General features: G+C 65.9%; 236 protein-coding genes and 5 tRNA genes (2 of these 241 cut by a window edge). 145 read left to right on the forward strand and 96 right to left on the reverse strand.

The window, feature by feature from the left end; genetic code table 11:
• The 5 genes in view from ACZYRS_RS10055 to ACZYRS_RS10075 are tightly spaced (at most 25 nt apart) and all read left to right on the forward strand, a layout consistent with a single transcriptional unit that may run on beyond the window.
• Positions 1–658, forward strand: the 3' portion of a protein-coding gene (locus ACZYRS_RS10055; protein ID WP_198786901.1) for a hemolysin family protein. It extends 653 nt beyond the left edge of the window; only the last 658 of its 1,311 coding nucleotides appear in the window; the start codon falls outside the window, past its left edge; it ends in the stop codon at positions 656–658.
• A 16-nt stretch (positions 659–674) separates the two neighbouring features.
• On the forward strand, positions 675–1,652 hold the full coding sequence (locus tag ACZYRS_RS10060; RefSeq protein ID WP_463419120.1) for a protein kinase family protein: 978 nt from the start codon (positions 675–677) through the stop codon (positions 1,650–1,652).
• A gap of 25 nt (positions 1,653–1,677) precedes the next feature.
• Positions 1,678–2,646 carry a VWA domain-containing protein gene (locus ACZYRS_RS10065; RefSeq protein WP_463419121.1) on the forward strand — a complete coding sequence of 323 codons (969 nt, stop codon included), beginning with the start codon at positions 1,678–1,680 and terminating at the stop codon, positions 2,644–2,646.
• A 15-nt stretch (positions 2,647–2,661) separates the two neighbouring features.
• A complete protein-coding gene (locus tag ACZYRS_RS10070) occupies positions 2,662–4,008 on the forward strand; it encodes an adenylosuccinate synthetase (protein ID WP_463419122.1) in 1,347 nt (448 codons plus the stop codon).
• Positions 4,005–4,430, forward strand: a complete 426-nt coding sequence (locus ACZYRS_RS10075; protein WP_463419123.1) for a hypothetical protein — start codon at positions 4,005–4,007, stop codon at positions 4,428–4,430. Before ACZYRS_RS10070 ends, ACZYRS_RS10075 begins: the two co-directional genes overlap by 4 nt.
• Positions 4,431–4,458: 28 nt before the next feature.
• On the opposite strand, the gene ACZYRS_RS10080 is transcribed toward ACZYRS_RS10075, so the two are convergent.
• On the reverse strand, positions 4,459–5,385 hold the full coding sequence (locus ACZYRS_RS10080) for a protein NO VEIN domain-containing protein (RefSeq protein WP_463419124.1): 927 nt from the start codon (positions 5,383–5,385) through the stop codon (positions 4,459–4,461).
• Between the two features lie 144 nt (positions 5,386–5,529).
• Here ACZYRS_RS10080 and ACZYRS_RS10085 point away from each other — a divergent pair, with 144 nt between their 5' ends.
• Positions 5,530–5,967: an ester cyclase gene (locus ACZYRS_RS10085; protein ID WP_463419125.1), complete on the forward strand. Its 438-nt coding sequence runs from the start codon at positions 5,530–5,532 to the stop codon at positions 5,965–5,967.
• 66 nt (positions 5,968–6,033) lie between these two features.
• On the forward strand, positions 6,034–6,528 hold the full coding sequence (locus ACZYRS_RS10090; protein WP_463419126.1) for an arsenate reductase/protein-tyrosine-phosphatase family protein: 495 nt from the start codon (positions 6,034–6,036) through the stop codon (positions 6,526–6,528).
• A 13-nt stretch (positions 6,529–6,541) separates the two neighbouring features.
• On the opposite strand, the gene ACZYRS_RS10095 is transcribed toward ACZYRS_RS10090, so the two are convergent.
• Entirely contained in the window at positions 6,542–6,955 is a 414-nt protein-coding gene (locus tag ACZYRS_RS10095) for a GFA family protein (RefSeq protein WP_463419127.1), read from the reverse strand.
• A gap of 200 nt (positions 6,956–7,155) precedes the next feature.
• Between ACZYRS_RS10095 and ACZYRS_RS10100 the strand changes: the two genes are divergently transcribed.
• Positions 7,156–7,341: a hypothetical protein gene (locus tag ACZYRS_RS10100; RefSeq protein WP_463419128.1), complete on the forward strand. Its 186-nt coding sequence runs from the start codon at positions 7,156–7,158 to the stop codon at positions 7,339–7,341.
• A gap of 43 nt (positions 7,342–7,384) precedes the next feature.
• Here ACZYRS_RS10100 and ACZYRS_RS10105 read toward each other — a convergent pair whose 3' ends face one another.
• Positions 7,385–7,768, reverse strand: coding sequence for a DUF4259 domain-containing protein (locus ACZYRS_RS10105; RefSeq protein ID WP_463419129.1), 384 nt, complete (start codon positions 7,766–7,768; stop codon positions 7,385–7,387).
• 86 nt (positions 7,769–7,854) lie between these two features.
• Between ACZYRS_RS10105 and ACZYRS_RS10110 the strand changes: the two genes are divergently transcribed.
• Both ACZYRS_RS10110 and ACZYRS_RS10115 read left to right on the forward strand, forming a co-directional pair.
• Complete coding sequence (locus ACZYRS_RS10110) at positions 7,855–8,385, forward strand: hypothetical protein (protein WP_463419130.1); 531 nt, start codon at positions 7,855–7,857, stop codon at positions 8,383–8,385.
• A gap of 23 nt (positions 8,386–8,408) precedes the next feature.
• Complete coding sequence (locus ACZYRS_RS10115) at positions 8,409–9,446, forward strand: PQQ-binding-like beta-propeller repeat protein (protein WP_463419131.1); 1,038 nt, start codon at positions 8,409–8,411, stop codon at positions 9,444–9,446.
• Between the two features lie 69 nt (positions 9,447–9,515).
• On the opposite strand, the gene ACZYRS_RS10120 is transcribed toward ACZYRS_RS10115, so the two are convergent.
• The 3 genes from ACZYRS_RS10120 to ACZYRS_RS10130 all read right to left on the reverse strand — a co-directional run bounded on the left by ACZYRS_RS10120 (position 9,516) and on the right by ACZYRS_RS10130 (position 10,961).
• Positions 9,516–10,037 (reverse strand): hypothetical protein, encoded by a 522-nt coding sequence (locus ACZYRS_RS10120; RefSeq protein WP_463419132.1) that lies wholly within the window; start codon positions 10,035–10,037, stop codon positions 9,516–9,518.
• Between the two features lie 315 nt (positions 10,038–10,352).
• Positions 10,353–10,667 (reverse strand): hypothetical protein, encoded by a 315-nt coding sequence (locus ACZYRS_RS10125; protein ID WP_463419133.1) that lies wholly within the window; start codon positions 10,665–10,667, stop codon positions 10,353–10,355.
• A 24-nt stretch (positions 10,668–10,691) separates the two neighbouring features.
• The gene (locus ACZYRS_RS10130) at positions 10,692–10,961 is read right to left on the reverse strand and encodes a helix-turn-helix transcriptional regulator (RefSeq protein ID WP_463419134.1); all 270 of its coding nucleotides are present in this window, start codon (positions 10,959–10,961) and stop codon (positions 10,692–10,694) included.
• 29 nt (positions 10,962–10,990) lie between these two features.
• Between ACZYRS_RS10130 and ACZYRS_RS10135 the strand changes: the two genes are divergently transcribed.
• Both ACZYRS_RS10135 and ACZYRS_RS10140 read left to right on the forward strand, forming a co-directional pair.
• Entirely contained in the window at positions 10,991–11,293 is a 303-nt protein-coding gene (locus tag ACZYRS_RS10135; protein ID WP_463419135.1) for a GIY-YIG nuclease family protein, read from the forward strand.
• Positions 11,294–11,324: 31 nt separating this feature from the next.
• Entirely contained in the window at positions 11,325–13,004 is a 1,680-nt protein-coding gene (locus ACZYRS_RS10140; RefSeq protein ID WP_463419136.1) for a phospholipase D family protein, read from the forward strand.
• 10 nt (positions 13,005–13,014) lie between these two features.
• Here ACZYRS_RS10140 and ACZYRS_RS10145 read toward each other — a convergent pair whose 3' ends face one another.
• A complete protein-coding gene (locus tag ACZYRS_RS10145; RefSeq protein ID WP_463419137.1) occupies positions 13,015–13,401 on the reverse strand; it encodes a hypothetical protein in 387 nt (128 codons plus the stop codon).
• A 95-nt stretch (positions 13,402–13,496) separates the two neighbouring features.
• Here ACZYRS_RS10145 and ACZYRS_RS10150 point away from each other — a divergent pair, with 95 nt between their 5' ends.
• Positions 13,497–13,643: a hypothetical protein gene (locus tag ACZYRS_RS10150; protein WP_198786920.1), complete on the forward strand. Its 147-nt coding sequence runs from the start codon at positions 13,497–13,499 to the stop codon at positions 13,641–13,643.
• Positions 13,644–13,647: 4 nt separating this feature from the next.
• Positions 13,648–14,004: a hypothetical protein gene (locus tag ACZYRS_RS10155; protein ID WP_463419138.1), complete on the forward strand. Its 357-nt coding sequence runs from the start codon at positions 13,648–13,650 to the stop codon at positions 14,002–14,004.
• Positions 14,005–14,056: 52 nt separating this feature from the next.
• Here the strand turns inward: ACZYRS_RS10155 and ACZYRS_RS10160 are convergent, their stop codons facing one another.
• On the reverse strand, positions 14,057–14,911 hold the full coding sequence (locus ACZYRS_RS10160; RefSeq protein ID WP_463419139.1) for a class I SAM-dependent methyltransferase: 855 nt from the start codon (positions 14,909–14,911) through the stop codon (positions 14,057–14,059).
• 78 nt (positions 14,912–14,989) lie between these two features.
• Here ACZYRS_RS10160 and ACZYRS_RS10165 point away from each other — a divergent pair, with 78 nt between their 5' ends.
• The 3 genes from ACZYRS_RS10165 to ACZYRS_RS10175 all read left to right on the forward strand — a co-directional run bounded on the left by ACZYRS_RS10165 (position 14,990) and on the right by ACZYRS_RS10175 (position 16,675).
• Positions 14,990–15,427, forward strand: a complete 438-nt coding sequence (locus ACZYRS_RS10165) for a helix-turn-helix domain-containing protein (protein ID WP_463419140.1) — start codon at positions 14,990–14,992, stop codon at positions 15,425–15,427.
• 92 nt (positions 15,428–15,519) lie between these two features.
• A complete protein-coding gene (locus ACZYRS_RS10170; protein WP_233101850.1) occupies positions 15,520–16,353 on the forward strand; it encodes an alpha/beta hydrolase in 834 nt (277 codons plus the stop codon).
• Position 16,354: 1 nt separating this feature from the next.
• Positions 16,355–16,675, forward strand: coding sequence for a hypothetical protein (locus tag ACZYRS_RS10175; RefSeq protein ID WP_463419141.1), 321 nt, complete (start codon positions 16,355–16,357; stop codon positions 16,673–16,675).
• A gap of 8 nt (positions 16,676–16,683) precedes the next feature.
• Here the strand turns inward: ACZYRS_RS10175 and ACZYRS_RS10180 are convergent, their stop codons facing one another.
• The 4 genes from ACZYRS_RS10180 to ACZYRS_RS10195 are packed head-to-tail and all read right to left on the reverse strand — an operon-like array spanning position 16,684 to position 20,057.
• Positions 16,684–17,262: a hypothetical protein gene (locus ACZYRS_RS10180; protein WP_463419142.1), complete on the reverse strand. Its 579-nt coding sequence runs from the start codon at positions 17,260–17,262 to the stop codon at positions 16,684–16,686.
• Positions 17,263–17,285: 23 nt separating this feature from the next.
• Positions 17,286–18,077, reverse strand: a complete 792-nt coding sequence (locus ACZYRS_RS10185; protein ID WP_463419143.1) for a DUF899 domain-containing protein — start codon at positions 18,075–18,077, stop codon at positions 17,286–17,288.
• Positions 18,078–18,114: 37 nt separating this feature from the next.
• On the reverse strand, positions 18,115–18,786 hold the full coding sequence (locus ACZYRS_RS10190; protein ID WP_463419144.1) for a Vgb family protein: 672 nt from the start codon (positions 18,784–18,786) through the stop codon (positions 18,115–18,117).
• 50 nt (positions 18,787–18,836) lie between these two features.
• Entirely contained in the window at positions 18,837–20,057 is a 1,221-nt protein-coding gene (locus ACZYRS_RS10195; RefSeq protein ID WP_463419145.1) for a helix-turn-helix domain-containing protein, read from the reverse strand.
• Positions 20,058–20,163: 106 nt separating this feature from the next.
• Here ACZYRS_RS10195 and ACZYRS_RS10200 point away from each other — a divergent pair, with 106 nt between their 5' ends.
• Both ACZYRS_RS10200 and ACZYRS_RS10205 read left to right on the forward strand, forming a co-directional pair.
• Complete coding sequence (locus ACZYRS_RS10200) at positions 20,164–20,514, forward strand: hypothetical protein (RefSeq protein WP_198786929.1); 351 nt, start codon at positions 20,164–20,166, stop codon at positions 20,512–20,514.
• Positions 20,515–20,594: 80 nt separating this feature from the next.
• Positions 20,595–20,993, forward strand: coding sequence for a nuclear transport factor 2 family protein (locus tag ACZYRS_RS10205; RefSeq protein ID WP_463419146.1), 399 nt, complete (start codon positions 20,595–20,597; stop codon positions 20,991–20,993).
• Positions 20,994–20,999: 6 nt separating this feature from the next.
• Here the strand turns inward: ACZYRS_RS10205 and ACZYRS_RS10210 are convergent, their stop codons facing one another.
• From ACZYRS_RS10210 to ACZYRS_RS10220, 3 genes are all read right to left on the reverse strand, one after another.
• On the reverse strand, positions 21,000–21,467 hold the full coding sequence (locus tag ACZYRS_RS10210) for an N-acetyltransferase family protein (protein ID WP_463419147.1): 468 nt from the start codon (positions 21,465–21,467) through the stop codon (positions 21,000–21,002).
• Between the two features lie 56 nt (positions 21,468–21,523).
• Positions 21,524–22,936: an NAD(P)/FAD-dependent oxidoreductase gene (locus tag ACZYRS_RS10215; RefSeq protein WP_463422474.1), complete on the reverse strand. Its 1,413-nt coding sequence runs from the start codon at positions 22,934–22,936 to the stop codon at positions 21,524–21,526.
• 134 nt (positions 22,937–23,070) lie between these two features.
• Entirely contained in the window at positions 23,071–23,484 is a 414-nt protein-coding gene (locus tag ACZYRS_RS10220; protein WP_463419148.1) for a nuclear transport factor 2 family protein, read from the reverse strand.
• Positions 23,485–23,628: 144 nt separating this feature from the next.
• On the opposite strand from ACZYRS_RS10220, the gene pdxR reads away from it, so the two are divergent.
• The 4 genes from pdxR to ACZYRS_RS10240 all read left to right on the forward strand — a co-directional run bounded on the left by pdxR (position 23,629) and on the right by ACZYRS_RS10240 (position 28,866).
• Positions 23,629–25,167, forward strand: coding sequence for a MocR-like pyridoxine biosynthesis transcription factor PdxR (gene pdxR, locus ACZYRS_RS10225; protein ID WP_463419149.1), 1,539 nt, complete (start codon positions 23,629–23,631; stop codon positions 25,165–25,167).
• 997 nt (positions 25,168–26,164) lie between these two features.
• Positions 26,165–27,172 (forward strand): taurine ABC transporter substrate-binding protein, encoded by a 1,008-nt coding sequence (gene tauA, locus ACZYRS_RS10230; RefSeq protein ID WP_198789689.1) that lies wholly within the window; start codon positions 26,165–26,167, stop codon positions 27,170–27,172.
• A 19-nt stretch (positions 27,173–27,191) separates the two neighbouring features.
• The gene (locus ACZYRS_RS10235) at positions 27,192–27,980 is read left to right on the forward strand and encodes a taurine ABC transporter ATP-binding protein (protein WP_463419150.1); all 789 of its coding nucleotides are present in this window, start codon (positions 27,192–27,194) and stop codon (positions 27,978–27,980) included.
• Complete coding sequence (locus ACZYRS_RS10240; RefSeq protein ID WP_198789688.1) at positions 27,973–28,866, forward strand: ABC transporter permease subunit; 894 nt, start codon at positions 27,973–27,975, stop codon at positions 28,864–28,866. Before ACZYRS_RS10235 ends, ACZYRS_RS10240 begins: the two co-directional genes overlap by 8 nt.
• On the opposite strand, the gene ACZYRS_RS10245 is transcribed toward ACZYRS_RS10240, so the two are convergent.
• From ACZYRS_RS10245 to ACZYRS_RS10260, 4 genes are all read right to left on the reverse strand, one after another.
• Positions 28,784–29,848, reverse strand: coding sequence for a LysR family transcriptional regulator (locus ACZYRS_RS10245; protein ID WP_463419151.1), 1,065 nt, complete (start codon positions 29,846–29,848; stop codon positions 28,784–28,786). The genes ACZYRS_RS10240 and ACZYRS_RS10245 overlap by 83 nt on opposite strands.
• A gap of 57 nt (positions 29,849–29,905) precedes the next feature.
• Positions 29,906–30,229 (reverse strand): helix-turn-helix domain-containing protein, encoded by a 324-nt coding sequence (locus ACZYRS_RS10250; RefSeq protein ID WP_463419152.1) that lies wholly within the window; start codon positions 30,227–30,229, stop codon positions 29,906–29,908.
• Positions 30,213–30,590 carry a type II toxin-antitoxin system RelE/ParE family toxin gene (locus ACZYRS_RS10255; protein ID WP_463419153.1) on the reverse strand — a complete coding sequence of 126 codons (378 nt, stop codon included), beginning with the start codon at positions 30,588–30,590 and terminating at the stop codon, positions 30,213–30,215. Before ACZYRS_RS10255 ends, ACZYRS_RS10250 begins: the two co-directional genes overlap by 17 nt.
• 105 nt (positions 30,591–30,695) lie before the next feature.
• Positions 30,696–32,231: a cryptochrome/photolyase family protein gene (locus ACZYRS_RS10260; RefSeq protein WP_463419154.1), complete on the reverse strand. Its 1,536-nt coding sequence runs from the start codon at positions 32,229–32,231 to the stop codon at positions 30,696–30,698.
• Positions 32,232–32,582: 351 nt separating this feature from the next.
• On the opposite strand from ACZYRS_RS10260, the gene ACZYRS_RS10265 reads away from it, so the two are divergent.
• Positions 32,583–32,882 (forward strand): hypothetical protein, encoded by a 300-nt coding sequence (locus ACZYRS_RS10265; RefSeq protein WP_463419155.1) that lies wholly within the window; start codon positions 32,583–32,585, stop codon positions 32,880–32,882.
• Between the two features lie 82 nt (positions 32,883–32,964).
• Here the strand turns inward: ACZYRS_RS10265 and ACZYRS_RS10270 are convergent, their stop codons facing one another.
• Both ACZYRS_RS10270 and ACZYRS_RS10275 read right to left on the reverse strand, forming a co-directional pair.
• Positions 32,965–33,303: a DUF2645 family protein gene (locus ACZYRS_RS10270; protein WP_463419156.1), complete on the reverse strand. Its 339-nt coding sequence runs from the start codon at positions 33,301–33,303 to the stop codon at positions 32,965–32,967.
• A 2-nt stretch (positions 33,304–33,305) separates the two neighbouring features.
• Complete coding sequence (locus ACZYRS_RS10275) at positions 33,306–34,010, reverse strand: hypothetical protein (RefSeq protein ID WP_463419157.1); 705 nt, start codon at positions 34,008–34,010, stop codon at positions 33,306–33,308.
• 312 nt (positions 34,011–34,322) lie between these two features.
• Between ACZYRS_RS10275 and ACZYRS_RS10280 the strand changes: the two genes are divergently transcribed.
• Positions 34,323–34,919, forward strand: a complete 597-nt coding sequence (locus tag ACZYRS_RS10280) for an ORF6N domain-containing protein (RefSeq protein ID WP_463419158.1) — start codon at positions 34,323–34,325, stop codon at positions 34,917–34,919.
• 54 nt (positions 34,920–34,973) lie between these two features.
• On the opposite strand, the gene ACZYRS_RS10285 is transcribed toward ACZYRS_RS10280, so the two are convergent.
• Both ACZYRS_RS10285 and ACZYRS_RS10290 read right to left on the reverse strand, forming a co-directional pair.
• Positions 34,974–35,330, reverse strand: coding sequence for a hypothetical protein (locus tag ACZYRS_RS10285; RefSeq protein WP_463419159.1), 357 nt, complete (start codon positions 35,328–35,330; stop codon positions 34,974–34,976).
• Between the two features lie 101 nt (positions 35,331–35,431).
• Positions 35,432–35,752, reverse strand: a complete 321-nt coding sequence (locus ACZYRS_RS10290) for a hypothetical protein (RefSeq protein WP_463419160.1) — start codon at positions 35,750–35,752, stop codon at positions 35,432–35,434.
• 25 nt (positions 35,753–35,777) lie between these two features.
• On the opposite strand from ACZYRS_RS10290, the gene ACZYRS_RS10295 reads away from it, so the two are divergent.
• Positions 35,778–36,029, forward strand: coding sequence for a hypothetical protein (locus ACZYRS_RS10295; RefSeq protein WP_463419161.1), 252 nt, complete (start codon positions 35,778–35,780; stop codon positions 36,027–36,029).
• Between the two features lie 248 nt (positions 36,030–36,277).
• On the opposite strand, the gene ACZYRS_RS10300 is transcribed toward ACZYRS_RS10295, so the two are convergent.
• Together ACZYRS_RS10300 and ACZYRS_RS10305 are read right to left on the reverse strand one after the other, a co-directional pair.
• Positions 36,278–36,481, reverse strand: coding sequence for a hypothetical protein (locus tag ACZYRS_RS10300; protein WP_463419162.1), 204 nt, complete (start codon positions 36,479–36,481; stop codon positions 36,278–36,280).
• 10 nt (positions 36,482–36,491) lie between these two features.
• Positions 36,492–40,922 carry an RHS repeat-associated core domain-containing protein gene (locus ACZYRS_RS10305; RefSeq protein ID WP_463419163.1) on the reverse strand — a complete coding sequence of 1,477 codons (4,431 nt, stop codon included), beginning with the start codon at positions 40,920–40,922 and terminating at the stop codon, positions 36,492–36,494.
• A 564-nt stretch (positions 40,923–41,486) separates the two neighbouring features.
• Between ACZYRS_RS10305 and ACZYRS_RS10310 the strand changes: the two genes are divergently transcribed.
• From ACZYRS_RS10310 to ACZYRS_RS10325, 4 genes are all read left to right on the forward strand, one after another.
• Positions 41,487–42,530: an SAM-dependent methyltransferase gene (locus tag ACZYRS_RS10310; RefSeq protein WP_463419164.1), complete on the forward strand. Its 1,044-nt coding sequence runs from the start codon at positions 41,487–41,489 to the stop codon at positions 42,528–42,530.
• Complete coding sequence (locus ACZYRS_RS10315; protein ID WP_463419165.1) at positions 42,527–43,333, forward strand: DUF1295 domain-containing protein; 807 nt, start codon at positions 42,527–42,529, stop codon at positions 43,331–43,333. The genes ACZYRS_RS10310 and ACZYRS_RS10315 overlap by 4 nt, the downstream gene beginning before the upstream one ends.
• Positions 43,330–43,974, forward strand: coding sequence for a DUF6134 family protein (locus ACZYRS_RS10320; RefSeq protein ID WP_198789676.1), 645 nt, complete (start codon positions 43,330–43,332; stop codon positions 43,972–43,974). The genes ACZYRS_RS10315 and ACZYRS_RS10320 overlap by 4 nt, the downstream gene beginning before the upstream one ends.
• Before the next feature lie 96 nt (positions 43,975–44,070).
• Complete coding sequence (locus tag ACZYRS_RS10325; RefSeq protein ID WP_198789675.1) at positions 44,071–44,520, forward strand: cupin domain-containing protein; 450 nt, start codon at positions 44,071–44,073, stop codon at positions 44,518–44,520.
• Between the two features lie 15 nt (positions 44,521–44,535).
• Here ACZYRS_RS10325 and ACZYRS_RS10330 read toward each other — a convergent pair whose 3' ends face one another.
• Positions 44,536–45,858: an MFS transporter gene (locus ACZYRS_RS10330; RefSeq protein WP_198789674.1), complete on the reverse strand. Its 1,323-nt coding sequence runs from the start codon at positions 45,856–45,858 to the stop codon at positions 44,536–44,538.
• 68 nt (positions 45,859–45,926) lie between these two features.
• The gene (locus ACZYRS_RS10335; protein WP_463419166.1) at positions 45,927–47,552 is read right to left on the reverse strand and encodes a GMC family oxidoreductase; all 1,626 of its coding nucleotides are present in this window, start codon (positions 47,550–47,552) and stop codon (positions 45,927–45,929) included.
• A 97-nt stretch (positions 47,553–47,649) separates the two neighbouring features.
• Between ACZYRS_RS10335 and ACZYRS_RS10340 the strand changes: the two genes are divergently transcribed.
• Entirely contained in the window at positions 47,650–48,465 is an 816-nt protein-coding gene (locus ACZYRS_RS10340) for an IclR family transcriptional regulator (protein ID WP_463419167.1), read from the forward strand.
• A gap of 177 nt (positions 48,466–48,642) precedes the next feature.
• Here ACZYRS_RS10340 and ACZYRS_RS10345 read toward each other — a convergent pair whose 3' ends face one another.
• Together ACZYRS_RS10345 and ACZYRS_RS10350 are read right to left on the reverse strand one after the other, a co-directional pair.
• Entirely contained in the window at positions 48,643–49,677 is a 1,035-nt protein-coding gene (locus ACZYRS_RS10345; protein WP_463419168.1) for a DNA methyltransferase, read from the reverse strand.
• Positions 49,670–50,812, reverse strand: a complete 1,143-nt coding sequence (locus ACZYRS_RS10350) for a hypothetical protein (protein WP_463419169.1) — start codon at positions 50,810–50,812, stop codon at positions 49,670–49,672. Before ACZYRS_RS10350 ends, ACZYRS_RS10345 begins: the two co-directional genes overlap by 8 nt.
• 98 nt (positions 50,813–50,910) lie before the next feature.
• Here ACZYRS_RS10350 and ACZYRS_RS10355 point away from each other — a divergent pair, with 98 nt between their 5' ends.
• From ACZYRS_RS10355 to ACZYRS_RS10365, 3 genes are all read left to right on the forward strand, one after another.
• Complete coding sequence (locus ACZYRS_RS10355; RefSeq protein ID WP_463419170.1) at positions 50,911–51,354, forward strand: DUF4124 domain-containing protein; 444 nt, start codon at positions 50,911–50,913, stop codon at positions 51,352–51,354.
• A 35-nt stretch (positions 51,355–51,389) separates the two neighbouring features.
• Complete coding sequence (locus ACZYRS_RS10360) at positions 51,390–51,863, forward strand: ribonuclease HI family protein (RefSeq protein WP_463419171.1); 474 nt, start codon at positions 51,390–51,392, stop codon at positions 51,861–51,863.
• 94 nt (positions 51,864–51,957) lie between these two features.
• Positions 51,958–52,206 carry a DUF3297 family protein gene (locus ACZYRS_RS10365; protein WP_093437225.1) on the forward strand — a complete coding sequence of 83 codons (249 nt, stop codon included), beginning with the start codon at positions 51,958–51,960 and terminating at the stop codon, positions 52,204–52,206.
• A 25-nt stretch (positions 52,207–52,231) separates the two neighbouring features.
• On the opposite strand, the gene ACZYRS_RS10370 is transcribed toward ACZYRS_RS10365, so the two are convergent.
• From ACZYRS_RS10370 to ACZYRS_RS10410, 9 genes are all read right to left on the reverse strand, one after another.
• Positions 52,232–53,158, reverse strand: coding sequence for a DUF2272 domain-containing protein (locus ACZYRS_RS10370; RefSeq protein WP_463419172.1), 927 nt, complete (start codon positions 53,156–53,158; stop codon positions 52,232–52,234).
• Positions 53,159–53,258: 100 nt separating this feature from the next.
• The gene (locus ACZYRS_RS10375; protein ID WP_463419173.1) at positions 53,259–54,056 is read right to left on the reverse strand and encodes a sulfite exporter TauE/SafE family protein; all 798 of its coding nucleotides are present in this window, start codon (positions 54,054–54,056) and stop codon (positions 53,259–53,261) included.
• Positions 54,053–55,579: an AMP-binding protein gene (locus tag ACZYRS_RS10380; protein WP_463419174.1), complete on the reverse strand. Its 1,527-nt coding sequence runs from the start codon at positions 55,577–55,579 to the stop codon at positions 54,053–54,055. Before ACZYRS_RS10380 ends, ACZYRS_RS10375 begins: the two co-directional genes overlap by 4 nt.
• A complete protein-coding gene (gene sauS, locus ACZYRS_RS10385; protein ID WP_463419175.1) occupies positions 55,576–57,015 on the reverse strand; it encodes an acylating sulfoacetaldehyde dehydrogenase in 1,440 nt (479 codons plus the stop codon). The genes ACZYRS_RS10380 and sauS overlap by 4 nt, the downstream gene beginning before the upstream one ends.
• Positions 57,016–57,148: 133 nt before the next feature.
• Positions 57,149–58,147, reverse strand: coding sequence for a tripartite tricarboxylate transporter substrate binding protein (locus tag ACZYRS_RS10390; protein ID WP_198789664.1), 999 nt, complete (start codon positions 58,145–58,147; stop codon positions 57,149–57,151).
• Complete coding sequence (locus tag ACZYRS_RS10395) at positions 58,144–58,938, reverse strand: IclR family transcriptional regulator (RefSeq protein ID WP_463419176.1); 795 nt, start codon at positions 58,936–58,938, stop codon at positions 58,144–58,146. The genes ACZYRS_RS10390 and ACZYRS_RS10395 overlap by 4 nt, the downstream gene beginning before the upstream one ends.
• Positions 58,939–59,074: 136 nt before the next feature.
• Positions 59,075–60,793, reverse strand: coding sequence for a cobaltochelatase CobT-related protein (locus ACZYRS_RS10400; protein ID WP_463419177.1), 1,719 nt, complete (start codon positions 60,791–60,793; stop codon positions 59,075–59,077).
• Positions 60,794–60,912: 119 nt separating this feature from the next.
• Positions 60,913–61,890, reverse strand: a complete 978-nt coding sequence (locus ACZYRS_RS10405; RefSeq protein ID WP_463419178.1) for an AAA family ATPase — start codon at positions 61,888–61,890, stop codon at positions 60,913–60,915.
• Positions 61,891–61,913: 23 nt separating this feature from the next.
• Positions 61,914–62,744: an IclR family transcriptional regulator gene (locus tag ACZYRS_RS10410; protein ID WP_463419179.1), complete on the reverse strand. Its 831-nt coding sequence runs from the start codon at positions 62,742–62,744 to the stop codon at positions 61,914–61,916.
• Positions 62,745–62,925: 181 nt separating this feature from the next.
• Between ACZYRS_RS10410 and xsc the strand changes: the two genes are divergently transcribed.
• Complete coding sequence (xsc, locus tag ACZYRS_RS10415) at positions 62,926–64,749, forward strand: sulfoacetaldehyde acetyltransferase (protein ID WP_463419180.1); 1,824 nt, start codon at positions 62,926–62,928, stop codon at positions 64,747–64,749.
• A complete protein-coding gene (locus tag ACZYRS_RS10420; protein ID WP_463422475.1) occupies positions 64,746–65,945 on the forward strand; it encodes an acetate/propionate family kinase in 1,200 nt (399 codons plus the stop codon). The genes xsc and ACZYRS_RS10420 overlap by 4 nt, the downstream gene beginning before the upstream one ends.
• 3 nt (positions 65,946–65,948) lie before the next feature.
• Here ACZYRS_RS10420 and ACZYRS_RS10425 read toward each other — a convergent pair whose 3' ends face one another.
• Genes ACZYRS_RS10425 through ACZYRS_RS10445 form a run of 5 tightly spaced genes read right to left on the reverse strand, consistent with a single transcriptional unit; the run spans position 65,949 to position 70,445 of the window.
• Entirely contained in the window at positions 65,949–66,941 is a 993-nt protein-coding gene (locus ACZYRS_RS10425; RefSeq protein ID WP_463419181.1) for a Bug family tripartite tricarboxylate transporter substrate binding protein, read from the reverse strand.
• A 59-nt stretch (positions 66,942–67,000) separates the two neighbouring features.
• Positions 67,001–68,002 (reverse strand): Ldh family oxidoreductase, encoded by a 1,002-nt coding sequence (locus ACZYRS_RS10430; protein WP_463419182.1) that lies wholly within the window; start codon positions 68,000–68,002, stop codon positions 67,001–67,003.
• Complete coding sequence (locus ACZYRS_RS10435) at positions 67,999–68,928, reverse strand: hydroxyacid dehydrogenase (RefSeq protein ID WP_463419183.1); 930 nt, start codon at positions 68,926–68,928, stop codon at positions 67,999–68,001. The genes ACZYRS_RS10430 and ACZYRS_RS10435 overlap by 4 nt, the downstream gene beginning before the upstream one ends.
• 7 nt (positions 68,929–68,935) lie before the next feature.
• Positions 68,936–70,111 (reverse strand): UxaA family hydrolase, encoded by a 1,176-nt coding sequence (locus ACZYRS_RS10440; protein WP_093437190.1) that lies wholly within the window; start codon positions 70,109–70,111, stop codon positions 68,936–68,938.
• Between the two features lie 52 nt (positions 70,112–70,163).
• A complete protein-coding gene (locus ACZYRS_RS10445; RefSeq protein WP_093238744.1) occupies positions 70,164–70,445 on the reverse strand; it encodes a UxaA family hydrolase in 282 nt (93 codons plus the stop codon).
• 126 nt (positions 70,446–70,571) lie between these two features.
• Here ACZYRS_RS10445 and ACZYRS_RS10450 point away from each other — a divergent pair, with 126 nt between their 5' ends.
• The gene (locus ACZYRS_RS10450) at positions 70,572–71,342 is read left to right on the forward strand and encodes a GntR family transcriptional regulator (protein ID WP_463419184.1); all 771 of its coding nucleotides are present in this window, start codon (positions 70,572–70,574) and stop codon (positions 71,340–71,342) included.
• A 15-nt stretch (positions 71,343–71,357) separates the two neighbouring features.
• Here the strand turns inward: ACZYRS_RS10450 and ACZYRS_RS10455 are convergent, their stop codons facing one another.
• On the reverse strand, positions 71,358–72,290 hold the full coding sequence (locus tag ACZYRS_RS10455) for a LysR family transcriptional regulator (RefSeq protein WP_463419185.1): 933 nt from the start codon (positions 72,288–72,290) through the stop codon (positions 71,358–71,360).
• An 82-nt stretch (positions 72,291–72,372) separates the two neighbouring features.
• On the opposite strand from ACZYRS_RS10455, the gene ACZYRS_RS10460 reads away from it, so the two are divergent.
• From ACZYRS_RS10460 to ACZYRS_RS10485, 6 genes are all read left to right on the forward strand, one after another.
• Positions 72,373–75,312, forward strand: coding sequence for a molybdopterin oxidoreductase family protein (locus ACZYRS_RS10460; RefSeq protein ID WP_463419186.1), 2,940 nt, complete (start codon positions 72,373–72,375; stop codon positions 75,310–75,312).
• Positions 75,309–76,049, forward strand: a complete 741-nt coding sequence (locus ACZYRS_RS10465) for a 4Fe-4S dicluster domain-containing protein (RefSeq protein WP_463419187.1) — start codon at positions 75,309–75,311, stop codon at positions 76,047–76,049. The genes ACZYRS_RS10460 and ACZYRS_RS10465 overlap by 4 nt, the downstream gene beginning before the upstream one ends.
• 10 nt (positions 76,050–76,059) lie before the next feature.
• Positions 76,060–76,992 carry a dimethyl sulfoxide reductase anchor subunit family protein gene (locus ACZYRS_RS10470; protein ID WP_463419188.1) on the forward strand — a complete coding sequence of 311 codons (933 nt, stop codon included), beginning with the start codon at positions 76,060–76,062 and terminating at the stop codon, positions 76,990–76,992.
• A gap of 72 nt (positions 76,993–77,064) precedes the next feature.
• Positions 77,065–77,970 (forward strand): LysR family transcriptional regulator, encoded by a 906-nt coding sequence (locus ACZYRS_RS10475; protein WP_463419189.1) that lies wholly within the window; start codon positions 77,065–77,067, stop codon positions 77,968–77,970.
• Between the two features lie 67 nt (positions 77,971–78,037).
• A complete protein-coding gene (locus ACZYRS_RS10480; RefSeq protein ID WP_463419190.1) occupies positions 78,038–78,685 on the forward strand; it encodes a 4-carboxy-4-hydroxy-2-oxoadipate aldolase/oxaloacetate decarboxylase in 648 nt (215 codons plus the stop codon).
• A gap of 57 nt (positions 78,686–78,742) precedes the next feature.
• Positions 78,743–79,726: a Bug family tripartite tricarboxylate transporter substrate binding protein gene (locus ACZYRS_RS10485; RefSeq protein WP_463419191.1), complete on the forward strand. Its 984-nt coding sequence runs from the start codon at positions 78,743–78,745 to the stop codon at positions 79,724–79,726.
• Positions 79,727–79,758: 32 nt separating this feature from the next.
• Here ACZYRS_RS10485 and ACZYRS_RS10490 read toward each other — a convergent pair whose 3' ends face one another.
• Positions 79,759–80,688 (reverse strand): SMP-30/gluconolactonase/LRE family protein, encoded by a 930-nt coding sequence (locus ACZYRS_RS10490; RefSeq protein WP_463419192.1) that lies wholly within the window; start codon positions 80,686–80,688, stop codon positions 79,759–79,761.
• Between the two features lie 45 nt (positions 80,689–80,733).
• Positions 80,734–81,657: a LysR family transcriptional regulator gene (locus ACZYRS_RS10495; protein WP_463419193.1), complete on the reverse strand. Its 924-nt coding sequence runs from the start codon at positions 81,655–81,657 to the stop codon at positions 80,734–80,736.
• A 134-nt stretch (positions 81,658–81,791) separates the two neighbouring features.
• On the opposite strand from ACZYRS_RS10495, the gene ACZYRS_RS10500 reads away from it, so the two are divergent.
• From ACZYRS_RS10500 to ACZYRS_RS10545, 10 genes are all read left to right on the forward strand, one after another.
• The gene (locus tag ACZYRS_RS10500; protein WP_463419194.1) at positions 81,792–82,238 is read left to right on the forward strand and encodes a nuclear transport factor 2 family protein; all 447 of its coding nucleotides are present in this window, start codon (positions 81,792–81,794) and stop codon (positions 82,236–82,238) included.
• Positions 82,235–83,416, forward strand: a complete 1,182-nt coding sequence (locus ACZYRS_RS10505; RefSeq protein WP_463419195.1) for an iron-containing alcohol dehydrogenase family protein — start codon at positions 82,235–82,237, stop codon at positions 83,414–83,416. The genes ACZYRS_RS10500 and ACZYRS_RS10505 overlap by 4 nt, the downstream gene beginning before the upstream one ends.
• Before the next feature lie 48 nt (positions 83,417–83,464).
• A complete protein-coding gene (locus ACZYRS_RS10510; protein ID WP_463419196.1) occupies positions 83,465–84,388 on the forward strand; it encodes a TauD/TfdA dioxygenase family protein in 924 nt (307 codons plus the stop codon).
• Positions 84,385–85,623, forward strand: coding sequence for an alpha-hydroxy acid oxidase (locus ACZYRS_RS10515; protein ID WP_463419197.1), 1,239 nt, complete (start codon positions 84,385–84,387; stop codon positions 85,621–85,623). Before ACZYRS_RS10510 ends, ACZYRS_RS10515 begins: the two co-directional genes overlap by 4 nt.
• A gap of 21 nt (positions 85,624–85,644) precedes the next feature.
• The gene (locus ACZYRS_RS10520; protein WP_463419198.1) at positions 85,645–86,661 is read left to right on the forward strand and encodes a Bug family tripartite tricarboxylate transporter substrate binding protein; all 1,017 of its coding nucleotides are present in this window, start codon (positions 85,645–85,647) and stop codon (positions 86,659–86,661) included.
• A 3-nt stretch (positions 86,662–86,664) separates the two neighbouring features.
• On the forward strand, positions 86,665–87,453 hold the full coding sequence (locus ACZYRS_RS10525; RefSeq protein ID WP_463419199.1) for a fumarylacetoacetate hydrolase family protein: 789 nt from the start codon (positions 86,665–86,667) through the stop codon (positions 87,451–87,453).
• A gap of 346 nt (positions 87,454–87,799) precedes the next feature.
• Positions 87,800–90,694 (forward strand): type VI secretion system Vgr family protein, encoded by a 2,895-nt coding sequence (locus tag ACZYRS_RS10530; RefSeq protein WP_463419200.1) that lies wholly within the window; start codon positions 87,800–87,802, stop codon positions 90,692–90,694.
• 8 nt (positions 90,695–90,702) lie between these two features.
• On the forward strand, positions 90,703–91,557 hold the full coding sequence (locus ACZYRS_RS10535) for a hypothetical protein (protein WP_463419201.1): 855 nt from the start codon (positions 90,703–90,705) through the stop codon (positions 91,555–91,557).
• Between the two features lie 10 nt (positions 91,558–91,567).
• On the forward strand, positions 91,568–94,360 hold the full coding sequence (locus ACZYRS_RS10540) for a T6SS effector BTH_I2691 family protein (protein WP_463419202.1): 2,793 nt from the start codon (positions 91,568–91,570) through the stop codon (positions 94,358–94,360).
• 3 nt (positions 94,361–94,363) lie between these two features.
• Positions 94,364–95,359, forward strand: coding sequence for a DUF6708 domain-containing protein (locus ACZYRS_RS10545; RefSeq protein WP_463419203.1), 996 nt, complete (start codon positions 94,364–94,366; stop codon positions 95,357–95,359).
• A gap of 68 nt (positions 95,360–95,427) precedes the next feature.
• Here the strand turns inward: ACZYRS_RS10545 and ACZYRS_RS10550 are convergent, their stop codons facing one another.
• A complete protein-coding gene (locus ACZYRS_RS10550; RefSeq protein ID WP_463419204.1) occupies positions 95,428–97,299 on the reverse strand; it encodes an Ig-like domain-containing protein in 1,872 nt (623 codons plus the stop codon).
• An 84-nt stretch (positions 97,300–97,383) separates the two neighbouring features.
• Here ACZYRS_RS10550 and ACZYRS_RS10555 point away from each other — a divergent pair, with 84 nt between their 5' ends.
• Positions 97,384–98,088, forward strand: a complete 705-nt coding sequence (locus ACZYRS_RS10555) for an SIR2 family NAD-dependent protein deacylase (protein WP_463419205.1) — start codon at positions 97,384–97,386, stop codon at positions 98,086–98,088.
• On the opposite strand, the gene ACZYRS_RS10560 is transcribed toward ACZYRS_RS10555, so the two are convergent.
• The gene (locus ACZYRS_RS10560; protein ID WP_463419206.1) at positions 98,085–98,666 is read right to left on the reverse strand and encodes an HD domain-containing protein; all 582 of its coding nucleotides are present in this window, start codon (positions 98,664–98,666) and stop codon (positions 98,085–98,087) included. The genes ACZYRS_RS10555 and ACZYRS_RS10560 overlap by 4 nt on opposite strands.
• A gap of 114 nt (positions 98,667–98,780) precedes the next feature.
• On the opposite strand from ACZYRS_RS10560, the gene ACZYRS_RS10565 reads away from it, so the two are divergent.
• On the forward strand, positions 98,781–98,972 hold the full coding sequence (locus tag ACZYRS_RS10565) for a hypothetical protein (protein ID WP_463419207.1): 192 nt from the start codon (positions 98,781–98,783) through the stop codon (positions 98,970–98,972).
• A gap of 15 nt (positions 98,973–98,987) precedes the next feature.
• Here ACZYRS_RS10565 and ACZYRS_RS10570 read toward each other — a convergent pair whose 3' ends face one another.
• On the reverse strand, positions 98,988–99,947 hold the full coding sequence (locus tag ACZYRS_RS10570) for a phosphate acetyltransferase (RefSeq protein WP_463419208.1): 960 nt from the start codon (positions 99,945–99,947) through the stop codon (positions 98,988–98,990).
• A 251-nt stretch (positions 99,948–100,198) separates the two neighbouring features.
• A complete protein-coding gene (locus ACZYRS_RS10575; protein WP_463419209.1) occupies positions 100,199–100,780 on the reverse strand; it encodes a helix-turn-helix domain-containing protein in 582 nt (193 codons plus the stop codon).
• A 2-nt stretch (positions 100,781–100,782) separates the two neighbouring features.
• Between ACZYRS_RS10575 and ACZYRS_RS10580 the strand changes: the two genes are divergently transcribed.
• From ACZYRS_RS10580 to ACZYRS_RS10600, 5 genes are all read left to right on the forward strand, one after another.
• Positions 100,783–100,974 carry a hypothetical protein gene (locus ACZYRS_RS10580; protein WP_463419210.1) on the forward strand — a complete coding sequence of 64 codons (192 nt, stop codon included), beginning with the start codon at positions 100,783–100,785 and terminating at the stop codon, positions 100,972–100,974.
• An 85-nt stretch (positions 100,975–101,059) separates the two neighbouring features.
• Positions 101,060–101,317, forward strand: coding sequence for a hypothetical protein (locus ACZYRS_RS10585; protein ID WP_463419211.1), 258 nt, complete (start codon positions 101,060–101,062; stop codon positions 101,315–101,317).
• Positions 101,318–101,439: 122 nt separating this feature from the next.
• On the forward strand, positions 101,440–102,939 hold the full coding sequence (locus ACZYRS_RS10590) for an ATP-binding protein (RefSeq protein ID WP_463419212.1): 1,500 nt from the start codon (positions 101,440–101,442) through the stop codon (positions 102,937–102,939).
• Positions 102,936–103,919, forward strand: a complete 984-nt coding sequence (locus tag ACZYRS_RS10595) for a PD-(D/E)XK motif protein (protein WP_463419213.1) — start codon at positions 102,936–102,938, stop codon at positions 103,917–103,919. The genes ACZYRS_RS10590 and ACZYRS_RS10595 overlap by 4 nt, the downstream gene beginning before the upstream one ends.
• Positions 103,920–103,933: 14 nt before the next feature.
• Positions 103,934–106,798 (forward strand): Z1 domain-containing protein, encoded by a 2,865-nt coding sequence (locus ACZYRS_RS10600; protein ID WP_463419214.1) that lies wholly within the window; start codon positions 103,934–103,936, stop codon positions 106,796–106,798.
• Positions 106,799–106,851: 53 nt separating this feature from the next.
• On the opposite strand, the gene ACZYRS_RS10605 is transcribed toward ACZYRS_RS10600, so the two are convergent.
• From ACZYRS_RS10605 to ACZYRS_RS10645, 9 genes are all read right to left on the reverse strand, one after another.
• Positions 106,852–107,313, reverse strand: coding sequence for a very short patch repair endonuclease (locus ACZYRS_RS10605; RefSeq protein WP_463419215.1), 462 nt, complete (start codon positions 107,311–107,313; stop codon positions 106,852–106,854).
• Entirely contained in the window at positions 107,310–108,647 is a 1,338-nt protein-coding gene (locus ACZYRS_RS10610; protein WP_463419216.1) for an MvaI/BcnI family restriction endonuclease, read from the reverse strand. The genes ACZYRS_RS10605 and ACZYRS_RS10610 overlap by 4 nt, the downstream gene beginning before the upstream one ends.
• 98 nt (positions 108,648–108,745) lie before the next feature.
• Entirely contained in the window at positions 108,746–110,155 is a 1,410-nt protein-coding gene (gene dcm, locus ACZYRS_RS10615) for a DNA (cytosine-5-)-methyltransferase (protein WP_463419217.1), read from the reverse strand.
• A gap of 194 nt (positions 110,156–110,349) precedes the next feature.
• Positions 110,350–110,425: transfer RNA gene (locus ACZYRS_RS10620), tRNA-Thr, on the reverse strand.
• Positions 110,426–110,450: 25 nt separating this feature from the next.
• Positions 110,451–111,467 (reverse strand): class 1 fructose-bisphosphatase, encoded by a 1,017-nt coding sequence (locus tag ACZYRS_RS10625; RefSeq protein WP_198789278.1) that lies wholly within the window; start codon positions 111,465–111,467, stop codon positions 110,451–110,453.
• 39 nt (positions 111,468–111,506) lie between these two features.
• On the reverse strand, positions 111,507–114,233 hold the full coding sequence (gene pepN / locus ACZYRS_RS10630; protein WP_463419218.1) for an aminopeptidase N: 2,727 nt from the start codon (positions 114,231–114,233) through the stop codon (positions 111,507–111,509).
• Complete coding sequence (locus ACZYRS_RS10635; protein ID WP_198789280.1) at positions 114,220–114,906, reverse strand: HAD family hydrolase; 687 nt, start codon at positions 114,904–114,906, stop codon at positions 114,220–114,222. The genes pepN and ACZYRS_RS10635 overlap by 14 nt, the downstream gene beginning before the upstream one ends.
• Positions 114,907–114,919: 13 nt before the next feature.
• Positions 114,920–116,024, reverse strand: a protein-coding gene (prfB, locus tag ACZYRS_RS10640; RefSeq protein WP_198789281.1) for a peptide chain release factor 2 whose coding sequence is annotated in 2 segments (ribosomal slippage) — positions 114,920–115,942 and positions 115,944–116,024 — 1,104 coding nt in all. Because the reading frame shifts where the segments join, the coding sequence is not laid out codon by codon here.
• Positions 116,025–116,297: 273 nt separating this feature from the next.
• Positions 116,298–117,119 (reverse strand): MetQ/NlpA family ABC transporter substrate-binding protein, encoded by an 822-nt coding sequence (locus ACZYRS_RS10645; protein WP_463419219.1) that lies wholly within the window; start codon positions 117,117–117,119, stop codon positions 116,298–116,300.
• Between the two features lie 235 nt (positions 117,120–117,354).
• On the opposite strand from ACZYRS_RS10645, the gene ACZYRS_RS10650 reads away from it, so the two are divergent.
• Genes ACZYRS_RS10650 through ACZYRS_RS10665 form a run of 4 tightly spaced genes read left to right on the forward strand, consistent with a single transcriptional unit; the run spans position 117,355 to position 120,130 of the window.
• Positions 117,355–118,227: a methionine ABC transporter ATP-binding protein gene (locus ACZYRS_RS10650; RefSeq protein WP_463419220.1), complete on the forward strand. Its 873-nt coding sequence runs from the start codon at positions 117,355–117,357 to the stop codon at positions 118,225–118,227.
• Positions 118,220–118,882 carry a methionine ABC transporter permease gene (locus ACZYRS_RS10655; protein ID WP_198789284.1) on the forward strand — a complete coding sequence of 221 codons (663 nt, stop codon included), beginning with the start codon at positions 118,220–118,222 and terminating at the stop codon, positions 118,880–118,882. The genes ACZYRS_RS10650 and ACZYRS_RS10655 overlap by 8 nt, the downstream gene beginning before the upstream one ends.
• 47 nt (positions 118,883–118,929) lie before the next feature.
• Positions 118,930–119,751, forward strand: coding sequence for a MetQ/NlpA family ABC transporter substrate-binding protein (locus ACZYRS_RS10660; RefSeq protein ID WP_463419221.1), 822 nt, complete (start codon positions 118,930–118,932; stop codon positions 119,749–119,751).
• Between the two features lie 25 nt (positions 119,752–119,776).
• Positions 119,777–120,130: a hypothetical protein gene (locus ACZYRS_RS10665; protein ID WP_463419222.1), complete on the forward strand. Its 354-nt coding sequence runs from the start codon at positions 119,777–119,779 to the stop codon at positions 120,128–120,130.
• 282 nt (positions 120,131–120,412) lie between these two features.
• On the opposite strand, the gene ACZYRS_RS10670 is transcribed toward ACZYRS_RS10665, so the two are convergent.
• Together ACZYRS_RS10670 and ACZYRS_RS10675 are read right to left on the reverse strand one after the other, a co-directional pair.
• Positions 120,413–121,771, reverse strand: coding sequence for an LLM class flavin-dependent oxidoreductase (locus ACZYRS_RS10670; protein ID WP_463419223.1), 1,359 nt, complete (start codon positions 121,769–121,771; stop codon positions 120,413–120,415).
• On the reverse strand, positions 121,768–122,601 hold the full coding sequence (locus tag ACZYRS_RS10675) for a MetQ/NlpA family ABC transporter substrate-binding protein (RefSeq protein WP_463419224.1): 834 nt from the start codon (positions 122,599–122,601) through the stop codon (positions 121,768–121,770). Before ACZYRS_RS10675 ends, ACZYRS_RS10670 begins: the two co-directional genes overlap by 4 nt.
• A gap of 152 nt (positions 122,602–122,753) precedes the next feature.
• Between ACZYRS_RS10675 and ACZYRS_RS10680 the strand changes: the two genes are divergently transcribed.
• On the forward strand, positions 122,754–123,461 hold the full coding sequence (locus tag ACZYRS_RS10680; RefSeq protein WP_463419225.1) for an aspartate/glutamate racemase family protein: 708 nt from the start codon (positions 122,754–122,756) through the stop codon (positions 123,459–123,461).
• Here ACZYRS_RS10680 and ACZYRS_RS10685 read toward each other — a convergent pair.
• Positions 123,458–124,384, reverse strand: a complete 927-nt coding sequence (locus ACZYRS_RS10685) for an alpha/beta fold hydrolase (RefSeq protein ID WP_463419226.1) — start codon at positions 124,382–124,384, stop codon at positions 123,458–123,460. The genes ACZYRS_RS10680 and ACZYRS_RS10685 overlap by 4 nt on opposite strands.
• Before the next feature lie 135 nt (positions 124,385–124,519).
• Between ACZYRS_RS10685 and ACZYRS_RS10690 the strand changes: the two genes are divergently transcribed.
• The 4 genes from ACZYRS_RS10690 to ACZYRS_RS10705 all read left to right on the forward strand — a co-directional run bounded on the left by ACZYRS_RS10690 (position 124,520) and on the right by ACZYRS_RS10705 (position 127,161).
• The gene (locus tag ACZYRS_RS10690) at positions 124,520–125,581 is read left to right on the forward strand and encodes an aldo/keto reductase (RefSeq protein ID WP_463419227.1); all 1,062 of its coding nucleotides are present in this window, start codon (positions 124,520–124,522) and stop codon (positions 125,579–125,581) included.
• Between the two features lie 8 nt (positions 125,582–125,589).
• Complete coding sequence (locus ACZYRS_RS10695; protein ID WP_463422476.1) at positions 125,590–126,081, forward strand: aminoacyl-tRNA deacylase; 492 nt, start codon at positions 125,590–125,592, stop codon at positions 126,079–126,081.
• A 69-nt stretch (positions 126,082–126,150) separates the two neighbouring features.
• Positions 126,151–126,798: a glycerol-3-phosphate 1-O-acyltransferase PlsY gene (gene plsY / locus ACZYRS_RS10700; RefSeq protein ID WP_463419228.1), complete on the forward strand. Its 648-nt coding sequence runs from the start codon at positions 126,151–126,153 to the stop codon at positions 126,796–126,798.
• Positions 126,799–126,807: 9 nt separating this feature from the next.
• On the forward strand, positions 126,808–127,161 hold the full coding sequence (locus tag ACZYRS_RS10705; protein ID WP_463419229.1) for a RidA family protein: 354 nt from the start codon (positions 126,808–126,810) through the stop codon (positions 127,159–127,161).
• Between the two features lie 3 nt (positions 127,162–127,164).
• Here the strand turns inward: ACZYRS_RS10705 and ACZYRS_RS10710 are convergent, their stop codons facing one another.
• Positions 127,165–127,815, reverse strand: a complete 651-nt coding sequence (locus tag ACZYRS_RS10710; RefSeq protein ID WP_463419230.1) for a retropepsin-like aspartic protease family protein — start codon at positions 127,813–127,815, stop codon at positions 127,165–127,167.
• 7 nt (positions 127,816–127,822) lie between these two features.
• Complete coding sequence (locus ACZYRS_RS10715; protein WP_013542743.1) at positions 127,823–128,308, reverse strand: YajQ family cyclic di-GMP-binding protein; 486 nt, start codon at positions 128,306–128,308, stop codon at positions 127,823–127,825.
• A 43-nt stretch (positions 128,309–128,351) separates the two neighbouring features.
• Here ACZYRS_RS10715 and murB point away from each other — a divergent pair, with 43 nt between their 5' ends.
• The gene (murB, locus tag ACZYRS_RS10720) at positions 128,352–129,404 is read left to right on the forward strand and encodes a UDP-N-acetylmuramate dehydrogenase (protein WP_463419231.1); all 1,053 of its coding nucleotides are present in this window, start codon (positions 128,352–128,354) and stop codon (positions 129,402–129,404) included.
• Positions 129,405–129,408: 4 nt separating this feature from the next.
• Positions 129,409–130,242, forward strand: coding sequence for a glycine-rich domain-containing protein (locus tag ACZYRS_RS10725; RefSeq protein WP_463419232.1), 834 nt, complete (start codon positions 129,409–129,411; stop codon positions 130,240–130,242).
• Positions 130,243–130,309: 67 nt separating this feature from the next.
• On the opposite strand, the gene argG is transcribed toward ACZYRS_RS10725, so the two are convergent.
• The 4 genes from argG to ACZYRS_RS10745 form a co-directional block, all read right to left on the reverse strand.
• On the reverse strand, positions 130,310–131,656 hold the full coding sequence (gene argG, locus ACZYRS_RS10730; RefSeq protein WP_463419233.1) for an argininosuccinate synthase: 1,347 nt from the start codon (positions 131,654–131,656) through the stop codon (positions 130,310–130,312).
• Positions 131,657–131,679: 23 nt separating this feature from the next.
• Positions 131,680–132,006 (reverse strand): pyrimidine/purine nucleoside phosphorylase, encoded by a 327-nt coding sequence (ppnP, locus tag ACZYRS_RS10735; RefSeq protein WP_176656130.1) that lies wholly within the window; start codon positions 132,004–132,006, stop codon positions 131,680–131,682.
• A 113-nt stretch (positions 132,007–132,119) separates the two neighbouring features.
• Complete coding sequence (locus ACZYRS_RS10740) at positions 132,120–132,788, reverse strand: hypothetical protein (RefSeq protein ID WP_198789299.1); 669 nt, start codon at positions 132,786–132,788, stop codon at positions 132,120–132,122.
• Positions 132,789–132,846: 58 nt separating this feature from the next.
• The gene (locus ACZYRS_RS10745) at positions 132,847–133,200 is read right to left on the reverse strand and encodes an ArsC family reductase (RefSeq protein WP_463419234.1); all 354 of its coding nucleotides are present in this window, start codon (positions 133,198–133,200) and stop codon (positions 132,847–132,849) included.
• A 36-nt stretch (positions 133,201–133,236) separates the two neighbouring features.
• On the opposite strand from ACZYRS_RS10745, the gene folC reads away from it, so the two are divergent.
• From folC to ACZYRS_RS10790, 9 genes are all read left to right on the forward strand, one after another.
• Entirely contained in the window at positions 133,237–134,544 is a 1,308-nt protein-coding gene (gene folC, locus ACZYRS_RS10750; protein ID WP_463419235.1) for a bifunctional tetrahydrofolate synthase/dihydrofolate synthase, read from the forward strand.
• A 61-nt stretch (positions 134,545–134,605) separates the two neighbouring features.
• Entirely contained in the window at positions 134,606–135,493 is an 888-nt protein-coding gene (locus tag ACZYRS_RS10755; RefSeq protein ID WP_463419236.1) for an SPOR domain-containing protein, read from the forward strand.
• Positions 135,494–135,511: 18 nt separating this feature from the next.
• Positions 135,512–135,997: a CvpA family protein gene (locus tag ACZYRS_RS10760; RefSeq protein WP_463419237.1), complete on the forward strand. Its 486-nt coding sequence runs from the start codon at positions 135,512–135,514 to the stop codon at positions 135,995–135,997.
• Between the two features lie 12 nt (positions 135,998–136,009).
• Positions 136,010–137,515: an amidophosphoribosyltransferase gene (gene purF / locus ACZYRS_RS10765; RefSeq protein WP_463419238.1), complete on the forward strand. Its 1,506-nt coding sequence runs from the start codon at positions 136,010–136,012 to the stop codon at positions 137,513–137,515.
• An 8-nt stretch (positions 137,516–137,523) separates the two neighbouring features.
• Entirely contained in the window at positions 137,524–138,744 is a 1,221-nt protein-coding gene (locus ACZYRS_RS10770) for an O-succinylhomoserine sulfhydrylase (protein WP_463419239.1), read from the forward strand.
• 10 nt (positions 138,745–138,754) lie between these two features.
• Positions 138,755–140,143: a glutamate--tRNA ligase gene (gene gltX, locus ACZYRS_RS10775; RefSeq protein WP_463419240.1), complete on the forward strand. Its 1,389-nt coding sequence runs from the start codon at positions 138,755–138,757 to the stop codon at positions 140,141–140,143.
• 72 nt (positions 140,144–140,215) lie between these two features.
• Positions 140,216–140,291, forward strand: a tRNA-Ala gene (locus tag ACZYRS_RS10780).
• A 56-nt stretch (positions 140,292–140,347) separates the two neighbouring features.
• Positions 140,348–140,423, forward strand: a tRNA-Glu gene (locus ACZYRS_RS10785).
• A 69-nt stretch (positions 140,424–140,492) separates the two neighbouring features.
• Positions 140,493–140,569 (forward strand) — tRNA-Asp (locus ACZYRS_RS10790).
• Between the two features lie 90 nt (positions 140,570–140,659).
• On the opposite strand, the gene ACZYRS_RS10795 is transcribed toward ACZYRS_RS10790, so the two are convergent.
• From ACZYRS_RS10795 to ACZYRS_RS10825, 7 genes are all read right to left on the reverse strand, one after another.
• The gene (locus ACZYRS_RS10795) at positions 140,660–141,754 is read right to left on the reverse strand and encodes a hypothetical protein (RefSeq protein ID WP_463419241.1); all 1,095 of its coding nucleotides are present in this window, start codon (positions 141,752–141,754) and stop codon (positions 140,660–140,662) included.
• Positions 141,751–141,978 carry a hypothetical protein gene (locus ACZYRS_RS10800; RefSeq protein WP_463419242.1) on the reverse strand — a complete coding sequence of 76 codons (228 nt, stop codon included), beginning with the start codon at positions 141,976–141,978 and terminating at the stop codon, positions 141,751–141,753. The genes ACZYRS_RS10795 and ACZYRS_RS10800 overlap by 4 nt, the downstream gene beginning before the upstream one ends.
• The gene (locus tag ACZYRS_RS10805) at positions 141,975–142,160 is read right to left on the reverse strand and encodes a hypothetical protein (RefSeq protein WP_463419243.1); all 186 of its coding nucleotides are present in this window, start codon (positions 142,158–142,160) and stop codon (positions 141,975–141,977) included. The genes ACZYRS_RS10800 and ACZYRS_RS10805 overlap by 4 nt, the downstream gene beginning before the upstream one ends.
• Positions 142,157–142,915 (reverse strand): DNA cytosine methyltransferase, encoded by a 759-nt coding sequence (locus tag ACZYRS_RS10810; RefSeq protein WP_463419244.1) that lies wholly within the window; start codon positions 142,913–142,915, stop codon positions 142,157–142,159. The genes ACZYRS_RS10805 and ACZYRS_RS10810 overlap by 4 nt, the downstream gene beginning before the upstream one ends.
• The gene (locus ACZYRS_RS10815) at positions 142,912–143,361 is read right to left on the reverse strand and encodes a hypothetical protein (RefSeq protein ID WP_463419245.1); all 450 of its coding nucleotides are present in this window, start codon (positions 143,359–143,361) and stop codon (positions 142,912–142,914) included. Before ACZYRS_RS10815 ends, ACZYRS_RS10810 begins: the two co-directional genes overlap by 4 nt.
• Before the next feature lie 169 nt (positions 143,362–143,530).
• Positions 143,531–144,346 carry a hypothetical protein gene (locus ACZYRS_RS10820; RefSeq protein WP_463419246.1) on the reverse strand — a complete coding sequence of 272 codons (816 nt, stop codon included), beginning with the start codon at positions 144,344–144,346 and terminating at the stop codon, positions 143,531–143,533.
• Positions 144,343–145,566 carry a hypothetical protein gene (locus tag ACZYRS_RS10825; RefSeq protein WP_463419247.1) on the reverse strand — a complete coding sequence of 408 codons (1,224 nt, stop codon included), beginning with the start codon at positions 145,564–145,566 and terminating at the stop codon, positions 144,343–144,345. Before ACZYRS_RS10825 ends, ACZYRS_RS10820 begins: the two co-directional genes overlap by 4 nt.
• Positions 145,567–145,598: 32 nt before the next feature.
• Here ACZYRS_RS10825 and ACZYRS_RS10830 point away from each other — a divergent pair, with 32 nt between their 5' ends.
• Positions 145,599–145,841, forward strand: a complete 243-nt coding sequence (locus ACZYRS_RS10830) for a hypothetical protein (protein ID WP_463419248.1) — start codon at positions 145,599–145,601, stop codon at positions 145,839–145,841.
• 2 nt (positions 145,842–145,843) lie between these two features.
• Here ACZYRS_RS10830 and ACZYRS_RS10835 read toward each other — a convergent pair whose 3' ends face one another.
• From ACZYRS_RS10835 to ACZYRS_RS10885, 11 genes are all read right to left on the reverse strand, one after another.
• Positions 145,844–146,338: a nuclease domain-containing protein gene (locus tag ACZYRS_RS10835; protein ID WP_463419249.1), complete on the reverse strand. Its 495-nt coding sequence runs from the start codon at positions 146,336–146,338 to the stop codon at positions 145,844–145,846.
• On the reverse strand, positions 146,335–147,006 hold the full coding sequence (locus tag ACZYRS_RS10840) for a hypothetical protein (RefSeq protein ID WP_463419250.1): 672 nt from the start codon (positions 147,004–147,006) through the stop codon (positions 146,335–146,337). Before ACZYRS_RS10840 ends, ACZYRS_RS10835 begins: the two co-directional genes overlap by 4 nt.
• Positions 147,007–147,011: 5 nt before the next feature.
• Entirely contained in the window at positions 147,012–147,251 is a 240-nt protein-coding gene (locus ACZYRS_RS10845; RefSeq protein ID WP_463419251.1) for a hypothetical protein, read from the reverse strand.
• A 2-nt stretch (positions 147,252–147,253) separates the two neighbouring features.
• On the reverse strand, positions 147,254–147,451 hold the full coding sequence (locus ACZYRS_RS10850; RefSeq protein ID WP_463419252.1) for a hypothetical protein: 198 nt from the start codon (positions 147,449–147,451) through the stop codon (positions 147,254–147,256).
• On the reverse strand, positions 147,448–147,657 hold the full coding sequence (locus ACZYRS_RS10855) for a hypothetical protein (protein ID WP_463419253.1): 210 nt from the start codon (positions 147,655–147,657) through the stop codon (positions 147,448–147,450). Before ACZYRS_RS10855 ends, ACZYRS_RS10850 begins: the two co-directional genes overlap by 4 nt.
• Entirely contained in the window at positions 147,654–148,025 is a 372-nt protein-coding gene (locus tag ACZYRS_RS10860) for a hypothetical protein (RefSeq protein WP_463419254.1), read from the reverse strand. The genes ACZYRS_RS10855 and ACZYRS_RS10860 overlap by 4 nt, the downstream gene beginning before the upstream one ends.
• A complete protein-coding gene (locus ACZYRS_RS10865) occupies positions 148,022–148,240 on the reverse strand; it encodes a hypothetical protein (protein WP_463419255.1) in 219 nt (72 codons plus the stop codon). The genes ACZYRS_RS10860 and ACZYRS_RS10865 overlap by 4 nt, the downstream gene beginning before the upstream one ends.
• A 220-nt stretch (positions 148,241–148,460) precedes the next feature.
• Entirely contained in the window at positions 148,461–148,793 is a 333-nt protein-coding gene (locus ACZYRS_RS10870) for a hypothetical protein (RefSeq protein ID WP_463419256.1), read from the reverse strand.
• The gene (locus tag ACZYRS_RS10875; protein ID WP_463419257.1) at positions 148,786–148,977 is read right to left on the reverse strand and encodes a hypothetical protein; all 192 of its coding nucleotides are present in this window, start codon (positions 148,975–148,977) and stop codon (positions 148,786–148,788) included. The genes ACZYRS_RS10870 and ACZYRS_RS10875 overlap by 8 nt, the downstream gene beginning before the upstream one ends.
• Positions 148,978–149,032: 55 nt before the next feature.
• A complete protein-coding gene (locus ACZYRS_RS10880; protein WP_463419258.1) occupies positions 149,033–149,440 on the reverse strand; it encodes a hypothetical protein in 408 nt (135 codons plus the stop codon).
• Positions 149,441–149,489: 49 nt separating this feature from the next.
• Positions 149,490–150,272: a LexA family transcriptional regulator gene (locus ACZYRS_RS10885; protein WP_463419259.1), complete on the reverse strand. Its 783-nt coding sequence runs from the start codon at positions 150,270–150,272 to the stop codon at positions 149,490–149,492.
• On the opposite strand from ACZYRS_RS10885, the gene ACZYRS_RS10890 reads away from it, so the two are divergent.
• Genes ACZYRS_RS10890 through ACZYRS_RS10900 form a run of 3 tightly spaced genes read left to right on the forward strand, consistent with a single transcriptional unit; the run spans position 150,271 to position 150,830 of the window.
• A complete protein-coding gene (locus tag ACZYRS_RS10890; protein ID WP_463419260.1) occupies positions 150,271–150,465 on the forward strand; it encodes a Cro/CI family transcriptional regulator in 195 nt (64 codons plus the stop codon). The genes ACZYRS_RS10885 and ACZYRS_RS10890 overlap by 2 nt on opposite strands.
• Before the next feature lie 3 nt (positions 150,466–150,468).
• Positions 150,469–150,669 (forward strand): hypothetical protein, encoded by a 201-nt coding sequence (locus ACZYRS_RS10895; RefSeq protein WP_463419261.1) that lies wholly within the window; start codon positions 150,469–150,471, stop codon positions 150,667–150,669.
• Entirely contained in the window at positions 150,666–150,830 is a 165-nt protein-coding gene (locus ACZYRS_RS10900; RefSeq protein WP_463419262.1) for a hypothetical protein, read from the forward strand. Before ACZYRS_RS10895 ends, ACZYRS_RS10900 begins: the two co-directional genes overlap by 4 nt.
• A 13-nt stretch (positions 150,831–150,843) precedes the next feature.
• Here ACZYRS_RS10900 and ACZYRS_RS10905 read toward each other — a convergent pair whose 3' ends face one another.
• The gene (locus ACZYRS_RS10905) at positions 150,844–151,074 is read right to left on the reverse strand and encodes a hypothetical protein (protein WP_463419263.1); all 231 of its coding nucleotides are present in this window, start codon (positions 151,072–151,074) and stop codon (positions 150,844–150,846) included.
• Positions 151,075–151,140: 66 nt separating this feature from the next.
• Between ACZYRS_RS10905 and ACZYRS_RS10910 the strand changes: the two genes are divergently transcribed.
• The 43 genes from ACZYRS_RS10910 (at position 151,141) to ACZYRS_RS11120 (ending at position 181,538) form a co-directional block, all read left to right on the forward strand.
• Positions 151,141–151,623: a phage regulatory CII family protein gene (locus ACZYRS_RS10910; RefSeq protein WP_463419264.1), complete on the forward strand. Its 483-nt coding sequence runs from the start codon at positions 151,141–151,143 to the stop codon at positions 151,621–151,623.
• Positions 151,623–152,342, forward strand: a complete 720-nt coding sequence (locus tag ACZYRS_RS10915) for a DNA-methyltransferase (RefSeq protein WP_463419265.1) — start codon at positions 151,623–151,625, stop codon at positions 152,340–152,342. The genes ACZYRS_RS10910 and ACZYRS_RS10915 overlap by 1 nt, the downstream gene beginning before the upstream one ends.
• Complete coding sequence (locus ACZYRS_RS10920) at positions 152,327–152,695, forward strand: hypothetical protein (RefSeq protein WP_463419266.1); 369 nt, start codon at positions 152,327–152,329, stop codon at positions 152,693–152,695. The genes ACZYRS_RS10915 and ACZYRS_RS10920 overlap by 16 nt, the downstream gene beginning before the upstream one ends.
• Positions 152,696–152,730: 35 nt before the next feature.
• Positions 152,731–153,579, forward strand: coding sequence for a hypothetical protein (locus ACZYRS_RS10925; RefSeq protein WP_463419267.1), 849 nt, complete (start codon positions 152,731–152,733; stop codon positions 153,577–153,579).
• Between the two features lie 28 nt (positions 153,580–153,607).
• Positions 153,608–154,444 carry a hypothetical protein gene (locus ACZYRS_RS10930; RefSeq protein ID WP_463419268.1) on the forward strand — a complete coding sequence of 279 codons (837 nt, stop codon included), beginning with the start codon at positions 153,608–153,610 and terminating at the stop codon, positions 154,442–154,444.
• On the forward strand, positions 154,431–155,795 hold the full coding sequence (locus tag ACZYRS_RS10935; RefSeq protein WP_463419269.1) for a replicative DNA helicase: 1,365 nt from the start codon (positions 154,431–154,433) through the stop codon (positions 155,793–155,795). The genes ACZYRS_RS10930 and ACZYRS_RS10935 overlap by 14 nt, the downstream gene beginning before the upstream one ends.
• Entirely contained in the window at positions 155,792–156,403 is a 612-nt protein-coding gene (locus ACZYRS_RS10940; RefSeq protein WP_463419270.1) for a hypothetical protein, read from the forward strand. Before ACZYRS_RS10935 ends, ACZYRS_RS10940 begins: the two co-directional genes overlap by 4 nt.
• A 3-nt stretch (positions 156,404–156,406) precedes the next feature.
• Positions 156,407–156,724, forward strand: a complete 318-nt coding sequence (locus tag ACZYRS_RS10945; protein ID WP_463419271.1) for a hypothetical protein — start codon at positions 156,407–156,409, stop codon at positions 156,722–156,724.
• A gap of 13 nt (positions 156,725–156,737) precedes the next feature.
• A complete protein-coding gene (locus ACZYRS_RS10950; RefSeq protein WP_463419272.1) occupies positions 156,738–157,076 on the forward strand; it encodes a DUF1064 domain-containing protein in 339 nt (112 codons plus the stop codon).
• A 444-nt stretch (positions 157,077–157,520) separates the two neighbouring features.
• The gene (locus ACZYRS_RS10955; RefSeq protein ID WP_463419273.1) at positions 157,521–157,769 is read left to right on the forward strand and encodes a hypothetical protein; all 249 of its coding nucleotides are present in this window, start codon (positions 157,521–157,523) and stop codon (positions 157,767–157,769) included.
• Positions 157,766–158,236, forward strand: a complete 471-nt coding sequence (locus ACZYRS_RS10960; RefSeq protein ID WP_463419274.1) for a hypothetical protein — start codon at positions 157,766–157,768, stop codon at positions 158,234–158,236. Before ACZYRS_RS10955 ends, ACZYRS_RS10960 begins: the two co-directional genes overlap by 4 nt.
• 5 nt (positions 158,237–158,241) lie before the next feature.
• The gene (locus tag ACZYRS_RS10965) at positions 158,242–158,445 is read left to right on the forward strand and encodes a hypothetical protein (protein ID WP_463419275.1); all 204 of its coding nucleotides are present in this window, start codon (positions 158,242–158,244) and stop codon (positions 158,443–158,445) included.
• Positions 158,435–159,136 carry a hypothetical protein gene (locus ACZYRS_RS10970; protein ID WP_463419276.1) on the forward strand — a complete coding sequence of 234 codons (702 nt, stop codon included), beginning with the start codon at positions 158,435–158,437 and terminating at the stop codon, positions 159,134–159,136. The genes ACZYRS_RS10965 and ACZYRS_RS10970 overlap by 11 nt, the downstream gene beginning before the upstream one ends.
• Positions 159,137–159,430: 294 nt before the next feature.
• Positions 159,431–159,507: transfer RNA gene (locus ACZYRS_RS10975), tRNA-Met, on the forward strand.
• A 73-nt stretch (positions 159,508–159,580) separates the two neighbouring features.
• Positions 159,581–159,937, forward strand: a complete 357-nt coding sequence (locus tag ACZYRS_RS10980) for a hypothetical protein (RefSeq protein WP_463419277.1) — start codon at positions 159,581–159,583, stop codon at positions 159,935–159,937.
• Positions 159,938–159,952: 15 nt separating this feature from the next.
• A complete protein-coding gene (locus ACZYRS_RS10985; protein ID WP_463419278.1) occupies positions 159,953–160,324 on the forward strand; it encodes a hypothetical protein in 372 nt (123 codons plus the stop codon).
• 5 nt (positions 160,325–160,329) lie between these two features.
• Positions 160,330–160,491: a hypothetical protein gene (locus ACZYRS_RS10990; RefSeq protein ID WP_463419279.1), complete on the forward strand. Its 162-nt coding sequence runs from the start codon at positions 160,330–160,332 to the stop codon at positions 160,489–160,491.
• A gap of 214 nt (positions 160,492–160,705) precedes the next feature.
• A complete protein-coding gene (locus tag ACZYRS_RS10995; protein ID WP_463419280.1) occupies positions 160,706–161,026 on the forward strand; it encodes an HNH endonuclease in 321 nt (106 codons plus the stop codon).
• 409 nt (positions 161,027–161,435) lie between these two features.
• A complete protein-coding gene (locus ACZYRS_RS11000) occupies positions 161,436–161,591 on the forward strand; it encodes a hypothetical protein (protein ID WP_463419281.1) in 156 nt (51 codons plus the stop codon).
• A gap of 2 nt (positions 161,592–161,593) precedes the next feature.
• Entirely contained in the window at positions 161,594–163,306 is a 1,713-nt protein-coding gene (locus ACZYRS_RS11005) for a terminase large subunit (RefSeq protein ID WP_463419282.1), read from the forward strand.
• Complete coding sequence (locus tag ACZYRS_RS11010) at positions 163,303–164,583, forward strand: phage portal protein (protein WP_463419283.1); 1,281 nt, start codon at positions 163,303–163,305, stop codon at positions 164,581–164,583. The genes ACZYRS_RS11005 and ACZYRS_RS11010 overlap by 4 nt, the downstream gene beginning before the upstream one ends.
• 54 nt (positions 164,584–164,637) lie before the next feature.
• Positions 164,638–165,456, forward strand: coding sequence for a head maturation protease, ClpP-related (locus tag ACZYRS_RS11015; protein WP_463419284.1), 819 nt, complete (start codon positions 164,638–164,640; stop codon positions 165,454–165,456).
• 20 nt (positions 165,457–165,476) lie between these two features.
• Positions 165,477–166,667: a phage major capsid protein gene (locus tag ACZYRS_RS11020; protein ID WP_463419285.1), complete on the forward strand. Its 1,191-nt coding sequence runs from the start codon at positions 165,477–165,479 to the stop codon at positions 166,665–166,667.
• A gap of 64 nt (positions 166,668–166,731) precedes the next feature.
• The gene (locus ACZYRS_RS11025) at positions 166,732–167,160 is read left to right on the forward strand and encodes a HeH/LEM domain-containing protein (protein WP_463419286.1); all 429 of its coding nucleotides are present in this window, start codon (positions 166,732–166,734) and stop codon (positions 167,158–167,160) included.
• 24 nt (positions 167,161–167,184) lie between these two features.
• Entirely contained in the window at positions 167,185–167,796 is a 612-nt protein-coding gene (locus ACZYRS_RS11030) for a hypothetical protein (RefSeq protein WP_463419287.1), read from the forward strand.
• Positions 167,797–167,815: 19 nt separating this feature from the next.
• Positions 167,816–168,292: a head-tail connector protein gene (locus ACZYRS_RS11035; RefSeq protein ID WP_463419288.1), complete on the forward strand. Its 477-nt coding sequence runs from the start codon at positions 167,816–167,818 to the stop codon at positions 168,290–168,292.
• On the forward strand, positions 168,292–168,621 hold the full coding sequence (locus ACZYRS_RS11040) for a phage head closure protein (RefSeq protein WP_463419289.1): 330 nt from the start codon (positions 168,292–168,294) through the stop codon (positions 168,619–168,621). Before ACZYRS_RS11035 ends, ACZYRS_RS11040 begins: the two co-directional genes overlap by 1 nt.
• Positions 168,614–169,093 carry an HK97-gp10 family putative phage morphogenesis protein gene (locus tag ACZYRS_RS11045; RefSeq protein ID WP_463419290.1) on the forward strand — a complete coding sequence of 160 codons (480 nt, stop codon included), beginning with the start codon at positions 168,614–168,616 and terminating at the stop codon, positions 169,091–169,093. The genes ACZYRS_RS11040 and ACZYRS_RS11045 overlap by 8 nt, the downstream gene beginning before the upstream one ends.
• Positions 169,090–169,446 (forward strand): tail completion protein gp17, encoded by a 357-nt coding sequence (gene gp17 / locus ACZYRS_RS11050; protein WP_463419291.1) that lies wholly within the window; start codon positions 169,090–169,092, stop codon positions 169,444–169,446. The genes ACZYRS_RS11045 and gp17 overlap by 4 nt, the downstream gene beginning before the upstream one ends.
• Before the next feature lie 109 nt (positions 169,447–169,555).
• Positions 169,556–170,203, forward strand: a complete 648-nt coding sequence (locus tag ACZYRS_RS11055; RefSeq protein ID WP_463419292.1) for a phage tail protein — start codon at positions 169,556–169,558, stop codon at positions 170,201–170,203.
• 2 nt (positions 170,204–170,205) lie between these two features.
• Complete coding sequence (locus ACZYRS_RS11060) at positions 170,206–170,517, forward strand: phage tail assembly chaperone (protein WP_463418687.1); 312 nt, start codon at positions 170,206–170,208, stop codon at positions 170,515–170,517.
• A gap of 89 nt (positions 170,518–170,606) precedes the next feature.
• Positions 170,607–170,831 (forward strand): DUF1799 domain-containing protein, encoded by a 225-nt coding sequence (locus tag ACZYRS_RS11065; protein ID WP_463419293.1) that lies wholly within the window; start codon positions 170,607–170,609, stop codon positions 170,829–170,831.
• A 35-nt stretch (positions 170,832–170,866) separates the two neighbouring features.
• On the forward strand, positions 170,867–173,722 hold the full coding sequence (locus ACZYRS_RS11070) for a phage tail tape measure protein (RefSeq protein WP_463419294.1): 2,856 nt from the start codon (positions 170,867–170,869) through the stop codon (positions 173,720–173,722).
• Positions 173,719–174,312 (forward strand): hypothetical protein, encoded by a 594-nt coding sequence (locus ACZYRS_RS11075; protein WP_463419295.1) that lies wholly within the window; start codon positions 173,719–173,721, stop codon positions 174,310–174,312. The genes ACZYRS_RS11070 and ACZYRS_RS11075 overlap by 4 nt, the downstream gene beginning before the upstream one ends.
• A 20-nt stretch (positions 174,313–174,332) precedes the next feature.
• Positions 174,333–174,896 carry a hypothetical protein gene (locus ACZYRS_RS11080; protein ID WP_463419296.1) on the forward strand — a complete coding sequence of 188 codons (564 nt, stop codon included), beginning with the start codon at positions 174,333–174,335 and terminating at the stop codon, positions 174,894–174,896.
• The gene (locus tag ACZYRS_RS11085) at positions 174,893–175,312 is read left to right on the forward strand and encodes a DUF6950 family protein (protein ID WP_463419297.1); all 420 of its coding nucleotides are present in this window, start codon (positions 174,893–174,895) and stop codon (positions 175,310–175,312) included. Before ACZYRS_RS11080 ends, ACZYRS_RS11085 begins: the two co-directional genes overlap by 4 nt.
• Positions 175,312–178,383, forward strand: a complete 3,072-nt coding sequence (locus ACZYRS_RS11090; RefSeq protein WP_463419298.1) for a phage tail protein — start codon at positions 175,312–175,314, stop codon at positions 178,381–178,383. Before ACZYRS_RS11085 ends, ACZYRS_RS11090 begins: the two co-directional genes overlap by 1 nt.
• 67 nt (positions 178,384–178,450) lie before the next feature.
• The gene (locus ACZYRS_RS11095; RefSeq protein ID WP_463419299.1) at positions 178,451–178,996 is read left to right on the forward strand and encodes a gp53-like domain-containing protein; all 546 of its coding nucleotides are present in this window, start codon (positions 178,451–178,453) and stop codon (positions 178,994–178,996) included.
• A 2-nt stretch (positions 178,997–178,998) separates the two neighbouring features.
• On the forward strand, positions 178,999–179,778 hold the full coding sequence (locus ACZYRS_RS11100) for a hypothetical protein (RefSeq protein ID WP_463419300.1): 780 nt from the start codon (positions 178,999–179,001) through the stop codon (positions 179,776–179,778).
• Entirely contained in the window at positions 179,775–180,170 is a 396-nt protein-coding gene (locus ACZYRS_RS11105; protein ID WP_463419301.1) for a hypothetical protein, read from the forward strand. The genes ACZYRS_RS11100 and ACZYRS_RS11105 overlap by 4 nt, the downstream gene beginning before the upstream one ends.
• Positions 180,167–180,487, forward strand: a complete 321-nt coding sequence (locus tag ACZYRS_RS11110; protein ID WP_463419302.1) for a hypothetical protein — start codon at positions 180,167–180,169, stop codon at positions 180,485–180,487. The genes ACZYRS_RS11105 and ACZYRS_RS11110 overlap by 4 nt, the downstream gene beginning before the upstream one ends.
• The gene (locus ACZYRS_RS11115; RefSeq protein WP_463419303.1) at positions 180,484–181,014 is read left to right on the forward strand and encodes a hypothetical protein; all 531 of its coding nucleotides are present in this window, start codon (positions 180,484–180,486) and stop codon (positions 181,012–181,014) included. Before ACZYRS_RS11110 ends, ACZYRS_RS11115 begins: the two co-directional genes overlap by 4 nt.
• Positions 181,011–181,538, forward strand: coding sequence for a DUF2514 family protein (locus ACZYRS_RS11120; RefSeq protein WP_463419304.1), 528 nt, complete (start codon positions 181,011–181,013; stop codon positions 181,536–181,538). The genes ACZYRS_RS11115 and ACZYRS_RS11120 overlap by 4 nt, the downstream gene beginning before the upstream one ends.
• 79 nt (positions 181,539–181,617) lie before the next feature.
• Here ACZYRS_RS11120 and ACZYRS_RS11125 read toward each other — a convergent pair whose 3' ends face one another.
• The 4 genes from ACZYRS_RS11125 to ACZYRS_RS11140 are packed head-to-tail and all read right to left on the reverse strand — an operon-like array spanning position 181,618 to position 182,952.
• A complete protein-coding gene (locus tag ACZYRS_RS11125; protein WP_463419305.1) occupies positions 181,618–181,893 on the reverse strand; it encodes a hypothetical protein in 276 nt (91 codons plus the stop codon).
• A gap of 60 nt (positions 181,894–181,953) precedes the next feature.
• Positions 181,954–182,244 (reverse strand): hypothetical protein, encoded by a 291-nt coding sequence (locus ACZYRS_RS11130; RefSeq protein WP_463419306.1) that lies wholly within the window; start codon positions 182,242–182,244, stop codon positions 181,954–181,956.
• A 43-nt stretch (positions 182,245–182,287) separates the two neighbouring features.
• On the reverse strand, positions 182,288–182,578 hold the full coding sequence (locus ACZYRS_RS11135) for a hypothetical protein (protein ID WP_463419307.1): 291 nt from the start codon (positions 182,576–182,578) through the stop codon (positions 182,288–182,290).
• On the reverse strand, positions 182,575–182,952 hold the full coding sequence (locus ACZYRS_RS11140; protein ID WP_463419308.1) for a hypothetical protein: 378 nt from the start codon (positions 182,950–182,952) through the stop codon (positions 182,575–182,577). The genes ACZYRS_RS11135 and ACZYRS_RS11140 overlap by 4 nt, the downstream gene beginning before the upstream one ends.
• 478 nt (positions 182,953–183,430) lie before the next feature.
• Between ACZYRS_RS11140 and ACZYRS_RS11145 the strand changes: the two genes are divergently transcribed.
• Genes ACZYRS_RS11145 through ACZYRS_RS11185 form a run of 9 tightly spaced genes read left to right on the forward strand, consistent with a single transcriptional unit; the run spans position 183,431 to position 193,503 of the window.
• Positions 183,431–184,510, forward strand: coding sequence for a tartrate dehydrogenase (locus tag ACZYRS_RS11145; RefSeq protein ID WP_463419309.1), 1,080 nt, complete (start codon positions 183,431–183,433; stop codon positions 184,508–184,510).
• A gap of 32 nt (positions 184,511–184,542) precedes the next feature.
• Entirely contained in the window at positions 184,543–185,493 is a 951-nt protein-coding gene (locus ACZYRS_RS11150) for an ABC transporter permease (RefSeq protein WP_463419310.1), read from the forward strand.
• Positions 185,490–186,374, forward strand: a complete 885-nt coding sequence (locus ACZYRS_RS11155) for an ABC transporter permease (RefSeq protein WP_463419311.1) — start codon at positions 185,490–185,492, stop codon at positions 186,372–186,374. Before ACZYRS_RS11150 ends, ACZYRS_RS11155 begins: the two co-directional genes overlap by 4 nt.
• Before the next feature lie 3 nt (positions 186,375–186,377).
• Positions 186,378–187,367 (forward strand): ABC transporter ATP-binding protein, encoded by a 990-nt coding sequence (locus ACZYRS_RS11160; RefSeq protein WP_198789309.1) that lies wholly within the window; start codon positions 186,378–186,380, stop codon positions 187,365–187,367.
• Positions 187,364–188,176: an ATP-binding cassette domain-containing protein gene (locus tag ACZYRS_RS11165; protein ID WP_463419312.1), complete on the forward strand. Its 813-nt coding sequence runs from the start codon at positions 187,364–187,366 to the stop codon at positions 188,174–188,176. Before ACZYRS_RS11160 ends, ACZYRS_RS11165 begins: the two co-directional genes overlap by 4 nt.
• A gap of 41 nt (positions 188,177–188,217) precedes the next feature.
• Positions 188,218–189,711, forward strand: coding sequence for an ABC transporter substrate-binding protein (locus tag ACZYRS_RS11170; RefSeq protein ID WP_463419313.1), 1,494 nt, complete (start codon positions 188,218–188,220; stop codon positions 189,709–189,711).
• A gap of 4 nt (positions 189,712–189,715) precedes the next feature.
• Positions 189,716–191,116 carry an amidase gene (locus tag ACZYRS_RS11175; protein WP_463419314.1) on the forward strand — a complete coding sequence of 467 codons (1,401 nt, stop codon included), beginning with the start codon at positions 189,716–189,718 and terminating at the stop codon, positions 191,114–191,116.
• Between the two features lie 22 nt (positions 191,117–191,138).
• Positions 191,139–192,590, forward strand: coding sequence for an aldehyde dehydrogenase family protein (locus ACZYRS_RS11180; protein ID WP_463419315.1), 1,452 nt, complete (start codon positions 191,139–191,141; stop codon positions 192,588–192,590).
• A 4-nt stretch (positions 192,591–192,594) separates the two neighbouring features.
• The gene (locus ACZYRS_RS11185; RefSeq protein ID WP_463419316.1) at positions 192,595–193,503 is read left to right on the forward strand and encodes an NAD(P)-dependent oxidoreductase; all 909 of its coding nucleotides are present in this window, start codon (positions 192,595–192,597) and stop codon (positions 193,501–193,503) included.
• Between the two features lie 28 nt (positions 193,504–193,531).
• Here the strand turns inward: ACZYRS_RS11185 and ACZYRS_RS11190 are convergent, their stop codons facing one another.
• Positions 193,532–194,419 (reverse strand): LysR family transcriptional regulator, encoded by an 888-nt coding sequence (locus ACZYRS_RS11190; protein ID WP_463419317.1) that lies wholly within the window; start codon positions 194,417–194,419, stop codon positions 193,532–193,534.
• An 8-nt stretch (positions 194,420–194,427) separates the two neighbouring features.
• The gene (locus tag ACZYRS_RS11195) at positions 194,428–195,222 is read right to left on the reverse strand and encodes a 2-keto-4-pentenoate hydratase (RefSeq protein ID WP_463419318.1); all 795 of its coding nucleotides are present in this window, start codon (positions 195,220–195,222) and stop codon (positions 194,428–194,430) included.
• A 48-nt stretch (positions 195,223–195,270) separates the two neighbouring features.
• Between ACZYRS_RS11195 and ACZYRS_RS11200 the strand changes: the two genes are divergently transcribed.
• Together ACZYRS_RS11200 and ACZYRS_RS11205 are read left to right on the forward strand one after the other, a co-directional pair.
• Positions 195,271–195,759, forward strand: coding sequence for a hypothetical protein (locus tag ACZYRS_RS11200; RefSeq protein WP_463419319.1), 489 nt, complete (start codon positions 195,271–195,273; stop codon positions 195,757–195,759).
• Between the two features lie 85 nt (positions 195,760–195,844).
• Entirely contained in the window at positions 195,845–197,671 is a 1,827-nt protein-coding gene (locus ACZYRS_RS11205) for a bifunctional metallophosphatase/5'-nucleotidase (RefSeq protein ID WP_463419320.1), read from the forward strand.
• Here ACZYRS_RS11205 and ACZYRS_RS11210 read toward each other — a convergent pair.
• Positions 197,655–198,329 (reverse strand): DUF418 domain-containing protein, encoded by a 675-nt coding sequence (locus ACZYRS_RS11210; protein WP_463419321.1) that lies wholly within the window; start codon positions 198,327–198,329, stop codon positions 197,655–197,657. The genes ACZYRS_RS11205 and ACZYRS_RS11210 overlap by 17 nt on opposite strands.
• 242 nt (positions 198,330–198,571) lie before the next feature.
• Between ACZYRS_RS11210 and ACZYRS_RS11215 the strand changes: the two genes are divergently transcribed.
• Positions 198,572–199,159 (forward strand): BPSL1445 family SYLF domain-containing lipoprotein, encoded by a 588-nt coding sequence (locus ACZYRS_RS11215; protein WP_443083380.1) that lies wholly within the window; start codon positions 198,572–198,574, stop codon positions 199,157–199,159.
• A gap of 34 nt (positions 199,160–199,193) precedes the next feature.
• Here the strand turns inward: ACZYRS_RS11215 and ACZYRS_RS11220 are convergent, their stop codons facing one another.
• Positions 199,194–200,039, reverse strand: coding sequence for a plasmid replication/partition related protein (locus ACZYRS_RS11220; protein ID WP_463419322.1), 846 nt, complete (start codon positions 200,037–200,039; stop codon positions 199,194–199,196).
• On the reverse strand, positions 200,036–200,836 hold the full coding sequence (locus ACZYRS_RS11225; RefSeq protein WP_463419323.1) for a 4'-phosphopantetheinyl transferase family protein: 801 nt from the start codon (positions 200,834–200,836) through the stop codon (positions 200,036–200,038). The genes ACZYRS_RS11220 and ACZYRS_RS11225 overlap by 4 nt, the downstream gene beginning before the upstream one ends.
• Positions 200,837–201,154: 318 nt before the next feature.
• Between ACZYRS_RS11225 and ACZYRS_RS11230 the strand changes: the two genes are divergently transcribed.
• From ACZYRS_RS11230 to ACZYRS_RS11255, 6 genes are all read left to right on the forward strand, one after another.
• Entirely contained in the window at positions 201,155–201,694 is a 540-nt protein-coding gene (locus tag ACZYRS_RS11230) for a sigma-70 family RNA polymerase sigma factor (RefSeq protein WP_463422477.1), read from the forward strand.
• A gap of 119 nt (positions 201,695–201,813) precedes the next feature.
• A complete protein-coding gene (locus ACZYRS_RS11235; RefSeq protein ID WP_198789322.1) occupies positions 201,814–202,062 on the forward strand; it encodes a DUF4880 domain-containing protein in 249 nt (82 codons plus the stop codon).
• Positions 202,063–202,260: 198 nt separating this feature from the next.
• On the forward strand, positions 202,261–202,512 hold the full coding sequence (locus ACZYRS_RS11240; RefSeq protein WP_198789323.1) for an MbtH family protein: 252 nt from the start codon (positions 202,261–202,263) through the stop codon (positions 202,510–202,512).
• Positions 202,512–203,264: a thioesterase II family protein gene (locus ACZYRS_RS11245; protein ID WP_463419324.1), complete on the forward strand. Its 753-nt coding sequence runs from the start codon at positions 202,512–202,514 to the stop codon at positions 203,262–203,264. The genes ACZYRS_RS11240 and ACZYRS_RS11245 overlap by 1 nt, the downstream gene beginning before the upstream one ends.
• A 2-nt stretch (positions 203,265–203,266) precedes the next feature.
• Complete coding sequence (locus ACZYRS_RS11250; protein WP_463419325.1) at positions 203,267–215,059, forward strand: amino acid adenylation domain-containing protein; 11,793 nt, start codon at positions 203,267–203,269, stop codon at positions 215,057–215,059.
• A 40-nt stretch (positions 215,060–215,099) separates the two neighbouring features.
• Positions 215,100–218,070 carry the start of an amino acid adenylation domain-containing protein gene (locus ACZYRS_RS11255; protein WP_463419326.1) on the forward strand. It continues 4,958 nt past the right edge of the window, so only the first 2,971 of its 7,929 coding nucleotides appear in the window; the start codon lies at positions 215,100–215,102; its stop codon lies off the right edge, out of view.

Raw genomic sequence — 218,070 nt, forward strand, 5'->3', positions numbered from 1 at the left:
CGCCGACATCGAATGGCTCGACGCCTCCAACACCGTATCGCAGGCGCTGCAGAAGGTGGCGGATGCCGCCGCGCTCAACCTCGTGCACTCGTGGTACCCCGTCTGCCGCAACTCGCTGGACGACGTGGTCGGCGTGATCAGCGTGGCGCACCTGCTGCGCCTGGGTTCCGCCCACAAGGGCGTGCTCGGCCAGGAGGCCACGCCCGCGGTGTTCGTGCCCGAGACGCTCACCGGCATGGAGCTGCTCGAGCAGTTCCGCGCCCGCGCCGGCCGGCTGGTGTTCGTGGTCGACGAGTACGGCGTGGTGCAGGGCCTCATGACCCCGCGCGACCTGCTCGAAGCCATCACCGGCGAGCTGCAGCCCGGCATGCAGACCGACGCCTGGGCGCGGGAGCGCCCCGATGGCGTGTGGGAGCTGGACGGCCTCATGCCCGTGTCGGAGTTGCGTGCGCGCCTCGGTATCCGCGAACTGCCCGAAGAAGAGCGCGGCCGCTACAACACGGTGGCGGGCCTTTTGATGTCGGTGTCGGGCCGCCTGCCTGGGGTGAGCGAACGCATCGAATGCGCGGGATGGATCTTCGAGATCGTGGCGCTCGAAGGCCGCCGCATCGACCGCGTGCTGGCCTCGCCCGACCCCGCGGCGCCGCGCGACGAATAGGCAGGCACGAGGCGCCATGCTGTCATTGCTCGCACTGAGCTGCCCGCAATGCTCCGCGCCGTTGCCGCGCGCCGCGCGGTGGCGCACCGTCAACTGCAGCTACTGCGGCGCGACCATCACGCGCGGCGAGGAAACGGTGGAGCGCGAGAGCTTCCGCGCGGCCTTGCGGCGTGCCAATGCGGGCACGGCGAGCGGGCGCATCGTGCAATGGCGCGGCGCGCGCTACCGTGTGCTGGCGCCGCTGGGCTTGGGCGAGCACAGCGAAGTGCTGCTGGCCGAACGGCTTGGCGCGGTGCCCGAGCGCGTCACCTTGAAGCTCGCGCGCGAGGTATCGGACAACGATGTGCTGCTGCGCGAAGGTGCGGTGCTGCAGGCACTGCAAAACCTGTCGGTTCCTGGCGCCGCCTACTTCACGCGCCGGCTGCCGCAACCGTTGGGCACGGGCATCGCCGAGGGCCTGGGCGACGGCAAGCGCCAGGCGCTGGTGCTGCGCCATCCGACCGGTTTCTGGGGCAGCCTGCAGGACGTGCAGCAGGCCAACCCGCAAGGCATCGACGCGCGCCACGCCGTGTGGATCTGGCGCCGCATGCTCGAGGTGCTGGCCTTCGTGCACGGCGCCGGCTGGACGCACCGCGACCTTTCGCCCGCGCATGCACTCGTGCATCCGCGCGACCACGGCGTGCTGATCGTCGGCTGGTCAGAGGCGCGGCAGGCCTCGGGTTCCGCGCATGCGGCCGCGGCGGCGCGCGATCTCGCGCAAGCTGCGTGGACCGTGCGCGCCGTGCTGCACGGCGGCGCGGCCGGCGACCCCGGCTTCGGTACACGCACACCCGCGCCATTGGCCGCACTGCTGCGCCAGTGCAGCGAAGACACCGCCTCCTGCGAACGCCTCGGCGCGCAGGGCATCGAGCAGGCGCTGTCGGCCGCATCGCGCGAAGCCTTCGGGGCGCCGCAGTTCGTTCACTTCGATCCCGCGCCGCGTGTCGGCGGCTGACTGACATTCCATTCAAGGAGCACCCATGGGTTACGGAAACTACTCGCACGCCGCGCACACCGCGCTGATCGCCGACCGCGCCGCCAAGCCCGGCGCCGAGGTGTTCACGCAGACCGCGACGCATGCGCTGATGAACCCGCACGGCCTGAAGGTGCGCGAGTCGCGCGACAACGCCGACCACCCCAACTCGCTGGGCATCGTGTTCGCGCTCGACGTCACCGGCTCCATGGGCGACATCCCGCAGACCCTCGCGCGCCGCGAGCTGCCCACCTTCATGAAGCTCCTGACGGACTGCGGCGTGGCCGACCCCCAGCTCTTGTTCATGGCCATCGGCGACGCCACCTCCGACCGTGCGCCGCTGCAGGTCGGCCAGTTCGAATCGACCGCCAACCTCATGGACCAATGGCTCACCTGGAGCTACCTGGAAGGCGGCGGTGGCGGCAGCGGCGAAGAGAGCTACGAGCTGGCCTTCTACGTGATGGCGCAGCACACCGACATGGACTGCTGGGTCAAGCGAAAGAAGCGCGGCTACCTGTTCGTGACTGGCGACGAGCTGCCGTACCCGGCGGTGTCGCGCCACCAGATCGAAGGCCTCATCGGCGAGAAGCTCGACGAGGACATTCCCATCGAGGAAGTCATCGCCGCCGCGGCCGAGACCACCCACCTGTTCTTTTTGATTCCCGACGCGCAGCGCCGCCGCCGCTGCGAGCCGCGCTGGCGCGAGCTGCTGGGCGATCACGTCATCTGCATGGATTCGCCCGACGACGCCTGCGCCGTGGCGGCCGGCATCGTCGCGCTCACCGAGAAGGCCGTGCCCAACCTGGACGGCCTGGCCAAAGTGATGGGCGCGACCGGCATGGCCAAGGAGCGCGTGGGCGGCGTGCTGCATGCGCTCGATGCGTATGCCGCGCTGCTCGACCCGACCGCGCCGCGCCGCGCGCCGCCTGCCGCGAGCGGGCCGCGCTCGTCGTGGTGGAAGCGGCTGTTCGGCTGAACGGCTGAACACCGTGTGACCACCGCCGCGCCCACGCGCTACGTTTCGCTGCTGGGCCTGGGCTTCGGCGACTGCGGCAAGGGCCTCTTCACCGACCACCTGTGCGGCGCGTGGCAGGCACACACGGTGGTGCGCTTCAACGGCGGCGCGCAGGCCGGCCACAACGTGGTGCTGGCCGATGGGCGGCATCACACCTTCTCGCAATTCGGCGCCGGCAGTTTTCATGCGGGCGTGGCGACGGTGCTCGCGAGCCCGGTGGTGGTGCATCCGACGGCGCTGCGTGTCGAGGAAGAAGCGCTGCGCCGCGTGGGCGTAGCCGATGCCTTCGCGCGCCTGCTGATCGATGCGCGCTGCCGCGTGACCACGCCGTTCCACCAGGCCGCGGGCCGGCTGCGCGAATGGGCGAGGGGCGCGGCGGCGCATGGCACGTGCGGCGTGGGTGTCGGCGAGACGGTGCGGCAGGCACTGGCTGCGCCCGGCGACGCGCTGCGCTACGGCGACCTCATGCACCGCGCGCGCTCTCTCGACAAGCTGGAGACTTCGCGCATGGCGCTGCGCCGCGAGTTCGCGGACATGGCGCCATCGCACCCCGAGGCCGCGCAGGAGCTGGCATTGCTGGGCGATGCCTCGGTCGCCCAACGCTGGCTCGATGCCGCTGCGCCCTGTGTCCGCCTGTCGCCGCCTGCCAGCGCCGATGCCATCGGTGCACGGCTCGCGCAGCCCGGCACCGTGCTGTTCGAAGGCGCGCAAGGCGTTCTGCTGGACGAATGGCGCGGCTTTCATCCGCACACCACGTGGAGCACCATCTCGACGGCCGCCGTTGAAGCCGTGCTGCATGACGCGGACATCGATGCGCCCGTGCAGCACCTGGGCGTGCTGCGCAGCTATCTCACGCGCCACGGACCGGGCCCGTTGCCCACGCACGACCGCGCGCTCGACGCGCGATTCGCCGAGCCGCACAACGCCGACGAAGGCTGGCAGGGCGCGTTCCGCCGCGGCCATCCCGATGCGGTGCTGCTGCGCTATGCGCTTGCCGCAGCCGGGCCACTGGACGGGTTGGTGGTGAGCCACCTCGATGCTGTCGAAGGCGCGGGCTTGCGTTGGTGCATGGGCTACCGCAGCGCCGACGGCGCGAGCGTCGCATCGCTGCCGTTCGTCGACGAGTTGGACCTCGAACGCCAACACGCATTGACCTTGTTGCTGCAGGGCGCACAGCCCCTCTACGATGGGCACCCCATCGCCACCGCGCAAGCATGGGTGCAGCGCGTGGAAGCCCTCAGCGGGCTGCCCGTGCAATTCGGCGCCTTCGGTCCGACACGCGATACCGTGCGTGCGCGCGAACGCATTGGAGATCCCGCATGACGCCCAACATCCCCTTGATCGTCGGCGCTGCGCTCAGCGCCATCGCCGCGCTGCTGCACCTCTGCGTCATCGTCGGCGGTCCCGCGTGGTACCGCTTCTTCGGAGCGGGCGAGCGCATGGCAAAGGGCGCGGCGGCCGGGCATTGGTATCCACCGATCCTCACCCTGATGATCGCCTGCGTGCTGGCGATCTGGGCCGCCTATGCGCTCTCCGGTGCGGGTGTGCTGCAGCCGCTGCCGTTGCTGGCCTTCGTGCTGCCCGCGATCACCGCGGTCTACCTGCTGCGGGGGCTCGTCGCGGCGGCGCTGTTCGTGTTCGACCGGCGGCGCCTGAGCGCCTTCTGGGTGTGGAGCTCGGCCATCTGCCTCGTGTTCGGCCTCGTGCACCTGCTGGGGCTGGTGCAGGTCTGGGAGACGCTGTGAACGACAGCGGCACCCACACCTCAAGCGACTACGCCGACGCTTCGAACCCGGGCGCCTGGCTCATTTCCGAAGGCTTGTAGATCTTGTGCTGCGCGATCGGGGTGCCGGCATCGGAAACCACCAGCAGGCGCCAAAGCGGCTCGCGCACCGACGAGGCCTGCTCTTCGCTCGTGAGCTGGAACTTGGGCGATGCGGTGGAGGTGCCCTTCACCACGACGCGCAGCAGCGTCGCGCCCTTCGCGTTCGACACTTCGATGCCGAAGCCGATGTTCTTGCCGGTCAGGTCCTCGGCGTTGTAGCCGTAGCCCTTGAAGTGGCGCATCACGTAGTCCATCGCGGCGGCCTGGACTTCCTCGCGCGAAGCCGGCGGGGGAGGGGCCGCGACGTCCGGCTCGGCCTCGGCCACGACCGGTACGCTGCCCCGCGCCGCGGCGGCCTTCACTTCCGCCTCGTCGGGCGTCCAGCCGCGCGCACCGCGCACCAGCACCGCGAGCTGCTGCTCCGGCTCCCAACTGGCGACGTGCCATTCGGCATCGTCGCGCACGCGCGTGGACACCTTCGCGGCCTTGTTGCTCTCCAGCTCGGCGATGGCGACCCGGTTGGTCTGCAGCACGGCGCGAAAGCCCTGGTCTGCGTCGAAGGTGCGCTTGAGCAGTGCAAGGCGGTCCTTGGCGCGCTGGACCTGGAAGGCACTGCGCGTGCCGCCGCCCGGGCGATGCTGCGTGTCGAGCGATTCGAGGCAGAACCAGCGCCCGCCGGCGCCCACGCTCACGTATTCCGCCCAGACGGTGGCGATGACGTTGTCGCCCGTTGCCAGCCAGGCCTGGTCGAACGGCTTTTCCCGCGCGTCGAACACCCCCATCTTGGCGACGATCTCGACCGGCGTGAGCCGCGGTCCTGAGAGTCGCATCTCATCGATGACGGCGAGTACGTGGGGGTCGACTTCCTTGTCCATGCGGGTGGGTTCGTGGCGTGTTTGGGGGGTGGGAGTATGCCGCATCGGGGGCGGAGGCCGACTGCGTGCGGGCCATCGCCCTTGCCGGGGCGGCCGCATTCGGCCATTCTTGCGCCGCGCGCTCGTTCGAGGAAAGGAATCGGCATGACCGGGACGGATCTTCCCCGCATCTATCGAAGCTACATCGCCTGCCTGAATGCACGGGACTGGCCGAGCCTGGGCCAATTCGTTCACGCCGAGGCCCACCACAACGGCCGGCGCATCGGCCTGTCCGGCTATCGCGCGATGCTGGAGAGAGACTGCGACGAGATTCCCGATCTGCATTTCGACATCCGCCTCGTCATCGCCGAGCCGCCGCATGTCGCCAGCCGATTGCAGTTCGACTGCACCCCGAAGGGCATGTTTCTCGGGCTGCCCGTGAACGGCCGGCGAGTCTTTTTCACCGAGAACGTGTTCTACGAATTCCTGGACGCAAGGATCGTGAACGTCTGGTCCGTCATCGACAAGGCGGCCATCGAGGCCCAGCTCGTGAACGGCGGGGAAGAGGCCGCGCCGGAACCATCGAAATCACAAGGCGGATAGCGGGCCAGGCCTCGCGAAATGCCGCACCGCATGCGTTCGACATGTCTTCGTTCTAGACTGGAACCCATGGCAAGAGGCATCGTGGTTACCTTCGTCTCGCGACGCAATTCCCTTCGCAGCAAATTGGCGCACGCCAGCCTTGCGCACCTGGGCGGGGGGCGGTTCACGGTGCTCTCGTGCGGCCAGCCCGGCAAGGTCGCTGCGGACATTCACCCCGCCGCCGTCGCCGCGCTCCAGAACGCAGGCATTCCGCCGCTCGATGCGCCGCCACGCAGCTGGAACGACCTGACCGCATCGGGCGCGCCGCGCGCGGAGTTCGTCATCACGCTGGACGAATCCACCCTTTCTTCCCAGCCGCGCTGGCCCGGCCAGCCCGATTCGGCGCTGTGGGCCTTCCCCGACATTGCCGCCATCGGCAGCCCCGAAGACGCGGTGCGCGCTGCCATCCAGATGATGTTCGTGCTGCGTCGGCGCCTGGAGCTGTTCGTGAGCCTGCCGCTGCACGGCGCGGACCGCGCCGCGATCCGTTCGGACCTGCGGGACCTGGCGCACATGCGATAGGCGCGAGGGGGCTTCACATCGGCGGCATCCGCTCGAACTTCGTCAGCGCGGGGTCCAGAAAATCCCATGCATGCCCGCGCACGCCGTAGGTGACCGCCTGCGGCCGATAGCGGCCCGGGTCGTCCAGGCTCGCGGCATGCACGGTGAACACGTCGGGCATCGCGGCGAAGGTCATGTACACGGGCGATCCGCAGTGCGGGCAGAACGCGCGCGTCTTCACGTTGCCGCTGTCGGCGACCATGTCCCACAGCGTCGCATCGCCGCTGTGCTTCACGCCGCCGCGCGGAAAGGTGAGGTACGAGCCGTGGCCCGTGCCGCTCTTGCGCTGGCAGTCGCGGCACTGGCAGTCGTTCTGGAAGACGGGCTCGCCGGGGATCTCGTAACGGATCGCGCCGCATGCGCAACCGCCGGTGTAGGGGTGGTTCATTTCTCGTGTCCTTTCGATGGTCGTGTCGGCTTGGCCCGGGGGGCGTTGCCAGTACGCCGCGTGGCGCGATGACCAATCTATTCGAGCGAAAGGGCGACGAGGGAGTAACAAGATCGTCGTGAATTGGGAGATCGGTGCGCGCCGGCGGTCGTGAGTCGGACGATGGATATCATCGCCCTCCAAATCCAAGGAGCGCATTCATGGGGAACAAGTTCCAGGGCGTGATCGCCGTTGTGTGGGGTGGATGGGCGGTGACCCGCTGGATGAATCTCCCGCAGGCCACTGCCGGCGCCGAGGCCGGGTACTCGGCCGGAAAATCCGCAGGCATGCTGTGCTTCGCCATCGCGTTGCTGGCGTTCGGGGCCTACAAGCTGTTCAAGCGCTAGGTCGCGTCGGTGGCGCTGCCACTGGCGCTTTGCGCTTTGCCTTTTATCGAAGCCGGGCCTGAATGCTCTTCAGATTCGAGAGCCACGCAAGGTAGTCTTCATCGTCTTCACCCAGCTCCGCCCACGTGTCGTGCCCATCCGCTTCGGGGTCGTCGATGATGGCCTGGATCGCATCGATGGCGGCTTGCTTGAGCGAGGCCGGCGGCGCGGCCTTTCCGGCGCACCATGCGATGACATCCGGATGGACGTCGCCGCCGTCCTTTCCGCTGAGCACTGCGAGCACCGCACCGGCTGCAATGACGCTTTCCGTCGAGCCCGAGGTCAATGTCTCCTCGATGAACGGCAGCGCACTGGGCGCTTCCTGCAACTGGCCAAACCAATCCAGCGCATCGTCATTGCCGAAGCTTTCCGAAGACCACGTGCCCATTGCCGAACTCCTGTGCGTGTGTGTGAGAGAGTGCGCGCAGCCTAGCATCAGAATATCGACGGCCCCATGACAGAGGAGGATTCCACATGGCAGTGATCACGCAGGCGCAGCGGATGGCGCAACTGCAGCGGCTTGGCCTGTCCACGCCCTTGAGGCGGCTGGCCGCCGGCGAATGCATTCACGAGGCATTCAGGGCAAGTTGCCTTGGGCCCGCGTTCTACGTCTATCACGGCGCCAATGTGCCAGCCGGCCCGCCATTGATTCCACTGTGGGACAGCGGTGACACCGTCTTCGGCGTATGGGAAAAATCCGATGGCCTCGAGTTCATCCAATTCAGCATCGAGACTCCCGGCGAATTCGAACGCATCGCCAGGACCGAGCAAGGGTTCTGGGCCACGCGCTTCGACTTCCTGTACCAATGCGACCTGCCCGACGAAACGCTTCAACATGCCGCAGACTCGGTCGGGTTTCGATTTCTGGACCAACACCTGGAATCGAAAGAAGAAGCCGAGGATCGGCTCGACACGTTCCAAGGCCATCGATCGTGGCTTCGGGAGCTGGTGGAGACGATCGATGAGGAAGTTCTTCGGCACCGGAAGAATTCGCCGGACGCCTGAACGCAACCCACGAGAACGCGCGCATGAAATTGAACTGGTCCTATCGCTTGCCGAAAGAACGTCAGGTCGGCGCAAGAGCCCCTGTCGCAGACGCCGAAACGGTGCTCGTCGCCTTTCACTACGACAAGGCGGATTTCTACGAAAGCACGCTCGTCGCGCTCGACCGGACGACGGGTGAGGAACGCTGGCGCGCCACCATTCCCCACGTGCTCAGCGAGCCCGTGCTGGCACCGGACGGCTCGGTGTACGTCAGCAGTTTTTCCGGAACGGTCCACGCCTTCGACCGCAGCGGCGGGAAGTTGTGGGACGGGCCATGCGGCGATCGCAACATGGGCAGGCTTTGCCTCGTCGGGAACGACCGGCTCGCCGTTGCGGAGGCCGGCGGCGGCGCGTCCAAGACATGGTGCCTCGACATGCGCACAGGCTCGAAGGTGTGGGCTTTCGATAACCAGGGCCACAGCTACGCCCTCGCCGCGAGCAACGGCCGCGTCGTCCACGCGACCGTGCTCGCGAAGGGCGCGGGCGTTCGCCTCCACTGCGTGGACACGTCGAGCGGGCGCGCGCTCTGGGCCGTCGACAGCGCGGAGTGGATGTTCCATCCGGTCGTGCAGGACCATACCGTTTTGATCGGCGCCCGCGGATCGCTGCGCGCCTATTCACTGCAGAGCGGCGAGTTGCTTGCGAGGCTGGACCTCGAAGACAAGGAAGCCATCGACGGGCAACTGCAGGTCGCGGGCGACCGCATCTACTTCGGCACGGATGCGGGGCGCGTTCGCTGCGCGGTGCTGCAGCGCAAGCGATCCTTTTTCAAGACCAGGCTGTCGCTCGAGAGCGCATGGCAGGCCGCATGCGAAGGCGGCATCCGCGGGCGGCCGGTCGTGGCGGGCGATGCACTGGCAGTGCTCACGCCGGAGGAGGGGATCTTCTTTCTGGATACGGCCACCGGGCAGCGCCTTTCGGCGCTCAAGATGGGCAAGGGCGATGGCGGCGGGTTGCTGTATGACCGCGAGTGGCTCTATGGGGCGCTGGGGCGGGAGATTCGGGCCTTCGGTCCTGTGTGACTTCCTCTGCGAGGCGATTCGCGGCGGATTGCCTTCGATTCGAGCAGCGCTAACCAAGCAAGCCGTCGGCTAGTAGCGCATGTTCGAAACGGGAGAGATCGCCGCGCTATAGATGAGAAGAACGGAAGAGGGCGCTGCAATCAGAAGTGCGACCAGGCTGCTGACGAGGCAGGTCACAGCCAGCCGGCCGTTGCCACGAAGCCATGAAACGACTGCATAGAGAAGCGGGGCAGCCGCGCCGACGACCGGCAGGAATGCCACGAACATCGGAGTGAGTCTGTTGCTTGCGAAGGCCGCGAAAAAGATGAGCGTGAGGATGAGGATCAAGTGAAGCAGCATGAATCTGGCGCGAGGATTCCTGAGCTTCGCGATCCAGTAGACGGCATACAGCGGGTAGGTGATCCCTCCTGAAAATTGCAGCCACTCGATGCTTGCAAGTCTCGAAGAGACAACTGCGTCGTAAACGATGGGTGGCAGCAGAACGACAAAGAGAGCAACGAATGCGTGAAGCGCGAATGTGCCCAGAACAGACGGCCAGCGTGCTTTGCGGCCGTCAGGCCCGTTCGAGTCGTGTGGGTCAAAAATGGTCATGCCCTGAACCAGTGGGCGTGCATTCTTCCCAGAAACTCGGCGGTGATGGGGGCCTCCGATGCAGATCCGATTATCGAGTCGATGCCACATCTTGGACATATCGCGGTCGAGTTCAGGTCAACCCATTCGATGATTTCCGTTGGCGGAAATATCGCGAGGCAATAGAAGCATCCACAGAGATTGCTGGTCTCGATTTGACTTCAATGGTTGCTGCTGAACGCGTGCGCAGAGATGATGTCCATTGTTGCTATTGAAGGCCGAGAGAACGCGAATCTGGTGCCGAGCCGGATGTTCGTTTCCGGTCAATGTCATGGCTCAACTGCGGTCGAAAACGAACTCGACCTCGCGCTTCGCCGACGCAATGTCCTGAACCGCGGTGTCCGGGGCCACGACGAAGAGCGGTTCCCGCGCAGGCACCTCATAGGGGCTGAAGACGACAGCCACCTCCTTGCCCGCGATGCGGCAGTGCAGCGCCGTATGGGTCGATGAATACTGCAGAAAACGCGAAGCCACGACGGCGTTCACCAGGTCTTCGATGCTGTATCGATCGGGCAGCTCGAACGTTCGCGCCAGCGGCCCCATCTGGTCGTCTTGTGCGCAACACGCTTGCCGATGGACTTCGATCTTCATATCGCTTCTTCGTTGCGGGTCGGGTCAGGATGCAGGCTGCTCGTCGTCCGCAAGCAGCAGCTTCGTCGCGATGCCATAGAGCGCCAGCATGCCCAGCACGTGGCCGATGGCGACGCCCGGCTCGCCCGATTCGATCCGCGCGATCGTCTGCACGTGAACGCCCAATCGCGCGGCGGCGGCCGACTGGCCTTCGCCGGCCCGCGTGCGCGCCAGCTTGGCCTCTGCCCCCATGTGCCTGATCGCCTGGAGGGCGCCGCCGTCGATGTCTGCCGAGATGCGTTTGCCTTGAGCCATGCCCGGGATTGTCGCTGCACAATCCAGCCGTGCCTCGAACCCAGCCAGACCCTCAGTCCGCACCCGCGCCCGCCGCCACGCCCATCCCGTATTGGCTCTATCTCCTGGAGTGCGAAGGCGGCGTGTACTACGCCGGGATCGCGCTCGATGTGGAGCAGCGCTTTTTCCAGCACGTGTTCGGGCTGGGCGCCAAGTTCACGCGCGCGCGTCCTCCGTTGCGCGTGCTCGCGGCCCGCATCTACCCGGACAAGGGCGCCGCATTGCGGGCGGAGCTCCAGGTCAAGGCCCTGCCTCGAACCCGAAAGCTCGCTTTCTTCGAGGCGGCTGCATAGCGCGCGATCGCGGTACAGGAAAGAAAAGAGTATGACGATCAAACTGCTTCTGGATTTCCTGGCATCTGTCCGCAGAACGGCCTTGCTGCGCATCCCCGCCCGGTCCGTGCTTCGCTCGACCGTGGCCCTCGCCTTCGCGGTCGCACTCGCAGCGTGCTCCAGCTTGCCTCCGCGGATCGCCACCCCGCCGAGCGAGGCCATCGGCAGCTACGCGCAGACGCCCCTGGCCGCCCTCACGCAGAAGGTGCTCCCCACCGACGGCCGCTCGGGTTTTCTTCTGCAGCCCTACGGCCCCAATTCTTTCGCCACGCGCATCGAACTGACCAAGCTCGCCACGCGCAGCCTCGACGTGCAGTACTACCTCCTGCAGGGCGACAACACCGGCCGCTCCCTGATGCGCGCGATGCGCGATGCCGCAGCGCGCGGCGTTCGCGTGCGCCTGCTGGTCGACGACCTCTACACCTCCGGCGAAGACGACCTGCTGCTGGGGCTGGCCAGCTACCCCAACGTCGAGGTGCGCCTGTTCAACCCGTTTCCCGGCGGGCGCGGCAGCCAGCTCACCCGCTTCATCAGCTCCGGCCTGGAGTTCCGCCGCGTGAACCGGCGCATGCACAACAAGCTCTTCGTCGCGGACAACGCGGCCGCCGTCGCCGGTGGCCGCAACATGGCCGACGAGTACGTGATGAATGCCGAGGGCAGCAACTTCATCGACATGGACACGTTCGTGGCCGGGCCGGTGGTGCGCGACCTGTCCGCCGAGTTCGACCACTACTGGAACAGCGAGGTCGTCTACCCGCTGGAGCGCATCGCGCACAGCGCATCGAGCCGCGCGCAGCTGCAGGACAACTTCGAGCGCCAGACTGCGAACGCCAGGCCCCCCACGGCGACCGAGATGCCGCAGGACGGCAGGCCGACCCATCCGACCGACGGCGATCCGGCCCGCGTGCCGCTGGAAATCGTGCCCATGCTCAACCTGCCCTTCGAGTTGGCGAACGGCCGCTTGAGCCCGCTGCTGTGGGCCAACGCGCGGGTGCTGTTCGATCCACTGACCAAGACAGAGGGGCTCAACGAGCGCGAAGGCTCGATCAAGGGCACCGTCACCGAAGGCGTCATCCACTGGCTCATGGGCGCCGACAAGAACATCAAGATGGTGTCGCCGTATTTCGTGCCGAGCGACGAGGCGGTGGCCAATCTCGTGCGGGCGCGCAAGGCGGGGCTGGGGGTGGAACTGGTGACCAATTCGCTCGCATCGACCGACGAGCCCTGGGTCTACGTGGGCTACTGGCCGCACATCAAGGCGCTGCTGGCCGCGGGCGTCACCATCTACGAGATCAGCCCGTCGCTGAGCGTCAAGCGCCGCAAGCTCGGCATCTTCGGGCACCGCACCGGCGCGCTGCACATGAAGAACGCGATCCTCGATCACAAGGAGGTGTTCCTCGGCTCGATGAACCTCGACCCGCGCTCGGCCAAGCTCAACACCGAGCTGGGCCTGATCATCCAGAGCGAGGAAATGGCGCGGCAGCTCGAGAGCTTCGCGGATGCGGGCAGCGTCTACACACTGCGCCTGAATGCCGCCAGCCAGAACGTCGAATGGGTGGAGGAAGACGACGACGGCAAGCAGACGGTCTTCGACGTGCCACCGGAAACCACCGCGTGGCAGCGCCTGCGATTGCGCCTGCTGGCGCCGTTCATTCCCGAGCAGGAGCTCTAGGGCGCCGGGCTCAGCGCGGCGCCGCGGGGCGCAGCCGCCGCAGGCGCACGGTGAGCTCCTTCACCAGCTGAAGCTCGCCGCGCCGCTGAGCCACGTCGAGCGCTTTCGCAAACGCCTTCTCGGCCGTCGCGTTGTCGCCCAATGCCAGCGCGATGAGCCCGTGCAGCCGGCCCGCGGCCGTGAAGTCCGGATCGAAGGCCAGCGCCTTCTGGACGTGTGCAAGGGCCGTCTGCGGGTCCTCCCGCCGGTGGTAGGCGAGCGCGAGGCTCATGCGCAGCAGCGCACCGTCGCGGCCCGCGGCCAGCATGCGCTCCAACGCTTCGGGCGAGGGGCCGGGCGGGGACGAAGAAGGTGAAAGAGAAGGTGAAGGGACGGGTGGCGTGGTCGGCGTGGTCATGTGGTCATGTGGTCATATAGTCAAGGCCCCTGGCATTGAAGGTTTGTTGCCAAAGAATACGTCTTGCACGCGGCACCGGTGAATAAACTGCGCCGATGAAAAGCAAGAGCCTGGGCATCGGAGCGGGCCTGGCCGTGGGCGTTGCCATCGGCTTGGCACTGGACAACATCGGCATGGGAATCGGCATCGGGCTGGCGCTGGGCATCGCGGCGTCCCTGGCCATCGACAGGAAGGACAAATGAAGTCATGAGCGCGGCGAACGATGCGGACGACATGGAGACCTGGCTCCTGGAAGCCGGCGACGAGATCATCGGGAAGAGGGCGGCGCAAGGCGAGGCATCGCTCACGCCCGCCGAGCAGGCCATCCATTGCATGTGGGCCCTCGACTACGCCGTGAGGAACGCGGGCTCTCTCGATGCGCTGGAAGACGTGCACGAGACGGCGATCGAAGACCTCGCGGCCTTTGCCCGCGCGCAGAAGATCGACGTGCTCTCCACGCTGCTCGATCAAACCGGCGATGAGGAAGCCTTCATCGATGCGTACTACGAGCAGTTCGACGCAGCCTGCACGGCGCTGAAGAGCCGCTACGAGGGCCTGCACTGAGCGGGCAAGGCCGCGCCCGATCAGGAGCGGGTGCGTTGCACAGACGATCGCTTCAGGCATGCGCGGGCGCCTTAGCGCCGATCAGCCAGCAGGCCGCCGTGAAGCTCACTTCATCCCCCTGCACGAACGGCTCGAAGGCGGTGCGCAAGGTGCCGATGACCTGCCGGCGCGTCGCTTCGTCCGCGTCCTCCAGGACCTGGCCGACGGCGCCGAGCCGCGTGAAATAGCCGACCAGCTCTTTCTCGGGAAAGGCGCAGTCCACGTCGATCGGCTGGATGTCGATTTCGGTCCATCCACTGGCTTGCAGGATGGACGCGACACGATGCCGATCCGCAAACGCGAACTGTCCCGGCGCGCCCGGCGCGCGCACCGGCATGTTCGGCAGCAACGGTGCCGCCGCGCGCTCGGCCGTCGTCATGTACGGGTTCTCCGCGGCGCTTCGCCATGCGACGACCTGCAGCCGCGCACCGGCGTTCGCCGCGCGGCGCAGGTTCGCGAAGGCCGCCACGGGGTCGTCGAAGAACATCACGCCGAAGCGCGAGATGACGAGGTCGAAGCGCGCGGGCTCGAAGGCATGCGTCTGCACGTCGGCGGCGACGAAGCGGGCGGTCGAGCCTTCACGCGCGGCGCGGTCGCGGGCCACCGCGATCATCGGCTGCGAGATGTCGACGCCGAGGCATTCGCCCTGCGCGCTGGCCGCCCGCGCCGCAGCGAGCGTCGTGCCACCCGTGCCGCAGCCCACGTCGAGCACCCGGCGTGCCGACGTGGCGCGCACCGTGTCGGCGAGCAGGTCTTCGAACGAGGCGAACATCCGGTCGAGCGTCGCCTGCCCGTCGATCCATGCGCGGCCGGCGCGTCCGTTCCAGAGTGCGGCCTGTTCGTTGTCGTTCGGTTGCTGTGCGTCCATGGTCCTGGTCCTTTGATGTGCCTCGAAAAGGAGGCGATGGCTAGACTGTGCAACTTCAAGTCGACTTGAGGTCAAGAGGTGCAACATCTGGACATCGCCGAGGTGGCGCGGCAATCGGGCATTCCGGCCTCGACGCTGCGGTTCTACGACGAAAAGGGGCTGATCGCCTCCACCGGCCGGCGCGGCCTGCGCCGCCTGTTCGACCCCGGCGTGCTGGAGCGCCTGGCGCTCATCACGGTGGGGCGCGCCGCTGGTTTTTCGCTCGATGAAATCGCGCGCATGTTCGCGCCGGAGGGCACGCCGCGCATCGACCGGCAGATGCTCGCGGCCAAGGCCGACGAGCTCGACCGCACCATCCGCAAGCTCGGCGCCCTGCGCGACGGCCTGCGCCACGCGGCCGTGTGCCCCGCGCCGAGCCACATGGCGTGCCCCACGTTCCGACGCATCCTGAAGGCGGCCGCATCGGGTGCCATCGGCGGGCGAAAGAGGAAAACCCCCCGCCCGCCCGGGAACTGATTTCTGACACAACCCCATCCGTGAACGAGGCGAAACTAGCGCCTTCGCACAGGCTCCGCGCCTCCATGCCATTGCTCCAGGGAAAAGAAACCTTGTCATCCAAAGCCGCCCGCATCGCACTTTCCGCTTCGGCCGCCGCCATCGGCAGCCTCGCCGCCTACTGGACCCTCCTGGCCACGCGCCAGGGCCACATCCTCTTCAACGCCCGCAAGCACCCCGTCGTTCATCTGTCGGACGACTTTTCCACCTACTCGCACACGGTGCCCGGCGGCATGGTCCGGGGCTATGTCTACCACCCGCAGGGCGAGGAGGCGGTGCAGGACCTGTTCATCTATTTCGCGGGCCGCAGCGAAGACGTTCGCGCGACCGCGCAGGCGCTGCACTGGCTGCCCGAGGGCTTCGGCTTCGCCGCGATCAACTACCGCGGCGTGGCCGATTCGCAGGGGCAGCCCTCGGAGATCGCCTCCGTCGAAGACGGCGGCCAGTTCGCCAAACACCTGCGCCGCGCCTTCCCGAATGCGCGCCTGCACGTGGTCGGCCGGAGCCTGGGCACCGGCGTGGCCATCCAGCTCGTGGCGCGGCAGGAGTTCGCGAGCCTGCAACTGGTCACGCCCTACGACTCGATGCTCGAAGTGGCGAAGCGGCGCTTCCCGCTCGTGCCGCTGTCGCTGCTGCTGCGCAACCGCTTCGACTCGCTCACGCATTGCGCGGAGGTCGCCGCGAAGACGCAGGTGCTGTTGGCCGAGCGCGACGACGTGGTGCTGCCCGAGCGCTCGCAGAAACTCATCGCGGCATGGCCGACGCCGGTGAGCGTGGAGACCGTGCCGGGCTCGGACCACTACAACATCATGGGGCTCGAGGAGACGTGGCTGCGGCTGATCGACTTCGCGCTGACGGCGGTGTTGCCGGAGCCGAAGGCGGCGTGAGGTGAGCGAAGGCAAAAGATCCTTCGTCGTCCGCTACCTGGGGCCATTGCTGCCGTTGGGCCTGGCGGCGTACGGCATCTGGGTGCTGTTCTCCGGCGAATACACCTATCGCCCGGGGCGAGCAAGCGGCACCGTCACCCTGCTGGCGCCCGACGCTCAGCTGATGGGCCTCTTCCAGGTATTTCTCGCCGTGCTGGTGATGGCGTTCGGCGTATCCGGACGGAAGGAATGGTGGTGTTTGCGAGTCGGGCTTGCGGGAGCGGTTCTGTGCCTGGTCATCGAGGGTGCGCGACAGCTCATGCGAATCGCCGTTCATGCCTAGTCAGCTCACTATGCCTTGCGCCTGAGGCTTCGAAGAAAGCCTGCACCCGCATCGAAGCCACGGCAGACCCCACTCGCAATCAAGCCCGTGACGGCGAGCATCGCCGCCGTGTGAACACAGACCGCCGCGAACGCGAGCATCAGCGAATCGGATGCCGCGATCTGCCTGCCCGCGCCATCTCCCATGCACAGCGGGATCAGCGCCGGCACCAGCATCAGCCCCGCACCATGCGCGGTGGACATCATGAAAGACCAGAGCGCGAGCCCCGCGTGCCCTGCCGGCGCGCGCGCAACCTTCGGCGCGCGGCCCCACAGGTGAAGCACCGCGACTGCCACGAAGAGGCCGCCCGCCAGCACCTGCACCACCGTGCGGTCCATCGACAGCCCGAACGCCACCGCGCCGGCCACCAGCGCGATCGATGCCACATGGCCGACGGCGATCGGCATCAACGCCCGCAGTGCCTGCGCCCGGTCCCCCGAGCGCACGCCCCACGCCGCGGCCAGCATCCAGCCCGTGGCGGGGTTCAGCCCATGCAGGGCGCCGACGCCCGCGACCGCGAGCCAGGGCCAAAGGCCTGTGTCTGCCACGACATGCTCCGCGCGTTCAGCGTTCAGTCGCTGCCGTGGCAGCACGAGCCCGCCGCGGGCTTCGCCGCCTCCGGCGCCGGCTCGTAGCGGTCGTGGTGCCGCACCCAATCCATCGTGTAGACCGGGTTGTGCTCGTCGCGTCCCTTCGGGGTGAGGTCGAGCAGGTTGTACGTGCCCATCATCACTTCGACGCCGCGCTCGTAGGTCGAGTAGGTGTGGAACACCTCGCCCGCGTCGTCCTTGTAGAACACGCTCACGCCGGGCGCCTCCTCTGCGGGGAAGGGCCGCACGCTGTAGTTGTAGTAGACCTCGCCCTTGCCCTCGGCCCACTCCCGCGGCTTGAAGCTCACGCCGAAGTCGTAGTTGAAGTCGCTCTCGTACGCCGACACCCACTTGAACTGCCAGCCCATGCGCGCGCGAAAGCGCTCGATCTCGGCCAGCGGCGCGCGCGAGACGACCAGCATCGTCACGTCGCGGTGTTCCAGGTGCACCTTCATGCCCGCGATGTGGTCGGCCATGTACGAGCAACTCGGGCAGCCTTGCTCCCAGTCCGGGCCGAACATGAAGTGCTGCACCAGCAGCTGGCGGCGGCCTTCGAAGAGGTCGGCGAGCATGCGCGGGCCTTCGGGCGTGTCGAAGGTGTAGTCCTTCGACACGCGCGTCCACGGCAGGGCGCGGCGCTCGCGGGCGATCTCGTCGCGCAGGTGGCTCAGCTCCTTTTCGCGCGCCAGCAGCGCCTTGCGCTCGGCGAGCCACCGGTCCTTCGACACGACGGGGTGGTTCTTCAAACTGGTTTCCGCGGTGAGGGTGTTCATGGCGTTCTCCTTGAATCGAGGTTGTCGGCGGGCCCGTTCAGGCCCGGGCGGATCTGGGGCGGCGCACGGCGCGCACCTTGCCGGTGCCGCCGCCGCCGCAATAGAAGAGATCGGCCCCATCGGATTCGAGGCCGCTGATGTTCACGCCGCGCGGCATCTCCAGCCGCTCGAGCACGGCGCCGCTGTGCGGATCGATGTGGCGCAGCTCGCTCTCGTCGCCTTCCCAGGTGGCGTGCCAGAGCTCGCCGTCGACCCAGGTCACGCCGGTCACGAACCGGTTCGATTCGATGGTGCGCAGCACGGCGCCGGTGGCGGGGTCGATCTGGTGGATCTTGCGGTCGCGGTACTGCCCGACCCACAGGCTCCCCTCGGCCCAGGTGAGGCCCGAGTCGGCGCCGTGGCCGGGCGCGGGAATCGACTGCAGCACGTCACCCGTGGCCAGGTCGATCTTGTCGATGCGCTCCTCGGCGATCTGGTAGAGGTGCTTGCCGTCGAAGGCGGTGCCGGCATCGGCGGCGCGGTCCAGCGTGCGGGTGTGCTCGCCGCTTTCGGGGTCGAAGGCGATCAGCCGGGCGCCGGTGGCGGCCCACACGCGCTGGCCGTCGTGGGTCACGCCGCCCACCTTGTCCACGCCCGCGAAGGGGCCGTACTCGCGCACGATCTCGGCCGTGCGCACTGCTGCCCTGGGGATGTCTTTGCTGCTGTTCATCGTTGGCTCCTTGGGGGTGTGCGCCGTGGATCGGCGCCCTGGAGACAACTCTATTCAATCGGCAGCGAAGCGGGGAGTAACAAGATCGTCGTGAATCCCGCGAGCGGCGGCGCGAGCCAGCGCTGCGCCCGCGCGCGGCCAATGGCGCGCACACGCCCCTCGCTCTCCAGCTCGGCGAGGGCGCGCTGCACGGTGCGCTGGCTCGCATCCAGCGCGAGCGCGAGGGCCGAGGTCGACCAGGCCGCGCCGTCGGACAGCAGCGCCACCAGCGAGGCCTGCTCGCCATCGATGGGCGGCGCGATCAGCACCACCTCGCGCCCGTCGCGCGGCTTGAGCGCAAAGCCGCGCGCGGTGGCCTCGATGCCCGCTTGTGCCGCGACGAGCGCGCGCAGCCGGCCGATCTCCACGCGCAGGCGCGCGCGCAGCGTCTCGTCGGGGTAGCGGGTGTTGAAGGCGTAGGCAATCAGCGCTTCGCGCTCGACATCGCCGGGCCACGCCTCGGCGAGCGCGCGCGCCAGCGCGAAGAGCACGGGCCGGCGCGCGAGCGGCCGCCATGTGTCGCCGGCGCCCACGCCGCGGCGGCAGGCATCGACCACCAGGGCGTCCGAGGCCAGCAGCGCGGCCACTTCATCGAGCCGCAGCGCTTCTTCGCCGCCGGGAAAAAGCCGCCGCGCGGCGGGGCGATCAAGCGCGGCCTGCGCCTCCGCCACCTCGGCCGCGAGCGCAGGCACGCGGGCGCGCCCGGCCGCCTCTTGCGCGCGGGCCAACGAGGCGCGCGCCGGGCCGATGCGCAGCGAGCGCAATGCGAGCTCGGCCGCGGTGAGCTCGGCCACGGCCGCGAGCGGCGGCGGCAGCGCCTGGCCATCGAGCAGCGCCAGCGCGGCGGCGGCTTGGTCCAGGCGCCCGATGAGCAGCAGCCGGCGCGCCGCGATGAGCCGCGCCTGCCGCGCGTTGGCGAAATCGTCATGCGCTTCCAGCGTGGCCGCGGCCGCAGCGAGCGCACGCGGGGTACCGCCGAAGTCGCGCATGGCCATCGCAACCTCGGCCTCGGCGACCACGCAGCGCGCCCGCGCGAGCTCTTCGTGCGCGCCGAAAGCACGCGCTGCACGGCGCAGCAGCTCGCGGGCGCGCGGGTGCTCGCCCAGCTGCGCCATCGCGATGCCGCGCAGCGCCAGCGCGGGCGGATCGTCGCGCAGCGCAACGCGCTTGAGGGCGCCGAGCGCGTCCCCGGCGGCGAGAGCGCGAGCGGAGGCGGCGATCAGGGAATCCATGGGCGCCGAGGCTACACCGGAGCGGGCGCCGCCGGCCCCCGCGTCCGGCCGGGATGCTTCCTCTTGTCCTACACGCGCGAGGCGCCCGGGTCCGCAGGATCGCCCGATGAGCAAATCGACCCTCGTATGGATGAGCGCGGCCGCCTGGTGCGCAACATGGTGCGCCATGGCCACCGCCGAACCGGTGAAGGTGCCCGTGGACAGCAGCGACAAGGGCACCGTCTACGTCGCCCCCAACGTCAACTCCACCGAAACCTCGGCCTACACCAAGGGCGCGACGGTCGGCGTGGAGCGGCCCGACGGCAGCGGCACCTACATCGGCACCGACACCTCGATGCCCCGGCCCGTCTACTCGCTGGGCGCAAGCACCGGCGGCAGCATGTCGTTCAACGGCGGCGTGACCTCCGACGGCAAGGCCAACAACGGGGTGAAGGCCGGCGTCACCATCAAGTACTGACGCGCGGCAGGCTGCGGGCTTGCGATCCTGCGCCCGGATGGCCGCTAGACTCCTGCGCACCACCGCATGAGGAGACCCTGATGACCATCGACACCCTCGCCACCTGGCACCGGCTCGTCACGACGCGCGACGTGAAGGGCCTCGATGCCCTCTTGGACGACAACGCCGTCTTCCTCTCGCCCGTGGTGCACAAGCCGCAACTGGGCAAGGCCATCACCGCGAAGTACCTGGGCGCGGCCTTCCACGTCTTCTTCAACGAGAACTTCCGCTACGTGCGCGAGCTGAAGGGCGAGCGCGATGCGGTGCTCGAATTCGAGGTCGAGATCGACGGCATCTCGGTCAACGGCGTGGACATGATCAAGTGGAACGACGCAGGCAAGATCGTCGAGTTCAAGGTGATGCTGCGCCCGCTGAAGGCCGTGAACCTCATCCACGAGAAGATGGGCGCGATGCTCCAGGCCGCATCGTCGCTGTCCTAGCCTTCTTCAGACCAGCGTGCCGTACACGATGAACCCGTCGTGCGTGGCCACCTTGTCGTAGAGCGTGCGCCCCGCCGTGTTGGTCACATGCGTCTGCCAATAGACGCGGTGGCCGCCCACGCGCTTCACGTGCGCGTACACGCCCTCGATCAATTGCCTTCCGACGCCCTGGCCGCGTTCCGACGACAGCGTGAACAGGTCCGACAGATAGCAGGTCGGCTCGATGCGCGTCATGCTGCGATGAAAGACGTAGTGCGTGAGCCCCACGAGCCGCCCGTCGCGTTCGGCAACGAGCGCATGCATCGGCTCGTACGCATCGAAGAAGCGCTGCCACGTGACCTGCGTGATCTCGTCGGGCAAGGCGGTCGGGCCTTCGCGTCCGTAGAAGGCGTTGTAGCCGTCCCAGAGCGGCTTCCAGCCTTCGTAGTCTTCGGGCGTTGCGGGGCGGATGAGGAGGGTAGAAGAAGTCGTCATGCCGCGGATTGCAACATGACCGGCCCCGCGTTTTCGACTGCCATTGATTCCATCGCCTATTTCTCGTCGCGCAGCCAATACCACTTGTAGAGCGCCCGCTGCCCGAGGCGCCGGAACGGCGCGAACGCGCGCGACTCCACCAGCCCCATCACGTTCGGGAACGGCAGCGGCGAGTGATAGATCGGCAGCTCGAACACGTCCTTGCCCGTGTCCTTGCCCGCCACGCGCTCGGCCAGCCGCTTGCCGGCCCAGGTCGAGAACGACACGCCGTTGCCGCCGTAGCCCACCGCGTACCAGATCTGCTTGGCCGCATCGGGCTGCGTGATGCGCGGCATCATGTCGTGGCTCATGTCCACCCAGCCCCACCACGAGTAGTCGATGCGGATGTCGGTGAGCGGCGGAAACTTGCGCGCGATCGCATCGGTCAGCAGCTTCAGGTGGACCGGGTCTTCGGCATCGGCGCCGCTCACCGCGCTGCGGCTGCCGATCTGCAGCCGGTTTCCCTTCAAGAGCCGGTAGTAGAAGCGCAGCGTGCGCGTGTCCGTGAGGAAGGTGTGCGACTTGAAATTGGTCGCCGCCAGCTCCGCATCGGAGAGCGGCCGCGTCACCACCGAGTTCGAGAGGATCGGCATGATCCGGTTCTTGAGCATCGGGCTCAGGGCCTGCCCCGTGTAGCCGCCCGTGCACACCGCCACGCGGCGCGCGCGCACCGTGCCGGCGGGCGTGCGCAGGTGATGAATGCCGTCGATGGTGTGCCAGCCCTGCACGGGGCTCGATGTGTGCACCGTCACGCCCAGCGCGCGCGCCCGGCGCATCAGCCCGAAGGTGAACTTCAGCGGATGGATGCCCACGCCCTCGGCCTCGAACATCGCGCCCTTGGCCTCGCGCTCGTCGCAGTAGTCGCGCCGCAGCTCCTCGGTGCCCATCATGCGGGTCGCGTAGCCGAAGGTCTCTCGCATCAGGCGTGCCTCAGCTTCGAGCACGGCGAGCTTCTCGGGCCGGTGCGCAAGGTAGAGGTGCCCGCCGTCGAACGCATCGCAATCGATCTGCGTCGTGAGGTGGCGGAAGTTCTCGAAGCCGCTGCGGATCTCGGCATCGAGCTTCTTGGCGGTGTCCAGGCCCCAGCGCTCGATCCACTGCGAGCGCTTCAGGCGCCCGCTCGCGTTCTGCCCCTGCCCGCCGCTGCGGCTGGAGCAGCCCCACGCGGCCTGGTTGGCTTCGAGCACCGTCGCCTGGATGCCATGCTCCTGCGCGAGATACAGCGCCGTGGACATGCCCGTGGCCCCCGAGCCGATGATGGCCACGTCCACGTCGATGTCGTTCAGCAGCGGCCCGTCGTCCTCGGGCGGCGTGCCCGCGCTGGCCACCCACCAGGTGGGCGCGTAGGCGCGGCCGGCGCCGGGGTCGGCCGCGAGCAGCGGGTCGTATTGCGGGTCGTAGGGGCGGAACGGGTCTTGAGGCGGTTGCATGGGGGCGGCGCCGTCGATGGTCGCGGCGCTGGCGGCACAGGTGAATCGGGCGGTCCCTGCTGCGATGGTCATGAGAGGGCTCCAGTGAAAAAGGCGGTGGCTGCCGGCCTTCGTGCTTGCTCTGATGCGATGCGCTACGTGGCCGCGGGCAGGTTCGGCCTGGCCTTGCGGAACACGTTCTTCAGGTGGATCTTTCCGTCCCTGAAGGTGAAGACGTCGATGCCGTCGGTCTCGATGCGGCTGCCGTCGGCGGCCGTGCCGGTGAAGGTCCACTGCGAGGTGCCGAAGTCGCCATGCACGAAGTGCTGGCCGTTCACCCACTGCGCGTCGGGCACCGCCTGCCAGGCGCCCGCGAAGGCCTTGCGCACGGCCTCGGTGCCCACGTGGCGCGCGCCGCAGGCGTCGGGGCCGGCAGCGGTCTGGAAGATGCAGTCCGGCGTCATGAAGCCCATCAGCGCGTCGATGTCGTGGCGGTTCCAGGCGTCGCTGAAGGCGGCGAGGGTGTCGGTGGTCACTGCAGAAGAAGAGGAGGAAGGCTGGGCGGTCACGCGGGAGCTCCGGGGCGGAAAGGAATGTCACAAGCCTAGGCAGCGGGGTGCCGGCGCGATAGGTCCAGATGAGGAGATTCGACCGAGCCAGAACGCCGCCAGAACGCCCCGGCCGGCGATGCCTGCCCTAAACTGCGGCGCACCATGCCCCCGAACTCGCGATCCACCCAGTGGGCGCAGCTTTTCGCGCTGCCCGACCAACCGGCGCTGCCGCTGCAGGCCCGTTTGCGAACCGCCGTGGTGCAGGCGATCCTCGAAGAGCACCTGGCGCCCGGCGCGCCGCTGCCCTCGTCGCGAGAGCTCGCGGCGCTGCTGGGCCTGAGCCGCAACACCGTCACCTCGGCCTACCTGCAGCTCATCGACGAAGGTTTCCTGGAAGCTCGCCCGCGCAGCGGCGTGTTCGTGGCGCTCGACGCGCGCCCGCTCTCGGCCGTGCATGCCGAGCCGCTGGTCGGCCGCAGCGGCCAGGCGAGCCAGCCGCCCGAGTGGTCGCACCGCGTGCTGCGCTCGCTGGTCGACAAGCCCACGCTCTCCAAGCCCGACCGCTGGCGCGACTACCCGTACCCTTTTGTCTACGGCAACTACGACCCGCAGCTTTTTCCGACCGAAGACTTTCGCGAATGCTGCGCCCGCAGCCTCGCGCGCTCGCAGCTGCCGCACTGGACGCCCGACTTCGAGACCGACGACGTGCCCGACCTCATCGAGCAGATCCGCACGCGCCTCCTGCCCAAGCGCGGCGTGTTCGCGCTGAAGGAAGAGATCCTCGTCACCATGGGCGCGCAGCACGCCTACTACCTGCTGGCCGAGGCGCTCTTCGACGAACAGACGCGCGTGGGCCTCGAGGAGCCCGGCCACCCGCATGCGCGCAACAGCTTCTCGCTGCGGCAGCCCAAGTGGGTCGAGGTCGATGTCGATGAAGACGGCCTCGTGGTCGATGCGCTCCCCGCGGCCGATTACCTCTTCGTCACGCCCTCGCACCAGAGCCCGACGACGGCAACGTTGAGCCTGGAGCGGCGGCAGTGGCTGCTGCGCAAGGCCGAGCTGCAGGACTTCGTGATCATCGAGGACGACTACGAGGCGGAGAACCTGTACGAAGGCGCGCCGATGCCCGCCTTGAAGAGCCTCGACAAGACGGGGCGGGTGATCTACGTGGGCTCGGTGTCCAAGAGCCTGTCGCCTGCGCTGCGGCTGGGGTTCATCGTGGCGCCGCGGGCGTTGATCAAGGAACTGCGGTTGATCCGGCATGCGATGGTGCGGCATCCGAGTGCTTTCTTGCAGCACGCCTATGCGCTGTTTCTTTCGCTCGGGCATCACGAGTCGCATGCGCGGCGGGTGAACCACGCGATGCAGGAGCGGCTGGCCATTGCTGCGCAGGCGCTGCGGGATCACTTGCCGGATTTCGAGTTCCGGCTGCCTTCTGGGGGCGCGTCCATCTGGGTGCAGGCACCTACGTGGGTGGATGCGACGGAGCTGTCTCTCATGGCGCGCAACCATGGCGTGCTGATCGAGGCTGGCGACGTGTTCTTTGCACGGCCGCCGTATCCGTGTCCCTTCTTTCGACTGAGGTTGTCTTCCATTGCGGCTTCTCAAATTCCGGCTGGGATTCGGGCGCTTGGGCTTGCAGTGGAAGAGTTGGCTTTGGCGCGTGGCGAGAAGCGGGCTGCGGGGCTTCGAACGCATTGAATTGATTTCTTTCCCGAGGCCGGGTCTCGCCCCGGCGGGCGAGCTACTTTCTTTTGCTTCGCCAAAAGAAAGTAGCCAAAGAAAAGGCGACCCCACTGTCTGCGACCCTCCGCTTCGCTGCGGGCAACCTGCGGTGCTCGCGTTTCGCGGGGTCTCGCCGAACTCGCTGCGCTCAGACAGCGGCGAGCCCTGATCCGCGAAACGCTGCGCTCCTCGGCGCAGCCAGAGGGGATTGGGAAACCTGACGCGCCATCGCTGCGCTCGGCTTGGGGTCGGGCCTTTGCTTCGCTCGGCCTCCGTGCCCCGACCCCGGCCCTCCCCCAGGGGGGAGGGAGAAAGACAAGACCTGCAACACAGGGCCTTGATGCATTGCTCCTTCCCCCTCTGGGGGAAGGCTGGGATGGGGGCTCGACGGCCCTCGCAACACGGCGGTGCTTCAACGAGCGCCGCGTGCCCCCACCCCAACCCTCCCCCGGAAGGGGAGGGAGCCAATCCAAGCCGAGCGAAGCAAAGGCTCGTGAGGTGTCCAGGCGCCGAGCGCAGCGATGGCCCACTGGTTCCCAAAGCCCTTCTGTATGCGCCGAGGAGCGGAGCGTTTCGCGGATCAGGGCTCGCCCTTGTTTGAGCGAAGCGAGTTTGGGCGAGACCCCGCGGAACGTGAGCACCGCAGGTTGCCCGTAGCGAAGCGAAGGGTCGCAGACAGCAGGGTCGCCTTTCTTTTGCCTACCTTTCTTTGGCGAAGCAAAGAAAAGTAGGTCGCCCGCCGGGGCGAGACCCGGCCTCGGGAAAAAAAACAAAGCACATCCCTCATCACCCCCCAGGATGGCCGGGAGGCAAGGGCGACGGGCAATGCCAATGCCCCGTCCGAGTGCCCCATGCACCAGAACAAGGGTATTCACGGACAAGCTGGCTCCATCCCCCCAACCTCGCTGGTACTTCCTGGCTGCACCCGTTGCGTGCAAAGTCGCAGCCGAGATTCACCTATTGGAGAAACCCGATGACCACGTCCCGCCGTCTCCCCCTTCAACTGGCCCTGCTGGCCGCCACCCTCACGCTGTGCGGCATGTCGAACGCGCAAACCAAGGAAGTCACCTTCGCCCACCAGGACATGCTCGTCCCCCTGCGCCTGGTCATGGAATCGGGTGAGGTCGAAAAAGCCACCGGCTACAAGATCAACTGGCGCATGTTCTCCGGCGGCGGCGACGTCATCCGCGCGATGGCCTCGGGCGACGTGCAGATGGGCGAGACCGGCTCCAGCCCGCTCACCGCGGCGGCCAGCCAGGGGCAGGACATCAAGCTCTTCTGGATCTCGGCGGACATCGCCAACGCCGAGGCGCTCATCGCCCGCAACGCCTCGGGCATCAACAGCATGAAGGACCTCGCGGGCAAGAAGGTGGCCACGCCCTTCGTGTCGACCGCGCACTACCAGCTCATGGCCGGCATGAAGATGGACGGCGTCGATCCCAAGAGCGTCAACGTCATGAACATGCGCCCGCCCGAGATCGCCGCCGCCTGGGAGCGCGGCGACATCGACGCCACCTTCATCTGGGACCCGGTGCTCTCCAAGATCAAGGGCTCGGGCAAGACCATCGCCACATCGGGCAGCATCGGCAAGCGCGGCGCGCCCACGTTCGAGGGCATCGTCGTCAACGCCAAGTGGGCCGCGGCCAACGAGCCTTTCATGGTCGCCTTCGTCAAGGCGCTGAACCGCGCGAACGAGGAGTACAAGGCCACCGGCAAGAGCTGGACGCCCGATTCGCCGCAGACCAAGGCCATGGCCAAGTGGACCAAGGCCGACCCCAAGGACGTGGGCGCGGCCATGTCGCTCTACACCTTCCCGACCATGGCCGAGCAGGTCTCGCCCACGTGGCTGGGCGGCGGCGCGGCCAAGGCGATGGCGGGCACTGCGGCGTTCCTCAAGGAGCAGGGCCGCGTGCAGGAAGTCAAGCCCGACTACGGCGCCTACGTGACCACCGTGTACGTCGACAAGGCGATGGGCAAGTAAGCGCGGGGCGCACATTCCGATGCCTACGCTCGACATCCGCGACCTCACGGTCAACTACGCCGTCAAGGGCGGCACGCTGCAGGCGCTCGCGCCCGTGAACCTCACGATGCACGACGGCGATTTCGTCGTCGCGCTCGGCGCCTCGGGCTGCGGCAAGACCACGCTGCTCAACAGCATCGCGGGCTTCCTGCCGCCATCGACCGGCGAGATTCTTCTGGACGGCAAGCCCGTCGTCGGCCCCGGCGCGGACCGCGGCGTCGTGTTCCAGAAGCACGCGCTCATGCCCTGGCTCAACGTGCGCGACAACGTCGCGCTCGGCCTGCGACTGGCCGGCACGGGCAAGGCCGAGCGCGACCGCATCGCCGAGGACAAGCTCGCGCTCGTCGGCTTGCAGCAGTACGCGGACCGCGCGGTGTACGAACTCTCGGGTGGCATGCAGCAGCGCGTGGGCATTGCGCGCGCGCTGGCGAGCGACCCGGCCGTGCTGCTGATGGACGAGCCCATGGGCGCGCTCGATGCGTTCACGCGCGAGCAGGTGCAGGAGATATTGCTCAAGGCCTGGTCCAAGTCGAACAAGATGGTGTTCTTCATCACCCACTCGGTGGAGGAGGCGCTCTTTCTCGCCACGCGCCTCATCGTGATGAGCCCGAGCCCGGGGCGCATTTCGCACGTCTACGACAACGTGCCGTTCTCGCGCCAGTACCTCGCACACGGCGATTCGCGCAAGGTGAAGTCGGAGCCCGAATTCATCCGCATGCGCGAGGAGGTCTTGTCGATCATTCACCATCGCGAGGCCGCCCATGCCTGAGGTCACCATCGCATCGCCCGCTGCCGTTGTTGTTGCCATGACGCCGCCATCGAAACCCGCCGCATCGCCGCCGCCTGCCCCCGGCACCAAGCTCAAGACCAGCGCCTTCAAGGTGCCGGGCGAGGGCTCCAGCGTCGTCATCAGCGTGGTCACCGTGGTGTCGCTGGTCGTGCTGTGGTTCGTGGTCACCAACATGGGCTGGGTCAAGCCGCTCTTCTTGCCGACGCCGCAGGCCGTGTTCCAGCAGTTCTACGAATACCTCACGGGGCAGGCCAACGACAAGCCGCTGTGGCAGCACTTCCTGGCGAGCATGTTCCGCGTGTTCTCGGCGTTCTTCCTCGCATGCGCGACGGCCATTCCGGTGGGCATCGCGATGGGCATGAGCCGCTTCTGGCGCGGCATCTTCGATCCGCCGCTGGAGTTCTACCGGCCGCTGCCGCCGCTCGCGTATCTGCCGCTCATCATCATCTGGTTCGGCATCGACGAGCTGCCCAAGGTGCTCTTGATCTTTTTGAGCTGCTTTGCGCCGCTCGCATTGGCCGCACGCTCGGGCATGCGCAGTGCCTCGCAGGAGCAGATCAACGCCGCGTACTCGATGGGCGCGAGCTACATGCAGGTGATTCGCCACGTGATATTGCCCTCGGCGCTGCCCGACATCCTCGTGGGCATGCGCATCGCCATCGGCTTCGGCTGGACCACGCTCGTGGCCGCCGAGATGGTCGCGGCCAACATGGGCCTGGGTCAGATGGTGCTGAACGCGTCGAACTTCTTGCGCACCGACATCGTCATCATGGGCATCATCGTCATTGGCGTGGTGGCGTATCTTTTCGACCTGCTGATGCGCTGGCTCGAGCGGCGCCTGGTGCCCTGGAAAGGGCGCATGTAGCCTCGGGTGCGGGCGCCGCTGCTGCTGCTGCAGCAGTGGCGATGACGGGCCGTGCCACCGGCAAGGCCGGCGGCATCGGCGGCATGGCGGGCGGGTCGCCGTGCTGCGCCATCGACTGCTCCAGGAAGTCGAGCATCGCGCGCATCGCCGCGCTGTTGTGCCGGCGCTGCGAGTAGGCCGCATACAGCCAGTGCTCGTGCGGCATGTGCTCGCGCAGCACCGGCACCAGCGCGCCGCGCTCCAGGTGCGATTGGGCGAGCGGCTCCGGCACATACGCCACGCCCACGCCGCGCAGCGCGAGCTCGATGAGCGCAACGGCGTCGTTCGCCTCCATGCGGCTGTGCACCGCCACATCGTGCGCGCGGCCGTCGGTCTCGAAGGGCAGGTGCGTGGTGGGCATCGCCGAATAGCTCAGCACGTCGTGCCGCGCCATGTCCTCGGGCACCTGCGGAATGCCGCGCCGCGCCCAGTAGGCGGGCGATGCGCACACCACCATGTCGTACTGCACGAGGCGGCGCACGATGAGGTTCATGTCGTCGATGCGCCCGCCCGTCAGGTGGATGTCGATGCCTTCCTCGATCAGGTCGATGGCGTTGTTGGTGAACACCAGGCTCACGTACACGTCGGGGTAGCGGTTGATGAACTCGGCGATCACGTCGGACATCCAGCCCGCGATGAGCCCGTTCGGCGCGCTCATGCGAAGCCGCCCGCGCGGCGTTGCGCCGTGGCCCTGCAGGTCGTTGAGCGTGTTCTCGGCCATCGCCACCAGCTCGGTGCTGCGGTCGAGCAGCACCTGGCCGGCATCGGTAAGGCTGAGCGCGCGCGTGGAGCGGTTCAAGAGGCGCACGCCGCTGCGCGCTTCGAGCTCGGCCACGTAGCGGCTGACCGTGGCCTTGGACATGCCGAGCGAATCGGCGGCGCGGGAGAAGCTGCGGCGGAAGGCAACTTCGCGGAAGGTTTTGATGAGGTCGAGGCCGTCCATGGTGGCGCGGATCGTTTCAGTGTTGAACCCGGCGCATCGGGCGGCTGCAAGGCACCGTCATGCCAGCACCTTCAGGCCGTGCTTCTCGACCACGGCCAGCAGCTTGAGCGCCATGCCGCTGGGCCGCTTGGTGCCGGCCTCCCACTTCTGCACCGTCGATTCGCTGGTGTTCAGGTAGCGCGCAAACACCGGCTGGCTCACATGCGCGGCTTCGCGGATGTGCTTGATCTGCTGGGGCGCGAGCACCGGCGGCGCGACGAGGCAGCTTTCGTCGAACTGGCGCATGGTGGCCTTGTCGATCGCGCCGATCTTTCTGAGGGCGCTCGCCGAGGTATGGATGGCCGCGAAGGCATCGCTCTTGAATTTAGGCCGTGTCGTCATGGCATATCTCCACAAAATGTTTGGCGCGAACCAGTTGCGCGATCTGCAAGTCCGCGAGCCCGGCGTAGCTCTTGGCCAGCAGGCGAAACGCAACCAGCTCGTCGGGCTCGATGTTGTCGCGGTCTTTCTTGGCGAACAGGTACTCGTAGACCCAGTACCGCCCGCCCTTGGCGAGCACGATGGAACGGTGCATGTTGTCGTTCAATCGCTTCTTGAACACGCCGCCGCCCAGATCATCGGCCTGTCCGGCCATTGCCTGGCGGATGGCTTCGCACAGTTCCAGGTCACCGATCTGTGCCTTCTTCGCATCCCTGCCGAACTTAGCGGTCTTGAAGACCCTTGTTTTTATCTTGGAAGGCATGCAAAAAGTGTATCACCCAGTGCTACGAAACGATTCTGCACCGCCTTTCGACCCCAAGGCTTTCAGGGTGGCCGGACGGAACTGGCGTTCGCATCGGGGTGCGCTCTACAGCAACTCCGGCCGCTCGCGCATCCGCTGCGCCGTGCCCCGAATCGCCGCAAGCTCCTCGGCACTGAACCTGCGCAGGTTCTGCGTCATCACATTCGTGCGCGGGTTGTTCTCGAGCATGCGCGCGTGGCGCGCGACGAAGTCCCAGTACATCACCGTCATCGGGCAGGCGCCTTCACCGCTGCGCGTGCCGGGCTTGTAGCGGCAGCCGTCGCAGTAGTTGCTCATGCGGCGGATGTAGGCGCCGCCGGCGGCGTAGGGCTTGGTCACGAAGCGCGCGCCATCGGCGTAGAGCGACATGCCCACCGTGTTCGGCAGCTCGACCCACTCCACCGCATCGACATACACCGACAGGTACCACGCATGCACCTGCGCGGGCGCAACGCCGAAGGTGAGCGCGAAGTTGCCCGTGACCATCAGCCGCTGGATGTGGTGCGCGTGCCCGCGCTGCAAGGTCTGGCCGACGGCCTGCTTCATGCAGTTCATGCCGACCTCGCCCGTCCAGTACCACTCGGGCAGGTCTTCGTGGTGGTCCAGCGCGTTGGCATCGAGCAGCTTGGGCATGCGCCACCAGTACACGCCGCGCATGAACTCGCGCCAGCCGAGGATCTGCCGCACGAACCCTTCGACCGACTCCAGTGGCGCGGCGCCCGCGCGCCACTGCGCCACGGCCGCATCGATCACCTCGCGCGGGTCGAGTAGCTTCAGGTTCAGCGATGACGACAACAGGCCGTGATAGAGCACCGGCTCGTCGGTCCACATCGCGTCCTGGAAGCGGCCGAAGTCCTGCAGCCTGAAGGCCATGAAGTCGTTCATCGCCACTAGCGCCTGCTCGCGCGTGACGGGCCAGTCGAACTGCGCGGCGCTGCCGTAGTGATCGCCGAAATGCGTTTCGACATCGGCCAGCACCTCGCGCGTGATCGCGTCGGGCGCGAAGAAGGGCGGCGGCGGCAGCATGCCCGGCCCGTTACGCCCGAACGCGTTGCGGTTGTCATGGTCGAAATTCCACTGCCCGCCCTCGGGCTCGCCGCGCGCATCGAGCAGCACCTGGTGCTTGAGCCGCATGCGGCGGTAGAAGTCTTCCATCACGAGGCGGCGCTGCCCGTGCGCGTGCTCGGCGAACTCGGCGCGCGAGGCCATGAAGTGCAGGTCGTCGTGCACCACGAGGCGCACCTGCGCGGCCTCGCAGACCTTGGCGATCGCCTGTTCGAGCCGCCATTCGCCCGCCTCGGTCATCACGACCGCGCGCGGGCGGTGGTGCGCCAGCGCGTGCGCGAGCGCCGACTCGATCGATGCGAACTCGTGCGTGCCCAGCTTCAGGTAATCGATGGGCATGCCGCGCGCGGCGAGGGCCTGGGCGAAGTGGCGCATCGCGGACAGGAAGATGGCCGTGCGCATCTTGGTGCTCGGCACATGCTCGGACTCCTCGCGCACCTCGGCCATCCACACGCGGTCTTGCGTGGCGTCGAAGCCTTCGAGCGCGACGCTGGTCGGGCTGAGCTGGTCGCCGAGGACCACGATGAGATTGCGCATGGGCACGTGTCGATGGGAGGTGCTGGAAGGGTCGGGCGGTTGCGGGCCTGGCGATGTCAGCGCGGGGCTGATCTTGCTGTGGTGCGTGGCTATACTGCGCCCGTCACGTCAAAAACAGGCGTGATCGGGATTGGCGTCCCGAGTAACTGCTGCGACGAAAGCCGCAGATTCCTCCGCAGAGACCTGCGGCTTTCTTCGTTCGTGCCTCCAGTTTTGGCGGCTCGAGCAGGGAGCCGCGAGGCTCGCCGGTTTGCGCAAGCAGTTCCCGGTACGCCAACCTGTTCGAGCTGCCGCCTCCAATTGGCGTTGGGTGCGGCGGTTTATACAAACTGAACTGCCTGGAGGCCATTGATGGCTCACGTCCCTTCGTTCCCCGGATCTCTCGAAACCCCCAACGCGCAATCGCTTGCACTGCAAGCATGCGATGACGTCGAAGGGCTTCACATCGTGCAGCGCGCTTATGCGTGTCTCGAAAAACTCATCGGCCCGCAGCACCCTCGCGATGCGGAAGACACCGCGCCTGACCGCACGGAAATCAGCGCGCTGATGGCGCTCGTCAATGAAGAACTGCAGCGGCGCATCGGGGCCGCGGATGCCACGATGCAGGCGCTGCGCGTGGCGTTGAGCGGGGGCGCTGCGCCTGCTTCTTGACGGCAAGGGCAGCGTCCGTCCGAGGAGGCTGCTTGGAGGTCGCAATCGATGGCCCCAAGCGCCTGCCTCCTCGCCGTGAGTCCTAGAACGTCTCCCGCCCCGGGCAGCTCGGGGAGAAAACATAGAAGCGCAGCATCCAGATGGCTACGAGCGCCAGCCCCGCCCAGACAGAGAGGTGGATCCTTCGCTGCCGCAGCGAAAGCGCAATTGCCGCCACCAGAAATGGAATCAGAAATACAAATGAAATGACTTCGGACGACCCTTCGCCGTCATCGAGCGGCAGCGTGCAGAAAGTGATTGAATCTGCTCGCAGCGCGGGGTCGTCCAGCATCCATTCGTATCTGTTTCTCGGCAGACCCAAAATCAGCAAGATGCATAAGGCGGAATAAATCGTTCCCAAGATAAAGAGAATTTTGCGCATTGTCAGTAATTCTTGAGGAGGGAGGCAATATGCTGTTTGTGCCGCAGCATGGTCCGGCCGTATGAGGAATAAATTCTTGCCGGATTTCCAGGCGCTTGACGATTTGAGTTGATTATCTCCCCCAAGGCCCGCCGAATTCCTCTGTTATAGCGCGAGCCCGCAACAATGAATTGCTCATCGGACAGGTTGGCAGTGTTGGCGTCGGGGTAGTCGTAAAGAATCAAGCCATGCAGGTGTTTCGCCACGATGTCCAGATTGAAGGCATCTTTCTTCAGGCACGAAATGATGCGCAGCGAATCTCCAAAGCTCAGCGTCGCAGGGTCCATGTCCAGTTCTTTTGCGACAGCTCGCAGTTGAATGCTCACCCCGCCGAAGGAGGTTTCGAGCGGTGATTTGCTGAAGATGGTCAGGTGGCGGTTCGCCCAATCCGAGCCGCTCCAGTCGATGGCCCTGAGAAAGTACGCATAGTCCTTCCACCCATCCGGCTTTCCGCCAACCTCAATCCAGGCGACGCCTGCTAAAAGCTGCGGCGAAATATTGTGGCGATTTGCTGAACTGATAATTCTTTGGCGATTGAAAACAATCCAGCTGTCTTTGTATTTATTAAGTGATGGTGCGCCTCCGCCAATTTTCCATATCAAAGCATTAAAGGATGTCCACTTTGGATAGGAAATTTCTTCTGGCGCGCAATAATTCAATGGTTTCATTATTTCTCCCCGATGGCCCGTAGTAGACGATCGCATTTTTTGTCGCGATCGCACAGTCAAGAAGCTGGAATTTTCGATTGTTGCGAAAATTGCCAATGCTCCTGGGCCAACGGTACAGCGGGGCATGAAATTGCAGTTGATGTCGAATGCCTTTGTCAAATATCTGCGGGAGACATCGTGATTTTTTTGGAATTTGCTTGATTGAAGAACGGAAAAGTCAAAGGCGACGCACACGCTTGGGAACGAGGGCATCGTCATTCAGAATGTCGATGGCCTTTGCGACCCTTCCATCCAACCGATGCCACGCACCTCATGAGCGAAGTACCCTCCGACGCGCCGCTGCAACCCCGCATCGAAAGCCGCATCCTCTCGCTGCGCGAACAGCGCGTGATGCTGGACTCCGACCTCGCGGTGCTCTACGACGTGCAGACCAAGGTGCTGGTGCAGGCGGTCAAGCGCAATGCCGAGCGCTTTCCGGCCGACTTCATGTTCCAGCTCTCGCCCAAGGAGTGGGCGGCTTTGAGGTCACAAACCGTGACCTCAAACCCCGGCCGCGGCGGCCGCCGCACGGCGCCGTATGTGTTTACCGAGCAGGGCGTGGCGATGCTGTCGTCGGTGCTCGGCAGCCCCCGCGCGATCGCGGTGAACATCGAGATCATGCGCACCTTCGTGCGCGTGCGCGCGCTGATCGCCACGCACCAGGACCTGGCCAAGCGCCTGAGCGAGCTGGAGCAGAAGACCGAGCAGATCGATATGCGGCAGGACGCTTTCAGCCGGAATACGCGCAACCAGCTGCTGCAGGTGTTCGAGGCGATCAAGGCGCTGACGGTGCCGGATGATCCGCCGAGGCGGCCTATCGGGTTTGGGACCGGGGAGGAGAAGAAGGGGAAGGGGCGAGGGGAGAAATAGGCGATTGCGAGGAGCGGAGCCGATGGGGCTTGCGATGAGGAACCGGCAATTCGGTCAGTCGAGCATGTCCCTTGTGATCTCGGAAAACATCCCCCAAGGACAACTGACTCGGAAGCTGTTCAACGTTTCGCGCGCTCCGGCTGCGTCACCGGCATCCTGTTGGACCCGGGCTTGCAGGATCACATCGCCAAGGCGCCTCGACCACGCCTTTTCGTTGCTTCTGAGTTCAACGACGAAATGCGCGAACTCATCGGCCGAGGCGAATTTCTCACCGCTGTTGCTCGTCTGGCCGAGTTGCTGCGTGAAGACTTCTGCGAACAGCGCGCGACTTTCGTCGCTGTACTGCGCGGCGATGGCTTCCTGGGGCTGAGCGGAGAAGGCATGCCATCTCTCGATCAATTCGTCAGTCATTGGCGCTTGCTCGCGGACATAAGAAAGAACGGGAGTTTGCACCCCGACGCCTCTCAATCTTCATGTCTTCTTGTGAGGCTTCGCAAAGTGATCGTCTTCTTTCAACGGCCAAACAGTTGTTGGTCATAGGACGCCAACTCTCCATCAAATGTGGCAACTGAGCGCAGATGTTTTCGCACATCGTTGCCGAGGCCCGCATCAGGATCGAGCGCCGCCAGCTTGAGGAGGCTACGTAGTTGCTCCTTGGTCGGTTGCTGGCGAATCCACCAATGAAATGCCCCGTTCCGATCATGCTCGGCACCAAGTTCATGACCAGGAACATAGCTTGAGAGTTGCCACTGAAACAGCTCGTCCGGATACATGCCTAGCGCTAGCCATTCGTCCGGGAAGTGCATCAGTTGGATGAATTCAATCTTTCTCATCGAAATGCTTTTCTAAATTCAATTATTGAGCCGAGTCAATTTCGTCGGGGATAAAGAAAACAATGGCGAAGCGATCTCCGAATTTCGAAACGCTTTCCCCGCCAAACTCCTGCACCACATCGATCGTAAGCTGCCCGCTTTGGAGAAGTGCAGCATGGCGTTCGTCAAACACCATATCCACGCATTTACCCGTCGGATCGAAACGGAATCGCGCATCGTCAAGGAACTGCGAATAAACCGGATGTTCTTCGAATCTAAAGTTTCCATGATCCAATAACTGACGCCCACAGTCATTCCGTCAGGAGTTTGAAGGTAATCATAGAAATAGCTACCGAGTTGGGCGTCCGAGACTTTTTCCTGCTCGGTCGCGGCCGAGTTTTTTGGAAGAACTATGTGCTTCATCGAGTAACTTCCGAGAGAAATTACGCAAGCTCCTGGCGCATAAAGATGATTAAAGCCATTTTTGCCTCCTGGCACTCAAGAAATAAGACGCTGGCCTATTTTTTCCACAAAAGTCTTACTGATTCAGTTCTTGTCGGGTGGTTGGTTAGCCCCGCTTGGAGTGTCATTGGTTTTGTTCCTCACCGCTAAGCGCATGAGGATTAAAAAGACCACGCAAACGCCAATAAACGCGATGTCGATCCACGCAGGAGTGAACGGCATCAATGCTCTATAAGCGATCAATGCAACCGCCAACAGAATTAATAGAGCAATACCCAGTTGGCGCATGTTCACTCCTTTAAGGCGCTGCCAACCGGCAGATTGGTGGGGCCTTTATCTCGCAATGATTCATCACCGCGGGCAGCGCTGCCCAGAGCGAAACTGCTGTCGTGTACGGACTGCTGAAAAGTGCAACGCCGCGTCCAACCACCCCCATTGTTTTTGCTCCGGCTCCCATCGCCTGAAACGCTCTTGGAACCTGCTTGGCGGTGGCATTGCCCGCAACTGCGGCACCACCTTTTACAACGATTCCCATCGTGGCAAGGCACGAAACGCTGTATGTCCGCTCCTCCCCAAAGGGCGAGCCGGATAGGCCTGCGGCCTTCATGCCCGCTGCACACATCGGATCCGGGTTTTCATCGCACACACCGCGCTTTCGAAAGGTAACTGTTCCCGGATCAAGTTGGTATTGGTCCCCAGATCGACCCTCGGGAACTCCTGCCGCCCTGTCTGCCATGCGATCCATGAAATCCAATCCGAGAGGATCCGCGTTATTGAGTGGATTGGCATCCACATATCCAAACCGATTCCACCCACCGTCCAGTCCAATTGGATCGGACTGGCTATACCTCCCCGTCCTCGCGTCATAGCTTCGGAAGTAGTTGTAGAACAATCCCGACTCCCCATCCGCATACTGCCCCGGATACCTCAGGTTGAACTTCACCTCCGAGATCCCCGTCGTGCCCGGATTCGGCGTCGCCTCCAGATTCGCAAACCGGTTCTTCGCCACCGTCGGCTTGTCTTCCCCGAACGCGCTGTAGCTCCACTGCCAGACCGCTTGCCCGCTTGCGTTCGTGAGCCTGCGCGGCGTGTTCAGGTGATCGCTGTGCACCGCATACATGGCGCCGTCGATCACCGCCGCGATCGGCATCGGCCCGTTGGCCGTGGGCAGGTAGATGTACTGAGCCTGGCCCGCGCTCTGCGTGCCGCCGCTGCCCGCCTCGGCGACGAGAGTGCCCTGCTCGTCGTAGGCATACGCATAGCCCAGCTGCTCGGCCTGCGTGGTGCTCGGGCTCCAGAGTTTGGTGAAGAACGCGATCAGGCTCTGCATGAAGCCCGGGTCGGCCTCGTCGCCCTGGCTGGGCGAGTACAGCGGCTCGGTCTTGAAGACGCGCTGGCCCAGCGCGTTGTGCGCGTAGCGCGTGGTCGGGCTGGTGTCGGTGGCGCCGGTGGTGGAGGCCGCCAGGCGCCCTTCGGCGTCGTAGGCGTAGCTGCGCAGGCCATCGCTCAAGAGGTCGCCGTTGGCGTTGTAGCCGTAGGTGACGCTGGTGTTGCTCGCGCCGTTGATGCTCTGGGTGAAGCCCGCGAGGCGATTGCTCGTGGCGCCCACCGTGTAGGTGCGGTTGGTGCTCAGGCCGGCGAGCACGCGCGTGCTGCTCGATCGGTTGCCGTTGGCGTCGTAGCCGAAGCCGGCGGTGTTGCCGGTGGCGTTGAAGCCGGTGATGCGGCCCACCGTGTTGTAGCCGACGGTCCAGGTGACGTTGCCGCTGCCGATGGTGCTGTGCGTGGGGTCGGCGTCTCCCGGCTGGTAGAGGCTCTGCGTGAGGCTGGTGATGCGGCCGGCGGCGTCGTAGACGTAGCTGCTGAACTCGGTGGCGGTCAGGCGGGCCGCGGTGTCGTAGGTGCGGCTGGCCGCCACTGAGGGAGATGCGAAAGCCCAGGTCCACGCGGTGGGCTGGCCTAGCGGGTTCCAGGCGATGTTGGTGACGAGCGGTGTGCCGTTCAGGCTCAGGCCTGTAAGGCGGCCGGTGCTGTCGTAGCTGTGGGTGAGCAGCCCGCCGCCGTTGGGGTAGCCGATGCTCGCGAGCGTGCCGTTGAGGTTGTAGGCGTAGTTGACCTGCTGGATGCTTCCGTTCGCAAGCGTCTGCCTCTTGAGCGTCACGCGGGCGAAGGTATCGCGGGTGTATTCGGTGGTGCCGCTGCGATCGATGATCTCCGAGAGATAGCCCTTGCTGTTGGCCGTGAGGTCGTAGCGAAGCGTGGTGGTCTTGCCGTCTGCGAAGACGAGGCCGGTGGGGCGGCCCAAGGCATCGCGTGTGATCGTCGTGGCCTGGCCCAGTGCGTCGGTGATCTGGGATGGGAGGCCGAGGTTGTCGTACTGCGTGCTGGCGGTGCCGATGTCGGTGCTGGCTTCGGCGGTGGCGTTGCCCTGGGCGTCGCGGGCGTAGGTGGTGACCACGCTCTTGAAGTCCTTGGCTTCGGTGACGGCGTCGAGGGCGTTGTACTTGAGCGTGGCGCTTGCGTTGGCCGCATTGGTCACTGTCTTGACGCGGCGCAGGTTGTCGAGGCCGTAGTTGGTGCTCTGGTTCAGGCCGTTGGTCGTGCGGGCCAACTCGCCGTTGGCGTCGTAGCCGAAGGTGCTGGTCTGGTTCGGGCCGTCGGTCTGGGCGCTGAGGCGGTTGATGTTGTTGATCGTGCGCGCCGTGTTCCACGCGATGTTGCCGGCGCCGTCCTTGATCTGCTCGGCCGTGCGGTTGCCCATGCCGTCGAGGGTGTAGGTGCCCGATTCACCGCGGTTGTTGCTCCATCCCGTGAGGCGATGGGCGGCGTCGTAGGTGTAGGTGAGCACGAGGCCGGTGGGCAGCGTCATGGTCTCGACGGTACCGTAGGGCTTGTAGGTGAGGGTGGTGGCCTGGCCGCCGACGGTCTGGGTCAGCAGGCGGTCGCGCAGGTCGTAGGTGTAGGTGGTGACGAGGCCGTTGGGGGCGGTCGTGCTGACTACGCGGTTGGCGGTGTCGTAGGCGTAGGTGGTGACGTGGGCGAGGGCGTTGGTCGAGGTGAGGGCGTTGCCGAGGGTGTCGTAGGTGTAGCTGGTGACTGCGCCGTTGGGTTCGGTGGCTGTGGCTACGAGTTGCTGGGGGTTGTAGGTCCACTGCCAGAGTTGGGCCTTGTTGGTGGCTGTGTCTGTGATGGTCTTTGACAGGGTGTTGCCGAAGGGGTCGTAGGTGTAGGCGGTGGTACGGCCGGGCTCACTAATCAACACCGGCAAGGCAAAGGTCGAGTGCCATTGAGTGGTCACTGTCCGAGCATCGGGGGTGCCGGAGGCGTAGGCCGCGGTGACGGGCAGACGTCGAGCGGTATCCCAAGTGGTAGTGGTCACCACGCCATTGAAATCGGTCTCGCTGGTGATGAGACCATTGGCGTCTTGAACGCGACTGCGGGCGTCGGCCTCGCCGAGGCTCGAGGGCAATGAACCGCTGGTGACTGCGAGCTTGCCCAGCGTGGTGCCGTAGCTGTAGTTGCGGCTCGTGCCCAGCGGATCGACCACCGTGGCAGAACTTGCCGATGGATAGCTCACCTGATAGCTGTTGATCGAGCCGGCGAGTTGGGTGCTAGTTGCGCGGCCCGTAGTGTCGTATGCGAACGTGCCCCAGCGCACGCCGGACTCATCGAAGATGCCGGTTAGCGCTTTGGGGAACGAGGCGTTTTCGTAGACGAAATCGCGACCTTTGCCGTCGGGGTAAAGAATCGAGGACAGACGCCCGGTGCTGTCATAGGCGTAAGCGATGACACGCGCATCTGGGGTCGTAACACCGATCAATTGACCAGCGCCGTTGTACGCAAGCGTTAGGGTGCGGCCGAAGGCATTAGCGACGGAAGCCAACTGGCCATCGCCGTTGTAAGCGTAGACAGTGGTCCAGCCGTTGCGATCCACCGTGGTCTGCAGCTTGCCGGAGTCGCCGAAGCCAAGCGTGGTGTCGTCATCGGCGCGGTGATAGGCCCAGTCGCCTGAGGAGAGTTGCACAAGGGTGTCGGCGCTGTTGGTGGCGCTCCATGCAGTAGCGCCGGCGGTCTTGCCAAAGGTACGGACATAGCCTTCACTTGTAGTGATGGCTATGCTCGAAGGGGCCGTGCTGGGCGCGGCGACCAGTTTGGTGCTGAAGTTGTGCGACCAGACTTGGCCGAGTGAATTTCCAACTCGGCTTGAATCGATTGCCCAATTGCTGCGGTAAGTTCGTGTGAACGACAAAGCCCCCGGCCCGGAGTCAGACCAATCGGTCTCGGAGCGGTACTTTTCAGCGGTGGCAGGAAGGATTGGAGTGGCAGTGCTCGCGCCATCTACCCGAGCGGCTGAGACGGTGATGTTGCAGATAGGGGCAGGCGCGGGCGCGGCTTGAATGCAGGATCTGCTTGTTCCATCGGGCTGATAGGAGGAGTTGCACTCGCAGCCACCCGTGACAGATGTGCTGTTCGCTGGGCAGTAGTTTGTGCGCCAAGCAACATAGTCGGGATACTGATTTGGACTTCCCACAATATGCATCCGGCACAGAACAGCGCTTTTGGCTTCGGGATCACCGCTGTAGATGATGATGGCAAATAGCTCTACCTGCCCCCACGATGCATAAGTTAACTTGGCCTGCGCGAGGGCATCATTGCAAGCCTCTTGATAGGTCGCCTGCATCTTGCGCGGCCGAACGTTCTCTGCATACCAACCGGAGAGTTCAGGCATCGACGCGTGTGATGACCAGGAGGCGAGAAGCACGAGAGCGCATGCAATCAATCGAAGGGTCTGAATCGCGTGTTGCTTAAGACCAAAAAAAATCGGCAGCCTTGCCGAGTCTTCTCCACGCATGCCTCGCAGCGCACTTGAATTTCTCATTACCCTTCCTCGTACTTTCTCGTTTTGTTCGTGCGCACCTACAACCAAGTCCTCTTTGGTTGTGACGATCAGCGTTTGTTGATGCACTAATACCGATGACGTGTACTGCCGCACAGTTGGGCACGCCCAGTCCGCGGTCAGAACTTCTGCCGCGTTTTGGCGGCGGTAGCACGCTCCGTACAAGTCCTTTCAGATTAGCCCAAAGACTACCCACGAACAACGACAGATCCATGGCTCGCGAGACCGCGGCCCCGATCTGAATATGAAAGTACGCGACACCAGAACGCCCTGTTGTGGCCGGGCGACTCCCGCCTCTGGCGAAGGTATGCAAGCCACCCTCATCCAAACCCCATCCCGCTGCGTACATCTCCCAACCGCACACCCTTCCACCGTGCCCGCCGAGGAGAAACCCCCATGCCGCAGAACCTCACCTCCGCCCTCCACTGGGCAGAAAAAGGCCTCATCCCCGACTCCTTCCTCCGCCGAGGCATCCGCCGCCTCCTGAAGGACCGCCTCACCGAATTGCAAGCCGGCAACCCCCTGGCCATCGCCGACCTGACGCAGGCTTTCCTCACCCAGATGCGCTCATCGAACCTCGCGCCGCTCCCCGAAAAAGCCAACGAGCAGCACTACGAAGTCCCCGCCGCCTTCTTCGCCCAGGTCCTGGGCAACCACCGCAAATACAGCAGCTGCTACTGGCCCGAAGGCACCCGGACCCTCGAAGAAGCCGAATCCGCCGCCCTCACAGCCACCTGCGAAAGAGCCGGCCTCATCGATGGTCAAGACATCCTGGAGCTGGGCTGCGGCTGGGGCTCCCTCACGTTGTGGATGGCCGAGAAGTACCCGAACAGCTGGGTCACGGCGCTCTCCAACTCCAACTCCCAACGCGAATACATCGAAGCCCAGGCCGCGCAGCGGGGCCTGGCCAACGTGCGCGTGCTGACCCGCGACATCAACGCCTTCGACACCGACGAGCGTTTCGACCGCATCGTCTCCGTCGAAATGTTCGAGCACCTGCGCAACTGGCCGCAGGCCTTCGCCAATGTCGCGCGCTGGCTCAAGCCCGAGGGCCGCTTCTTCATGCACGTCTTCGCGCACCGCGAGGCGCCGTACCCGTTCGAGGTGCGCGATGCGAGCGACTGGATGAGCAAGTACTTCTTCTCCGGCGGCATGATGCCCAGCGACGATCTCGCGCTGCACTGCCAGGACGACCTGCGCCTCCTGCGCCGCTGGCGTTGGGAGGGCAGCCACTACCAGCGCACGGCCGAGGCGTGGTTGCGCAACATGGACGCGCGCCGCGACGAGCTGCGCCCGCTGTTCAAGGCCACCTACGGCGCGGAGGCCAACGTGTGGTGGACGCGCTGGCGGCTGTTCTTCATGTCGGTGGCGGAGCTGTTCGGCTTCGATGGCGGGCAGCGCTGGTGGGTCAGCCACTACCTCTTCGAGCGCCGCGCATGACAGCGGGAGCGACCGGCATCGCATTCGCAGGATTGGCATGGACCGCGCTGGTCGTCGTCCTCACCTGGCTCGCCAGCCTCGCGCGCCATGACGTGAGCCTCGTGGACCGCGTGTGGCCCGTCTGCATCGTGGGCGCGGGGCTTGTCTACTTCGCGCTGCTGCCGGGGCATACGCCGCGTGGGCTGTGCATGGCGGTGCTGGGCGCGGCGTGGGCGGTGCGGCTTTGCCTCTACATCACCTGGCGCAACTGGGGGCATGGCGAAGACCGCCGCTACCAGGCCATTCGCGCGCGCAACCAGCCGGGCTTCGCGTTCAAGAGCCTGTACCTCGTGTTCGCGCTGCAGGCGGTGCTCGCATGGATTGTTTCCGCGCCGTTCCTGCCGGGCATGGCGGCGGCGCGGCCGCTCGGTTGGCTCGACGTCGTCGGCATCGCGCTCGGGTTCTTCGGCCTCTTCTTCGAAGCCATCGGCGATGCGCAGATGGGCCGCTTCAAGGCCGATCCCGCGAACGAAGGCAAGGTGATGGACCGCGGGCTCTGGCGCTACACGCGCCACCCCAACTACTTCGGCGAGGCCTGCGTCTGGTGGGGCCTGTGGCTCATCGCGGTGGCGGGTGCGGGCTTCGGTGGCGCGTGGACCATCGTCTCGCCCATCCTCATGACCTGGCTGTTGTTGCGCGTCTCAGGCGTTCGCATGCTCGAAGCCGACATTGGCGAGCGCCGCCCCGCCTACCGCGACTACATCGCGCGCACCAACGCCTTCGTGCCCGGGCCGGTGCGCGGCAACCATCGCAAACCCACATGAAGAAAACGCTCCTCCTGCTGGCCGCGCTCTGGTGCGGCGCCGCCTTTGCAACCGGCCCCGGCAGCGGCGACTGGAACTTCCGCGTGCTGCTGGACGACGCGCCCATCGGCGAGCACCGCTTCGTGCTCACCGCCGTCAGCGCGAACGGCGACGAGCGCAAGCTCGCGAGCGAAGCCTCGTTCGCGGTCAAGCTGCTGGGCCTCACGGTGTACCGCTACCGCCACTCGGCCACCGAGCTCTGGCGCGGCGATTGCCTGCGGCAGCTGACCTCCAAGACCGATGACGACGGCACGCCCGAGAAGGTGAATGCCGATGCGGCCGGCGACGGGGGCCTGTCGGTCGCCGGGCCCAAGGGCACGCAGTCGGTCGACGGCTGCGTGATGAGCTTCGCCTACTGGCACCCCGGCATCCGCCAGCAGGAGCGGCTGCTCAATGCGCAGAACGGCAAGCTCGAAGCGGTGCAGGTCAGCCGCGCGGGCAGCGGCACGGTGGAGGTGCGCGGCCAGCAAGTGGCGGCCACGCGCTGGCGCATCGCCACGCCCGCGCAGCCCATCGACGTGTGGTACTCGCAGCAGGGCGAATGGGTGGGGCTGGACTCCACCGTCAGCGGCGGGCGCAAGCTCAGTTACCGGCTGAAGTAGCGCGGCCGCTTCGTCGTCTGGGGTTATGGATGGGGATTTATCTTTTCCCCGGAACGCCCTAGAGTCCCGGCCTCGGCATCAACGAAGGAAACGCACATGAGCAGCAGCAGCGAAGTGATCAAGGCAGGCCAGCTGGAGATCCGCTACCTGGTCGATGGCACCGCCACCGGCGGCCTCGGCGTCTTCGAGCTCACGCTGCCGCCGGGCGCCAACGTGCCGCCGCCGCACAGCCACCGGGACAACGAAGAGTTCTTCTACGTCGTGGAGGGTTCGGTCACCTATTCGGTCGATGCGCAAACGCGCGAACTCCAGCCCGGCGAATGGATGTCGACGCCGCGCGGCTCGGTGCACGGCTTTCGCAACGTCGGATCGCAAACGGCGCGCGCCCTGGTCGTGCTGACGCCGGACATCGGCGCGGCGTACTTCCGGGAGGTCGCGGCCGTGGTCAATGCGGGCGGGCCGCCCGACCGGGCGGCGCTGGTCGCGGTGATGTCGCGCTACGGGCTCACGCCGGCAGCGCCGCCGCAGCCCGCACCAGCCGGCTGAGGCGGCTGAACTGAATCAACGCGATGCGACCGCTCCGGGCGCATCGACGGCATCAGCGGGTGATGGGCTGCGCCCGATCATCCAGGCGCACAGCGCCGACACTGCCCCCGCGAACAGCACGTACATGCAGATCTGCCACGGCTCGCCGCCGCCCGATTTGAGCAATGCGGTCGCGATGATCGGCGTGATGCCCGAGGCGAAGATGCCCGAGAACTGGTAGACGAAGCTGATGCCCGTGTAGCGCACCTTCGCATCGAAGAGGTCACAGAACAGCGCCGCCTCGGGCCCGTACACCGAGGCATACAAAATGCCGAAGGGCACGATGATCGCGAGCCACACCAGCAGCACATTGCCCCCGCTGTGCGTCATGAGCCAGAAGCCGGGGAAGGCCGATACGGCGGTGATGAGCGACCCCCACATGTAGACCTTGCCGCGCCCCATCTTGTCGGAGAGCCGGCCGAAGAAGGGGATGAAGAAGATCATCACGATCGCCGCCGCCATCACTCCCAGCAGCGCATCGGTGCGGCTGATCTTGATGGTGCTGGTGAGGTAGTTGATCGAGAACACGCCGAAGATGTTGAAGAACACGCCGTCGATGTAGCGCGCGCCCATGCCCTTCAACACATTGCCCGGGTAGCGGCGGATCATGTCCATGAACGGAATGCGCAGCTCCGCGTTGCGCGCCTTCACGGCCGCGAACTCGGGCGTCTCCTGCACGTGCAGGCGGATGTACATGCCCACCAGCACCATCACGCCCGAGATGAGAAACGCGATGCGCCAGCCCCACGCCATGAACTGCTCGTCGGTGAGCAGCGACGACAGGAGCGCCACCACGCCCGACGCGAGGCACAGGCCAATGGCCAGCCCGATCTGCGGCAGCGATGCGTAGAAGCCGCGCTTGTCCTTGGGCGCGTACTCGTACGCCATGAGCACCGCGCCGCCCCATTCGCCGCCCAGGCCGATGCCCTGCGCCACGCGAAGCAGCAACAGCAGCACGGGCGCCGCGATGCCGATCTGCGCATAGGTGGGCACCAGGCCGATGAGGAAGGTGGCCACGCCCATGATCATCAGCGTGATGATGAGCATGCTCTTGCGGCCGATCTTGTCGCCGAAGTGGCCGAAGATCACGCCGCCCAGCGGCCGCGTGACGAAGCCCACCGCGAAGGTGGTGTAGGCCAGCAGCACCGACACCACCGGGTCGCTGCCCGGAAAGTACAGCTTGCTGAACACGATGCCGGCCACCACGCCGTACAAAAAGAAGTCGTACCACTCGATGGTGGCGCCCACCAGGGCGGAGATGACCACCCTGCGAATCGCTTTCTCGTCGGTTGCGCTCATGTGTTTGTCTCCAATGAGTTGTTGTTTGTCGCGGCGGCCTCTGCGGGCCTTTTTTCTTCGGGCCTTTTTCAGTTCGCCCTGGCGTCCTCTCTGATCAGGTCGACGGCCTTCTCGGCCATCATCACGGCGGGTGCGTTGGTGTTGCCCGACACCAGCGTCGGCATCGCCGAGCAGTCGATGACCCGAAGGCCTGCGATGCCGTGCACGCGAAGGCGCGCATCGACGACCGCGAGCGCATCGCTCCCCATGCGGCAGGTGCCGGTGGGGTGGAAGATGGTGGCGCCGTTGTTGCGGCAGAACTCGAGCAGGTCGTCGTCGCTCGCGGCCGCGGGGCCGGGCTTCACCTCGCGCTTCACGTAGGGGCGCATCGCGGGCGCATCGGCGATGGCGCGCGCGGCCTTCACGCCGGCCACGGTGGTCGCGCGATCCAGGTCCGTGGCCAGGTAGTTGGGCTGCATCTCGGGCGGCTCGGCCGCATCGAGCGAGCGGATGCGGATGTGCCCGCGCGACTCGGGCCGCAGCTGGCACACCGACATCGTGAAGCCCGAGTACGGATGCACCTTGCCGCCGGCCATGTCGGCCGAGAGCGTGGCGACGTGGAACTGGATGTCGGGCGTCGCGGCGACGGGGTTGCCGCGCTCGTCCTTCAGCGCGCGCATGAAGCAGCCGCCCTGGTTGATGCCCACGGCCAGCGGGCCGGTGCGGTGCATGAGCCACTCCATGCCCATGCCGATCTGCCCGGCCCAGGAGTTCAGCTGGTCGTTGGTGGTGATGGGTTTCGTGCACTCATAGCCGAGGCGGATCTGCAGGTGGTCTTGCAGGTTCTCGCCGACGCCGGCAAGGTCGTGCACGACGGGAACGCCGAAGCGATCGAGCAGCGCGCGCGGCCCGATGCCCGAGAGTTGCAGCAACTGCGGCGACTGGATCGAACCCGCCGACAGCAGCACCTCGGCGCGGCAGCGCGCGGTCTTCAATTCGCCGCCTTGCCGGTAGGTGATGCCGACCGCGCGGCGGCCTTCGAGCACGAGCTTGCCCGCGAGCGCATCCGTCTCGATGCGCAGGTTGGGGCGGTGCTTCGCGGGCGTGAGGTAGGCCTTGGCCGTGCTGCAGCGCCAGCCCTTGTGCGTGGTCAGCTGGTAGTAGCCCGCGCCTTCCTGCGCGGCACCGTTGAAGTCTTCGGTGCGCGGCACGCCGGTCTGCTGCGCGCCGCCGATGAAGGCCTCGATGAGCTCGTGCTTCGCTGCGATGTCCGACACCTTCAGCGGCCCGTCGCCGCCGTGGAAGGCATCGCCGCCGCGCTGGTTGCCTTCGGACTTGATGAAGTAGGGCAGCACGTCGTCGTAGCCCCAGCCTGCGTTGCCGAGCGCGGCCCAGTGGTCGTAGTCCTCGCGCTGGCCGCGGATGTAGATGAGGCCGTTGATCGCGCTCGATCCGCCCAGCGTCTTGCCGCGCGGCCAGTAGATGCGGCGGCCGTTCATGTTGGGGTCGGGGTCGGTCTCGAAGCGCCAGTTGTAGGTAGGGCTCCACATGGTCTTGCCGTAGCCGATGGGCAGATGGATCCAGAGCGACCGGTCGGGCGGGCCTGCTTCGAGCAGCAGCACGCGCGTGGCGGGGTCTTCGCTCAGCCGGCCCGCCAGCACGCAGCCGGCCGATCCGGCGCCGACGACGATGTAGTCGAACTCTTCATCACGCATGCAAGGCACCCGGGGAGTGGAACAATCGCTTCCGATCCGCCGCATCCTAGGTTATTGTTTTTCGGAACGCAATGTTCCATTTTTAAGGTTTACCCGCATGCCACGAGCCGCGCGCGCGCCTGTTGAAGTGATTCCTGCCCCTCCTGCGGTGCCTGCCGTCGAGGAGTCGGCCTCCGGTTCGTCTGCCGAGCGCAGCCTGCGGTTGCTGGCGCTGCTGGCCAATGAAGGCCGCGCGCTCACGCTCGCCGAACTGGCCGCGCAGCTCGGGTTGCCCAAGGGCACGGCGCACCGCATCTGCACGCAGTTGCTGGCGACGGGGTTCCTGGCGCGCGATGTGGACGAGCGCTCGTTCAGCGTCGGGCCTGCATTGCGCAAGCTCGCGTTCGATACGCTGAACCACGGTGTGGTGCGCGGGTTGCGGCACGAGGTGCTCTCGGAGCTCGTGCGCAAGGTGGGCGAGACCTGCAACCTCACCACGCTCGACGGGGCGCAGGTGCTGTACCTAGATCGCGTCGAGGCGCAATGGCCGCTGCGCCTCACGCTCGATGTGGGCTCGCATGTGCCGCTGCACTGCACCGCGAGCGGCAAGCTCTTTCTCGCTCAGATGCCCAAGCCGGCGCGCGATGCGTTCATCGACAACCTGCCGCTCGAACGCATGACGGCGAACACCATCACCAAGGCCGATGCGCTGCGTGCCGAGTGCGATGAGATCGCCAAGCGCGGCTATTCGCGCGATCGCGAGGAGTTCATCGCGGGGCTCGTGGCGGTGGCCGTGCCGGTGCGCGATGCGGCGGGCGAGGTGCGCGCGGCGCTTGCTGTGCATGCGCCTACGGCGCGGATGTCGATGGAGGATGCGGTCAAGCGCATCGATGCGCTGAAGGCGGCTGCGGGGAAGATGAGCGGGCTGCTTTGAGTGGCGGTTCGACGGTTCGGGGCGCGTGCGCAGGCCACCGGGTGCTCCCCTCCGCGAATGTCCCCCGGCCTGCGGCCTCCTCCTTGATTTCGCTGCGGGGAGCACCCGATGCCCTGCGCACGCCGGGCGCTGTCGTTGTGCGGGGCGATCAAGCGCTGCGGCGATCGAACGTGTGGCTCATTGTTCGTAGCAGATGTCCAGTCGGGTCAACGCGCCGTGGCTGTCGATGCGGTCGGCGCGGAAGTAATAGCGGCCGCGGTAGCTGTCCAGGTGAAGGGGCAGGGCGATGGGGTCGCCCCAGCTCGTCAGTGCGAAGCCTTGGTCGCGCAGCCATTGCAGCAGGGCGTTCAGGCGCTGGGGGTCTGCGTCTGCGCGGATGTCGGCGTCTGCGGGGGGTGTGCCTTGCGGGTCTTGCTGCCATCGCGCGAAGCTGCCGAGCAGCGTGAAGGCATGGCCTTGTGCGCGCAGGGCGTCGAGCAGCTCGGCGGTGGCTTGCAGGTCGATGCGCTCGCGCTGTTTGCGGAAGACCAATGCGTATTCGTGGCGCCGGTCGGTGCGGGCATCGGCATCGATTTCTTCGCTCTCGTGCGGATAGATGAGCACGCGCTCTTCTTCCATGACGAAGAGCGAACCCAGGATGCGCGCGAGGTCGAAAGCGAGGGGCAGCACGCGGTCGCCGAGGTGGATGTTTTCCACCATCGCGATGCAGGCCCCGCCTTCGCGCAGGCTCGCGCGGACGCGGTAGAAAACATCGCGCAGGCCGTCGAGGTGTTGCGCGTAGCTCTGGCTGTCGTAGAGCTGCGAAGCCGCGGGCGCACCGGGCCAGCGGCAGCCGAAGTAGGGCACGTTGGTGAGGCACAGGTCGAAGGGCGGCACGCCGTCGAGCGCATCGCACGAGCCGTGCAGGAGCGTGGTGCCCTGCGTGAAGTCATGACGCGTCAGCCGCTCGCGGATGAGGTCGATGCGGCCTGCATCGACCTCGCAACCTGAAGCCGATCGGCCTTCGAGACGCGCCGCCAGCAAGGTCGTGCCGAAGCCCGCGAACGGATCGAACACCGTCTCGCCCGGCTGCGAGAACTGCCGCACGAAGGGCAGCATCTGCTCGACCCATCCGCAATCTCGCCCGGCCATCGGGTCGCGTGCGCGCAGGTCGTCGGGCAGCCGGTAGCGCGGCGATTCGTGGTCGAGCATCAACCAGCTGTGACTAGGCATGGGCCAAGCCTTGTTCGGTGCGGGTGTCGAGCAGCACGTCGTGCCCCGGCTCCCAGCCGGCGCAGAGCTGGCCGTCCGCGAAGTAGACGAGCTTGTAGATGTCGCCGGTCGCGTGGCGTTCGTGCATGGCGCCGTAGTCGGCGCTCTCGAAGACGACGTTCAGCCCGCTCGCGGTGCACAGGCGCAGGTTCCAGAAGTAGTAGCCCTCGGTGAGGCTCTCGAGGGTCCATCCGCGCGAGACTTCGGGGTCGTCGAGGCAGGCGGTCAGCAATGCGTCCATCGACACGCGCTCGGCGCGCAGGTAGCGCGCGGTGGCGTTGTCGCGGTAGCCGTCGTCCAGGCGCGAGAACTCGCGGAAGACGACGGTGCCGGCGCCGCATCGCTGCGCCCATGCGAGGTAGGCGGCCACGTCCTGCGGCAGCGCGACGCCGCTGCGCTGCAGGATGCACACGAGGCGCAGTGGAACGGCATCGGCAAGGTGCCGCGCGGTGCGCTCGAACACGGCCTGGTCGCCGATCGCCACCTCGGGGCGGAACCGCATGATGTGTTGATTGATGGCGCCGTCGTGGTGATGGCGGGACAGCTCCAGCCAGCTCAGGCCGAAGCTCTGCAGCGCGTGCCGCAGCACCTCGCCTTGCGGTGCGGCGAAGCCGGCGCCGTTGGTGTAGAGCACGCGGTCTTCGATGGCCGGGCCGTCGCTTTCGCTCGCGGTCAGCGTGGCCAGGAGCCGGAGCATCCAGTCGGCATCGTCGCTCGTCTCCAGACCCGAGAGCGACCACGAGAGCGGCACGCCGCGCAGGGCGCGCAGTGCATGCGAGAGGCCATCGAAGTAATCGGGCGTGGGCCGCAGCCGCGAGGCCGGCGTTCCGCCCTCGGTCTTGCGCAGGTTCTCCGAGCAGAAGCTGCAGCGCGCCGAGCAGGGCCGCACCGATGCATACGGCGTGAAGGTGATGGGCTGCGCAAAGCGCCGCTCGGCGCCGCCGATGGTGTGGGTGTGCCAGCGCGCGGTTTCTTGCAGGGGCGGTGCGCGACGGATCACCTGGCCCACCGATGCGCGCAGCCGCTCGAACAGTGGCGAGCCCGCGCTGCGCGGCAGGTCCGCAAGGGCAACTTCAAGGAGATTGGCAGGGCGCATGGCGGGCGTGGGGAGAGGGCGAAAATCGCAGCACCCGCAACGATACGACAGCGCCGCCGCCGATTGGGAAATAGCGCGCAATCTGGTAGAACCGCCTCATGCGCAACTCCCTCGTCCTCATCCCGCTCCTGTTCGCCGCGCTGGCCGCGAATGCGGACGTGGTGCGCTGCACCGATGCCAACGGGAAGATCTCGTACACCGACGGCAAGTGCCCGTCGGACAGCAAGCAGTCGCGGCAGGTGGCGATCGACGAGACGCCGCCGCCGCCGGTTCCCATGCCGAGGCCGCAGGCCGAGGCGTCGCGCCAGCCGACCTACACGCCACCGCCGGTCACCGCGCCGTCGGGCCCGGCCATCATCCCGCGCAACCCCGTCGCCGAGGCGCCGCCGACCGACCCGCCGGTGTACATCCTCGGGCCCGATCCTTACTACGACGGACCGCAGCGCCACGCCAACCGTCCGCCCCGCGCGAGCGATCCGGGGCCGCCGCCCGGGCAGCGGCCGTGCCAGAACCTCGCGGGCATCAAGCGCGGCAACTGCTGAAGACCGGCAGGCCGAGAGGCCACGCTTCCCATTCCATGACCCTTCCCGCGCCTGCCGCAACGTCCGTACACCCGCGCCACTGGACCATCCATTGCGACGGCAGCGCCATGCCCAACCCGGGCCGCATGGGCATCGGCGCGGTCCTCACGCAGCCCGACGGCACGCGTCACACGCTGTCGCTGGCCACGCACACGACCGGGTGCAACAACGAGGCCGAGCTGCGCGCGCTCACGCTCGCGCTGCGGGAAGCGCGAGACCGCGGCGCCAGCGCCGTGGTGGCGTACAGCGACAACAGCATCCTGGTCGAGCAGCTCGGCGCGGCCGACGCCCGGCCGATCGCGCGGCTGGCGCCGCTCTACGACGACGCGCGCGCACTGCTCGGCACGTTCGACGAAGCCCGCGTGCAATGGATTCCGCGCCATCGCAATGGCGAGGCCGACGCATTGGCGCGCGCCGCGCTCGGCGCGGGGCCGAAGCCGCCGCCCAAGCCCTGGAAAAAGCGGCGTTAGAAAGCGGCGTTAAAAGGCGGCGTTAAAAGGCAGCGTAGAAAGCGCCGGTACCGAGGTCCTTATCATTCGGGTCGTTCCCGAACCACAGACTCCCATGACCGAAGAAACAACCCGTCCGCCCCTTCCCGACCGTCTCTGCACCGATGCGCGCAGCCCGCACCACGTGGCGGCCGTCTTCGAATTCCCCATCGGCATCCGCTTCAACGGCAAGGAGCGGCTGGACGTGGAGGAGTACTGCATCAGCGAAGGCTGGATCAAGGTGCCGGCAGGCAAGGCGGTGGACCGCAAGGGCTACCCGCTGCTGCTCAAACTCAAGGGCACGGTCGAGGCGTACTACCGCTGAAGCCAGCCCTCAGCCCCTCAGCCCTTCATCGCCACTGCAGCAACAGCGACCACGGCTGGCGGCTCATGTGGCGGTCGATGCAGCCGGCCGCGCCAGGCGTGCATCCCTCGGGCCGGTAGCTCGGATCCAGCAGCCGCGTGCCGGGCGCGAACGCCAGGCGCCGCAGGGTGACCGACTGGATCACGTTGCCGCCCACGGTGTCGAAGCCCGTGGCATCCACGCCCACCACCACATCGCAATGCATCGGCAGCGCATCGCCGCCCGTGGGGCGCGCGGCCAGCACTTCGCCGATGCGCTCGAAGGTGTCGTAGCCTGCGCCCGCGCCGCGCGCCTGGCAGACGAGGTCGCCCACGCGCGGCGGCGTGCGCATGAGGTCGCAGGCGCGCATCGCGTAGGGGGTCGCGCGGCCTGCCGCTTCCTCGATGCCGGCGCGCCACGCGGCGCCCGCGTAGTCCGCATGCGCTTCGGAGAAAACGAATTCGTCCGCACCGAGGCCGGCGCGCTGCGCGAGCCAGCTGATGAAGGCGGCCGACCACGGCGCATCGATCACCGCGGCGCGGCTCAATGCGGCGTCGATGGACTGCGGCTCCGAGGCGTCGGGCGCCGCATCGGGGTCGGTGCCGCGAAGGCGCACGCCGGTGGCTTTCCAGTAGCCGAGCACGCGCTGCCAGGGCGCGAGGTCTTGTGCGGTGGCGCGAAAGTCCTCGGCCTCCCAGGCGCCCGCGTAGGTGAGGCGGCCCTCGGCGTCCATGGTCTGCGCGCCGAAGGCCTGGTGCTCCTGCTGGGCGAAGGTGGCCATCGCGAGTGCGCGGGAGGGTGGTGGAACGTTGGTGGCGGTGTCCAGGCACGCTGCGGCCGACGCGCTGGCGGGCACCGCGAGCCACAGGGCCAGCGCGCCGATGGCCAGTGCGGCGCGCCAGGGCAAGGATGCGGAGGTGTCGGACTGCGGCATGTGGCGCCGAGCATAGCCCGGGCGATGCCGGCGCTGGCGTCGCGCCGCCCGAAGGCCCGCGCCGAAAGCGGGGCGCAAGAAGGGCGCGCGCCTGCCGCAGTCACCCCAGCAGGCTCAGGAGCGAGCGCAGCACGCTCACCGTGGCCAGCGCGATCAGCAGGTTCAGCACGTGCTTCCTGAACTGCTCGGGCGACACGCCCTTGAACGAGCGCTGCCCCCACCAGATGCCCGCGAGCATCGCGGGCGCGAGCCACACCGCCCACTTGAGCGTGTTCGGCCCCAGCAGGTTGCCCGATCCATGCGCGGACGACGGCATGAGCGCGGCGGCGACGAGCGACACCGCATCGCTGAACAGCAGCAGCGCGATGAGCGTCGCGCGCAGTGCGGCGGGCGCCATCTTCGCGGTGCTCAGCAGCACGGCGATGGCGATGCCGCCGATGGCCGCCACGCCGTTGATGAAACCCGAGGCCAACCCCGCCGCGAGCCGCACGCCGCGCGTGGGCACGAGCGTGACGTGCGCGCCGCCGCGCAGCAGCAGCGCAGCCGCCATCAGCAGCGCGCCGATCAGAAGGCGCAGCGGCGTCTCCGGCAGCCATGCAAGCAGCGCCACGCCGAGCGGAATGCACAGGAGGTTGCCCACCATCAGCCAGCTGAGCCAGGACATGTCGACATCGCGCGCGATGCCGCGCAGCTGGCTCAGGCTCGCGAGAATTTCGAGCATGAAGATGGCCGGCACCACGAGCGCGGGCGACACCACCAGCGACAGGCCCGCCACCGTGATCGCCGAGAAGCCGAAGCCCGCGAAGCCGCGCACGATGCCGGCTGCGAACACCACACAGAGGCTGTAGGCAAGCAGGGCCGGCGCGAGCGGCGGCACCAGCAGCTCGGCCGCCGTCATCCCTCGAAGAGCGGCAGCAGCTTCAGGCGCTGCACCTTGCCCGAAGGCCCGCGCGGCAGGTCGGTGACGAAACGGTAGTGGCCCGGCGTCTTGTAGCGGCCGAGCGCGGTGGCGCTGAAGGCGCGCAGCTCGTCCTCGGTGCAGGCGCAGCCTTCGCGCAGCACGATGCACACGCCGATCTCCTGGCCGTAGTGGCGGTCGGGCACGCCCACGGCCGCGGCCTCGAGCACGGCGGGGTGCTGCAGCAGCGCCTCGTCGATCTCGCGCGGGGCGATGTTCTCGCCGCCCTTGATGATCAGCTCCTTGATGCGGCCGGTAACGAAGAAGAAACCGTCCGCGTCGCGGTGGCCGAGGTCGCCGGTGCGCAGCCACCCGTCGGGCGTGAAGCTCGCACGCGTGGCCTCGTCGTTCTTGTAGTAGCCGAGCATCACGTTCGGCCCGCGAATGACCAGTTCGCCGGTCGTGCCGTCGGGCACGGCCGCAAGCTGCGCATCGACCACACCGGCCATGCAGCCCGAGGCACGGCCGACCGATCCGAGCTTGCGCGCAGCCGGGTCCATCGGGTTGGAGAACGACGGCGCGGCCGTTTCGGTCAGACCCATGGTCTCGACGATGCCGATGCCGAACATCTGCTCGAACGCGCGGTGGTGTTCGGGCGGCAGCGCCGCCGAGGCCGAGCGGCAGAAGCGGATGGCCAGCGTCTGCGCGAGCGGCGGCTTCGTGCCTTCGAGCAGGTACGAGATCATCGTGGGCACCACGTTGATCCAGCTGCACTGCGTGAGCGTCGCCTGTTCCCAGAAGCGGCCGGCCGAGAACTTCGGCGGCATCGCGAGGCTGCCGCCGTGCGCGAGCGGCGCGAGCATGGTCACGGCGAAGGCGTTGATGTGATAGAGCGGCAGCACCGCGAGCACGCGGTCCGCGCGCTTGAGCGCGTGCTCGGCGCTGATGGCGTGCGCATTGGCCGCGAGGTTGCGCTGCGAGAGCATCACGCCCTTGGGCATGCCGGTGGTGCCGGAGGTGTACATCAGCAGCGCGACGGCATCGGGTGCCGGCGGCGGCGCATCGGCCGCGGCGTCGGTTTCGCCGGGCAGCGTCTCGGCTTCCGGGTCGACCACGATCACCGTTACCGGCCGCTCGAAGGCCTGCACCATCTCGCGCACACGCGCTTCCCACTCGGGCGCCACGCAGACCACGCGACAGTCCGAATGCGTGAGCACGTAGCGCATCTGCTCGGGCTGCGACAGCAGGTTGACCGGGTTCACGCAGTAGCCCGCGTGCATCGCGCCCAGCAGCAGGCGCAGCGTCTGCAGGCCGTTGGGCATGACGACGGAAACCGTCTCGCCGGGCGTTGCGCCGTGCCGCGCCAGCACGCCCGCCACGCGACGGCAGCCGCGCGCAAGCTCGCCGTAAGTGATGTGGCGCTCGCTCTCGGTGCTGCGGGCGTACACCGCGTGCGGCTGCAACGCGGCCTGGCGCTCGATCAGCGCGTGGACGGTGGAGGCCGAGGCCGTCTCGCCGCTCATTTCGCTCCGTGCTTGGCGAAGTACGCGCCGAAGATCTCGTCCTCGCTCGGCACCCTCTCCGGAATCGGCCGCGACACGCGCGTGATGTTCAGGTAGTGCCGGTAGTTCATGTTGTCGGAGAAGTTGTTCTTGCCCCAGGTGCCGCAGCCCATCGAGAGCGAGAAGGGCAGGCCGTTGTCGAAGCTGCCGCCGGTGGCGATGCAGTGCGCCTGGTCGACGATCACGCGCGACACCGGGAGCGTGAGGCCCAGCGTGGTCGCGCGTTCGGGCACGGCGCTGTGCAGGCCGACCGAGTGGCCCGCGCCCTCGTAGGCGTAGATGCGCTCGACCGTGGCGGCCGCTTCGTCGAAGTCGCGCGCGGCGTAGATGGCGAGCACGGGGCTGAGTTTCTCACCCGAGAACGGATGGTCGTGGCCCACGCCGTCTTCGGCCACCATGAGGATGCGCGGGTCGGTGGCCGCAATGGCGAGCCAGCCGTCGCGGTTGGCGCCATCGAGTTCTGCGGCGCGTTCCGCGATGGTGCGCGCCGACTGGCCGATGACGGCGGCCGAGAGCTTGCCCTCGGGCCACATCAGCGATTGCAGCGTGGCCTTCTGCGCGGCCGCGAGCATGACGGCGCCGCGGTCCTTGAGCGCGGCGAGCATCGAGGCGCGCACCGCATCGACGATCACCAGGCTGTTCTCCGACGAGCAACTGGTCGCGTTGTCGAAGGTCTTGGAGCGCACGATGCGCTCGGCCGCCGCGTGCACGTCGGCCGTTTCATCGACGATGCCCGCCACGTTGCCCGCGCCCACGCCGAAGGCCGGCGTGCCGCTGGCATACGCGGCGCGCACGTTGGCCTGCGAGCCGGTCGCCACCACGAGGTCGCACAGGCGCATCAGCTCGGCCGTCGCCTGCTTGTTGATCGGCAGCGGCAAGAGCTGCACCAGGTCGCGCGGCGCGCCGATGCGGTCGAACTGTGCGTGGATGAATTCGATGAGCCGCGCCGCCGTCGACCAGCCCTTGGGCGAGGGCGCGACGATGACCGCGTTGCGGCCCTTGAGCGCATTGATGATCTTGTTGGCCGGCGTCGCGCCCGGGTTGGTCGAGGGGGTGACTGCGCACACCACGCCCACGGGCCGCGCGATTTCCACGATGCCGCGCGCCGGGTCTTCGCCGATCACGCCGACCGAGCGCGCGCCGTGCAGGTCGCGCAAGAGGCCGAAGGTCTTGCGGTAGTTCTTGCGGACCTTGTCCTCGACGTTGCCCACGCCGGTGTCGGCCACGGCCAGCTCGGCCAGCTCGCGGTTGCGCGCCGGCTCGATGATGGCCCAGCCGGCCGCGACCACGGCGGTGTCGACCTGTTCCTGCGACCAGGTTTCGTAGATGCGCTGCGCGGCGCGTGCGCGCGCCACGAGTTCGGCGATGGGGGAGGAAGAGGGGGGCGAATGTTCCATGGTCTTCAAGAGGGCTTGCGTTGCGTATTCAGTCGGGGACCACCGCGGAACCGGCTTTGCCGGGCCGCTGGTGTTGCCCCCGGTAGGGGGAAGGCGCGCGCGACACGAAGTGCGCATCGCCTGGGGGTGAGCCTCAGTCCACTTTGATGTGGGCTTCTTTCGCGAGCTTCTGCCAGCGCACGAGCTCGGTCGTCACGACCTTGCCCAGTTGCTCGGGCGTGCCGCCGACGCCTTCGCTGCCTTGCGCCAGCAGCTTCTCGCGGATCTCGGGCTCTTTCACCACGGTGTTGATCACGCGGTTGAGCTTGTCGATGGCGGGCTGCGGTGTCTTGGCGGGCACGAACACGGCGTACCACGAGTCCACGTCGAAGTCGGGAATGCCGGCCTCCTGCATCGTCGGCACGTCGGGGAAGGCGGCGCTGCGCTTGGTGGTGGAGACCGCGAGCGCCTTGAGCTTGCCGGCCTTCACGAACTGCGCGGCCGCGGGAATCGACACCCACAGGAGCGGCACCTGCCCGCCCATCACGTCGGTCACGGCCGGGCCACCGCCGCGGTAGGGGATGTGCGTCATCTGCGTGCCGGTGCGCAGCTTCAGGAGCTCGCCCGCCAGGTGCCCGGGCGAGCCGTTGCCCACCGACGCGAAGGAAATGCTGTCGGGCTTGGCCTTGGCCAGCGCCACGAGCTCGGCCACGGTGTTCGGTGCGAACTGGTTGTTGGCCACCAGGATCTGCGGCAGCGAGGCGACGAGGCCGACCGGCGCGAAGTCCTTCGCGGTGTCGAAGCTCAGCTTGGTGTAGATGGCCGGGTTGATGGTGTGCGAGGAGAGCGTGAAGAGCACCGTGTAGCCATCGGGCGCGGACTTGGCCACGACCTCGGTGCCGATGGAGCCGGCCGCGCCGCCGCGGTTGTCGATCAGCACCTGCTGGCCCAGGAGCGTGGAGAAGCGCTCCTGCACGATGCGCGCGATCACGTCGGTGCCGCCGCCGGGCGGGTAGGGCACGATCAGCCGGATCGGCTTGTTCGGGTAGTCGCTGCCGCTCTGGGCTTGCGCTGCGAAGGGCGCGGCCAGCGTCGAGAGCAATGCGGTGGCCAGCAGCCCGGCGCGCAGCCAGGGGGCGAGGAACGGGGTCATTCGAGTCTCCTTCTCTTTGTGGTGGATATCGGCAGCGCGCTCGCGCGGTAGCCCAGCGTCACGCTCGCATCGCGCGCGCAGGCCATGAGACGGTCGGCCAGGCCCCGCGCCTGCGTGCGCGCGAAGCGGATCGAGGGCACGCTCATGCCGACGGCCGCGACCGCTTCGCCGCGCGCGTTGAACACGGGCACGCCCAGGCCGCAGACGCCCAGGCGCCATTCCTCGCGGTTCTCCGCGTAGCCGCGGGCGCGCGTGCGTTCGAGTTCGAGAAGGAGCGCATCGAAGTCGGTGATGCTGTTCTTCGTGTGGGCCGCCAGCGTGCCGAAGCGCTCGTGCAGCGCGGGCACGGTGGGTGCCGACGCGGCCAGCAGCGCCTTGCCCGACGCCACGCAGTAGGCCGCGGCCCGGCCACCGATTCGGGAGTAGGCGGCCACCGGCAGGGGGCTGTCGAACTTGTCGAGGTAGACGATCTCGGCGCCGTCGAGCACCGCCAGGTGGATGGTCTCGCCCGTCCGCTGCGCAAGCGCCGCCAGGTGCGGGCGCAGCAGCGCGCCGACGTCGGCCGCATCGGCCACCAGCGCACCCAGCTCGAACAGGCGCAGGCTCGGCCGGTAGGCGCTGGTGTCCGGGTCCTGCACGGCCCAGCCGCAATCGACCAGCGTCTGCAGCGTGCGGTGCGCGTTGCTGCGCGCCATGCCGAAAGCCTGTGCCAGGTCGGTGACGCGGCAGGGGCGTTGCTGGCGCGTCATCCATTCGATGGCGGCAAGACCTTTGGCGAGCGTGGAATCCATGAGACTTTCAGAAGTGTTCCAAATATCGGAACACCGTTCCCGGATGTGGAACCCAATGTAAGAACCATGGGCGCCCTTTGTCAATCAGGGACTTGGATGTAATCCAAAACGTCTCAGCCTTTACGTCCGCCTTGCTTCAACGCCGGTGGCGCCCCGCCATGAGGTCGATCACCTCGCGAAAGATGGTGTTGCCGGTGGACGTGGCCAGGTCGAGCACGTGGCTGCGGCTGTAGTACGGGCTCAGGTCGAGCCCGACGCCGATGCCCGCGATCTCGATATCGCCGCGCTGCTCCTGGCGCGCGACCACGTCGCGCAGGTGGTGGTCCAGGTAGTGCGCGTCGTTCGCGAGATGGGTGGCGCTGTCCATCGGCGAGCCGTCGGAAATCACGAGCAGCAGCTTGCGCGCCTCGGGGCGCAGGCGCAGGCGCTGGCACGCCCAGTCGACTGCCTCGCCGTCGATGCCTTCGCGGAACAGGTCGGCCTTCAGCAGCGCGGCCATCGCGGGGCGCGCGCGCCGCCATGGCGTGGCCGCGGCCTTGAAGACGAGGTGGCTGCGCTCGTTGAGGCGGCCCGGATGCAGCGGCTTGCCGGCGCGCACCCACTCGCGCTGCGGGCGGCCGCCGGTCCACGCGCCGGTGGTGAAGCCCAGCACCTCGCTGGTCACGCCCGCCTGCTCGAGCGCGCGTGCGAACACATCCACCATCATCGCGACCGATTCGGCGTGCTCCTTCATCGAGCCCGAGCAGTCGATGAGAAAAGTCACCATGCAGTCGGCCACCGGCTCCATGCGCTCGGTGCGAAAGAGGCGCCGCTCGGTCGGCGAGGCCACGAGCTGCGCGAGGCGGCGGCCGTCGATGAGGCCTTCTTCCTGCCCGCCGTCCCAGCCGTCGCGCGTGGGGTCCGCGAGCAGCGCGCGCAGTTCGCGGGCGAGGCGCGCGATGTTCACCCCCTGCGCGGCGATGCGGCGGTCGAGTTTTTCGCGGTGGTCGGCGAGCACTTCCTTGCGCGCGAGCGTGGCCGCGTCGTGCTCGCGGTCGTAGGCGGTCGTGAAGACGCGGTAGGCGCCGCCCGCCTCGTCGATCACCGCGCTGCGGCCCGATTCGGCCGTGGTGAAGCGCTCGATGATCTCGCGGTCCATGTCGGCCACGAGCATGAACACGCTGCGCTTGTCGTCCACGTGCGGGTCGCGCGCGTCGGGGCTTTCTTCGCCGGCCTCGTGCAGCATCGCGGCGACGGTGCGCGCGATGGCGAGCGCGTGCACGGCGTAGGCGGCCTGGTCCGCGCGGTCACGGCGCAGGCCCGCGAGCGCATGGCCGATCAGCGGCGCGAGATGGAAGCGCGTGGCTTCGAGCATGTCTTCGGTTTCCTCCACCACCTGCTGGCCGCTCACGCGCGCGCGGCAGATCTGTGCGATCGCATAGAGCAGCAGCCCGCGCGCGGTGTCGGTCAGGCCCGAGTGGTGGAAGGCGAGCGACCACTGTTCGTGGCGGTGCCGCAGGTTGTGGCGCATGCCGGCCATGACCTCGGGCGCGAGCGCTTCGACGCGGAACTGCTCGAGCATTTCGAAGAGCATGCGTTCGACCGGCTCTTCGGGGCGAAGGCTTTCATGCAGGGCCGCATCCGAAACCGTGAGCCGCAATGCGAGCCCATCGGCCACGCCGCGGAACGAGGCGAAGTCGTCGGTGTCGGCCGAGGGATGCAGGTGCGGCGCGAACCACGGCAGCGCCACGCGCCCGCGGTGCAAGCGCTTGCCGCGAAAGTGCAGGTCGCGCTCGCCGCTGAAGGCCCGCACCACGCCCGCGCAGAGCTCGGCGACCTGCTCCTCCTGCCGCACGCGGCGCTGGGCATCACTCATACAAGTGGGTGTTTGGAACGATAAAAACCAAGCCGTTCACGCTGAGCTTGTCGAAGCGCTGCGCGAGGCTTCGACAAGCTCAGCCCGAACGGTTCTTGGAGATTGGCAGCAAGTCCACATCATGCGGAACGGCCGAGCTGGTGCGACTCCGCAAGCTCCTGGTCGAAGCAGCGCTGGAAGTATTCCGCCACCAAAGGCCGCTCGGCGTCGTCGCACTTGTTGACGAACGAGAGCCGGAACGCGAGCGCCGGGTCCTTGAAGATCTCGACGTTCTCGGCCCAGGTGATGACGGTGCGCGGCGACATCAGCGTGGAAAGGTCGCCCGCCGCGAAGCCCTTGCGCGTGAGGTCGGCCACGGCCACCATCGCCGCGACGAGCTTGCGGCCCGCATCGTCGGCCAGAGAGGGCACGCGCGCCTGCACGATCGCGATCTCTTCATCGGCGGGCAGGTAGTTGAGCGAGGCGACGATGTTCCAGCGGTCGATCTGCGCATGGTTGAGCCGCTGCGCGCCGTGGTAGAGGCCGTTGAGGTTGCCCAGGCCCACCGTGTTCGCGGTGGCGAAGAGGCGAAAGAACGGATGCGGCCGCAGCACCTTGTTCTGGTCCATCAATGTGAACTTGCCGTCGCGCTCCAGGATGCGCTGGATGACGAACATCACGTCGGGCCGGCCCGCGTCGTACTCGTCGAAGATGAGTGCGACAGGACGCTGCAGCGACCACGGCACGATGCCTTCCTGGAATTCGGTGACCTGCTGGCCTTCGCGCAGCACCACGGCGTCCTTGCCCACGAGGTCCAGGCGGCTGATGTGGCCGTCCAGGTTCAGGCGCACGCAGGGCCAGTTCAGGCGCGCGGCCACCTGCTCGATGTGCGTCGACTTGCCGGTGCCGTGCAGGCCCTGCACCATCACGCGCCGGTCGCGCGTGAAGCCCGCGAGGATCGCGAGCGTCACGTCGGGGTTGAAGCGGTAGACGGCATCGACCTCGGGCACGTGGTCATCGCGCTCGGTGAAGGCGGGCACCTGCAGGTCGGTGTCGATGCCGAACACCTCGCGCACGCTCAGCATCCGGTCGGGTCGCAGGTCTGCGGTATCGGTCACGGTGGGCTTTCGAAAGATAGGGATCAGGCCGAGGCGCGGTCGTTGCCCGCGTCGGTGTCGATGCGGCTCAATGCGAGCGCGGCGCGTTGCAGCGCGGGCAGCAGCGTCTTTGCCTTGGCGGCGTCGAGCCGCATGATCGGCGCCTGCACCGCGATGCACAGGTTCGAGGGCGCCTCGTCGCCCGAGGGCACCAGTGCGGCGATGCAGAGGAGGCCTGGAAGGAACTCCTCGTTGTCGATCGCGAAGCCGTCCTTGCGCACGCGCTGCACTTCCTTCTCGAGCGCGGCGGGGTCGGTGAGCGTCTTGGCGGTGTAGGTTTCGAGCGGCGCGTTGGAGAGCAGGCGGCGGCGCTGTGCCGCGCTCATCTGCGAGAGAAAGATCTTGCCGCTGGCCGAGCAATGCACCGGCACGCGCGAACCCGGGTGCAGGTAGAAGCGCAGCGGCGCGGCGGTCTCCACGCGGTCCAGGTACACGACCTCGCTGCCCGAGAGCGAGGTGAGGTTGCAGCTCTCGCCGATCTCCTCGCCCAGCTGGCGCAGCACCGTGTGGCGCGCGCCGTGCAGGCTGTCGTTGAAGAGCAGGTTCTCCGACAGGCGCCGCAGCCGCGTGCCGATGCCGTAGTGGCGCCCGTCGCCTTCGCGCTGCAGGAGCCCCGCGCCTTCGAGCTGCTGCAGCATGCGGTGCAGCGTGGGCTTGGGCATGCCGGTCTCTTCGACGAGGCCTTGCAGCGAGTAGCGCTGGTCCTTGGCGGCCATGACTTCGAGCAGGCCGAACAGGCGCATGGTGGGCGTGTCGCCCGCCGGTTCGGTTGCTTCCGGCGAAACGCCGAGGGAAAGGCCTTTGACGATCTTCATGCGGCGGATCATAGTTGTTTTACAAAAAACAAGACAAGGCGTACCGATTTTTGTAAATTGTTTGACGCCGGCGCCTTGCCGTCCTATATTCCGCCGGAAAGAAATTCGGAACAAGCGGTTCCGACTTTTTGAGCTGCAGCATTCGCCCGACCCCGCCCCATTCCTATCAGGAGACGCTTCCATGAGCCAGAAGAAACCCACCGCACCCGCCCGCGAAGCCGTCACCGGCGTGCAGAAGATGACCCCTTCCGAGGCCTTCGTCGAGACCATGGTCGCCAACGGCGTGACCGACATCTTCGGCATCATGGGCTCGGCCTTCATGGACGCGATGGACATCTTCGCGCCCGCCGGCATCCGCCTGATTCCGGTGGTGCACGAGCAGGGCGGCGCGCACATGGCCGACGGCTATGCGCGCGTCTCGGGCCGCCATGGCCTGGTGATCGGGCAGAACGGCCCCGGCATCAGCAACTGCGTGACCGCGATCGCGGCCGCCTACTGGGCACACAGCCCGGTCGTGATGATCACGCCCGAGACCGGCACCATGGGCATGGGCCTGGGTGGCTTCCAGGAGGCCAACCAGCTGCCGATGTTCCAGGAGTTCACCAAGTACCAGGGCCATGTGAACAACCCCAAGCGCATGGCCGAGTACACGGCGCGCTGCTTCGACCGCGCCATCTCCGAGATGGGCCCGACGCAACTCAATATTCCGCGCGACTACTTCTACGGCGAGATCACCACCGAGATTCCCAAGCCCATGCGCGTGGAGCGCGGCGCGGGCGGCGAGAACAGCCTGAACGCCGCGGTCGAACTGCTGGCCTCGGCCAAGTTCCCGGTGATCCTCTCGGGCGGCGGCGTGGTGATGGGCGATGCGGTCGAGGAATGCAAGGCCCTGGCCGAGCGCCTCGGCGCCCCGGTGGCCAACGGGTACCTGCGCAACGACTCGTTCCCCGCGAGCCATCCGCTCGCCGCGGGCCCGCTCGGCTACCAGGGCTCCAAGGCCGCGATGAAGCTCATCGCGCAGGCCGACGTGGTGCTCGCGCTCGGCTCGCGCATGGGCCCGTTCGGCACGCTGCCGCAGCACGGCATGGACTACTGGCCGAAGGACGCGAAGATCATCCAGGTCGAGGCCGACCACACCAACCTCGGGCTGGTCAAGAAGATCACCGTGGGCATCCACGGCGACGCGAAGGCCACCGCCAAGGAGCTGCTCAAGCGCCTGCAGGGCAAGACGCTCGCGTGCGACGCCAACAAGGCCGAGCGCGCCGACAAGATCAAGAGCGAGAAGGCCGCGTGGGAAAAAGAGCTCGACGAGTGGACCCACGAGCGCGACCAGTTCAGCCTCGACGCCATCGAAGAAGCCAAGGGCGAGAAGACGCCGACGGGCGGCAGCTACCTGCACCCGCGCCAGGTGCTGCGCGAGCTGGAGAAGGCCATGCCGCCGCGCGTGATGGTCTCCACCGACATCGGCAACATCAACGCGATTGCCAACAGCTACCTGCGCTTCGAGGAGCCGCGCAGCTTCTTCGCGCCGATGAGCTTCGGCAACTGCGGCTACTCGCTGCCCACGATGATCGGCGCCAAGTGCGCCGCGCCCGACCGCCCGGCCGTGGCCTACGCCGGTGACGGCGCCTGGGGCATGAGCATGTCGGAAATCATGACGGCGGTGCGCCACGACATTCCGGTGACCGCCGTGGTCTTCCACAACCGCCAGTGGGGCGCGGAGAAGAAGAACCAGGTGGACTTCTACAATCGCCGCTTCGTCGCGGGCGAGCTCGAGAGCGAGAGCTTCGCGGGCATCGCCAAGGCGATGGGCGCCGAGGGCATCGTGGTCGACAAGCTCGAAGACGTGGGCCCCGCGCTCAAGAAGGCCATCGACATGCAGATGAACGAGGGCAAGACCTGCGTGATCGAGATCATGTGCACCCGCGAGCTGGGCGACCCGTTCCGCCGCGACGCGCTCTCCAAGCCGGTGCGCTTCCTGGACAAGTACAAGGACTACGTCTGACCGAATCGCTGCTCACGCTGAACGCCGGGTCGTCGTCGATCAAGGTCGCGCTGTTCGCGGCGGCCGGCGAGGGTGACGGCGATGCCTTGCCGGCCGCGCGCTGGTCGGGGCAGGCCGATGGGCTCGGCACCGGACTGAAGGCGCGGCTGCGCGTTCGCGATGCAGAGGGGCGCACGCTGCACGACGCGGCGCTCGATAGCGACCGGCGCTCGCACCAGGGCGCGCTCGCCGCGCTGCTCGAATGGCATGCGCAGCAGGGCGACGGCGATCGCATCGCCGCGGTCGGCCATCGCATCGTGCATGGCGGCGTCAACTTCGTGGCGCCGGTGCGCATCGACGATGCGGTGCTCGCCGAGCTGGCCGCGCTCGAGGCGCTCGCGCCGCTGCACCAGCCGCACAACCTGGCGGGCGTGCGCGCCGCGATGAAGGCGTTCGACGGCGTGCCGCAGGTGGCGTGCTTCGACACCGCTTTCCATTCGACGCAGACCGAGGTCAATCGCCGCTTCGCGCTGCCGCGTGCGCTGCACGATGCAGGCGTGCGGCGCTATGGCTTTCACGGGCTTTCATACGAATCGATCGTCGCGCAGTTCACGCGCCTCGCGCCCGAGCTGGCGGACAAGCGCGTGATCGTCGCGCACCTGGGCAACGGCGCCTCGATGTGCGCGATGGCAGAGGGGCGTTCGGTCGCGACGACGATGAGCTTTTCGCCGCTCGATGGCCTCACGATGGGCACGCGCTGCGGGCACCTCGATGCGGCCGTCGTGCTCTACCTCATGCGCTCGCACGGCATGTCGGCCGAAGAGGTCGAGACGCTGCTGTTCCGCGAATCGGGGCTGCTGGGCCTCTCGGGCGTGTCGAGCGACATGCGCGAGCTCGAAGCCTCCGCCGCACCCGAAGCGGCCGAAGCCATCGCGCATTTCACCGAGCAGGTCGTGCAGCACATGGGCAGCCTCGCGGCCGCATTGCGCGGTGTCGATGCGGTGATCTTCACGGGTGGCATCGGCGAGAACGCGAGCGCGTTGCGCGAGCGCATCCTCGAAGAGTGCGACTGGCTCGGCGTGCACGTCGATGCCGCTGCCAACGGCGCGGGCCATGCGCGGCTCACGACGCCCGAGAGCCCCGTGAGCGCCTGGATGCTGCGCACCGACGAAGAAGCGGTCATCGCGCGCCACACCGCGCAGGTGCTGCGCGGCTGAGCGCTAGCTCGGCTGGATGTCGGCGGCCTTGATGACGTGCGCCCAGCGCGCGATCTCCTCGGTGAGAAAGGGCGCGAAGCGCTCCGGCCCGCGCGCATCGATCACGAAGCCCTGCTGACGCATGCGCTCCTCCAGGCCGGGCTGCGCGAGGATCTTCAGCACCTCCGCGCCGAGCTTCTGCACCGCGGCATCGGGCATGCCGGCGGGTGCCATCATCCCCGTCCAGTTCTCCACCTGCAGCGTGGGCATGCCGGCCTCGGCCGTCGTCGGCACGTCGGGAAGCAAGGGGTAGCGCGCCTTGCTCGCGATGGCGAGCGCGCGCAGCTTGCCGCCCTTCACATGCGGGATCGACTCGGGAATATTGGAGAACACCACGTCCAGTTGCCCGCCGATGAGGTCGGTCATGCAGGGCGCGCCGCCCTTGTAGGGCACGTGCTGGATGGCGGACTTGTTCAGGTCGTTGAAGAGCGCGAGCGTCAGGTGCGGCGGCGTGCCGCTGCCGCTGGAGCCGGCGTTGAGCTTGCGCTCCTTCGCCGCGGCGATCAGGCCCTTCAGGTCCTGGATCGGGCTGGCCACCGGCACCACGATCAGCATCGGGCTGCCCGCGATCAGCGCGATCGGGCGCAGGTCTTTCTGGAAGTTGAAGGGCGACTTGGGAAACAGCGTCACGTTGGCCGCGTGCGTGAGCGTGATCGCCAGCAGCGTGTTGCCGTCGGGCGCCGCCTTGGCCACGAGGTCCGCGCCGATCTGGCCGTTGCCGCCGGGGCGGTTGTCCACCAGCACGCTGACCTTCCAGCGCTCGCCCAGTTGCTGGCCGATCTGGCGCGCCATCACGTCCGTGAGGCCGCCCGCCGGAAAGGGCACCACGTAGCGCAGCGTGGCATCGGGCTTGGGGTAGTCGCCGCCTTGTGCCCTGGCGAGCGTGGGGATCAGCGCACCGAGCGATCCAGCCGCCGCCAGCGCGCCGGCACCTTGCATCCATTCGCGTCGTTTCATCGTGTTGTCTCCTGTTGTTGTGTTCGGGGGGAGTGACGCTCTGCGGCGCCTATCGGTGTCTACCGTCGCCACTGCGCGAGCAGCGCATCGGGCACCTCGATGCCCTCGGCCTCCGCGCGCCTTCGCAGGTCTTCGCGCCGCGCGCCGGGCAGGCGCACGCCGTCGTCGCACAGCATCTCGGCCACCAGCACCTCGACGCGGTCCAGATAGCTGGCCGACCCTACGAGCGCGCCGGGATCGATGACGATGAAGGCCTGGCCGATGCGCGGCCGGTTGCCCGCATCCTCGAAGAAGCTCGAGGCCTCGAAGCCGAACTGCGCGCCGACGAGCGCCGTGACCAGCAGCTCGACCACCAGCGCCAGCATCGCACCCTTGGGGCTGCTCGCGGCGCCGATGGGCAGCATCGAACCTTCGAGCGCGGCCTGCGCGTCGGTGGTGGGCCGGCCGTCGTGGTCCACGGCCCAGCCGAGAGGAATGGGCTTGCCCTGTTTCGCTGCGACCATCACCTTGCCGCGCGCCACTTCGGAAAGGCTCAGGTCGATCATCAACGCCAGCGCCCCGCGGCGCGGGAACACCGCCGCCACCGGGTTGGTGCCGAAGATGGGGTGGCGCCCGCCCGCCGCCGGCATCGCGGCCGGCGAGTTCGCAAAGCCCAGGCCGACCATGCCCGCGTCGGCCACCGCGCGCAGGTGGTCGACCACCACGCCGCAGTGGTGGCTGTCGGTCACGCCCGCGATGGCGATGCCGAAGTCGCGCGCGCGGGCGATGGCTTCGGCCACCGCCATCTCGCACGCGGCGAAGGCCAGGCCCTCGTGCGCATCGACCAGCGCGGCGGCGCCCTTCTCGCGGCGCAGCGTGGGCACCGCGTCGCCGTTGACGCGGCCGTTGCGAAGGTGCGTGGCGTACTGGGCGACGCGGCCGAGGCCGTGCGAACCCAGGCCTTGCGCCTCGGCCAGCACCAGCGCGCGTGCGGTGGCCGTGGCCATGGCTTCGTTGGCGCCGGCTGCGCGCAGGGTCTCGGCCACGGCCTTCCGCGCTTCCTGAAGGGTCAACGTGGTCATGGTTCGAGTGCCTCCAGCACCTTCTGCGCGATGAGGCTGCTCACGCGCTCGTTCGATTCGGCCGTCACGCCCGCGATGTGCGGCGTCAGCAGCAGGTTGGGGCAGCCCTCGAAGTGCGCGCTGGCCGCGAGCGGCTCGGCATCGAACACATCGAGCGCCGCACCGCCGAGCCGGCCTTCGCGCAGCGCGAGCGCCACCGCGGCTTCGTCGACGATGCCGCCGCGCGAGGTGTTCACGAGCACCGCGCCGCCCTTCATCGCCGCGATGCGCGCCGCGCCGAACAGGTTGCGCGTGCCATCGACCAGCGGCACGTGCAGGCTCACCACGTCGGCCTGCGCCACCAGCTCGTCGAGGCCGAGTGCCTGCGTGCCGTTCTCCGCGAACGCCGGATGGCCCGAGTGCAGCATCGCGTCGAACGCCACGGTGCGCATGCCCAGCGCCTTCGCGAGCCGCGCCGTCAGCTGGCCGATCGCACCGAAGCCGACCAGCCCGAGCGTCTTGCCCGAGAGCTCGCGCCCGCTGGAGAGCGCATTGCGCGGCCAGCGGCCCGCGGCCACCTCGGCCGTCGAGGCATAGGCGCCGCGCAGCAGCAGCATCGCGCTCGCGATCACGTACTCCGCCACGCTCAGCGCATTCGCGCCCGTGGCCGGAATCACGCGGATGCCGCGCGCCTCGCAGCCGGCCACGTCGATGTTGTCCAGCCCCACGCCCAGGCGTCCGACCACCGTGCACTGGGCCAGCGCATCGAGCAGCTCGCCGCGCACCTGCGTGCGATTGCGCACGATGAGGGCGTTGGCCCACTTGGCTTCGCGGAACAGGCGGGCGCCGTCGTCCACCAGGGCCACGTCGTAGAGAACGTCGTGCCGCGCGCGCAGCTGCGCGACCGCGGCGGCGTCCATGAACTCCGCAATGACGATGCGCTTCATGGCGCGCTCAGGCCGATTCGTACAGGCGCGTCATCACGAACTCGCGGTGGCCCAGCGCCTCGGCCGCGGTGAGCCGGCCGTTGGCGGTGCGCAGCATGCATTCGAGCAGCTGGTCGCCGGCCTGGTCGAGCGTCATCTCGCGCTGCAGCAGGCCCGAGGTGTCCACGTCGACGTGCTCGCTCATGAGGCGCACGGTGCGCGGGTTCGCGCAGATCTTGATGACCGGCAGGATCGGGTTGCCGATCACGTTGCCCTGGCCCGTGGGGAAGAAGTGCACCGCGTAGCCCGAGGCGGCGCACAGCGTGACCATCTCGGCCGCGGCGCTGGACGAATCCATGAACCACAGGCCCGGGCCGGTGGGCACCTCGGCCTTGTCGAGCACGCCATCGACCAGGCACTTCTTGCCGATCTTCTGGATGTTGCCCAGCGCCTTTTCCTCGATGGTCGTGAGGCCGCCCGCGATGTTTCCCTTGGTGGGCTGCGAGTCGGAGAGGTCGCTGGTCTTGTGGCGGTTGATCATGTCCTGGTAGCGGTTGAACATGAACATGAAGCGCTCCTTCACGTCGGGCGTGCGGCAGCGGTCGGCCACGATGCGCTCGCCGCCGGTGATCTCGGAGGTCTCGCCGAACACCAGCGTGTTGCCGGTCTCGTAGAGCTTGTCGAAGGCGTTGCCCACGGTGGGGTTGGAGCCGCAACCGGAGGTGGTATCGCTCTCGCCGCACTTGGTGGAGACCCACAGCTCATGGATGCCGCAGGGCTCGCGGCGCTTCTCGCTCGCGTTCTGCACGAACTCGCGCGCCACCTTGCTCGCGCGCAGGATGGTGTCGTGGTCGCCATGGCCCTCGATGCCGAAGCCGGCCACCGGCTTGCCCGTGGCGGCGATGCCGTCGACCACCTTTTGCGTCCAGCTGTCCTCGATGCCGATGACGACGACGGCGGCCACGTTGGGGTTGCAGCCCGCGCCGATCAGCGTGCGGAAGTGCAGCTCCAGGTCGGCGCCGAACTGCAGGCGCCCGTAAGGGTGCGGAATGGCGAGCGCGCCCTTGATGTTGTGGGCCACAGCTTCGGCGGCGGCGTTGGAGAGGTCGTCCAGCGGCAGGATGATGACGTGGTTGCGCACGCCGACGCGGCCGTTTTCGCGGCGATAGCCGAGGAAGGTGGTGTCTTTGGAAATGATGGACATGCTGTGCTTTCGGATTCGTGGGTGATGAAGGTGGGCGAAGCGAGGCGGGTGCTTACCAGCGCTTGGTCTTGATGTTCTGGACGTGCGCGTGCTCGCCCGCCTTGATCGGCGCGACCACCTTGCCCATGTCGATGCCGTACTTCCACACCGTGTCGCCGGTGGCCATGTCCTTGAGCGCGACCTTGTGGCCGATGGGGATGTCCTGGCGCGCATCGACGCTGGTCATCCGGTCCTCGTCCATGATCCAGCCGGTGAGCGACATGCCGGCCTTGACGCCTTCCACCACCACGACCGCGACCGTGTCCTTGGCGTCGTGCAGAACGAAATGAATCATCGTTGTCTCCTGTTGTGACTCGCTGAGAATTTGCAGCGGGGCCAGTGTCCGAGTGCGTGTCTCCGGGTGTCAAACAGGTCATATGAATGACTTGAATGAATCGCGATGCGGCCGAACAATCGCGCCATGCCACGCCCGACCGACCCCTCCGTGTTCGAACCGATTCCCGCCGATGCCGCGGGCGCGCCGCTCTACCGTCTGGTCAAGCGCTCGCTGCTGCGAGCCATCGAGTCCGGGCGCTGCGCGGCCGGCAACACGTTGCCGAGCGAAAGCGAACTGGCGGCGGCGCTCGGCGTATCGATCGGCACGCTGCGCCATGCGACCGACGACCTCGTGGCCGAGCACATCCTCGTGCGGCGCCAGGGCCGCGGCACCTTCGTTGCGGTGCACAACGCGGACCGCTTCATGTTCCAGTTCTTCCACGTCGAGCGCAGCGATGGCCTCCGGCAAGCGCCGCAGGTGGAGTTCGTCGCCTTCGAGCGCGTGCGCATGGAGGAGGAGCCCGCGCAGGCGCTGGGCCTTCGCACCGGCGAGCCGGCCATCCAGATCGACAACCGCCTGCTGCTGCAGGGCAGGGCGGTGATCCACGACCGGCTCACGCTGCCCGCGCTGCTCTTCAAGGGCCTGACCGAGAAGCGCTTTCGCGAGCGGCCGAGCACCATCTACCACCTCTACCAGACCGAGTTCGGCATCACCGTGACGCTGGCGCGCGAACGCGCCCGCGCGATGTCGGCCGACCGCAGCGTGGTGCGCATCCTCGGCGTGGCGCCGGGCGCGCCGGTGATGGAGGTGCGGCGCACCGCGCTCACCTTCGGCGACAAGCCGGTGGAGTACCGCGTCTCGACCATCAACACGGCGCAGTACGAGTACGTGCACCTGCTGTCGCGGCCGGCCTGACCGCGTGGGTGGACGCTAGCGAGCGGCCGGCATGCGCGGCACGGTCGCGCCGCAATGGCGAAGGAAATCGGCGGTCGCGCGGCCGAGCAATTTGTCGCGGTGCATCACCGTTGCGAGCCGCCGCATGCCCGCGGGCAACCGCGTGCGCAGCTCGACGAGGTGCCCGTCTTCCAGCGCCTGCGCCACCGTGTAGCGCGAGAGGCAGGCCAGGCCCGTGCCCGAGGCCACCACGCGCTTGATGGCCTCGGTGCTGCCGAGCTCGAAGCCCACGTGCACCTGCTCCAGGTTCTGGATCAGCCACGCATCGGTGACCTGCCGCGTGCCCGAGCCCAGCTCTCTCAGGACCCATGTGGCCTGCGAGAGCTGGCGGTGCGTGGCGATGCGCCTCGCGAGCGCGTGCCCCGGCGCGGCGACGATGACCAGTTCGTCTTCGCGCCACGCGCGCACCACGAGGTCGGGGTGCGTCTGCGGGCCTTCGATGAAGCCCACATCGACCTCGAAGCCCGCCACCGCCTCGATCACGTCGCGCGTGTTCGCGATGTGCAGGTGAACCTGGCTCTGCGGGTGCAGCGCGGTCCATTGCGACACGCGCTCGGGCAGCAGGTATTCGCCGATGGTGAAGCTGGCTGCCACGCGCAGCGGCGCCGCATGCTCGCCGCTGAAGAGCGCCTGCACCTCGCCCGCCTGGTCCAGCAGCGCCTGCGCCTTGGGCAGCAACGCGCGGCCGTTCTCGTTCAGCACGAGGCGCCGGCCAATGCGGTCGAACAGCAGCGCGCCCACCGAGGTTTCCAGGTCGGCCAGCGCGCTGCTCGCCGCCGACTGGGAGCGCGCCACGCGGTCGGCCGCGGCGCGGGTGCTGCCGCCGCGCGCGGTGGCCACGAACACTTCGAGATGGCGCAGGTTCAGGCGCAGGCGCGGCGAGAGCTGTTGATCTGTTTTTCCGGTCATGGTGAGCGATATTCTCCGCTTTTCCGATCGATCGCGGCTCCCTAACATCGGCGCTGCCCCGCTTGAAAACAAAGGACCGCCAGTGTTCAGTTTCCTGTCCAGAGAGCCCGTGCACGATCCGCTTACCGCGCCGACGCCCACGGCGGACACCGAGGTCAAGACCACCACCTGCTACATGTGCGCCTGCCGCTGCGGCATCCGCGTGCATTTGCGCGAGGGCGAGAAGGGCCCCGAGGTGCGCTACATCGACGGCAACCCGAACCACCCGCTGAACCAGGGCGTGATCTGCGCCAAGGGCTCCTCGGGGATCATGAAGCAGGTCTCGCCCGCGCGCATCACGCAGCCGCTCCTGCGCAAGGCCGGCAGCGAGCGCGGCGCGGGAGAGTTCGAGCCCATCAGCTGGGAGCGCGCCTACGACATGCTGACCGAGCGGCTCGGCAAGATCCGCGCGACCGACCCGAAGAAGTTCGCGCTCTTCACGGGGCGCGACCAGATGCAGGCGCTCACGGGCCTCTTCGCGCGGCAGTTCGGCACGCCCAACTACGCGGCGCACGGCGGCTTCTGCTCGGTCAACATGGCCGCGGGAATGATCTACACCATCGGCGGCAGCTTCTGGGAATTCGGCGGGCCGGACCTGGAGCGCGCCAAGCTGTTCGTGATGATCGGCACGGCCGAAGACCACCACAGCAATCCGATGAAGATCGCGATCAGCAAGTTCAAGCGCGCGGGCGGGCGCTTCATCTCGATCAACCCGGTGCGCACCGGCTATTCGGCGATTGCGGACGAGTGGATTCCGATCAAGCCCGGCACCGATGGCGCGCTGTTCATGGCGCTGCTGCACGAGCTCATCGGCAACGAGCTGGTGGACCATGCGTTCCTCAAGCGCTTCACCAATGCGCCGCAGCTCGTGGTGCTGGACGACTGCGAGCGCGAAGGGCTGTTCGCGTTCGACCCCGAGCGCGGCGTGCCGGGCGACGGACGCAACCCGCACAACAAGCTCGTGTGGGACATGGCCAGCGGCAGCGTGAAGCCCGCGTACCCCGAGGGCATCGCCGACGGTTGCGACCCGGCGCTCGAAGGGCACTACACGCTGGCCGACGGCACGCGCGTCGCGCCCTCGTTCCAGCTGCTGCGCGAGCGCGTGGCGCTCTGTACGCCCGAGTGGGCGGAGGGCATCACCGGCATCGATGCGGCGCGCATCCGCAAGCTCGCGCGCGAGATGGGCGAGACCGCACTGCAGCAGGCCTTCGAGCTGCCGATTCCGTGGACCGATGCGTGGGGCAAGAAGCACCCGACGACGCAGGCGCGGCCCGTGGCCTTCCATGCGATGCGCGGCCTTGCGGCGCACTCCAACGGCTTCCAGACCGTGCGCGCGCTCGCAGTGCTGATGAGCGTGCTCGGCACCATCGATGCGCCCGGTGGCTTCAGGCACAAGGCGCCGTACCCGCGCCACATCGTGCCGAACTACCGCGCGTTCAACGACCCCGGCATGATCCAGCCGAACACGCCGCTCAACGCCGCGCCGCTGGGCTTTCCGGCGAACCCCGAAGAGCTGGCGATCAACCCCGACGGTTCGCCGATCCGCATCGACCATGCGTTCTCGTGGGAACACCCGCTGTCGGCGCACGGGCTCATGCACAACGTGATCACCAATGCGGTCAAGGGTGACCCGTACCGCATCGACACGCTGCTGATCTTCATGGCCAACATGGCGTGGAACTCCAGCATGAACACCATGGGCGTGCGCGAGATGCTCAACCGCAAGGACGAGAAGGGCGAACACATGATCCCCTTCCTCGTGGTGTGCGACGCCTTCCAGAGCGAGACCGTGGCCTTCGCCGACCTCGTGCTGCCCGACACCACGTACCTGGAGCGGCACGACGTGATGGGCATGCTCGACCGGCCGATCTCGGAGTTCGACGGGCCGGTCGATTCGGTGCGCGTGCCGGTGGTGCCGCCCACCGGGGAGTGCAGGCCCTTCCAGGAGGTGCTGATCGAGCTGGCCTCGCGGCTGAAGTTTCCGGCCTTCACCACGCCGGAGGGCGGGCGCAAGTACACGGGGTACCCGGACTTCGTCGTCAACTTCGAGCCGCAGCCGGGCATCGGCTTTCTCATGGGTTGGCGCGGCAAGGACGGCACCGAGCACCTGCGCGGCGCGCCGAACCCGAAGCAGTGGGAGGCGTACGCGCAGAACAACTGCGTGTTCCAGTACCACATGCCCGAGACCATGCACTACATGCGCAACTGGAACCGGGAGTACCTCGATTTCGCGAAAGACAAGGGCTGGCGCCAGCGCAACGACCCGGTGCAGCTGGCGCTGTACTCTGACACGCTGCAGAGCTTTCGCCTCGCGGCGCAAGGCAAGAGCGCGGGGCGGCAGCCGCCTGATGCGCTGCGCGAGCGCATCGAGAAATACTTCGATCCGCTGCCGTTCTGGTACCCGCCGCTCGAAGAGGAGGCGACCGACCTGAAGGCCTATCCGCTCAACGCGCTCACGCAGCGGCCGATGGCGATGTACCACTCGTGGGATTCGCAGAACGCGTGGCTGCGGCAGATCCACAGCCACAACTATTTGCATGTGAACCCGCTCACCGCCGAGGCCGCGGGCATCGCGGATGGTGGCTGGTGCTGGGTCGAGAGCCAGTGGGGCAAGGTGCGCTGCATGCTGCGCTACAGCGAGGCGGTGGAGCCGGGCACGGTATGGACGTGGAACGCGATCGGCAAGGCCGATGGCGCCTGGCAGCTGGCGCCCGGTTCGGACGAGGCGCGCAAGGGCTTCCTGCTCAACCACCTGATCAGCGAGGAGCTGCCGTGCGAAGGCACGGCGAGCGGGCGCATCAGCAATTCCGATCCGATCACGGGGCAGGCGGGCTGGTACGACGTGCGCGTGCGCATACGGCCGGCCGAACCCGGTGAGCCCGAGGAGAGCTTTCCGCAGATGGCGAGCATGCCGAGTCCGCCCGGGGTGTTGGGCAAGGCGGCGAGTGTGTTGACGTACTTTGCGGGGAGGGGCAAGAAATGATGCAGTGGCTCAAGGACCTGATGGGCGGCACCACCGCCAGCGCCAGCTTCGCGGAAACGCAGCCGAGCCTGCGCGCGGAGCAGGGCGAGACGCTGGCCAAGCAACTCGCCCTCGTCATCGACCTCAACGTCTGCGTCGGCTGCCACGCCTGCGTGACCTCGTGCAAGCAATGGAACACCTCCGGCAGCGCCGGCCCACTGGCCGACGAGCGGCCCTATGCCGCCAACCCGACCGGCACCTTCTTCAACCGCGTGCAGACCTACGAGGCGGGCAGCTTTCCGGCGACCGAGACGGTGCACCTGCCCAAGAGCTGCCTGCACTGCGAAGACCCGCCCTGCGTGCCCGTGTGCCCCACGGGCGCCAGCTACAAGCGCAAGGAAGACGGCATCGTGCTCGTCGACTACGACAAGTGCATCGGCTGCAAGTACTGCGCATGGGCCTGCCCCTACGGTGCGCGCGAACTCGATGAAGAACGCCAGGTCATGACCAAGTGCACGCTCTGCGTGGACCGCATCTACGACGAGATGCTGCCCAAGGAAGACCGCAAGCCCGCCTGCGTGAAGGCCTGCCCCACGGGCGCGCGGCTTTTCGGCGATGTGAAGGACCCGGACTCCGAGGTGTCGAAGGCGATTCGCGAACGTGGCGGCTACCAGTTGATGCCGGAGTGGGAGACCAACCCGGCGAACCAGTACCTGCCGCGGCGCATCACGCAGTCGACCGACGTGCAGGGCCAATAGGGGTAAGGGCATGCATCCCGCGTTCTCGATTCTTTTCTTCACCACGCTGGCCGGCGCGGCGCAGGGCCTTGTGTTCACGTTGGCGCTCGGCGCGCTGTTCGGCCTGGAGATGGCGCCGGGCTTCCTGACGATCGCATTGGGCGTGGCCGAAGTGCTGCTCGTGGCCGGGCTTGCGGCCTCGTTCATGCACCTGGGCCGCAAGACCCGTGCATGGCGCGCGGTGCTGATGTGGCGCACCTCTTGGATGTCGCGCGAGGTGATCGTGCTGCCGGGCTTCATCGCGCTTGTGGCGCTGTGGTGGCTATCGTTGCGCTTCGGCGTGGGCGCGCCGTGGGCGTGGCTGCTGCCCGTGCTGGTGCTCATCGGCGCGGTCGCGCTCTGGTACTGCACGGCGATGATCTATGCGTGCCTGCGCTTCATCGAGGAGTGGGCGCATCCGCTCACCATCGTCAACTTCACGCTGATCGGCCTGTCGTCGGGGCTGGTGCTGGCGTGCGCGATGGCGGCGCTGGCCGGCGAAGCGCGCTTCGTGCAGGTCTTCGGACCGTGCGCGCTCGCCGCGACGCTCGCGGCGTGGGCCGCGCGCGGGCAGGCCTTGCGGCGCAACGCGGGCATCCGCCACAAGTCGACGCTGCAATCGGCCACCGGTATCCGCACCGAGAAGCTGGTGCAGAAATCGATGGGCATGTCGGCCGGTTCGTTCAACACGCGCGAGTTCTTTCATGGCGCATCGCTGGCGGCGCTGAAGAACATCAAGCTCGGCTTTCTGCTGCTGGCCTTCGCGCTGCCCGCGCTGCTGCTGGTGTGGGGCCTGGCGAGCGCGGCGGTGCTGCCGTGGCTGCTCGCGGTGCTGGTGCAGGCGCCGGGGCTGCTGGCCGAACGGTGGTTTTTCTTCGCGCAGGCCAAGCATCCGCAGAACCTGTACTACCAGGTCGTGTCCTAGGCCTCGCTGCAGGCCGCCTGCACGGGTTTGCAGCCACCCGGGGGCCGCGTGCCCGTGGCACGATTCCCCACCATGAACTTTCGTCAATTGCGCTACTTCTGCGAGGTGGCCGACAACGGCACCCTCGCGCGCGCCGCCGAGCGCCTGTTCGTCGCGCCCACGGCCATCAGCATGCAGATCGCGCAGCTGGAGGAAGGCTTGGGAGGGATGCTGTTCGATCGGACCGCCAGGCCCATGAAGCTCACCCCGCTGGGGCTCTTCTTCCTGCCGCGCGCGCGAGAACTGCTGGCCAACGGCCAGCGGCTGGAAGAAGAGACCCGCGACGTGGCCAGCGGAAAGAGCGGCTGGCTCGGCATCGGTTTCGTCCGCTCGCTGCTCAACTCCGTGCTGACGGATGCGGTGCGCGCTTTCCGGCAGAGGCACCCCGACGTCAAGCTCGACCTGGTCGAGCTGCTGTCCGAACATCAACCGGCGCAACTGCGCAGCGGCCGCATCCATATCGGCCTGTCGCGTTTCGCCGGCCCCCAGGAGCCGCCCCCGGACCTGCGCCATGAACTGCTGTTCGAAGACCCGTTCGTCGTCGCGCTTCCCGCGGACCATCGCGCGGCGAAGCGAGGCAAGGTCTCGCTGGCCGAGCTCGCGGGGCTGCCGCTCATCAGCTATCCGAAAGACCCGCAGAGCTCCTTCGCGCAGCACGTCATCGGGCAGCTTCGTGCGTTGGGCATGCAACCGCGCGTGGGGCACGAGGCCATCGAGATCCATACCGCGCTCGGGCTCGTCGCGGCGGGGCTGGGCTATGCAGTGGTCGGGGCTTCAGTGGCGCAGCGTGCGCAGAGCGACGTGGCCTTCGTCAGGCTGCCCCCGCTCAAGGCGCTCACCACGGTGGTGGCCGTGACACGCGCCGACGAGGAAGGGCCGCTGGTTGCCGCCATGCTCGCGACGCTGGCGGCCGTGCGCAAGGCCCCACGGAAGCTCTGAATATCTGAAGTTATCTCCAGAAATCGGCGCTGTCGTTCAGGAGTTCATCGGGTGATCATCCGCACCCATGAGACAACAACTGCAGAACCAGGCGCTTGAAAGCCTGCGCCTCCTGGGCGCCGCCACCGTGTACGAAGCGCAGGGCGCCTGTGGCGCGCTCGACAGCGGCCTGAAACCGCTCGATGCGGCCAGCCGCCTCGTGGGGCCTGCGCTCACCGTGGACATGCGGCCCGCCGACAACCTCATGCTGCACTACGCGCTGCTCAAGGCGAAGCCGGGTGACGTTCTGGTGGTCGATGCGAAGGGCTTCATGGAAGCCGGCCCCTGGGGCGACGTGCTGACCGAAGCCGCCATGGCGCGCGGCGTGGCGGGGCTGGTGCTGCACGGCGCGGTGCGCGATGCCGACGCCATCGTGCGGATGGGCTTTCCCGTGTTCTGCCGCGGCCTGTCGATCAAGGGCACCGGCAAGCACCAGCCAGGGCGCCTGAACGTGCCCGTGTGCATCGGCGACGCGGTGGTCCGGCCCGGAGACATCGTCGTCGGTGACCGGGACGGCCTCGTCATGGTCGAAGCCGACGCGGTCGAGCGCGTGCTGGCGAGCGCACAGGCGCGCGAGGCAAAAGAAGCCGGCTTTCGCCGCGCGATTGCGAACGGAAGCTCCACGGTGGAGCTGCTCGAGCTGGAAGAAACGCTGCACCGGCTCGGCCTGCATTGAAAGCCTGGTTCCACAACGCCGCCTGAACGGCAAACAACCAAAGAAGAGACAAGACCCATGAACAAGCACAAGCGAATCTTCCTCGGGCTCTGCGCGTCTGCCGTCGCGCTGGCGGCCACCTTGTCGGCACCGGCTGCGTGGGCGCAGGCCTATCCGCAGAAGCCGATCCGCCTGATCGTGCCGTGGCCCGCGGGCGGTGCGACTGACTCGGTGGGGCGCGCGGTGGCGGAGGCCCTGCGGGTGCAACTGGGGCAATCGGTCATCGTCGACAACATTGCCGGTGCCGGCGGCAACATCGGCACGCAGCAGTTCATTCGCCAGCCGCACGACGGCTACACGCTGCTGCTGGCCACGAGTTCGACCAACTCCGCCAATCCCTATCTCTACAAGCGCACCGGCTTCGATCCGGTCAAGGACTTCACGCCGGTCGCGTCGCTGGCCATCATTCCGAGCGTGATGGTGGTGGCGGCCGCGTCGCCCTACAAGACGCCCGCCGACATCGTGAGCGCGGCGAAAGCCAAGCCCGGCACGCTTTCGTACGGATCGGGCGGCGTCGGCAATTCGGCGCACCTGGCGGGCGAGCTCTTCAAGTCGGTCGCGCACATCGATGCGATCCATGTGCCCTACAAGGGCAGTTCGCCGGCACTGACCGACGTGATGGCGGGGCAACTGGACTACATGCTCGACACCGGGGCGTACGGGCAGGTCAAGGGCGGAAAGATCCGCGCCATCGCCGTCGCCTCCGACAAGCGCCATCCCATGTTGCCGGGCGTGCCGACCTTCGACGAGCTCGGGATCAAAGGCATGCACATGAACGCCTGGTACGGCCTTGCCGCCCCCGCGGGCACGCCGACGGCCGTGGTCGACCGGCTGAACGCGGCGGTGCAGGCGGCTTTCAAGACAGGCGACCTGGGCAAGCGGCTCGCCGACATCGGTGCCGAGGTGCGCACCGGCGATGCCGCCAGCTTCGCCGCGTTCTGGAAGGCCGAGCTCGGCCGCTACGCCGACCTCGTGAAGCTCACCGGGGCATCGCTGGACTGACTGCGCTTGCCGCGGCCTGAGCGCGAAGTGGCTCAGGCTTCGCAGTTCAACGCGAGCCCGGGCGTGGGCCAGTCGTCGATCGCGATCAACCGGCCGCTGCCCGAGAGCGTGACGTAGGCCGTGCGCCGGTCGCGCCCGCCGAAGCAGATGTTGGTGGTGTAGCGGTCGGGCAGCGGCACGTGCTCGACGGTGCCGCCATTGGGCGCGACGATGCTGATGCCGCCGTGCAGCAGCGTCGCCACGCAGAGGTTGCCGAGCGCATCGACGGCCATCGAGTCGAAGCGCTGGTAGTGCCCGCCGGGCGAGGCGCACAGCATGCGGCCGCCGTGCGGCGAGGGCCAGCCGTCCTTGCGCACGCGGCCCGGTGCGGTGATGTCGAAAGCCCAGAGGCGCGCGCCTTCGGTCTCGGCGTAGTAGAGCGTGTCGCCGTCGGGCGAAAGCGCGATGCCGTTGGGCGTCATCACCGGCTGCGCGATCACGCGTGCGGCGCTGCCGTCGGCGTGTCCGTAGAAGAGGCCGCCGCGGTCCATGTCGCGCTCGCGGGTCTTGCCCAGGTCGGTGAAGTAGAAGCCGCCGTGCGCGTCGAACACGATGTCGTTGGGGCCGCAGAGTGCGCCGCCTTCGACCGCGTCGAACAAGCGCTCGGCGCGGCCGGTCGCAAGGTTCACGCGCTCGATGCGGCCGCCTGAATAGTCCTCGGCCTGCCCCACGGGGCGGTGGCATCCATCGGCCTCGGTGTGCCATTTGAAGCCGCCGTTGTTGCACACGTAGACCGCGCCATCGGGCCCGATGGCCGCGCCGTTCGGGCCACCGCCGAGGTCTGCCACCACCTGCACCAGCCCGTCGTGCCGCACGCGCGTGAGCGTGCCGCGTGCGATTTCGACGAGCAGCACGGAGCCGTCGTCCATCGCGATCGGGCCTTCGGGGAATTGCAGGCCGGTGGCGAGTTCGCGGATTCGCATGAGGGCTCCTTGCGGCTGCTTGTTGCCGTGCGCCATTCTGCAGCTTCACGCCGGCGGCGATAAGCGCGGCACAGCCCACTCGGGCGGATTGCGCGACCACTCCTTCAGAAACTCCAGCAGATGCCGCACCCGCGCCGGCATGTTGCGGCGCGTGGAGAACACCACGTTGATCACCATCGCCTCGGGCACGCAGCCGGGCAGCAGCGCTTCGAGCGTGCCCGCGCGCAGCTCCTCGGACACCATGTAGTGCGGATGCACCGAAATGCCCGCGCCTTGCAGCGCCGCTTGCTTGAGCGCATCGCCGAGGTTGGAGCGCACGGTGCCGCGCACGCGCACCTCCTGCCGCACGGGGCCCTCGAAGCGCCACACGCCCGCGCCCGACTTGACGGTGTGCACGAGGCAGTTGTGATGCACGAGGTCCGCCGCCTTGACGGGCCGGCCCTGCGCGCGCAGGTACGAAGGCGCGGCCACCACCACCTGCGGCGACACGAGCAGCGGCTGCGCGACGTAGCTCGCATCTTCCAGCGACGCGGCGATGCGGATCGACAGGTCCAGCGCCTCGGCCACGAGGTCCGAGCGGCCGTCGTCGTGCACCACCGTGACCTCGATGTCCGGATAGCGCCGCGTGAACTCGGCCATCAGCCGCATGAGGTGATAGGCGCCGAACGAGGGCGGCGTGCCCACGCGGATCGCGCCGCGCGGCAGGTGCACGGCATCGCGCACCTCGCTTTCGATCGCGTCGTAGCGCTCGAGCAGTTCGCGCCCCGAGGCCAGCACGCGCGCGCCGGCCTCGGTCAGCGCGACCTGCTTGGAGGTGCGCTTGAGCAACTGCGCGCCCATCGACGCTTCGAGCCACGCCACGTGCTTGGTGATGGTCGCGCGCGAGAGCGACAGCTGCGTCGCGGCCCGCAGGAAGCTGCCGCAGCGCGCCACTTCGCTGAACACCTGGAGGCAGCGCAAACGGTCCATGGGTGGGCTTTCAAGGTTTCGAAATCGGAAACCATGGATTGTCGAACAGGGTGACCCAAGCGGCAACCTCGCTCCTAGACTCGAGTGAAACGCCGGGACAAGCCTTTCATGGGCGGGGCGAAATGAAACAAAAGATGAACATCACCGAATCTTCCGCGGCCGGCTTGCTGCCGGCGCTGGCGCAGCAGCTGCATTGCTTCTTCCATCACCTGGATGAGCGCCGCTATGCGCCGATGCTCGCGCTCTTCACCGACGACTGCCGCTGGCTGCGACAGGGCCAGTGGCTCGAAGGCAAGACGGCGGTGCGCGCGGCGCTCGAGGCCCGCTCCGCGGCCCACGACACGCGGCACGTGATGAGCAATGCCTTCGTCGCCGAGCAGGCGGCCGACGGCACGTGCGCTGTCGTCGAGGCGTACATGACCGCCTACCGATATCCGGCCAGCCTGAGCGAGGGCCATGTGCCGACGATTGACGGCCCGTTCCGCTTCAACCTCGTGACGACCACGTTCCGCCTCGTGGCGGGGCAGGGCTGGCGCATCGCCGAGCAACGCATGGCGGCGGCCTTCGCCTTTACGCAATGACGAATCTCCCCGCACTTTCTCCACTGCCCGCCGAATTCCAGCACCGCAGCCCGGCGACGCGGCTCGTGCTGCGCGAGGGCGCGGTCGCGAGCCTGCGTGATGAGCTCGCCGCGCTCGGCATCGCGCGGCCGATGCTGCTGTCGGGGGCGCGCACCCGCGCATCGGAACTGTTCACCGGCGCGATGCAGTCGATCGAAGGCACGTCGTTCGTGCTGGCCGAGCCCGTGCTCGCGCATTCGAGCGTGCGCCTTGTCGAGCAGCTCGCGGCGCAAGCACGCGCCGAAGGCGTCGACGGCCTCGTCGCCATCGGCGGCGGCAGTGCCTCCGACACCGCCAAGGCCGTCGCGCTGCTGATGGCCGAGGGCGGGCGGCTGGCCGACCATGCGGTGCGCTTCACGCCGCCCGCCACGCTGGTCGCGCCACGGCTCGTGGCGCCCAAGCTCCCCATCGTCGCCATCCCGGGCACGGCCTCGGGGGCCGAGGTCACGGTGAGCCTCGGCGTGCGCGACGACGACGGCGCCAAGCTCCTTTTCTCCGACATCCAGCTGGCCGCGCGGCTGGTGCTCATCGATCCGCGCGCCAACCTCGGCGTGCCCGCGGCGCTCATGTGCGCGACCGGCATGAATGGCTTGGCGCACTGCATCGAAGGCCTCTATTCGCGCGAGCGCTCGCCGCTCACCGAGACCATCGCGCTCGAGGCGATGGCGCGCTTCGCGACCGCGCTGCCGGCCGTGCACCGCGACCCGCAGGACGTGGCCGCGCGCGCCGCGCTGTTGTATGCGGCGCACCTCTCGGGGCTGGTGCTGGTGAATGCGCGCACCTGCCTGCACCACGCCATCTGCCACGCGATCGGCTCGGTCACCGGCGTGGGCCATGGCGATGCCAACGCGGTGATGCTGCCGCACGCGGTGGCGTTCAATGCCGATGCCGCCGCTCCCGCGCTCGCACGTGCCGCCGCCGCGCTAGGCGCCGGCAACGACGCGGCATCGCTCGTGCGCGCGATCCGCTCGCTGCAGGCCGGCATCGGCGTGCCCACCCGCCTGCGCGACATCGGCGTGCCCGACAGCGCGCTCGAACGCATCGCCGCCAAGACGATGCGCGAGCGCGGCCTCTACTACAACCCGCGCCAGGTCGCCGATGCGGCCGAGGTGCGGGCCCTGCTCGACGCGGCGTACTGAGCGCCTGTCGTTTTACAAACCTCGCAACACCCGCCCCAGGAAACACGCATGACCCTTCGCATCACTCCCAGCGGCGCCACGCTCGGCGCGCGCATCGAGAACCTCGACCTTTCGCAGCCGCTGCCGGACGACGTGTTCGGGCAACTGCTGCAGGCGCTCGGCCGCCACGGCGTGCTGAGCTACCCGAAGCAGGAGCTCACGCCCGCGCAGTTGCGCGCGTTCTCGGCGCGCTTCGGGCGCCTGGAGGTCAACGTGGCCGGCGCCTACCAGGAGCCGGGGCTGCCCGAGGTCATGGTGCTGTCGAACATCGTGGAGAACGGCAAGCCCATCGGCCTGTCCGATGCGGGGCAGGACTGGCACACCGACATGTCGTACAGCCACATGATCGCGTTCACCAACGTGCTCTACGGCATGCAGATTCCGCACCGCGACGGCCAGCCGCTCGGCAACACCGAGTTCTGCAACATGCACGCCGCTTACGACGGGCTGCCCGACGAATGGAAGCAGCGGCTCGACGGCATGACCGTGCTGCACGACTTCGACAAGTTCTGGGAAATGATGAGGCGCGAGCGCGGCAGCACGCGTCCGCCGCTCACGCCCGCGCAGCGCGCGGCGAAGCCACCGGTGTCGCACCCGCTGTTCCTGCGCCACCCGATCACGGGGCGGCGCGTGCTCTACGCCAACCCCGGCTACGCGGTGCGCATCAACGAGATGGACAAGCGCGAGAGCGACGAGGCGCTGGAGTTCCTGTTCGCGCACCAGACCCAGCCCGCGTACCGCTACGCGCACCGCTGGCAGGTCGGCGATGTGCTGATGTGGGACAACATGGGCACCATCCACAACGCCATTCCCGACTACCGGCCCGATGAGCCCCGGCTCATCAAGCGCTGCCAGGTGATGGCCACGCGCTTCTTCCACGACGACGGCACGCCGCGCGAGGTGGCCGAGGTGGCCGAGGCGCTGGGCGCATGACGGCGTGGCGCGCGCCGCGCGAGGTCGCGGATTGCTATTCGATCGCCGACCTGCGCGCGCTCGCGCGCCGCCGCCTGCCGCGCGCCGTGTTCGACTTCTACGACGGCGGCGCCGAGGACGAGCGCACGCTCGCCGCCAACGTGCAGGCCTTTGCGCACTGGCGCTTCGCGCCGCGCGTGCTGGTCGATGTGGCCGCTGCTTCGTCGGCCTGCACCTTGCTTCGTGCGCCGGCCGGCATGCCCGCGGCCATCGCGCCGACGGGCGCGGCCGGCTTCGGCTGCCGCAATGCCGATCTCGCGCTCGCGACCGCGGCCGCGAAGCTGGGCATTCCGTACACGCTGTCGAGCAGCGCCACCACCGCCATCGAAACCATCGCCACGCGCGCGCCGGGGCGCCACTGGTTTCAGGCCTACGTGCTGCGCAACCAGGACTTCTTCTGGCAGCTCGTCGAGCGCGCGCACCACGCCGACTACGAGGCGCTGGTCATCACCGTTGACCTGCCCGTGGGCGGCAAGCGCGAGCGCGATTTTCACAACCACTTCTCGATCCCGTTCCGCTTCTCGGCGCGCAACATGCTCGACTTCGCCTCGCGCCCGCGCTGGGCGCTGGACATGCTCGTGCGCGGCATGCCGGTGATGGAGAACCTGCGCGGGCTCGAAGCCGCCGCCACCAGCGCGACGGCCATCGCCTCGTCGGTCGGCCGCAGCTACGACCCCGCGTTCGACTGGACACGCCTGGCCCAGGTGCGCGACCGCTGGCCGCGCAAGCTCATCGTCAAGGGCGTGAGCCGCGGCGACGACGCGCAACGCCTGGCCAAGATGGGCGTGGACGCCATCGTCGTGTCGAACCATGGCGGGCGCCAGCTCGACGGCGCCATCGCCAGCCTGGAGGCGCTGCCCGAGGTGCTGCGCGGCGTGGCCGGGCGCGTGCCCGTGATGGTCGATGGCGGCATACGGCGCGGCAGCGACATTGCACGGGCGATTGCGCTCGGTGCGCATGGCGTGCTTCTGGGCCGCGCGACGCTCTATGGCGCCGTAGCCGCTGGCGACGAAGGTGCGCATCGCGCGCTCAGCATCCTGCACGACGAACTCCTGCGCACCATGCGGCTGTGCGGCGCGCCCGGTGTGCAGCACCTCACGGCCGATCTGCTGCGGCCCGTCGAGGCCGCGTCGCCCGATCAGCCCGCGTCCCGCGAGCGCGTACCTGCGCGCCACATCGAACCCGCGATTTCCTGATGCCTTGAAAGAGACAAAACCATGACGAGACAAACCCCGAAGAGCATGAAGAACAGGCGCATCGCATTGCGCGCCGCCACCCTCACCGTCGCCGCGCTGCTGGGCGTGGCCTCGCTCCCGGCACGCGCCGACAGCACGTACCCCGACAAGCCCATCCGCCTCATCGTCGGCTACAGCGCCGGCGGGCCCACCGACGTGCTCGCGCGCGTACTGGGCCAGGACATCGGCGCGACGCTGGGACAGTCGGTCATCGTGGAGAACAAGGCGGGCGTCAACGGCAACATCGCCACCGAGTTCGTGCAGCGCGCAGCGCCCGATGGCTACACGCTCATCGTCAACACGATCTCGCACAACGTGAATCCGCTGCTGCAGCCCGCGCGCATCAAGTACGACCCGATCAAGGACTTCACGCCCGTCAGCATGGTGGCCGTGCTGCCGCAGCTGATCGTGGTGGCGGGCGACTCGCCCTACAAGACGCTGGACGATCTCGTGAAGAAAGCCAGGAGCAAGCCCGACGCCGTGACCTACGGCACCGCCGGCGTGGGCGGCTCGGCGCACCTGGCGGCCGCGCTGCTCGAGCAGAAGACCGGCACGCACATGAACCACATCCCCTTCAAGGGCAACGCGCCAGCGCTCACCGAGGTGATGTCGGGCCGCGTCGACTTCATGTTCTTCCCGATGATCGGCGCGTCGGAGTTCGTCTCGAGCGGCAAGCTGCGCATCCTGGCCGTGACCACCGCCAAGCGCCACGCCGACTACCCGCAGGTGCCCACCACTAGCGAGCTCGGCTTCCCGGGCTTCGACGAGTATTCGCAGCCCATCGGCTTCATCGCGCCGGCGGGGCTGCCCAAGCCGATTGCCGACAAGCTCGACAGCGCCATCGCCGCGGCGCTGGCCAAGCCCGCGCTGCAGGAGAAGCTGCGCTCGCTCGGTGCCGACGTGAAGCACCTGGGCCCGACCGAGTACCGCGACTGGCTCGCCAAGGACCGCGCGCGCTGGGCCGAGCTCATCCGAAGCGCCAACATCAAGGCGGAATGACGCATGCGCTGGATTCATTTCTCGGCGCCCGGCGCCACCGCCGCCTACGGCCTCCTCGAGGCCGATGACAGCATCCGCGAAGTGCGCGGCACGCCCTTCGATGCACATGAGCCGACCGGCCGCGTGCACCGGCTGGCCGATGTGAAGATCGAGGTGCCGCTCGTGCCGCGCACCTTCTACGCGGCCGGCCTCAACTACGTGAAGCACATCCGCGAATACGCCGAGCAGACGGGCAACCCCGTGGCCATTCCGCCGCAGGCCGACATCGGCTATCGCGCCGTCAACGCGCTGGTGGCGCATGAAGAGGCCGTGGTGATTCCGCCCGACGCGCAGCAGATCGAGTACGAGGGCGAACTGGTCGTGGTGATCGGGCGCGAGGCCAAGAGTCTGAGCGAGGCCGACGCGCTCTCGTGCGTGCTGGGCTACACCATCGGCAACGACGTGAGCGAGCGGCTGTGGCAGGCCTCCGATCGCACCTTCTGGCGCTCCAAGAACTGCGACACCTTCAAGCCCATGGGCCCGTGGATCGAGACCGACTTCGACATCGACGCGGCCGAGACCACGGTGCGCGTCAACGGCAAGGTGCGCACGCATTTCCGTACCGGCGAGATGCTCTACGACATCCGCACCTTCATCAGCCGCATGACGCGCTACCTCACGCTGTACCCGGGCGATGTGATCTGGATGGGCACCGATGGCAGGTCGCCGCGCATCGTGGCGGGGGATACGGTGGAGGTCGAAATTTCGGGGCTGGGGCTCTTGCGCAATCGCTTCGTTGCACAGCAGGAGTGAGGCGGCCCGCGCTTGGGCGCATGGGGTTGTGTAGGGCTCGCCCCACAGTTATTTCGCTGCGATGCGGTGATCGGTAATCTGAAAGTATCAGTGCAGCGCGGCCGGGTCCGCGCTGCACGCGCTGGGCCTTTGACGAGGGGAATGCGCCGGATATCATTTGCAAACTGCATGCAGCCCACGGCTGTGCAGGCGCGCATTCGTGCATCGATAAACACAACAGACCGGCCTGGGCTTCGCCCATCAAAAGGCCGGCAGAGACAAGAGCGACGGATTGCGCCGAAGGATCACGGGGGAGGCGCCGCGGCACGCGGCGGTGGATCGAGAGTCACAGGGGAGAGAGAACAACATGTCGGACTTCAACGCTGCGTCGCTGAGCGCGCAGTTGCGTGCGGGCGCCGCAGGCACGCTGCAGCGCGATCGCTTGCTGGTGCTGCACACGCCGTTGGGTGCGAACAAACTGCTGGCGGAACGCCTGGACGGTGTGGAGTGCATCGATGGAGGCGGCTTTCGCTTCGAACTCACTGCGCTCAGCGACGACGCGCACATCGAACTCAAGACCTTGATGGGCCAGGGCGTGCGCCTGGACCTGCAGACCGCACAGAGCCGCACCGAACTGCGTCCGTTCCATGGGCACGTGACCGAGGCCGAGTGCGTATCGAGCAACGGCGGCATGGCGCGCTACCGGCTCGTCATCGAGCCGTGGCTCGCGTTCCTGCGGCATCGCCAGGACAGTTGCCTCTTTCAACACCAGAGCGTGTTCGACATCGTGGATGCCGTGTTCGCGCGGTATCAGAGCCAGGGCAAGCTCGCCGTGCAATGGCGCTGGGAGATCGCGCAGCGCGACATCTATCCCGTGCGCGGCATCACCACGCAGTACCACGAGAGCGATTTCGATTTCGTGGCGCGTCTGCTCGCCGAAGAAGGCCTCTTCTACTGGGTCGAACATGCGACCGGCAAGGACGGCAACCTCGGCAGCCACACCCTCGTCATCGCCGACCACAACGGCGCCTTCCGCGCCAACGCGCAAGCGACCATCCGCTTTCATCGCGCCGATGCGAGCGAGAGCGAAGACACCATCCAGCAATGGCGCGGCAGGCGCCAGCTGCAGACCAACAGCCTGGCGCAGCAAAGCTGGGACTACAAGAGTGTGAGTGCGCGGCCCGTGCAGCAGCAAAGCCGGGGCTCGGGTTCGGATGCGAGCGCAGGCGCAGGCGCATCGTCCAACAAGCACCGCGTACTCCAGTGGAGCGACGATCCGGGCGCCTACGGCTGGGAGACCTCGGCCCAGGGCGAACGGCTGTTGTCCAACGCCCTGCAGGCCCTGGAATTGCGCAACAAGCGCTTCGAAGGCCAAAGCGCTGTGCGCACGCTGGCACCTGCCACCACTTTCACCCTGACCGGCCACGAGCAGCACGACAAGGACAGCGAAGAGGACCGCCGCTTCGCCGTGCTGGCCGTGCGCCACATCGCGCGCAACAACTTCGACGAAGACCTCAGGGCCGGCGTCGGCGAGCGTTTGGGCCTGCCCGATATCGCCACCGTGTTCGATGCACCGGAGGACAGTGCCAGCGGCAATGCGGCCTCGACACCCGACACCGTCGCCCATTACCGCAACGACTTCACCACCGTGCGCGCGGCCATCCCCTACCGCCCGCTGAGCGTGGACGGCCACGGCCAGCGCATCCACCCCAAGCCCAGCGTGCATGGCAGCCAGAGCGCCATCGTGATCGGTGTGGGCGAGAACGCCCCTGTGCACACCGACCGCGACCACCGCGTCAAGGTCCAGTTCCACTGGCAGCGCGGCAGCGCCTCGAGCGCCCGACAGCCCCGCGCCGACGGCCAGGACAATGCGCCCGCGGCAGACCGCCTGGGCGCCTGGGTGCGCGTGGCCACCAGCGCTGCGGGCGACAACTGGGGCCAGGTCACCCTGCCGCGCGTGGGGCAGGAGGTGCTGGTGGAGTTCCATCATGGCGACATCGACCGCCCGGTCGTCGTCGCGGCGCTCTACAACGGCTCCGGCCAGACCGACGCCCAGCACAACGAGAAGTCCGCGGGTGCAGCCCAATCCACCGGCAATGCCCCCGCCTGGTTCGCAGGCGAAGGCAAGGACGCCAAGGAGCATGCGCACAACGCCGTCTTCTCCGGCATCAAGACCCAGGAACTGAGCGCCAGCCAGAGCGGCGATGGCGGCTACAACCAGCTGGTCTTCGACGACACCCCGGGGCAGGGCAGCACGAGCCTGGCGACCACGCAGGCGCACAGCCGGCTGCACCTGGGGCACCACAAGCAGCAGGACGACAACGCGCGCGGCAAGGCAAGAGGCCATGGGGCCGAACTGGCCACAACCGCACAGGGCGCCATCCGCGCCGGCGCAGGCCTGCTCGTGAGCGCTCATGCCCAGCAGAACGCCAAGGGCGCCTTCATGGCCAGCCGCGAGGCGCAGCAGCAGACCAAACAGGCCGAGGAACTCGCCACGTCGCTGGCCAAGAGTGCGCAGACGCAGAAGGCGCAAATCAAGGGCGAAGAAGCCCCGGACAAGTTGCCGGCCATCGAGGCACTGAAGCACGTGGCCGAAGTGCTGGGGGCACAGCAAGAAGGCAACACCGCGCAATCGAACGGCAGCGGCGGCGATATCAAGGCCACCGAAGGCGGTCAAGGCAGCGTCACCGCATACAGCGAGCCGCACCTGCAGTTCAGCGCGCCCATGGGCATCGGCTTCGTCACGCCGAAGGAGGCGATTGCGGTGAGCGGCAAGCACACGGCCATCGTCGCCAACCAGGACATCGACCTGCCGGCACAGGGACAGATCGCGGTGGCCGTGGCCAAGGGCGTGAGCCTGTACACGCTCGGCGCCAAGGCGAGCGGCGGCAGTGAACCCAACCAGGAGCGCGGCATCACGCTGCACGCGGCCAGCGGCAGCGTGACGCTGCAGAGCCAGAAGGGCGCGACGAAGATCGCGGCCGACAAAAAGGTGACGATCGCCAGCACGACGAAGAACGTGGAGGTGGAAGCACCGACACACGTGCTCCTGACCAGCGCGGGTGCCTACATCAAGCTCGAAGGCGCGAGCATCAAGATTCATGCGCCGGGGAAGGTGACGTTCCGAGGAATGCACAACTTCGTCGGGCCGCAGGGCGATAGCAACACCAATGCAGCGGGCAAGGGGACGCTGACGCTGTGCGACTTCAAAATGAAAAGCGCGGATGCGGGTGGCGACGCTCTCGTGTCGGTACAGGCGTAACGAGCGCCATGGACCACCGGTTTCTCTTCTCGCACGACTACGCACTCATCAACCCTTTGCAGGTCGAGGCGTCCGCATGGGAGACCTGGCCTGTCAAGCCGATTGCCGTGCCCGAACTGGGTATGCAGTCTCTCGTGTTGCCGCGCTTGTTGAATCTGCGTGTGCTGTCGGATGCCGAATCCACAACGCTGTATGGGCAGGTTCTCCAGTGGGAGCGAGCCAACCCGGATCATCCTTTTTTCACCGCGCTGTTCGCCACCGACTTGTCTGAAGAGCAAGTGCTGAATCGCCTGGGGAGCCGGTTTCTCTACCGTCGTTCGGCGCAGGAGCACGTGCTGCTGCGGTGGTACGACCCTCGTGTTTTTTGCCATCTCTTGTGGCTCCTCGACAAAGGCCAGTTGGCCCAGCTTCTCGGGCCAGTGCGCGTCTGGTCGTGGCGCGACCCCGCAGGCGTCTGGCAACAATGCGAACGTGCAGCAGGTCTCGCGACCTTCGCTCCTTTCAGGCCGAGTCCCGCGCAATGGGCAACGCTGGGGCGCCTCGGTGTGTTGAACCGCATCCTGGCCTATCTGGCGAGCGAACACCCAAGCCTGCAGGTGAAGCCCGCACAGGCAGAGCAACTGCTGGCCCAAGCCTACGAGACCTGGGGCATGGAGGATGAGTCCGACTGCCGCCTCTTCGTCGAGCAGGCGCTGTGCATTCACCTGGACATTCATCAACACCCCGCAATGCGTGAGCGCCTGCAGCAAGTGCAAAGACGCGAATGCAGCTACGGCGGTGCCTGTGCCGATATTGACCTGAGCGATCTGCAAAGCATGGCGTCGCGATTCCCAAGTTCCGCTCTGACGAACTTCAAAACCTGACGGAGTGCAAATGGCGTGCGACCCCTCTAAAAAATGTCCGATCTGCGACCAGCAGGGCCTGGTCTTCTTGCCGGTGCGCTACAACCTGGCGCGCACGGACGGCGTGCTGGAAAAAGCGGCTGCACCGAGCTTGAAGTTGCCATTTGCAGCCACGAGCATCAAGGTGCCTGGATCAAAAGCCGAGTTGCCTGTCGAGAGCATCGAGTTGCCCGGTGGCTACGCGAAATACACGCTGCGCCTCTTGCGCGCGGGCTATCTGTATGTCTACAACGAGAAGCGCAGGGAGTGGAAAGGCTACGTCGTCACCGACGATGCCCACCTCGTTGAATACGACATGCGCTCGGCGCCACCGAAGCTCGATGGCGCTGAACCCTGCGCGCGCATGGCCACCCAGCAAACGGGGCGCTACCTCGTGATTCCCGACGCGCATCGTCCTGACCTGCTGGGAAATATCTGGCTGGCTTTTTCGCCCATTTCTTGGACAAAGAGCACGTGGGACAAGCACAAGTCGCAGGCGCATCGCGAAAGGCACATGCGCCGCATCGATGCCAAAGCATGGGCGACAAGCGCAACCGCGCAGACGCACCTGGATGTGCTCTACGGCGCCAAGGACCAGGTGGCTGAATTTCACCTTGCCCATGCCTACCAACCCATCTCCCGGACAGAAGGACGTCTTTCCACGCTGCCAACGGTGACCGTGTACGCCGGCAACCAGCCGTTCGATCACAGCCTTGCGGAATGGGCGCCGCTGACTCGCATGCAGGTGGATGCGACGGTCATGTCGGCCCGCGTTGCCGCAGGTCAGATCAACCCCGACGACAAGAGGCCGCCGCCGGGCCTGGTGGCGTTGGACGACCCTGTCGGCATGGTCGCCGACCTCAATCAACTGATCATCCAGCAAGGGCTGGACTGGGCCAACGAGCCGGACAGGCTGGAGAAATTCGAAAGCGCGCAAAGCGTCATGGCCCTGCGCGAAGCCATCAAGAACGGCGCGGTGACTTCCGAGGAAGCCTCGCGCAAGGACACGGCCTTGATGGGGCGCGCCGTCATGGGCACCCTTTTCGGCAGCGCTCACACCCGGCCATTCAGCCGGCCCTTGCAGGAATGGGACGACCAATGGTTCAAGGTGGAGGACGAAGAGGAGATTCGGCGCCTGGGCCGTGAGGCATGGGAGAAGTACCAGAAGCATCTCAAGGGCAAGAATGCCTATGAGACCTATCTCAATACGACTTACCCCGGCGAGCTGAAAAAACTCACCATGGAGGTGCTCCAGCCCTTGGATGCGGCCTTCATTGCCTGGCTCGACTGCGCCATCTTCAAGCAGCACATGATCTGCAACTTCGACCCGAAGAGTGCCAAGGACGGCATGCAGTACCAGGAGGCGGCGGCGGCAATCCTGAGCGACGCGCTAGGGCGCACCACCGTGTTCGACCACGTGGGCAAGCTGATCGAGCAAGACCCTGAAAACCCCGAGTCCATTTTCACGCGCGCATTTGTGTGGAACCTGGACGATGCCGTCAAGCAATGGAAGGCCGCCAGCGAAAAGGCAGCCGAGCCTGCCGACTGGCTGGCCATGTGCGGCACGCTGTACAACGGACTCAAGGACGCGGTCGAGAAGGGCGCGGCTGGCGAACTCAATGGCGCCATGAGTGGTGCCGCCAAGTACATCTACCAACTGGCGGGCCCGCTCACTCGCATGATGGGCCGAGCGGTGGACAGCGTCGCGGGCAAGGCCGCCATGCAGATGCCCCACAAGCTCCAGCTGGCGCTGCTGGGCGCGGTGGCCAAGTCGGGCAACCCGAAGATGGAACTCATGGACCTGAGTGGCTACACCCACCCCAAGCAGGCCACGCGCGCGTTGGCCGCACAAGTGGCCATCAAGGCCGGCATGTCGTCATCGCAGGGCCTGCGCAGCGCCGCGCGCTCGGCGCTGGAACCCAGTGTGACCACGGATCGCATCACAGGCGCGAAGCTGTTCAAGTTCAACGCGATCGTGTTGATGGACAGCGAACAGCTGGACCGCATGAAGGCCATGGCCCGCCCGCTGAACCTGGAATCCAAGGTCATGCGCAGCGTGCGCGCCGATGCGGTGGCCCGCGCCGTGCGCGCGGAGGATCTGGACCAGTTGCTGTACCACAGCGTGGGCAAGCTGGGCGGACTGGAATTCAAGACAGGCGTGGTGGCTGTCATTTTTGCGGGGGCCAGCTTGCCCAAGCTCATCAGAGACCAGGATGAGGCGGCGCCCGATGCCAAGATGGTCAAGACCACCGCGCTCGCCGCGGGCGTCATGGGCTTGCTGGGCAACGCCATCGAGGCGACGGGGATACTGTCGAAGAATCTTCCCTGGGGCTCTCAGAAGCTTGCGCTACCCATGGGTCGCTTGATGCTGAATGCGAGCACGCGCGCAGAGGCGGTCATTGCGGGCGGAAAATGGCTGGGAGCCGCTGCCGCGTTTGTGGCTGGCGCATTGACGCTGAAAGAAGGGCTGGAGGATATCAAGTTGAATTTCAACTACGGATTTGCGATGTTTTCTATCGGCGTGGTTTCGATGGCGCTCGCCATATTCGTGCTGTTCGGCTGGGTTGTTCCGTTTTCGATCATTGCTTTCATCGTGCTTGCGATCGTGACGGTGGTGGTGGGATTTTTCAAGCCGGACGACATGGAGCGCTGGCTCGATAAGACGCTGCATTGGGGAAACAATGCCAAGGGGAATTTCTCGACCATGCTGGAACAGACCAGTGCCATCAAGGCGTTGCGCGAGGCAGCGCAAAAGGCCGCTCATGACGCAGCCAAGGCGGGCTGACCCATGTTGACAGGCTGGTACCCGCAATTTTCAAAGAATCGCCCGCTGACCTCGCAAGAAGAAAAAGATCACTTGCCGTTTGGACGCAAGCAGGACGTCATCCCCGAAGACGGCGTGGGATTGATTCATTTCAACTCCACCTTCATCGAGTTCGTAGACAGGGGATTCAAGCTCAAGGGAATGTCGGCGACATTGGCCTTCTTGTTTTGCGAACTGATTGTTCTCGGTGCTTTCTTCGGTGGAATTTACCTGGCCGTCGAATCGACGCAAGAGTTCACACTCGCGACGTATCTGATCGTGGCCGCGGGAGAAAGCACATTTCTTTTTCTCGCTTATTTCGTGTGGAAGAACTTGCTCCGCTTCGACCTCTTTGCCTACACGCACAACCCGATTCGTTTCAATCGCAAGACCGGCAAGATCCACGTCTTTCGCCATAACGGCGCGGACGGCGTGCTGAGCGTGCCCTGGGGCGACCCCAGTCTGTACTTCCACATCGGCCATGGCATGCAGAACAAGGTGCTGCGCGACCTGCGCTGCCATGTGCTCGATGCGAGCCAATCGGTTCAGGACACCTTCACGGTGGGCCACAGCACCGATGAAGATCTGCGCATCGTGGAGCAGTGGGAGTTCATCCGCCGCTACATGGAGCAAGGGCCCTCCCATGTGGTGGACGACCCGCTCGACGGCGTGATCACCCTTTCGCTCAAACCCAGTTGGAAGAACTGCTACATGTGGGTGTGCTTCGCCCTGGGGCAAAGCCTGTTCCCGATGCGGCACATGCTGTTTCCGCTGTACGGCGCGCTCACCTTGACCCGTTGGCTGAGCTTCAAGACCTGCAAAGAGCCCGTGTGGCCCGCCGACATCCAGGCCGAAGGTGCGATGGAGCCCGGCGATCCGCACCATTGGCCCGAGCCCGAGTTCATGGGCGCTTTTGCCGAGAACGATGCGATCTACCAGCGCGCCGTGCGCAGGAACGAACTGCGCAAGCAACGGCTGTAAGCGAATGACCGAGTGAAGATCTGGAGGTGCAGGCGAGGGCGGTTACTCGTGTCGTGGTGACCTCACCCTCAAGACCCACTCCGCTCCCGCAAAGCCACAGCCGTTCGCACCTTCTGCACCACCGCAGCCGGCGCTGCCGCCTGCGTCATCAACCGCTCCGCCACATCCTTCTCCCCCTCCTTCATCGCCAACGCCCGGTACGGCGTGACCTGCGCATTCACCTGCATGTTCGCCGACACGCTCGCAACGTTCCCCATCGCATCCACAACCCGCGCCTCGATGCTCGCGTACCCCGCCGCCCCCGGCGTCCAGTTGCACGTATACGGCGCGGCCTTCACAGTGCACAGCGTCTTCCCATCCACGATGAACTGAAGCTCCGCGATCCCCGCATTCGCTTGCGCAGCGGCCGAGAGCGTCGTCGTGCGGCTGACCCCCGTCGCCGCCGGCACCGCAACCGACACCACAGGCGGCGCCACATCCGCGGGCGCAGTCACCATCACATTCGCAGTCGCCATCGCCGAGTTGCCCGCCGCGTCCACGCCGATCACGCGGATCGTCTGCATGCCCGGCGTCATCGGTGTCCAGGTGCAGGTGAAGGGCGGCGCTTCGAAGGTGCAGATCGGAATGCCGTCGGCCCCCGCCACCTTCACGCCCCACACGCCCACGTTGTCCACCACGGCCGGTGCAATGGTCACCGGCTGCCCGAGCGTCGCCATCGCGGGCGCCGAGACCGACACCGTCGGCGGCACGTTGTCCACGCCGCCCAGTGCCATGTCGATCGTGAAGGTCGATTGCCCCTTCACTGCCTTCTGCTCGAACGCATCGAAGATCGTGAACCAGCTCGCCGAAGGTGAGCGCCCCGGCGCCGAGGCCTTCACCAGCAGCGTCGACTTCGCGCTGTTGAAGCAGGTGAAGCCGCACGCCCAGTCGAACGCGAAGCGGCCTGCCTCATCGGCCGCGCCCTGCGCGAGCAGCACCATCGGCTGCTCCGTCGACGTGCCCGCATTGCGCCACACCGACACCTGCGCGCCCGCGAGCGCGGCGCCCGTCGCGCGGTCGGTGAGGCGCACCTGCGTGGCCGTCGTGCCCGCCATGAATTTCGAGGTGCCGTACTTCGGCCAATCGCTCCAGTCGGTGTTGATGTTGGCCTTGGTGCCGGCCGTGAAGCGGATCATGTTCAGCGTGATGACGCGGTTGGTCGCCGGGTCGCGCCGCTGCTCGAACACGGTGCCCAGCAGCGGGTCGAGCCGCCAGCTCTGGCGCGTCCACCAGTAGCGGTCGGTGTCGCTCGCGAGCACCAGGTCGGCCTGCGGCGCGGTGCCGGTGGTGTCCTTCACCATCGAGGCGTTGTAGTACTCGCCCGCGCCCGCGCCGAACACGTGCTCCAGCTCGTGCAGCAGCGTCTTCAGTTGCCGGCCGAGGTAGTCTTTCTCGGTGGATTCGGGCGCGGCCTTGGTGATGTCGCGCGACAGGCGCAGCGGGTCGTGCAGCGCGATCCAGTTCAGGTTCCACGTCACGCCCTTCTGCGGAAAGGTCCAGCTCGCGGCGAGGCCGCCGTGGCTGTAGCCGCGGGTCGACTTCGAGATGCACACTGCGATCTCGCCATTGACCAGCCCGTTGTGGCTGCACGCCGACGCCATCGCGGGGGCCACGAGTTGCAAGTCGTTCGACGGGTCGAAGACGAAGCTGCGCACTGTCTCGCGCGTGAAGACCGTGTTGACGTCGGCCACGTACTGCGCGAGCCGCCGGCCGGCCTCTTGCGGGCCGAGTTCGTCGGAAAGCGCGGGGTCGACGTAGAACTTCAGGCGATGCACACTGTGTGGTGCATTGCCAACATCGTTGAGGCCGGCCCACGCCGCCTGGCTGGCCAGCAATGCGCCGCAGAAGAGCGCGGCCCCAGAGGGAAAAGCCCGGCGAACCAGCGAGAGAAGAGCGCGCATCTGCCCCAAAGGATGTGTATCAAAAATGTAAGTTTAGTGCGTATTTAGACACATACCTCGATTCTTTTTACAAATATGAAACAAATGCAGCCCCGCAAGATCGTCGTGCTCTCCGGCTCCGGCGTGAGCGCCGAGAGCGGCCTGCCCACCTTTCGCGATGCGAAGGGGCTGTGGAACAGCTATTCGTGGCAGGAGCTCGCGAGCCCCGATGGATGGCAGCGACACCCCGAGGCGGTGCTGGCCTTCTACAACGAGCGCCGGCAGAAGGCGTGGCAGGCAGAGCCGAACGCGGCGCACATCGCCATCGCATCGCTGGAGGCCGCGTACGAGGTGGTCATCGTCACGCAGAACGTCGATGCATTGCACGAGCGCGCGGGCTCGCGCCACGTGCTGCATGTGCACGGCGAGCTCGCGTATGCGCGCGGCACGTCGCCCACGCCCAGGCGCTACCGCATCGACGGCGAGCCCATCGCCCTCGGCCAGCTGTGCGAAGACGGCACGCAGCTGCGGCCCGACATCGTGTGGTTCGGCGAATCGGTGCGGCACTTCGAGGAGGCAGAAGCGCACGTGGCCACCGCGGCGCGCGTGCTGGTGGTGGGCACCTCGCTCACGGTGAACCCGGCGGCGTCGCTCGTGCGGTACGCGCACCGCGATGCACAGAAGGCACTGGTCGCGCTCGAGATAGAAGACGTGCCGCGCGGCTTCACCTTCCTGCAGGGGAGGGCGACGGACGTGGTGCCCGCGCTCGCCGCGAAGTGGCTGAGCGAGGCGCCACCCGATACGCGCTAATGCGCGGGCGCCGAAGGCACCATCCGCCGCCGCGTCGCGTCATCGAGCAACTCGCGCAGCGTGCTGAAAAGCGGCGCAGTGCCCGTGTGCTTGCGCCCATACCCCAGGTTGAACGCGTAGTCGAAATCCTCGGGGTTCGCGCCCTGGCTGTGCTGCAGGATCGTCTCCAGCTTGTCGAGCGCCTTCACCGCCTGGGCCTCGGGCGAGGCGGCGGCTTCGTACTCGTCCCACAGCGCGAGCAGCTCGCCGCGCAGCCCGGCATCGAGCGGCGCCATCAGCGTGAGCAGATCGCGGCGCTCGCGCTCGCTCTTGTCGGGGTGCGCGTGCTGGCTCGTGGCCGGAACGTCACCGTGAATCGCCTCGCCCAGGTCATGCACCACGCACAGCTTGAGCACGCGCAGCAGGTCGAGCCCGGCCAGCTCTTCTTCGAACGCCATCGCCATGAGGCACAGCCGCCAGCTGTGCTCGGCCGTGCTCTCCGCGCGGCCCGAGGAGGTGTGGCCGCTGCGCAGCACGTCCTTGAGTTTTTCCGCCTCGCGCAGGAAGGCGAGCTTGCCCTTGAGTTGCTCGATGTTCATCGGCGGGATCGTAGGGGGGCGGGGCGGTGGTGTCCACGCATGAGATATGCGCGGCCGCCTATGCGTTGTCTACTTCAACCGCAAGAGCCCGGCGAAACCTTGATGGAGTGCGTGATGCCACATGAAAAGCAGATGAGCGACGCAGAGCTGGCGGCCTTCGAAACGGGCCAGGACTTCGAGGCTTTGCTTGTTCAGTCGGCGCGTGAAATGAGCGCGGGGAAAACGCATGAAGTCCGGGTGATTGCCCTCGACCGAAAGGCGCTGCAACGTGCCCCCGCCGCGAAGGCCACACAGATCAAGACGTGAGCGCCACCAGCGCTCTCACCCTACCGCCTTGATCAACCGATCCCTCCCCGCCTTCGCCAACATCGAAGCCACCGCACACGACGCGAGCCGCGCCGATTCCGAATCGGCGCGGCTTGTCAGGATCACCGGCACCTTCGTGCCCAGCACGATGCCCGCCGCGTAGGCGCCGCCCAGGAAGGTGAGGCTCTTGGCGAGCATGTTGCCCGCGTCCAGGTCGGGCACGATCAGCACGTTGGCGCGGCCGGCCACCGGCGAGACGATGCCCTTGATGCGCGCGGCCTCGGGGTCGATGGCGTTGTCCATGGCCAGCGGGCCGTCGAGCTGCGCGCCGGTGATCTGGCCGCGGTCGGCCATCTTGCAGAGCACGGCCGCGTCCAGCGTGGAGGGCACCTTGGCGTTCACCGTTTCGGTGGCCGAGAGAATCGCCACCCGCACGGCGGGCATGTGCAGCGCGTGCGCCAGGTCGATGGCGTTCTGCACGATGTCGACCTTCTCTTCGAGCGTGGGCGCGATGTTGATCGCCGCGTCGGAGATGACCAGCGGCTGCGCGTGGCCCGGCACGTCCATCACGAAGCAGTGGCTGATGCGCCGCGAGGTGCGCAGGCCCCCCTCGCGCCGCACCACCGCGCCCATCAGCTCGTCGGTGTGCAGGCTCCCCTTCATGAGCGCATCGACCTCGCCGCGCAAGGCCATGGCCACGGCGGCATCGGCCGCGGCGTGGCTGTGGGGCGCCTCGACGATGGTGAGGTGCGAGATGTCGGCGCCGGCCTCGCGCGCCGCGGCCTCGATCTTCGCGCGCGGACCGACCAGCACCGGCGCGATGAGGCCGAGCGCCGCGGACGCGAGCGCCGCTTCGAGCGACACCGCGTTGACCGGGTGGACCACCGCGACGCGCAGCGGGGGGAGGGCGCGGGCGGCGGCGATCAGGCGGTCGTAGTGGGGGTGCGGTGCGGCGGAGGAGGGGGATGACGCCATGCGGGCTCCGGAAGAGGGGTGAGGGGCGAATGGTGCAGAGGAGGCGAACGAGGCAAGCGAGACAAGCCAGACCCATAGGGCAGAAGAGTCAGCCGTCCGACGAGTCCGGAGAGGAGTTTGCAGCATCCCATGAAGGCCCATGCGAAAGGCCACAGAAGCGGGCAGGGCGGGCCACGCGATCACGGCCAGCCCTTTCATGCGCTTGCATGCGCTTTCGTGCGCTTTCATGGGTCGGGCCGTCATCGCCACCGTCAAAGCGTTTCGACCAACCGCGCCGAAGTGCCATCGGCCAGCGTTATCCGCGTCCACCGGCAAAGGCTCTGTGCAATCGGCACGAGCTGCGAACTGTTGGTGCCCGTCGCGAACTCCAGCGAGGGCGGCGCGAGCGCATCGCGCCAGCCGATGCCATCGAGCATCGCCTCCTTGCCCGCGATTTCCGGCGTGGCATAGCGCCAGAGCGAGCGGCCCAAAAGCAGCGAGAGCGGCGCGCCGAACTCGGCGGCCCTGCGCGCGGACGAGGCCAAGAGCCGATGCGTGATGTCGCACACCAGATGCACGGGCCGCGGGCTCTCGTTGACGAGCCTGGCCAGCGCATGGTCGGCGGCCGCATCGAGCCGGGCCGACAACAGCGCCTCGGCGCGTGCGCGCTCGGCGGGCTCCATCGCCTGCGTGTCGGACTCCCAGCGCGAGATGGTCGATTGATTGACGTTGAAGAGCTCGGCCGCGTGCGATTGCTTCACGCGATGCAGCAGGCGCCAGCGCTTGAGCGCCGGGCCGAGGGCCGAGGTGGCGAAAGTGACCGCGCTGGCAGGGGTGTCGAGTGCGTCTTGCATATGTGGATTCATTGCCATTTATTGCCGCGACAGAAGGCATTTTGTTTTGCTTTGCCGATGTGGGCAAAGTTGGCGCGATGCGCGATTTGTTCGCCGCGCGGGTGCTCTGTTCAAGCGCTTCTGTTCTTATATTTGTCGACCGCCGCGCCTCACGGCGGGACATCGAAATGCACACCGCAGCGATGTCGATGTGAGGCAGATAGGCGACGGCCAAGGTGCGCTAACACCAGGGCCGTCTGACCACTCAACGTGCACTAACTTTCGAAAGCGAGCACATCAATGGCTGATCAAATTATCGCCGGGCAGAACACGCCCACCTCCGCACTCTCAACCGCAGCGCAGGACGCGAAGGACACCCTCGAGAACAAGTTGACCCAGTTGCGGTCACTGCTGCACTGCTGCTATGGCGATGAGCAGGAGTTGTTTGAGGCGATCGGGGCGACGCATCGAGGCAACATCATGTGGATTGCTGCGGATCTCGTGGACGATGCCTGCAAGCTCTTCCAGCGGATCGCTACTGGCCCATCGACTAGCTAGGGCGGAAAAAAGTATGCAAGAACTCTGTGAAACAATAGTTTCTGATGCTCACAAAGCCTATTATTCGTAAATAGGTTCGGCGTACCGACCCGGTACCCATCTGCTTGCCGAGGATCAGAACGTTGAGCATTGAAGAGTTTTTGCCGCCCAATTTTGAGAAGCTTGATACCGCACTACGGTCTATCGGGTACAGCTTCGAGGCGGCGGTCGCCGACCTGATTGACAACGCCATAGATGCAGAAGCTTCTGCGGTGCTACTTCGCCTAGTAACTAGGACTGACGGCCATTTGGACTTGCTGATCTGGGACAACGGGAGAGGGATGGGCGCTGGCGAGCTAAAAGAGGCCATGCGCTTTGGGTCCGATGTTTCGAATCAGCTTGACCGGCTGGGTAAGTTCGGGCTTGGTTTGAAGCTTGCATCATTGAGTCAAGCTCGAGCTCTGCACGTAGTTTCTGTCAAGTCTGGCAAGCTCTCCGGAAGAGCTTGGTTGGAAGATGGGATTGCAAAAGGCTTCGCCGGTACGCTTCTCGATGACGAGGAGTCCAGAAAGATCGCAGGGCTTGTCCCGCAGTGGGATATTGCTAGATCCGCGACATTAGTACATTGGACCGATCTGTATAGGGTGGGTCACAACTATGCAAATGCTGATGAGCACGCACAAAAGCTTCTCGCAAAGCTGAAGCAACACTTGTCGCTTGCCTTCCATCGCTTTCTTTCAGGCGATGTCACGCGCAAAGGTGGGCAGCTGAAGATATCCATGGATATTTTAGATGAGTCGTCCGGCGAGGCAGGCCTTCCATTGATCTTGGATGCGCTGAACCCTTTCGGATATCCGCACACCGGATTGGCCGACTTTCCTGTCGAGTTGCGAACTCGAAATGAGACCGGACCAGTAATGAAGTTAAAGGCACACATCTGGCCGCCAAATTCGACTACTGCGGAGTACAGGTTGCCGGGTGGCGCAAACTCGCGCCAAGGCTTCTATTTTTATCGTCACAATCGGTTGATCCAGGCTGGAGGATGGAATGGCCTCCGTGAGTCCGAGCCTCATCTCTCCTTGGCAAGGGTCGAGATTGATCTCGATGCAAGCTTTGATATCGCCGTTAGTCTTGATGTCAAAAAAGTCGAGATTCAGCTTCCCCCCGTAATTGCTCAATCCATCTCGGAATCAAGCACCGCCGATGGAACAGATTTCAAAGCATATCTGTCGCTGGCCGATGGAGCCTACCGAAGGCGGGCATTCGCCAATGCCGAATTACCACTTATCCCTTCGCAAGGGCTTCCTGCTCAATTAGCCAGCTTTTTGCGTTCGGAGCTTAAGTTAGAGGGAACAGGAAAATTTCGCGATCTGAAGATCTCCTGGGCTAACCTTGACTCCACTGAGTTTTTTCAGATTGATCGCAGTAATGGACACCTGCATATAAATAAGTCAGTGCGAAAGGCTTTGCTCCACGGCCTCTCGGGCTCTTCTGCTGATTTACCCGTTGTCAAGTGTCTCCTCTTTCTTGTACTGGAAGATGCCTTGTCATCGGAGAGAACAGGATCACGTATGCGCGAAAGGCTTGACCTTATAAATCGCATTTTGCTCAAAGCTGTCCAATATGAAAGGAGTCCCGCTTGAGCTCCCCCCGATACCTCACATGGGCTAATTTCCTAGCGACGGTGTTTGTGCGCGGGCAGCAAGGGGTCCATCGAATTACAGACAAGCCATTAGTTGAAATATTCGGGGATGGTGAAGCCAATCGGATTGGCATCTGGATCGAGGTTCCGCCAGAAACAAAGATTCCTCCAGATGTCGCTTCATTGGAGAGCATCCGAACCAGCGTGATCTTCTCTCAAGGCCGGTACTTGCTTGAAATCACATCCACAGCGCCCTCACTTGGGCGGCAGTTTTATCATTTTGCCATCGCTGTTGCAGAGCGTGTCATCGTCGACAAGCAGCAAGCGGCCGAAGCCGTCGGCATTGAGCTCCGATGTTTTACCGACTTGTTAGAAGCAAAGACCCAGTTATCGCTTGAAAAGCAGATAGGCCTATTGGGAGAGCTGTTGTTTCTCGAATTTCTCACGAGCAGGTTCGGAAATGAAGTCTTGGCATCGTGGCTCGGTCCATTAGGAGAGCCACACGACTTCAGAAATGGCACGCAAGAATACGAGGTGAAGACTACCGTTGCTCCGAGGAGAGTACACACCATCCACGGCATGGGACAGCTTATGCCATCTACAGGTTGTTCTCTATCCTTGCTATCAATTGTGCTTGGCCCTGCAGGAGCCGGCGGGGGCTTCACCCTTCCCGGCAAAGTGACTGATCTCACACTTCGCTTCGCGTCTGATCGTAATTTGTTAGATCATTTCAACGCGGCCCTCGATGCCAATGAATATAGACCGCAAGACGCGGCGCTCTATACACGGCGATTTGTTCTGCGGCGCCCATTTGCGATCGTTCCGATTGATGTGAATTTTCCCGTAATCACCTTTGAAACGCTCCAAGCAACCTTGGGGCAGCTCGCCGTCAGGATCCGCTCACTCCAATATGACGTGGATATCGAGGGTCTCGAGCACGAGCATGGATCAACCGTGTTTGAGTCTTCATTTTCCTTTTAAGTCAAGAGCAACATATGCACTCACTGTCAGATCGAATCGAAACGGCCTTGGGTGCTATGACCAGTGAGCCTCGCGATCTCGTCGCTTACCTGAGACAGCCCGGACCGGATTTTAAGGCTGGCGACAAGAAGGAGATCGAGAGTGCTATTGAAATGCTGCTGGAGGGAGATCCAAATCAACACGCGCGTCTTCGTTTCTCCGGCGTATTGAGATCATGGGACAACGCCAAGGACGTTGCGTGGGTCGCTGAAACAGCAAGAAATACAGCGGAGAGACGTGCCCTGATTTATCGCAAGCTGCGTGCGGATGCATCGCTTGTGGCTCGAATAGATCTTCAGCTTCCGTTCTATCCACTCGAAGAGCCCGTGATCATTGCGCAAGAACATTCGGACTGGTATGCCCCGAAGCTGGGGGTTCGGGATTATTACTGGCAGCGGTATGCGAAATATCTACGGGAGCAGCGAGGATGGAATGAAGCGGCCATTCTGACGATGGATAACAGTACACGCAGCATCGTTGAATGCCTAGCCAATCCCGAAGCTGTAGAAGCTTACGCATCCCGCGGTTTGGTGATGGGGTATGTCCAGAGCGGGAAGACTGCAAACTTCACAGGAGTAGTTGCACGAGCTGCCGATGCCGGGTACAGATTAATTATCGTAATGGCCGGCACTTGGAACATTCTTCGTAATCAAACCCAGCGTAGGTTTGACAAAGAACTTCTTGGCAAGGAGTTTCTAAAAAATGACGAAACTTATATCAGTAGCCCTCCAACGGACTGGGACGAATTCTTGGAGCATGGATTTGATCCAATTGAACAGGGTCACTATGGGTGGCAGCGTCTAACGCGGCCCGACATCGACTTCAAGAAATTGAAAGCGGCCATCGATAGCCTAGAGTTTGAACGAGTCAATAAGGCGGCTCCAATTTATCACCCAAGTAACCTCCACTCCATGCATGTGAAATTACTTGTCGTGAAAAAAAACAGCGGCGTGATAAAAAATTTGGTTGAAGACCTTGGAAAGCTGCGCGCGAGATTGACGGAAATTCCAGCGCTTGTTATCGATGATGAATCTGACCAGGCGGGAATTAATGTTATCGCTCCGAAAGTTGGAGTTGCCACCGAGCGCACACCGACAAATCAACAGATTGTTGATCTACTAAAACTTTTACCGCGTGGGCAGTACGTCGGCTATACCGCGACACCTTATGCAAACGCGCTAGTTAATCCTGACGATCCGGGAAACATTTTTCCAAAGGATTTTATTGTATCGTTAGATAGGCCTAAAGGCTATATGGGGGTTTCGGATTTTTTTGATCCGGAATCGAATTATTCCGATTTGGAAAAACAAGACTATTCTCTGGCAGAGATTGCTCATATTCGTAGAGTTGAATCCGCTATTGATGAGGATGACGACGAACTGAAAGCGGCCCTCCGTAGCTACGTTATTTCTGGGGCCGTGAAGCTCTATCGCTGCGCAAAAAATCCAAAGCGTTATAAGCTGTCGGATATCAAGCATCACACAATGCTCGTTCATACATCGCATTCTGTCGGTAAGCAGTCGGCACTTGCCAGCCGCGTCGATGCCCTGTGGCTGCAGTGTGCGTTTTCGAGCGCTCGAGGCCTTCGGGAATTGGAGAAAATCTGGAATACCGACTACCTAAAGGTTATTGAGGCTTTCGGAAAGGAGCTGGCACCAAAGAGCTTCTCTGAACTTGTCAACTATTTGTCTGAGACAATAAAGCGCATTGAAGTAGGTGCGAAAGTATGCATTGTGGTCAATAGCGATACAGCAGCGGCGCCTGATTTCAGTCATGTTCCAGTGTGGAAGATCGTGGTTGGTGGGAATAAGCTTTCGCGGGGCTACACCGTTGAGGGACTAACTATTAGCTACTACAGACGCGTCGCAAATACTTCGGATACTCTCATGCAAATGGGACGTTGGTTTGGATTTCGTCCTGGATACCAAGATTTGGTACGCGTTTATTTGGGGGTCAAGGAAGGGAAAAAAGGAAAAACAGATCTTGTGTCCGACTTCAAGGAAGTTTGCAGGCTTGAGGAGCGTTTTAGGGCGGAAATTCGACGCTATATGCGAAGGCCGAATATGCCCCGCATCACGCCGCGGGAAATTCCCCCGCTTGTTTCGATTACTGGAAACCTTCGACCAACTGCGGCAAATAAAATGCATCACGCACGGTTGGTGTCCAAGAACTTCGGAGGGCAACGATCAATGCAAGTGTTGGTTGCCTCAAAGGCGGAGAGCATCAAAGAGAATTTCCTGACGCTAACGAAAATACTGAAGTCCGCCAAAAAGGTGGAGCAAAAATCACTAGGCGGAATTTGCAATACCGCTGCTAAAATCCGCACCGAGGCCTGGGTCGCCGAGGTCACAAACGATCACCTGATAAATTTTCTTTCCAATTACAGATGGTTGGAAAGCGAATATCCATACCCGAAACGTCCTGCTGACACTGAGTTGCAAATAGAATTTTTAAAAAACAAGCAGCATGGAATTGCCAGCTGGTTAATAATTGCGCCGCAGCGTCGGGAGTCCTTTGGATCCCCACTGCCGCTCAAGGGCATTGGTGATTTTGCGGTCAAGGAGCGTGCGCGAAACGAGAATAGGGGGTTTCAGGTCTTTGGGGAGCCGACACACCGCATTCTCGGCGGATATCTTGCAGAGTTGAAGATGAATGGTGATATTCGACTTGATCAACCCAACAAAGAGACGGTTGCTCTTAAAAATTCACATCGAGGAATTTTTCTGTTGTACCCAGTTCGCGAGGACGTTTCGGCGCCAGTGTCAATTGGATTTGAATTAATTTTTCCCGAAAATGATTTGGATTTTGATCTCAACTTCGTGGTCGGGAAAAAAATTTAAGATCTGGCAATCCTGAAAATTTTCGCCTCAGCGGTTGATGGTTTTCGCTCGAATTATTTAATTCTCGGTTTCGGTGGCAGGAGTGGCCAGTTCATTTCTACGTCTTTGGATTGAATTAAGTCCACCAATTGATCCAAGTGAGTCGCGGAATGTTTTAGCCCGCATTCCCATATTGTTAAAACACGCCAACCTGCGAGTAGCAGCCGCTCGCGTTGTCGTTCATCCCGTTCAGCATTTCCATCTAGCTTTTCCCGCCAAAAATCAATTCGTGTTGCGGGTGAAGTAGCATAAATGCAGCCATTGTGGCGATGCCAAAAACAGCCGTTCACGAAAATGGCAAGGCGATGCTTGGGAAGGGTCAAATCAGGGCGTCCTGGTAGATCCTTTTTGTGGAGGCGGAATCGATATCCTTTTGCGTGCAAAAAGCGCCTTACTAAAATCTCGGTTTGATTATTTTTTCCCCGAATCCCTGCCATCATTCGGGATCGGGTTTGAGCGTTAACCGTATCGATCATGACGCCAAGCTCTTTAGATTTATGAAGTCCGATGTCTTATAAAGCCCGCCGACGTTTTTCCATCCAACTCTGAATTGGTTTCGTTTCTTTGACCGCCATTCAGTACCCTTCAGTGTCTGCTTTATCCCTGGGTCGTAGTAAATGGAGCCGCTATGAAGGGCTCGAAGAAATGTCTGCAGTTCAGCCCCTACGCCTAGAAGTACCTGGGGGCCGTAGCTGTAAAAGTTTTCTCCAGCGACGGAAGTTTTTTTATAAGTTACGTATGCAGTCTGTGCGTGCTTCTTAGACCAATGTCCGACCAGCTTTTTGAAGGTCCATCCAGCGGCAAGTTTACCGAAATGATCGCGAAGAAATAATCCCCCATTTGGATCGGTAATCTCTACGCGGTTCGGGTCATAGCCTTCCATCAGAAGAGTTAAAGATGTTGTTCCGCAGATCACTCCGGTCTGATGCCTGCCGGTGAAATCACGACGCCCCTCGCTACTTCGGCCGTAGCTGGTGAGAAACTGGCCGAGATCATCTCGATAGCTTCCTACATCAGGTTCCGGAGTCATTAGCGTGACGGCCGCTCCGCTATGTGCTTTTAATTCCCACCCCATGAAGTCAGGTTCCGAATTCCCATTCGGAATAATTCCAAACTTGCTTTCAAGTGTATAGCCTGCTCCATTTTTTGCCGTATATGGAATGGCTATCCCGGAAGGCTCCATCTTTTGCGATGGAATTGGTCCACTTTGATATATGAGCTGAAGGCGATTGATCAAATCCAGCCTTGAATTTTGTTGAGGAGGCTGAAGCTCATAAAAAACGGACGCAATATTCTGGGCGTTCGTATTTTCAATTCTATTTACAGCATCCTGCGATAGCTCACCGCCCCATGCTCCTGCAAATGCGAGGATGCGATCGTCCGGGCAAATTCCCAGAATCAAGCATCTTGGAGTCAAAATGCGTAAAGCCCGCTCCTCAAATGTAGGAGGGCGCATTAGATGGCTTGGAGCCGTCGGACATCCTCGCAAAAATCCTGACATGCGGACTTCGGGATAGCGAGGATAAAAAATCAACTGTGCCCCGGAGGCGAGGCAAGGCCGGCCAGCAAAATTGGGAGGCAGCCAGCTCAAATTCAGAGGCGCCTTAAAAACGGGGCCATCTCTGGAACTTACCTCTCCCGACATCTCTCCATGCGGAATTATCCGAAGAACATCAAAATCGCCGCCGAAGTAAATCTGCTGCTTGGAATTATCGTTGTTTGAAAGCAGCTTAAAGAAAATGCGAAAAGCGCCATGCTTTCGCATGGCGTCGGCCACAATTTCGAGCGGAGAATCAGGCGCGCCAAACATATCTTTCCTTCTTTGCTGCCTTCGCGAAGGCAGGTGTCGAAGAAAAGATTGTCACCAACTATGAAAAAAATCGCAAGGGTGTTTCCTGCGACAACATTCTATGTCGATTGGGATTTTCTCTTGGCTTCCAGAATTCGCTCACGCATGAGCTTTGCCACGGCTTCAAACACGGGGACAGCGACGGAGTTTCCGAATTGCCTATAGGCCTGCGTATCAGAAACCGGGATGACAAACGAGTTCTTCCCAGGCTTGTCAAATCCCATCAGCCGAGCGCATTCTTGGGGAGTCAGTCTTCGGGGGCGATTTCTGATGTTTGCCTCACCGTGAAAATCCTCCGCTGCGGTGAAACCTCTATCTACCAGAATTTCTGATCCATCTTTGTGATAGCGAGCTGAAAGGGTTCGGGCGGTGTCACTGGCTTTGGTTAGCCCAAAGCCAAAACCGTTTCCCTTTTGCCGATGCTTTTCAGCGTATTTATAGAGGTAGGCCCAGAGCTTATGCGTGAGGATGTACTTAGTATCAACCTCTTTGTCCAAAAGATCGCCAAAGGTTGGTCGCTTTTTGGGAAGGTATTTTTTAATATCCTTGAGCGTAAAACCTTCATGAACATTCAGGTCGCGGCGAAACCCAACAAGAACAATTCTTTCCCGATGCTGAGGGAGAAAAAGTTTTGCATCAATGATTCGCGGGTCTTGACCTTTAGGTGAATCCGCATCTGCCACTTCGTAGCCCAACTCATCAAGCGTCTCGCAGATTACCTTGAATGTCTTGCCTTTGTCATGACTTTTGAGATTTTTCACGTTCTCCAAAAGAAATACGGCGGGCCGCTTTGCGGCCAGAATTCTCGCTACATCGAAGAACAAGGTGCCCTGAGTTTCACATTCAAACCCGTGCTTTCGGCCAAGCGAGTTCTTCTTTGATACACCTGCAAGAGAGAAGGGTTGGCAGGGAAATCCGGCCAGAAGCACATCGTGGTCCGGTATCTCGCGATTGATATGCGCGTAAGCCTCGTCCTCTGTTACTTTCAGATCGGCCGAAAGCGTTACGTCTCGGATGTCAAGATTGAAGCGATGCCGGCTTGGATCGCAATGATGATTTGCCTTATAGGTTCGAACCGAGTTTTTGTCCCATTCGGAGGTAAAAATGCATTCGCCGCCGATAGCCTCAAATCCTTTTCTGATTCCACCGATCCCGGCAAAAAGATCAATGAATGTGAAATCAGAAACCGCAGTATTGGGCTTGGGCAGAAGTGATCGCAGGTGCTTGTACTCCGCGTATGAGAGCTTTGGTGAGGCTTTTTTCTTCATCCAGCGATTGATGGTTTCCCGGCACCAATTTCCTGGACTCACCTCTTCAAGGATTTCCGCCAGTTGCCCTTGATCGTAAATTTCCAGCACTCGCTCGATGAGTGCTAGATCATTGCCATCTTCAATTGAGCCGTCGCCATGGGCAACCGCAGGAGGTACTGACTTCGGAGATGCGCGGAGTCCGGCGCTGGGCTTTTTCATCTGGGTGAAAGGTGTGATGTGTAGTCACTATCTTATCCCTAGAACAGCATCATTGCGCTATCTATTCCGAGCTTGGATTCAACGGGAGAGGGCGCCCTCGCATGAGGGCTCAACTTCGGCGAAGTCCTGCCGCGCAAAACAAAAAGGCCACCCTTGTGGGGTGGCCTAGATGCTTCTATTTCTTGAGGAAATATTGGTGCCGGAGAGATGAATCGAACACCCGACCTTCTCATTACGAATGAGCTGCTCTACCGACTGAGCTACACCGGCGAAGCCTCAGATTATAGCCACTCCATCAGCCCTTTTCGGCGTGGTACTGGGTCAAACGCTCAACTTCGTTACGCGAACCCAACATCACGCTCACCCGCTCGTGCAGCTTGGTGGGCTTCAGGTCCAGGATGCGCTGCTTGCCGTTGGTGGCCGCGCCGCCGGCCTGCTCGACCAGCCAGCTCATCGGGTTGGCCTCGTACATCAGCCTGAGCTTGCCGGCCTTCTCGGGCTCGCGCTTGTCCCACGGGTACATGAACACGCCGCCGCGCATCAGGATGCGGTGCACGTCGGCCACCATGCTGGCGATCCAGCGCATGTTGAAGTCCTTGCCGCGCGGGCCTTCCTTGCCGGCCAGGCATTCGTCGATGTAGCGCTTCATGGGCTCGTCCCAGTGGCGCATGTTGCTCATGTTGATCGCAAATTCCTTGGTGTCCGCCGGAATCTGGATGTCTTCCTGCGTCAGCACGAAGCTGCCTTGCTCGCGGTCCAGCGTGAACATGGCCACGCCGTTGCCCACGGTGAGCACCAGCGTGGTCTGCGGGCCGTAGATGCAGTAGCCCGCGGCCACCTGCTGCGTGCCGGGCTGCAGAAAGTCGGCCTCCTGCACGCCGGGGGTGTCGTCGGGCTTCTTCAGCACGCTGAAGATGGTGCCGATGCTCACGTTCACGTCGATGTTGCTGCTGCCGTCCAGCGGGTCGAACATCAGGAGGTACTCGCCCTGCGGGTAGCGGTTGGGCACCACGTAGATGCTGTCCATTTCCTCGCTGGCCATGGCCGCGAGGTGGCCGCCCCATTCGTTGGCCTCGATGAGCACTTCGTTGGCAATGATGTCCAGCTTCTTCTGGATCTCGCCCTGCACGTTCTCGCTCTCGGCCGTGCCGAGCACGCCGCCCAGCGCGCCCTTGTTGACGGCCTGGCTGATGCTCTTGCACGCACGGGCCACCACTTCGAGCAGCAAGCGCAACTGGCCCGGAATGAGGCCGTCGGCGCGCTGTTGTTCGACGAGGTAGCGGGTGAGGGAAATCTTCTGTTGTTGAGCCATGTGCTTTTCGTGTTCCTTGCTTGATCGCTGGGTGTGTGATCAGTTACCGGCCAGGGCGCGGGTAACGACTTCGTGGGTGTCTTTGCTGAGGTCCGGCTTGGCGGCCACGCGCGCGATCGCTTCGCGCGCGGCGCTGCGGTACGGCTCGGCCAGCTTGCTCCAGCGGTCGAGCGCGCGCGCCAGGCGTGCGGCCACCTGGGGGTTGATGGCGTCCAGCTCGATCACGCGGTCGCTCCAGAACACGTAGCCGGCCGCGTCGGGGCGGTGGAAGGCGCCGGGGTTCGCGCTGCAATAGCTGAAGATCACGCTGCGCGCGCGGTTCGGGTTCTTGAGCGAAAAGTCCGGGTGCTTCATCAACTGCTTGACCAGCGGCAGGATGTCGCCGCCGCGGTCGCTCGCGCCGGCCTGCAGCGAGAACCATTTGTCGATGACCAGCGCCTCGTCCTTGAAGATGGCGTGGAACCGCGCGAGCGCCTGCGCCGCGAGCGTGTGGCCCGACGACACGAGCGCGTTGAGCGCGTTGAAGCGGTCGGTCATGTTGCCCGCGTCCTTGAAGCGCTGCAGCGTCTTGCCGGGCCAGACATCCGATTGTCCTGAGCCTGTCGAAGTGGCCGAAGCGCGCGCCGCCAGGCACAAAAAGTTGAGCGCCATGCCGGCCAGCGCGCGGCGGCCCGAGGAGGTCGGGTCGGGCGTGTAGGCGCCGGTGTCGTGGTTCTCTTCGTACACCTGCTCCCAATCGGCGAAGAGGGCGGTGGCCAGCTGCGCGCGCATGGCTTCGCGCACCAGGTGCACGCGCTGCGGGTCGACCACATCGAGCTGCTCGGCAATGTAGGTTTCCGAGGGCAGCGTGAGCACCAGCTCCTTGAAGGCGGCATCCAGCTGCGGGTTGCGCAGCACGCTGCGCATGGCGTCGATGTAGGCGTCGTTCAGCACCGGGCTGGTGTCGGTCGCGAGCGCCGCAATGCCCTGCAGCGCGGCGCGCAGGCCCAGGCGCTGGCCGGCTTCCCAGCGGTTGAACGGGTCGGGGTCGTTGGCCAGCAGGGTGAGCAGCTGGGCATCGGTGTAGTCGAAATCGAGGATCACCGGCGCGCTGAAGCCACGCAAGATGGAAGGCACGGGCTCGGCATCCAGGCCCACGAAGGTGAGTTGCTCGCCGGCGCGCGAGAGCACGATGGTGCGTGTGCCGCGCGTGACGTCGCTTTCGCCTTCGAGCTGGATCGGCAGCTCGCGCCCGTTGGCATCGAGCAGGCCGATGTTCAGCGGAATGACGAAGGGCTCCTTGGTCGGCTGGCCCGGCGTGGGCGGGCAGCTCTGCACCACGCTGAGCGTGTAGCTGCGGTTCTGCGCGTCGTACACGCCATGCGCCGCAAGGCGGGGCGTGCCGGCCTGGCTGTACCAGCGCTTGAACTGGGGCAGGAGGCGCGCGAGTTCCGAATCGGGGTTGGCATCGGCAATGGCCTGCGCGAAGTCGTCGCAGGTCACGGCCTGGCCGTCGTGGCGTTCGAAGTAGAGCGTGATGCCTTTCTCGAAGCCCTTGCGGCCGACCAGCGTCTGCATCATGCGAACGACCTCGGCACCCTTTTCGTAAATGGTGACGGTGTAGAAGTTGCTGATCTCGATGTAGCTGTCGGGCCGCACCGGGTGGGCCATGGGGCCGGCGTCTTCGGGGAACTGGGCGGTGCGCAGCACGCGCACGTCCTCGATGCGCTTGACCGCGCGGGCCGATGCATCGGCGCACAGGTCCTGGCTGAACTCCTGGTCGCGGAAGACGGTGAGGCCTTCCTTCAACGAGAGCTGGAACCAGTCGCGGCAGGTCACGCGGTCGCCGCTCCAGTTGTGGAAGTACTCGTGGCCGACGACGCTCTCGATGTTGCTGTAGTCCGCATCGGTGGCGGTGGCCTGGTTGGCCAGAACGTACTTCGTGTTGAAGATGTTCAGGCCCTTGTTCTCCATGGCGCCCATGTTGAAGTCGCTGGTCGCAACGATCATGAAACGGTCCAGGTCCAGCGGCAGGCCGAAGCGGGTTTCGTCCCACAGCACCGAGTGGATGAGCGAGTTCATCGCGTGCTCGGTCTTGTCCAGGTCGCCGGCGCGCACGTACACCTGCAGCAAATGCTCCTTGCCGTTGCGCGCGGTAATGCGCTGCTCGCGCGCCACCAGCTTGCCGGCCACGAGGGCGAACAAGTAGCTGGGCTTGCGGAACGGGTCGACCCATTTGGCGAAGTGGCGGCCTTCGGGCAGGTCGCCTTGTTCGACCAGGTTGCCATTCGACAGCAGCACCGGGTACGCGGCCTTGGCGGCGCGCAGCGTGACGGTGTAGGTCGACATCACATCAGGGCGGTCGAGGAAGTAGGTGATGCGGCGAAAGCCCTCGGCCTCGCACTGGGTGAAGAAGGTGTCTTCGCTCACGAAGAGGCCCATCAGCTTCGTGTTCTTGATGGGGCAGCAGGTGGTGAAGATCTCCAGCTCGAAGTCACCTTCTTCCGCATAGGGCAGGCCATCGATGACGAGCTGGTCGCCCTCCATGCGGAACGACGCGCCCTGGCCGTTGACCAGCACGCGCGCGAGGTTCAGCTCATCGCCGTCGAGCCGCAGCGGCTGGATGGGCGCATCGGGGTTGCGGCGAAGGCGCATGCGGTTGAGCACGCGGGTCTTGGCGGGGTCCAGGTCGAAGGTGAGGTCGACGGTGTCGATCCAGTAGCCGGGGGCGGCATAGTCTTCGCGTCGAATGGCAATTGGTTGGCCTTGGCCATCACGCAGCATCATCGAGGGTCTCCAGAAAATTCGAGTGGGCGAGTTCGTCGTAGTCGCGAACCGCGGCAATCACATGGGGGCCGGCCAGCTCGGCGGCGGTATGGGTGCTGCACACGGCCACGGCACGCATGCCGCCGCGGCGGGCGGCTTCGATGCCGAAGGGCGCGTCTTCGAACACGATGCAGCGCTCGGGCGCCACGCCGATGCGGCGCGCGGCTTCCAAAAAGATCGCAGGCGTGGGCTTGCCGCTGAAGCCTTCGTCGCCACCGACGATGGCCAGCGGCAGCGGGTCCATCTTCAGGCGCGACATCGCGAATTCGATGTTGCCCTTGTCGCCCGCCGTGCCCACCGCCACCTTCAGGCCCCGCGCAACGGCGGCCTTGGCGAAGGCGGTGAAGCCCGCGACCTCGGTGAAGTTGTCGCTGAACATGGCGCGGTAGATCTCTTCCTTCTCGTGCACCAGCACCTGCGCTTCTTCGTCGGAGAGCTTGCGCTCGAAGAGCTCGTGCATGCACTCGACGCCGGTGCGGCCCGTGGTGCGCGCGAGGATGTCGCTCACGTCCAGCTTCAAGCCGTGGCGCTCGACAAACTCCACCCACGAGCGCGCATGCCAGGGCATGGAGTCGATCATGGTGCCGTCCATGTCGAAGATGAAGGCTTCGACCTTCCCGTGCGTCAAGCTCATGGGCGTCATCGGATCAGACGCCTTGCTTCAGCGAGGCTTCGATGAACACATCCAGGTCGCCATCGAGCACCTTCTGCGTGGCCGAGACTTCGACGTTGGTGCGCAGGTCCTTGATGCGGCTGTTGTCCAGCACGTAGCTGCGGATCTGGTGGCCCCAGCCCACGTCGGTCTTGCTGTCTTCCAGCTTTTGCTGCTCTTCCTGGCGCTTGCGCATCTCGTGGTCGTACAGGCGCGAGCGCAGGCGCTTCCACGCCACGTCGCGGTTGCTGTGCTGGCTGCGGCCGTCCTGGCACTGCACGACGATGCCGGTCGGAATGTGCGTGAGGCGCACGGCCGAGTCGGTCTTGTTGATGTGCTGGCCGCCCGCGCCGCTGGCACGGAAGGTGTCGGTGCGCACGTCCGAAGGGTTGATGTCGATCTCGATCGAATCGTCGATTTCCGGGTACACGAAGATCGATGCAAAGCTGGTGTGGCGACCGCCCGAGGAGTCGAACGGAGACTTCCGCACCAGGCGGTGCACGCCGGTTTCGGTGCGCAAGAGGCCGAAGGCGTAGTCGCCCTCGACCTTGATGGTCGCGCCCTTGATGCCGGCGGTGTCGCCGGGCGTCTCGTCTTCGATCTGCGTCTTGAAACCCTTGCGCTCGGCGTACTTCAGGTACTGGCGCAGCAGCATGCTGGCCCAGTCGCACGCCTCGGTGCCGCCGGCGCCGGCCTGGATGTCCACGAAGGCGTTGAGCGGGTCGGCCGGGTTGTTGAACATCCGGCGGAATTCGAGCTGCTTGATGTCGGCTTCGAGCGCGGTGGCGTCATCGGAGATGGACTGCAAGCCGTCCATGTCGCCTTCTTCCTTCGACATCTCGAAGAGCTCGGCGTTGTCCGAAAGACCATTGGTGAGCTTGTCGAGCGTGACGACCACGTCGTCGAGCGACTTCTTTTCCTTGCCCAGTTCCTGGGCCTTCTTCGGGTCGTTCCAGACGTTCGGGTCTTCCAGCGATGCGTTGACTGTCCTCAGTCGTTCAGCTTTGGCATCGTAGTCAAAGATACCTCCGTAAATCGACCGTGCGAACGCTCAGGTCCGCGAGCATTGCGCCGATTTGGTTGATCTGTTCTGCGTCCATGGGGGTGTCCTGACTGTGTGGGTTGGTGTTCGGGGGAACCGGGTATTTTCTCACGCTCGGGAGACCGGCCTTGCAGAGCCCCTGTATTGCTCCTTCCCCCTCTGGGGGAAGGTGGGGATGGGGGCTGGCGGCTTCAATGCCGGCACAGTCTTCGAGGCCGTCGTGCCCCCACCCCAACCCTCCCCCAGAGGGGGAGGGAGCAAGACATGAAAAAGCCCCCTGGGCACGCCGCGCGCACCCAGGGGGCAAGGGGGAAGTCTGTGTCCGCGCGGATCAGAACGCCGGCACGAGCGAGCCCTTGAACTGGGTCTCGATGAAGCGCTTGACCTCCGGCGACTGGTACGCCGCCACGAGGCGCTTGGCCCAGGGCTTGTCCTTGTCGGCGCGGCGCACGGCGATCAGGTTGGCGTAGGGGCTCTTGGGCGATTCCTTGATCACCGCATCCTTGTCGAGCGAGAGGCCCGCCTTCTCGGCGTAGTCGTTGTTGATGGAGGCGATGGTCAGGTCATCGAGCGAGCGCGGCAGCTGCGCCGCATCGAGCGCCACGAGCTTGAGCTTCTTGGGGTTGGTCACCACGTCCAGCGGCGTCGCGTTGTTGTTCTTCACCGCCTCGGGCTTGAGCGTGATGAGGCCGGCCTGCTGCAAGAGCAGCAATGCGCGGTTGCCGTTCGACGGATCGTTCTGGATGCCGACCGAGGCGCCATCAGGCAACTGGTCGATGGCCTTGATCTTGCGCGAGTAGAAGCCCAGCGGCGCGGTGATCGTGAGACCCACGGGCACGATGTCGAAGCCGCGCGCCTTGTTCTGGTTATCGAGGAAGGGCTGGTGCTGGAACGCGTTGGCGTCCAGGTCGCCCGAGGCGAGCGCGGCGTTGGGCAGCTGGTAGTCGTTGAACACCACGACCTGGATGTTCAGGCCGTCCTTGGCGGCGACCTTTTTCACCACCTCGAAGATCTGCTCGCCGTTGCCGACCGAGACGCCGACCTTCAGCGTGTTCTTGTTGTTGTTGTCCTGCGCGAAGGCGCTGCTGCCGGCCAGGAGGGCGGTGGCCAGTGCGGCAAGGGCCAGGGTGCGGCGGCGGAAAGTGCTGTGCATGGTGTGACGCGAAATCAAAAATGAAGGCGCGAATGTGGCACCGCCGGCCACATTTGCGAACGAACCAATGCGCATATCGATATGGCATTGGGCGCGGGCGTTTTGAAATGCTTATGCTTTTTCATGCATAAGCAAGCGCCGATTTGTTCGTTCCCTTTTGGGGCGCTTGTTTTCATACTCGGCACCTTTTTGCGAACTCCGCGACCTGCCTTCACGCGGGCCGCGCCTCCTCTCCATGACCAACCATTCGCCTGATACGGCCCGCGGCGACGCGGCGCAGCCGGTCATCCGTCTTCAATCGGTGCAGAAGTCCTTCGCGCTGCCCAGCGGCGAGGTGTTCGACGCCGTGCAGTCGCTCTCGCTCGACATCCACCAGGGCGACGTGTTCGGCCTGATCGGCAAGAGCGGCGCGGGCAAGTCGACGCTGCTGCGCCTCATCAACCTGCTGGAGCGTCCCGATGCGGGGCGCGTGCTCGTCGGCGGGCGCGACCTCACCACGCTCTCGCGCCGCGAGCTGCGCGATACGCGCCAGAACATCGGCATGATCTTCCAGCAGTTCAACCTGCTGCAGAACGCCACGGTGTTCGACAACGTGGCCTTCCCGCTGAAGATCCACGGCCGCCACTCCAGGGCCGAGATCGATGCGCGGGTGCGCGAGTGCCTGGACCTCGTGGGCCTCGCTGAAAAGATCGACACCTACCCGGCCCAGCTCTCGGGCGGCCAGAAGCAGCGCGTGGCCATCGCCCGCGCGCTCGCGCCGCGCCCGCAGGTGCTGCTGTGCGACGAGCCCACCTCGGCGCTCGACACCGAAACCACCCGCGCGCTGCTGGAGACGCTGCGCGACATCAACCAGAAGATCGGCGTGACCATCGTGATCGTCACGCACGAGCTCTCGGTGGTCGAGGTGCTGTGCCGCAACGTGGCCATCCTCGAGAAGGGCCGGCTGGTGGAGCAGTTCGCCGTCGATGCACCGAGCGAAGAGCGCAAGACTGCGCTCGGCCGCGAGATCGACGAGCTGGTGCGCCGCCGCGAGCGCGAGGCGCGCCTGCCCATCGAGCCGCGCCCCATACCGGCCGCGCGCAACGCACAAGAGGTGGCCTATGTTTGAGAACATCGCCCCGATCCTTCCCGAGCTCTGGACCGCCACGGGCCAGACTTTCATGATGCTGGCGATCGGCCTCTCGGCCGCGGTGCTGATCGGCGGGCCGCTGGGCATCCTGCTGTTCCTGCTGGGGCCGGGTCAGTCGCTGGAGAACAAGCCGGCGTTCCTGGTGCTGAACTGGATCGTCAACACGGTGCGCTCGTTCCCTTTCATCATTCTCCTGGTGGCGCTGGTGCCGTTCACGCGGGTGATCGCAGGCACCTCCATCGGCCCGCTGGCAGCGGCGGTGCCGCTGTCGTTCGCGGCGATTCCGTATTTCGCGCGGCTGGTGGACCAGTGCCTGCGCGAGGTGCCGCGCGGCGTGATCGAGGCGGCGCATGCCATGGGCGCCTCGGAGTTGCAGATCGTCTGGCGCGTGCTGGTGGTCGAGGCGCGCTCGGGCCTGGTGCTCGCGCTCACGGTGCTGGCGGTGAGCTTTCTCTCGTACTCGGCGATCGCCGGCGTGGTGGGCGGTGGCGGCATCGGCGACCTGGCGATCCGCTACGGCTACTACCGCTTCCAGACCGACGTGATGGTGCTCACCGTGGCGCTGCTGGTGGTGCTGGTACAGATCCTGCAATTCGTGGGGAACACCACGGCGCGCAGGCTGGACAAGCGTTGATTCCTTTTTCTTTCCCTTCCTCTTTCCTTTTTCCTGCTGGTCATCTCATGAAAACCGCATTGCTGCGCCGCTCCGTCCTTGCCCTGTCCCTCGTCGCGCTGTCGTTCGGCGGCCTCTCGCTCGCGCAGGCGCAAGACGCCAAGAAGAACCTCGTGATCGGCGGCACCGCCGGCTCCAACATCGACCAGCTGAAGGTCGGCATCGTCCCCCTCCTCGAGAAGAAAGGCTACAAGGTGAAGCTGGTCGAGTTCAACGACTACGTGCAGCCCAACCTCGCGCTCGCCCAGGGCTCGCTCGATGCCAATTTCTTCCAGCACCAGGTTTACCTGAAGAAGTTCTCGGCCGACCAGAAGCTGGACCTGGCCGAACTGGTGCAGGGCCCGATCGCGCCGCTGGGCGTGTACTCGACCAAGCGCAAGACGCTGGCCGACGTGAAGGAGGGCGACCGCGTCACGCTCCCGAACGACCCGAGCAACCTGGCGCGCGCGCTGGTGCTGCTGGAGCAGAACAAGCTCATCACCATCAAGACCGGCGTGGACCCGATCCGCGCGTCCGAAAAAGACGTGGCCGAGAACCCGAAGAAGCTCAAGTTCATTCCGCTGGAAGCCGCACAGCTGCCGCGCTCGCTGGGCGACACCGAGTACGCCATCGTCAACGGCAACTTCGCGATCTCCTCGGGCCTGAAGCTCACCGAAGCCGTGGTGCTGGAGAAGACGCCCGACTACTACCTCAATGTGGTCGCGGTGAAGACCGGCGACAAGAATTCCGCTTGGGCCAAGGACATCGTGGAGGCCTACCATTCCAAGGAATTCAAGACGGTGGTGGACACCAAGTTCCAGGGCTACGCCAAGCCCAGCTTCCTGCAGTAATCACCTTTCAACGAAGGACGCCCTCATGCCCGTGCTCGCCATATTCGATGCCCAAGCCAACTGGCGCGACACGCATGTGTGCGACGGATGGATCACCGAGCATCTGACCCAGCAGGGCGTGAGCTGGGGGCGCGGCAAGGCGAAGAAGGGGCAGCGCGCGCTCGATGGGGCGGGACTGTTTTATCTGCCGACTGCCGACGGTTATCTGGGGTTGTTGTTCGAAGGGGGCGAGTGGGTTTCGATTCCTTCCGACAAGCCGCATTTCTTCGATGCGGGGGAGGCGGAGTCTCTCGATGGGCTGCCTGCGGAGCTGCCGCTCTTCGAGGCCTTTGTGGAAGAGGTGCTGTCTCTTACGGGGAACGACGCCGACGAGGAGTGACGAGGGCTCGGGTCTGTGGCGGGTGCACAGGCCACCGGGTACTCCCCTCCGCGAATGTCCCCCGGGGCTTCGCCCCTCCTCCTTGATTTCGCTGCGGGGAGCACCCGATGCCCTGCGCACTTGGGCACGCTCCGAGTGAACAGCCGATCAACGACCGCTCTGAAACGAGCGCGCCGATGGGGTGCCTTGCGCAGCGAAATCAAGGAGGAGGGCGAAGCCCGGGGGACATTCGCGGAGCAAGGCACCCCGTCGGCGCGATCGTTGCCCTGAACAGAACAGCGCTCAAGCCGCCAGCCGCTGCGCGGTCCGTCCACCAGGCCGCGCCAGCCCGAGGTGATCGCGCAACGTGCGCCCCTCGTACTCGGTGCGAAAGAGCCCCCGCTTCTGCAGGATCGGCACCACGCCATCGACAAAGTCCTGCAGCCCATGCGGCAACGCATCCGGCATCAGGTTGAACCCATCCGCCGCACCGCCCTTGAACCAATGCTCGATGTCATCGGCGATCTGCTCCGGCGTTCCCACGATCACGCGGTGCCCACCACCGCCCGCGAGTTCGCGGATCAACTGCCGCACCGTGTATCCATGCGTGCGGCCGGCCGCGACCACCGCGTTGAAGAAGGTGTGGTTGCCGTTGCCATTGCCCGGGAGCGGCAGGTTGTCGGGCAGGCGCTCGTCGAGCTTCAGGCGATCTGGCGTGATGCCCAGCGTGCCGGCCAGGCGCGTGAGGCTGTAGTCCCACGGAATCAGGTCGACCAATTCGTCGCGCCGGCGTCGCGCCTCGGCCTCGGTGCCGCCGACGATGGTGGTGATGCCGGCGAGTACCTTCACCGCATCGGGGCCGCGGCCCAGTTCGGCGGCGCGGGTCTTGAGGGCGCGTGCGTAGGCCAGCGATTCTTCGAACGACTGCGAGGCCGAGAACACGGCTTCCGCATGGCGTGACGCGAGCTCGCGCCCATCGGCCGAGGCACCCGCCTGCACCAGCACCGGATGGCCCTGCGGCGCGCGCGGCAGGTTCAACGGCCCCTGCACCGCGAAGTGCTCGCCGCGGTGCGCGATCGCATGCACCTTGGCCGGGTCGATGAATCGGCCCGAGGCCTTGTCGCCGATGAAGGCATCGTCTTCCCAGCTGTCCCACAGCGCCTTCGCGATGTCGGCGAACTCCGAGGCGCGGGCGTAGCGCTGGGTGTGGTCGGGCGTCGTGTCCAGGCCGAAGTTGCGGGCCGAGGGCAGGTCGGCGGTGGTCACCATGTTCCAGCCCGCGCGGCCGTTGCTCACGTGGTCGAGCGTGGAGAAACGGCGCGCGATGTTGTAGGGCTCGTTGTAGCTGGTGGAGGCGGTGGCGATGAGGCCGATGTGCGTGGTCGCAGCGGCCACGCAGGCCAGGAGGATAGTGGGCTCCAACGCGGTGATCGGGCGGAAGTGGATCTGGTCCACGATGGCCGCGTTGTCCGCGAGAAAGATCGCATCGAGCTTGGCGGCTTCGGCGATCTGCGCGGTGCGGATGTAGTGCCGGATGTCGGCGAACGCCCACGGGTCGCTCTCCGGCAGGCGCCACGCCGAAGGCACGAAGCCCGAGTGCAGGATGTTGACGTTGAGGTGCAGTTGCCTGCGCGGTGCGCCGTTGTTGTTGCTGTTGCTCATTGGCTGAAGTAGTCCGGCAGCCGGTAGCCGGCCCACACGGGGTTGGCCCTGAAGAACTTCTGGAACTCGGGCGACTGGTAGGCGGCCACGATGTCTTTGGCGAACTTCGCGTTCTCGTTGCTGCGCTTGACGGCCACCACGTTCACGTAGGGCAGCGTCATGTCTTCGAGCTTCAGGGCCTCGGTTAGCTTCAGGCCCGAGGCGACGGCGAAGTTGCCCTGCACGGCCGCGAGGTCGGCATCGGCCAGCGAGCGCGGGGCCTGCGCCGCGTCCAGCGGAACGATCTTCAGGCGCTTGGGGTTGGTCACGATGTCGCGCTCCGACACGCTCAGCGGGCTCACGCCTGGCTTGATGGTCACCCACCCGATGGCCGCGAGGATGTTGAGCGCGCGTGCTGCATTCACCGGGTCGGCCGGCAGCGTGACGGTCGCGCCGTCGGGCACCTTGTCCAGCGACTTGTGGCGCTGCGAATAGAGGCCCATCGGCGGCGTCGGCACATGCACCACGGGCACGAGATCGAAGCCCTGCTGCTTGTTGGTGGCGTTGAGGTACAGCGAGTGCTGGAAGATGTTGGCGTCGATCTGCCCGCGCTCGACCGCATCGTTGGGCTGCACGCCCTGGCTGAACTCGACGTACTTGACGGTGTAGCCCAGCTTCTTCAACTGGGGCTCGATGCCGTGGGTGAAGGCATCGCGGTACGGGCCGGGCATGAAGCCTACGCGCAGATCGTCGGCGTGGGCGGAGATGTGAAGGAGCAGGCTCAGTGCGAGGCCGCCGGACAGCGGGGCGAGACGGCGCAGCCACGAGGGCGCGCGCGAGGGGAAAGGCATGACGGCAACTCCGGAGGACGGCGAAAGGAGTTGGGCACTCTAGGCGGCGGTGCCTGATGTGCGAACGAAGATTTGCGCGCTTGGATATCCGGTCGGCGGATATCGCGGGGCAGGGCAATGACATCGGTCCGCGCCTTTTGTAGGATGCCGCCATGACCCAGCACATCGGAATCGTCGGCTGCTCGGCCGAAGGCGCATCGCTTTGCTACCAGACCATTTGCGTGGAGGGCGCGAAACTGCTCGGCCCGCACGCGCATCCGGAGGTCTCGATGCACACGCCATCGCTCTCGGACTACATGGCACACATCTACCGCGGCGACTGGCGCGGCGTGGGCGAGGTGATGCTCGCGTCGGCGCACAAGCTCGCGAAGATCGGCGCGGACTTTCTGGTGTGCCCCGATAACACCATCCACCAGGCGCTGCCGTTCATCGAGGGGCGCTCGCCGCTGCCCTGGTTGCACATCGCCGGGTGCGTCGCCGATGAAGCGGCGCGGCGCGGCTTTCGGCGCATCGGCATCACGGGCACGCGCTGGCTGACCGACAGCCAGGTGTATCCCGAGAAGCTCTCGGCGCGCGGCCTGGACCATGTCCGGCCCACCATCGAGGAGCGCGACGAGATCGCGAGGATCATCATGGAAGAGCTGGTCTACGGCGTCTTCAAACCGGAGGCGGTTGCGACCTTCCAGCGCGTGATGCAGCGCCTGAAAGATGAAGAGGGCTGCGATGCGGTGGTGCTCGGCTGCACCGAGATTCCGCTGATCATGAACGACGCGAATTCGCCGCTGCCGACGCTCGATTCGACGCGGCTGCTGGCACGCGCGGCACTGCGCCGCGCGACTCAGACGACGCAGAAGAACTAGGCCAGGAAGTCTTCGATCAGCCGCGCCACGCGCTGCGGCTGGTCGTGGTGCAGCATGTGCCCCGCGTCGTCCAGCCGCTCGATGCGCACCGAGGGCACGGACTTCAGGCGCTCGTGGAATTCGTCGAGCGTGTAGCGGGCCTTCCACCAGCCGTGCAGGCTGTCGTCGGCGGCCTCGATCATCAGCGTCGGCGCGGTGATGCGCGCATAGAGCGCAAGAGTTTCGTCGACGCGGAAGATGTGCGCGTTGACGATCTTGTGCGCCGCTTCGCCAAGGATCTGCCAGCGCGTGCTGCCGTCGGGCTGCACATGGCCGGCGGACCAGTGGCTCGCGAGCCAATCGGCCTTGTCTTGCGTCAGGCGCGGGTTGGTCTTCATGAGGCGGCGGGCCACGCCGTCGACGGCCGAGTAGCCCGCGAGCGCCTTCTCGCCGCGGTGCAGGCCCTTGAGCTCGTCGATCCACTGGCCGTAGCGCGCGGGCGCTTCGTCGGGCTTGCGCGCGGGCATGCCGAAGCCTTCGAGGTTCACGAGGCGGCGGATGCGCGCGGGCCGCACGCCCGCGTAGTGCATCGCGACGTTGCCGCCCATGCTGTGGCCGACGAGGTCGACCGGCCGGGCGCTGTCGCCCTCGCCGGCATAGTGGTCGAGCAGCCATTCGAGGTCGGCCAGGTAGTCGGCGAGCCAGTAGTTGTCGACGCCGCCGCCGTCCGTGAGGCCGAAGCCGCGCCAGTCGGGGGCGATGATGAAGCGGTCTTCGCCCAGCGCATCGACCACGAACTGCCAGGAGGCCGCGACGTCCATCCATCCGTGCACCAGCACCAGTGGCGGGCGGTCCGGCGAGGGCTCGCCCCAGAGGCGCACGTGGTAGCTCAAGTTGCGCACGGGCACGAATTCGCTGCGCGAGGGACGGAGGGCTTGGTACATGGGCGTCGATGATAAGGAGCCTGGCGCGTTCGGGCAGTCCGCCAGACGACAGTTGTGAACACCGGCGGAGCGCATCCGCTCGGGCTTTCGGCGCGCGGCCAGCGCGTTGCGGGGGAGGGCGGTAGCATCCCGCGCATGAAAAAGATCCAACTCGGTCAGAGCGACCTGCACGTCACCCCGATCTGCCTCGGCACCATGACCTTCGGCGAACAGGTGGACGAGCCCACCGCCCACGCCATCCTGAGCCGCTCGCTAGAGCGGGGCGTCGATTTCATCGACACCGCCGAGATGTACTCGGTGCCCACCCGCAAGGAAACCTACAGCGTCACCGAAACCATCATCGGCAACTGGTTCGCCGCCAATCCCGGCGCGCGCCAGAAGCTCGTGCTGGCCACCAAGGTGGCCGGCCCGCTGCGCAACACCCCCTGGGTGCGCGAAGGCGTGGGCATGACGGCCGCGGACATCGTGGCCTCGTGCGAGGCGAGCCTGAAGCGCCTGAAGACCGAGACGATCGACCTCTACCAGATCCACTGGCCCGAGCGCCATGTGCCGGCCTTCGGCAACATCTACTACGACCCGTCCAAGGAAGTCACGCAGACGCCGATCCACGAGCAGCTGGAGACCTTCGGCAAGCTCGTGAAGGCCGGCAAGATCCGCGCGATCGGCCTGTCGAATGAAACGCCCTACGGCGTGCACGAGTTCGTGCGGCTGGCCGAGCAGCACGGCCTGCCGCGCGTGGCCACGGTGCAGAACGTCTACAACCTCGCGAGCCGGGGCGCAGAGAACGGACTGGACGAGACGATGCATCGCCTGGGCGTCTCGCTGCTGGCCTACTCGCCACTGGCCTATGGCCTCCTGACCGGCAAGTACGACCAGAGCGGCATCACCGGCCCCGACGCGCCCGCCGAAGCGCGCATCACGCGCTACGAATCGGTGCGCAAGCTCCGCTGGGGCCGCCCCGATGCGCTGAAGGCCGCGCGTCTGTACAACCAGCTCGCGCGCGACAACGGCTTGACGCCCACGAAGCTCGCACTGGCCTTCTGCTACACCAAGTGGCAGGTGGCGAGCACGATCATCGGCGTGCGCACGCTCGAGCAGCTCGACGAGGACATCGATGCCTACGGCACCACGCTGTCGCCGGAAATCCTGGCCGAGATCGACAAGATTCGCTGGGACATCCGGGACCCGGCTGCGTGAACGACAAGATGGTGAAGAAGGTCCACGTTTCCGAAACGCCCGCAACGCAATTGCTGCGGGCGAACAAGATCGCCTTCACCGAGCATCCCTACGAGTACATGGAACACGGCGGCGCGCAGCGCGGCGCCGAGATGCTGGGGCTCGACCCCTTCACCGTCATCAAGACGCTGGTGATGCAGGACCAGGACGCCAGGCCGCTCATCGTGCTGATGCACGGCAATCGCACGGTGTCGACCAAGAACCTCGCGCGGCAGATCGGCGCCAAGTCGGTCGAACCCTGCAAGCCCGAGGTGGCGCAGCGCCACAGCGGCTACATGGTGGGCGGCACCTCGCCCTTCGGCACGCGGCGCGAGATGCCGGTGTACGTCGAATCGACGATCCTCGCGTTGCCGAGGATCGTGCTCAATGGCGGGCGGCGTGGCTACCTGATCGGCATCGATCCGCAGGTGTGCGTCGCGCTGCTGGGCGCGACGCCGGTGCAGTGCGCGCTGGCAGAATAGCCGCACGCGACATCCCGGCCTTTCGGCGCCGTCGCCGATAAGAACAACCATTCCCCGCGGAGCGCTGCCTTGAGCTTTCACCTGCCGTCCCTCATCGCCATCGTGGCGTCGTACCTGATCGGCTCGCTGTCCTTCGCGGTCATCGTGAGCAAGTCGCTCGGCATGGCCGATCCGCGCAGCTACGGCAGCGGCAACCCCGGCGCGACCAACGTGCTGCGCTCGGGCAACAAGGGCGCGGCGCTCGCCACGCTGGTGCTCGATGCGGTCAAGGGCTGGCTGCCGGTGTTTTTGATTCGCCACTACGGCGCGCAGTGGGGCCTGGGCGATGGCGTGGCCGCCGTGGCGGGCCTCGCGGCTTTCCTCGGGCACCTGTACCCGGTGTTCTTCGGTTTCCAGGGCGGCAAGGGCGTGGCGACCGCGGCGGGCGTGCTGGTGGGCATCGCGCCCTGGCTGGGGCTGGCGACCGGCGTCACCTGGCTGATCATCGCGGTCTTCTTCCGCTATTCGTCGCTGTCGTCGCTGGTGGCGGCGTTCTTCGCGCCGGCCTATTACCTTTTGGGCGGCAACATCGCGTGGCCGCTCGACCGCACGGTGCTGATTGCGATCATCATCATGAGTCTGCTGCTGGTCTGGCGGCACCGCGAAAACATCCGCCGGCTCGCGGCCGGCACGGAGTCGAAACTCGGCTCGAAGAAAAAGCTTGAAGCAGAAGGCTAGAACACCACCATGGCAACCCTCACCCGCTTTCACGTCGGTCCGCGTCTCTCGGAGACGGCCGTGCACAACGGCACCGTCTACCTGGCGGGCCAGGTGCCCGACGACACCTCGCAGGACATCCGCGGCCAGACCGCGCAGGTGCTCGCCATGGTCGATCGCCTGCTGGCCGAGGCCGGCAGCGACAAGTCGCGCATCCTCATGACGCAGATCTTCCTGGCCGACATCACCGACATCACGGCGATGAACGAGGTGTGGGATGCGTGGATTCCGGCCGGCAACACGCCGCCGCGCGCGACGGTGCAGGCCAAGATGGCCAACGCGGCCTACAAGATCGAGATCGTCGTTACCGCTGCCGCGGTCTGACGCTCAGTAGCGTTTCTCCAGGACCATCTGGTCCGCGTCGCGGCGCATGGAGAAGCGGTTGATGAAGCTGTTGCCCAGCAGCACGAAGGGCATCGGCTCGGGGGACACGATGGCGTCGATGTCGTAGACCTCGACATCGCCGACGCGCACGGACTGCAGCCGCAGCTTGTAGCCCACGGTCACGCCGTTGGCGGTGCTCATCTGGACCCGCTGGGCCTTGCTGTAGTCCAGGCCGATGCGCTGCGCATCGGCGGCCGACAACGCGATCGACGTGGCCCCGGTGTCGAGCATGAAGGTGACCGTGCGCCCGTTGATGGTGCCCTGCGTCATGTAGTGGCCGCGGCTGTCGGCCGGCAGCACGATGCGGCTGCCACCGCCGGAACCTCCACCATTTCCGCCGATGCTGACCGGCGTGTCCATGCGCAGGTTGACGCGCTTGCCCTCGAGTTCGACCACGGCCTGTTCGGCCTGCAGCGACACCAGCTTCACGCCCTGGAAGCTCTCGCCGACCGCCACCGTCTTGGGCGGCGCGCCGTTCACGATCAGGATCGCGCGGCTGCCGATGGTGCCGGTGAGCATCACCGAGCTGGCGGCGTGCGCCGTCGCAACGGCAGCCAGAAGAAGCGCTGCCGCGAGGACCGCCGGGGATTTCATGGTGCGATCAGTCGCGGAAGTTGTTGAACGACAGCGGCATGTCCGGCACGTCCTTCTTGATGAGGGCCATCGCGGCCTGCAGGTCGTCGCGCTTGGCGCCGGTGATGCGCACCGCGTCGCCCTGGATCGCGGCCTGCACCTTGAGCTTGCTGTCCTTGACGATGCGGGTGATCTTCTTGGCCTGCTCGCTCTCGATGCCGCTCTTGACCTTGATGACCTGCTTGACCTTGTCGCCGCCCATCTTCTGGACGTCGCCCTTGTCGAGGAAGCGCACATCGACGCTGCGCTTGGTGAGCTTGCTGCGAAGGATGTCTTCCACCTGCACGAGTTGGAACTCGGCATCCCCGATCATGGTGATTTCCTTGTCCTTGAGGTCGACGGCGGCCGCCGTGCCCTTGAAATCGAAGCGCGTCGCGATTTCCTTGGCGGTGTTCTCGACCGCATTCTTCACTTCGGGCAGATTGGGCTCGCAGACGGTATCGAAAGACGGCATGGGCTCTCCTGATGTCACTTGTGCTGGATGCGACAATTCTCCCATGATCGTGGAGCACAACGTCCCCCTGCAGCCGTACAACAGTTTCGGCATCGTCGCGCGCGCGCAGCGCCTGGCGCGCATCACGGGCGAGGCCGATATCGCCGAGCTCCTGGCCGGCCCCGACTGGCCGGGCGCCCCCCGTTTCGTGCTGGGCGGCGGCAGCAACATCGTGCTGACCGGCGACGTCAAGCCGCTGGTGCTCAAGGTGGAAATCAAGGGCCTGCGGCTGGTCGAAGAGACGCCCAGGGCCTGGATCGTCGAGGCGGGTGCGGGCGAAATCTGGCACGACGCCGTCGAATGGATGGTGCGCAACGGCTATCCCGGCCTCGAGAACCTGGCGCTCATTCCCGGCACCGTAGGTGGCGCGCCGGTGCAGAACATCGGCGCCTACGGCGTCGAGCTGCAGGACCGCTTCGAATCGCTGGACGCCATCGACCTGGACACCGGCCGCAGCTTCACGCTCGATGCCGCCCAGTGCGCCTTCGGCTACCGCGATTCGGTCTTCAAGCACGTGCGAAGCGGCCCCAACGACTTCGGCCTCGCGGGCCGGGCGCTAATCACGCGGGTGCGCTTCCGCTTGCCCAAGCCCTGGAAGGCGGTCGTCGGCTACCTCGACCTCGAACGCAAGATGGAAGAAACCGGCAACTTCACGCCGAGCGCCGTCGATGTCTTCGACTGGATCTGCGCCATCCGCCGCGCCAAGCTGCCCGACTGGCGCGTGCTGGGCAATGCCGGCAGCTTCTTCAAGAACCCGACCGTCACGCCCGAGCAGTGCGCCGACATCATCGCGCGCGACCCCAAGATCGTTCACTACCCGATGGCCGACGGCAGCATCAAGCTGGCGGCCGGCTGGCTCATCGACGCCTGCGGCTGGAAGGGCAAGTCGGTCGGCAATGCCGGCGTGTACGAGCGGCAGGCGCTGGTGCTGGTCAACCGCGGCGGCAGCGAGAACCCGGTGACCGGCGGCGAGGTGATGACGCTGGCCAAGGCCATCCAGACCAGCGTGTACGAGCGCTTCGGCATTCGCCTGGAGCCCGAGCCGGTGGTCGTCTGAGGCGATGGATCTGGACTTTTTGCACCTGAATTTCCGGCGGCGCATCGCGACGCTGGTGTGGGCGCAGCGGGTCGTCATCGTGGCGGGCATCGCCTCGGTGTTTCTGGTGCCGGCGCGCTGGTGGGGATCGGCGCTGCTGTTCATCGCGGCCTTCTGCTTCGCGGCGCTCCTGAGCCGCATCGAAGTGAGCCTGCGCCGCCAGTTCATCCGCGAGGCGCGGCTGCCGCCCTTCCTCGTCGGCAAGCTGCGCGAAGCCCATCCGCAGTTGAGCCGGCGCGATGCCGAGCTGGTGCTGCGGGGCCTGCGCCAGTTCTTCATGGCGCACCTGCGCAGCGACCGCAAGTTCGTCGCCATGCCCTCGAAGGTGGTCGACACCGCCTGGCACGAGTTCATCCTGCACACGCAGGGCTACCAGAACTGGTGCAAGGCGGCCTTCGGCGGCATGCTGCACCACAGCCCGGCCGAGGTGCTGGGCAAGGACGCCAAGCGCAACGACGGCCTGCGCCGCACCTGGTACTGGGCGTGCAAGGAAGAGAGCATCGATCCGCGCAAGCCCGCGCGGCTGCCGCTGCTGTTCGCGCTGGACATCAAGTTCGCGATTCCCGGCGGCTTCGAATACGTGCCCGACTGCAAGGCGGTCGACCGGCACAACGGCTCGACCGCGCAGTGCGGCAGCGAGTTCGGCGAGTCTTCGTCGGATGGCGGCGGCTCGGGCGATGCCGGTGGTTTCGGCGGCAGCGAGTCGAGCAGCGACAGCGGAAGCGGGGACTCTGGCGGTGACAGCGGTGGTGACAGTGGCGGGTGCGGAGGCGGCTGCGGCGGAGGCGGCGGCGACTGACCGACGCGGCGCAGCGCCAAAGAAAAACGGGCCCCTCGGGCCCGTTCGTCATTGAAGCGCGCGGCGCTTACTTGCTGCCGCTCTCGTCGTCGTTCGCGAGCTTGGGCAGCGAAGCGCCCTGGCTCGACGACAGCAGCCCGGTGCGGGTGTAGATCGCCAGTTTCTCGCGCGTGTCGATGATGTCCAGGTTGCGCATCGTCAACTGGCCGATGCGGTCCAGCGGCGTGAACGCGCCCTCGACCTTTTCCATGCTCAGGCGCTCGGGCTTGTAGGTGAGGTTGGGCGATTCGGTGTTCAGGATCGAGTAGTCGTTGCCGCGGCGCAGCTCGACGGTCACTTCGCCGGTGATGGCGCGCGCCACCCAGCGCTGCGCGGTCTCGCGCAGCATGATCGCCTGCGGGTCGAACCAGCGGCCCTGGTAGAGCAGGCGGCCGAGCTTGCGGCCGTGGTCGCGGTACTGCTCGATCGTGTCTTCGTTGTGGATGCCGGTCACCAAGCGCTCGTAGGCGATGAACAGCAGCGCAAGGCCCGGGGCCTCGTAGATGCCGCGGCTCTTGGCCTCGATGATGCGGTTCTCGATCTGGTCGCTCATGCCCAGGCCGTGGCGTCCGCCGATGCGGTTGGCTTCCAGGATCAGCTCGACCATGTTCGGGTAGGCCACGCCGTTCAGCGCGACGGGCACGCCTTCCTCGAAGCGCACCGAGACGGTCTCGCGCTTGACCTGGACTTCGTCCTTCCAGAACGCGACGCCCATGATGGGCTGCACGATCTGCATGCCGCTGTTCAGGTGCTCCAGGTCCTTGGCCTCGTGCGTGGCGCCCAGCATGTTGGAGTCGGTCGAGTAGGCCTTCTCGGACGACATCTTGTAGGCGAAGCCGGCCTTCTGCATGAACTCCGACATTTCCTTGCGGCCGCCCAGCTCGTCGATGAAGACCTGGTCCAGCCAGGGCTTGTAGATCTTGAGCGCGGGGTTGGTGAGCAGGCCGTAGCGGTAGAAGCGCTCGATGTCGTTGCCCTTGTAGGTGCTGCCGTCGCCCCAGATGTTGACGTCGTCTTCCTTCATGGCCGACACCAGCATGGTGCCGGTCACCGCGCGGCCCAGCGGCGTGGTGTTGAAGTAGGTGACGCCCGCGGTGGTGACGTGGAAGGCGCCGGCCTGCAGCGCGGCGATGCCTTCGTTGGCCAGCTGCGCGCGGCAGTCGATCAGGCGCGCGTTCTCGGCGCCGTAGAGCATCGCCTTGCGCGGGATCTCGTCGTAGTCGGGCTCGTCGGGCTGGCCGAGGTTGGCGGTGTAGGCGTAGGGAATCGCGCCCTTGTTGCGCATCCAGTGCAGGGCTGCGCTGGTGTCCAGGCCGCCGGAGAAGGCAATGCCGACCTTCTGGCCGGCGGGAACGTTTTGGAGGATGGTCGACATGTTGGGAGTTCCGGGTTCGCGGTTCAGCCGAAGTGGCAGATGTAGCTGTAGGGCTCGCCGGTTACCCGGATCTGGAAGCTGGAGTTGCCCGGCACGTTGAACTTCTGGCCCGGGCCCGAAGCGACCCATTCGGTGGTGCCCGACAGCAGGTACTCGCAGCTGCCGGCGGTGCCTTCCATGATCTCGGGCGCGCCGGTGTTGAAGGTGAGGGTGGACGGCAGGATCACGCCGACCGATTTCTTCGTGCCGTCGGCGAGCGTGAGGCTGTGGCTCACGCATTTGCCGTCGAAATACACATTGGCCTTGGTGGCCACTGCGGCGCTGTTCAGAGTGTCGGTAGTCGTCGTCATTGGGTGGCGCCGGCGCGCGGGCGCTCGGCTAATCGAGGACGCACCGCACCGGCGGCGCACCCGTCAGGGTTGGGAAAGTCCTCGATTTTAGGGGCTCGACGGCCCCCATCTTCTCAACGGTGCCAGCCGCCGCGGTAACCGCCGTAGCCGCGATAGCCGTATCCACCGCGATAGCCGCCGTAGCCGCGGCCGTAGTAGCCGCCGCCCCAGCCGCGCGAATAGCCCAGGTTCAGCGAGATGCCGACAGGCGGGTACACGTAGGGCTGCGCATACGGGTAGGAATAGGCGGGCTGCACATAGACCGGCGGCGCATAGACCGGGGCCGGCTGTGCGTAGACCGGCGCGCCCTGGCCGGAGACCACCACGCCGGGCTCCGGCACGACGTTTTCCCAGGGGGAGCCGCCGCCTTGCTGGCCCTGTTGGTACTGTTCCTGGTACTGCGGGTCTTGCTGGTACTGCTGGCCGTTGTTGGCCTCGACCGGGTAGACCTGAGGCTGCGGCTGCACGGGCATGCTGGTCGCGCCCGTCGTGGTCACGCCATAGGCGCTGGCCTGGATCGGGATCGTGGCGCCCGGCCGGCTGGTGGTGCGGGTCGTGTACTGGCGGCCCTGGTATTCGTAGGTGACGTTGTAGCTGACGTCGCTGCCGGTCGTCTCGCGGATCGGGGTGGCGGAAATCACCCGGGCCTGGACCACCTGCTGGGCCTGCGCGACGGTTGCGCCCGTCGCCAGCAGCCCGGCCACCGAAAGCCCCGCGAGGGTGCGAAAAACGTGTCTGTTCATGGTGTTCTCTCCTGCAGATCGAGGTTGGAGGCCGGCCGGCGAGACGGGGTTCCGGGGTTTACACGGCGTTCACAGCCCAGGTTGGAGCGTCGAATCCCGTCGTAACGCCGGTTTTGGCCCCCCAGTTGACCACCGGACGCTTGATGAGGCTCGGGTTGGCCAGCAGCACCGCGCGGGCCGAGGCGGCGTCGACCACGCTGTTCTGCGTGGCTTCGTCGAGCTTGCGCCAGGTGGTGCCGCGGCGGTTGACCAGGGCCTCCCAACCGGGTTTTTTCAGCCACTGGTCCAGTTCGGCTTCGGGCACGCCCTGTTTCTTGAAATCGTGGAAGGTGTAGGCCACGCCGTGCTCGTCGAGCCAGGCGCGGGCGCGCTTGACGGTGTCGCAGTTCGGGATGCCGTATAGGGTTGTCATGGCCGCCATGATGCCGCGCCCGGCGGGTCGGCGACAATGCCGGCCTCCATGGAAACCCTTAACGACTGGCTCGCGCGCGCCGAGCACCTCCATCCCAAGAACATCGAACTGGGCCTCGAACGCGCCAAGGAGATGGCCGGGCGCCTGGGCCTTACGTTCGGCTGCCCCGTCATCACGGTCGCGGGCACCAACGGCAAGGGCTCGACCTGCGCCATGCTCGAGTCGATCCTCACGCACGCGGGCTACCGCACCGCCGTGTTCACCTCCCCCCACCTCGTGCGCTTCGAGGAACGGCTGCGCCTGAAGGGCGAATCGGTCGATGCTTCCAAACTGATAGCAAGCTTCGACGTGGTGGAGAAGGCCCGCGGCGACATGCCCCTGACCTACTTCGAGTTCACCACCCTGGGCATCCTGCACTGCATGATCCAGGAAAAGCCCGATGTGGCGATCCTGGAAGTCGGCCTCGGCGGCCGGCTCGACGCGGTCAACATCATCGATGCCGACTGCGCGGTCATCACCAGCATCGACCTGGACCACATGGAATACCTCGGGCCCGACCGCGAAAGCATCGGGTTCGAGAAGGCCGGCATCCTGCGCGCCGGCAAGCCCGCGATCGTGAGCGACCCGATGCCGCCGCAGAGCGTGATCGACCATGCCACCGCCATCGGCGCCGACCTCTGGCGCTTCGGCACCGACTTCAACGTGTCGGGCGACAAGCAGCAGTGGGGCTGGTCGGGCCGCGGCAGGCGCTACAGCGGGCTGGCCTATCCGGCGCTGCGCGGCGCCAACCAGCTCATCAATGCGGCGGGCGTGCTTGCGGCGCTGGAGGCGCTTCGTCCGCAATTGCCGATCACGGCGCAGGCGGTGCGCAACGGGCTCGCAATGGTCGAGCTGCCGGGGCGCTTTCAGATCGTGCCGGGCGAGCCCGCGCTGGTGCTCGACGTGGCGCACAACGCGCATGCGGTCGCGGCGCTGGCCGAGAACCTCGACGCGATGGGTTTCTTTCCGACGACGCACGGCGTCTTCGGTGTCATGGCCGACAAGGACCTCGCGCCGATCCTCGCGCGCATCGGCCCGCTGATCGACCGCTGGTACTTCACCGACCTGCCCACGCCGCGCGCGGCCAAGGCGGCCGATCTGCTGGCCGCATGGCAGGCGCAGAACACTCGCGCCGACGCCTCCGGCAGCGTGCATTCGGGCCCGATGGACGCGTTGCGCGCAGCCATCGAGCACGCGGACCCCGCTGATAGAATCGTGGTCTTCGGATCGTTCTTCACCGTGGGTGGCGTGCTCGAAAACGGCACCCCCCGGCTGCAAGCCAAACACCTGTCGCCGGGCGGCTGACCGACAGGTCGACCGCACCACCTGGCATCACCTCGCTGCACTCCTTCAGGGATCGAACTTCATGGCGTTTTTCAAGTTCCGCACGCGCGGCCCACAAGGCAACGAAGGACGCAACGCCCCGGCGGCCGTCCCCGCGGAAAGTGTCGAAACCATGCGTCGGCGCGCGCGCCATCGGTTGCTGGGCGCCGCGGTGCTGGTGCTGCTGGGCGTGATCGGGTTCCCGCTGCTGTTCGACACCCAGCCGCGGCCCGTGTCGGTCGACATCCCCATCGAGATTCCGGACCGCAACAAGGTCAAGCCGCTGCCCGTGCCCGCCGCGCCGGCAACGCCTCCCGCAACGAGCAGCGCGCCGGCCGCGCCGGACAACAGCGCCCGCGTGGCGGCTGCCTCGTCGGCCGGCGGCATGATCACCGAGACCGCCGATGGCACCGTGATCGACGCCAGCAAGCCGGTGGCCAGCGCGCCGCCCGTCGCCGAAACCAAGCCCAAGCCAGAACCGAAGCCGGAACCCAAGCCCGAACCGAAACCTGAAGCCAAGCCGAAGCCTGAACCCAAGCCCGAGGCGAAGGAATCCAAGCCCAAGCCGGAGCCGAAACCCGAGGCCAAGCCGAAGCCGGAGTCCAAGCCCGCCGCCTCCGCCGACGACGGCGCCCGCGCCCGCGCATTGCTCGAAGGCAAGCCCATCAGCACCACGCCCAAGCCGGCCGCCGGCGACGACGCCGGCCGCTTCATCGTGCAGGTCGGTGCGTTCGCCGATGCCGACAAGGCGCGCGAAGTGCGCCAGAAGCTGGAGCGCGCGGGCCTGAAGACCTATGTGAACGTCGCCAAGACGGCCGATGGCGAGCGCACGCGTGTGCGTGTCGGTCCCTTCGCGTCGCGCGCCGAGGCGGACAAGGCGGCGGAGAAGGTCAAGGGCTTGTCTTTGTCGGCCGCGATCCTCACGTTGTAAGCGCAGGCGCCTGCTGCCGTGGCCCTGCTCGACTGGATCGCCGTCACGCTCATCGTGGTGTCGATGCTGTTCGGCCTCATGCGGGGCCTGGTGTTCGAAGTGATTTCGCTGGTGGGCTGGGTGGCCGCTTTCATCGCCGCCCAATGGCTGGCCTCCGATGTGGCGGCGTGGCTGCCGTTCGGCGAGCCGCAGGCCACGTGGCGCTACCCACTGGCCTTCGTGCTGGTGTTCGTGGCGGTGGCGTTCGGCGCGGCGCTCGTGGCGGCTTTGACGCGCAAGCTGATCACCGTGGTGGGCCTTCGGCCCGTGGACCGGATTTTGGGAGCTGCCTTCGGTGCGGCGCGGGGCGCAGTGGCCCTGCTCGTGCTGGCAGTCGTTGTTCATTTGCTGGTGTTGAGCGACGGTGCCTGGTGGCGCGATTCGCTCAGTGCCGGTGTTCTCGATGCGGCATTGCAGGGCCTGAAACCCGCGCTGCCTGAAAAGTTGGCAAGCTACCTGCCCTGAGAGGAATCGTTCATGTGTGGAATCGTCGGCGTTGTCAGCAACGCACCCGTCAACCAGTTGCTCTATGACGCGCTGCTGCTCCTGCAGCACCGCGGCCAGGACGCGGCCGGCATCGTGACCTTGCTGGAACGCAAGTTCTTCATGCACAAGGCCAAGGGCATGGTGCGCGACGTGTTCCGCACCCGCAACATGCGCGGGCTGCCGGGCAACGTGGGCCTGGGCCAGGTGCGCTACCCGACCGCGGGCAACGCCTACAGCGAGGAAGAGGCGCAGCCCTTCTACGTGAACGCGCCCTTCGGCATCGTGCTCGTGCACAACGGCAATTTGACCAACGCACACGCGTTGCGCTCGGAGCTGTTCTCCACCGACCACCGCCACACCAACACCGAGAGCGACTCCGAAGTGCTGCTCAACGTGCTGGCGCACGAGCTGGAGCGCTCCTCGCGCGGCGTGCCGCTGCACCCGGCCGAGGTGTTCGCCGCGGTCAAGAACATGCACAAGCGCCTGCGCGGCTCGTACGCCGTGGTGTCGCTCATCGCGGGCCACGGCCTTCTTGCCTTCCGCGATCCGTACGGCATCCGCCCGCTGTGCATGGGCCGCAATGCGAAGGACGGCACCGTCATGGTGGCCAGCGAATCGGTCGCGCTCGAGGGCTCGGGCCATGTGTTCGAGCGCAACATCAATCCGGGCGAAGCAGTGTTCATCGACCTGGAAGGCAATGTCCATTCGATGCAGTGCGCCGAGTCGCCCACGCTCAACCCCTGCATCTTCGAATTCGTGTACCTCGCGCGTCCGGACTCGGTGCTCGACGGCATCTCGGTCTACCAGGCGCGCCTGAACCTGGGCGAGACGCTGGCCAAGCGCGTGGTCTCCACGGTGCCGCCGAACCAGATCGACGTGATCATCCCGATCCCTGAATCGAGCCGCCCGAGCGCCACGCAGCTCGCGCACCTCCTGGGTGTACCGTACCGCGAAGGCTTCGTGAAGAACCGCTACGTGGGCCGCACCTTCATCATGCCGGGCCAGGGCGTGCGCAAGAAGTCGGTGCGCCAGAAGCTCAACGTGATCGCCAGCGAGTTCAAAGGCCGCAATGTGCTGCTGGTGGACGACTCGATCGTGCGCGGCACGACGAGCAAAGAGATCGTGCAGATGGCGCGCGACGCCGGCGCCCGCAAGGTGTACCTCGCCAGCGCCGCGCCGCCGGTGCGCTACCCCAACGTCTACGGCATCGACATGCCGACCAAGGACGAGCTGGTCGCGCACGACCGCACCGTCGAGGAGATCCGCGAACTGATCGGCTGCGACGCGCTCATCTACCAGGACGTCGATGCCATGAAGCGCGCCATCGGCTCGCTCAACACCAAGCTGGACGGCTTCGACGCCTCGTGCTTCGACGGCGTCTACGTGACCGGCGACATCGACACCGACGCCATCTCGCGCATGAACGGCAATCGCCCCCGCATCGAAGAGACCGAAGAAGATTCTTCGCGTCTCGCGCTCCCCAACCACAGCGAGTGAGAGCTGAAGTGACCGACGAAAGAACCCTGCCGCCCGGACTGCACCGCGACACGCTCGCGCTGCGCACCGGGCTGGCGCCCAGCCAGCATGGCGAGCATTCCGAAGCGCTGTTTTTGACCAGCGGCTTCGTGCAGCCCGATGCCGAGACCTCGGCACGCCGCTTCGCCGGCACCGAGCAGGGCTTTACCTATTCGCGCACCTCCAACCCGACGGTGACCAGCTTCGAGCAGCGCCTGGCCGCGCTCGAAGGCACCGAAGCGGCCATCGGCGCTTCGACCGGCATGGGCGCGATCCTCATGATGTGCATGGGCCTGCTCAAGGCCGGCGACCATGTGATCTGCTCGCGCTCGGTGTTCGGCTCCACGCTGAACCTGTTCGGCAAGGAGTTCGCCAAGTTCGGCGTCGAGACCACCTTCGTCTCGCAGACCGACGTGGCCGAATGGCGCGCGGCGATCAAGCCCAACACCAAGCTGCTGTTCGCCGAGACGCCGACCAATCCGCTGACGGAAGTCTGCGACATCCGGGCTCTCGCCGACCTGGCGCATGGCGCCGGTGCGCTGCTCGCGGTCGACAACTGTTTCTGCACGCCTGCGCTGCAGCGGCCGGTCGAGCTGGGCGCGGACCTCATCATCCATTCGGGCACCAAGTACCTGGACGGCCAGGGCCGCGTGATGGCCGGTGCGATCTGCGGTCCGTCGAAACTCATCGTCGATGTGTTCGGCCCGATCGTGCGCACCGCCGGCATGGCGCTGTCGCCGTTCAATGCGTGGGTCGTGCTCAAGGGCCTGGAGACGCTCGGCATCCGCATGAAGGCGCAGTGCGCGAACGCGCTGGCCGTCGCGCAATGGCTCGAGCAGCAGCCAGGCATCGCGCGTGTCTACTACCCGGGTCTCGCTTCGCATGGGCAGCACGAGCTCGCGATGCGCCAGCAGTCGGGGCAGGGCGGGGCGGTGGTGTCGTTCGACGTGGTCGGCGACACGCCCGAAGCCGCGCGCGCCAATGCCTTCCACGTGATCAACAGCACGCGCGTGGTGAGCATTGCGACCAACCTGGGCGATACCAAGACCATCATCACGCACCCCGGCACAACCTCGCACGGCCGCCTCACCGAAGTGCAGCGCCAGGCGGCAGGCATCAGCCAGGGGCTGATCCGTCTCGCGGTCGGCCTCGAGTACATCGACGACATCACGGCCGATCTTTCGCGCGGCCTGAGCACCCTGAATTCCTGAATCGAGTTTCATGACCGGCAAAGTTCGCACCCGCATCGCTCCGTCTCCCACCGGCTTTCTTCACCTGGGCACGGCTCGCACCGCGCTCTATTCGTGGGCGTACGCGCGCCACCACGGCGGCGAATTCGTGCTGCGCATCGAAGACACCGACGTGGCCCGCTCCACGCAGGACTCGACCGACCAGATCCTCGCGTCGATGCACTGGCTCGGCCTGGACTACGACGAAGGCCCGATCTATCAGATGCAACGGTTGGAGCGCTACCGCGAAGTGATCGCGCAGATGCTTGCGGCCGGCACGGCCTACCACTGCTACTGCACACCGGCCGAGCTCGACGAGATGCGCGAAGCGCAACGCGCGCGCGGCGAGAAGACGCTGTACGACCGCCGCTGGCGCCCCGAGGCGGGCAAGGTGCTGCCGCCCGTGCCCGAAGGCGTGCCGCCGGTGGTGCGCTTCTGCAATCCGCCCGAAGGCGACGTGACATGGAACGATCTCGTCAAGGGCGAGATCACCATCAACAACCGCGAGATCGACGACCTCATCATCTTGAGGCCCGACGGTGTGCCCACGTACAACTTCGCGGTCGTGGTCGACGACTGGGACATGAACATCACGCACGTGTTCCGCGGCGACGAGCACATCAACAACACGCCGTGGCAGATCAACATCTTCCGCGCGCTCGGCGCACCGCTGCCGCAGTTCGGCCATGTGCCGGTGATCCTGGGCGACGACGGGCAGAAGCTCTCCAAGCGCCGCGGCGCGGTGAGCGTCACCGCCTATGAAGAGAACGGCTACCTGCCCGAAGCGATGCTGAACTACCTCGCGCGCCTGGGCTGGAGCCACGGCGACGACGAGCTCTTCACGCGCGAGCAGATGGTCGGCTGGTTCGACGGCTCGCACCTGTCCAAGAGCCCCGCGCAATGGGATGCGGCCAAGCTCGCATGGGTCAACGCGCAGTACATCAAGGCCAAGGCCGATGCGGAACTCGCGCCGCTCGTGGCCGCGCAACTGAAGAAGCGCGGTATCGAGGCGGACGACCGGCTCACGGCCATCTGCGCGCTCTTCAAGGACCGCTGCGAAACCACGGTCGCGCTGGCCGATTGGGCCGCCGCGTTCTATACCGATGTGACGCCGAGCGACGCCGATCGCGCGCAGCACGTCACCGATGCGGTGAAGCCCGTCCTCGCGACGCTCGCGGAGAAGCTCGCAGACGTGACCTGGGAAAAAGTTTCGATCGCCGCGGCCATCAAGGAAGTTCTGGCCGCGCATTCTGTGAAAATGCCCGTGTTGGCCATGCCGGTTCGCGTCCTCGTGATGGGAACACCGCAGACGCCATCCCTCGATTCGGTGCTCGCCCTCTTTTCTCGCGAAAAAGTTGTGGAGCGTTTGAAAAGGGCCTGATTTTTCGGTCTATAATTTGAGGCTCGACACCGACACACGGTAATTCTGAAAAGAAGAACCTGAAAGTCAAATGGGGGTATAGCTCAGCTGGGAGAGCGCTTGCATGGCATGCAAGAGGTCATCGGTTCGATCCCGTTTACCTCCACCATCAAAAAGTGTCGAGAAGAAGATAAGTGCTGATCGCAGCACGGTTCCTAAGGTTTTGACCCTATCGTCTAGAGGCCTAGGACACCACCCTTTCACGGTGGCTACCGGGGTTCGAATCCCCGTAGGGTCGCCAGTTTCATGCAAGTGAAGCAGGCACAAGTCGTCAGCACTTGGCTCCGCAAGGAGTGAACGTTGTCTACCAGGAGTGGTAGTTCAGTTGGTTAGAATACCGGCCTGTCACGCCGGGGGTCGCGGGTTCGAGTCCCGTCCACTCCGCCAGTTTTGTGAGATTCCACGAGGGTTAGCAGGCAAGCGTCTGCTAACCCTTTCGTGTTTTTGGAATCTGATTCGCACATTTTGGAATATGCCTTAGCCCGCAGGCGTTGCCTTCTTGGTCCGTGTGCGGTCGTAGTGACGCGCGATCATGGCGTCCGAACTGTGCAGTGTTGCCGCCTTCGTGTCGGTGTCGCCGCGCTCCAGCTTGTCGGTGACGCCCTTGGGCCTGCAGTCCTGCAGCGAGAACTTCGCAAACGGGATGCCGCGCTTCTTGGCTTCCAGCACGCACTCGCGCATCAGGTCTTCCAGCATCGCCTTCCAGCCGCCCTTCGTGTACGGCTCTCCCTTGAGATTGCCGAACAGGTACATCGTTCCTGCGTCCTTGTTGCGCTTGATCTCCATCGCCTCATAGATCGTGGCGGAGAGCTCGGGTGACCATTCGATCAGGACCGGGGGCTTGTTCGGGTTCTTCGAATCCGTCCACCAGATGCCGGAGGCCGACACGGCGCTGCGCTCGATTCGTCGCACCTCGAAAGAGCGGCGCACGCACAGCCATGCGGTCTTCAGTGCGAGCGCCACGATCAGGCGCGCACCGCCGAGACTTCGCCCCATCTCCACGGCCAGCGCCATCTCCTCGTGGGTCACGTAGCGCTTGCGGACCTCCACCGTCTTGTTGCGCTCGATGTCGTTGAGCGGGTTGATGTCGATCATGTCCAAACCGATGGCGTGCTGCATGATGAGCCGCGCCAGCGTAATCTCCTTGTTGCCCTTGTGCGGCCGCGTCTTCTTGCACGCCTTCAGGTAGTCCATGCCCATCTTGGTCGTGATCTCGCTCACGTCGAAGTGGCCCCATGCCTTCGTGAGCATCGCCGCCTCGCGCTTGTTCTCGGCGATGGTGGAAGCCTTGCGCTTCGTGGCATCGGTGCTGGGCAGTTCCTCCTGGTGCAAGAACCACGCATCGACCAGGCCCTTGAACCCGCCTTCAGGAACATCGTGGACAACACGAGTCGATTCCTCGATGGCCTGCCGGCGCAGCTTGCGGATCTGGTTGGCGTCATCGACGTTGCACCGGTATTTGTAGGCCCACCGGCCCGAGGGCAGCTTGTAGCCGACGCTGTAGACCCGCGTTCCGTACCGCTCATACACACGGAACGGCAGGCCGTCAGGGGTTGCGCGCGATCGGATCATGCGGCTGGCCTCAGGTGGGAAAGGTTGGCGACTTTACGCCCGATCACCGGCTCGGCATCCCTGCCACCCTCCACCGCTTCGTAATGGGTGCGAGTCAGGACAACACCATTGCGCCCGATGCAGGCCCGGTAGAAACCGCGGCGGCGCAACACGTCGAGTTGCATTGTGGCGAGCTTGTAGCCGGTGATGGCGAACAACTCTTCTTCGGACAGTTTGATGCTCACGTCCCTCCCTCCCTCTCGCTCCCGATCGAGGCTGCTGCAAGGAGCGCTTCACCGGCGGGCGTGAGCTTCACAGTGGTCCACGGGTAGTGACCGATCATCTCGGGCTCGCTGCGGTAGCGCGTGCGAAATCCAGCGGGCTCAGGCAGCAGCGCCTCGAAGGCTTCTTTGGTGGGGGTGGTCATGCGGCCTCCATCACTGCTTCGATGAACGCTTTGGCGACTTGCGGGACGATGGCATTTCCGTAGCCGTGGGTCGTGAGGCGTTCCAACTGGACGGATAGCCCATCGCAAGGCAATAGATCGCTGTAATCACCGTCCAGGGCGCGCCTTGCTCCAGCAAGCGGGTCGCCATGCTGGGCGAGTGGCGCTTGCGCTGCGACAGGAATGCGTTCGAACGGCTGATGTCCTTCCCGTCGCGCGCCGCGGGCGTTGGCCACAAAGCAGAGCCGCTTTCTTTGGTGGCTGGCACCAGCGGCACTTGCTCGGAGTACGACCGCCCCGCAGGCGTAGTCTTGGGCTTCAAGGTCCAAGGCGACTTCGTCCCACCATCCCCAGTTGATTGCGCTTGCAACCTGCTCTCCAAAAACTGCTGGAGGCTTACGCTCGCCGATGAGGCCGCGAAAGGCCGGCCAAAGATGGCGCTCATCGCTTTGGCCTTGCGCTCCGCCATGAGCGACTGAAGCGACGGAGTAGGGCTGGCAAGGGCAGCTTCCGGTCCACACAGGCCGGTGGTCGGGCCATCCAGCGAGACGTAGTGCAAGGCTCCAGCCGCCGATGCCAGCGAAGAAGTGACACTGGGTGTATCCAACAAGGTCAGTTGCTGCCACATCGGCAATGCTCCGTTCGTCAACATCGCCAGGCGCGATGAGTTTTTCGGCGATCAAGTTGCGCAGCCACTGCGCGGCGTGCTTGTTGATCTCGTTGTAATAGGCGGTCACTCGCTCTCCCCATCCCCGCAACCCCCATTGAGCGGAGCAGGCTTGGGGTTGATCCCGTGCGCTGCTTCAATCCTTCGAGCGAACCGCCGCCCCGCTTCTTCCACGCCGCCGATCAGCATGCCGTCGCGCAGATCGAACAACGCGTCAATCTGGGAATCGGTTAGCGCCTCCCCCGCACCTGCCAGTGGGGGCTGGGGAGCGGCGGCAGACTTCACGTAGAGCGTGCGCAACTCATAGTGGTAGCCCATGTCGATGTAGGCCTGAATCTCTTTGGCCTTGTCTTTCGCCGTGTCGGTGTAGCGGTTCCGGGGTTCGCAGCGCTCCCATTCGGACCACTTGTTGGGCGTGTTCGCAGTGTCGAGATTGCGATACTCCCAGCCGACGACCTCGAAGCCGGGTTCGTCGCGCTCCTGACCAGCCGAGGGGGAGGGGAGGGTTGAGGTCATGCGGGGTCTGCTTTCTTTTCGTATGCGGGGCAGTGGGAAATGACATTCCAAAACCGGCCGTCGAAAGGCCAGCCGCGAACACACAGAGCCGGTGCGTCCTGGGCGCCGACAGGACGCAGCAGGCAGCAATGAGCGCACCCAACACAAAGGTCGTCGGGAATAAGCTGGTTCATGCACCCTCCGTGCATTCACAGGGCAGCACTGACTGCTGCACGTTGATCTTGATGATCTTCTTGGCCTGAGCCCAGAAGCGCTGTTGCGGGATGTGCTCGGTGGCGGGGATGCCAGCGGCGCGCATCGCTTCGAACTTCGGCTCCATGTCTTCCAAGTACACAGGGCCGCTTTCGTCGTGGTGGATGGCGTAGCCGATCTCGCCTTCTGCCCATTTGCCCTTCAGCCAAATGTCGGGGCGCGTGCAGAACACGATGTACCAGTGCTGCCATCCTGCCTTCAAGCAGCCGACGCAATTGCCGTGCTTGAACACGCTGTAGGTGCTGGGGCGTTCGATGCCGATCTCGGAAGTCTTTTGGATCGTGCGTTCGGTCCAGATCATGGGGAAGTCGGTCTTCCAACCCTGCGCACCCATGATTCCGACACGCCGCTGGATGCGGTCCTGTTCGGTCACGTCGAAGCCGTAGTAGATGATCGCCTGCTGGTCGGGGACGTTCTCCTTGAGCCACGCCATGAAGGGCTCGGTCTTGAGCCTGGCGGTGCACAACTCGAACCCGTCACCCACCTTGAACGCGCTCGATTCGACGCACACGTCAAATTGATCCTGCTGCGCGTTGTTGCGGCTGGCGAAGGTGATCGGCAACCCCACGTAGTCGGCGACCTCCTGTTTGAACCGCTTGATGTCGGCGTGCTCGACCGTGAAGTGCATGTCGTGGTTCAAGAAAACGGTGTTCTCCGGGCCGAACCGTCGAGAGACTTCAATGCCCGCAAGCGCGCTGGCTTCGCCGCCGCTGTAGCAAACGATGTGCTTCACGACTGTTCCTCCCCGCGCCCAGAAGGAAGTCCCACACTCCCCATGCCCGTGGGAGCGGGTGGCAGAGGCATCCAGTGCGACGGCACTATGCGGGGGAAGACGTCTGCATCAGCGGATGAACGCCCAAACGTCCAAATTTCCCCATCGTCGCGCACCAAAACCGACGCTGTTGCGACCGTGCCGCGCTTGTACGCGAGGAACTGGCTTTCATCCTTCGGCGCCGTCGCAATCGGCATCCACCCTGCTTGCTGCTCTTGTGCCGCAGCATTGGGCTGCGACGTGGGGGCGGCTGCGGGCGAGGCGAGATTGCGCACGAACTCGCGCAGTTGAAGGCGGGTCATGCAGACCTTCCGCGAATCGTCGCTATTCAACAGCGTGGCCGAGTCCGGGATGGCGTCCGCAATCTGCGCATCGGTCATCTGCTCGCGCGCAGCGATGGCTGCACCGGGTGCGGCGAGGCGAGGCTGCGTCATGATCCAGTCCAGCACGTCGCCCGCGTTGACGCTTTGGTAGCCGCTCCACTTACTGGTGAAGGCCAGCACGAGTGCGTCGTAGTCGATTGCCGCCCCATGCCCGTCTCTGGGTGCTGCCTCGGTCTGCACCGCATGGGCAAACTGCGCGACGTGCCATTGCAGCGCCGCGCGGTCTGTGCCTTGAGGGGCGACGCGCTGCCAGATGCGATGCAGGTCCGCCGCCCGGAGCTTGCCGGTGTCCAGAAACGCGGGCTCGAACGGGGCGTCTCTGGGCTGCGTGGCTGCGAGGGCGGAGCGAATCAGGCACCAAATCTCAGCGGTGCGAGGCGCGATTGCAGCGACACGTTCTGAGGATTCCCGCACATCCGGCCCAAGCGGCCAGAACTCAGTCCATTCGTCGTCAACTGCCTTCAGCGCTTGAAGTGCCACCGCCTGCACTGCTCCTGCTTGAGCTGCGGGGTGGGAGAGGGTGTCAGCGCGCACGTACTTGATTCCGCAGCTGGTCGCGTTGTCCTCGCTCCACGTCACCTCCGAAAGGTCGCGGAACTTTGCACCGTCGGTCAGAGTTTCGAGGTTCTCGCCGAGGTCAAGCCAGATGTGCGCTGGAGCGCTGGCGATCAGCTTCTGAATATCAAGCGCGACTTCGAGAGCATCGCTTTCCGCTGCGCAGGATGCCGGGGTTGTCTCCGCCTGGCGCTGGTGCGTTTCGTACCAGACGCGCGGCCCATTGATGGGTTCTTTGTTCATACTGGAGCCTTTCGACTAAGGACCGAGAAAAGATGGCAAAACCGACCCGCACCGCCGAGCAGCTGAAGCAGATGGTTCTGGAGCGAATCGAGGCGATCCCGGACCTGAAGGGCCAGGTCACGGACGTGCACCGCGGCGGGGTGGTTGGAACGGGGCTCGGAGGCGACGACGGCCCGAGCTGGACGATTCCGGTGAAGACCGATCGCGGCCTGCACCGAGCGGACATCGCCCGAATCATTCGTGACCTGCAGAGCCGCTACGACCTGGACGATTGACATCACGCGACCTCCTGCGGGGCTTGCTGCAGCCGCTGGAGGGCCCACTGCACGGCGGCGCGGTCTTTGGGGCTCGAGGCCGCGCTCTCGGCGATGGCTTTCCATTCCTCGACCTGGGCGACGAGCCCGGACATGAACGCGGCTTCTTTCTCTTCGAACTCCGCGTCATAGCTGCCGTCGAGCCAGGCGTGGCAGCGTGCGCAGGCCCACACCGAATAGCAGTCATCCGCCTTCCGGCCGCGGCCCTTGCCGTGCGCCAGCAGGTTCGAATGCGCCGCAACCGTGGTGTTGGCGTCGAAGTTGCAGAGGCGCGTGCGCAGCAGGCACGGACGGCCGCGGGCCATCGACAGCAGATGCGCGTTGCGCTGGGGCTCGGGCTTGGCCATCGGCTGCGACATCGCGCTGCAGTCGGCCATCACCACGGGCCGCTCGAGCCGCTGCGGCACCGATGGCGGCATATGCACCACCTGCAGGCGCTTGAAGCCGCTGCGCTTCATGCAACCATCCCGGCTGCGGCCACCGTTGCAGGGCGCGTCTGATCGATCGCTGCCTTGAGCTCGAAGTAGCGCTCGATAAAGGCTTCACGCCAATGCTTCCAGCTGATTGACTCGCGCGAGGGCGTTCCCAGATGCACCCAGTTCACCGGCTGCACTGCGTCGTGCATGTTGTCGTTGAGCACGGCCCATGGTCCATTCGCATGCGGCTGGTAGGCGGTGACATCGCGGCGCTCGGTAGCCAGGGCGATCAGGTCGATGCGGCGGATCTCGTGCTTGTAGCCCGCGAACACTGTCTGCAGATTGAAGTGCTTGCGCACCGTGTCGGCGTGCACGTCCTCGAACATGCTCCACGCCTGCACGCCGCCTGCGCCCATGCTGTAGCAGTTGACCGCGACCTTCGCCGGGCTGCTCAAGTCGGTTGTATAGGCCTCGTGTGCGTCGTGCATCAGCATCGCCATCTGCAGGCCTACGGGCTTGCCTTCGCGCCTGGCGATCTCGCTGCACAGGATGCTGTGCTCGGCCACGCTGTAGGGCCGCGTGGTGGCGCCGGTGAAGCGGTTGATCAGCGAGAGGTGATGCGCGATGTCCGTGAGCGACACGGGGCGGGCGCCGAGGGCGAGCGAGGCCGGGCCGGTCAGGTGGTAGTCCGCGCCTGAAATGGTGGTCATGTGGGTCACTTCATTTCCCCCTTCGTCACGAGCCGGTTCTTGTATTCGTCCCAGGCGTACCACTGGCCATCCTGCACATAGCAGGTCAAGGCGGCGTACTTTGTAGGGCGCCCGGTCACCTCGGAGTACGCGGCGCATTGGTATCGGCTCGACCACGAAAACAGCAACGCGAGCAGGACGAAGAGGGCGGCGATCAGCGAGAACGGCGCCGCCATGAACTTCAAGAATTCGATGAGATCTCGCACGGTCAATCCTTCTTCGCCACGAGGGCGTGCTGGGCCGCGTGTTCCGCGGCGAGTGAATGGGCGATTTGGGCCGAGCGGCGCAGCGCGTCGGTCTCGGAGGGCATGTCGATGCGAGCACCGACGATGTAGAGCGACAGCACCACCAGGGCGCCGGTGATACCGATGGCCTGGGTGGAAATGAATTGGAGGATGCTGTTCACGACACCCCCAGCGAGTAGCGGGCAACCACGGGCGCATCGACCAGGCCGGGCAGCGTGATGGAGCCGCGCTTCATGGCGGCTTCAGCGCGCGGCACAGACCATTTGCGCCACGTCGGCTCGCCCTGCGGACGAACGAACGCCTGGCGGCGCGCGCCCTTGGTGCGGAAGCACACCTCGACGGCCTGGGCGGCGGCTTGCGTGCTCACGCGGAGACTCCTGCACGAGCCAGCAACTCGGCACGTTCGCTCTCGCGCGTCTCGTCGTCGCCAATCAGGCCGGCTGCGTGCGCGACACGGGCATACGTCGCACGCTGAGGCGTGGACATCTGCATGCGCTGGAAGTAGATGATTCGGTGAGCTTTCCGCAACTCTGCCGCCAGATCGGACACCAGCGGCGCTTTGCGCTCGCCGTCACGCACGCCGGCCGTGAACCCAGCGCGGAAGGCCGCGATGTCGGCTGGCTTCCCGGCTTCGGTGTGGGCATGCCACAGCGCCTCGTCTGGGCCGTCGATGAAGCCTGCGACGCGAGTGCGGCCGGTGACCCACCGATTGGGCATCGTGGTGCCGTCGCTCACGAGAGTCCCCATTCCGCCGGGACGGTGCCGCGCATTTCAACCTTGTGTTCGCTGCGGATGGTGGGGACTTCAAGCCGCAGGCGGCCGTTCATGTGCTCGAGGTACTCGGCGTGCGAGACCTCTTTGCCGTCGATCTGGGGCTTGGGAGCTTCGACCTGATGCACGCGGCACTGGCGGTGCGAGGTCGTTTCAGGGGCGCCGAAGGGCATCTTCATCTCCAGAGGTGCTGCGGGGTGCAGCGTCTGGGATGAAGTTTAGTGAACTAAACGATTTGGTCAAGTGCACTAAAGCAAAGACCATATAGCGCACTAAACTATTTGCAAGGAAGTCCCGGTTTGGATTCGTTCGGTAGCCGGCTCTTATCGGTCAAGCCCTGTCCGTGCGGGCATGAAAAAGCCGCCTCAAGGGCGGCTATGCGGCTGACTGGCGCAAGCGTCAAGGGATCAGCTTGAGTGCACGCAGGATGTTGGGAATCGCCGGGAGAAGCTGAGAGACCAAAATGGCGCCGACCACCCACTGAATGATCGAACTCTTGGCCTCTGAGACGGCCGTCTTTGCCGCCTCCACATCTGCCTTGGTCGCGTAGTTGGACTTGATCACCGCCACGTCTTTCTCAAGCGCAGCCAAACGATCGCTGGTTTTTTCAGCGATGCCTTCGAGCTTGGTGAGCCTGGCTTCCATATCCCCATTATCTGGGGGCTCTCCGCCAGAAACAACCCGCTCTTGCAAATGGCGAATACGGCTGGTGATGTCGTGGATGTCAGCCATTGTCGACGTCCTTTTCCATGCGATTCAGAAGGCTGCGAAGTGCGTCAAGTGCAGATTGCAGGCCTTGGAGCCCATCTCGGGTTTTTACGGCTTGATCGTCCGGCAGCGCATTGATGATGGACTGCGACGCCTGCGTCAGCCCGGCGAGGCATTTGATAATGTCGAGTCGATCTTCGTTTTTCATTCGACGTACTTTTGTTGGAGCTGCTTGGTGTCCCGGTGCACGCGCGGTGGGCGTCCTAGTTGCCCGACTCGATCTCGTATCGAGCCCACAGCTCTTCTAGCCTCTGCCTGGACGCGGTAGTGGACGAGTCCGCTGCCGCATGTGAACCAGCGAGCAGCGACGGAAGGGCCTTCATCGCAGCAATCCATGCGGCGTAATAGTCCTTCAGCGCGGTCAATGCTGCCGGCTTCTTCGCTACGGGCAGCTGTTGGTAGCCAGCCTTGGCCTTTTCCAACTCTGAATCGACACAGCCGCGTGATTTCTCGAAGTCCGCAGGGCCGACTGTTCCCATGATCAGGGCTGCACTGCTCACAAAGGAACAGCGACCATAGCCTTGGCGGGTGCTTTTCTGCCATTCCTGAGCCTCCTGCGCATTCGCGGCAATCGCGGTGGCGAAAAGGAGCGCACTCAAGACGAATTTCATAACTTCTTTCATGGTGTTTCAGGCGACCCAACCGCGACCCTCGCCTGGTTCATTCTGGTCGCCATTTGCTCGGTGAAACTACCGCACCGACCGGCTGCATTCCTCGTTCATCGTCCAGTTCTGTGTTGTCGAAGGAAAGACGCTCGCCCCCGTTAACGCTCATCACTTCAATCGTGTGCTGTCGACGGTAAAGAAACTCTTTCACCATCTTTCGGCCGTCTCGAAGCCTGATCAAAACGTACTCCCCCTCGCACGGTGACCCATTGGGCTCGATCAGAACGTACCAACCGTCTCGAATCGCGGGGTACATGCTCATGCCGCGGACGCGCAAACAGTAAGCATTCGGATCTTCTGTAGCGATCTCAATGTGGCCATCGCCGGCGCCCGGCATTTCTGAGAACTCTTCGAAAAAGCCGTCGTTGCCCATTTTTGCCGTGCCTACGACGGGCACTCTGCGTGCCTCCCTGGGATGGCCTGCGTATTCCACCGAGTCGGGGTCACCCGACCATGTCGGAGGCTCGTCATCTACGCGCTTTGGCCCCTTCCCCGTCACGATCCACGTCGACCGGAAGCCCGTCGCGGCCTCAATCGCGGCAGCCGTTTCGGCCTTGATGCTCTTGATGGTTCCATCGAGCCACTGAGACACGGCGCCCGCCGTTTTCCCTGTGGCGCGCGATAGATCAGCCGGGGTCTTCCCCGCTGCGTCCATCGCCTGCCTGATTCGATCGCTTAAAGCCATGGCGCGGATTAAGCCACCTAAAGTATTTAGTCGACTATCTGGCATGGGATTTAGTGGACTATCTATGTTTAGCAGACTATAGTCCTCGGTCATGAAGACTTCACAAGCCATCGAGAAGGCCGGAACCGCCGCAGCGCTGGCCTCGCTCCTCAAGATTACGCCAGGTGCGGTTTCCCAATGGGACGACGAAGTCCCGGAGGCGCGGGTGTGGCAACTGAAGGTGCTGCGCCCGGAGTGGTTCGGTGAACCAACGGCCGAACTCGCTGAAGCCAAGGTGGGGGCTTGATCCATGGACGGCGAAATCATCCCCCGTGGAATCGTTTTGGATCGTGCGCGTCGTGCGGTTGAAACCGGGCAGCCGCCCGAAGCCCTGAACCCGTGGCCGGCCGGCACGGCAGCGGGACAAATGTTCGTCGCCGAGTTTCATGCCGCACGCGCACTGCGCCAGGCTTCGGAGCGTCAGCGCATGGCCGAGCAAGGGGTGGCGTGAAGTACACCCGCGAACAACTGCGCGACATGGCGCAGCAGTGCCTGGCCGCGAAGGCTGCCAACGACGCCCGCTACCTACAGGTGGTGATGCAGCTCTCGCTGCGTTTGGGCATCGCCCCGGCGCAGGCAATGGACGGCATCGAAAGGCTGGCGAAAGCATGAGCACGTTCGCCACTCAGCGCCGCACCTGCGTTGCCAGGCCCGGGTGCAGCACCGCATACCGGCTGAACCGCACTTCCAGCACGCCGTCGACCGCATGCATTGCCATGCGCGAGGTGTCCACCAGCACAGACCGCACAGCGCCATCCGCATTGGAAGAAATCGCGGTGTGCGAGGACTCGTGCAGGCACATCCCGTCGATCGCATCCAGCGGCGCGACGGGTTCAAAGGTCAGGGGCTTGTTCATGGCCCCGAGTTTTCCCGGTTCGGCTCTTGCCGACCCCATGCATAGCCAAGAAGGAGACACGCTGCTATGAACTTGATCAACGCGGCCCGCCACCTCGCGCGGCGCTTCCAGGGTGGTATCGAGGCGGTGGCCACGCTGTTCGGCAAGTCCGACAGCACGGTGCGCCACGAACTTGCCGGCTCCGACGCCTACAAGTTCGGCCTGCAGGACGCCGAGCTACTGACGCAATACGCGATCGAGCAGAACGTCGCCGACCCGCTGCAGATCCTGAACGCCTTCGCGGCGAACTGCGGCGCGATGGTGCTGCCGCTGCCGGGCATGTACCGCACCGGCGGCGCCACGCTGCAGGACCTTTCGGCCGCCGCTATCGAGTTTGCGCAGTTCGTTGCGGTCTCGGCCAAGGCGACAGAAGACGGGAAGGTCACCGCCAACGAACTGCGCGACGTGGACCGTGAACTCGCCGAACTGATCGGCTGCGCCCAGCGCGTGCGCTCGACCCTGGCGGCAATGCACGAGGCCTGCAAGCCGCAACTGCGCGAGGTGGCGTGATGCGCGTCGAGACCATTGGCAACGCCACGCTGTACCTGGGCGACTGCATGGAAGTCCTACCGGGGCTCGGCAAGGTGGATGCGGTCGTCACCGACCCACCGTATGGCATGGCCTGGGACACCGACAGCAAGCGCTTCAGCGGTGGCGAATGTGAGCGCGGTCAGGGTCGTGACGACTGGGGTGCAATCCACCAGGACGCGCAGCCATTCGATCCGGCGCCGTGGCTGGCCTTCCCGAAGGTCATCGTCTGGGGTGCAAACCACTACGCCCAGCGCCTTCCCGTTGGCACGACGCTCGTGTGGCTGAAGAAGGACGACCACCTCTTCGGCACGTTCCTCTCGGATGCCGAGCTCGGATGGCAGAAGGGGGGGCACGGCGTCTATGCGTTCCGCAAGTCGTTCCCTCCGCCGTCCCGCATCGCCGAGAACGACGGGCGCCAGGCCGCGCATCCGACCCAGAAGCCCGTCGCCTTGATGGCGTGGTGCATCGACCGGATCGGCCGTCCGCAAGTCGTGCTCGACCCGTTCATGGGCAGCGGCACCACAGGCGTTGCGGCGATGCAGCTCGGTTGCAGCTTCATCGGCATCGAGCGCGAGCCCAAGTATTTCGACATCGCCTGCCGCCGCATAGAGCAGGCCGCGAATCAGGGCCAGCTGTTCGCGCCGCCCGCCGCACAACCCCAACAACTCGACTTGGAGGCGCCATGCGCAATCAATTGAGCGTTAACCCGGTTAATCGTCAATCTATTGCGCAAGCGCGTGCTGTGGGGCTCGAGGCGGGCCTGCGCAGCATCGATCGCGCAGAGGCCGACAACCCGTCCTTCAGCCAGCAGGCCTTCGACTTCATCGTGAAGTACATCCGCGAGCACGGGGAGGTGCCAGGAGAGAGCGTGACCCTGGCTGCGGTGAAGGCCGGCATCAAGCCGCCGGACCAGCGCGCGTTCGGCCCGATCTACGCCATGGCGCTCCGCCGCGAGCTGATCCATGTCGTGCGCTACATCCCGCGCGCGCGTGGGCATGGCAGTGCCGGCGGGAAGCTCTACGCGCCCGGCCCGAAGACCGCGACCGCCTGAGTTGCGAAACCACCATAACCAGAGGAAGACACATCGTGAATGCAACAACCGAGATTGAACTGACCCCGGGCAACGTCAAGGCCGCCATGCGCGCCGCCGGCGCCCGGTCGGCCGACCTCTGGATGGTCCCCGTCGGGAACATCCGCGTGATCGCCGGCTACAACATCCGCCCCATCGACCGCGAGCACGTTGATGCCCTGAAGGAATCGATCAGGGTCAACGGCTACAGCAAGGACAAGCCGCTCGCAGGCTACGTGTCCAAGGAGGAGGGAGACGATCCCATCATCAACCTGACGGACGGCGAGCACCGCCTCACGGCAGTTCTGGAATTGATCGCCGAGGACGTGCCAATCGAGTTCCTGCCTGTGACCGTGGCCCCGGCCGGCACCAGCATGGTGGACTTGGCTGTGAGCATGGCGACCAGCGCATCGGGCAAGGAGCTGACGCCCCAGGCGTGGGCCGTGCTGTGCAAGCGCCTGATCGGCTACGGCTGCGACGTGGACGAGATCGCCAAGCGCCTGGTGAAGGAGAAGGCCCAGATCGCCAATTGGCTGGTGCTGGCGGGCGCGAGCCGCCGAGTGCTTCAGATGGTCGAAGAGAAGAAGGTCAGCGGCACCAACGCGATCCGCCTGCTGAAGAAGCATGGCGCCGGCACCGCTGACGTGCTCGAGCAGAAGTTCGCAGCCGCACAGGCGAAGGGCAAGAAGAAGATCACCGCAGCCACGCTGACGCCCCAGCGCGACCTGGTGGCCGATGGCGCCGAGTGGATCAAGGGCAACCTCGCGGCCGGCGACATGGGGCCGCTCGTGGCCATGCTGTCCCATCTCACGGGCACGCCTCACGCCGACATCGCTGCGCGCCTCGAATCGCCGGCCGCGGCCTGAGGTCGATATGGCTGGAGACTGGATCAAGATGCGCGGCAACCTGTGGGATGACCCACGGGTGGGCTCGCTCGTCGACGCGACGGACAGCAGCGAAGCGGCGGTGATCGGGGGCTTGTATTGGCTCTGGGCCACCGCGGACCAACACACCGAGAACGGCATCATGCCCGGGCTCACGCTCAAGCAAATCGACCGCAAGACAGGCATTCCGGGGCTCGGTGATGCACTGGTCGCCATCGGCTGGTTGTCCGAAAAAGACGGCGGCGTCTTCCTCGAAAACTTCACTGAGCACAACGGCGCATCCGCAAAGCGTCGTGCTTCGGACGCACAGCGAAAGGCCAATAGCCGCAACATGTCCGCACCCGATGCGGACAACTCGCAGAATTCCGGCGGACAAAACGGGACGGATTACGGAGCTAGAGAAAGAGAAGAGAAAGAGAAGAATTCCCCTTCACTGCGTTCAGGGGGAAAGGCGCGCAAGGCGCCTGCGTCTCCAAAGCCTGAAATCACGCTGACCGAATACCTCGACCAATGCAAGGCCGAAGACCGCAAGCCGGTTCCGGTGGAGCATTCGATTCGGACCTACTGCACGGACGCTGGCATCACCGACGAGATGCGGCAGGTTGCCTGGCTGGTTTTCAAGGACCGACACATCCCGGAAGAGGGCTCCAAGGTCAAGCCGAAGCGGTACGCCGACTGGGCCGCAGCGTTCGCGAACAGCGTCAAGGATCGGTGGTACGGCCTCTGGTTCGTGAACCCGGAAGGAGGAGAGGCCACATGGTCCTCCGATGGCCTGCAGCAGCGCCGCGTGCTCGACGCGCGACTCGCGCGCATCGCGGAACGGGAGGTCGAACATGCACCCGCGTGATCTGCCGGAAGACGCCGTGCCGTGGTCGGCGGAAGCAGAGGCCGGCGTGCTGGGCGCCTTGCTGCTCGACGCTGGCTGCTGGGATCGGGTGGGCGACATCCTGACCCCTGAGCAGTTCTTCGCCGACCACAACCGCCGGATCTACAACGCCATCGGCTCGTTGGTTCTGTCCTGCAAGCCTGTGGACATCATCACGGTGCACGAGCACCTGCAGACGGCCGGGCAGGGCGACGGAATCGACCTGGTGGCTCTGCATGAGATCGCCCAATCGGTGAGCACTGTGCACGCCGTGCGGCGCCATGCGGAGATCGTCGCCGAGCGAGCACTGATGCGCGGCTTGATGGCGGCGGCCGATGACGTGCGTGAGATCGCCGTGACGGCCGGCAGCCCGGTTGCCGAGCGTCTCGACAAGGCGCAGGCTAGGCTGCAGGAACTGCAGGTTCATCGCCGCCGCTCGATGCCTGTGCCAGTGCAGGACATGCTGGTCGGGTTCCTCGACCACCTGAGCGACCTTTCCGAGGGCCGGGTGGACCCGGGCATCCCCACACGCATCCCGACGCTCGACCGGATGTTGGGCGGCGGCCTGATGCCTGGGAAACAGATCATCCTGGCGGCACGCCCCTCGATCGGTAAGTCCTCGCTCGCGGAGCAGCTGTGCATCAACCTTGCGCGCGATGGCCACGCCGCCGCGTTCCTGTCGCAGGAGATGACGAACGCAGAGCTCGTGCAGCGCGCGGTGGCGAACGTCGGCCGCATCGACCTCGGGCGCCTCATCACAGGAAAGCTGCAGGACCACGAGTGGGAGCGCGTGACGGAAGCCATGGAAAACATGCGCTCCATGCCACTCCACTTCGACGATCAGCCCGCTCTGAGCCTCATGGACATCGCGGCGAAGGCGCGGATGCTGAAGCGCCAGCACAACATCAAGCTGCTCGTAGTCGACTACCTGCAGCTGTGCTCGGCGACGAAGACCACGGACAACCGCCACCACCAGATCGAAGAAATCAGCCGCGGCACGAAGAGCCTGTCCAAGCAACTGGGCATCACGATTCTGCTGCTCAGCCAGTTGAGCCGCGAGGTCGAGAAACGCACGAGCGGCCGGCCGCAACTCAGCGACCTCAAGGAGTCCGGCGCCATCGAAGAAGACGCCGACGTGGTGCTGCTGCTCAGCAAGAACACCGAGCGACTGGACGGCAGCCGCCTGCTGTGCTGTGACGTTCCGAAGAACCGCCAAGGGCGCACGGGTGACTTCGCGCTGAACTTCGAAGGCGACGTTCAGATCTGGGGCGAATCGACCGAGCCGCTCACATTCAAGAAGCCGCCATCGCGGCACTACACGGAGGAAGCATGAGAACGCTGAATGAAGTTCGCGCGCGCTGCGAGATCGAGGAAGAGACGGGGTGCTGGTCGTGGACTGGGGCTTTGTCTTCGGGCATCCCGCGGATATATGCCCCTGACCTGGCTGCGACCGAGACGCGGCTTGCATTGGCATTGCAAGGCGCCTTCGAAGAAAAGAATCCGGACCGGCGCATCAAGGCGGCTCTGTTGCAGGCAATGGACCCGGTGATGGAAGCGCAAGCCGGCCGTCGCGCAGTCTGGCAGATGGCGACCGGCAAGCCGATCGAAGACGGCCACATCGCTTACACGACGTGCCTGAACGAAATGTGCGTCAACCCTGCGCATGTGAGTTGCGGCACCGGTGTCGAGCTGGGGCGCTTCACGGCTAAGTCCGGGCGCTACAAGAAACAGACCAAGCGCGTCCTGGCGAATCGGCGCATTGCATTGAAGCGCACCACCGTGAAGCCGGAGCACGTCCGCGAGATCCTGCTGTCACCTGAGACGGGGCTCGCCATTGCGGCCCGCCTGGGCTACAGCCGCACGATCGTCAGCAAGTACCGCGTGGGGCACCCAACGGCTCACCGAGCCACGGGGTCGCTATTTCAGGGGCTCGGAGGATGAATGATGAAGTGCATCGACTGCTCCAAGTGGAGCCCGAAGGACGCGAGAGAGATGGCGAAGTTCGGGTACGGCCTGTGCTCGCACCAGCCGAAATGGCACTTCATCAGCGCGGAGTCGACCTGCGAGCGGATTGTGCTTGCACCCAAGTCGACGGTGGAGGCCAGGATCCACTATCTGGAAAGCCACTCGCCGACTCGGCAAAGCAGCGAATCGAGCGTGAAGCAAATCGCGCAGCGCGAGATTGTTTCACGCGAAACGAGGCCTGTCCCTATCCCTACGCCAGCGCTGCAGGACAGCACTGGACAGCCTGTTTCCTACTGAAAGGCGGCCAGCTGTGAAGTACGGGAACAAGAAAACCAAGGTCGGCGACATCACCTTCGATAGCCAGCGCGAGGCTGATCGCTGGATGGACCTGCGCCTCCTGGAGCGTGCCGGCCGCATCACCGGCTTGCGCCGCCAGGTCTCGTTCGAACTCGCTCCAGCGCTCAAGTTCGATGGCGCCGCCCGCACGAAGCCAGCGCTGCGCTACTTCGCCGACTTCGAATATTTCGAGAACGGGGCTCGGATCGTCGAAGACGTGAAGAGCGTAGCGACCGCCAAGAAGGAGGCGTTCGTTATCAAGCGCCACCTCATGAAGCACTTGCACGGCATCGACGTGCGCATCACCACCTGAAGGAGACATCAATGATCTGGCTGAAGAAACTCTTCCAGCGCAAACCAGTGGTAAAGCCCTGGGCGCCCCTGTCGCCTCTGCCCTCGGCGTCGACACCGATGTCAGCGCGGCGGAGTGCGCCTCGCGCGGCTTCGCGCGTACCGACGATGCCGAGGCCGGCACTGCGGCCGAACTATCCACCCTCGGCACGCATGGCCGAAAGCCCGGCCCCTGCGCCCGACGATAGTCTCTCGACCTTGATGCTGGTGGGAGCCCTCAGCATGCGCGCATCCGACGCTCAGGTGAGTGCGCCTTGCGCGGCACCATCGTTCTCGAGCGGCGGCGGCGGCGACTTCGGCGGCGGTGGCGCATCCAGTTCATGGGACAGCGGCTCGTCGTCTAGCGATTCGGACAGCAGTTCGAGCGATAGCGGCTCTTCGTGCGGCAGCTCGGACTAGGAAGAGCATGCGCCCAACACAACACCCATCGAACAATCGCGTGCTTGGTGCGCCGAAAGGCTGGGACCAGGCGGCACTGCCCTGCGGTGCTCTCGCCATCACGGATGCTGTCTACGAAGGTGTTCCGCATGTCGTCTCCTTCTGGCGCCCCGACGCCGAGGAGCTGGCCCGGCTGAACGCTGGCGGTACGGTGGCGATCGGCATCACGGGCAACACGATGCCGCCGATCTGGGTTGCCGCGGAGCCTGCAGCATGAACGAGGCAAAGATCAACCGCATCGAAAGCGGCCTCAACGGCATGGCGAAGAAGGTGCTCGACGCCGTGCCGGCGCAGTCGCCCTGGTCGAAAGACCAGATCGCCATCGAGATCCGCCGCCGGGGCTCGGGTGCCGATCGCACCGTGCTCGATGGCTGCCTGGACAGCCTGCGGGGCCGCGGACTCATCAAGGAACCCACGCGGGGCCAGTTCATCCGCGTGATCGGCAAGACACCAACACCACAACCAGAGGAAGACACCACCATGGCCGTATTGCCCACCCGACCGATCACTGTTGTAGCGACGGACAAGAAAGACCCGCTCTCGCGCCTTGCTGATGCTGCGCGGCTTCTGCGCCAGGCCGCCGACGAGATCGACGCCGCGGCACTGGATGCTGCCGAGCAGGTGCAGTCCGCCGCCAAGGACACCGAGAAGTTCCGCCAACTGCAGCAACTTCTGAAGGGCTGAGACCCATGATCAAGATCACCAACAACAACGGCCAGACAACCTATCTGGCGCTCGCGGCCATCGCCTCCGTGGCGGAGGCCGCGACCTCTTCGCAGTGGCATGGCATCCGCTGCTATGTGAAGACCTTCGACGGCAAGACGCTGGAGGCCAGCGAAACCGCGCAGCAGATCGCAATCCAGATCGAGAAGGAGGCATCGCATGCTCAATGAAGAAAAGCCCAACGCTGAGGAGCAGTACAGCTCGGCCGTGTCGAGTTCGAATCTTCGCGTGGATCTCGACCGTCGTAGCGAAGCCGACGCCATCATTGCCGCCGGATGGAACGATGCGCGCATTGGCACCGACTTGATGCGTCTGCACACGGAATACGACAAGGTGGCCAAGCCGAAGCCGATGGCGCCCGATGCCATCAAGCGCATGGCCGCCTCCGTCACGATGCTGCAGATTGCGCCGATGGCCAAGGAACTGGGGATCGATGTCGGCACGCTCCGCCCCGGCGCTGCTGTGGACGCCATCGCCAAGGCCTACGCGCACGCCTGGTACATGCGCGAGATGCGCCAGATGTTGGGCAAGCTGACGGGCTTCGCCGCCCTGCGCGACGTGATTGCCAAGGTGGTGCAGACGTGGGGCGTCGAGCCAGAGAAGGCGCAAGAGGTGGTCATCGAGGTCATTCGGTGGTGGCTCAGCCCCCGCTGCACTACCTGCTATGGCACGAAGTGGCAGCTGATCCCTGGCAGCAATCGGCAGAGCAACCACGTATGCCGCCCATGCCGCGGCAGCGGCGAAGCGGCGATCCCCTTTGAAGGAACCGGTAGGCGCTTGCTGGGCTGGATGAACGAGTGCCGGGGCTCGGCACGCGGCAACATTCATGCCTTCTTGCGCAACTCGATGGGACGCGATTAGAATTGCCACCGCCGATGGCAGAGGGAGCTTTCCCCTCTCGCGCGGCGACTCTCAGCCCATCGCCCGACTCGCTTAGTGCATTGCCGGGATAAATCGATGGGAGGGGTGTCTCCTGAATATCAAGCCGCCTACTGAGGCGGCTTTTCTTTTGGTTGTGTGCCTGAGGTGCCCGGTATCCGCGTGATGGCGATCAACGGGTTGGTCTAAGGGTGATGCATGCAAGAGCGAGGAGGTGGCGCATGTGGCCTATACCGAATCGCCCGCGGGTTCGAATCCCGTCACAGCCACCATTTCTGCGGTGTAGCTCAGTCAGGTAGAGCGCCAGGCCCATACCCTGGAAGTCGTGGGATCGAAGCCCACTGCCGCATCCAGTTGTCTCCTCGATCGTCGAAAAAAGCGATCCTTGCCCGCTTCGTGCGGGCTCTTTTATTTGTGAGGTGCAACATGAACAAGCCCTATATCCACGGCGTGTTGCCCGATGCCAATGCGCCCGCGCCCAGCGCACCACCGCCGGCCGCAGAGATCCGCTTCATTGGTGACATGCAACATGTTCAACCGAAGGCGGGCGATGTGTTTGTGCTGCAGTGCGACTTCGTCGTCGATGCGGCAACTGCCGAACGACTTGGAACCATGGCGACCAATGCACTGAAGGGTGCGACGGTCATCGTGCTCGGGTCAGGCATGAGGCTTGAACTGGTGGCGCGTGCCGACATGGATGTAATGCTCGACGCCGCCATCCTCGAAGCGAACGCTGCTGAAAAGCGTGCGCGCGGCGCCGAGGCGCTGACGCGTTTCGCGTGAAACATTGGAATCATCATGAACGGACTGACCACCATCGCCGCACTGCCCACCGCTGGTGGCTGCAAGGCCGAACTCAGTGCGGACAAGACCAAGGCGAACGCACCAGCCTATGCCTGCGGTGGATACGTGATGGGCGTTGATCCGGCATCCAAGCCTGACCAATGCGGTGCAGCCCTGGTTCATGTGGGCAAGGTGATGCACACCTTCACGGTCGGCGACATCGCATCGGTCGAGATCGTGGAGCAGGTGCGCAAGGCGATGCGACAACAGCAGGCGATGCGTGACTTGGCCGATGTGCGGGCTTACCGCGCGAAGTGGGCAGGCGTGATCACCAAAGACCAGCCGGACGCCGAGGTGTTGGCGCTGTCTCGCATCAACCCGACCTAAGGTCTATGCCGTCTTTCACTGTAAACGTCGGCGTCAAGGTGGCGCCCTGGGTCGAGCGCTACATCGACATGGTGGGCAGCCGCTTTCAGCGCACCGGCGTGCTGCCGCTGATGGACATCGTCGAGCGCGTGATTGCGCGAGGTGTCCAGCCCTACGTGGCAATGTGATGGCGCAGCCTGAATCGCTTCGCGTTGAACACCCCGGTTGGCCGAGCGGTGTCTACCCTGAAGGCAGCGTGGATTGGGCTGTTGACCGAATGAGGTTCGCCCTCGACCGCTTGGTAGAGCAGCGCGAGACAGACCCCAAGCGCGTACCGTTCACGGTCGAGTGGGTCCGCAAGATCGTTGGCGAGTTGGCAACGGCTGTGGATGCTGAGGCAGCATGAGCCTCGCAACCCTCAAGCCCAGGCTCACGGCGCCCAGCCTGACCCGCACCCCCGTGCTGCAGACCAAGGCCAGCACCGTCGAGCGTGAGCGCGGACGGGCATGGATGGCCAAGCGTGAACGGGTAGCCCAGCGCTACGACTACCGCTGCGCCAAGTGCGGCGCGGTCTGGGTGTCCAACCGAGACCAGATCGACCACATCGTCGAGCTGGCCGACGGCGGCACCAATGACGACGACAACCTGCAACCCCTGTGCGATGTCCCGTGCCACAAGGCCAAGACGGACGCGCAAGCGAAGGCAAGGGCGCGAGGCTTCTGAGGTTTGGATCGTGCGCCCACGGCCCTCCTGATGCGACGGCGGGGCCGCCAAGGGGGAGGGGTGGGTCAAAAGTCCCCGGCCCCGAAGTGCCGGAAACCACCCGGTTCCTCACGCGGAGAAAAAACCGGGCTGTATGAATTCCGCAAGGGGCCGAATTCAATAGTTTTTATCAAAGGAATCAAATATGCCGAGGGGCGGAGCCCGACCAGGAGCAGGGCGAAAGCCCTCGAAACCGAAGGCTGAAAAGGCCCCGAAGGTCGACAAAGACGGCTTCAAAACGGATGAATCGTGGCCGTTCGGGCAGGTTCGGCCGCCAGAGCCGCCGCCTCCGGCTGACCTGTCGGCGTTGACCCCTCTCGAGTACCTGTTGGAGGTGATGCGGGACGACACCGAAGAACGGACTCGCCGCATGCAGGCCGCTTCACTCGCCGCGCCGTACTGCCATGCCAAGAAAGGCGAGGGCGGGAAGAAGGAAGAGAAAGACGCCGCCGCAAAGCGCGTGGCTGGACGCTTTTCCCAAGCGGCGCCGCCGAAACTGGTTGCGGCCGGCGGTAAGAAGGTCTGACGATGGAGTGGACGACGGCCTGTCCGGACTGGGAGCGCCGGCTGATCGCGGGCGAATCGATCATCCCACCGCCGATCTTCCCCGACCAGGCCGAGCAGGCGCTGCGGATCTTCAAGCAGTTGCAGGTGGTCGACCTGGCCAAGGTCTACGACCCGGTGACCGAGGCCTACCGGTATCCAACCTTCGGCGAGTGCAGCGAACAGTGGGTCTTCGACTTTGTGGCCGCCATCTTCGGCGCCTACGACGCCGAGACTGGCAATCAACTGATCCGCGAGTTCTTCCTGCTGATCAGCAAGAAGAACACGAAGTCCACCATCGCCGCCGGCATCATGCTGACCGCGGTCATCCTGTGCTGGCGCAACGAGGAAGAGCACCTGATCCTGGCGCCAACGAAAGAGGTCGCCGACAACAGTTTCAAGCCGGCGGCCGGCATGGTCCGGGCCGACGAAGAGCTCGCAGCCCTGTTCCACGTTCAGGACCACATCCGCACGATCACGCACCGCGTGACGCGCGCATCGCTGAAAGTGGTGGCCGCCGACACCGACACGGTTTCAGGCAAGAAGTCCGGTCGCGTGCTGGTGGATGAGCATTGGCTGTTCGGCAAGAAGCCCAACGCGGTTGGGATGTTCATGGAGGCCACGGGCGGCCAAGCGTCGCGCGATGAAGGGTGGGTGATCTACCTTTCGACGCAGAGCGAAGAGCCGCCGGCCGGCGTGTTCAAGGAGAAGCTGGGCTACTACCGCGACGTGCGCGACGGCAAGATCGTCGACCGCAAATCGCTTGGCGTCCTTTACGAGTTCCCCGCCTCGATCATCGAGGCGAAGAGCTACACCGACCCGAAGAACTTCTACGTTACGAACCCGAACCTCGGGCGCTCGGTCAATGCGGAGTGGCTGGAGAGCGAGCTGCGCAAGTACGCGGCGAAGACGGATGGCTCTTTCCAGAAGTTTCTGGCGAAGCATCTGAACATCGAAATCGGCATGAACCTGCGGTCCGACCGCTGGGCCGGCGCCGATTTCTGGAAGGCAGCGAAGGCTGCGCAACCCGTCACGCTCGACTACCTGCTCGAGTGGTCCGAAGTGCTGGATGTCGGCATCGATGGCGGAGGCTTGGACGACTTGCTCGGGCTGTGCGTCATTGGGCGCCACAAGATCACGCGCAAGTGGTTGATCTGGACGCATGCATGGGCTCATCCGTCGGTGCTGGAGCGCCGCAAAGAGATTGCACCGCGTCTGCAGGACTTCGCCGAGCAGGGCGATCTCACGCTGGTGCGTGACATGGGCGATGACGTGATCGAGGTGGCCGACATCGTGGCCCGCTGCGAGGCGTCTGGCCTGTTGGACAAGGTGGGCTGCGATCCGGCGGGGCTCGGCGCCATCCTGGATGCACTGATCGAGGCGGAAGTACCGCAGGAAAAGATCATCGGCATCAGCCAGGGGTGGAAGCTCAATGGCGCCATCAAGACAACCGAGCGAAAGCTGGCCGAAGGCGCTCTGCTGCACGGCGACCAAGAACTGATGGCCTGGTGTGTGAGCAATGCGCGAGTGGAGCTCCGCAGCAACGCGATCGTGATCACGAAGCAGGCGTCCGGCACCGCAAAAATCGACCCGCTCATGGCGGTTTTCAACGCAGTGACCCTGATGTCGCTGAACCCCGAGGGGATGGGCTCTATGGATGATTGGCTGAGCAGCCCCGTGAAGGGCGGTCGCGCATGAAGAAGACCGGCGCATTGACGCGCGTGCGCGCTGCGATCGACGGGTTCGTGCGATCTTTCTCGCTCCGCGACAAGGATCTGTACATCGACCGTTCGATGGCGACCGAGGCTGGCGTGGAAGTGACGCCCAAGTCCGTGATGCAACTGGATGCGGCCTGGAGCTGCGTGCGCCTGATCTCCGAGACGATCGCTACGCTGCCCTTGTCCATGTTCGAGCGGACGACCAAGGGCAAGCGCCTGGCGCCGCAGCATGGGCTGCACTTCGTGATCCACGACCAACCGAACGCGGACTCTACGGCTTCGATTTTCTGGGAAGCCATGGTTGCGGCGATGCTGCTGCGCGGCGCCGGCCGGGCCGAAAAGCTCTACGTGGGCCCGCAGTTGGTCGGCCTGTCATTCCTGGACCCGAACAAGCTGATCTGCAACCGCGACCAGAACGGCCGCAAGCGCTGGCAGTACCCGCGGGCAAACGGCGAGATGCGCGAGATCCCCGAGGCTCGCATCTGGACGATCCCCGGCTTCACGCTCGACGGCATCAATGGCGTGTCTGTCATCAGCTACGGCGCCAAGGTGTTCGGCTCGGCCATCGCCGCGGACAAGGCGGCTGCGCAGACCTTCAAGAACGGCCTGCTGCAGACCATCTATTACAAGATGGCGAACTTCCTCAAGCCCGATCAGCGGGCGGAGTTCAAGAAGAATTTGTCCGGCTCCATCGAGCGTGGCGAAGCGCCTCTGCTTGAAGGTGGCATGGACGCTGGAACGCTCGGCATCAAGCCATCGGATGCGCAGCTTCTGGAGTCGCGCGGCTTCTCTGTGGAGTCGATCTGCCGCTGGTTCCGCGTGCCGCCCTGGATGGTCGGCCACACCGAGAAATCGAGCAGTTGGGGAACCGGCATCGAGCAGCAAATGATCGGCTTCCTGACGTTCACGCTGGGCCCCTGGCTGCGACGCATCGAGCAGGCCATCAGCAAGGACCTGCTGACGCCTGCGGAGCGCGCACGGTTCTATCCGAAGTTCGCCGTCGAAGGCCTGCTGCGCGCGGACAGCGCCGGCCGCGCCTCGTTCTACGGCGCTATGGTGAACAACGGCATCCTGACCCGCGACGAAGTGCGCGAGCTCGAAGACCGCGAACCGATGGGCGGCAATGCCGCGGTGCTGACTGTGCAGTCGGCCATGACAACCCTGGATGCCTTGGGGCAAACCACCAATGACGCGCAACAAGCGCGCGCATCAATTCGGGCCTTCCTCGGCCTGGCAAACGAGCCCGAGAAAGGCTAAATCATGAGCTTGCGAAATCTTCCGGGCATCCCGTCGGGGCGCCCGAGTAGCGGCGTGCGCAGCGAGATCTTGCCGCGCGCGATGGAGCGATGGAATCCCAGCCTACGGGCCTCCGACGCTGAGCAAGCGGACGAGCGCTCGATCAGCATCTATGAACCCATCGGCTACGACCCTTGGACTGGAGAAGGCGTCACTGCTCGTCGGGTGGCGGGCGCACTCCGAAGCATGGGGCCGGGCGATGTGACCGTGAATCTGAACAGCCCGGGCGGTGACATGTTCGAAGGGCTGGCGATCTACAACCTGCTGCGCGAGCACAAGGGCGAGGTCATCGTAAAAGTGCTCGGCCTGGCCGCTTCCGCAGGATCGATTGTGGCAATGGCCGGCGACAAGGTGCAGATCGCGCGCTCAGCTTTCTTCATGGTCCACAACTCGTGGGTGGTGGCCGCCGGGAACCGGCTCGACTTCCGCGAGATCGCCGACTGGCTGGAGCCGTTCGATATGGCGATGGCCGACATCTACAGCGCTCGCACGGGCATGGAAACGAAGGCGGTCACCAAGCTGCTCGATGCCGAGTCCTGGATCGGCGGCACCGCCTCCGTCGAGCAAGGTTTTGCCGACGAATTGCTTGCGTCCGACCAGGTCGGAAAGGGCGATGCGAAGGCAAGCGCGTCTGCCGTGCGCCGCGTCGAAGCGGCACTGCGCGCGGCTGGCCTTCCCAAATCCGAGGCCGTGCGCCTCATCAGCGAATTCAAGTCCAGCGTGGGTGATCCCGTTGGCGGCGGTGAGGGCGATCCCACCGGACGAGTCGAGCTCAAGCCCGATTCCTTCAGCAACGCGGCCGTCTTGGCTGCATCCCTCCTGTCCGCAAATTGATCTCACCCGAAAGGTAAATCATGTCCATCGAAAAAGATGTCGAAACCATCAACAACAGCCTGAAGCAGGTCAGCGACCAGATCAAGGCCCAAGCCGAGGCGTTCGTGAAGAACGCGAAGCAGAGCGACGAAGTCGTGGCCAAGGTCGACGGCATGCTCATGAAGCACGGCGAACTGCAGAACAGCCTGACGGCCACGCAGCAAGCCCTCGCCAAACTCGAAGCCAACGGCGCCGGCGGCGACGTGCAGCACGAGTCCTTCGGCCAGAAGTTCGTTCGCAGCGAGCAGTTCAAGGCCTTCGCCTCGCAGACCACGCCCCGTGGTCGCGTCGACATGCCGATCCACGCTGCGATCACCAGCCTGACGACCGACGCCGACGGCTCGGCTGGCGATCTGGTGCGCCCGACGCGCCTCCCCGGCGTAATCGCTCCTCCCGAGCGTCGCATGACCGTGCGTGACCTCATCACGCCGGGCACGATGGACACCAACGCGCTCGAGTACGTCAAGGAAACGGGCTTCACGAACAACGCGGCGCCCGTGGCCGAAGGCGCGAAAAAGCCCGAGTCCACCCTGAAGTACGACCTGGTGACCACGGGGCCGAAGGTCATCGCCCACTTCGTCAAGGCTTCGCGCCAGATCCTGGACGATGCCTCGCAGCTGGCCAGCATGATCGATGGCCGCCTGCGCTACGGCCTGGCTTTCAAGGAAGAAGGGCAACTGCTGAATGGTGACGGCACCGGCCAGAACCTGCTGGGCATCATCCCGCAGGCGACGGCCTTCGCAGCCCCGTTCGATCCGGCGGGCACCGAGACGAACATCGACAACATCCGTCTGGCGATGCTGCAGGCGTTCCTCGCCGAGTACCCCGCCAGCGGTCACGTCATGAACCCCATCGACTGGGCGCGCATCGAGCTGCTGAAGGACACGACCGGCCGCTACATCATCGGCAACCCGCAGGGCAGCATCGGCGCCACCCTGTGGAATCTGCCGGTGGTGGAGACGCAGGCGATCGCGGTGGACAAGTTCCTGACCGGTGCTTTCCGCCTCGGCGCCCAGGTCTTCGACCGCTGGCTCGCCCGCGTGGAAGTCGCCACCGAAAACGAAGACGACTTCGTGAAGAACATGGTGACGATCCTGGCCGAAGAGCGCCTGGCACTCGCCGTGTACCGCCCCGAGGCGTTCATCTACGGCGACTTCGGCAACGTCGCCTGATCGTCGGCAATCCCGCAATCGAGAAGCCCGGTTCGCCGGGCTTCTCTGTTTCAAGGAGAACAACATGCTCATCAAGTTCAAGGCACCCGATCCCCGCGCCGGCACCACCGCGCTGATGGACAGCAGCCGCGGGCAATTCTTCATCGACAACGGCTCCGCCGAGAAGGTGAAGGAAGGCGGTAACCAACCCGAAGCCGTGGCCAAGCCGGCGTTGACCCGAAGCGACCTCGACGCAGCGCTGGGCGGACTTCCCGGCGAGAACACCGACCCCGAATATGTGGTGGGCGCGATGCGCTCCCACTTCGGAGAACTGTTCACCGACGCTGACGAAACGAAGGTTCGCGAACTGGTCGTGGCACGCGCCGCGAAGCCGTCCGACAACCTGACGGTGACGGAACTCAAGGCAGCGCTGGAGAGCAAGGGGATTCCCATTCCCGATGGCGCGAAGAAGCCGGCCCTGGCCGCGCTGCTCGACGGCGCGGTAGCCCAGTAACCCGACTCCCGAAGGAAGATCTCCATGGCGCAACCCCTCGAAGCGGACATCAACAGCACGCCCTCGCTCGTGCAGGTAACGGCTGCCGCCGGCGGCGCGGGCCAGGCGCTCGCCGTCGGGCCTAGTTCGAGCATCGATCTCGCACTGGGCAGCTTCGGCGGCCCGGTCGAGTACAAGGTCGGCGCAGGCGCGTGGACCCGGCTGGACCGCAACGAGGGCGTGCGCCTGGCGATCGATCTGGCTGGCACCGCGGTGTTGCTGCGCAAGGCCAGCACGAACGCCGCCTCCATCCCGGTCCAAGTGACGGTAAACACTGTCGAGCAGATCAAGCCATCTGGCGGCGGCCCTCTGTCGGCAGCACCCATCCAAGTCGCGACTTCTCGCGCACTCACCGCCGCAGACAACGGCAAGACGCTGGAATGCACCGCGACGCTCACGCTGACCGTGCCCGAAGCGCTGCCGGCCGGCTTCAGTTGCTCGGTGCTGGCCAGCGGCACGACCAGCATCGCCCGCTCCGGCACGGCGCTGATCAATGGCGCCGGGACCACCCTGACGCGCGCGGCGGCCACCAACCCGTTGATCTGGATCGTCGGGCGGGGCTCGGCGGCAAACAGCTACGTGGTGACGGGCACCTGATAGCCAGTTGGAGCAAGACGTGCTGATCGACCTCTCCACCGCAAAAGCGCATCTGCGTGTAGGTGCTGCCTACCCCGACGAACAGGTCTCGCCGTATCTCAATGCGGCGGAGGGTGCGGCCGCCCAATTTCTCAATCGCCGCGTCTTTGCCGATCAGGGCGCGATGGACGCAGCGATCACTGCAGTGCCCGCCGCGCTTGTCGCCGCCGGCACTGCCTACCAGGCCGCGCTGACGGCTGCCGGCGACATCGAGGACAGCGTCGCCCGCTGCGCCGCCGAAGGCCACGCACTGCGCGTCTACCGTGACGCACAGACCGCAGCGACCGAAACCTACGGCGGCATCGTGCTCAATCCGCAGATCGAGGCAGCCATCCTGCTGACCATGGGACATCTGTTCGAAAGCCGCGAAGATGTGGTCGTCGGAGTGACTGTCAGCGCGCTCCCCTTCGGCTCGCAGCAGCTGCTGTTTCCTTTCCGTGTGGGGCTCGGCGTCTGATGCGCGCGGGCACGCTCAAGGACTGGATCAGTATCCAGCAGGCCGGCACGGTGAAGGACGAGCTCGGGCAGTTGGTCCCGGGATGGCCGGTGCTGGATTCAGTGTGGGCCGACATCCGCTTTCTGTCGGGGCTCGAAATGGCCCGCGCCGATACCACCGTGAGCGTGCTCAAGGCCAGCATCCGCATTCGCCGGCGCACCGATGTGCTGGCGAACATGCGCGTGGTTGACGACGAAGGCCGCATCTACGACATCAAGGCCGTGGTGCCCAACAAGCAGAACCGCCAGTTCATCGACCTGGTCTGCGAGACCGGCGCCAACAATGGCTAACGGCCGCGGCAACCCGGGCGGCAGCGCCTTCGCAATCGGCTTCGACACTGCGGCCGCCGATGCATGGCTGGACGGCATCCTGCAGGCGACGCAAGAGTCCGTTCGGCCGGCGGCCCAGGCCGGCGCCGAAGAGCTCTATTTCGAGGCGCGCATCCGCGTGCCGCAGTCCGCCGAGCCGCATTACTTCTACGGCAAGAACAGCAAGTCTTCGGGCGTTCGCTACTACTTCGAGCCAGGCGCGTTGCGCGACGCGATCTACCAGGTCTATTCGAAGGATCACAGCGGCAAGTCTCGGGCCACGTATCACATCGCATGGAACCACCAGAAGGTGCCCTACGGCTTCATGGTGGAGTTCGGCACCAGCCGCGCACCTGCGCATCCATTCATCCGGCCGGCCTACGCCGCGCGCGTGGAGTTCGCCCTCGAAGTCGCCCGCGCTCACCTTGTCGAGCAGGTTGGAAAAGCTCTATGACCATCGAAGCTGATCTGCACGCGCTGCTTTCGCCGCTCGCCGCCGGCGGGGCTTTCCCCGATGTGGCGGACGACGGCGCGGTGACGCCGTACATCGTCTATCAGCAGGTGGGCGGCACCTCGACCCAGTTCGTCGAACGCGCCTTGCCTTCGAAGAAGAACGGCCGCTTTCAGGTCGCGGTGTGGGCCGAGACGCGCAAAGAAGCGGCCGCCATCGGCCTGCAGATCGAAAACGCCATGTTGCTCACGCCTGCATTCCAAGTCCAGTTGGTCGGCGGCCCCATCGCTGACCGCGACAGCGTCACCAAGTTGCGGGGCTCGCGCCAGGACTTCAGCGTCTGGTCCGACCGATAGACCCCGCGCAACCAGTTTCCTCCCGGCCCGCCTCGAGCGGGCTTTTTTTCGCCCGCTCCGGGCTCTGCAACCACCCGCGAAGGCGGGATTCCCCTGAAAGGCCAGCACCATGTCTGCATCTCTCCCCAATGGCACGATCTTCTCGCTTGCCACGACCTACGGGCCTCCCATCCCGTACACCGCGCTGACGAACGCTGCGCCGCCGGTTGCGACCGCGGCTGCGCACGGCCTGCTGAACGGTGACGTGCTCGAAAACACCAGCGGCTGGCCTGGCATCAACGATCGCCCCACGCGCGTGATCGGCCAGACCGCAGGCACCTTCAACATGGAAGGCTTCGACACCACGGACGTTGCCCGCTATCCGGTGGGCGCTGGCCTGGGTTCGGTGCGCAAGGTGCTGACCTGGACGGCGATCTCGCAGGTGATGGGCAACGCCTCGTCCGGTGGCGAGCAGCAATCGGTCGAATGGACGTACCTCGAAGACGGCATCGAGCGCAGCAAGAACACCTTCAAGAAGGCCAAGGTGCTCACGCTCACACTCGCGGATGACGTGTCGCAACCCTGGAACGCTGTGCTGCTCGCCGCGGACCAGGACGGAAAGAACCGCATCCTGCGCGCGGCGCTGCCCGCCGGCGGCTTCATCTTCTACAACGTGAATGTCGGCTTCGACCCCGAGCCGAAACTGGACGCGAACCAGATCATGACGGTGACCGCGACCTTCCGCAGCCAAGGCCGCTTCATTCGCTACGCCGCCTGAACATGGCACGTCTCACACTCAACCCGAACCCGACGTTCAAAGCGTTCGTCGAGATCTGCCGGCCCGGCCTCGATCCCGAAAAGATCGAGATCGTGTTCAAGCATCGCACCCGCGATGAAATGGACGAGTTCATCAAGCAGATGGCCGACATGTCGATCGAGGACCAAGTGCTGGCCGTGGCCACCGGCTGGGACCTCGTCGACCTCTTCAACGCCGAGAACGTGAAGCTGCTCGCGCAGAACTACATCACGGCGCCGATGGCGATCCGCGACAAGTACATCGCCGAGCTCATCAAGGCCAAAGAAAAAAACTGATCGAGCTGGCCCGGGCCATCTACACGCCAGACGCGACGCCGCATGAAGCGGCCGAGCTGGGCCTGACGGTAGAGGAAGCCAGCTTCGCGGTGGACTGCTGGCCCGAGCACCAGGTGGCCGTCGCAGTGTTCTCCAAGTTGACAACCCAGTGGCGTGTCGGGTTCTCCGGCGCCATCGGACTCGACTACGGAACGCTGCCGACGGTCTTCCGGTTGGCCGGCGTCCCTCGGTCGGACTGGCCGGTTCTCTTCGACGACATCCGCGTGATGGAACGCGGTGCTCTTCACCTCATGCGCGCGCAAAGCTCGCAGTAGCCACCCACGGGTGGCTTTTCATTTCTGGGACATCCATGACCGATCTAACCGCACAGATGGCGTTCACCGCCGACACGTCGGGCGTGGAAGCTGGCGTAGGCCGGACCAAGCGGTCGCTCGCGGATCTCGGTGTGACCGCGGTGGCCGAAGGCAAGAAGGCGGCTGCGGGGATTGAGGCCATCGGCAAGGGCAGTGACCAGGCCGCGACCAAGGTCGACGCGAACGCCAAGAACCTGATCAACTCGATTCAGCGGGCCACCGCAGCGGCCGAGGCCGGCAAGAAGTCGGGGTCGGAGTTCTACGCTGCCTTGGCCAACCAGCGCGGCGTGAGCACCGAGGTGCTGAAGCCGTACCTGGCACAACTGGATGCCGCCCTCGCCAAGCAGAAGGCCACCGAAGCAGCGCTGAACGCGATTGCGCCCCCGCTCGACCGCGTCGGCATGTCGGCGAAGGCTACCGCTGCCGCGCTACGTGGTGTTCCCGCGCAGTTCACCGACATCATCACCAGCATTCAAGGCGGCCAGGCGCCGCTGACGGTGCTGCTGCAGCAGGGCGGCCAGCTGAAGGACATGTTCGGCGGCATTGGACCTGCAGCCCGTGCGCTGGGCGCCTATGTATTGGGGCTCGTGAATCCGTTCACGCTCGCCGCAGCCGCGGCGGGCGTGTTCGCGCTCGCGTTCTACAAGGGTGAACAGCAGACCGCCGCCTTCAACAAGGCGTTGATCTTGACGGGCAACTATGCGGGCACCACCGCTTCGCAGCTGCAGGATCAGGCCACGCAAGTCACCAAGATGGGGGGGACATATGCGGTGGCCGCAGAGGGGCTCGCGAAGCTTGCTGGCAGCGGGAAAATCTCGGCGGAAGCGATGGTCGAAGTAGGGACGGCTGTCTCCGGCATGAATCGCATCGTCGGCACGTCGGTGGATGAGGCTGTTTCGACATTCACCAAGCTGGCGGACGAACCGACGAAGGCATCGGAAAAACTCAACGAGACGATGCATCACCTGACGGCGACGACGCTCGAGCGCATTCGCACGTTAGAGGACCAGGGGCGGAAGGAGGAAGCTGCCGCGCTCGCGGTGTCCAGCGCCGCCGCCATCACGAATCAGCGCTTGGCCCAAGTGCAGGACCAGGCTGGAGTGCTTGCGCGCGCGTGGCGGATGATGGGCGACGACGCGAAAAAAGCGTGGGATCTGATGATGGGGCTTGGTCGTCCGAAGACGGCCAGCGAAGCACTTTCCGACGCCCGATCGACCCTCGCAGAACTGCAAGCTCGTGGCCCCATCGGTGGGCCCGTTACGGGCGCTTCGGATTTTGCCGTGCAGATGCGCAATGCATCGACCAACGTCGCGCTCGCCTCGGTCAAGGAGCTTCAAGAGCGGCTTCGCGGCTTCTCTCAGGGCGTCGTCACCAGGGATGAAAACGCTGCTGTCAACGCTTCGGGGGAAATTGCTCGGTGGCAGGACAAAGCCAAGGGCGTCGACGCCGTTAACCGCGAACTGAAGAAGTACCGCGACAACCTGGAAGACCTGCGCAAGCGCAACCCGAACGATGTACTGCTGTCCCCCGCGAATGTTGCTGCGGGCGAGGCCGCGATCCGCAAGGAATTCGCGGGCGCGAAGGGAGCAAAGCCTAAGGCAGTGCAGGACGATGCAGCCGTCAAGATGCTGGAGACGTTGCGGCAGACCGAGGCGTCGCTGCAATCCCAATTGGACGGCGAGCTGAAGATCACCGATGTTCAGAAAAAGCAGGTCGAGTTCCAGCAGCTGATCGCCGACTTGAAGGGAAAGAAGATCCTGACGGCCGAGCAGCAGAGCCTGCTGAACGGACGGGACGACATTGAGGCCCAACTCGAAAAGAACGTCGCTCTTTCCAACGCGCTCGAGTTCGAAAAGAAGATTGCCGACATCACGAAGAAATCGGCAGACGATGCGCGTCAATTCCGCCAGATGATGGACGGGATCACGGCTTCCATGGCTTCGAACCAGCAGAGTCGCGACGAGCAGTCAGGCCGAAGCCTGGCTGCGTTCGGGCTCGGCGACCGGGCCCGTCAAGAGGTGGAAGCGCAGCGCTCGATTCGCGCCGAGTTTCAGCGGTATAGCGATGTCGCAAACCGGGACGCCAGCAAGGCTGGCATGCTCGATTCCGCCGACTACAAGAAGAAGGCTGCCGAGATCCGCAAGGCGCTGGAGGACGCACTGGGAGCGCAATCAGACTACTTCGAAGCCCTGAAGTCCAAGCAAGCTGATTGGCAGACCGGTGCTACGACGGCTCTCGCAAACTACACGGATGCGATCGCCAACGTCTCGGCCACTACGGAGAGGGCCTTCACGGAAGGCTTCAAGGGTGCGGAAGATGCCTTGGTCAACTTTGTCACCACTGGCAAGCTGAATGTCAACAGCCTGGCCAATTCGATCGTGGCGGATCTTGCGCGCATCGCCATCCAGCAATCCATCACCGGCCCGTTGGCGAAGGGTTTGCTGGGCGCGCTCGGAGGCGGCGGAGACGCAATCGGCGACTTGCTGAAAAAGAACGACAACTTCGGAACCAGCCTGACCGACGCGACCGGCGGCAATGCTGGATTGGGAGGGTTCCTCGGGTCGATCGGGAAGTGGTTCGGCGGCTTCTTCGCCGACGGCGGCAATCCGCCGGTGGGCGTTCCTAGCATCGTCGGCGAGCGTGGGGCAGAGGTGTTCATCCCCAGCGTGCCTGGCGCCATCATTCCGAACCACGCACTCGGCGGCGGGTCTGGTGGCGGCGTCACGAACAACTACTACAGCGTCGGCGACATCGCAACGGTGGCCATGCTGAAGCAGGCCCTCGCCGCGACGCAGGCCCAGACCGCCAGCCGAATCAACAGCAGCCGGACTCGTGGGGGTGCTCTCGCATGAGCCTCCTCACGCTCCCGAGCAGCTTCCGGCCCGAGTCTTTCACGCCGCGGCTGCAGACCAACCAGCGCGCAGCGAGCTCGCCGGGCGGGGGCAGTGAGCAGGTCGTCGACATGCTGAACGATCGCTGGCTGTTCTCGCTCACGCTGCCACGCGGCCCGCAGCACATAGCCGCCCGGAACGAAGCGTTCGTGAATGGGCTACGCGGGCAGACCAATACCGTGCTGCTGTGGCACTTCGTCCGGCCGCAGCCACTCGGAACCTATCGCGGTGCGCTCACGGTCTTTCTTGCCACCGGGCCCGGCGCCGACGCGGTCTACCTGCAGGGCGGGGCGGCAGGGCAGACCCTGCTGGCCGGCGACATGATCGGCGTGAACGGCATGCTGCTCCAGGTGCTCACCGACTGCGTGGCCGACGGCCTGGGACACATTGGCGTGCCCATCGTCAACCGTCTGCGCCGCGCTACTGTCGTCGGCCAGTCCGTCGTGTGGGATCGGCCGAGCGTTCCTTTCCGGAAAGTGTCGCTACCCGGTTTCCAGTACTTCACTGGCTACGCGGAAGGTGTCCCGCTGGACTTCGTGGAGGCCATCTGATGCGGTCTCTATCTCCCACCGTGCTCGCCGCTCTGAACGGCCCCGAGCTTCACGTCGCGCAGCTGATCTACCTGGCCTTCCCGGGTGTGCCCATCGCGCTGTGTTCCGCGAATTGGGACATCGTGTTCGAGGGCGTGACCTACCGCGGTGCGGCTGGGCTCGGAACCATCAACGCGATCAACGATTCGCCCGGCGAGGTCAAGGGCTTGAACTTCGAATTGTCGGGTGCATCGCCAGAGGCAATCGCGCTTGCACTCGACGACGCCGACATCGTGCAGGGCACGCCGGCAATCATCCGCACGGCCATCTTCGACGCCGACTTCGCACTGCTCGACGCGCCCATCGATTGGACCGGGCGCCTCGATCTGATGAGCATTCAGGAAGACGGCGAGACCTGCACGATCCCGGTGTCAGCCGAGAGCAGCGAGCTCGACCTGCTGCGCGGCACGCCGCTGACCTACAGCAGCGCTGATCAGAAGTCCCTGTTCCCGGGCGATCTCGCCTTCGACTTCCAAGAGTTCCAGCTGAACAAGCCGCTCGTCTGGGCCGGCAAGCAGTGGCTCATTGCGCTCAACGGACGATGAGACTTCCCGACTGGCAACTTCGGTTCTCGGCTTTTGCCCAGGGCCGCGCAAGCACGCCTTTTCGCTGGGGCTCGAACGACTGCTGCGTCTTCGCGGCCGCCGCGGTTGCTGCCTTGACCGGCACGAACCCGATGGCGTCTTTCGAGCCCTACAGCACCGACGCGGGACCGCGCCGTAGGGCTTTGCGTCGGACGCTGCGCCGCCTCGACAAGGTCGGCGGGCTGAAGGCCATAGCTTCGATGTACCTCGGCGAGCCGGTATCTCCGTTGATGGCCGGCGTCGGCGATGTGGTGCTGGTGATGAACGCCGGCCGCGAAATGCTCGGCGTCTGCAACGGCGTGAACGTGCTCGCGCCCGGTGAAGCCGGGATCGTGGCCCTCGGCATGAATTCCGCAATTGCGGCCTGGAAAATCTAATGCCTCAAGCAGTTCTAGCAGTCATCGGTGGCGCCGGTGGGGCCGCTGCCGTGGGCACGGCCGTTACGGTTGCGGTGTACGCCGGCTTCGCCGTGGCCACCATCGCGCTGTCAGCGAGCCAGAAGCGCAAGGCCGAGAACAAGGCCCGGCAGCAGTTCGAGGCCTCGGTGGTCGATCGTTTCGAGAACGGCCGCAGCACCATTGGTCCGCGGGAGCTCGTGCTCGGCCGTGTGCGCAAGGGCGGCTCGGTGTTCTTCGATTCCACCGATACGCCGAACAAGGCAGTGCTGCTGCGCTGCATCGCGCTGGCCGGCCATGAGATCGACGCCGTCGAGCGGATCTACTTCGACGACACGCCCATCGACCTGGATGTCGACGGCAACGTCGTCACGGCGCCATGGGGGCGGATCTACACGCGCAGCGTGATGGACACCAGCGCACAGCCCACCCGGACGCTGGATCACACGCCCGTGGCCGGTTCGATCTTCGTCACGCCGGCGACGAACCTCCCTTGGCCGAACATCACGCCCGGCCAGGAGTCTCTGCCGTACACGATCGCCGGGAACATCCTGACGATCACCAATGCCGACGGGCAGCAGGAATACACGCTCACGTATCAGTGGGTTGAATTCGTCTCCACCGCACGGGTGTTCGTGCATCTGGGCTCGCCCAACCAGGCGGCCGATACGCGCCTGCAGCAGTACCTGCCGGGAACCTGGACTGCTGCACATCGGGCGCGCAACGTGGCGTGGCTGCTGTGCGAGTTCGTCTACGAGAACAGTTCCTTCCCGAATGGGGCCGTCGCGGTCACGGCGCTGATGCGCGGCGCGAAGCTGTACGACCCACGCCATGGCGTGACTCAGTTCAGCGAGAACCCGGCGCTGATGATGCGGCACGTCATGCTGCATCCGCAGTTCGGCAAGCGCACCTCGCTGACGACTGCGGAAGAGGCCCGGATCGTCGCTGCGGCCAATGTTTGCGATACGGCGATGAGCTACTGGACTGGGGCGCCCATCGTGCCGATGTTCCGAGCCAACGGCGTGTTCCTGTTCGGCGCCGATCCCCGCAGCGTGCTCGACGACCTGGTGCAGGCCATGGGCGGCGAGTGGGCCTATGCAGCTGGTGAATACAGCGTGCGCGCTGGGGCGTACCAGGCGCCGGTGATGGCACTCACGGAGGACGATCTCGCAGTCGTGCAGCGCGGCCCCGACGGCTCTGTCTCGCAAACTGCGGTCACCATCAACCCGCATAAGCCGCGGAACGAGAAGATCAATGTCGTAGCCGCCCGGATCTGGGACGAGGCTGCCGGCTATGTCGAAGTGGTGTTGCCGCCGTTCCGCGCCGAGGCCTACATCGCTCGCGACGGAATGGAACTGAGCCAGGAAGTGAAGCTGGCGACCGTCTTCAACGCCGGCCAGGCAACGCATATCGCCGGGATCATGCTGCGCGACGGCCGTGATTCGATGACTGTGACGCTGCCGTTCAAGATGAAGGCCTATCCGCTCGAACTGTTCGACGGCATCACGCTGACGATTCCGCGGTACGGATGGTTCGCGAAAGAGTTCCGCATTCTTGGCCGCACCTTCAACCCTGCGCCCAATGGCTGCACGGTCGAGCTCACGCTGAAGGAAACCACGGCCGCAATCTTCCAGTACGGCGCTGCGTACCTGCCAGGCGGCTATGCGAGCAACAGCGGGTTGCCCAAGCCGTGGGAAATCTTCCCGCCGGTCATCACCGACGTGCAGAGCGGCGAGAGCGAACTGATCGTCCAGCAAGACGGCACCATCGTGAACAGCGTGCGCGTGACGTGGGCTGCACTGTCCGACGCCTCGATCGTGAACGGCGGGTTCATCGACTTGCAGTACCTGGTGCTGCCAGGCGGCGACTGGGTGACGTTGACAGAGCAGGGCAGCGCCACACAAGCCCGAATTTTGGGGCTCGACGATCTTGCGCAGATCCTGATCCGCGTGCGCACCCGAAACAGCCTTGCCAGTAGCGACTGGAGTGCCCAGCGCGTGCACCGAGTGATTGGAAAGACCGAACCGCCCCCGAACATCGAGAACTTCTCAATCTCTGGCAGCGTGCTCTCGTGGACCATGCCGCGGCGCGTGCCTGACCTCGCCGGTTTCGAGTTCCGGTTCCACTACGGCAACAACACCGATTGGAACAGTGCCGCGCTTCTGAACAACACGGGGCTGGTGCCGGCCAGCCCTTGGGACCCGCCGACTCGGCCGGGCGGCATCGTGACCATCATGGGCAAGGCGCGCGACACGACTGGGAACTCGTCGCTCGACGCAGCAGTCATCGTGATGAACTTGGGCGATCCGCCCATCGCGAACGTCTTGGAGGAATGGGATTTTGATGCGCTGGGCTGGCCCTTCGATGCGGCTGAGTCCAGCGGCTGGACGATCGTTTCCGGCGACCCTTCGGCAAATGCACTCGATTCGTTTTATGGCGACGACGATCAGAGCTTTTACACCGGAGACACCACATCGTTCTACGACTCCAGCGCCTACGGGCAAATGATCTACGTGACGCCAGTGGTCTCGGTGAACTCGGCGCTGGCCGGGTCGATCATGACGCTCTTGGCGCAGGTGCAGGGCACTGATCTGAGGATCGACTATCGGCTCGCTGGACCCGGTTCGTTCTATGGGCCCGACACCGAGTCGTTCTATGGGCCCGATGCGGACCCGCGATACGGGCCACCAGGCGGATGGCAGCCGTGGCCGGGGCAGTTGGTCGCGGCGAACGACGCCTATCAGTTTCGCGTGACCATCGGCGCCGGCATTGATCGCGGCATCTTGCAGGGCTTGGTGCTGACCATCGACGCGCCCGACATGGAGGAGACCATCGCCGACCTCGCGATTAATGCGGCCGGCACGGTGGTCCCCTACGCAAAGCCGTTCACCGCGATCAAGGCGGTGATCGGGCAGCTGCAGGTCAACGGCAGCGGGGCTCGTAACCTGCATTCGGACAAGACCAGTCCGCTCGCCCCAAAGATATTTGCGCTCAATGCCGCTGGTGTCGCTGTCTCTGGCGCTACCGCAGACATCACTCTCAAGGGCTACTAGCTCTTCTACACGTTTCCCCCTCAAAGGCTCGCTTCGGCGGGCCTTTTTCATTTCTGAAAGGCTCGCAATGGCTGCACCACCCGCAAAGGCCGAGATCTCGGCTCCCTTCCCGAACCCCAGTAACGCGGTTGCGCGCCTCGGCTTCGATCGCTTCTACGACTACGTGGTGGGCCTGCTCGGGCTCACCGGTAGCGCATCCGACGCGCGCACCGCGCTGGGCGCCGCGCCGATCGCGAGCCCGGCGTTCAGCGGCACGCCGACGGCGCCCACGCAGGCCGACACCGACAACAGCACGCGCCTGGCCACCACGGCGTGGGCGAAGTTCGGATTCGCTGCGAGTCTCGGCTCGAACGGCTACATCAAGTTCCCGACCTGGATGCTCGGTTTCATCATCCAGTGGGGTGGCGCCAGCACCGGGGCCTCCGGGGTTGCGGTCACCTTCCCGCTTGCATGGCCCTCGGGCGCCAAGGGCGTGATGCTCACGCCGCAAGTCGCCGGCCCGCGCTTTGCCACCTACCAAAGTCTCGGCTTGACCTCGTTCTTCATGCAGTGCTGGGACATCGGCGGCACGCAGCAGAACAACTTCGTTTCTTGGCTCGCAGTGGGGAACTGATCATGAAAATCTACTTCAGCGCCACCACTGGCGGCTGGTACTTCGACGCGGTCCATGGCACTGCGATCCCGCCCGATTCGAAGGAAGTTTCGAACGCTGTCTACCAGTCGCTGGTTGGCAAAGCGGTGATCGCGGACGCCGAGGGCATGCCCATCCTTCGGCCGCCGCCGAAGTACTTCTACTGTGCGAGCACTGGCGGGTTCTACATCGACGTGGTACACGGAGATTCGATTCCCGAGGACGCCAAGGAGGTCAGCGAGGAGGTCTATCAATCGCTGGCCGGCCGCGATGTCGTGCCCGATGCCGAAGGCCTGCCGATCCTCCGGCCCGCGCCGAAATTCTTCTTCAGCGCCAGCACGGGCGGGTTCTACACGGACGCCATTCAAGGTGTGCCGCGCCCTGACGATGCCAAGGAAGTCAGCCGCGAGGTCTACGAGCAGCTGATCGGCTGCGACGTGGTTGCAGATGGCGAGGGCATGCCGATCCTTCGCCCCGCCGTGGCCCCCACGCTCGAAGACCGCGCCGCGGTGCTCCTGGCCGCTGTCGATGTTCATCTGAACGCGGCCGCGCGCGCGAAGCGCTACGACGACATCCGCGCCGCGGCACTGCGCGCCGGCTACCCGGGCCCATTCCACGATGAAGGGATGGCCTTCGCGATCTGGATGGATGCTGTCTACGCGAAGTGCTACGAGCTCATGGCGCAGGTGCAGGGCGGCGAGATCGCGGAGCCCACTGCCGAGCAGCTGATTGCGATGCTGCCCGAACTGGTGCTGCCGGCATGAGCCAACAGCCCATTGCCGACATTGTCGGCGTGGCCGTCTTCATCGCGGCGCTGCTCTTCTCGAGCGAGGTTGCGGCGGTGGTCGGCCCGTACATGGTGATCGTGGTGGCCGCCACGCTCGGCGCCAGCTTCAAGGTGGCTCGGCGCGAGAAGACGACCCGCACCAGCGCAGTCCTGTTCTTCCTGCGCGTGGTCGGCATGGCGGTGCTGTTCACCTCTGCCGCGGCGGCTGCGCTCAATGCCTATCGGCCTGAGCTTTCGCCGCGCGTGACCGTTGCGCCGATTGCGCTGCTGATCGGCTTCGTGGATTGGCCGTGGGCGCTGACCAAGGTCGTCGGCTGGGGAGTCTCCGCGCTCGACCGGCTTGTCGGTGGAAAGGGAGGTGCGTCGTGAAGGAGCTCTACCTGTACGCGATGGCGAACCTGGCGGTGTGCGGCGTGATCGCGTTCATCGCGCTGTGCCGCCTCAATGCCATGCGCTCCGGCGTGCTGCTGCGCGTGCGTATCGAGTACGCCGGCTACATCGGTGGCGCCACGGCCGCGGCCTTCCAGCCGCTATGGGGCGAGTGGCCGCAGCTCGGCTCACTGGCGATCGCTGCGGCGCTGCTCGTGGGCCTTCTCTGCAGCGGTCGTGCCTGGGCGGGCGACGTGCCGCCCGACGTGGCCACCGATCACGCACCTCTATCTGACCTCCCGGAGATCCCGAAATGACCCTCGACGAAATCACCCGCACCGCAATCGACCCCGCGCTGCACTGGCTGCCGCCCAAGATGGACAGCATCGAGGCGCGCGTCGAGCTGCTGACGATCGGCTCGCAGGAATCGAAGTTCGAGCACCGCTGGCAGGTGCTGAACGACCCGACGAAGAAAGGCCCGGCGCGGTCGTTCTGGCAGGGCGAGCAGGGCGGGGGCATGGTGGCCGGCGTCATGAACCACGCCGCCAGCAAAGACCTCGCGCGCGCGGCCTGCACGGCGCACAGCGTGGCGTTCACGACCTGGGCGGTGTGGACCTCCATCGAAAACGACGATGTGCTGGCGGCGATCCTGGCCCGCCTGCTGCTGTGGACCGAGCCGGGTGCGCTGCCGCGCGTGACCGACACCGAGGGCGCATGGCAGTTGTACCTGCGCGCCTGGCGCCCAGGTGCCTACGCCCGCGGCATGCCCGCCAAGCGCGCACAGCTGCGTGCCGAGTGGGAGGACCACCACCGCGCCGTGCGCGCATTCCTGGGGCTGCCGTGATCTTCCCCGACCTGAAGACCCCTCTGCTCTGGGTTCTCGGCCTGGGGCTCGTGGCGGCGCTGGCCACGGCCGGCATCGAGCGCACGCGCGGCGCGAGCGCGCGCACAGACGCCGCCAAGGCCCGGCAGGAACTCGCCGAGTACCGCGGCACCATGGCGGAGTCCGGCCGCCTTGCCGAGCGCGCACAGCGCACCCAAGAACAGACCTGGCGCGATCGCGTCGATGGAGTGATTCAAGATGGACAGAAACAAATCGCTGCTGCCCGTGCTGATGCTGATGACGCTGCCCGCGCTGCTGGCGGCCTGCACAACCAGCTCGCCACCTTCCGCGCCGCCGTCCGTGCAGCCAGCGCAGCGCCCACGGCTCCCGGCGGAGGGGCGACAGCCACCGATCCCCTCGATCTGCTCTCCGACCTGTTCGGCCGGGCTGACACGCGAGCGGGAGATCTGGCGCGCATCGCTGACGAACGCGGCACCGCCGGAACCATCTGCGAGCGGCACGCCGAAGCTACAGAGCGGCCCTGAGAACAACAAAGCCACGCTGCCATGAGGGCATCGGCATAGCGGCTATCTGGCGGATAGCTGTCATCCCGATACAGCGCGCTCAGTCGGGCTCGTCCCCCTTCGCCCCAATGCGCGATATGAGCCAGGCGTGGTGCGCCTCTTCATCGGCCGTCTTTGGGCGCGAGCGCTTGCAGTAGGGCGAATCGGCCGTGGGAGCGCTCATCGGTGTCCTGACCTCGCGCGATGAAAGGATGGGCTGAGCGCCGGGGTATCGCTCGGCCGCATCCTCAATGGTCATCTTGAAGGTGGACGGCCCGGGCTTCTTGCGCCAGTTGTCCGGTGGCAGGGTGAAGAAGAAATACTCGTCGTCTGGCATGGCTGTACAAATATACAGGTATCCGCACTAGGGCGGATAGCCGAGCGGGCTGGTGCGGATTCAGGCGGCAATGCCGGTCACGGCTTTGATCACTCGCATCCCATGTTCGGTGCGGGCCAGCGTCAGGCCTTCAGCGCGCAGGGCGGCATGCACCTCGGGTGGGATGGCTGGCACATGCGCCCGGCCCATCTGGAAGCCCGCTGCGAAGTCCACGATGCCGAGAAACAACCCGCTGCTGAATGGCGAGGTCTGGCGTCGGAGAATCGACCTGCCATGCAGATCAGCGTCCACCTGCTCGTTTAGGTAGGCCTCGTATGCGACGGTGATCTGCGGCGTAATGTTGATCGTCATTCTGAATCCTATCCTGAAGGGCTGGTGCGGTACTGGGGAGGGGTCAGGGGTGGGCGTGTCCGATTCGTCGCAAATAGTGCGGCGGCAGCGCACCCCAGTCAAAGTCATCCTTGAACTCGCCGCAGTGGTGTTCGCGCTTGGTCATGACGTGGCCGGCCTCGGGCTGGATGCTTGGGCTGCGGATGCCGAGCATAGACACCCGCTGCGCACCGGACACAGGCGCTGATCGGCGGCATTCCCCGACCAAGCTGTTTGCGTAGGCCCACCAGTCGCAGCCAGCACAGCATGGGCCGTGCTTGACGTAGAAGTGGTCGATGATTTCGCTCGCAGTCATTGTTTGGCTTTCTGGCCGAAGTCGGTGTTCGCGACCTGGCCGCCGCACGTTTTGCAGTACGAGTAGCCTGTGAACGCGCCGTGGCCCTTGATGTGGCCGAAGCGCTTGCAGTGCTGGTCGCGCAGCTTCGCCACGGCCTTCTCCCAGTGCTTCAGGTTGATCTCGGCTTCCGTGAGTGTCACGGTGCTGGGCGTCTTCTGAAGAGCCTCGAAGTGCTCGATGGCTTTGGTCGCTGCTGCGTGCCGGCTCTCGAAGAGCTTTGTGCTTTCGCCAGACATGTGAAGGTCGCCGCACTCCACGTCCCAGGCGTGGGTGTACATCGCCGACAGGTCTTTGAGAGCCTTGAGCAAAACGGTTGGGTCTTCAGCACTCATCGAGGGCCTCATTTCTTTGGAATAGGCGACGCGCAGCCCGCGCCAGAGCTAGGCCGGTTGGCCTGAATTTGGAATATGGAAAGTGGCCGAAAGTGGCGTAGTTGCTCACTTGGCACTCCGGCCTGTCACGCCGGGGGTCGCGGGTTCGAGTCCCGTCCACTCCGCCAGTCAGAAGCCCCTGCAATTCAATGAGTTGCAGGGGCTTTTCACTTTCCGAGTCCGCCACATGCATCGTGCGCGATGACCCTGGAATTCACCGCATTCAAAGCAGTTCAAACCCGGTTCTTTCGAGCCCGAAGCCTTCGCCAAATTCGCAGGCGAAAGCGCATTTCTCTCCGCAAGGAGATGCCAAATAGCTCTTGAGTCGCATCGTCAAGCCTTCTGATAATGGCAAGGCAAAGTACGTGCGAACCCCCATCCGGTGGCACGCCACCTGCTTCTAGACTTGTTCGTGAAACAGTCTTCAAGCAGGTATCCGATGCAACGAAAACACAGAATCGCCGTCATCCCGGGTGACGGCATCGGGGTCGAGGTGATGCCCGAAGGCCTTCGCGTGCTCGACGCGGTGAGCCGCAAGTTCGGCATCGACTTCAGCTTCGATCATTTCGACTGGGGCTCCGACCATTACGTGCGCCACGGCCTCATGATGCCGGCCGACTGGGACGACCAGATCAAGGGCCACGACGCCATCTACTTCGGCGCCGTCGGCGCGCCCGACAAGGTGCCCGACCACATCGCGGTGTGGGGCCTGCTCATCAAGATCCGCCGCGAGTTCGACCAGTACGTGAACCTGCGCCCCGTGCGCCTGATGCCCGGCGTGCCCGGCCCGCTCGCGCACCGCAAGCCCGGCGACATCGACTTCTTCGTCGTGCGCGAGAACACCGAAGGCGAGTACACCTCCGTCGGCGGTCGCCTCTTCGAAGGCACGCCGCGCGAAATGGCGATCCAGGAGGCCGTGTTCACGCGCCACGGCGTGGATCGCATCCTCAAGTACGCCTACGAACTCGCGAGCAAGCGCCCGCGCAAGAACCTCGTGGCGGCGACCAAGTCGAATGGCATCGCGATCACCATGCCGTACTGGGACGAGCGCCTGGCCGAGATGGCCAAGCGCCATCCCGACATCGCCACGAGCAAGTACCACATCGACATCCTGTGCGCGCACTTCGTGCAGCACCCCGACTGGTTCGACGTGGTCGTGGCCTCCAACCTCTTCGGCGACATCCTCTCGGACCTCGGCCCGGCATGCACCGGCACCATCGGCATCGCACCATCGGCGAACCTGAACCCCGAGCGCGCGTTCCCCTCGCTCTTCGAGCCGGTGCACGGCTCGGCGCCCGACATCGCGGGCAAGGGCATCGCCAACCCGATCGGCCAGATCTGGTCGGCCGCGCTGATGCTCGACCACCTGGGCAACGGCGACCCCGTGTACGCGCAGGCCTCGGCCGCGGTGATCTCGGCCGTCGAAACCGTGCTGGGCGAAGGCCCGCGCACGCGCGACATGGGCGGCACGGCGAACACGGTCGACGTGGGCCGCGCCGTCGCCAGCTGCATTGCATGACCCGCCCCAACGCGAGGCCCAGGGGCAGCTAGATGGGCCTCTTCCTGCTCAAGCGCCTGGCAACGCTGGTCGGCACGCTGATCGGCGCGTCAGTCATCGTCTTCCTGGTCCTGGAGATCCTGCCCGGCAACGCCGCGCAGATGCTCATGGGCCCCGACGCCTCGCCCGACGCGGTGGCTGCACTCGCCACGAAGCTGGGCCTGGACCAGCCCGCGTGGACGCGCTACTGGCACTGGATCGGCGGCATCCTCACCGGCAACCTGGGCGACAGCTACGCCTACGGCTCGCCGGTGCTCGACCTCATCCTCGAACGCCTCGCGCTCACCGTGCCGCTGGCCGTGCTGGCGATGACGGTCACCACAGTGCTCGCGCTCGTCGTCGGCGTGACGGCCGCGGCGCGCCACAACAAGATGGGCGACGTGGGCCTCATGGGCATGACGCAGGTGGGCATCGCTATTCCGAATTTCTGGTTCGCGATCCTCTTGATCCTGGTGTTCTCGGTGAAGCTGCAGTGGTTTTCCGCCGGCGGCTTCGACGGCTGGGGCGAGGGCGTGTTCAGTGGCGTGAAATCGCTGCTGCTGCCCGCGCTGTCGCTCGCGGTGGTGCAGGCGGCGATCCTTGCGCGCATCACGCGCTCGGCCGTGCTCGAAGTGATGCGTGAAGATTTCGTGCGCACCGCGCGCGCCAAGGGCGTGTCGCAACGTGCCGTGCTGTGGCTGCACGTGCTGCGCAACGCGATGATCCCCGTCATCACCGTGATGGGCATGCAGTTCTCCGAACTGCTGGCCGGCACCATCGTGATCGAGAACGTGTTCTACCTGCCGGGCCTCGGCCGGCTGATCTTCCAGGCTATCAGCAACCGCGACCTCGTCGTGGTGCGCAACTGCGTGATGCTGCTTGCGGCACTCGTGGTCATCGTGAACTTCGTGGTCGATGTGCTGTACGCAGTGATCGACCCGCGCATCAAGGCGAGCGACATATGAATGCCATCGTTGCTCCCAACGTTCCCAGCGCAGCCGCGCTCACGGTGCCGGGCTTCTGGCGCCGCGCGCTGCACCACCGCAGCTTCGTGATCGGCGCCGTACTCGCGCTGCTGCTGCTCGTCGCCGCGCTCGTCTCGTTCGTGTGGACTCCGTGGTCGCCCTACGACATGGACATGGCCAACAAGATGCAGGCGCCCTCGGCCGCGCATTGGCTGGGCACCGACGCCTTCGGGCGCGACGTGGCCTCGCTGCTGCTGGTGGGCGCGCGCGCTTCCATCCTCGTGGGCGTGATTGCTGTCGGCATCGGTCTCGTGGTCGGCACGGCGCTCGGCCTGCTGGCGGCAGCGCGGCGCGGCTGGGTCGAAGAGGCGATCATGCGGTTCGCCGACTTCTCGCTCGCGTTCCCCGCGATCCTCTCGGCGATCATGATGACGGCCGTGTTCGGCGCCGGCATCGTCAACGCGATCGTGGCGATCGGCATCTACAACATCCCGACCTTCGCGCGCATCACGCGGGCCTCGGCCAATGCGATCTGGTCGCGCGAGTACATCGCGGCGGCGCGCGCCTGCGGCAAGGGCTCCTTCTCGATCACCTTCCAGCACGTGCTGCCGAACATCTCCGCAGTGCTGATCGTGCAGATCACCATCCGCTTCGCCATCGCGATCCTCGCGGAAGCGGCGCTCTCTTACCTCGGCCTCGGCACGCAGCCGCCGCAGCCTTCGTGGGGCCGCATGCTCAGCGAGGCGCAGACGCTCATGTTCCAGCAGCCTCTGCTGGCCGTGTTCCCCGGCATGGCCATCGCGCTGGCGGTGCTGGGCCTCAACCTGCTCGGCGATGGTCTGCGCGACCTGCTCGACCCGCGCCTTGCACGGGCCCGCTGAACCATGCCTCTTCTCGAAGTCAACGACCTGCGCATCGGCCTGCAAACGCAGCGCGGCCCGGCCGAAGCGGTGCGCGGCATTTCCTTTTCCCTGGAGCGCGGCGAAACGCTGGGCATCGTGGGCGAATCGGGCTGCGGCAAATCGATCACCGTGATGTCGCTCATGGGCCTCCTGCCTTCGAGCGCCAAGGTCGGCGGCAGCATTCGCCTCGACGGGCAGGAGCTCGTCGGGCTGCCCGAAAAAGCGATGTGCCAGATCCGCGGCAACCGCATCGGCATGATCTTCCAGGAGCCGATGACGGCGCTGAACCCGGTGCACACCATCGCGCGCCAGGTCGGCGAGCCGCTGCGGCTGCACCGCGGGCTCTCGAAGGCCGAGGCGCGGCAGGAGGCGCTGGGTCTGCTGGAGCGCGTCGGTATTCCCGATGCAGCCTCGCGTCTCGATGCGTATCCGCACCAGTTCTCGGGCGGGCAACGGCAGCGCATCGGCATCGCGATGGCGCTGGCCTGCGGCCCCGACCTGCTGATTGCCGACGAGCCCACCACCGCGCTCGACGTGACCATCCAGAAGCAGGTGCTGGACCTCATCCAGGGCCTGGTCGCGGAGATGGGCATGGCGCTGATCCTGATCTCGCACGACCTCGGCGTGATCGCCAACAGCGTGCAGCGCATGCTCGTGATGTATGGCGGCAGCATGGTCGAGGGCGGGCCGACGAAGGCCGTGTTCGCCGAGCGCGCGCATCCCTATACGCGCGGTCTGTTCGCGGCGCGGCCGGTGCTCGGTGCACCGCGCACGGGCCGACTGGCCACCATCCGCGGCAGCGTGCCCGAGCTCGTGGACCTGCCGCGCGGCTGCGCGTTCGCAGGGCGTTGCAGCTTCACAGCCGACATGTGCTACACGACGAAGCCGCCGCTGGCGATGAAGCCGAGCGGCCATGCGGTGCGCTGCCTTCGCCTGGAAGAAATCGCGGCGCAAAGCGCTGTACCGGCATGAGCAAGTCCGCCACATCCCAGCCGCTGCTGGAGGTGACCGATCTCGTGCGGCACTACGACCTGCCGCGCGAAAAACTCTTTGCGCCACCACCGACCGTCAAGGCGCTCAACGGCGTGAGCTTCAAGGTCGAAGCCGGCCGCAGCGTCGGCATCGTCGGCGAATCGGGCTCGGGCAAGTCGACCATCGCGCGCCTCGTGATGGCACTCGACACGCCGACCTCGGGCAGCGTGAAGCTGCTCGGGCGTGATCTGCACACGCTGCCCAAGAGCGAACTGCGCACCGCACGCCGCGATTTTCAGATGGTCTTTCAAGACCCGTACGGTTCGCTCGATCCGCGCCAGACCGTCGCACGCATCGTCGCCGAACCGCTCGAAGCATTGGCCGAAGTCTCGCGCAAAGAGCAACGCGAACGCGCCGCCGAATCGCTCGCAGCCGTCGGCCTGCGCACGACCGACATGGACAAATATCCGCACGAGTTCTCGGGCGGACAAAGACAGCGCATCGCCATCGCGCGCGCGCTCATCACGCGCCCCAAGCTCATCGTCGCCGACGAGCCCGTGAGCGCGCTCGACGTGTCGGTGCAGGCCCAGGTGCTCAACCTCATGCAGGACCTGCAGCAGCAGTTCGGCATCAGCTACCTCCTGATCAGCCACGACCTCGCGGTGGTCAACCACCTGTGCGACGACGTTGCCGTCGTCTTCAAGGGCCGGATCGTGGAGCAGGGCGCGCCGGGCCACCTGTTCCGCCACGCACAGCACCCCTACACGCGGACGCTGCTGTCCGCCGTATTGCAGACGCCCGCGGCCTGAGCCGCGCGGGGTCGTTTCCCTTACTTCTGGAGAGATAACGAATGTTGAAGCGACGCACCCTCATGGGCACCGCCATGGCCGCGGCAATCCCGGGCGCCTTTCTCCCGCTCGCGCAGGCGCAGACGGGCAAGAACATGCTGAGCATCGGCATGCCGCTGGAGCCGCCGGGCCTGGACCCGACCGCGGGCGCCGCGTCGGCCATTGCCGAGATCACGCAATACAACATCTTCGAGACGCTCACCAAGGTCAACGCCGACGGCTCGGTCACGCCGATGCTCGCGGAGAGCTGGTCGTCGTCGCCCGACATGAAGACCTTCGTCTTCAAGCTGCGCCGCGGCGTGCGCTTCGAGAACGGGCAGCCCTTCAACGCTGGCACGGTCAAGTTCTCGTTCGACCGCGCGGGCGGCGCCAAGAGCACGAACAAGGACAAGCGCTTCTTCAGCGAGATCGGCACCGTGGTGCTCGACGAGTACACGGTGGGCGTCAACAGCACGCTGTCGAACCCCGACCTGCCGTTCATGCTGGGCCAATCCACCGCCTGCATCGTCGAGCCCAAGAGCGCCGAGACGAACGCGACCGCACCTGTGGGCACCGGCCCCTACAAGCTGGCCGCCTGGCAGCGCGGCGCCTCGTGCACGCTGGTGAAATCGCCGACGTACCGCGACCCGAGTCTTGCGAAGGTCGAGAAGTTCGTCTTTCGCTTCATGTCCGACACGGCCGCGCAGACCGCGGCGCTGATGGCCAACGACATCGACATCTTCCCGCGCGCGGGCACCCGCTCGGTCGCGCAGTTCAAGGGCAACCCGCGCTTCCAGGTGCTGGAGGTGGGCACGCGCGGCAAGGTGATCCTCACCATCAACAACCGCAAGAAGCCGCTGGACGACGTGCGCGTGCGCCGCGCGATCCTGGCGGCGCTGGACCGCAACACGATCATCCAGGGCGCGGCCGACGGTTTCGGCAAGCCCATCGGCAGCCACTACGCGATGGGCGCGCCGGGCTTCATCGACACGACCGCGATGAACCCCTACGACATCGAGAAGGCCAAGCGCCTGCTGGCCGAAGCCGGCGTGAAGACGCCGCTGGAGCTGCGCCTGACGCTGCCGCCGCCTTCGTACGCGCGGCAGGGCGGCGAGATGATCGCCGCGCAACTCGCGCAGATCGGCATTCACGTGAAGATCCAGAACGTCGAGTGGGCGCAGTGGCTGAGCGGCACCTTCGGCGGCGCGCACGACTTCGACCTCACGATGGTCGCGCACGTGGAGCCCTTCGACCTGGTGAAGTACACCGAGCCCGACTACTACTGGGGCTACGACTCGAAGAAGTTCCGCGACACATTCGTCGCGATCCAGAACGAGGAAAACAAGAAGCGCCGCGCCGACCTGCTGGCCGAGGCGCAGCGGCAACTGGCGACCGATGCGGTCAACGGCTTTCTCTACCAGGCAGTGTTTCCCACCATCGCGCGCAAGGAGGTCAAGGGCCTGTGGGCCAGCATGCCGATCATCGTGAACGACCTGGCCGCCATTTCCTGGAGCTGATGCCATGACCAAGCCCCTGTATTCACTGACGACGGCCGAACTCGGCGCGGCCTACCGCAGCAAGGAACTCTCGCCGGTCGAGGTGGTGCAGTCGGTCAACGAACGCATCGCGGCGTTGGAGCCGAAGCTGCACGCGACCTGGCTCTTCCGCCCCGAACTCGCGCTCGAGCAGGCGCGTGCTTCGGAAGCGCGCTGGCTGGCCGGCACGCCGCGCGGCGCGCTCGACGGCGTGCCCGTCACCATCAAGGACAACCTTGCGACCGCGGGCGACCCGATGCCCTTGGGCACCGCGGCCTACGACCTCGTGCCGATGGCGGACGATTCGCCGCCGGCCGCGCGCCTGAAGCAAGACGGCACGGTGCTCGTGGCCAAGACCACGATGCCCGACGTCGGCATGCTGTCGTCGGGCCTCTCGACCTTCCACGAACTCTCGCGCAACCCGTGGGACCTGTCGCGCACGCCCGGCGGCTCCAGTGCGGGCGCCGGCGCGGCCGCTGCGGCGGGCTACGGTCCGCTGCATGCGGGCACCGACATCGGCGGGTCGCTGCGCCTGCCCGCGAGCTGGTGCGGCATCTTCACGCTCAAGCCCAGCTTCGGCCGCATCCCGCTGAGCACGCCCTACATGGGCCGCTGCGCCGGGCCGATGACGCGCACGGTGGAAGACGCCGCGCTGATGATGCAGTCCGTCGCCCAGCCCGACAGCCGCGACTACTCCGAGCTGCCGCCGCCGGTCATCGACTGGCTGGCCTTCGACGTCGATGCCTCCTTTCTCGCGGGCAAGCGCGTGGGCCTCCTGATGGACGCGGGCTGCGGCCTGCCGCTCGATCCGCAGATCCGCAAGGCGGTGCTCGCTGCCGCGAAGAAGATCGAGGCGGCCGGCGCCCACGTCGAGGAAATGAAATCCTTCATGACGCCGGAGATGCTGCAGGGCATGGACCACTTCTGGCGCATGCGGTCGCTCGGCGACCTGCGCGCCATGACGCCCGAGCGCCGCGCGAAGATGCTGCCCTACATCGATGCCTGGGCCGAGAGCGCGGCGGGCTTTTCGGGCGCGCACATCTTCGATGCCTACAGCCAGTTCGTCGCCACGCGCGCGGCCACGGTCGCCGCGACCGTGGGCTTCGACTTCGTGATCTCGCCGGTGTCGCCCAACATGCCGGCGCCGGCGGAGCACGCCTCGCCGACCAACGACCCGCTGCGCTCGCTGGAGCACATCGGCTTCACGGTGCCCTACAACATGTCGGAGCAGCCGGCCTCGTCGGTCAACTGCGGCTACTCGGACGAGGGCCTGCCCATCGGCCTGCAGGTCGCGGGCCGCCGCTTCGACGACCTGGGCGTGCTGCAGTTCAGCCGCGCCTTCGAGCTCATCCGCGATGCGCAGAAGCCCTGGCCCGAACTCCAGTGAACCCCATTCAAAGAGAGACAAGATGACCGCAGCAACCCACTACATCGACGGCGGCCGCGTGGCCTCGCAGGGCGCCGACACCATCGCCGTGATCGACCCGAGCGACGGCCAGCGCTTCGGCGAGATCGCACGCGGCACCGCTGCCGATGTGGACGCCGCCGTCCGCGCCGCACGCAGGGCCATCGGCGAGAACTTCGACGGCCCCTGGGGCGCGATGACCGCCCTCGAGCGCGGCCGCCTGCTGGCCAAGCTCGGCGTCGCGGTGATGCAGCACCACGAGGAGCTCGCACAACTCGAAGCGCGCGACACCGGCAAGGCGCTGCGCGTGGCGCGCAACGACGCGACCGCGCTCGCGCGCTACTTCGAGTACTACGCCGGCGCCTGCGACAAGCTGCACGGCGACACGCTGCCCTACGAGCGCGGCTACACGGTGCTGACTGTGCGCATGCCGCACGGCGTGACCGGGCACATCATTCCCTGGAACTACCCGATGCAGATCGCGGGCCGCAGCGTGGGCGCCTCACTCGCCGCGGGCAACGCCTGCGTGGTCAAGCCGGCCGAGGACGCGAGCCTCTCGCTGCTGCGCCTGGCGGAGATCGCGACCGAGGTGGGCTTTCCCGCGGGCGCGCTCAACGTGGTCACCGGCTACGGCAAGGAGACGGGCGCCGCGCTGTGCGCGCACCCGGGCATCGACCACATCTCGTTCACCGGCTCGACCGTCACGGGTCGCAGCGTCGGCCTCGCGGCGGCCGAGCGGCATTGCCCCGTCACGCTGGAGCTCGGCGGCAAGTCGCCGCAGCTCGTGTTCGCCGATGCGGACCTCGACGCGGCCGTGCCGGTGTTGCTCAACGCGATCATCCAGAACGCTGGCCAGACCTGCTCGGCGGGCAGCCGCGTGCTGGTGGAGCAATCGGTGTACGAAGAGGTCGTGAAACGGCTGGCCGAGCGCTTTGCGGCCGTGCGCTCGGGGCCGCCCGCCGACGACCTCGACATGGGCCCGCTCATCAATGAAAAGCAGTTCCGCCAGGTGCGCGACATGGTCGCGACCGCCGAGGCGAACGGCGTGAAGGTGGCCGCGCGTGGCACCGTCTCGCCGAACGCTTCGGCCAGCGGCTACTACCAGGAGGCCGTGCTGTTCCGCGATGTGCCCGCGGACAGCGAACTCGCGCAGCGCGAGGTCTTCGGCCCCGTGCTGGCCGTGATGCCCTTCGCCGACGAGGCCGAGGCGATCCGCCTGGCCAACGGCACCGACTTCGGCCTGGTGGCCGGCGTTTGGACGCGCGACGGCGGCCGGCAACTGCGCGTGGCGAACAAGCTGCATTGCGGGCAGGTCTTCATCAACAACTACGGCGCGGCGGGCGGCGTGGAGCTGCCGTTCGGCGGCGTCAAGTCGAGTGGCTTCGGCCGCGAGAAGGGTTTCGAAGCCCTGCTAGGCTTCACGACCCTCAAGACGATCGCCATCAAACACGGATGAACCCATGAACACGAACGCACAAGAAGCACAAGCGCCCCGCCGCGTCGGCCTGGTCGGCGTCGGCCTGATGGGCAGCGGCATCGCGCAGAACATCGTCAAGCACGGCCACAAGCTGACCATCCTCGACCACCCCGGCAACCAGCCCGTCGGCGCGCTGCTCGCGGCCGGCGCCACGGCCGTGTCGGACGTGACGGCACTGGCTGCCGACGTCGATGTGCTGATCCTCTGTGTCACCGGCACACCGCAGGTCGAGGCCGTGATGTTGGGCAAGGATGGAAAGGGGGGCGCGCTCGCCAGCCTGCGCCCCGGCACCGTGGTGATCGACTGCTCGACCGCCGTGCCCGACTCCACCACCAAGGTCGCAGAGGCCGTGCAGGCCCAGGGCGGCAAGTTCCTCGATGCGCCGATGACGCGCACCGCCAAGGAGGCCGCCGAAGGCCGGCTCAACCTGCTGGTGGGCGGCGATGCCGAGGTGCTGGCTTCGTGCCTGCCGCTCCTGCGCTGCTTTGCCGAGAACATCACGCACGTGGGCGGCATCGGCGCCGGTCATGCAATGAAGCTGCTGCACAACTTCGTCTCGCTCGGCACCGTGGCGCTGCTGTGCGAGGCGGCTGCGTGCGCGGAGCGCGCCGGCGTGGCGCCCGATGTGTTCGTGGACGTGCTCGCCAAGGGCGGCGGCAACGGCGTGGCGCTGGAGCGCGTCAAGCCCAAGCTCCTGACCGGCAGCACCGACTCGCTGAAGTTCTCGATGGCCAATGCCAAGAAGGACCTGGGCTACTACAACGACATGGCGCAGCAGTCGTCGGCGAGCCACGGCATTGCGCAAGCCGTCGAGAAACTGCTGACCCAAGGGATCGACACCTTCGGTCCCGACCGCATGGTGCTCGACCTCGTCGAAGCGCTGAAGAAGTAAAGCACCCGCACCACCTCGCGATACGGTGCTACGGCACGTAGCGCGAGAGCAGGTGATCGACCAGGCGGCGCTGCGGAAACGTCAGCGTCTCCTGCCGCGTGCACAGGTACATGCGGCGCGACGCCCACGCGTCCGACAGGTTCAGAAAGCGCAGGCCCATTTCCTTGCGGTAGGTGGCGGCGGCGCCCTCGGGCAGGATGCCCACGCCCATGCCGGCCTCGATCATCCGGCACACCGCCTCGAAGCTCTTGACCTTCACGCGCAGGCGCAGCACCTTGCGCGCGGCGACGGCCGCATCCTCGATGGTGCGGGCGATGGCCGAGTCGTTCTCCAGGCCCACGAAATCGAAATCGAGCAGCTCCGCGAACGACACCTCGCGGCTGCGGTACGGGTGCTTGCGGTGGACGATGGCCACCAGCCTGTCCATGCGGTACGGAATGAAATTGAGCGTCGTGTCCGCGGTGTCGCCGGTGATCACGCCGACGTCGGCATGCCGGTCGCGGATCGCCTGCACGATCCACACGCTGCGGTGCTCCTCCACATCGACGCGGATTTCGGGATAGCTGCGCCGGAAGCTCGCCACGTCGTCGGGCAGGAACTGGCCCATCGCCGATGCATTGGCCTGCAGCCGCACGCGGCCGGTCGCGCCTTGCGCGTAGTCCGAGAGATCGGCGCGCATGCGGTCGACGTCGCGCAGGATCAGCCGCGCGTGGATCGCCAGCGACTCGCCCGCGCCGGTCACCGTCACGCCCTTGGAGGTGCGCTGGAAGAGCGGCACGCCGAACTCGGTCTCGAGCATGCGGATGCGCCGGCTCGCGGCCGACAGCACGAGGTGATGTTCCTCGGCCGCCTTCGACAGGCTGCCGGATTCGAGCGCGCTCAAAAAGAGCGCGAGGGAGTCGAGGTCGGGCCGCATCGGTCCGTTCAGCGGAAGGTGATGTCGAGCGAATCGAACGGTGCCTCGAATTCGGCGCGCCAGGTTTCGCCGGGCACGATGGGCCAGGCGTCGGTCCATGTGCCTGTTGTGACCACGTCGCCGGGCTGCAGCTCGGGCGCGCCGGGGCAGCTTTGCAGCTCCTGCACGAAGTGGTGGAGCGCATGCAGCGGGCCGTCGAGCACGTTGATGCCGGTGCCTTCGTCGATCGTCGCATCGCCCTTGAGCAACTTGAGATGCGTGGCCGCCAGCTTGTCGTCGAGCTCGACGCCGTTGCGCGCGAACTGGCGAACCGGCGTCTCGCGGCCGACAAGCAGGCGGGCATGCAATGCGCCATCGGCCACGGTTTCCGCGGCGGTGAATTTCCAGTCGCAGTGCGACTGCACGATCTCGAAACCCGGTGCGAGCCACTCGATGCAGTCGAAGACCTGCGCCAGCGTGGCATCGCGCGGCGGCGTCGCGGCGATGCCGAAGACGATTTCCGGCTCGATGCGGGGCTGGACGGTGCCCGTGAGGTCCACCGTTCCGTGCCCGTCGCAGCGCGTGAGCGTCGTGTTCCATACCGGTCCCCAGATCGGCCCGAACACGCCGTAGCGCTGCCAGATCGTGCGGTTGGTGAATCCGATCTTGTAGCCCACCGGCCGCTCGCCGCGTTGCAGCCGCAGGGCACGCAGCGCGAGCGCGTCCTGGTAGGCGGCGGCGACGTCGGTGCGACCGAGGGAGGGGCGGTCCGAAGGCCACGGTGCGGCCTTGTCGTAGTGGGCGAGTACGGCTTCGGGGTTCATCGAATCAGTCTACATGCGATGAGGTTGCGGTCACAGGTGTGTCACGCTGTGCATGGCACGCTCGCGGCCTTGAAAACACAACGCCGCCTTCACTCGCGACCCGTCGTCATCGCATCGGCGATTGCCTGCCTGATGGCGCTGGTCGCCGCATGGCACTTCACGGCGTATACCTCGGCGGCGGCAGGCCCGCCGCTGGAGATTCGCTGGCACGGCAACGGCATCGTCCTGCAGGGCGCGGTGCGCGATGTGGCCACGCAGCGCGCGTTGGCGGAAGGCGCAGCGGCACGGCTCGGCGGCGAGACCGATCAAGTCGTGGACTGGCTCGACATCGTGCCGTCCGCGCTGCCGGTGGCGGACGCCGCGGCGCTGGCTGAACTGATCCGTCTCGGACAGGAAGGCTGGCACCTGCAGCGGCGGCCGAAGGATGGCTGGCTGGCCGTGCAGTCGCTCTCCGACGAGCGCAGCGCCCGCGCCCGCATCCTGTTGCGCAGTGCGTTCGGCCCCGAGGTTTCGATGGAACTGGTGGCGCTGCCCTGAGCCCCTGCGCGGTCGAGGGATGGTCACGCCGCCGTCATGTCGCGTGGCCAGCATGCGCTGCATTCCAATACGGAGGAGAAGATCCATGCATGCATCGTTGAGGCACGTCGCGCTGGCAAGCGCAGTTCTGGTGATGGTGTCCGCCTGCGGCGGCAGCGGCAATTCGGGCAGTTTCTTTCCCATTCTTCCGCCGGCCCCGGCGCCCGCACCGCCGCCCCCCGCGCCGGCCCTGCCCGGCAGCATCGAGGTGAAGCTCATCGCCTTCAACGACCTGCACGGCAACCTGGAGCCGCCCAAGCTCTCGATCACCGCACCGGCCACCGGTGGCGGCACGGTGGCGGTGCCCGCGGGCGGCGCGGCCTACCTGGCCTCGGCCGTCGCGTCGCTCAAGGCGAAGAACGCGAACAACGCGGTGGTGTCGGCGGGCGACATGATCGGCGCCTCGCCGCTGGTGTCGGCGCTGTTCCTGGACGAGTCGACCATCGAGGCCGTGAACGCGATGAAGATCGACTTCAACGCCGTCGGCAACCACGAGTTCGACAAGGGCCAGACCGAGCTGCTGCGCATGAAGAACGGCGGCTGCGCCAAGAACACCGCGCTCGAACCGTGCCGCGTGAACAAGGCCTTCCCCGGCGCGAACTTCGGCTTCCTCGCGGCCAACACGATGAAGACCGACGGCAACACGCTGTTCCCCGCCACCGGCATGAAGAGCTTCACCAAGGACGGCGCCACGGTGAAGGTGGCGTTCATCGGCATGACGCTTAAAGGCACGCCCAACATCGTGACCCCCGCGGGCGTCGCGGGCCTGAGCTTCAAGGACGAAGCCGATACGGCCAACGCGCTGATCCCGCAACTGAAGGCGCAGGGCGCGGACGCCATCGTCGTCGTGATCCACGAAGGCGGCACCACCACCGTCGGCTACAACGACAAGAGCTGCGCGGGCCTGAGCGGCGACATCCTGCCGATCCTGAACAAGCTCGATGCGGCGGTGGACGTGGTGATCTCGGGCCACACGCACCGCTCGTACGTCTGCGACTACGGCAAGACCAACCCGGCCAAGCCGTTCCTCCTGACGAGCGCGGGCCAGTACGGCACGCTGCTGACGGACATCGACCTCACCATCGACACCCGCACCCGCAAGGTGACGGCCAAGGCCGCGGACAACGTGATCGTGCAGGGCGAGGCCTTCACCAGCGGCCCGACCACCGTCGCGCTGACCGACCAGTACCCCGTGTTCGGCAAGAACCAGGAGGTGGCCGCGCTCATCAGCCAGTACCTCGCGATTGCCGGCCCGCTGGTGCAGCGCGTCGTGGGCTCGCTCACCGCGACGGCCACGCGCACGCTGACGCCGTCGAAGGAAAGCGTGCTGGGCAACCTGATCGCCGATGCGCAGCTGGCTGCCACCAGCCCGGCGGGCAAGGGCGCCGCGCAGATCGCCTTCATGAACCCGGGCGGCGTGCGCGCCGACCTGGCGCCCGCACAGGACGGCAGCGTGACCTACGGCCAGATCTTCGCGGTGCAGCCCTTCGGCAACAGCCTGGTGGTCAAGACGATGACAGGCGCGCAGATCAAGGCGGTGCTGGAGCAGCAGTTCAACAGCGGCTCGAACACGCCGGCCGCGCCGAAGGTGCTGCTGCCCTCGCGCGGGTTGACCTACAGCTACAGCGCCTCGGCGCCGGGCGGGGCGCGCGTGAGCAACATGGCGCTCAACGGCACGGCCATCGATCCGGCGGCGAACTACCGCGTGACGATGAACAGTTTCCTGGCCACCGGCGGCGACAACTTCACCGTGTTCAACCAGGGCACCGACACGCTCGGCGGCGACCAGGACGTGGACGCGCTGGAGGCCTACATCAAGGCCAACAGCCCGCTCGCACCGCCGGCAACGGACCGCATCACGCTGCTTCCCTGAGCGCGGCGGGGCGATCGGCATCCACGGTCGGGCGCCGCATCGGTTGGCGCCTGCCGCGGACCAGGCTGTGCCCCAGCCATTCGACGGGGCCGGCGTTGTGGCGCGCCATCCACCAGCAGCTGGCCATGGCCTGCAGCGCGAAGATCGCGGCACCGCAGAGCACCAGGCTCGCCAGGTCGATTTGCAGGCTCGTGCCGCGCATCAGGCACAGGCCGAGCAGCGTCTGTGCCAGGAAATTCGTCAAGGCCATCCGGCCGGTGGGCGCCAGCTTCTGCAGCCATCGGCGCCATGCGGCCTGTTGAAAGAGAAGGACGAAGGCTGCAGCGAAGAACGCGACCCACGCGACCCAAGCGAGCAGTGCGGCATTCGCAGCGTCCGCGCGCATCGTGGCGATCAGGCCGATGCCAAGGCTCACGCACAGCAGGTATCGCCAGAAGCGGCGATGCGCGATCGATTCACGCAGCACGGGTGCGCGGCCGATCCACAGGCTCGCGATCGTCAGCGCCAACAGTCCGGCCATCGCGAGTCCCGAGGGACTGCCGAGCAGGTTGGCCATCAGCGTGCCGAACAAGCCGAAGCCGCGCAATGCGTCCGGCAGCGTGAGTCGAGCGGCGTGCGCGGGCGGCACGGGCAACGTCCGGGCGGTCTTGGATGTCATCGAAGTACGCGGTTGTGGGATTGGTCGTGATGCTATGAATCGGCATTGCACGAACATTGCGTTCGCGGCCGGATTTCCCCCGGCACGACCCGCCGCGAAGGCTCGCGGCCTGACTTCGCGTAGGTCGTTTTCCCACATGTGTTTTTTCGTGTCGGGGCCGTCTTAGCATGGCCTGATCTGCCGCCGCAGGCAGAGGCTTTCCCGCCGATCCATGTCATTGCAAAGGAAACATCATGAACACCATGAACCTCCGCATCAACCTCCGCACTCTTGCGTTTTCGTCCGTCGTTGCGGCCTGCAGCCTGGCTTTCGTCGGATGCACCACGACGCGCCCGCAGGACCAGGCCAGCAGCGCGTCGTCGCGCACGTCCATCGACGCGCAGGTCGATGCGTCGCTCTCCAAGCTGTATGACTCCGTGAGGGGCTCGCGCGAACTGGTTGCCAAGTCCAGCGGCGTGCTGGTGTTCCCGGCCGTGGTCGGGGCGAGCCTGGGCGTCGGCGCCGAATACGGGCGCGGCGCCTTGCGCGTGAACGGCCGCACGCAGTCGTACTACAGCACCACCGCGGGCTCGGTGGGATTCCAGGCCGGCGCGCAGTCCAAGGCCGTGATCTACCTGTTCACCACGCAGGCGGCGCTCGACAAGTTCCGCGGCAGCAAGGGCTGGACGGCCGGCGCCGACGCTACGGTGGCTGTCGCCACCATCGGCGCCAACGGCAGCATCGATACCAACACGATCCGGCAACCGGTGGTGGGCTTCGTGCTGACCAATGTGGGGCTGGAGGCTGGCGTCTCGCTGTCGGGCGCGAAGATCACCGAGATCCAGCTGTAAGGCAAACGCCGACGCGGGGCTTGCGCCCCCGTCGTCACCCGGCCAACTGCTCTGACAGTTGCGCCTGCAGATCGGCGACCTGCCTGCGCAGGGCGTCGTTCTCGCGCGTGAGTTCGGCCACGCGCTGCTGCAGCAGTTCGACCGCATCGGGGTTGGCGGGCTGATCGTCCGATGCGGATTCCGGCGGCTCTGCGCGCGGCTTGCGCTTGGCCTCGCGCACGCGCTTGGCGGCCTGCTTGAGTTCGTCCTTGCCCGCGTTCGCCGCAGAGACCTGCTCTTCTGCAGGCAGGCTGGCGACGGCCGCGGCGGTGTTGATCGAGATCACACCCGACTTCACGGCGGCCACCAGTTCGGGCGCGGCCTGCTTCTGGATCTTCTCGATCATCACGACCTGGCTGCTGCTCAGGCGCGCGGCCTTGGCGATGGATTCGCGGCTGTTCAGCGGGGCGGGCGGAGGCAGGGCGCTGGCGTTGTCGGCCGGAGATTCGCCGGCGGGTGCGTCGACATCGAATGGCGGATCTTCCGACGACGAGGTTTCCGACAGCGCGCGGGAGCGCTGGTCGTCGACGATGACTTTCTTTCGGAGTGCCAGCACGCCGCGCTGATAGTCCGAGATGCTGCGCCGGCCCAGGTGCTGGTCGATCATCCAGAGGTGCACGTCCTCCATCGTCTTGAAGTGCGTGTTCTGCACCGTCTGGAACGGCAGGCCGTGCTTCTGGCAGATGCCGTAGCGGTGGTGGCCGTCCACCAGCACCTCGCCCCATAGCACGAGCGCGTCGCGGCAGCCTTCGGTGAGGATGCTGCGCTCCAGCGCCGCGTATTCCTCCGGAGACATGGGATCGATATAGGCTTTGAGTTCTTCGTTGACGACGATGTTCATGAGGGAGGGATCGGGGAAAGGGGCGGAATTTTAGATGCGCGTGTCGTGGGGACTTGCAGCGGGCGCTCCCATTGCAGCGGCGTCGTTTCGCGGCACACGATGCGCGCGTCGGTGGAACTGCAGATGGCCACCATGTGGTCGGGGGTGGGTTGCAGTTGCAAGAAGTGCCAGTGGGGTGTGGGGTCGTCGCGCGGATCGGCGAGGGTGAATCCGATGTCGCCGGGGGTGTCGAGTGCGAAGGCGAAGCTATCGAGCGGAATCTGCAGGCCCATGCCAAGGGCCTTGATGTAGCTTTCCTTCAGGGTCCACAGTTCGAAGAAGCGATGCGGTTGCGATGCGGCCGGCAATGCATCGAGCGACTGCGCCTCGGACGGGGCAAAGTAGTGATCGACGGCTTCGAGCACGGCGGAGCGGCGGAGGTTTTCGACATCGACGCCGAGTTCGTTGTCTCGTGCAACGGCCAGCACGATGAGGCCGGTGGTGTGGCTCAGGTTGAAGTCCAGGCCGTGCGCTTCTCCATCGATGCGGGGGCGGCCGAAACTTCCGCTGGCAAAGCGCCAGTCGCACGCCTGCACCGGCGCATAGCGCGACAACACCGAGCGCACCAGCACCCGGGTCAGTAGGTAGCGATAGCGGTCGCGTGCGAAGTGGAAACGATCTTTTTGCTGCAGTTCCTGCGGCGTCAGTAGCGCGCGATAGGCGGCGTCGAGCGCGGGATCGCCGGCTTCGCCATGGGGGCAGAACCAGAGATGGATATCGCCCGCAGGCAAAGGGAGGAGAAGGTCGGCGCGGTGCATGGTGGACAGCAGCGCTTCGCCGCGATCACTTTTTTTTCAGATGCTTGCACGAAGCGAAGTGGGCTATTATCGCGACCCCCTGTGCCGGGTTCCGCGTTCTCTCGCGGATCGCTTGGCCGTCCGATCCGCCGTAGCGGATTTTCTCGGGGCTCCTCATGTCGTTTGTTTGAGTGTTGATCCGGAAGGGTCATGGAAATGCCTCAAAATCCGCCTATAAATAGCAATGATTCTTATTTCGATTTTTGCATCGAAAGTAGTAAATCGAACCTGCGGCCCGTCTCGGCTCGCCCACTGGAACTGGAGGAAGAGGTGTTGAACATGCCGTCGCCGCATTCGTCCGAGCCTTCGCTCGCGGAGGTTTTCATCACCCACCGGGCGCAGCTCTGGCGGGTCGCCCGGAAGATCGTCAACACGGCCGACCTGGCCGACGACGTCGTGCAGGACGCCTACCTGAAAATCGCCGACGGCCCATGCGTCCGCCAAGCCGACCGTCCCATCGGCTATTGCTGCCAGGTGGTGCGCAACATGGCGCTGGACTATTGCCGCCGTCACCGCGTCGAAGCCAGCTATCGCACCTTCGACGTGGACGTGGAACTCCTCGACATGCCCACCACCGCCTCCACCCCCGACCGCATGATGTGCGAGCGCCAGGTGATCACCGCGATCGACAAAGTGCTCGCCGGCCTCTCGCCCCGCACGCGCCTCGTGTTCGAGCTCTACCGCCTCGAAGGCCTCACGCAGCGCGAGATCGCGGCGCGCCTCGGCTGTGCGCTGGGCCTGGTGAACGGTCTGATCGCCGAAGCCGCCAACGCCATCAAGTCGTGCGGCCACCTGCTGCTGGAGAGCGACGCGCGCTAGCTGCGGCTTTTGCGGCTTCTACGCAGCGGGGTCGCGCCCGTTTCCCGCGAGAATGCGCGCTGGACCGGCCGGGTCCGTTCAAGACCCGGCCTCGACGGACAACGCAAGCAGCTTCACGAATGACACAGGAAACGGGCGATCCCATCTGGAACACCGCATGGGACTGGGTGCAGCGCGAGCACGACAGCGAAAGCTTCGACGAGGCCGCTCGCGCCGAAATGACGGCCTGGCTCCTCGCAGAGCCCGCGCACCGCCAGGCCTACGACAAGGCCGCTCGGCTCTGGCTCCTCGCGGGCTTCGTTCCTCCGGTCAACGACCTCGGCGACGACTTGCCCGACGACGACGCAGAGCCTCGCGCCGGCAAGTAAAACCCCCGTATCCATCGCGAACGCGCCCCCCTGCGCGCGTTCGGCACCGGCACGTCCACGGCGCTCGCCGTCCCGCCGTGAAAAATGAACAGATCGGTCTCTGAAGCGTCCTCTTGGCAGGGGCGCCGAGATCCCGTCCGGTCCGCGATCGGCTGCGGTGCGCTCCTTCTCTCTGTTTAATCACACAAGGATGCACCGATGTCGACGAGCTGTTTTGACCGCGAAGACGAGACCTTCATCGTTCTGGTCAATCACGAAGACCAGTACTCCATCTGGCCCCACTGGAAGGCTGTTCCCGGCGGATGGACCGCCGTCGAGGGCGTGCGGGGCGACAAGAAGACCGTGCTCGCCTACGTCGAGAGCCACTGGACCGACATGCGGCCCAGGTCGCTGCGCGACTGGATGCAGCAGCAAGCAGGCGCACCGGCCACGCAAACCACTGCCGGTTGATGAGCGCCCAGGTGCCCCAGGCGCCCCTTGCGCTGCTGTGCCTGCCGTGCGCGGGTGCCAGCGCCTCCATGTACCTGCGGTGGCGGCGTTTCCTGCCGCCGTGGGTCCGCATCGTGCCGGTGGAACTGCCGGGGCGGGGCGCGCGCATGGGCGAGCCTTTCATCGAAGACTTCGATGCGCTGGTCGCGCGGATCTGCGCCGAGCAGGCCGACGCGATGCGCGGCGACTTCGCGCTCTTCGGCCACAGCATGGGCGCGTTGCTCGCCCATGGCGTGGCCTGCCGGCTCCAGTCGTTGCGGCGGCCCCTGCCGCGCGCGCTGCTGGCGTCCGGCTGCCAGGCGCCTTCCCGGCGCGACCCCGGGCGTTTCGACGGCGGTGAAGATGACGCGGCGCTGACAGCCGAACTGCGCAAGCAGGGCGGCACGCCCGAAGCGGTGTTCGCGAGCGAAGAGCTCATGCGCATCACGCTCGACACGCTGCGCGCCGACCGCCGCGTCTGCCGCAGCCACGTCCACACGCCCGGCCGGCCGCCGTTGCCGCTGCCCGTCCACGCCTTCGCGGGACGCCAGGACGACATCGAGGCACCGGCCATGGCGGCCTGGTCCGAAGAGACCCGCGACGCCTTCACGCTCGACTGGTTCGAGGGCGGCCATTTCTTTCTCCGGCAACACGAGCCCGCCTTTCTCGCGGCCCTCGCACGGCGTCTGCCGACGCATCTTCATCAAGCGCCACTGCTGGCGCATCAAGGGTAGATATGACTGAACCGCTCGCGACGGAATCCGTCGGCCGGCAACCGCGTAATTTCGTGGCGCACCTGCGCGCGCTGGCCGAGCAGCGTCCGCACGACGTGTGGCTCACCGTGGTCGACGAGGTCGATGGCGTCTTGAGCGAGCAGACCTTTACCTATGCCGTCTTCGAGCGGCGCGTGCGCGCGCTCGCGGCGCGCCTGCAGCAGCAGTTCGCCAAGGGCGACCGCGCGCTCGTCATGCTGGACAACGGCGACCACTACGCGGTGAGCATGCTGGCCTGCTTCTACTGCGGCGTGATCGCGGTGCCGGTGTTCCCGCCGGAGTCCATCCGGCCGCAGCACCTGGCGCGGCTCACCGGCGTGGCAACCGATTCGCAGGCACGCTGCGTGCTCACGTCGTGCGCATTGAGCGCCGCGATGTCGGCGGCCGGCAACCAGTTCGGCGATGTGCAGATCGTCGCCGTCGATGCGGTCGACATCGCGCTCGCCGATGCCTGGCAGCCCTTCGCGCCGAGGGGCGACGACATTGCCTTCCTGCAGTACACCTCGGGCTCGACCTCGGCGCCCAAGGGCGTGATCGTCACGCACGGCAACCTGATGGCCAACGAGCAGGCGATCCAGGCCGGCATGGGCATCGGTCCGGACGACAAGTTCGTCTCCTGGGCGCCGCTCTATCACGACATGGGCCTGATCGGCGGCCTGATGCAGCCGCTCTACAGCGGCATTCCGCTGGTGCTGACGTCGCCGCGCTATTTCCTGGAGCGCCCGGTGCGCTGGCTGGAGCTGATCTCGCGCCACCGCGCCACGCTCAGCGGCGGGCCGGACTTCTCGTTCCGGCTGTGCCTGGAGCGCGTGAAGGACGCGCAGATCGCGCAGCTCGATCTCTCGAGCTGGCGCGTGGCCTACACCGGCGCCGAGCCCGTGCGCGCCGATACCGAATTCGATTTCATCGAACGCTTCGCCCCCGCGGGCTTCGATGCGGGCGCGGTCTACGCCTGCTACGGCCTCGCCGAAGCGACGCTCTTCGTGACTGGCGGAAAACGCGGCGGCGGCATGGTCGCGCGCGGCTTCGACGCCGACGGCCTTGCTGCGGGCAGGGGCGCGCCGCGCGAGGGCGGCACGCTGCTCGTGGGCTGCGGCGCGGTGGCGGTCGATCATGTGGTGGAGATCGTCGATCCCGCCACGCTGTCGGCGGTGGCCGAGCCCGGCCGCATCGGCGAGATCTGGGTGAGCGGCGCGAGCATCGGCGCCGGCTACTGGGGCAAGCCGCGCGAGTCAGCCGAGACCTTCGTCGAGCACGCGGGCCGCCGCTGGCTGCGCACCGGCGACCTGGGTTTCGTCTGCGACGGCGAGCTCTACGTCACGGGCCGCATCAAGGACCTGATCATCGTGCGCGGCCACAACATCTACCCGCAGGACATCGAGCGCGTCATCGAAGCCGAGGTGGACGCGGTGCGCAAGGGGCGCGTGGCGGTCTTCGCCGCCAATGGGCCCGATGGCGAAGGCATCGGCGCCGCGGCCGAGGTGTCGCGCAGCATGCAGAAGCTGGTGCCGCCGCAGGTGCTGGTCGAGGCGCTGAGTGCCGCGGTCAGCGAGGTGTTCGGCGAGGCGCTCTCGGCCGTGCTGCTGCTCAACCCGGGCGGCATGCCCAAGACCACCAGCGGCAAGCTGCAGCGCAGCGCCTGCCGCGCGGGCTGGCTCGATCGCAGCGCGGACGCCTACGCGATCTACGAGCGCGACGTCTTCGTCAAGGGCGGTCCTGCCGAGGCGCAGGCCGAGACACCCGTGCTCGACGAGGTCGAGCGCGCGGTCGATGCGATCTGGCGCGAGGTGCTCAAGGCACCGTCCGACAAGCCGTTTGCGCGCGACGCCCATTTCTTCACACGCGGCGGCAGCTCGCTCACCGCCACGCAGGCCGCGGCGCGCATCTCGTCGCAATGGGACATCGCCTTTCCGGCCCGCATGCTGTTCGAGAGGCCGCGGCTTTCCGAGTGCGCCGCCGCAGTCCGCGAACAGATCGCACGGGGCGCGCAGGCCGCGCACAGCCGCCCGGTTCCCATCGCCACGCTGCCCGCGGCGCGGAGGCACCAGGCGCTGCCGCTGTCCCACGCGCAGGAGCGCCAGTGGTTCCTCTGGCAGCTCGATCCGCAGAGCGCCGCGTACCACATGAGCGGTGCGCTGCGCCTGGCCGGATCGCTCGATGCCGAGGCGCTGCAAGCGGCGCTTGGCGACCTGGTCGCACGCCACGAATCGCTGCGCACCGCGTTCCACGTCGAGGCCGATGGCTCGGCCGCGCAATGGATCGCGGCCACGGGCACGCTGCCCCTGGAACTGATCGACCTGCGTGGCCTGCCCGCCGGCGAACAGGGCGCGCGATTGGCGCATGAAACCCATCGCCTCAAGTCCGCACCCTTCGACCTGGCACAGGGCCGCCTGGTTCGCGCCGCGCTGATCCGCACCGCGGACGACAGCCAGGTGCTCGCCGTGGTGATGCACCACATCGTGTCCGACGGCGCTTCGATGCAGGTGCTGATCGACGAATTGGCGGCCGGCTACGTCGCGCGCCTGCAGGGCAGCGCGGCCATGCTTGCCGCACCGCGGGTGCAGTACGCCGACTACGCCGACTACGCTGTGTGGCAGCGCGAATGGCTCGCGGCCGGCGAGGGTGAGCGCCAGCTGGCCTGGTGGCGCTCGCAGCTCGGCAAGGAGCATCCAGCGCTCGAGCTGCGCACCGACCGTCCGCGCCAGCCCGAAGCCAGCTACCGCGCGGCGCGCCATGGCTTCGAGCTGCCCGCGTCCTTGCTCGGCCAGTTGCGCGGGCTCGCGCAGGCCGACGGCGCGACGCTCTTCATGGTGCTGCTCGCGGGGCTGCAGGTGCTGCTGCACCGCCACACCGGCCAGCAGGACATCCGCATCGGCACCGCCATCGCCAACCGCAACCGCGTGGAGTTCGAGAACGTCATCGGCCTCTTCGTCAACACGCTCGTGCTGCGCAACGCCATCGACGGGCGCACGAGCCTCGCGCGTGCGCTGGCCCAGGCACGCGAAGCCGTGCTGGGCGCGCAGGCGCACCAGGACCTGCCGTTCGAGCAATTGGTGCAGGCGCTGCAGCCCGAGCGCAGCATGAGCCGCAGTCCGCTGTTCCAGGTGATGTTCAACCACCTGTTCGAAGACCATCGGGCGCTCGAGCGGCTCGGCGGCATCGCGGTGAGCGACCATGCGCTGCCGGACTTGCAGGCGCAATTCGAACTGGTGCTCGAGGCGCGCGAGCGGCCCGATGGCCGACTGAAGCTCGACCTGATCTATGCGGCCGAACTGTTCGATGCGCAGAGCATCGAGCGGATGGCGGGGCACTACGTGGCGATCCTTGGCGCGCTGGCCAGCCGCGGCGAACAGGCGGTCGGCGATGTCGACCTGCTGGATGCCTCCGAGAAGGCGCAGCTCGCGCAATGGAGCGTGAACACGCACCGCGAGCCCGGCCTGCAACCCGTACACCGTCTCATCGAAGGCCACGCCCGCTCACGGCCCGAGGCCACGGCGTTGCTGTTCGCCGATGAAGCCCTGAGCTTCTTCGAACTCAATCGAAGGTCCAACCGCCTGGCCCATCGCCTGATCGCGCTGGGCGTGGGTCCCGATGTGCTCGTGGGCATCGCGATGGAGCGCAGCGTGGAGATGGTCGTGGGCATCCTGGCCATCCTCAAGGCCGGTGGTGCTTATCTCCCGCTGGACCCCGAATACCCGACGCAGCGTTTGGCGTACATGGTCGAGGACAGTGGTATCCGATTGCTGCTGACCCACCGCGCCACGCGCGATCACATCGCTGCGCGCGAAGGCCTCACCTTCCTCGAAGTGGAGGACCTCGACCTCGCCGACGAACCCGAGACAGATCCGAATATTCCGCTGCACGGCGAGCACCTCGCCTACGTCATCTACACCTCCGGCTCCACCGGCCGCCCGAAGGGCGCAGCCATCCGCCACGATGCGCTGCACAGCTGCATGGCGTGGATGCAAAGGGTCTATGGCCTGGGCAAAGAAGACACCGTGCTGCACAAGGCCCCGTTCGGCTTCGACGTCTCGTGCTGGGAGCTGTTCTGGCCCATGACCGCCGGCGCCCGTCTGGTGGTGGCCAATCCGGGCGATCACCGCGACCCCGAGCGGCTGGTGCAGCTGATCCAGAGGCACCAGATCACCACGCTGAACTTCGTGCCGGCGATGCTGCAGGCCTTCCTCGCGCACCCGGGGATCGAGGCGAGCACGCGCCTGAAGCACATCATCTGCGGGGGTGAGGCGATGCCCTCGGAGACGCAGAAGGAAGCGCTGCAGCGCCTCGGTGGCGCGACGCTGCAGAACCTGTACGGCCCGACCGAGACCACCATCCACGTTACGCGCTGGACCTGCCGGGACGACGGGCAGGCGCTGGTGCCGATCGGGCAGCCGATCAGCGACACGCAGGGCTATGTGCTGGACGGAGATTTGAACCTCGTGCCGCGGGGCGTGGCGGGGGAGTTGTACCTGGGCGGGGTGAGTTTGGCGCGGGGCTATCTGAACAAGCCGGGGTTGAGTGCTGAGCGCTTTATCGCAGACCCGTTCGGCAGCGGTGGCAGGCTGTACCGCACGGGAGATCTCGTGCGTTGGAACGGTGAAGGTCAGATCGAGTACCTGGGCCGCATCGACCACCAGGTGAAGATCCGGGGCTTCCGCATCGAACTCGGAGAGATCGAGGCGCAGCTGCTCTCGCAGCCCGAGGTGCGCGAAGCCGTGGTGGTGGCCGGCGAAGGCCCGCTGGGCGCGCGCCTGGTGGGCTACGTTTCGGCGCACGCGGGGCGCGAGATCGGCTCGGCCGAACTGCGCCAACGTTTGGCCGAGGTGCTGCCCGACTACATGGTCCCCTCCACGGTGGTGGTGCTCGGCGCATTGCCGCTGAACGCCAACGGCAAGGTCGACCGCAAGGCGCTGCCCGAACCCGGGCTGGAGAACACGGACGCCTACGAGGCGCCGCAAGGCGAAGTGGAAGAGGCACTGGCCGCGATCTGGGCCGACGTGCTGGGCGTGGCGCGCGTGGGCCGCAACGACGGCTTCTTCGAGCTGGGCGGCCACTCGCTGCTGGCGCTGCGGCTGCTGGAGCGCGTGCGCGCGCTCGGGTGGTCGGTGCAGGTGCGCACGCTGTTCCAGCATCCGCAGCTCGCTGCGTTTGCGCAGGCCCTGATGCATGAACGACAGAGCACTGATGTGATCGTTCCCGCCAACGGCATTCCTGCCGATTGCAAGGCGATCGAACCGCGGATGGTCACCCTGATCGACCTCGATGCACCGCAGATCGCGCGCATTGAATCGGCAGTGCAGGGCGGTGCTTCCAACATCCAGGACATCTACCCGCTCGCGCCCCTGCAAGAGGGCATGCTGTTCCATCACCTGCTGCAGACCGAAGGCGATGCCTACGTCACGCCGCTGGGCCTGAGCTTCGACAGCCGCCAGCGCCTGGAGCGCTTCATCGCCAGCTTCAACCAGGTGATCGCACGCCACGACATCCTGCGCACCGCGGTGCTGTGGGAAGGATTGAAGGAGCCGGTGCAGGTGGTGCAGCGGCATGCGACGCTGAACCTGCAATGGCTGCAGGACGTGGACATGGCCTCGGATGTCGCCGCACAACTCGCGGCCTACGTCCACCCCTCGCATTACCGCATCGACGTGCGCGAGGCGCCGATGATCCGCGCGATCGCCGCGCACGACGACGCAAGCAACCGCTGGCTGCTGCAACTGCCCAGTCACCACCTGGTGCTGGACCACACGACGCTTGACCTCTTGGTCGAGGAGATCGCGCTGATCGAGCAGGGCCGGCAGGCTGAGCTTCCCGAGCCGGTGCCCTTCAGGCGCTTCGTCGCACAGGCACGGCTGGGCGTGAGCCAGGCCGAGCACGAGGCGTTCTTCCGCCGGATGCTGGGCGATGTGGACGAGCCGACGGCGCCGTTCAACCTGCTGGACGTGCAGGGCGACGGCACGCGGGTGCACGAGGCACGCCTGCGACTGGCGCCCGAACTCGCGCAGCAGGTGCGACGCGAAGCGCAGCGCCACGGGGTGGGGGCGGCGACGCTGTTTCACCTGGCGTGGGCACTGGTGCTGGGCAAGGCCACGGGCAAGGACGACGTGGTGTTCGGCACCGTGCTGTTCGGGCGCATGCAGGGTGGACAAGGCGCCGAACGCGCAGTCGGCCTTTTCATCAACACGCTGCCGCTGCGGATTCGCCTGGGTGCCCAGAGCGTGTTGCAGTGCGTGAAGCAGACGCATGAAGCGCTCACGCAACTGCTGCACCACGAGCACGCCGGACTTTCGCTGGCGCAGCGCTGCACGGCACTGCCGGGCGGAACGCCGCTCTTCTCGGCGCTGCTGAACTACCGCTTCAATCCGCGGCCGATGAAGTCGTCGAAGAACCCGCTGGGCGAAGGCATGGAAGTGCTCGGCGGCCGCGAGTTCACCAACTACCCGTTCGACATGTCGGTGGACGACCTGGGCGACGGCTTCGAGCTGGTCGCGCTGATCGACCAGGCCGTGGACGCGCAGCGCGTGTGCGGCCTGATGCACGCGGCGATCGCCGAGATCGCCCGCGCGCTTGCAACGCACCCCGCGCAGCTCGCATGCGACCTCGACCTGGTGCCCGCATCGCAGAAGCAACAGCTCGCGGCCTGGGGCGTCAACCCGCAACGCTACGACGACGCGCAGCCCGTGCACCGCCTGTTCGAGCGTCATGCGAAAGAAAGGCCCGAGGCACCCGCGCTGGTGTTCGGCGATGCAACGCTGAGCTACGCGGAGCTCAACGCGAGGGCCAACCGCCTCGCGCACCGCCTGATCGACCTGGGCGTGAAGCCCGAGCGCCGCGTGGGCATCGCGGTGGAGCGCTCCGTCGAGATGATGGTGGGCCTGCTCGCGATCCTGAAGGCCGGCGGCGCCTATGTGCCGCTGGACCCGGCATACCCGGCCGAACGCCTGGCCTACATGGTCGGCGACAGCGGCATCTCGCTGCTGCTCACGCAGTCGCACATCGCGGGGCGCCTTGCATCCGGCGGTTCGCTGCCGACGCTGGCGCTCGATACGCTCGACCTGTCTGCGGAGCCCGCGCACGATCCGCAGGTCGCGCTGCACCCGGGCGGCCTGGCCTACCTCATCTACACCTCGGGCTCCACCGGGCGGCCCAAGGGCGTCGGCATTTCGCACGGCGCGCTGGTGCAGCATGCGCAGGAATCGATCCGGTTCTTCGGCCTCGTGCCGTCGGACCGCATGCTGCAGTTCTCGACGCTGAACTTCGACGGCTTCATCGAGCAGACCTTCCCGCCGCTCGCAGCGGGCGCCGCCATCGTGTTGCGCGGTCCCGCGCTGTGGGACAGCGAGACCTTCTACCGCGAACTCATCGACAAGCGCATCAGCGTGGCCGACCTCACCACGGCCTACTGGCTGCTGCTCGCGCAAGATTTCGCGCGCCATGGCGAGCGCCCGTACGGCGCGCTGCGGCAGGTCCATGCGGGCGGCGAGGCGATGCCGCCCGAAGGGCTCAATGCCTGGCGCCAGGCGGGGCTCGCGCACATCGCGCTGCTCAATACCTACGGACCGACCGAAGCGACGGTCACAGCGTCGGTGCTCGATTGCGCGCCCTATTTGCAGGTGCGCGACGAAAGCGTGCCGCTGCGCATGCCTATTGGCGTGCCGCTGGCGGGCCGCGCATTGCGCGTGGTCGGCCCCGACTTCAGCCTGGTGCCGCAGGGCGCGGCGGGCGAGCTGTGCATCGGCGGCGCGCTGCTGGCGCGTGGCTATCTCGGCCGGCCCGGGTTGAGCGCCGAGCGCTTCGTGGCGGACCCGTTCGACGACAAGGGCGGGCGGCTCTATCGCACGGGCGATCTGGTCCGCTGGAACGAGCAGGGCCAGCTGGAGTACCTGGGCCGCATCGACCACCAGGTGAAGATCCGGGGCTTCCGCATCGAGCTCGGAGAGATCGAGGCGCAGCTGCTCTCGCAGCCCGAGGTGCGCGAAGCCGTGGTGGTGGCCGGCGAGGGCCCGCTGGGCGCGCGCCTGGTGGGCTACGTCTCGGCGCACGCGGGGCGCGAGATCGGCTCGGCCGAACTGCGCCAACGCCTGGGCGAAGTGCTGCCCGACTACATGGTCCCCTCCACGGTGGTGGTGCTCGGCGCACTGCCGCTGAACGCCAACGGCAAGGTCGACCGCAAGGCGCTGCCCGAACCCGGGCTGGAGAACACGGACGCCTACGAGGCACCGCAAGGCGAAGTGGAAGAGGCACTGGCCGCGATCTGGGCCGACGTGCTGGGCGTGGCGCGCGTGGGCCGCAACGACGGCTTCTTCGAGCTGGGCGGCCACTCGCTGCTGGCGCTGCGGCTGCTGGAGCGCGTGCGCGCGCTGGGCTGGTCGGTGCAGGTGCGCACGCTGTTCCAGCATCCGCAACTCGCTGCGTTTGCGCAGGCATTGGTGCAAGGGGCTGATGGCCCGAGGGACCGCGAAGTCATCGTCCCGCCCAACGGCATCCCCGCCGATTGCAAGGCGATCGAACCGCAGATGGTCACCCTGATCGACCTCGATGCACCGCAGATCGCGCGCATCGAATCGGCGGTGCAGGGCGGTGCAATCAACATCCAGGACATCTACCCGCTGGCCCCTTTGCAAGAGGGCATGCTGTTCCACCACCTGCTGCAGACGGAAGGCGATGCTTACGTCACGCCGCTGGGCCTGAGCTTCGACAGCCGCCAGCGCCTGGAGCGCTTCATCGCCAGCTTCAACCAGGTGATCGCACGTCACGACATCCTGCGCACCGCGGTGCTGTGGGAAGGGTTGAAGGAGCCGGTGCAGGTGGTGCAGCGGCATGCGACGCTGAACCTGCAGTGGCTGCAGGACGTGGACATGGCCTCGGACGTCGCAGGCCGACTCGCGGCCCACGTCCACCCCTCGCACTACCGCATCGACGTGCGCGAGGCGCCGATGATCCGCGCCATCGCCGCGCACGACGACGCGAGCGACCGATGGCTGCTGCAACTGCCCAGCCACCACCTGGTGCTGGATCACACGACGCTGGACCTGCTGGTCGAGGAGATCGCGCTGATCGAGCAGGGCCGCGAAGCCGAGCTGCCCGAGCCGGTGCCCTTCAGGCGCTTCGTGGCGCAGGCGCGCCTGGGCGTGAGCCAGGCCGAGCACGAGGCGTTCTTCCGGCGGATGCTGGGCGATGTGGACGAGCCGACGGCGCCGTTCAACCTGCTGGACGTGCAGGGCGACGGCACGCGGGTGCGCGAGGCCAAGCTCAGGCTGGCGCCGGAACTGGCGCAGCGGGTGCGGCGCGAGGCGCAGCGCCACGGGGTGGGGGCCGCGACGCTGTTCCACCTGGCATGGGCGCTGGTGCTGGGCAAGGCCACGGGCAAGGACGACGTGGTGTTCGGCACCGTGCTGTTCGGGCGCATGCAGGGCGGCCAGGGCACGGACCGGGCCTGGGGCATGTTCATCAACACGCTGCCGGTGCGCGTGAAGCTGGGCGCGCGCGATGTGGCGCACTGCGTGAAGCAGACACACGACGCGCTCACGCAGCTGCTGCACCACGAGCACGCGAGCCTCGCGCTGGCGCAGCGCTGCACGGCGCTGCCGGGCGGCGCGCCGCTGTTCTCGGCGCTGCTGAACTACCGCTACACGCAGGAGCAGGCCGAGGGCACGCTGCTGCTCGAAGGTATGGAAGTGCTCGGTGCCGACGAGCGCACGAACTACCCGCTCACCCTGTCGATCGACGACCTGGGCGAGGGCTTCGAGCTCGTGGCGCAGATCCACGAGCCGGTGGGGGCCGCGTATGTCTGCGGGCTGGTGCATTCGGCGCTGGAAGGGATCGTCGATGCGCTGGCGAAGCCGGTCGCGCGGCCGGTCTGCGAGATCGATCCGATGCCCGCGCAGGAGAAGCAGCAGCTCGCGGCGTGGAGCGCGCGCGTGCAAGACCGTGGCGATGCGGAACCCCTGCACCGTCTGATCGAACGCCAGGCTGCGTTGCACCCGGAGGCGCCCGCGTTGTCTTTCGAAGCACAGACGCTCGGCTACGGCGAGCTCAACCGCAGGGCCAATCGGCTGGCGCATCACCTGATCGAACTGGGCGTGCGTCCCGAGAGCCGCGTGGGCGTGGCGGTGGAACGCGGCATCGAGCTCGTGGTGGCGCTGCTGGGCATCCTGAAGGCCGGCGGTGCGTATGTGCCGCTCGATCCCGAATACCCGGCCGACCGCATCGCCTACATGGTGGAAGACAGCCGCCTTTCGCTGGTGCTCACCCAGAGCCACCTACAGGATTCGGTCGCGCTGCCCGCCGGCGTGGCCGTGCTGCCGCTGGATACCACGGACTTCAGCAATTACCCCGACACGAATCCGAGCGTGGCGCTGAGCCCGGACAACCTCGCCTACGTGATCTACACCTCCGGCTCCACCGGACGGCCCAAGGGCGCCCAACTGTGCCATCGCAACGTAACGCGCCTGCTCAGTCAGACCGAATCGTGGTTCCACTTCGGCCCCGAGGACGTGTGGACCCTGTTCCACTCCTACGCCTTCGACTTCTCGGTGTGGGAGATCTTCGGGGCGCTGTGCACCGGCGGCAAGCTGGTGGTGGTGCCCTACTGGGTCAGCCGCTCGCCGGAAGACTTCCTGCAGCTGCTGCGCACACAGCGCGTGACAGTGCTCAACCAGACACCCTCGGCCTTCGGCCAGCTGGCCAGCCTGCCGCAGGCGCTGTCGGAACCACTGGCACTTCGCGTCGTGATCTTCGGCGGCGAAGCGCTCGAGCCGCAGCGCTTGCGCTTATGGATCGAACACCACGGCGACCAGCAGCCGCAACTGGTCAACATGTACGGCATCACCGAGACCACGGTGCACGTGACCTACCGGCGCATCACCGCCGCGGACATCGGCCCGCAGCGCAGCCCCGTGGGCATCGCGATTCCCGACCTGGGCCTGCGCGTGCTCGATGCGCAGCTCAACGCGGTGCCGCTGGGCGTGGCGGGCGAGCTGCACGTCTCGGGCGAAGGCTTGGCGCGCGGGTACCTCAACCGTGCCGGCCTTACGGCCGAGCGCTTCATCGCGGCCGAGGACGGCAGCCGCCTGTACCGCACCGGCGACTTGGTGCGCTGGAACGCGCAGGGCCAACTGGACTACCTGGGGCGCATCGACCACCAGGTGAAGGTGCGGGGCTTCCGCATCGAGCTGGGCGAGATCGAGGCGCAGCTGCTGGCGCAGCCCGAGGTGCGCGAGGCGACGGTCATCGCGCGCGAGCAGGCGGGCGCGACGATGCTGGTGGCGTACCTGTCGGGGCAGGCAGACCGCGCGATTGACGTGCCGGGCCTGCGTGCGCGGCTGGGCGCGGTGCTGCCCGACTACATGGTGCCGGCCGCCTTCGTGGTGCTGGCGACCTTGCCGCTGAACGCCAACGGCAAGGTGGACCGCAAGGCGCTGCCCGAGCCCGAGCGGGCCAGCGAGCGGGCCTATGAGGCGCCGCAGGGGGGGATCGAGACGGCCCTCGCAGCCATCTGGTGCGAGGTGCTGGGCATGGCGCGCGTCGGCCGCCACGACGATTTCTTCGAGCTCGGCGGCCACTCGCTGATGTCCGTGCAGATGGTGGCCCGCGTCGAGAGCGCGATGCATGCGCAGCTGTCGATCAAGGACATCTTCCAGCACCCGACCCTGGGCGGCATGGCCGCCCTGATCACCGGTGCCGGCCAGAGAAAGCCGCTCGCCGATGCCCTCTCCGATATCGATGCCTTCATGGACAGCATGGAAGAAGCTGCATGAACCCCGGCAACGCGAAGCCAACGTACGGATCACATCCCAGATGACCACCCCCAGTCCCGTTCCCGCCACCACCCATGACCAGATCGGCAAGCGCTTCTCGCGGCTGAACGCGGCGCAGCGCCGCGCGGTGTACCAGAAGATCCGCGCCGAGGGCTTCACCATCGGCCAGTTTCCGATCACCCCGCGCGAAGAGGCCGCGCAGGCGGCCTGCGCGCCGTCGTATGCGCAGATGCGCCAATGGTTCCTGTGGCAACTGGAGCCGGGCAGTTCGGCGTACCACGTCTCGGGGGGCCTCCAGCTCGAAGGGCGGCTCGATGTCGAGGCGCTGGAGGCGAGCTTCGCCGCGCTGGTCGCGCGCCATGAATCGCTGCGCACGGTGTTCGCGGCCGATGCGCAAGGCGTGGTCGAGCAGCGCGTGTTGCCGGACGCGGGATTCGACATCTCCTTCGTCGATCTCGCAGCCCTGGATGGCGCGCAGCGCGAGGCACGCACCGCCGAGGAAGCGCGGCGCATCTGCGACACGCCTTTCGACCTGACCGCCGGCCCGCTGCTGCGCGTCGGGCTCGTCCGCCTCGGCGCGAACGAACACGTGCTGGTCGTGGTGATGCACCACATCGTGTCCGACGGCTGGTCGATGCGCGTCGTGGTGGACGAGTTCGTCGCGCAGTACCGGGCGCGCGTCGAGGGCCAGGTGCCGGCGCTCGCGCCGCTGCCGATCCAGTACGCCGACTACGCGCTGTGGCAGCGGCACTGGCTCGAAGCCGGCGAGAAAGACCGCCAGCTGGAACACTGGAAGGCGCAGCTGGGGGCTGCCCATCCGGTGCTGCAACTGCCGACGGACCATCCGCGCCGCGCCGACGGCAAGTACCGCGCCGCGCGCCACGACATCGCGCTCACGCCGGCACTGGCCGCGTCGCTTCGCAAGCGGGCGCAGGCCGAGGGCGCCACGCTCTTCATGGTGCTGCTCACGGGTTTCCAGGTGCTGCTGCACCGCTATACCGCGCAGCCCGACATCCGCGTGGGCGTGCCGATCGCCAACCGCCACCGCGTGGAGTCCGAAGGCGTCATCGGCTTCTTCGTCAACACCCAGGTGCTGCGCAACGAGCTCGATGGCCGCACCAGCCTGCGGCAGGCGCTCTCGCACACCCGCGAGGCGGCGCTGGGTGCGCAGGCGCACCAGGACCTGCCGTTCGAGCAGCTGGTCGAGGCCCTGCAGCCCGAGCGCAGCCTGAGCACGGCGCCGCTGTTCCAGGTGATGTTCAACCACCAGCGGCAGGACCACGGCGCCCTCGAAAACCTGCCCGGCCTCGCGCTGCAGGACTACGCGCTGGGCGAGCAGCCGGCGCATTTCGAGCTGACGCTCAGCGGCACCGAGGACGGCGCGGGCCAGGTGCGGCTGAACTTCGACTACGCGCGCGAGCTGTTCGATGCACAGACGCTCGAACACATGGCGGCGCACTACGTCGCCGTGCTGGTCGCGCTTGCGGAGCGCCCCGACGCCCGTATTGGCGACCTGGACCTGCTGGCCGCCGGCGAAACGCGCCAGCTCGTGCAATGGGGCGTCAACCTGCGCTCCGACGGCAACGCCGAGCCGGTGCACCGCCTCATGGCGCGGCATGCGAAAGAGCGCCCCGACGCCACCGCGCTGATCTTCGGCGACCGCACGATGAGCTACGGCGAACTCGACCGCCGCGCCAACCGCCTGGCGAACCGGCTGGTCGCGCTCGGCGTGAAGCCGGAGACCCGCGTGGGCATCGCGGTGGAGCGTTCGATGGAGATGGTGGTGGGCCTCGTCGCCATCCTGAAGGCGGGTGGCGCCTACGTGCCGATGGACACCGAGTACCCGGTGGACCGGCTGGCCTACATGGTCGAGGACAGCGGCATCGCGCTCCTGGTGACGCAAAGCCATCTGCGCGCGCGCGTGCCGGTGAACGCCGGCGTGCAGGTGCTCGAGCTGGACACCGCGGACCTCGACGGCGAGAGCGCCTTCGCACCCGAGGTGCCGGTGCACGCCGGCAACCTCGCCTACATCATCTACACCTCCGGTTCCACCGGCATGCCCAAGGGCGTGATGGTCGCGCACGGGCCCTTCGCCGCGCATTGCGTCGACACGGCCGTGCTCTACGAGATGGGGCCGCGTTCGCGCGAGCTGCATTTCCTGTCGTTCTCGTTCGACGGCGCGCACGAGCGGCTTTTCACCGCGCTGGGCTGCGGCGCCTCGCTGCTGCTGCGCGACGCCTCGCTCTGGACCGCCGAGCAGACGCTCGATGCCATGGCGCACCACGGCGTGACCAACGCCGGCTTTCCGCCGGTCTACTTGCGCCAGCTGGCCGACTGGGCCCGCGACACCGGCCGCTGCCCGCCGGTGCAGCTGTATTCGTTCGGCGGCGAGGCGATGTCGCGCGAGAGCTTCGACGCGGTGCGCCGGTACCTCAAGCCGAAGATCCTCATCAACGGCTACGGGCCGACCGAGGCCGTGGTGACGCCGATGCTGTGGAAGGTGGCCGCCGATGCGAGCTTCACCGAAGGCTATGCGCCCATCGGCCGGCCCGTGGAAGGCCGCAAGGCCTATGTGCTGGACGGCGACCTCAACCGCGTGCCGCGCAACGTGGCCGGTGAGCTGTACCTGGGCGGCACGGGCCTCGCCCGCGGTTACCTGCAGCGCGCGGGGCTGAGCGCCGAGCGCTTCGTGGCCGACCCGTTCGACGAGACACCCGAAGGGGGCGGCCGCCTCTACCGCACCGGCGACTGGGTGCGCTGGCGCGAAGACGGCCAGCTCGAATACCTGGGCCGCATCGATCACCAGGTGAAGGTGCGGGGCTTCCGCATCGAGCTGGGCGAAATCGAGGCGCTGCTGCTCGCGCAGCCCGAGGTGCGCCAGGCCGTCGCGGTTGCCGTGAACGCCGTGAGCGCCGTGAACGCCGCCAACGGGCCGAACGGCACGCGACTGGTGGGCTACGTGTCGCCCCGCGCCGGCGCGCGTGCGGATGCGGCCGTGCTCAGGGAGCGGC

Source organism: Variovorax sp. AC194, assembly GCF_979257995.1.

What these genes read in the sequence shown, in the direction of transcription:
- ACZYRS_RS10060 (WP_463419120.1), top strand. Translation starts at nt 675, where the DNA reads ATGCTGTCATTGCTCGCACTGAGCTGCCCGCAATGCTCCGCGCCGTTG.
- ACZYRS_RS10065 (WP_463419121.1), top strand. Translation starts at nt 1,678, where the DNA reads ATGGGTTACGGAAACTACTCGCACGCCGCGCACACCGCGCTGATCGCC.
- ACZYRS_RS10075 (WP_463419123.1), top strand. Translation starts at nt 4,005, where the DNA reads ATGACGCCCAACATCCCCTTGATCGTCGGCGCTGCGCTCAGCGCCATC.
- ACZYRS_RS10080 (WP_463419124.1), bottom strand. Translation starts at nt 5,385, where the DNA reads ATGGACAAGGAAGTCGACCCCCACGTACTCGCCGTCATCGATGAGATG.
- ACZYRS_RS10085 (WP_463419125.1), top strand. Translation starts at nt 5,530, where the DNA reads ATGACCGGGACGGATCTTCCCCGCATCTATCGAAGCTACATCGCCTGC.
- ACZYRS_RS10090 (WP_463419126.1), top strand. Translation starts at nt 6,034, where the DNA reads ATGGCAAGAGGCATCGTGGTTACCTTCGTCTCGCGACGCAATTCCCTT.
- ACZYRS_RS10095 (WP_463419127.1), bottom strand. Translation starts at nt 6,955, where the DNA reads ATGAACCACCCCTACACCGGCGGTTGCGCATGCGGCGCGATCCGTTAC.
- ACZYRS_RS10100 (WP_463419128.1), top strand. Translation starts at nt 7,156, where the DNA reads ATGGGGAACAAGTTCCAGGGCGTGATCGCCGTTGTGTGGGGTGGATGG.
- ACZYRS_RS10105 (WP_463419129.1), bottom strand. Translation starts at nt 7,768, where the DNA reads ATGGGCACGTGGTCTTCGGAAAGCTTCGGCAATGACGATGCGCTGGAT.
- ACZYRS_RS10110 (WP_463419130.1), top strand. Translation starts at nt 7,855, where the DNA reads ATGGCAGTGATCACGCAGGCGCAGCGGATGGCGCAACTGCAGCGGCTT.
- ACZYRS_RS10115 (WP_463419131.1), top strand. Translation starts at nt 8,409, where the DNA reads ATGAAATTGAACTGGTCCTATCGCTTGCCGAAAGAACGTCAGGTCGGC.
- ACZYRS_RS10120 (WP_463419132.1), bottom strand. Translation starts at nt 10,037, where the DNA reads ATGACCATTTTTGACCCACACGACTCGAACGGGCCTGACGGCCGCAAA.
- ACZYRS_RS10125 (WP_463419133.1), bottom strand. Translation starts at nt 10,667, where the DNA reads ATGAAGATCGAAGTCCATCGGCAAGCGTGTTGCGCACAAGACGACCAG.
- ACZYRS_RS10130 (WP_463419134.1), bottom strand. Translation starts at nt 10,961, where the DNA reads ATGGCTCAAGGCAAACGCATCTCGGCAGACATCGACGGCGGCGCCCTC.
- ACZYRS_RS10140 (WP_463419136.1), top strand. Translation starts at nt 11,325, where the DNA reads ATGACGATCAAACTGCTTCTGGATTTCCTGGCATCTGTCCGCAGAACG.
- ACZYRS_RS10145 (WP_463419137.1), bottom strand. Translation starts at nt 13,401, where the DNA reads ATGACCACGCCGACCACGCCACCCGTCCCTTCACCTTCTCTTTCACCT.
- ACZYRS_RS10150 (WP_198786920.1), top strand. Translation starts at nt 13,497, where the DNA reads ATGAAAAGCAAGAGCCTGGGCATCGGAGCGGGCCTGGCCGTGGGCGTT.
- ACZYRS_RS10155 (WP_463419138.1), top strand. Translation starts at nt 13,648, where the DNA reads ATGAGCGCGGCGAACGATGCGGACGACATGGAGACCTGGCTCCTGGAA.
- ACZYRS_RS10160 (WP_463419139.1), bottom strand. Translation starts at nt 14,911, where the DNA reads ATGGACGCACAGCAACCGAACGACAACGAACAGGCCGCACTCTGGAAC.
- ACZYRS_RS10185 (WP_463419143.1), bottom strand. Translation starts at nt 18,077, where the DNA reads ATGAACACCCTCACCGCGGAAACCAGTTTGAAGAACCACCCCGTCGTG.
- ACZYRS_RS10190 (WP_463419144.1), bottom strand. Translation starts at nt 18,786, where the DNA reads ATGAACAGCAGCAAAGACATCCCCAGGGCAGCAGTGCGCACGGCCGAG.
- ACZYRS_RS10195 (WP_463419145.1), bottom strand. Translation starts at nt 20,057, where the DNA reads ATGGATTCCCTGATCGCCGCCTCCGCTCGCGCTCTCGCCGCCGGGGAC.
- ACZYRS_RS10200 (WP_198786929.1), top strand. Translation starts at nt 20,164, where the DNA reads ATGAGCAAATCGACCCTCGTATGGATGAGCGCGGCCGCCTGGTGCGCA.
- ACZYRS_RS10205 (WP_463419146.1), top strand. Translation starts at nt 20,595, where the DNA reads ATGACCATCGACACCCTCGCCACCTGGCACCGGCTCGTCACGACGCGC.
- ACZYRS_RS10210 (WP_463419147.1), bottom strand. Translation starts at nt 21,467, where the DNA reads ATGACGACTTCTTCTACCCTCCTCATCCGCCCCGCAACGCCCGAAGAC.
- ACZYRS_RS10215 (WP_463422474.1), bottom strand. Translation starts at nt 22,936, where the DNA reads ATGCAACCGCCTCAAGACCCGTTCCGCCCCTACGACCCGCAATACGAC.
- pdxR (WP_463419149.1), top strand. Translation starts at nt 23,629, where the DNA reads ATGCCCCCGAACTCGCGATCCACCCAGTGGGCGCAGCTTTTCGCGCTG.
- tauA (WP_198789689.1), top strand. Translation starts at nt 26,165, where the DNA reads ATGACCACGTCCCGCCGTCTCCCCCTTCAACTGGCCCTGCTGGCCGCC.
- ACZYRS_RS10235 (WP_463419150.1), top strand. Translation starts at nt 27,192, where the DNA reads ATGCCTACGCTCGACATCCGCGACCTCACGGTCAACTACGCCGTCAAG.
- ACZYRS_RS10240 (WP_198789688.1), top strand. Translation starts at nt 27,973, where the DNA reads ATGCCTGAGGTCACCATCGCATCGCCCGCTGCCGTTGTTGTTGCCATG.
- ACZYRS_RS10245 (WP_463419151.1), bottom strand. Translation starts at nt 29,848, where the DNA reads ATGGACGGCCTCGACCTCATCAAAACCTTCCGCGAAGTTGCCTTCCGC.
- ACZYRS_RS10250 (WP_463419152.1), bottom strand. Translation starts at nt 30,229, where the DNA reads ATGACGACACGGCCTAAATTCAAGAGCGATGCCTTCGCGGCCATCCAT.
- ACZYRS_RS10255 (WP_463419153.1), bottom strand. Translation starts at nt 30,590, where the DNA reads ATGCCTTCCAAGATAAAAACAAGGGTCTTCAAGACCGCTAAGTTCGGC.
- ACZYRS_RS10260 (WP_463419154.1), bottom strand. Translation starts at nt 32,231, where the DNA reads ATGCGCAATCTCATCGTGGTCCTCGGCGACCAGCTCAGCCCGACCAGC.
- ACZYRS_RS10265 (WP_463419155.1), top strand. Translation starts at nt 32,583, where the DNA reads ATGGCTCACGTCCCTTCGTTCCCCGGATCTCTCGAAACCCCCAACGCG.
- ACZYRS_RS10270 (WP_463419156.1), bottom strand. Translation starts at nt 33,303, where the DNA reads ATGCGCAAAATTCTCTTTATCTTGGGAACGATTTATTCCGCCTTATGC.
- ACZYRS_RS10275 (WP_463419157.1), bottom strand. Translation starts at nt 34,010, where the DNA reads ATGAAACCATTGAATTATTGCGCGCCAGAAGAAATTTCCTATCCAAAG.
- ACZYRS_RS10280 (WP_463419158.1), top strand. Translation starts at nt 34,323, where the DNA reads ATGAGCGAAGTACCCTCCGACGCGCCGCTGCAACCCCGCATCGAAAGC.
- ACZYRS_RS10285 (WP_463419159.1), bottom strand. Translation starts at nt 35,330, where the DNA reads ATGACTGACGAATTGATCGAGAGATGGCATGCCTTCTCCGCTCAGCCC.
- ACZYRS_RS10290 (WP_463419160.1), bottom strand. Translation starts at nt 35,752, where the DNA reads ATGAGAAAGATTGAATTCATCCAACTGATGCACTTCCCGGACGAATGG.
- ACZYRS_RS10300 (WP_463419162.1), bottom strand. Translation starts at nt 36,481, where the DNA reads ATGCGCCAACTGGGTATTGCTCTATTAATTCTGTTGGCGGTTGCATTG.
- ACZYRS_RS10305 (WP_463419163.1), bottom strand. Translation starts at nt 40,922, where the DNA reads ATGCCTGAACTCTCCGGTTGGTATGCAGAGAACGTTCGGCCGCGCAAG.
- ACZYRS_RS10310 (WP_463419164.1), top strand. Translation starts at nt 41,487, where the DNA reads ATGCCGCAGAACCTCACCTCCGCCCTCCACTGGGCAGAAAAAGGCCTC.
- ACZYRS_RS10315 (WP_463419165.1), top strand. Translation starts at nt 42,527, where the DNA reads ATGACAGCGGGAGCGACCGGCATCGCATTCGCAGGATTGGCATGGACC.
- ACZYRS_RS10320 (WP_198789676.1), top strand. Translation starts at nt 43,330, where the DNA reads ATGAAGAAAACGCTCCTCCTGCTGGCCGCGCTCTGGTGCGGCGCCGCC.
- ACZYRS_RS10325 (WP_198789675.1), top strand. Translation starts at nt 44,071, where the DNA reads ATGAGCAGCAGCAGCGAAGTGATCAAGGCAGGCCAGCTGGAGATCCGC.
- ACZYRS_RS10330 (WP_198789674.1), bottom strand. Translation starts at nt 45,858, where the DNA reads ATGAGCGCAACCGACGAGAAAGCGATTCGCAGGGTGGTCATCTCCGCC.
- ACZYRS_RS10335 (WP_463419166.1), bottom strand. Translation starts at nt 47,552, where the DNA reads ATGCGTGATGAAGAGTTCGACTACATCGTCGTCGGCGCCGGATCGGCC.
- ACZYRS_RS10340 (WP_463419167.1), top strand. Translation starts at nt 47,650, where the DNA reads ATGCCACGAGCCGCGCGCGCGCCTGTTGAAGTGATTCCTGCCCCTCCT.
- ACZYRS_RS10345 (WP_463419168.1), bottom strand. Translation starts at nt 49,677, where the DNA reads ATGCCTAGTCACAGCTGGTTGATGCTCGACCACGAATCGCCGCGCTAC.
- ACZYRS_RS10350 (WP_463419169.1), bottom strand. Translation starts at nt 50,812, where the DNA reads ATGCGCCCTGCCAATCTCCTTGAAGTTGCCCTTGCGGACCTGCCGCGC.
- ACZYRS_RS10355 (WP_463419170.1), top strand. Translation starts at nt 50,911, where the DNA reads ATGCGCAACTCCCTCGTCCTCATCCCGCTCCTGTTCGCCGCGCTGGCC.
- ACZYRS_RS10360 (WP_463419171.1), top strand. Translation starts at nt 51,390, where the DNA reads ATGACCCTTCCCGCGCCTGCCGCAACGTCCGTACACCCGCGCCACTGG.
- ACZYRS_RS10365 (WP_093437225.1), top strand. Translation starts at nt 51,958, where the DNA reads ATGACCGAAGAAACAACCCGTCCGCCCCTTCCCGACCGTCTCTGCACC.
- ACZYRS_RS10370 (WP_463419172.1), bottom strand. Translation starts at nt 53,158, where the DNA reads ATGCCGCAGTCCGACACCTCCGCATCCTTGCCCTGGCGCGCCGCACTG.
- ACZYRS_RS10375 (WP_463419173.1), bottom strand. Translation starts at nt 54,056, where the DNA reads ATGACGGCGGCCGAGCTGCTGGTGCCGCCGCTCGCGCCGGCCCTGCTT.
- ACZYRS_RS10380 (WP_463419174.1), bottom strand. Translation starts at nt 55,579, where the DNA reads ATGAGCGGCGAGACGGCCTCGGCCTCCACCGTCCACGCGCTGATCGAG.
- sauS (WP_463419175.1), bottom strand. Translation starts at nt 57,015, where the DNA reads ATGGAACATTCGCCCCCCTCTTCCTCCCCCATCGCCGAACTCGTGGCG.
- ACZYRS_RS10390 (WP_198789664.1), bottom strand. Translation starts at nt 58,147, where the DNA reads ATGACCCCGTTCCTCGCCCCCTGGCTGCGCGCCGGGCTGCTGGCCACC.
- ACZYRS_RS10395 (WP_463419176.1), bottom strand. Translation starts at nt 58,938, where the DNA reads ATGGATTCCACGCTCGCCAAAGGTCTTGCCGCCATCGAATGGATGACG.
- ACZYRS_RS10400 (WP_463419177.1), bottom strand. Translation starts at nt 60,793, where the DNA reads ATGAGTGATGCCCAGCGCCGCGTGCGGCAGGAGGAGCAGGTCGCCGAG.
- ACZYRS_RS10410 (WP_463419179.1), bottom strand. Translation starts at nt 62,744, where the DNA reads ATGAAGATCGTCAAAGGCCTTTCCCTCGGCGTTTCGCCGGAAGCAACC.
- xsc (WP_463419180.1), top strand. Translation starts at nt 62,926, where the DNA reads ATGAGCCAGAAGAAACCCACCGCACCCGCCCGCGAAGCCGTCACCGGC.
- ACZYRS_RS10425 (WP_463419181.1), bottom strand. Translation starts at nt 66,941, where the DNA reads ATGAAACGACGCGAATGGATGCAAGGTGCCGGCGCGCTGGCGGCGGCT.
- ACZYRS_RS10430 (WP_463419182.1), bottom strand. Translation starts at nt 68,002, where the DNA reads ATGACCACGTTGACCCTTCAGGAAGCGCGGAAGGCCGTGGCCGAGACC.
- ACZYRS_RS10435 (WP_463419183.1), bottom strand. Translation starts at nt 68,928, where the DNA reads ATGAAGCGCATCGTCATTGCGGAGTTCATGGACGCCGCCGCGGTCGCG.
- ACZYRS_RS10440 (WP_093437190.1), bottom strand. Translation starts at nt 70,111, where the DNA reads ATGTCCATCATTTCCAAAGACACCACCTTCCTCGGCTATCGCCGCGAA.
- ACZYRS_RS10445 (WP_093238744.1), bottom strand. Translation starts at nt 70,445, where the DNA reads ATGATTCATTTCGTTCTGCACGACGCCAAGGACACGGTCGCGGTCGTG.
- ACZYRS_RS10450 (WP_463419184.1), top strand. Translation starts at nt 70,572, where the DNA reads ATGCCACGCCCGACCGACCCCTCCGTGTTCGAACCGATTCCCGCCGAT.
- ACZYRS_RS10455 (WP_463419185.1), bottom strand. Translation starts at nt 72,290, where the DNA reads ATGACCGGAAAAACAGATCAACAGCTCTCGCCGCGCCTGCGCCTGAAC.
- ACZYRS_RS10465 (WP_463419187.1), top strand. Translation starts at nt 75,309, where the DNA reads ATGATGCAGTGGCTCAAGGACCTGATGGGCGGCACCACCGCCAGCGCC.
- ACZYRS_RS10470 (WP_463419188.1), top strand. Translation starts at nt 76,060, where the DNA reads ATGCATCCCGCGTTCTCGATTCTTTTCTTCACCACGCTGGCCGGCGCG.
- ACZYRS_RS10475 (WP_463419189.1), top strand. Translation starts at nt 77,065, where the DNA reads ATGAACTTTCGTCAATTGCGCTACTTCTGCGAGGTGGCCGACAACGGC.
- ACZYRS_RS10480 (WP_463419190.1), top strand. Translation starts at nt 78,038, where the DNA reads ATGAGACAACAACTGCAGAACCAGGCGCTTGAAAGCCTGCGCCTCCTG.
- ACZYRS_RS10485 (WP_463419191.1), top strand. Translation starts at nt 78,743, where the DNA reads ATGAACAAGCACAAGCGAATCTTCCTCGGGCTCTGCGCGTCTGCCGTC.
- ACZYRS_RS10490 (WP_463419192.1), bottom strand. Translation starts at nt 80,688, where the DNA reads ATGCGAATCCGCGAACTCGCCACCGGCCTGCAATTCCCCGAAGGCCCG.
- ACZYRS_RS10495 (WP_463419193.1), bottom strand. Translation starts at nt 81,657, where the DNA reads ATGGACCGTTTGCGCTGCCTCCAGGTGTTCAGCGAAGTGGCGCGCTGC.
- ACZYRS_RS10500 (WP_463419194.1), top strand. Translation starts at nt 81,792, where the DNA reads ATGAACATCACCGAATCTTCCGCGGCCGGCTTGCTGCCGGCGCTGGCG.
- ACZYRS_RS10505 (WP_463419195.1), top strand. Translation starts at nt 82,235, where the DNA reads ATGACGAATCTCCCCGCACTTTCTCCACTGCCCGCCGAATTCCAGCAC.
- ACZYRS_RS10510 (WP_463419196.1), top strand. Translation starts at nt 83,465, where the DNA reads ATGACCCTTCGCATCACTCCCAGCGGCGCCACGCTCGGCGCGCGCATC.
- ACZYRS_RS10515 (WP_463419197.1), top strand. Translation starts at nt 84,385, where the DNA reads ATGACGGCGTGGCGCGCGCCGCGCGAGGTCGCGGATTGCTATTCGATC.
- ACZYRS_RS10520 (WP_463419198.1), top strand. Translation starts at nt 85,645, where the DNA reads ATGACGAGACAAACCCCGAAGAGCATGAAGAACAGGCGCATCGCATTG.
- ACZYRS_RS10525 (WP_463419199.1), top strand. Translation starts at nt 86,665, where the DNA reads ATGCGCTGGATTCATTTCTCGGCGCCCGGCGCCACCGCCGCCTACGGC.
- ACZYRS_RS10530 (WP_463419200.1), top strand. Translation starts at nt 87,800, where the DNA reads ATGTCGGACTTCAACGCTGCGTCGCTGAGCGCGCAGTTGCGTGCGGGC.
- ACZYRS_RS10535 (WP_463419201.1), top strand. Translation starts at nt 90,703, where the DNA reads ATGGACCACCGGTTTCTCTTCTCGCACGACTACGCACTCATCAACCCT.
- ACZYRS_RS10540 (WP_463419202.1), top strand. Translation starts at nt 91,568, where the DNA reads ATGGCGTGCGACCCCTCTAAAAAATGTCCGATCTGCGACCAGCAGGGC.
- ACZYRS_RS10545 (WP_463419203.1), top strand. Translation starts at nt 94,364, where the DNA reads ATGTTGACAGGCTGGTACCCGCAATTTTCAAAGAATCGCCCGCTGACC.
- ACZYRS_RS10550 (WP_463419204.1), bottom strand. Translation starts at nt 97,299, where the DNA reads ATGCGCGCTCTTCTCTCGCTGGTTCGCCGGGCTTTTCCCTCTGGGGCC.
- ACZYRS_RS10555 (WP_463419205.1), top strand. Translation starts at nt 97,384, where the DNA reads ATGCAGCCCCGCAAGATCGTCGTGCTCTCCGGCTCCGGCGTGAGCGCC.
- ACZYRS_RS10560 (WP_463419206.1), bottom strand. Translation starts at nt 98,666, where the DNA reads ATGAACATCGAGCAACTCAAGGGCAAGCTCGCCTTCCTGCGCGAGGCG.
- ACZYRS_RS10565 (WP_463419207.1), top strand. Translation starts at nt 98,781, where the DNA reads ATGCCACATGAAAAGCAGATGAGCGACGCAGAGCTGGCGGCCTTCGAA.
- ACZYRS_RS10570 (WP_463419208.1), bottom strand. Translation starts at nt 99,947, where the DNA reads ATGGCGTCATCCCCCTCCTCCGCCGCACCGCACCCCCACTACGACCGC.
- ACZYRS_RS10575 (WP_463419209.1), bottom strand. Translation starts at nt 100,780, where the DNA reads ATGCAAGACGCACTCGACACCCCTGCCAGCGCGGTCACTTTCGCCACC.
- ACZYRS_RS10585 (WP_463419211.1), top strand. Translation starts at nt 101,060, where the DNA reads ATGGCTGATCAAATTATCGCCGGGCAGAACACGCCCACCTCCGCACTC.
- ACZYRS_RS10600 (WP_463419214.1), top strand. Translation starts at nt 103,934, where the DNA reads ATGCACTCACTGTCAGATCGAATCGAAACGGCCTTGGGTGCTATGACC.
- ACZYRS_RS10605 (WP_463419215.1), bottom strand. Translation starts at nt 107,313, where the DNA reads ATGATCGATACGGTTAACGCTCAAACCCGATCCCGAATGATGGCAGGG.
- ACZYRS_RS10610 (WP_463419216.1), bottom strand. Translation starts at nt 108,647, where the DNA reads ATGTTTGGCGCGCCTGATTCTCCGCTCGAAATTGTGGCCGACGCCATG.
- dcm (WP_463419217.1), bottom strand. Translation starts at nt 110,155, where the DNA reads ATGAAAAAGCCCAGCGCCGGACTCCGCGCATCTCCGAAGTCAGTACCT.
- ACZYRS_RS10625 (WP_198789278.1), bottom strand. Translation starts at nt 111,467, where the DNA reads ATGGCTCAACAACAGAAGATTTCCCTCACCCGCTACCTCGTCGAACAA.
- pepN (WP_463419218.1), bottom strand. Translation starts at nt 114,233, where the DNA reads ATGATGCTGCGTGATGGCCAAGGCCAACCAATTGCCATTCGACGCGAA.
- ACZYRS_RS10635 (WP_198789280.1), bottom strand. Translation starts at nt 114,906, where the DNA reads ATGAGCTTGACGCACGGGAAGGTCGAAGCCTTCATCTTCGACATGGAC.
- ACZYRS_RS10645 (WP_463419219.1), bottom strand. Translation starts at nt 117,119, where the DNA reads ATGCACAGCACTTTCCGCCGCCGCACCCTGGCCCTTGCCGCACTGGCC.
- ACZYRS_RS10650 (WP_463419220.1), top strand. Translation starts at nt 117,355, where the DNA reads ATGACCAACCATTCGCCTGATACGGCCCGCGGCGACGCGGCGCAGCCG.
- ACZYRS_RS10655 (WP_198789284.1), top strand. Translation starts at nt 118,220, where the DNA reads ATGTTTGAGAACATCGCCCCGATCCTTCCCGAGCTCTGGACCGCCACG.
- ACZYRS_RS10660 (WP_463419221.1), top strand. Translation starts at nt 118,930, where the DNA reads ATGAAAACCGCATTGCTGCGCCGCTCCGTCCTTGCCCTGTCCCTCGTC.
- ACZYRS_RS10665 (WP_463419222.1), top strand. Translation starts at nt 119,777, where the DNA reads ATGCCCGTGCTCGCCATATTCGATGCCCAAGCCAACTGGCGCGACACG.
- ACZYRS_RS10670 (WP_463419223.1), bottom strand. Translation starts at nt 121,771, where the DNA reads ATGAGCAACAGCAACAACAACGGCGCACCGCGCAGGCAACTGCACCTC.
- ACZYRS_RS10675 (WP_463419224.1), bottom strand. Translation starts at nt 122,601, where the DNA reads ATGCCTTTCCCCTCGCGCGCGCCCTCGTGGCTGCGCCGTCTCGCCCCG.
- ACZYRS_RS10680 (WP_463419225.1), top strand. Translation starts at nt 122,754, where the DNA reads ATGACCCAGCACATCGGAATCGTCGGCTGCTCGGCCGAAGGCGCATCG.
- ACZYRS_RS10685 (WP_463419226.1), bottom strand. Translation starts at nt 124,384, where the DNA reads ATGTACCAAGCCCTCCGTCCCTCGCGCAGCGAATTCGTGCCCGTGCGC.
- ACZYRS_RS10690 (WP_463419227.1), top strand. Translation starts at nt 124,520, where the DNA reads ATGAAAAAGATCCAACTCGGTCAGAGCGACCTGCACGTCACCCCGATC.
- ACZYRS_RS10695 (WP_463422476.1), top strand. Translation starts at nt 125,590, where the DNA reads ATGGTGAAGAAGGTCCACGTTTCCGAAACGCCCGCAACGCAATTGCTG.
- ACZYRS_RS10705 (WP_463419229.1), top strand. Translation starts at nt 126,808, where the DNA reads ATGGCAACCCTCACCCGCTTTCACGTCGGTCCGCGTCTCTCGGAGACG.
- ACZYRS_RS10710 (WP_463419230.1), bottom strand. Translation starts at nt 127,815, where the DNA reads ATGAAATCCCCGGCGGTCCTCGCGGCAGCGCTTCTTCTGGCTGCCGTT.
- ACZYRS_RS10715 (WP_013542743.1), bottom strand. Translation starts at nt 128,308, where the DNA reads ATGCCGTCTTTCGATACCGTCTGCGAGCCCAATCTGCCCGAAGTGAAG.
- murB (WP_463419231.1), top strand. Translation starts at nt 128,352, where the DNA reads ATGATCGTGGAGCACAACGTCCCCCTGCAGCCGTACAACAGTTTCGGC.
- ACZYRS_RS10725 (WP_463419232.1), top strand. Translation starts at nt 129,409, where the DNA reads ATGGATCTGGACTTTTTGCACCTGAATTTCCGGCGGCGCATCGCGACG.
- argG (WP_463419233.1), bottom strand. Translation starts at nt 131,656, where the DNA reads ATGTCGACCATCCTCCAAAACGTTCCCGCCGGCCAGAAGGTCGGCATT.
- ppnP (WP_176656130.1), bottom strand. Translation starts at nt 132,006, where the DNA reads ATGACGACGACTACCGACACTCTGAACAGCGCCGCAGTGGCCACCAAG.
- ACZYRS_RS10740 (WP_198789299.1), bottom strand. Translation starts at nt 132,788, where the DNA reads ATGAACAGACACGTTTTTCGCACCCTCGCGGGGCTTTCGGTGGCCGGG.
- ACZYRS_RS10745 (WP_463419234.1), bottom strand. Translation starts at nt 133,200, where the DNA reads ATGACAACCCTATACGGCATCCCGAACTGCGACACCGTCAAGCGCGCC.
- folC (WP_463419235.1), top strand. Translation starts at nt 133,237, where the DNA reads ATGCCGGCCTCCATGGAAACCCTTAACGACTGGCTCGCGCGCGCCGAG.
- ACZYRS_RS10755 (WP_463419236.1), top strand. Translation starts at nt 134,606, where the DNA reads ATGGCGTTTTTCAAGTTCCGCACGCGCGGCCCACAAGGCAACGAAGGA.
- purF (WP_463419238.1), top strand. Translation starts at nt 136,010, where the DNA reads ATGTGTGGAATCGTCGGCGTTGTCAGCAACGCACCCGTCAACCAGTTG.
- gltX (WP_463419240.1), top strand. Translation starts at nt 138,755, where the DNA reads ATGACCGGCAAAGTTCGCACCCGCATCGCTCCGTCTCCCACCGGCTTT.
- ACZYRS_RS10795 (WP_463419241.1), bottom strand. Translation starts at nt 141,754, where the DNA reads ATGATCCGATCGCGCGCAACCCCTGACGGCCTGCCGTTCCGTGTGTAT.
- ACZYRS_RS10805 (WP_463419243.1), bottom strand. Translation starts at nt 142,160, where the DNA reads ATGACCACCCCCACCAAAGAAGCCTTCGAGGCGCTGCTGCCTGAGCCC.
- ACZYRS_RS10815 (WP_463419245.1), bottom strand. Translation starts at nt 143,361, where the DNA reads ATGACCTCAACCCTCCCCTCCCCCTCGGCTGGTCAGGAGCGCGACGAA.
- ACZYRS_RS10825 (WP_463419247.1), bottom strand. Translation starts at nt 145,566, where the DNA reads ATGAACAAAGAACCCATCAATGGGCCGCGCGTCTGGTACGAAACGCAC.
- ACZYRS_RS10830 (WP_463419248.1), top strand. Translation starts at nt 145,599, where the DNA reads ATGGCAAAACCGACCCGCACCGCCGAGCAGCTGAAGCAGATGGTTCTG.
- ACZYRS_RS10835 (WP_463419249.1), bottom strand. Translation starts at nt 146,338, where the DNA reads ATGAAGCGCAGCGGCTTCAAGCGCCTGCAGGTGGTGCATATGCCGCCA.
- ACZYRS_RS10840 (WP_463419250.1), bottom strand. Translation starts at nt 147,006, where the DNA reads ATGACCACCATTTCAGGCGCGGACTACCACCTGACCGGCCCGGCCTCG.
- ACZYRS_RS10865 (WP_463419255.1), bottom strand. Translation starts at nt 148,240, where the DNA reads ATGAAGATGCCCTTCGGCGCCCCTGAAACGACCTCGCACCGCCAGTGC.
- ACZYRS_RS10870 (WP_463419256.1), bottom strand. Translation starts at nt 148,793, where the DNA reads ATGGCTGACATCCACGACATCACCAGCCGTATTCGCCATTTGCAAGAG.
- ACZYRS_RS10875 (WP_463419257.1), bottom strand. Translation starts at nt 148,977, where the DNA reads ATGAAAAACGAAGATCGACTCGACATTATCAAATGCCTCGCCGGGCTG.
- ACZYRS_RS10880 (WP_463419258.1), bottom strand. Translation starts at nt 149,440, where the DNA reads ATGAAATTCGTCTTGAGTGCGCTCCTTTTCGCCACCGCGATTGCCGCG.
- ACZYRS_RS10890 (WP_463419260.1), top strand. Translation starts at nt 150,271, where the DNA reads ATGAAGACTTCACAAGCCATCGAGAAGGCCGGAACCGCCGCAGCGCTG.
- ACZYRS_RS10885 (WP_463419259.1), bottom strand. Translation starts at nt 150,272, where the DNA reads ATGACCGAGGACTATAGTCTGCTAAACATAGATAGTCCACTAAATCCC.
- ACZYRS_RS10895 (WP_463419261.1), top strand. Translation starts at nt 150,469, where the DNA reads ATGGACGGCGAAATCATCCCCCGTGGAATCGTTTTGGATCGTGCGCGT.
- ACZYRS_RS10905 (WP_463419263.1), bottom strand. Translation starts at nt 151,074, where the DNA reads ATGAACAAGCCCCTGACCTTTGAACCCGTCGCGCCGCTGGATGCGATC.
- ACZYRS_RS10910 (WP_463419264.1), top strand. Translation starts at nt 151,141, where the DNA reads ATGAACTTGATCAACGCGGCCCGCCACCTCGCGCGGCGCTTCCAGGGT.
- ACZYRS_RS10915 (WP_463419265.1), top strand. Translation starts at nt 151,623, where the DNA reads ATGCGCGTCGAGACCATTGGCAACGCCACGCTGTACCTGGGCGACTGC.
- ACZYRS_RS10920 (WP_463419266.1), top strand. Translation starts at nt 152,327, where the DNA reads ATGCGCAATCAATTGAGCGTTAACCCGGTTAATCGTCAATCTATTGCG.
- ACZYRS_RS10930 (WP_463419268.1), top strand. Translation starts at nt 153,608, where the DNA reads ATGCGCGGCAACCTGTGGGATGACCCACGGGTGGGCTCGCTCGTCGAC.
- ACZYRS_RS10935 (WP_463419269.1), top strand. Translation starts at nt 154,431, where the DNA reads ATGCACCCGCGTGATCTGCCGGAAGACGCCGTGCCGTGGTCGGCGGAA.
- ACZYRS_RS10940 (WP_463419270.1), top strand. Translation starts at nt 155,792, where the DNA reads ATGAGAACGCTGAATGAAGTTCGCGCGCGCTGCGAGATCGAGGAAGAG.
- ACZYRS_RS10945 (WP_463419271.1), top strand. Translation starts at nt 156,407, where the DNA reads ATGAAGTGCATCGACTGCTCCAAGTGGAGCCCGAAGGACGCGAGAGAG.
- ACZYRS_RS10955 (WP_463419273.1), top strand. Translation starts at nt 157,521, where the DNA reads ATGCGCCCAACACAACACCCATCGAACAATCGCGTGCTTGGTGCGCCG.
- ACZYRS_RS10960 (WP_463419274.1), top strand. Translation starts at nt 157,766, where the DNA reads ATGAACGAGGCAAAGATCAACCGCATCGAAAGCGGCCTCAACGGCATG.
- ACZYRS_RS10965 (WP_463419275.1), top strand. Translation starts at nt 158,242, where the DNA reads ATGATCAAGATCACCAACAACAACGGCCAGACAACCTATCTGGCGCTC.
- ACZYRS_RS10970 (WP_463419276.1), top strand. Translation starts at nt 158,435, where the DNA reads ATGCTCAATGAAGAAAAGCCCAACGCTGAGGAGCAGTACAGCTCGGCC.
- ACZYRS_RS10980 (WP_463419277.1), top strand. Translation starts at nt 159,581, where the DNA reads ATGAACAAGCCCTATATCCACGGCGTGTTGCCCGATGCCAATGCGCCC.
- ACZYRS_RS10985 (WP_463419278.1), top strand. Translation starts at nt 159,953, where the DNA reads ATGAACGGACTGACCACCATCGCCGCACTGCCCACCGCTGGTGGCTGC.
- ACZYRS_RS10990 (WP_463419279.1), top strand. Translation starts at nt 160,330, where the DNA reads ATGCCGTCTTTCACTGTAAACGTCGGCGTCAAGGTGGCGCCCTGGGTC.
- ACZYRS_RS10995 (WP_463419280.1), top strand. Translation starts at nt 160,706, where the DNA reads ATGAGCCTCGCAACCCTCAAGCCCAGGCTCACGGCGCCCAGCCTGACC.
- ACZYRS_RS11000 (WP_463419281.1), top strand. Translation starts at nt 161,436, where the DNA reads ATGCAGGCCGCTTCACTCGCCGCGCCGTACTGCCATGCCAAGAAAGGC.
- ACZYRS_RS11005 (WP_463419282.1), top strand. Translation starts at nt 161,594, where the DNA reads ATGGAGTGGACGACGGCCTGTCCGGACTGGGAGCGCCGGCTGATCGCG.
- ACZYRS_RS11010 (WP_463419283.1), top strand. Translation starts at nt 163,303, where the DNA reads ATGAAGAAGACCGGCGCATTGACGCGCGTGCGCGCTGCGATCGACGGG.
- ACZYRS_RS11020 (WP_463419285.1), top strand. Translation starts at nt 165,477, where the DNA reads ATGTCCATCGAAAAAGATGTCGAAACCATCAACAACAGCCTGAAGCAG.
- ACZYRS_RS11025 (WP_463419286.1), top strand. Translation starts at nt 166,732, where the DNA reads ATGCTCATCAAGTTCAAGGCACCCGATCCCCGCGCCGGCACCACCGCG.
- ACZYRS_RS11030 (WP_463419287.1), top strand. Translation starts at nt 167,185, where the DNA reads ATGGCGCAACCCCTCGAAGCGGACATCAACAGCACGCCCTCGCTCGTG.
- ACZYRS_RS11040 (WP_463419289.1), top strand. Translation starts at nt 168,292, where the DNA reads ATGCGCGCGGGCACGCTCAAGGACTGGATCAGTATCCAGCAGGCCGGC.
- ACZYRS_RS11045 (WP_463419290.1), top strand. Translation starts at nt 168,614, where the DNA reads ATGGCTAACGGCCGCGGCAACCCGGGCGGCAGCGCCTTCGCAATCGGC.
- gp17 (WP_463419291.1), top strand. Translation starts at nt 169,090, where the DNA reads ATGACCATCGAAGCTGATCTGCACGCGCTGCTTTCGCCGCTCGCCGCC.
- ACZYRS_RS11055 (WP_463419292.1), top strand. Translation starts at nt 169,556, where the DNA reads ATGTCTGCATCTCTCCCCAATGGCACGATCTTCTCGCTTGCCACGACC.
- ACZYRS_RS11060 (WP_463418687.1), top strand. Translation starts at nt 170,206, where the DNA reads ATGGCACGTCTCACACTCAACCCGAACCCGACGTTCAAAGCGTTCGTC.
- ACZYRS_RS11070 (WP_463419294.1), top strand. Translation starts at nt 170,867, where the DNA reads ATGACCGATCTAACCGCACAGATGGCGTTCACCGCCGACACGTCGGGC.
- ACZYRS_RS11075 (WP_463419295.1), top strand. Translation starts at nt 173,719, where the DNA reads ATGAGCCTCCTCACGCTCCCGAGCAGCTTCCGGCCCGAGTCTTTCACG.
- ACZYRS_RS11085 (WP_463419297.1), top strand. Translation starts at nt 174,893, where the DNA reads ATGAGACTTCCCGACTGGCAACTTCGGTTCTCGGCTTTTGCCCAGGGC.
- ACZYRS_RS11090 (WP_463419298.1), top strand. Translation starts at nt 175,312, where the DNA reads ATGCCTCAAGCAGTTCTAGCAGTCATCGGTGGCGCCGGTGGGGCCGCT.
- ACZYRS_RS11095 (WP_463419299.1), top strand. Translation starts at nt 178,451, where the DNA reads ATGGCTGCACCACCCGCAAAGGCCGAGATCTCGGCTCCCTTCCCGAAC.
- ACZYRS_RS11100 (WP_463419300.1), top strand. Translation starts at nt 178,999, where the DNA reads ATGAAAATCTACTTCAGCGCCACCACTGGCGGCTGGTACTTCGACGCG.
- ACZYRS_RS11105 (WP_463419301.1), top strand. Translation starts at nt 179,775, where the DNA reads ATGAGCCAACAGCCCATTGCCGACATTGTCGGCGTGGCCGTCTTCATC.
- ACZYRS_RS11115 (WP_463419303.1), top strand. Translation starts at nt 180,484, where the DNA reads ATGACCCTCGACGAAATCACCCGCACCGCAATCGACCCCGCGCTGCAC.
- ACZYRS_RS11125 (WP_463419305.1), bottom strand. Translation starts at nt 181,893, where the DNA reads ATGCCAGACGACGAGTATTTCTTCTTCACCCTGCCACCGGACAACTGG.
- ACZYRS_RS11130 (WP_463419306.1), bottom strand. Translation starts at nt 182,244, where the DNA reads ATGACGATCAACATTACGCCGCAGATCACCGTCGCATACGAGGCCTAC.
- ACZYRS_RS11135 (WP_463419307.1), bottom strand. Translation starts at nt 182,578, where the DNA reads ATGACTGCGAGCGAAATCATCGACCACTTCTACGTCAAGCACGGCCCA.
- ACZYRS_RS11140 (WP_463419308.1), bottom strand. Translation starts at nt 182,952, where the DNA reads ATGAGTGCTGAAGACCCAACCGTTTTGCTCAAGGCTCTCAAAGACCTG.
- ACZYRS_RS11145 (WP_463419309.1), top strand. Translation starts at nt 183,431, where the DNA reads ATGCAACGAAAACACAGAATCGCCGTCATCCCGGGTGACGGCATCGGG.
- ACZYRS_RS11150 (WP_463419310.1), top strand. Translation starts at nt 184,543, where the DNA reads ATGGGCCTCTTCCTGCTCAAGCGCCTGGCAACGCTGGTCGGCACGCTG.
- ACZYRS_RS11155 (WP_463419311.1), top strand. Translation starts at nt 185,490, where the DNA reads ATGAATGCCATCGTTGCTCCCAACGTTCCCAGCGCAGCCGCGCTCACG.
- ACZYRS_RS11160 (WP_198789309.1), top strand. Translation starts at nt 186,378, where the DNA reads ATGCCTCTTCTCGAAGTCAACGACCTGCGCATCGGCCTGCAAACGCAG.
- ACZYRS_RS11165 (WP_463419312.1), top strand. Translation starts at nt 187,364, where the DNA reads ATGAGCAAGTCCGCCACATCCCAGCCGCTGCTGGAGGTGACCGATCTC.
- ACZYRS_RS11170 (WP_463419313.1), top strand. Translation starts at nt 188,218, where the DNA reads ATGTTGAAGCGACGCACCCTCATGGGCACCGCCATGGCCGCGGCAATC.
- ACZYRS_RS11175 (WP_463419314.1), top strand. Translation starts at nt 189,716, where the DNA reads ATGACCAAGCCCCTGTATTCACTGACGACGGCCGAACTCGGCGCGGCC.
- ACZYRS_RS11180 (WP_463419315.1), top strand. Translation starts at nt 191,139, where the DNA reads ATGACCGCAGCAACCCACTACATCGACGGCGGCCGCGTGGCCTCGCAG.
- ACZYRS_RS11185 (WP_463419316.1), top strand. Translation starts at nt 192,595, where the DNA reads ATGAACACGAACGCACAAGAAGCACAAGCGCCCCGCCGCGTCGGCCTG.
- ACZYRS_RS11190 (WP_463419317.1), bottom strand. Translation starts at nt 194,419, where the DNA reads ATGCGGCCCGACCTCGACTCCCTCGCGCTCTTTTTGAGCGCGCTCGAA.
- ACZYRS_RS11195 (WP_463419318.1), bottom strand. Translation starts at nt 195,222, where the DNA reads ATGAACCCCGAAGCCGTACTCGCCCACTACGACAAGGCCGCACCGTGG.
- ACZYRS_RS11205 (WP_463419320.1), top strand. Translation starts at nt 195,845, where the DNA reads ATGCATGCATCGTTGAGGCACGTCGCGCTGGCAAGCGCAGTTCTGGTG.
- ACZYRS_RS11210 (WP_463419321.1), bottom strand. Translation starts at nt 198,329, where the DNA reads ATGACATCCAAGACCGCCCGGACGTTGCCCGTGCCGCCCGCGCACGCC.
- ACZYRS_RS11215 (WP_443083380.1), top strand. Translation starts at nt 198,572, where the DNA reads ATGAACCTCCGCATCAACCTCCGCACTCTTGCGTTTTCGTCCGTCGTT.
- ACZYRS_RS11220 (WP_463419322.1), bottom strand. Translation starts at nt 200,039, where the DNA reads ATGAACATCGTCGTCAACGAAGAACTCAAAGCCTATATCGATCCCATG.
- ACZYRS_RS11225 (WP_463419323.1), bottom strand. Translation starts at nt 200,836, where the DNA reads ATGCACCGCGCCGACCTTCTCCTCCCTTTGCCTGCGGGCGATATCCAT.
- ACZYRS_RS11230 (WP_463422477.1), top strand. Translation starts at nt 201,155, where the DNA reads ATGCCGTCGCCGCATTCGTCCGAGCCTTCGCTCGCGGAGGTTTTCATC.
- ACZYRS_RS11235 (WP_198789322.1), top strand. Translation starts at nt 201,814, where the DNA reads ATGACACAGGAAACGGGCGATCCCATCTGGAACACCGCATGGGACTGG.
- ACZYRS_RS11240 (WP_198789323.1), top strand. Translation starts at nt 202,261, where the DNA reads ATGTCGACGAGCTGTTTTGACCGCGAAGACGAGACCTTCATCGTTCTG.
- ACZYRS_RS11245 (WP_463419324.1), top strand. Translation starts at nt 202,512, where the DNA reads ATGAGCGCCCAGGTGCCCCAGGCGCCCCTTGCGCTGCTGTGCCTGCCG.
- ACZYRS_RS11250 (WP_463419325.1), top strand. Translation starts at nt 203,267, where the DNA reads ATGACTGAACCGCTCGCGACGGAATCCGTCGGCCGGCAACCGCGTAAT.